A 230,686-nucleotide genomic window follows, 5' to 3' on the forward strand; every position below is an offset into this window, starting at 1 on the left:
CGGTCGCCACAACAGCAACCCCAGCACACAAGCCACCAGCCCTACCGATAACAACGCTCCCGTAACAGGCGTTGCATCGTGCAGATTGACCTGCCCGCGATACGACAACAGCGCAGTCAGCGGCAACAGCACTAGACTTATCCACAACCACTCGCGCACCAGCTGTCGAAACAGTCGCTGCACTTGGCTCGGCTCTCGGCTTTCACGCCGACGATTGTTGTTCATAGGGAAACAGGGCAGGGCGATGTGAATGGTTTCATGGGCCACAGGTCTGAGACGTAGACCCGAAGAATCATAGCGGACGTCGACCAATGGCGGGCCGCTTACTTTCCCAGCAATGGCGGAGCGACTATGGTTGTCGGCCAACTGCCCAAGCATCAAGGAATCATCGCGTATGCGCGTTGCGATATTGGACGACGAACCCGCCGAACTGCGTCGGGTCGAGCAAACCCTGCAGCAAATGGCCGACGCTGGCGAGCAGCCGTGGTCGCTGCACAGCTTCGAGCGTGGTGAAGACCTGCTGCGACAGCTACGCCGGGAAACCTTCGACCTGCTGATCCTCGATTGGCAGTTACCCGATCTCACGGGTCTGGCCCTGCTGCGCTGGACCCGCGAGCACATGGAGGCGCCACCGGCAGCGATCATGCTGACCAGTCGCGATGGCGAAAGCGATATCGTCCAGGCCTTGAACGCAGGCGCCGACGATTACGTGAGTAAACCGTTCCGTCCCAATGAACTGAAAGCACGCGTGGCGGCGGTATTGCGCCGGCACAGTCAACAGCGTCCAGCCGCTGCCGAAGTGCTGAGTTTCAATGACTTGGCGTTTGACGATGCGGAACTGACGGTCACCCGCGAGGGCAAGCCGATCGTCATGACCGAACGGGAATACCGTCTCGCGCGTTGCCTGTTCAGCAACCTCGGACGGCCATTGTCGCGGGACTACCTGTATGAACGGTTCTGGCCCCATGAGGAAATGGCTTCGTCGCGACCGTTGGACACGCATATCTATCGCCTGCGCAACAAGCTCGGACTGACGGCGGATCGTGGCTGGCAACTGCTGACAATTTATGGCTACGGCTATCGGTTGGAAAGTGTGGCGGCCGTCACCTGAACGGCTGAGCCGAAACTGTCAGGGGGCGCGTTATCCCCACCTGACAGTCCTGTTTCAGTTCAACACAACGTTCTTATACTTTGCTGCTCATCGTCAGACAGGAATGACTGTCGTGCTCAGTGGGCATCGGGAAACGTGGCTGATGAATGGAAGCGATATGGCGAGGAATGTTTGCCAGGGAATCCAGCGGCACCAACCATCGTTTTGATGATTGCGCGAGATGTTCGGTCAGCTTGCCCAACAACTCGCCACTATTGCGCCAATGGTGCCAGTACAACGGCACATCGGTTGGCTTGTCGGGTATCAACTCGACCAGCAAGCCACGCTGCAGATGATCGAGAATCTGCAACTCCGGAACCAGACCCCAACCCAATCCGGCCTCTGTCAGTCGTATAAATCCTTCTGATGACGGACAGAAATGGTGCTCGAAACTTCCGAGCACGCCCAAGGCTGCGAGATAACGGTGCTGCAGAAAATCGTCGGGGCCAAACACCAGCGCCGGCGTGCGGGCAATCAACTGGGCATTGATACCGTTCGGAAAATGTCGGGCGATAAACTCCGGACTCGCCACTGCGCGGTAGCGCATGGCACCGAGCAACAGACTGCGCGCCCCCGCCATTGGCCGTTCAGTGGCACACACACAGGCCGCCACCTCACCAGCACGCATACGCCTGAGACTGACCGCTTGATCCTCGACGACCAGATCCAGCAACAAATTCTGCTCGGCGCAAAAATCGCCCACTGATCGCGCCCACCATGTCGCCAGGCTGTCAGCGTTCAGGGCGACACGCAGGCGTTCCGGGGACCCGTCTTCATCCAGAGAAGGCACGTGACTCTGAAGATCGCGCTCAAGTAACCGCACCTGCTGAACATGATAAAGCAGCCGCCGCCCTATCTCGGTTGGCACCGGTGGCGTCACGCGCACTAACACCGGACGGCCGACCCTGGCCTCCAATAGCTTGATTCGCTGTGACACTGCGGGTTGGGACAGACCAAGAACCTGGGCTGCTCGTTCGAAGCCTCCCTGTTCAATGACCGCAGAGAGAGCAGAAAGCAATTTGTAATCAAACATCCGTTTTCCTTATGGGTGATCAACAATATCTTTTTTACTTCGAAGCGGAATCTATTGAGAATCGATACTGCAGGCACAACCGTTAGATCCCTCACAGTTGTACTGCGCGCGATTGCTTGGCGTTATTGCCATTCATCAAACTTGATGTATTTCAGAAGCACCCGAGCTGAACAATTAAACATTCAAACCGGAGGTATTAGTTAACACCAGAGCCTGTAAAAGGTACACATAATGGAATGATTAAAAATCAACTCGATAGCTTGCCTAACGATTAGAAAATATCAGCGAAATTCTTGTTCAGTTCGACGGAGTGAGTTGTGCAGAGAACTACATTTACTAATGCCAATCGATTGGCATTGGCCGATATTCAGAGCAGGTCCAGCGATGTAACGTTTGCACTGAAATTTGCAATCTACTTAGCGCTGATTGTAACCGGTGGTTGTCTGGCACTGAGTGGTCATCCATGGGAAATCGCCATAGGCGTCATTCTTCTTGGATCAATGTTCGCCCATGGCGTGGAACTTCAACATCAAGTCCTGCACTCACAGGGATTCCGGAATAAAAAGCTTAACGAGCTGTTCGGCATACTGCTCGGTCTGCCAATGTTGGTTTCATTTGCTGATTACAAAGCCAGCCATATGCACCACCATCGTTACCTGGGCACTCCGGAAAATCGGGAGTTCTTTGATTACGGTGATCAATATGGTGAGTTATCCCTTCGTTCCATCAGCGCGCTATTAACCAGACTTTTGATGGTTTCGCACTACCCACGTTTTTTCAAAAATGTGTTCATTGCGTTTAGCTCGCAGTACCAAAACGTTTCCAGCAACGTTTCCAAACGGATCAAGCGAGATCATCTTTCGATGGTATTGATGATTGCGTTATTGGGTTTGGTCTCCTTTCAGTTCGGTTATGAAATCATCGTCTATCTGTGGATTATTCCGCTCATGTTTGTCGCGGCTCCGGTACACGCCCTGATTGAGATGCCAGAGCATTTCCGTTGCGCAACGGATTCGACAGACCCCTACGAAAACACCAGAACCATCAAAAGCAACGCATTCATGAACTGGTTCACCAACGGCAATAACTACCACGTTGAGCATCATCTGATGCCCGGATTGCCTATTGACCGTCTGCACGACCTGCACGAAAAAATTCATGAAAACTGCCGTTACCTGGAAGTCTCCTATAAAAGTTTTTACTTGGGACTGCTCCGCTCAATGCGCAAAAGCTGACCCGCGCAGCGCCTGTTGCAAGACTGAACGCTAACTCCGACGGGGCGTGGCACGTGCTCGCGTCTGGCGACTGCTCGCCCCTGGTAAAGCAAAGGAACTGAAATGACTCTACAAGATCGTTCCACGGATCAGACGACCACGCCGCCGTCGACCATAAACTCGCTATCGGAACAGACCGCGCTCAACTCGTTTTATCTTCGTGAACTGGCCGAACCAAGCGCTTACAAAATGGCGCCGATTCACCACGAATATACGCGCACCCATAGACTGGAAGATGAATGGAACGCCTACGAAGAAAGTCGTCTCGATAAAACCCGGTTGCCAAAGAACGCTGCCGAGTTTTTGAAGTGGTACACCCGCCTGCATTCGACTCATCGCGATGAGGTTTCAGCGTTTTTCACTTGGCTGGCTGAAGAGTCGACGCTTGAAGAACTGAGCTTTTACATCGCCATGGAAGAGCAGGTCGACGGTCGCTTCGATGACGTCATCGCCCTGGCACAATTGGGCATGACAGGCGATATGAAGTTGGCGCTTGCGGAAAACTACTGGGACGAAATGGGCCTGGGTACGCTATCCGAAATGCATACCGTGCTGTTCCGTAAATCCGCAGCAACACTGCACGAACTCATCGGCCCCCAGGCCCGCGTTCAACAAGCGCCGGCGGAGGCCCTGAAGAACGGCAATCTGCTGCTGATGTACGCACTACGGCGCCAGTATCACCCTCGTCTACTGGGCGCACTGGCGATTCTTGAACACACTGCGCCCTACCGGTTCTCCCGAACAGTCAAGGCCATGCGTCGTCTGCACATGCCCGAAGACGTCATCTATTACCACGACATGCATATAAAGATTGATGCCAATCACGGCAAGCAACTTCTCTATCGCGTGCTGATGCCATTGGCGAAGTCATGCCCTGAAGCCATTGAAGAAATGTGTATCGGCTGCCTGATCCGATACAACGTAGCCGTCGACTATTACAAAAGCATCGAACTGGCTATGAAAAACAACAAAACGCTGTTGACGTGATACTTAGAGAACTCTTATGAAAAGCAATCTTGCCAATACTGAGCCACAGACTGTCTGGGCACTCAACAACAGCCGATTTGTTGCAGGGCACTCCGCTGAACTGCTGGGTGTGGATTTTTCCGAGATGCCCGAGTGGGCACAATTTCAGGGTTATTGGGAAAACCTCGAACTTGATCGTTACATGAACGATGGTGGCATGTACCGCTATCGCCGTTTCGGTAAATTCAAGTGGTATGCGAACGGCAATCGCCTGGAGCAGCAGCCCCATGTACCGTATTCCCAACCGGAGTATTTCAATCCGCTGAACGGTGGCATCGACCGGCACTTCGCCCCCGTCACTGCGGAGATGGCCGACAATGAAGTGCTGAAGAAGCTTCTACTGAAACTCGCCAACACCTTCAGTGAAATCGAAGATGTCCAAGGCTGGAAGATCAACACCTATTTCAATCGTATCCTCGCCACTCCAGACATGACGGGATTGCCGGTACCCGAAGGCAAACATCGGGATGGGGTGAAATTCAGTTGCCTGTTCATGGCCGACAGAAGTGGTGTAGTCGGAGGCGAAACAACCCTGGTCGATATCATGCACCAGCAGCCTATTTATGTGGGCACGCTGGAGAAGCCTTGTCAGGCACTGTTGTTCAGGGATGACACGGTTTTTCACGATACGACAGCCATTCAGATCTGTAATGGAGCTGACAGCGGTTATCGCGATCTGCTGGTTATCGAGTTCCACTGACCGTTCTCGTCCAGTCTTATAAACGTGTCTGGGTGAGGGGGTTGCATGCACAAGGCTGAACGTATGGAGACGGCAGTGACGATCAGGGTTATGCAGAATTATGAATTGCCCATGACGCTGGCGTTGCTGTCGACTTTTTATCCGGATTTGAATAAAGACCTGCTGTTAGAACGATTGGAAACTGTCGCCAAGTTGAATTGGCAGTGTGTCGGGGTATTCGCAGGAACCGAGTTGGTGGGCCTGACCGGCTATTGGCTGAATACCCGGATTTACTGCGGCAAATATTTATATATCGATCATTTCATCATCAAGCCGGGAAACCGATCTCGTGGAGTGGGGGCACAACTGCTCAGCTACGTAAGAGCCTTGGCCGATCATTACCAGTGTGAACAGGTCTGCCTTGATACATTCGTTAGCAATTCGATGGCGCAGTCTTTCTGGACCCGACACGGTTTCTCAATCGTTGGTTTTCACTACGTCGCCAAATAAATACAAGGAGCGTTATATGCAAAATGAATATTCCCGCGAAGTCATTTACAGTCGAATGATCGGCTTGATCAGCCAGGAAGAACTGGCACTGTTAGCCAGCAAGACAATTGCAGTTCCAGGATGCGGCGGTGTCGGATATACCCACGCGGAGACACTGGTACGCATGGGCGTTGGCGGAATCAAAATTGCTGATTTCGATACCTTCGGACCAGAGAACTTCAACCGCCAATTTGGCGCAACGACTCATACAGTCGGACTGAAGAAGGCCGATGTCCTGCGTGAGCGTCTGTTGTCGATCAATCCGGCCTTGCGCATTGAACAGTACAACGGGGTGAGCGCTGAAACAGTCGATGACTTTTTGACCGGTGTGGACATGTTATGCGACGCCATGGACTACTTCGTGATTGAGCCGCGAATTCAGATGTACCAAAAGGCGCGGGAACTGGGTATCCCGGCGGTCGTTTCCTGCCCTATAGGCTTTGGCGGAACGTTGCATCACTTCCATCCGGATTCGATGTCATTCGAAGAATATTTTGCGTTGACGCCCGATATGACTGAGACGGAGAAACTGATCAATTTCGGTATGGGCCTCGACCCGCTGCATTTGCACCGTGCCTATCTGGAAGATCCGAAGCTTGATTTCGAGGAACGTAAAGTTGCCTCTCTAAGCTCTGCCTGTTTATTAGCTACAACCCTGACCTCGACGTTTACCCTGGCCAAGTTGTTGAATCGGGAAATGTTCTTTAAACCAGTACCTTATGTATATCAAATTGACTTCATGGCGGGAAAGTTCGAAGAGACATTGGTCAGTGACGGGGTAGCAGGACTAAAAAACAATATTTCAAATAAACCTGAAAAACTGTTTGCATAAAAACGTCACCCTGCGCAGCACAGTAAAGGTGTGATAAAGTTTCAAAACACTCATTATCGTGAATTTTCGTGAACATGAAGCCACTTATTTTTATCGACGGGGAAGCCGGTACGACTGGACTTCAGATACATTCGCGTCTGAACGGTCGCACGGATATTGAGCTTTTGCAGTTGCCCTATGCCGATCGCAAGGACCCGGTAAAAAGGGCTGAAGCACTTAACACCTGTGATGTCGCGATTCTCTGCCTGCCGGACGATGCCGCTGTTGAGGCGGTGTCGTTCATCGAGAATCCAAAGGTACGTGTACTTGATCCCAGCTCTGCCCATCGCACCACACCAGGTTGGGTGTATGGTCTGCCGGAACTGACTGCAGGTCAGGCTGACATCATCACGACAGCCAAGCGTGTATCCAATCCTGGCTGCTACCCGACAGGCGCCATCGCGCTGTTGCGTCCGCTGACGGAAGCCGGTGTGGTACCCAAGGACTACCCGGTGAATGTGCATGCCATTTCCGGGTATTCCGGTTCGGGCAAATCACTGATCGACGCCTATGAAATCCCGGATCATCCGCAACACACGGACGCTCCATACCGCGGTTATGGCCTGAACCTTAACCACAAGCACGTCCCGGAGATGATGTCCGAGGCATTGCTGGATCATCGGCCGATCTTCACGCCTGGCTATGGCAAGTACCGCCAAGGCATCGTCTTGTACGTGCCGCTGCATTTGCGCTTGTTGCCCGCTGGCGCCTCGGTGCAACAGATCCACGCCTGCCTCAGCAACCATTACGCCAAATCCGAGTTCATCAAGGTTGTTCCGCTGGATCAGGTCAAGACCGTTACGCAACTGGACCCTGAATACCTGAATGACACCAATCGCCTGGACATCTATGTCTTCTCGGATGAGAAGTCAGGCCAGGTATTGCTTGCCGCGGTGTACGACAACCTCGGCAAGGGCGCATCAGGCGCCGCAGTACAGAACCTCAATTTGATGTTGAACGGTCAGGCCTGATTGCAAGCGAATCTCCCTGTCACCTGGCAAGCTCAATGGTGGCAGGGCAGATTCAAGCATTCACAGCTTACAGATGAGATGACATATTCATGCCTCCTCGCCGTTTAAAAAATCATAGTTCACGGCATGTAACTTTAATAAAGCGCGTACTGACTTCTCGATAATTAATAGCCGTCTGATTACTGCAAAGTAACCTGGATGTTGGCGCTCGCCTGCAAACCCGTTCATAACTTCACTAGTAACTACACAACTTTTTAACAGCCTCTAGCCTTATTAAAGGATTAACAGTCAATGGCTATTCTCGCGCAGTTTGATCTGGTCAAACCAAAACATTTAAAATCTGATCCGCGCATGGACGGTTTTTATTCTTCTACTGCCTACGTAAATGGTCTAGCCGACGCGCATCCTGGTTTTATATGGCGGGAAGTTCAGGACAATCAACAGCTTCTCGATGAACTATGGGGAGAAGGGTATCTTTATACACTTTCGCTGTGGAAGAGCCCGGCGGCCTTGAAAGATTTCTTGTATAAAACACCGCACAACGACTTTCGTTTGAGAGGTGCGGAGTGGTTCCTGCCTATCAGCAAACCACGGGTTGTGATGTGGTGGGTGGATGAAGGTCATATTCCGACATTGTACGAAGCCCACCAGCGCTTGCAGTTGCTTTGGGAAATTGGACCTTCGCGCGAAGCGTTTGATTTGAAATCGAGTGAGTCCGCGATTGTTCTGAGTTGAACATTGCCTCGGCCCGCTCTAATGAATTCAGGGACCAGCGGTTTATTACTAAGAACACCCATAAAAAAGGCCCGCTGATGCGGGCCTTTTTTGTTTCGGCAACACACACCGAATTGCTTGCGCGGATCAGAAGTCCAGGTTGGACACCGCCAGCGCGTTACTCTCGATGAAGTCACGGCGAGGTTCGACCGCATCACCCATCAGGGTGTTGAAGATCTGGTCTGCGCCAATGGCGTCTTCGATGGTGACTTTCAGCATGCGGCGCACGCTTGGGTCCATGGTGGTTTCCCACAGCTGATCCGGGTTCATTTCCCCCAGACCTTTGTATCGCTGAATGGTGTGGCGCTTGGTGCTTTCAGCCATCAGCCAGTCCAAGGCTTCCTTGAACTCGGTGACCGCTTTCTTGCGTTCGCCACGCTGGATATACGCGCCTTCGTCGAGCAAGGTGCTCAGTTGAGCACCGAGGGTGACGACGGTTTTGTAGTCGTTGCTGCCGAAGAAGTCGCGGTTGAAGGTGACGTAGTTCGACAGGCCGTGGGAGATCAGTTCGACCTCTGGCAGCCACACGCCACGTTCACGATCTTCACGCAGGCTGGCCTTGTAGACCAGACCGGATTTTTCCACGGTGCGCAGACGCGCTTCGTATTGGGCCAGCCACTCTTGCATCGCTGCGTGGTCGCCGAGCTTTTCCAGGCTTACGGCCGGCAGGTAGATGAAGTGCTCGGTCAGCTCCTGCGGGTACAGGCGCGACAGACGCTTGAGAGTCTTCATCACCATGCGGAAGTCGTTAACCAGACGTTCCAGCGCTTCACCGGAAATGCCCGGAGCTTCTTCGTTCAGGTGCAGGCTCGCATCTTCCAGGGCCGACTGCGTCATGTACTCTTCCATGGCGTCGTCGTCTTTGATGTATTGCTCTTGCTTGCCTTTCTTGACCTTGTACAGCGGCGGCTGGGCGATGTAGATGTAGCCGCGCTCGATCAGCTCCGGCAACTGACGGAAGAAGAAGGTCAGCAGCAGGGTACGGATGTGCGAACCGTCGACGTCAGCATCGGTCATGATGATGATGTTGTGATAACGCAGCTTGTCGATGTTGTATTCGTCGCGACCGATACCGCAGCCCAGTGCGGTGATCAAGGTGCCCACTTCCTGGGAAGAGATCATCTTGTCGAAACGCGCTTTCTCGACGTTGAGGATCTTACCCTTCAACGGCAGGATCGCCTGAGTCTTGCGGTTACGTCCCTGCTTGGCAGAGCCGCCCGCGGAGTCACCTTCCACCAGGTACAGTTCGGACAGCGCCGGGTCTTTTTCCTGGCAGTCAGCGAGCTTGCCTGGCAGACCGGCGATGTCCAGCGCGCCTTTGCGGCGGGTCATCTCACGGGCCTTGCGCGCGGCTTCACGGGCACGAGCGGCGTCGATCATCTTGCCGACGACCAGTTTCGCTTCGTTCGGGTTTTCCAGGAGGAAGTCGGAGAAGTACTTGCCCATTTCCTGTTCGACCGCGGTCTTCACTTCGGAAGAGACCAGCTTGTCTTTGGTCTGCGAGCTGAACTTCGGATCCGGCACTTTCACCGAGATGATCGCAGTCAGGCCTTCACGGGCATCGTCACCGGTGGTGGCGACTTTGTGCTTCTTCGCCAGACCTTCCTGCTCAATGTAGTTGTTCAGGTTACGCGTCAGTGCCGAACGGAAGCCCACCAGGTGGGTACCGCCGTCGCGCTGCGGAATGTTGTTGGTGAAGCACAACAGGTTCTCGTTGAAGCTGTCGTTCCACTGCAGGGCGATTTCCACGCCGATGCCGTCTTCACGCTGGATGTTGAAGTGGAACACCTGGTTGACCGCGGTCTTGTTGGTGTTCAGGTATTCAACGAACGCACGCAGGCCGCCTTCGTACTTGAACAGCTCTTCCTTGCCGCTGCGCTCATCCTTGAGGACGATGCCGACACCGGAGTTGAGGAAGGACAGTTCACGAATGCGCTTGGCCAGGATGTCCCAGCTGAAGTGAATGTTCTTGAAGGTTTCGCTGGAAGCCTTGAAGTGGATCTGGGTGCCGGTGGTTTCGCTGTCGCCAACGATGGCCATCGGTGCCTGAGGTACGCCGTGGACGTAGGTCTGTTCCCAGATCTTGCCGCTGCGGCGAACAGTCAGAACCAGCTCTTCGGACAGTGCGTTCACTACCGACACACCTACACCGTGCAGACCGCCGGATACCTTGTAGGAGTTGTCGTCGAACTTACCGCCAGCGTGGAGGACGGTCATGATGACCTCGGCCGCGGAAACGCCTTCCTCTTTGTGCACGTCTACCGGGATGCCACGGCCGTTGTCTTTAACGGTGATGGACTCATCCGGGTGGATGATGATGCTGATGTCGTCGCAGTGGCCGGCGAGGGCTTCGTCGATCGAGTTGTCGACCACCTCGAACACCATGTGGTGCAGACCGCTGCCATCGTCGGTGTCACCAATGTACATACCGGGACGTTTGCGTACGGCATCCAGGCCTTTCAGCACTTTAATGCTCGTTGAGTCGTACGTATTTTCTTCGCTCAATGCCTTCACTCCCGATGGTCGTGGGTCTGGGTGATACGGCCCTGTTCCACGTGGAACAGAGCGACTGGCGTTTCCGTCTGCCAGCCTTCCCTCAATAATTCGTGATCTACACAGGTGATGAACACCTGGCAGCGTAAGTCTTCCAGCAAGCGGCACAGCGCGCGACGGTGGCTCTCGTCCAGCTCGGACGGCAAGTCATCCACCAGATAAATACACTGACCGCGGCGGGCCTGGCTGACCAGATGCCCTTGGGCAATCCGCAGTGCACAGACCACCAACTTCTGCTGACCCCGGGACAAAATGTCCGCGGCGTTGTGTGCACCCAATCTAAGACGCAAATCAGCCCGTTGCGGTCCGGCCTGGGTATGACCCATTTGCTGATCCCGTTGCAGGGATCCGGCCAGTACGGCACTCAATTCCCGGTCTTTGTCCCAGCCTCGGTAATAGCTGAGCGTCAAACCTTCGAGCTCAACCAGTTCGCTCAAGGTTTGTTCAAAGACTGGTTTCAAGGCTTTGATGTAAGCGCGGCGGTATTCATCGATTTCAGCGCTGGCCTGGCACAGTTCCCTGTCCCAAACCGCTTGCGAAACGGCGTCAAGTGTACCATGCCGCAGCCAGGAGTTTCTCTGGCGCAAGGCCTTCTGCAAACGCTGCCAGGTGGCCATGAACCGCGGCTCGACGTGGAACACACCCCAATCGAGAAACTGCCGGCGAATCTTCGGCGCGCCTTCAAGCAGACGGAAGCTGTCGGGGTTGATCAACTGCAGCGGCAGGATCTCTGCCAGTTGCGCTGCGCTGCGGGCGTTCTGGCCGTCGATGCGTATCTGGAATTCGCCCTGACGGTCGCGCGAGATACCCAAAGCGCTATGCCCACCCTCGGCCAGTTCGACCTGACCGAACACGGTACAGGCGAGCTGCTCGTACTGGATGACCGGCAAAAGCCGCGTGCTACGAAACGAACGGGCAAGCCCCAGCAGATGAATGGCTTCCAGAACACTGGTTTTGCCGCTGCCGTTGGCGCCGTAAAGAATGTTGATGCGGGGGGAGGGGGAGAAGGTCACCGGGTGCAGATTGCGCACCGCGGTGACCGAAACACGACTTAAGGACATCCAGAGTCAGCTGATTACAGACGCATCGGCATGACAACGTAAGCCGAATCGTCGTTGTCCGACTCTTGCACCAGCGCACTGCTGTTGGAGTCGGACAGGATCAGGCGAACCTGCTCGGTGGTCATCACGCCCAGCACGTCGAGCAAGTAGCTCACGTTGAAGCCGATTTCCAAGGAGCCGCCGTTGTATTCAACGCCCACTTCTTCTTCCGCTTCTTCCTGCTCCGGGTTGTTGGCCTGGATCTTTAACTGACCGCTGGCCAGCTGCAGACGGATACCACGGTACTTCTCGTTGGACAGAATCGCGGTACGGCTGAACGCTTCGCGCAGCGCCTGACGATCGCCCAATACCAGCTTGTCGCCGCCCTTAGGCAACACGCGCTCGTAGTCCGGGAATTTGCCGTCGACCAGTTTCGAGGTGAAGGTGAATTCGCCGGTGGTCGCGCGGATGTGGTGCTGACCCAGCACGATGCTGACATTGCCGTCCGGCTCGGTGAGCAGACGCGCCAGTTCGAGGATACCTTTGCGCGGCACGATCACCTGGTGACGATCCGGCTGGCCGATATCGGCTTTCATCGAGCACATGGCCAAACGGTGACCGTCGGTGGCCACAGCGCGGATGATGCCCTCGGACACTTCCAGCAACATGCCGTTGAGGTAGTAACGCACGTCCTGCTGAGCCATGGCGAAGCTGGTGCGTTCGATCAGGCGACGCAGTTTGCTTTGCTCGAGGCTGCAGGTCAGCGAACCCGGGCCTTCTTCAACGGTCGGGAAATCGTTGGCCGGCAAGGTCGACAGGGTGAAACGGCTACGGCCGGCTTTTACCACCAGCTTCTGCTCGTCGACCTTGATGTCGATCAGCGCGTCGTTGGGCAGGCTTTTGCAGATATCCATCAGCTTGCGCGCAGGCACGGTGATGGAACCTGTTTCTGCCGGCTCCTCGAGTTGCACACGACCGACCAGTTCGACCTCAAGATCGGTACCGGTCAGCGACAGTTGCTGGCCTTCGACTACCAACAGCACGTTGGACAGTACCGGCAAGGTCTGTCGACGCTCGACGACGCCTGCGACCAGTTGCAGGGGTTTCAACAGGGCTTCGCGTTGAATGGTGAAATGCATGGTCTAGTCCCTTGCCTTAATAAGCTGCGCTGGTGTTCATCAAGTGGTCAGTGTACGCAGCAGGTTCTTGTAGTCCTCGCGGATGTCCGCGTCGGATTCCTTAAGTTCGTTGATCTTGCGGCAGGCGTGCAACACGGTGGTGTGGTCACGGCCGCCAAACACATCGCCGATTTCCGGCAGGCTGTGGTTGGTCAGCTCCTTGGACAACGCCATGGCTACCTGACGCGGACGCGCTACCGAGCGCGAACGGCGCTTGGACAGCAGGTCCGAGATCTTGATCTTGTAGTACTCGGCGACGGTGCGCTGAATGTTATCCACAGAGACCAGTTTGTCCTGCAACGCCAACAGGTCTTTCAGGGATTCGCGAATCAGCTCGATAGTGATGTCGCGGCCCATGAAGTGCGAGTGGGCGATCACGCGTTTCAACGCGCCTTCCAGCTCACGGACGTTGGAGCGAATACGCTGGGCAATGAAGAACGCGGCGTCGTGCGGCAAGTCGACTTTGGCCTGGTCGGCCTTCTTCATCAAGATCGCCACGCGCGTTTCCAGTTCCGGCGGCTCGACAGCAACCGTCAGGCCCCAGCCGAAGCGGGATTTGAGGCGCTCTTCAAGGCCTTCGATTTCTTTCGGGTAGCGGTCACTGGTGAGAATGACCTGCTGGCCACCTTCAAGCAGGGCGTTGAAAGTGTGGAAAAACTCTTCCTGCGAACGCTCCTTGCGAGCAAAGAACTGAATGTCGTCGATCAGCAAGGCATCCACCGAACGGTAGAAACGCTTGAACTCGTTGATCGCGTTCAGTTGCAGCGCCTTGACCATGTCGGCGACGAAACGCTCGGAATGCAGGTACACGACCTTGGCATTCGGGTTCTTCTTTAACAGGTGGTTACCCACCGCGTGCATCAAGTGGGTTTTACCCAGGCCGACGCCACCATAAAGGAACAGTGGGTTGTAGCCGTGCTTGGGGTTGTCCGCCACTTGCCAGGCCGCCGCGCGGGCGAGCTGGTTGGATTTACCTTCGACGAAGTTTTCGAAGGTGAAGGTGCGGTTCAGGTAACTGGTGTGCTTGAGCGCGCCTTCGACCTGCACGGTACGCTGTTCGGCGCGGACCGGGGCTTGCTGGGAAGCGGCACCGGACATCGGGTCGAAACTGTCGCGAGACGGTTCATCGCTGACTTCGGGGCTTTTCTGCGTCGAACGCTTGGCTGCCGGCGCTGACGTCTGGGTGGGTGCCGGCGTACTCACAGGCGTGGCATTTGCCTGGGCCTGCTGGGAAACCTGCGCGGCTGCAAGCGGCGCGTTCGGTGCGGCACGCGGAGCGGAACTGCGTTTGCTGCCTATTAATAAGGAGAGCGCTGGCGCCATGCCGTTGCCATGCTCATCCAGCAGCTCAAGGACACGACCCAGGTACTTTTCGTTGACCCAGTCCAGCACAAAACGGTTCGGTGCGTAGACGCGCAACTCGTCGCCTTCGGCTTCGACCTGTAGTGGACGGATCCAGGTGTTGAATTGTTGGGCAGGCAGCTCCTCGCGCAAAAGCTCCACGCACTGCTGCCAAAGTTCCACTGACACGGATATCCCCTAAGTTGAAAGCCGGTGAGGCAAAAACAAGCGGCCATTGTAGCGGCGAGCCGTCCACTTATCCACATGCAGGTTGCCCGGTGACCATGATTTATCAACGCGTTAACCGCTAAAAAAACGACCAACGGTGTGTGAATAAGCTCTGTGGATAACCGCCACTAAGGGCACTGGACAACTGGGGGTTGAACTCGGTGGATAACCTGCCTGTGGATAAAATGCCATTCCACACACAGGTTATCCGACAGTGCAGCACAGGCTGAACACGGTTTTCCACTGTAGTTGTCATTCTCTGTACATCACGTCAAACAAGGGCTAATGCCACTTATCCACAGAAGACGGTGTGCCTAGCTTTTATAAGCTTTACAGAAAAGCTTTAAATAATTCCCTTCTTTATTTTTATGTATGGCGAGCAGGTGATCGGGCAAAGAACACCTCGAGATCTATTTATAAGGAAACGTTGGTTGGAAATTGACCTGAAGGCTTGCTTTCTCTAGAATCCCCGGTCTCTTAAAACGGGGGCCATTCCGGCCCGTTGTGGACGAACCAGGTAACACGACAATGAAACGTACTTTCCAACCAAGCACTATCAAACGCGCTCGTACCCACGGTTTCCGTGCTCGCATGGCTACCAAGAACGGCCGCGCAGTCCTGTCGCGTCGTCGCGCCAAAGGTCGTGCGCGTCTGGCAGTTTGATAATCCGGTACTGGAGGTGAGTCAGGACTTCAGTCGGGAAAAGCGTCTGCTTACCCCCCGGCATTTCAAGGCAGTCTTTGACTCCCCTACCGGCAAGGTTCCGGGGAAAAATCTCCTGCTCCTTGCACGCAACAACGATCTTGATCACCCCCGTCTCGGGCTGGTTATCGGGAAAAAGAGCGTAAAGCTCTCCGTTGAGCGCAATCGCCTCAAACGTTTGATGCGCGAATCATTCCGTCTGCACCAGGATTCACTGGTCGGCTGGGATATCGTTATCGTCGCGCGCAAAGGTCTGGGCGATGTAGAAAACCCCGAATTGATTCAGCATTTCGGCAAACTCTGGAAGCGTCTTGCACGCAGCAAGCCCGTTCCAGAAGTCAAAACCGAAACTGTAGGGGTAGACAGTCCAGATGCGTAAACTGGCCCTCGTTCCGATCCAGTTTTATCGCTATGCCATTAGTCCTTTAATGGCCAACCACTGTCGTTTCTACCCCAGTTGTTCCTGCTACGCGTTAGAAGCCATCGAAAATCATGGCCTTCTGCGCGGTGGCTGGCTGGCCTTTCGTCGTTTAGGTCGCTGTCATCCGTGGAATCCCGGTGGTTATGACCCGGTTCCACCTATCCCTACCTCCCGTTCTTCTTCGATGGCCGAGTAATCATGGATATCAAACGCACGATCCTGATCGTCGCCCTGGCAATCGTGGCCTACGTTATGGTCCTTAAATGGAACCAGGACTATGGTCAGGCTGCCCTGCCGACTCAGAATGTTGCTTCCAGTACGACTACATCCGGTTTGCCGGACACCGCCACTGGCAATAATGCTGCCGCCAGTGACGATATTCCGCGCGCCGCTAGCGATACCAGCGCACCTGCCGAAACGCCGGTAGCCGCCAGCAAGGATCTGATCCAGATCAAAACCGACGTGCTCGATCTCGCGATCGATCCACAAGGTGGCGATGTCGCTCAACTGACCTTGCCTCTGTATCCACGTCGTCAGGATCGTCCTGATGTGCCGTTCCAACTGTTCGATAACGGTGGCGAACGTGTTTATCTGGCCCAAAGCGGTCTGATCGGCACCAATGGCCCGGATGCAAATCCGGCCGGTCGTCCGGTCTACTCTTCGGAGAAGAAGACTTATCAACTGGCTGACGGTCAGGACCAACTGGTCGTCGACCTGAAGTTCAGCAAGGACGGCGTCAACTACATCAAGCGTTTCACCCTGAAACGCGGCCTGTATGACGTAGCCGTTTCCTACATTGTGGATAACCAGAGCTCTCAGCCCTGGAACGGCGCAATGTTTGCTCAGTTGAAACGCGACAACAGCGCTGATCCTTCGTCCACTACTGCTACTGGCACCGCGACTTACCTGGGCGCCGCCCTGTGGACAAGTTCGGAGCCGTACAAGAAAGTGTCCATGAAGGACATGGACAAGGCGCAGCTGAAAGAAACCGTCACCGGTGGCTGGGTAGCCTGGCTGCAACATTACTTCGTGACCGCGTGGATTCCGGCCAAGGGCGAAAACAACATCGTCCAGACCCGTAAAGACAGCAAAGGCAACTACATCATCGGTTACACCGGTCCGACACTGACCGCTGCTCCGGGTGCCAAAGTTGAAACCAGCGCTGTGCTGTACGCCGGTCCTAAAAGCCAGGCTGTGCTGAAAGAGTTGTCCCCAGGTCTGGAACTGACCGTCGACTACGGCATTCTGTGGTTCATTGCCCAGCCAATCTTCTGGCTGCTGCAACACATCCACGCCATCGTCGGTAACTGGGGCTGGTCGATCATCTTCCTGACCATGCTGATCAAGGGTATTTTCTTCCCGCTGTCGGCTGCCAGCTACAAATCGATGGCGCGTATGCGTGCTGTCGCGCCGAAACTGGCTGCTCTGAAAGAGCAACATGGCGATGACCGGCAGAAAATGTCGCAAGCCATGATGGAGCTGTACAAGAAAGAGAAGATCAACCCGCTGGGCGGCTGCTTGCCGATCCTCGTGCAGATGCCGGTTTTCCTTTCGCTGTACTGGGTTCTGCTGGAAAGCGTGGAAATGCGCCAGGCGCCGTTCATGCTGTGGATCACTGACCTGTCGATCAAGGATCCGTTCTTCATTCTGCCGATCATCATGGGTGCAACCATGTTCATCCAGCAGCAGCTGAACCCGACTCCTCCGGATCCGATGCAGGCGAAGGTCATGAAAATGATGCCAATCATCTTCACCTTCTTCTTCCTGTGGTTCCCGGCAGGTCTGGTGCTGTACTGGGTTGTGAACAACTGCCTGTCGATTGCACAACAGTGGTACATCACGCGTAAGATCGAAGCGGCGACGAAAAAAGCCGAGGCGTAACTTGCACTGTGGATAACACCACTCAAAACGCCCCCTAGTGGGGCGTTTTGCTATCTGCCACTTTTGTCTGGATTCCGGTTTATGAGCACACCTCGTGAAACCATCGCCGCCGTCGCCACCGCTCAGGGTCGCGGCGGTGTGGGCATCGTCCGTATTTCCGGGCCGCTGGCCAGTGTTGCAGCCAAAGCCATCAGCGGCCGTGAGCTGAAACCGCGTTACGCCCATTACGGGCCGTTTTTCAGTGACGACCAGCAAGTCCTGGACGAGGGCCTGGCCCTGTATTTCCCGGGACCGAACTCTTTCACCGGCGAAGACGTGCTGGAACTGCAAGGCCACGGCGGCCCGATCGTTCTGGATATGTTGCTCAAGCGTTGCCTGGAGTTGGGTTGCCGTTTGGCCCGTCCGGGTGAATTCAGTGAACGTGCTTTCCTCAATGACAAACTCGACCTGGCCCAGGCCGAGGCGATTGCCGATTTGATCGAGGCCAGTTCGGCACAGGCTGCGCGTAATGCCCTGCGCTCATTGCAGGGTGCATTTTCCCAACGTGTGCATAACTTGACCGAGCAGTTGATCGGTTTGCGTATCTACGTCGAAGCCGCCATCGACTTTCCGGAAGAGGAAATCGACTTCCTCGCCGATGGCCATGTGTTGAACATGCTCGACAAAGTGCGCAACGAGTTATCCACAGTACTGCGTGAAGCCGGGCAGGGCGCTTTGTTGCGCGATGGCATGACCGTGGTGATCGCCGGTCGTCCGAATGCCGGCAAGTCCAGCCTGTTGAATGCTTTGGCCGGTCGCGAAGCTGCCATCGTGACGGAGATTGCCGGCACCACGCGGGATATCCTGCGCGAACATATCCACATCGACGGCATGCCGTTGCATGTTGTCGATACTGCAGGGCTGCGTGATACCGATGATCATGTGGAAAAGATCGGTGTTGAACGGGCATTGAAGGCTATTGGTGAAGCCGATCGGGTGTTGCTGGTGGTCGATGCGACCGCTCCGGAAGCACTGGACCCGTTTGCATTGTGGCCGGAATTCCTCGAGACCCGTCCGGATCCGGCGAAAGTTACCCTGATCCGCAACAAAGCGGATCTGACGGGCGAAGCAATTGCCCTCGAAACCAGTGAAGACGGGCATGTGACGATCAGTCTGAGTGCCAAGTCGGCCGGTGAAGGACTGGACTTGCTGCGTGACCATCTCAAAGCCTGCATGGGTTACGAGCAAACTTCGGAAAGCAGCTTCAGTGCACGTCGCCGCCATTTGGAGGCATTACGTCACGCCAGCGCCGCGTTGGAACACGGCCGCGCGCAACTGACATTGGCCGGCGCCGGCGAATTGCTCGCCGAAGATTTGCGTCAGGCCCAGCATTCTCTAGGTGAAATCACCGGGGCGTTCAGCTCCGATGATCTGCTGGGAAGGATCTTTTCCAGCTTCTGCATCGGCAAATAACAAAAGGGGCTGTGGAATATTTATCCACAGCCCCTTTTTTGCTTTACCAGTTGTAAGACACCGTACCCAGCAAGGTGCGATCTTCGCCCCAATAACAACGACCAGCATCGTTGCATCCCGACACATATTCCTTGTCGAACAGGTTTTTCGCGTTCAGGTCGACGCTCCAGTGCGTATCGATCTGATAGCCGATCGCCGCATCCACCAACGTGACATCGCCGGCATCGAGCTTGCCGTACAGAGAAGGCGAGGTGTAGGCGAAGGCACTGTCGAAATAACGCACACCACCGCCGACGTACAGGCCTTTCAAGTCGCCATCGAGGAATCGGTATTTCGTCCAGACCGAAGCCTGATTACGTGGCACTCCGGTCATTTGCTGGCCTTTGACCAATGACGTCGCGGCATCTTTGGTAATCCGCGCATCGGTGTAGGTGTAGGCCGCTGTCACATTGAGGTTCTGGGTCAGATTGCTGTTCAGTTCCAGTTCCACACCTTTGGAACGGCTTTCGCCGACCTGGCGGTAGGTCGCTGTCGTCGAGTCGAAGTAGGTGTCGTCCTTTTTGCGCAGGTCGTACACCGAAGCGGTAAACGCAGTATCCCAGCCGATCGGTTCGTATTTCAGACCCACTTCGTATTGGCTGCTGGTGATCGGGTCGAGCGGTGCGCCGGCATTGGAAATCTGCTGCACCGGTACGAACGAGGTGGAATAGCTGACATACGGCGTCATGCCGTTGTCGAACTGGTACATCACGCCGCCCTGATAGGTGAACTTCTTGTCCTCGGAACTGATGTCGCTCGACTGGGCGACCTTGTCGCGGAAATCACTGTCGACCCAGTCCTGACGGCCACCGAGCAGAAACAACCAATGGTCGTACTTGCTTTGGATCTGTGCATAAACACCTTTCATCTGTTGCTCGAGCAAGGTGTTTTGCACAGCAATCGGTGTCGTCGGGTCACGTAGGTACACCGGGTTATACACATCGATCGGCCCGACGATGCCAGCGTTCCAGTCCTGATTGAACGAGGTACGGTCGTAGCTGGCGCCGAACAACACGGTGTTCTCCAGACCGCCGACCTGGAACTTGCCTTCCAGCTGGTTATCCAGCGAGTACACCATCGACTTGTTGAAGCGATCGTACGCAGTCATGTTCAGGCGTGTGCCAAACCCGGCGTTGTTGAGGTTGCCCGGCCAGGTTTCGTGACGGGTAATGCGCGACTGCATGTAGCGCGAGTTCTGACGGAACTGCCAATCGTCGTTGAACGAGTGGCTGAACTCGTAACCGGTGCTCCAGGTTTCCCGTTCGAAAGTGTTCCAGTCCGGGTCGCCGAGCAGGGTGCCTTTGGATAACTTGCCGTTGGGATTTGTCAGCAAAGTACCGGCCGCCGGTAGGCCAAGTTCCATGTTGGTGTGATCCTTCTGGTAGTTGGCCAGCAGAGTCAGCGTGTTGAAATCATCGAAATTCAGGGTCAGGGATGGCGCGATGTAGATCCGGTCGTCCGGGACATGATCGGTCTGGGTGTCCGACTTGCGCCCAAGCATCACCACCCGCCCGAGAACGTTGCCGCTGTCATTGAGTGGACCGGAGACATCGACGCCGATCTGCCGGCGATTGTTCGAGCCATAACCCAATTGCACTTCGCCCTGCGGTGCAGCGGTCGGACGTTTGCTAACAAGATTGACCAGACCGCCCGGTGCGTTTTCCCCATACAACAGAGAAGACGGGCCGCGGAAAATCTCGACCCGCTCAAGTCCGTAAGGCTCGGTGCTGGTGTCATAACGATTGCCCTGTACGCGTAGTCCATCGCGCAAAAGACCGTAGCCATAATCGGTAGCGTTGAAACCGCGAATGTAGAACAGGTCTCCAGCCAGACTGTCGCCGGCGGCAAAGGGTGGCGCGAAGATTCCCGGAACGTAGCCGAGTACTTCAGTGAGTGTCTGAGATTTCTGATCTTTCATGCGCTGGGCAGTGACGACGGACACGGAACGCGGTGTTTCCGACAATGGCGTACTGGTTTTCGTACCGATCCGGCTGTTCTGCGCCTTGTATCCGACGTCGGCGGCGTAATCCAGATTCATCGGATTGGCCAACTGACCGTTAATGTTGGTCGGGGCCAATTCCAGTGCGTCGCCGTTGGGCAGTGCCTGCAAAATGTAACTGCCCGGCGCCTGTGGTACGGCTTGCAACCCCGAGCCTTGCAGCAGTTGGGCGAAACCCTGGTCGACGGTGAAATCGCCGTTCAAACCGGCACTGCGCAAACGGCTGGTCTGTTGCGGCGAGAACGACAGGATTACATTCGCAGCGGAGGCGAACTGGCTCAAGGCATTGTCCAGCGGGCCGGCGGCAATGGCATAACGCTGGGCGACCGTTGCAGCGATCGCGTTATGGCTAATCACCAGGCAGGACGCAGCGCTGGTCATCAGTAGGCTGTAAGCAATGCAGTGGTAGGAAAAACGCTGACGAAACGTGGAAAGACGCATGTGTGGATTAGCCCTGAAGGTGGCAAAGAGCCGCGTTTATCGCGATTACCTGTAGGGCCGGGTCAGGGCAAAAAAAGATAACCCTGTTGTCGATTTATTTTCCCCAAGTGACATTTCGATCAAGCGCTGTGGCTGATCGAGACCCAGTAACGGGTGAAATAGCGCACGTCGATTGGCAGCGAAGCCTGAAGATTGGCCAGCACTGCATCGGTGGAGTCGAGCCGGAATGTGCCGGATACCCGCAGATCCCGCGCGCGGTTATCGCAGTGCAAAACACCGCGGCGATAGCGGCCCAATTCTTCAATCACGTCGCCCAAGCGTGCATTGAGCACAATCAACTGGCCATTGGTCCACGCCACTTCCGTGGATTTGAAGGGATGAGTGAGCCCGATGTGTCGACGATCAAAGTCGGCCCCTTCGCCTGCGTTCAGAATAATTGCGGCTGTTGATAGATCAGCAGGCTGAACGCTGATCCGGTCTTCCAGCACACCGACACGGGTAGACTCCGATAACTGATGTACGGAAAACCGGGTGCCCAGCGCTTGAATCCGGCCATCACGGGTGTCGACGAAAAAGGGCCGTTGATCGCCAAGTTTGCCGGTTTGAATCAGGATCTCGCCGGAGCGCAGGCGAATCAGCCGCTGCGTCGGATCAAAAGACACGTCAATGGCAGTGTCGGTGTTGAGCTGAATCTGACTGCCATCAGCCAATGTCAGGTTGCGACGCTGGCCAACGCCAGTTTTATAGTCGGCCCAGACATTCCCCTGCGATGTGTGTTGCTGGACATTCCAGCCAACGAACCCCGTCCCCGCAGCGAGTAGCAACAACTTGAGCACCTGGCGTCGTTGCTGTCCGGTATTCAGGGCGCGACGTTTCAAATCAGGCGGCAACGTACCGAGGTGGCGCTGCAGTTGTTCCATCTGGTTCCATGCCGCCAGGTGCGCTGGATCACTGTCTATCCACAGCTGCCAGGCCTTCTGTTCGGCGAGCGTCGGCGGGTCCGCCTGAAACTGCACATACCAAGTGGCGGCGGCTTCGAAAACCTGGCGATCGGGAGCGATGGCCATCAATGTTGCGCCATGATCAGGGCACATTCCGTCAGGGCACGGATCATGTGTTTCTTCACCGTGGTCAGCGAAACCTTTAGCTGCAGGGCGATCTGTTGATAAGTCCGGCCATCGATCTGCGACAGCATGAAAATCTGTTGGCTTCTGGGGCCGAGCCCCGCCAAGGCTTTATCCACAGCGACCAGAGTTTCGATGATCAGCGCCTTGTCTTCCTCGCTGATGGCGGTGGCTTGCGGTCGAGCTGCCACGGTCTGCAAATACGCAGCTTCGATAGCCTTCCTGCGATAACGATCGATCACCAGCCCGCGTGCAACAGTCGCCAGATAGTCCCGTGGTTCACGAATATGCGCGGCGTTGCGCGCCGCGAGAATCCGCACAAACGTGTCATGCGCTACATCGGCCGCATCGCAGGCGTCATGCAATTTGCCCTTGAGCCAGCCATATAGCCACGAATGGTGTTGCTCGTAGATTTGCTCGATCGCAGCAGTGTGGGCGGGTAGGGACATGGGGAAAAACTGATGAGTTAATGATAATGCCTATTATTAGCCCCTGTTACGTTCTCTCACAATAGCCCTCGCACTTCCCTCCATCGGCTTCTTTGTCGCCAGCGAACCCTCGCTGGCGTTTTTTTTTGCGCTGTGAAAAAGCCGTTGTATCGTTTTTCTGTGGATTAAGCCCTGTGAATAACTGCCACTAAGGGCAGTTGATAACAGGGCCTGAAAACTGGACATAACCGCCCCTGTGGATAAATACCCCTTTCATCCACAGGCTTAAACCGGTTATCCAAGGTCCTCATTGGCACATGGTCACAGGGTTTTGAATCTCTGTACATATTGAATATAAAGGCCTGTAGCGATCTATCCACAGAAACGTGCCTCAGTAAAAATAAACATAAAAACAAAGGTTTTATAAATTTCTCTCTTTTTTATTCTTTTAACCTCGAGTTCTCCACAGCTGGTTAAATTTTGTGCAAAGGGTTCTTTAGGAAGGGCGAAGTCCCTATACTTGTCGACCAGGTCCAGAAACCTGATCTCAAACTATTCCTGAATTACCTACTTAAGCAGGCACGAGGTGCGTGGTGGATTTCCCTTCCCGTTTTGAAGTGATCGTCATCGGCGGCGGTCATGCCGGTACCGAGGCAGCACTGGCCTCAGCACGTATGGGGGCAAAAACCCTGTTGCTGACGCATAACGTGGAAACCCTCGGAGCCATGAGTTGCAACCCGGCCATTGGTGGCATTGGCAAAAGCCATCTGGTCAAGGAAATCGATGCCCTCGGCGGCGCGATGGCCATGGCCACCGATTTGGGCGGCATCCAGTTTCGCGTGTTGAACAGCCGCAAAGGCCCAGCCGTACGGGCGACCCGTGCGCAAGCTGACCGGATTCTGTACAAAGCCGCTGTCCGTGAAATCCTGGAAAACCAGCCGAACCTGTGGATATTTCAACAAGCTGCTGACGATCTGATCGTCGAACAGGAACAAGTCCGCGGTGTTGTCACGCAAATGGGTCTGCGCTTCTTCGCCGATTCCGTGGTGTTGACCACCGGTACCTTCCTCGGCGGACTTATCCACATCGGTTTGCAGAATTTTTCCGGCGGTCGAGCCGGTGATCCACCGTCGATCGCGCTGGCTCACCGTCTGCGTGAAATGCCACTGCGGGTCGGTCGCCTGAAAACCGGTACACCGCCGCGTATCGACGGCAAGTCTGTGGATTTCTCGGTAATGACCGAGCAGCCCGGCGATACGCCGATCCCGGTGATGTCGTTCATGGGCAACAAAGAACAGCATCCACGCCAAGTGAGCTGCTGGATTACGCACACCAACGCCCGCACCCACGAAATCATTGCCGCGAACCTCGATCGTTCGCCGATGTATTCGGCTGCCGGTGAAATCGAAGGCATCGGTCCGCGTTATTGCCCGTCGATCGAAGACAAGATCCACCGCTTTGCCGACAAGGAAAGCCATCAGGTGTTTATCGAACCGGAAGGTTTGACCACCCATGAGCTGTACCCGAACGGGATATCCACAAGCTTGCCGTTCGACGTGCAATTGCAGATCGTGCAATCGATCCGCGGCATGGAAAACGCACACATCGTGCGTCCGGGCTATGCCATCGAGTACGACTACTTCGATCCGCGCGACCTGAAGTACAGCCTGGAAACCAAAGTCATTGGCGGTCTGTTCTTCGCCGGGCAAATCAACGGCACCACCGGTTACGAAGAAGCCGGCGCCCAAGGTTTGCTCGCTGGCGCCAACGCCGCACTGCGCGCCAAGGGCAAAGAAGCCTGGTGCCCGCGTCGCGATGAGGCGTACATCGGCGTTTTGGTCGACGACCTGATCACCCTTGGCACTCAAGAGCCGTACCGCATGTTCACTTCCCGTGCCGAGTACCGCCTGATTCTGCGCGAAGACAACGCCGACCTGCGTCTGACCGAAAAAGGTCGCGAACTCGGTCTGGTCGATGACGCCCGTTGGGCGGCCTTCTGCAAGAAACGCGAAAGCATCGAGCTGGAAGAACAGCGCCTGAAAAGCACTTGGGTTCGCCCGAACACGCAGCAGGGCGATGCGATTGCCGAGAAATTCGGCACGCCGCTGACTCACGAATACAACTTGCTCAACCTCTTGAGTCGTCCGGAAATCGACTACGCTGGTCTGGTCGAAGTGACCGGCAACGGCGCGGAAGATCCACAGGTCGCCGAGCAGGTTGAAATCAAGACCAAATACGCCGGTTACATTGATCGTCAACAGGACGAAATCGCCCGTCTGCGCGCCAGTGAAGACACGAAATTGCCTGTGGATATCGATTACACCAACATTTCCGGTCTCTCCAAGGAGATCCAGAGCAAGCTCGGCGCGACTCGACCAGAGACGCTGGGCCAGGCTTCGCGGATCCCGGGTGTGACCCCGGCAGCGATTTCGCTGTTGATGATTCATTTGAAAAAACGCGGCGCGGGCCGTCAGTTGGAGCAAAGCGCTTGAGTTCTAAGGTCACTTCGCAACACGCCGAAGAGTTATCCACAGGAGCCCGCGAGCTCGGTGTCAATCTCACTGAAACCCAGCACGAATTGCTGCTGGGTTATCTGGCCCTGTTGATCAAATGGAACCAGGCCTACAACCTGACCGCCGTGCGCGATCCGGACGAAATGGTTTCGCGGCACTTGCTCGATAGTCTCAGCGTGATGTCGTTCATTGAAAACGGTCGCTGGCTCGACGTTGGCAGCGGCGGCGGCATGCCGGGAATCCCGTTGGCGATTTTGTATCCAGACTCGCAAGTGACCTGTCTGGACAGCAACGGCAAGAAAACCCGCTTCCTGACTCAGGTCAAACTCGAACTCAAACTGGATAACCTGCAAGTTATCCACAGTCGTGTCGAAGCGTTCCAGCCTGCGCAGCCGTTCAACGGGATCATTTCCCGGGCGTTCAGCAGCATGGAAAACTTCACCAACTGGACTCGCCACCTCGGCGATGCCGATACACGCTGGCTGGCAATGAAGGGCGTTCATCCGGCCGATGAGCTGGTAGCATTGCCGGCAGACTTCAAACTCGATAGCGAACACGCCCTGGCCGTACCCGGTTGCCAAGGCCAACGCCATCTGCTGATACTGCGCCGCACGGCATGATTGGGAACACAAGCAAGAATGGCTAAGGTATTCGCGATAGCGAACCAGAAGGGTGGTGTGGGCAAGACCACCACCTGCATCAACCTCGCAGCATCCCTGGTCGCGACCAAGCGCCGGGTGCTGTTGATCGATCTCGATCCACAGGGCAACGCCACCATGGGTAGCGGTGTGGATAAACACGGCCTGGAAAACTCGGTCTACGACCTGCTGATCGGCGAATGCGATCTGGCCCAGGCCATGCACTATTCCGAGCACGGCGGTTATCAACTGCTGCCGGCCAACCGCGATTTGACGGCGGCCGAAGTGGTGCTGCTGGAAATGCAGATGAAGGAAAGCCGTCTGCGCAGCGCGCTGGCGCCGATCCGCGAAAACTACGATTACATTTTGATCGACTGCCCGCCGTCGCTGTCGATGCTTACGCTGAACGCATTGGTCGCCGCCGATGGGGTCATTATCCCCATGCAGTGCGAGTACTTTGCGCTCGAAGGGCTGAGCGACCTTGTGGATAACATCAAGCGCATCGCCGAACTGCTCAATCCGAACCTGAAAGTCGAAGGCCTGCTGCGGACCATGTATGACCCGCGCCTGAGCCTGATGAATGACGTTTCGGCGCAGCTCAAGGAACACTTCGGCGAGCAGCTCTACGACACGGTGATCCCGCGCAACATCCGTCTGGCCGAAGCGCCGAGCTACGGCATGCCGGCGCTGGCCTACGACAAACAATCGCGTGGCGCCCTGGCTTATCTGGCCCTGGCCGGCGAGATGGTTCGCCGTCAGCGCAAAAATTCACGCATCGCCGCCGCTCAGGCAACTTAAGGAATCCCCATGGCCGTCAAGAAACGAGGTCTCGGACGTGGACTGGATGCACTGCTGAGTGGTCCGACCGTCAGCGCGCTGGAAGAACAAGCCGCGCAGGCTGACACCCGTGAGTTGCAACATCTGCCGCTGGATCTGCTGCAGCGCGGTAAATACCAGCCGCGCCGTGACATGGATCCGCAGGCGCTGGAAGAACTGGCAGCGTCGATCAAGGCGCAAGGCGTAATGCAGCCGATCGTGGTGCGCCCGATTGGCGGTGGCCGCTTCGAGATCATCGCCGGTGAACGTCGCTGGCGCGCGAGTCAGCAAGCCGGCCAGGAAACCATCCCGGCGATGGTCCGCGATGTGCCGGATGAAACCGCAATCGCCATCGCGCTGATCGAGAACATCCAGCGCGAAGACCTCAATCCGATCGAAGAAGCGGTGGCTCTGCAGCGTTTGCAGCAGGAATTCCAGCTCACTCAGCAACAAGTTGCTGAGGCTGTGGGTAAGTCCCGCGTCACTGTGGCTAACCTGTTGCGGCTTATTGCGCTGCCGGAAGTCATCAAGACCATGCTGTCCCACGGCGACCTGGAAATGGGTCACGCCCGTGCATTGCTCGGTCTGCCGGAAAATCAGCAGGTGGAAGGGGCGCGACATGTTGTCGCACGCGGTCTCACTGTGCGCCAAACTGAGGCACTGGTTCGTCAGTGGTTGAGTGGCAAACCGGAGCCTGTGGAGGCGACCAAACCCGACCCGGATATCGCTCGTCTCGAACAGCGTCTGGCCGAGCGCCTAGGCTCTGCGGTGCAGATTCGCCACGGCAAGAAGGGAAAGGGTCAGTTGGTGATCGGTTACAACTCCCTCGATGAGCTTCAAGGTGTGCTCGCACACATCCGCTGAAACATTTCCTCATGTAGCGCGCAGTCGGAAATCACTACCTGACAGTTGAATAGGGGCAGAACCGCCCCTATACTCTGCGCGCATTTTGTCGGCACAAATTATGCCAAGTTATTGAATTCTGGCAGCCGACCATTGGAGAGCAAACGTGATGGAAACCCGCAAGCCAAACCGCCTGCCGTTCCATCGCCTGGCGGTTTTTCCGGTGTTAATGGCTCAATTTGTCATTTTGCTCATTGCCGCTTTGGCGCTCTGGCAATGGCATGGAGTCGTTGCCGGATACTCGGGACTTTGCGGAGGCCTGATAGCCTTGCTGCCCAATGTTTATTTCGCTCACAAGGCATTTCGGTTTTCCGGCGCCCGAGCAGCCCAGTCCATCGTCCGGTCATTTTATGCCGGCGAGGCAGGCAAACTGATTTTGACGGCAGTGCTCTTTGCACTGGTGTTTGCAGGTGTGAAGCCACTGGCGCCGATAGCTGTATTCGGCGCGTTCGTGCTGACTCAGTCCGTCAGCTGGTTCGCTCCCCTGCTGATGAGAACAAGACTTTCGAGACCTTAGGGCGTTTGAGGCAACCATGGCAGAAACAACCGCTTCGGGCTATATCCAGCACCACTTGCAGAACCTGACCTTCGGTCAGCTACCTAACGGCGGCTGGGGCTTTGCCCATACCGCAGCAGAAGCCAAAGAAATGGGCTTCTGGGCTTTCCACGTCGATACTCTCGGCTGGTCGGTCGCGTTGGGTCTGATCTTCGTACTTCTTTTCCGCATGGCGGCAAAGAAAGCGACTTCGGGTCAGCCGGGTGCTTTGCAGAACTTCGTTGAAGTATTGGTCGAATTCGTCGATGGCAGCGTGAAAGACAGCTTCCATGGCCGTAGCCCGGTGATTGCACCGCTGGCACTGACCATCTTCGTCTGGGTGTTCCTGATGAACGCCGTCGACCTGGTACCGGTCGACTGGATTCCTCAGCTGGCCATCCTGATCTCCGGCGACCACCACATCCCGTTCCGCGCCGTGTCGACTACCGACCCGAACGCGACCCTGGGCATGGCGTTCTCGGTTTTCGCACTGATCATTTTCTATAGCATCAAGGTCAAGGGCTTCGGCGGCTTCATCGGCGAACTGACCCTGCACCCGTTCGGCAGCAAGAACATCTTCGTTCAAGCCCTGCTGATCCCGGTGAACTTCCTGCTGGAATTCGTGACCCTGATCGCCAAACCGATCTCTCTGGCTCTGCGTCTGTTCGGCAACATGTATGCCGGCGAGCTGGTGTTCATTCTGATCGCTGTGATGTTCGGCAGCGGTCTGCTCTGGCTGAGCGGCCTGGGCGTTGTTCTGCAGTGGGCGTGGGCTGTGTTCCACATCCTGATCATCACGCTGCAGGCGTTCATCTTCATGATGCTGACCATCGTCTACCTGTCGATGGCGCACGAAGAAAACCATTAAGACCAGTCTCGACTAGTCTGATGTCCTTCCCGGTCAAACGGGAAGGGGCTCTTCACAGGGCACCTGAAACGATTTGTTTTACCGCTTTAATCTAAAAAACCTAAACCATACGACGTAAAAGTCGGGAGGAAAGATGGAAACTGTAGTTGGTCTAACCGCTATCGCTGTTGCACTGTTGATCGGCCTGGGCGCACTGGGTACCGCAATTGGTTTCGGCCTGCTGGGCGGCAAGTTCCTGGAAGGCGCAGCGCGTCAGCCAGAAATGGTTCCAATGCTGCAAGTTAAAATGTTCATCGTTGCCGGTCTGCTCGACGCCGTAACCATGATCGGTGTTGGTATCGCTCTGTTCTTCACCTTTGCGAACCCGTTCGTTGGTCAGATCGCTGGCTAATTACCCGGATTCTTCCGAGTAATTTGATGTGATGGACAACGTAACTGCGAGGTGTTGGCGTGAACATTAATGCGACCCTGATTGGCCAGTCCGTTGCGTTCCTGATTTTTGTACTGTTCTGCATGAAGTATGTATGGCCTCCGGTCATCGCTGCTCTGCACGAACGTCAAAAGAAGATCGCTGATGGTCTGGACGCTGCCAGCCGTGCAGCTCGCGACCTGGAGTTGGCCCAAGAAAAAGCGGGTCAGCAACTGCGCGAAGCGAAAGCTCAGGCAGCTGAAATCATCGAGCAAGCCAAGAAACGCGGTAACCAGATTGTCGAAGAGGCCGTTGAAAAGGCCCGTATCGATGCTGACCGTGTGAAGGTTCAGGCTCAAGCCGAGATCGAACAGGAACTGAACAGTGTCAAAGACAAGCTGCGTGCCCAAGTGGGCTTGCTGGCTGTCGGCGGCGCCGAGAAGATCCTGGGTGCCACAATCGATCAAAACGCGCACGCAGAGCTGGTTAACCAACTGGCTGCTGAAATCTAAGCGAGGGCGATCATGGCAGAACTGACCACGTTGGCCCGACCTTACGCTAAGGCGGCCTTCGAGCACGCTCAGGCCCACCAGCAACTGGCCAATTGGTCAGCCATGCTCGGCCTGGCTGCAGCGGTGTCACAAGATGACACCATGCAGCGCGTGCTCAAGGCCCCGCGACTGACGAGCGCAGAAAAGGCCGCCACGTTTATTGACGTGTGCGGCGACAAGTTTGATGCCAAGGCACAGAACTTCATCAATGTCGTTGCCGAAAACGACCGTCTCCCGCTTCTGCCGGAGATTGCCGCTCTTTTCGACCTGTACAAGGCCGAACAAGAGAAGTCGGTAGACGTTGAAGTGACCAGTGCTTTTGCATTGAACCAAGAACAGCAAGACAAACTCGCCAAGGTTCTCAGTGCACGACTCAACCGGGAAGTGCGCCTGCAAGTTGCGGAGGATGCTGCCCTTATAGGTGGTGTCGTTATCCGCGCCGGCGACCTGGTTATCGATGGCTCGATTCGCGGCAAAATCGCGAAACTTGCCGAAGCATTGAAATCTTGAGTTTGAAGGGGCAGCAGAGCAATGCAGCAACTCAATCCTTCCGAAATAAGTGAAATTATCAAGGGCCGCATCGACAAGCTCGATGTGACCTCCCAAGCCCGTAACGAAGGCACTGTCGTCAGCGTATCTGACGGCATCGTGCGGATTCACGGTCTGGCCGATGTTATGTACGGCGAGATGATCGAGTTTCCGGGCGGCGTCTACGGTATGGCTCTCAACCTGGAGCAAGACTCCGTAGGTGCCGTTGTATTGGGCGCTTACCAGTCTCTGGCTGAAGGCATGAGCGCCAAGTGCACCGGCCGCATCCTCGAAGTTCCGGTTGGTAAGGAACTGCTGGGTCGCGTAGTCGACGCACTGGGTAACCCTGTTGACGGCAAAGGTCCACTGGGCAACACCTTGACCGACGCGGTCGAGAAAGTTGCTCCGGGCGTGATCTGGCGTAAGTCGGTAGACCAGCCTGTACAGACTGGCTACAAGGCTGTCGATGCCATGATCCCTGTCGGCCGTGGCCAGCGTGAGCTGATCATCGGTGACCGTCAGATCGGTAAAACCGCTCTGGCGATCGACGCGATCATCAACCAGAAAGACAGCGGCATTTTCTGCGTCTACGTAGCCATCGGTCAGAAACAATCGACCATCGCCAACGTGGTTCGCAAGCTGGAAGAAAACGGCGCCCTGGCCAACACGATCATCGTGGCTGCCAGTGCTTCGGAATCTCCTGCGCTGCAATTCCTGGCACCGTACTCCGGTTGCACCATGGGTGAATTCTTCCGCGACCGCGGTGAAGACGCGCTGATCGTTTATGACGATCTGTCCAAGCAAGCAGTGGCTTACCGCCAGATTTCCCTGCTGCTGCGCCGTCCACCAGGCCGTGAAGCTTACCCAGGCGACGTGTTCTATCTCCACTCCCGTCTGCTGGAGCGCGCATCCCGCGTTTCGGAAGAGTACGTAGAGAAGTTCACCAACGGCGCAGTGACCGGCAAAACCGGTTCCCTGACCGCACTGCCGATCATCGAAACCCAGGCTGGCGACGTTTCCGCGTTCGTTCCGACCAACGTGATTTCCATCACCGACGGTCAGATCTTCCTGGAATCGGCCATGTTCAACTCGGGCATCCGCCCTGCAGTGAACGCCGGTGTTTCGGTATCCCGTGTGGGTGGTGCCGCTCAGACCAAGATCATCAAGAAGCTCTCCGGTGGTATCCGTACCGCTCTGGCTCAGTACCGTGAACTGGCGGCATTCGCCCAGTTCGCTTCTGACCTGGACGAAGCGACCCGTAAGCAACTTGAGCATGGTCAGCGCGTTACCGAGCTGATGAAGCAGAAGCAATACGCACCAATGTCGATCGCTGACATGGCGCTGTCGCTGTATGCCGCTGAGCGTGGGTTCCTGACTGACATTGAAATCGCCAAGATCGGCAGCTTCGAACAAGCGCTGATTGCTTTCTTCAACCGCGATCACGCCGATTTGATGGCCAAGATCAACGTTAAAGGTGACTTCAATGACGAAATCGACGCTGGCATGAAAGCCGGTATCGAGAAGTTCAAGGCCACCCAAACCTGGTAAGCCGCAGCGGGAGCCGCGAGGCTCCCGCTTGCTAACCTGATAGGTGTTACATGGCAGGCGCAAAAGAGATTCGCAGTAAGATTGCGAGCATCAAAAGCACGCAAAAGATTACCAGCGCCATGGAAAAAGTGGCGGTCAGCAAAATGCGCAAGGCACAAATGCGCATGGCTGCTAGCCGTCCTTATGCGGAGCGTATCCGCCAGGTAATTGGGCATCTGGCCAACGCCAACCCGGAATACCGCCACCCGTTCATGATCGACCGCGAAATCAAGCGTGTGGGTTATGTCGTTGTGAGCAGTGACCGTGGTTTGTGCGGCGGCTTGAACACCAACCTGTTCAAGGCCCTGGTCAAGGACATGGCGGTAAACCGCGAAAACGGCGTCGAGATTGATCTGTGTGTCGTTGGTAGCAAAGGTGCGGCCTTTTTCCGCAACTTCGGCGGTAACGTCGTTGCAGCTATCAGCCACCTGGGTGAAGAGCCGTCGATCAATGATCTGATCGGCAGCGTCAAGGTGATGCTGGATGCCTACCTGGACGGCCGTATTGACCGCCTGTCCGTGGTGTCCAACAAGTTCATCAACACCATGACGCAACAGCCTACCGTGGAGCAGTTGATTCCACTGGTGGCCACCCCGGATCAGGATCTCAAGCACCACTGGGACTATCTCTACGAACCGGATGCCAAAGAGCTGCTTGACGGCTTGATGGTCCGCTACGTTGAGTCGCAGGTCTACCAGGCGGTGGTCGAGAACAACGCGGCTGAACAAGCTGCGCGGATGATCGCGATGAAGAACGCTACCGACAACGCCGGTGATTTGATCAGCGATTTGCAGCTGATCTACAACAAGGCGCGTCAGGCTGCGATCACCCAAGAGATCTCGGAAATCGTCGGCGGCGCTGCCGCGGTTTAACGGTTCAAATATTCAGAGGATCCAGCTATGAGTAGCGGACGTATCGTTCAAATCATCGGCGCCGTTATCGACGTGGAATTTCCACGCGACAGCGTACCGAGCATCTACAACGCGCTGAAAGTAGTGAGCGCGGCTGAAACCACTCTGGAAGTTCAGCAACAGCTGGGCGACGGCGTGGTTCGCACCATTGCGATGGGTTCCACCGAGGGCTTGAAGCGCGGTCTGGAAGTTACCGATTCTGGCGCAGCCATCTCCGTACCGGTCGGTAAAGCGACCCTGGGCCGGATCATGGACGTCCTCGGTAACCCGATCGACGAAGCTGGCCCGATCGACACCGAAGAGCGTTGGGGCATTCACCGTCCAGCGCCTTCGTTCGCTGAACAGGCAGGCGGCAACGACCTGCTGGAAACCGGCATCAAGGTTATCGACCTGGTTTGCCCGTTTGCCAAAGGCGGTAAAGTCGGTCTGTTCGGTGGTGCCGGTGTAGGCAAAACCGTAAACATGATGGAACTGATCCGTAACATCGCCATCGAGCACAGCGGTTATTCCGTGTTCGCCGGTGTGGGTGAGCGTACTCGTGAGGGTAACGACTTCTACCACGAGATGAAGGACTCCAACGTTCTGGACAAAGTGGCACTGGTTTACGGTCAGATGAACGAGCCGCCGGGTAACCGTCTGCGCGTAGCACTGACCGGCCTGACCATGGCCGAGAAGTTCCGTGACGAAGGTAACGACGTTCTGCTGTTCGTCGACAACATCTATCGTTACACCCTGGCCGGTACTGAAGTATCCGCACTGCTGGGCCGTATGCCTTCGGCAGTAGGTTACCAGCCGACCCTGGCTGAAGAGATGGGCGTTCTGCAAGAACGTATCACTTCGACCAAGGAAGGTTCGATCACTTCGATCCAAGCGGTATACGTACCTGCGGATGACTTGACCGACCCGTCGCCAGCGACCACCTTCGCCCACTTGGACGCCACCGTCGTTCTGTCCCGTGACATCGCTTCCCTGGGTATCTACCCAGCGGTAGATCCACTGGATTCGACTTCGCGCCAGCTGGACCCGAACGTAATCGGCCAGGACCACTACGACACCGCTCGCGGCGTTCAGTACGTTCTGCAACGTTACAAAGAGCTGAAGGACATCATCGCGATCCTGGGTATGGACGAGCTGTCGGAAGCCGACAAGCAGTTGGTAAACCGTGCTCGTAAGATCCAGCGCTTCTTGTCGCAGCCGTTCTTCGTGGCTGAAGTCTTCACCGGTGCTTCGGGTAAATACGTTTCCCTGAAAGACACCATTGCTGGCTTCAAAGGCATCCTCAACGGTGACTACGACCACCTGCCAGAACAAGCGTTCTACATGGTTGGCGGCATCGAAGAAGCGATCGAGAAAGCCAAGAAACTGTAATCCCGGCGCCCGGCAACGGGCGCTAATTTAGGTTGAGGCAATCAGATGGCTATGACAGTCCATTGCGATATCGTCAGCGCGGAAGGAGAAATCTTTTCCGGCCTGGTCGAGATGGTGATTGCGCACGGTGCACTGGGTGATCTTGGTATCGCTCTGGGTCACGCGCCGCTGATCACTAATCTGAAGCCAGGTCCGATCCGCCTGATCAAGCAAGGCGGGGAACCCGAGGTGTTCTACATCTCTGGTGGTTTCCTCGAGGTTCAGCCGAACATGGTCAAAGTGCTTGCCGACACTGTGCAACGTGCCGCCGACCTGGATGAAGCTCAGGCTCAAGCCGCTCTCAAGGCTGCTGAGCATGCTCTGCATGAAAAAGGCGCTGATTTCGACTACAGCGCTGCGTCAGCACGTCTGGCCGAGGCTGCAGCTCAGCTGCGCACCGTCCAGCAGATCCGCAAGAAGTTTGGCGGTTAATCCGTCAGCCACTTGTTGTGCGATTGATAAAAAAGGGTAGCCTCGGCTACCCTTTTTTCTTTTCCGAATTCCTAAAAACCGGTCGCAGTTGCTGACCACCCAGGATTGGTAGCCAGTCATGTCTCTTGAAATCGTTATCCTCGCGGCCGGTCAAGGCACCCGTATGCGTTCAGCCCTGCCGAAGGTGCTGCATCCGATTGCCGGCAATTCCATGCTGGGTCATGTTATCCACAGCGCCCGGCAACTTGAGCCACAACGCATTCATGTCGTGATCGGCCATGGCGCCGATGTGGTGCGTGAACGCCTGGCCGCTGATGATCTGAATTTCGTCCTGCAAGACAAACAACTCGGTACCGGTCACGCCACTGCGCAAGCGGTGCCGTTCATTACTGCCGACACTGTGCTCATTCTTTACGGTGACGTACCGCTGATCGAAGTCGAAACCCTACAACGTCTGCTCAAACACGTCGTGCCCGGGCAGATGGGTTTGCTCACTGTCGAACTGGAAGACCCAACCGGTTATGGCCGCATCGTGCGCGATGCTGACGGCAAGGTGGCCGCGATCGTTGAGCATAAAGATGCCAGCGAAGCGCAACGCGCGATCACTGAAGGCAACACCGGTATCCTCGCTGTTCCGGCCAATCGTCTGGCCGACTGGATGAGCCGTCTGTCGAACAACAACGCGCAGGGCGAGTACTACCTGACCGACGTGATCGAGATGGCAGTCAGTGACGGTCTGGTTGTCGCCACCGAGCAACCGCACGACCCGATGGAAGTGCAGGGCGCCAACGATCGCAAGCAGTTGTCCGAGCTGGAGCGTCATTACCAGTTGCGTGCTGGCCGTCGCTTGATGGCGCAAGGCGTGACCCTGCGTGACCCGGCGCGTTTCGACGTGCGAGGCGAAGTCAGCGTGGGCCGCGATGTGCTGATCGATATCAACGTGATCCTCGAAGGCAACGTTGTAATCGAAGACGACGTGGTCATCGGCCCGAATTGCGTGATCAAGGACAGCACCCTGCGCAAAGGCGTGGTGATCAAGGCCAACAGTCATATCGAAGGCGCTGTTATGGGCGAGGGCAGCGATGCCGGCCCGTTCGCGCGTCTGCGTCCAGGCACCGTGCTTGAAGCACGCGCGCATGTGGGTAACTTCGTTGAGCTGAAAAATGCCCACATGGGCGAAGGCGCCAAGGCGGGACATCTGACTTATCTGGGCGATGCCGAGATCGGAGCGCGTACCAACATCGGCGCGGGCACCATTACTTGCAACTACGACGGTGCCAACAAGTGGAAAACCGTGTTGGGTGCTGATGTGTTCATTGGCTCCAATAATTCATTGGTCGCGCCTGTGGATATCTCTGCCGGGGCGACCACGGCGGCCGGGTCGACCATTACGCAGAATGTGGATAACGCGCAGTTGGCCGTTGGCCGAGCGCGGCAGAGGAATATCGACGGCTGGAAGCGGCCGGAGAAGATCAAGAAGGACTGAGTTATCCACAGCGGCTTCAAGATCAAAAGATCGCAGCCTTCGGCAGCTCCTACGGGAATTGTCGGTGGTTGCGATTTTTTATGGGCGATGGGTTGACGATTTGAGGGCGATAGGTTTTGATTACTTCCGTTATCTTTCGAAACGAAACTTAAGTCCCCATGTCGAAACGCAACACGCCGCAACGCCGTCACAACATCCTCGCCTTGCTCAACGAGCAGGGCGAAGTCAGTGTGGATGAACTGGCCAAGCGCTTCGAAACCTCGGAAGTTACGATTCGCAAGGATCTGGCCGCGCTGGAAAGCCACGGCTTGTTACTGCGCCGCTACGGCGGGGCGATCACCATGCCGCAGGAACTGGTCGCGGAGACTGCGCAGAGCGTTTCCAAATACAAACAGGCGATTGCCCGCGCGGCGGTGAAACGTATCCGTGAACACGCGCGAATCATCATCGACAGCGGCAGCACCACCGCTGCAATGATTCCGGAGCTTGGCCAACAGCCCGGTCTGGTGGTGATGACCAATTCCTTGCACGTCGCCAACGCCTTGAGCGAACTCGAACACGAACCGGTGCTGTTGATGACCGGCGGTACCTGGGATCCGCATTCGGAATCCTTCCAGGGCCAGGTTGCCGAGCAGGTACTACGCTCTTACGACTTCGACCAGTTGTTCATTGGTGCCGACGGCATCGATCTGGTGCGCGGCACGACCACCTTCAACGAGCTGCTCGGTTTGAGCCGGGTCATGGCCGAGGTCGCGCGGGAAGTCATCGTCATGGTCGAGGCCGACAAGATCGGTCGCAAGATTCCCAATCTGGAACTGCCGTGGAGCAGCGTCCATACCCTAATTACCGATGATCGCCTGCCTATCGAAGCGCGCGATCAGATACAGGCCCGCGGTATCACCGTGATTTGCGCGGCTGTCAGTCAGGAGAAATAAGCATGTGTGGAATTGTCGGCGCAGTTGCTGAACGTAATATCACCGCCATCCTGCTCGAAGGCCTCAAGCGCCTTGAATACCGTGGCTATGACAGCGCCGGTGTCGCTGTCTTCACCAACGACGAAACCCTCGAGCGCATGCGGCGCCCGGGCAAAGTCAGCGAACTCGAAGCCGCGTTGGCCGAGCATCCACTGGTGGGTCGCCTCGGTATTGCCCACACCCGTTGGGCGACTCACGGCGCACCGTGCGAACGCAACGCGCACCCGCATTTCTCCGGCGACATCGCGGTGGTGCACAACGGCATCATCGAAAACCACGAAGCCTTGCGTGAACAGTTGAAAGCGCTGGGTTATGTGTTCACCTCCGACACTGACACAGAAGTCATCGCCCACCTGCTTAACCACAAGCTCAAGGATCAACCTGATCTGAGCGTTGCGCTCAAAGCCACCGTTAAAGAACTGCACGGCGCTTACGGTCTTGCCGTGATCAATGCGAAACAACCGGATCGTCTGGTTGCTGCGCGCAGTGGCAGTCCGCTGGTGATTGGTCTGGGTCTGGGCGAGAACTTCCTCGCGTCTGACCAGTTGGCGCTGCGTCAGGTCACCGACCGCTTCATGTACCTGGAAGAAGGCGATATCGCCGAAATTCGCCGCGATAACGTGCAGATCTGGGACATCAACGGCGATGCGGTCGAGCGCCAGACTGTGCAGTACAGCGACGGTGCCGAAGCCGCCGACAAAGGTGAATACCGCCACTACATGCTCAAGGAAATCCACGAGCAGCCTGCGGTTGTTCAACGCACCCTCGAAGGTCGCCTGAGCAACGATCAGGTATTGGTTCAAGCCTTTGGCCCGCAAGCCGCCGAGCTGTTCGCCAAAGTCCGCAATGTACAAATCGTCGCCTGCGGCACCAGTTATCACGCCGGCATGGTCGCGCGTTACTGGCTGGAAGAGCTGGCCGGGATCCCGTGCCAGGTCGAAGTCGCCAGCGAATTCCGCTACCGCAAAGTGGTGGTACAACCGGACACCCTGTTCGTGACCATCTCGCAATCCGGTGAAACCGCCGACACCCTCGCCGCTCTGCGCAACGCCAAAGAGCTGGGCTTCTTGGCCAGTCTGGCGATCTGCAACGTCGGCATCAGCTCGCTGGTGCGCGAATCCGATCTCACTCTGCTGACCCAGGCTGGCCGCGAAATCGGCGTCGCCTCGACCAAAGCCTTCACCACGCAACTGGTCGGTCTGTTGCTGCTGACCCTGTCGCTGGGCCAAGTGCGCGGCACCCTGGCGGACGGCGTCGAAGCACGTCTGGTCGAAGAACTGCGTCGCCTGCCAACCCGTCTCGGCGAAGCCTTGGCGATGGACAGCACTGTGGAAAAGATCGCCGAACTGTTCGCCGAGAAAAACCACACCCTGTTCCTCGGTCGCGGTGCGCAATTCCCGGTGGCGATGGAAGGTGCCCTGAAACTCAAGGAAATCTCTTACATCCACGCCGAAGCCTACCCGGCCGGTGAGCTGAAACACGGCCCGCTGGCACTTGTGGATAACGACATGCCAGTGGTTACCGTCGCGCCGAACAACGAACTGTTGGAAAAGCTCAAATCCAACCTGCAGGAAGTCCGCGCCCGTGGCGGCGAATTGATCGTGTTCGCCGACGAGAAAGCCGGGATGACCAACGGCGAAGGCACCCACGTGGTGCAGATGCCGCATATCCACGACATCCTCTCACCGATCCTCTACACGGTTCCGCTGCAGTTGCTGTCGTATTACGTCGCGGTGCTCAAGGGCACCGACGTCGATCAGCCGCGTAACCTGGCGAAGTCGGTGACGGTGGAGTAGTCGACTTGAGCGAGAAGCTGCTGCCTACCAAGTCAGCAGCATTTGCTTGGCAGATACTCGTCACGGTTCAAGTCTTTCAGGCCGCAGCGTTGTTCCGTGGCGTTCGCGAAGCGACGTAGCATTTCGATCGCCCCATCACGTGCCTCTTTCGACAAATCGCAGGCCAGGTCGCGAGCTTCACCCACCAGATCCGACCGAATACTTTCATAGATGGCCGTGCCTTCTGGCGTCACCGTGATCGCTAGGGCGCGGCCGTCAGTTGCGTCGGGCACACGGCGAACCAGCCCTTGTTTGGCAAGCGAATCGACCAGCCGACTAGCGTTGCTCTTATCGAGAAATAGCTCGCTGGCCAACGATTGAACACGAACAGGCCCTGCCTTAATCACATGCTCAAGTGCGTAGCATTGAGTGACGGATAAGCCCTCGCAGCAACTGCGATCTCTGTCACGAAACTGGTACACGCGAACCAAATGACTCAGCGCTTCATAGAGCTGTTCGGCATCCTGGTCGATCTGATCAATCTTTGGCATAGCACTCGGCTCGCAATTCCGGGGAAAACGCTAATACCACCTTAGCATTCGTAGTGACACATTTTTTTGGGCATAAGGGCCGACGAAATTGTTCCAAGATATTAGTTGCGGTGCGCAACGTATTTTGCGATTGTGAATTGGAGATATGGCTTGCGGGATTTTCAGAGGCGGCTGCGGTAACGCTTGGAGGTACAGGGATGTTGGTAGAAACGCTTAGGACGAAAACAGGCTCCCGGTTACGAAACCTATGGAGCAGTGTTTCCATTCCTCTACCTGTAGCGATGCTACTGGGCGCGATTCTGATCCCACTTCTTGCCGGCAGTAGCAGCGGGGACGTATTCCAGTCGCTGAGCAAAGGCTTCGGAAATAACCTCGGTTATTTCGCCATCGTCATCCTGAGCGCGTTTTTCATTGCCGGGTGGATCTCGGCGCAAGGAAGTGCGTCTTTCGGAAAATTCGGTATCTCTCTTTCACCTCTGCTGGGTGCTGGGATGGTTTGTCCCGATACGGCCTACGCCTCTCTTGCTCCCATTGCGGGGCAACACAGGAAGTACATCGCGATCGGATGCTACTCAGGGTTCAAGCTGCTGATGCCCGCTGGCCCGCTGATCATCGGGATTGGGCTGGGAGCCAACACTCATGACCCAAAGTTTCTGTATCTAGGATTGCTGCTTACCGTCGTCACGTGGATTACCGGAACGATCTGGACTTACTGGACGACCCGCTCGGACTTTTCATCCACCAGTGATCCGACTGATCCAACCGCTTCTCAGGATTCGGTTATCAAAGTAATTCTGCCTCTGGCTGTATTTTTTGCACTCCTGATCGCCGGGTACACCATCACCAAGAACCAGCATTCCGTAATCGAGTTCTTCACGACTCCCGCCGGTGCGCTGATCGCCACATCGTTATTGATCGCGATTAGCTGCAAACCTGGCGAGGTTCAAGATCTGCTGTCCAAAGCAATGCGTAGAACCAGCTCGTTATTGTTCACCATAGGTTGTGCGTCTGCGTTGGGCCAAGCCCTCGGTATGGTGCTTCCCAAGGATCTGATTCAGCAGGCATTCAGCGCGTCGGGCAGCACCACGCATATTTTGGTTGGGGTGTTCCTGCTGGCAGCGGTATTCAAAACACTGAATGGTTCTTCGCTTGCGACCTTTGCTGCCATCCCACCTGTTCTCTCGCCAATCTTGGCGTCGAGCGGAGTGGATTTGATGAGCGTCACGTTCGCCGTATGCCTGGGATCCTTCGTCGCCATTCTCCCTAACGACAGCTATTACTGGTTGGTCAAAACCGACGCCTTTCCCGAATACAGCACCGGCAGGTACATGCGCCTAGTGACCGCCGGCTCAGTTCTACAAGCATTGATAGGCTTGGCAGTCCTTCTGCTGATCTCGCTTTAACTTCGAATTCCTACAAAACCATCAGTGACTCCAGTCACCGAATCGTCGTGCCTGAGCTCAAGGAGAAAGAGAATGAAGTACTTGGTCGCCAGTACATTCGAAGGGGGGTATCAACCGCTCAACGCGATATCTGCAACCACAGCTCTACTCGATGCAGATATCGAAGCGCAGTTGATCGATATCTACGTCGAGGGACTTGCCCTGGAGAGATTCAGTGACGCAGATTTGGTCTTCATCTGCGTACCGCTTTTTGACTCTCTGACTGCCGGAACGCAGTTGGCCAAGCAGCTTAAAGAAGCGAAGCCCTCCCAGAAAATTTGCTTCTTCGGTCAATACGCGACCATCAATGCAAAGAGCCTGGCCTCCAAATACGGAGACTATGCGATCGCCGGCGAGTGGGAAAAACCCATTGTCAGCTTGGCTAAACACCTGAGTGGCGAACAGGGACAAGATCTGCGCGGAGTGATCGATCGGACTCGCGGCCTTTCCAGTGAGATTGTTGTGCCTCAGTTGATACGTGACGGGTTCCGCCTGCCGCGCAGGGACCTGGCACCGCCTCTACACAAATATCCCCAACCTCAGCTGGAGAAGTTGCTCGGCGAAAAGAAAGTTGTGGGTGGGGTCGAAGGGTCGCGCGGATGTCACCATAAGTGTTCCTACTGTTCGGTGTATGCGGCCTATGACGGCAAGGTGCTTTTGGTCTCCGATGATCTCGTTGAGCGCGACGTGGCGAACCTCGTCGCACAGGGAATGACTCACCTCACCTTCACGGATGCCGATTTTTTCAATGCCAAGAAGCACGGTTTGAAAATCATCCGGACTCTGCATTCGCAATTCCCCGACCTCACGTACGACTTCACCACTCGCGTGGATCATATTTTGGAGAACAAAGACGCCATCAAGGAAATGGGGCCGCTCGGGCTTGCTTTCATCACCACCGCGTTGGAGTTCCCCAAGCAGGAAGTTCTCGATCAGGTCTTCAAGGAAATGAACGTGCCCATGATCGAGGAGGCGTTGGCGTTTCTGAAGGAGGCCGGCGTCAAGGTTAACCCGACCTTCATCACGTTCAACCCTTGGGTGAGCCTTGAAGACATGGCCGAGCTGCACGATTTCATTGCTCGCAACGAGTTGGAGAACATCGTCGACCCCATCCAGTTTGAGACTCGGCTGCATCTCTATAAAGGCTCACCGCTGCTCAACAACGACACGGTGAAGGAGTTGCAGTTGGAGGAGCACGAGTTTCACTTCGACTGGCAGCATTCGGACTCCCGCCTGGACAAGCTCTTCATGGACTCGGTCACACCGCCAGAAGAAGGTGTGTTCAAACGTTGCTGCCTGAAATGCTAAGGAGATAACAGATGTCGTCACTTACTTTGTTGCAGGCAGCTCTCAGGCTGGCCAACCAAACTGATGGTCTTCAGGTGCCGGGCCATATTGCTTGGCGTGCGCATAACGAGTCATTAAACAGAACGCTGAAGGATCGCAAGGACACGCTTTTCATTTGCTCTGCGTACCGAAATGAAGAGCTCGCCACCCAGTTAGGGCAGGGTCAGGGCAAAGCGTTCAGCCCGAACGTGCACGATGCCGACGCGACCTTGTTCGCGAACATTTATTGGGAAGGCTTCAATGCTGAGCCCGAGTTTGGCCGAATCGCGCAATCGCTCTATGAGCGACTGCAACGTCATGGTCGCTTGGTATTCCCGGCGATTCTGTCTGACGAGGAAGTCGTATCGCTCCGGGCCTTCACTGTTGAGGGGTTGGAGTGCAATAACGCGCTCACGGAGCCCGCTGTTGCTGAGCAACTCTGCGAGGCGGGTTTCCATGGAATCACCTACGAGCTCGCATCCGAAGTGCCTGTCTCCATTCAGGATGGCATTGAGTTCCGCCTGTTCACCGTGAGCGCGTTCAAGGGTAAGGCCGGCGTGTGCCTCGACCAGGGACATGCCGTTATCTACAAAGGCCCTTGGAAACATACCGTCGACGACGACGGCCATACCTACCAGCGCGGCATCCGTACAGCGGTGTGTGAGAAGACCTTCAATCTGCTGATGTCCGCGCCTTACCAAGGCCAATTCATCCCAGTGCGTTGCTATGTCGAACCAGCCTTGGACAAGAGCGGTTTCTTCGACTGCAACACGCCTTCAGTTCGAGATCCCAAGGTCACCAAAGGGCTTGTACCTATCGCAGGCTCTGCCGAGGAATCGTGCTGCGCTGATGGTACTTCGTGCTGCTAATCCGGAGATGTGAGTAATGACTTCTGCAATTGAGAACACAATCATCGCCGACTACACCGAGGCGTTGAGCAACGGCAACGTTGTCCTTGAATCGCAGCTGACTGAGAGCTGCTGCAGCGACGCTTATGGTGCCCAGTACCTGAAGAACATTCCAAAGCGAATCATCGAGGCCAACTTCGGTTGCGGTAACCCGACCAAGTATGTGCGCGCGGGTGATGTCGTCCTGGACTTGGGCTCAGGGGCAGGTCTGAATTGCTACGTCGCTGCCCAAATCGCCGGCAGTAACGGTGCTGTCTTTGGTATCGACATCAACCCAAGCATGTTGCAGATCGCTCGTGAAGAAGCGAAGGCGTTTCAGAAGGCAACGGATAGCGCACCTTTGCGTTTCTACCAGGCCTCCGCGAGCAACTTGAAAATCGATCAGGAGCTGGCCGAGGAGCGCCTGCGTACAGAGCCTTGTGCTGATTGGGCATCGTGGAAAAACTTCGAGCAGTTCATCAGCGATAGCTCCCAGTCCAAGCCTCTTATCGACAGCCAGTCTGTCGATCTGGTGATCTCGAACTGCGTGATCAATCTAGTTGGTGAGACCGAAAAGCAGAATGTTTTCGCCGAAATTTATCGGGTACTGAAACCAGGTGGCCGTTTTGCAATTTCTGACAACGTCTCAGATATCGCCATTCCTGAAGAATTGAAACGAGACACCAAGCTGTGGTCGGCCTGCTACTCAGGCGTGCTTCAGGAGCAGGAGTTCTACAAGCAGCTTCAGGAAGTCGGTCTCACTGGAATAAAGATTGAGGCCCGGAACGACGCCTCAACCAAGCGAATTGGCTCTGTCCGGTTCTACTCCGTCACTGTCACTGGTACCAAGCCTGAAGTTCAGAATGGGAAGTCCGTGACGGTGATCTACCGAGGGCCTGGGCTTGAACTAACCGGCGATAGCGGCAGGGTTTACAAGCGCGGTGTACCCACGGAAGTGGCCTCACAGGATGCCTACCTTTCCACAGACGATGCGCTGTATGTCGTGGAGGGAAGTCAGCCCGTTAAGCCCAAGTCCTGCTGCTCGTAACAGCGTCTGCGGCTACGAGCCAGCTCAGTAGCCGCTATCCCTAAAATCTCTCCTCATAGAGCCTATCCAATGAGTACTTCACGGAAGATCTTGGCTGAGTTTCTCGGTACAGCAGTTCTGCTGTGCACCGTAGTTGGTTCTGGAATCATGGGTCAGCGCCTGGCGAACGGTAACGATGCGCTAGCGCTTCTTGCCAATGCGCTGGCAACTGGCGCGAGCTTGTACGTACTGATCGTGTGCTTCTCCACTTTTTCCGGTGCGCACTTCAATCCGGTGGTCTCTGTAATCGATTATTTGCGCGGAGGATTGAGCAGTAAGCAGCTGGGCCCCTACGTGGCGGCTCAAACAACGGGTGCAATCTTCGGAGTATTCGCTGCGCATTTCATGTTCGAGCTGCCTGTGGTCGAGTTCTCCCATCATGTTCGCACCGGGCCGTCGCAGTGGTTCAGTGAGTACTTGGCAACCTCGGGATTGGTGCTGACAATTCTGCTGTGCGATAAATATCACAAAGCAAAAGTGCCTCAGGTGGTTGCCGCGTATGTTGTCGCAGCCTACTGGTTCACGTCCTCTACGAGCTTTGCGAATCCGGCGGTGACGATTGCTCGCGGGTTTACCGATACGTTCTCGGGGATACGGATATCAGACGTAGCGCCGTTCATCATTGCGCAGTTTTTCGGTGGGCTGACGGCGCTGTTCCTGGCGAAGGTTCTCGGTGGTAAAGAGGTCGTCGTGGATATCCCGCAGGCTGGTCTCCACGAGCAGAAGCTACCAATTCAGTGAACGGTGCTCTCTGCGGTTCGTGGATGCGGTGAGCCCGATTGAGGCAAAGTTCACGGTTCTATCACGAAATTCTGAAGGGCTTGGCCTAGGTGGTTCAGCCCTTCAAACGCGGTTCTTTAGGGGCAGCAAGGAAAGACATGAATTATAAAGTGAGGGTTGCTACACCCGCTGATGCCTCTGACATCCAGGCTATATATGCGCCGATGGTTTTGGACACGGTCATCTCGTTTGAGCTGACGCCACCGACTGTCGATGAGATGGCAGCACGAATAGCCGCAACACTGCCAACGTATCCCTATCTGGTAGCCGAGGTGGAAGGCAACGTCGTTGGATACGCTTATGCGAGCCAGCATCGTGCGAGAGAAGCATATCGTTGGTCGGTGGATGTCACCGTGTATGTCGACCCGTCAGTGCACCGAAAAGGGGTTGGTCGTGCCCTATATCAGCAGCTTCTACCAGTCCTAGAGAAACAGGGTTTTCATGCAGCCTATGCCGGCATCGCCTTACCCAACCCGGGAAGCATAGGTATTCATGAAACGCTCGGTTTCACTCACATTGGCACTTACCCTGAGGTTGGGTTCAAGCAAGGTCAATGGCATAGCGTGGGTTATTGGCGCAAACCTCTTTGTGCTGTGACGCCGCCAATAGAAATCATCCCGTTCAGTGAGATAAAGGGAGAGTAGAGAAACAAGGTGTGAGATGACCTGGCTACTATTCGTCGCCCTTGGTACCAGGCTGTTCGCTGGAAGCTATGCTTGAGGATGATTCATGTTCGAGTCGGTCTACCGACCGACCGGAAGGATGAATGAATTTGGCGGCGTTTACCTCGCTGCTTTAAACACCTACGGCGACTCGCACCTCTGCGACCGATGCTCAGCAATAATTGGTCGCAGCTTTCCGGGCAACAGTTTTTCTTGTGAGAAAAGGCCCCAGCCTAACGGCCTCCGGTTAGGGGGGCGTTAGGCTTGTGTTTTTTGAGAGGAAGAAATTTCTCACCATGGTGTCAAAATGTATTGTTGAAATTCTGGGTTGCTTTAGAGGATAGAGCTGCAAGGTGTCAGAATGTTCACCCAGTGGCTCATTCGGAAAAGCAGTCTAGCGCCAGCTTTTGTTAGGCCGCTGGTGTCACAATATTTTGTTCGGCACCAGCGCAAAAAATCGCAGCTTAGGCTGCGATTTTTGTATCTGACTCGAGAGGCACCATGGATCGCTTCCAGGAAATGCACATCTTCACCACCGTCGCCCAAGAGCAAGGCTTCTCCTCTGCCGCGCGGCGTCTTGGTTTGTCAGCGGCGAGCGTCACGCGGGCGGTGGCGGCGCTGGAGCAGCGCATCGGCACGCAGTTGTTGATCCGCACCACGCGCAGTGTGCATTTGAGCGAAGCCGGGCAGCGTTATCTGGAAGATTGTCGGCGGATTCTCGCTGAGGTGCAGGAGGCCGAGGATTCGGCGGCGGGCAGTCATGCCGAGCCGCGTGGGCAACTGACGGTGACGGCGCCGGTGTTGTTCGGTGATTTGTTTGTGACGCCGCTGATGGCGCGTTATCTCGCGCAGTATCCGGATGTCACGATCAACGCGGTGTTGGTCGATCGGATCGTCAACATGGTCGAGGAGGGCCTTGATGTGGCGGTGCGCATCGGTGATCTGCCGGACAGCAGTCAGCATGCGATTCGCGTGGGTGAGGTGCGTCGGGTCATTTGCGGCTCGCCCGACTACTTCGCCAAGTATGGCCGACCGGCTCATCCCCACGCGTTGGCGGGGGCGCCAGTGGTGGCGACTTCAGCGATTGGTCAGCAACGCAGTTGGCCGTTTCTCGACGCGGGCGAACCGCTTAGCGTGCGCCCTGAGCCGCGTCTGATCGTGACTGCCAATCAGGCAGCGATTACCGCAGCCTGCATGGGGCTGGGTTTGACTCGGGTTCTGTCTTACCAAGTCGCCAGCAAAATCGCGACTGGCGAGCTGGAAATCGTCCTTGCTGAATTTGAACTGCCGCCCTTGCCGATACACGTGGTGTATCAGGGCGGGCGCAAGGCGCCAGCGCGGATTCGCAGTTTTGTCGATTTTACCGCCAAGGCTTTACGTGAGCACCCAGCGCTTAAAGATGCTGCGTTATTGCATGAGATGAAATAATCGATTGCAGTTGCTGGTGATTCTGTTGTTTTCGCGATCAGCGCAAGATGACCTCCATCGGCGCGCTCATCCCCGCAGCGGCGCCCCTGTTCAGCGGAGTCGACCATGCAAGCGATCAAACTCTACAACTTTCCACGTTCCGGCCACGCCCACCGTGTCGAGCTGATGTTGTCCCTGCTGCAATTGCCGACCGAGCTGATCTTCGTCGATCTGGCCAAAGGTGAGCATAAGCAGCCGGCGTATCTGGCGATCAACAGTTTTGGCCAGGTGCCGGCCATTGATGACGACGGTGTGGTGCTCGCCGATTCCAACGCGATTCTGGTGTATCTGGCGCAGAAATACGGCCATGGTCGTTGGCTGCCAACCGATCCGGTCGGCGCCGCGCGGGTACAGCGCTGGTTGTCGGCTGCCGCCGGGCCGATTGCTTTCGGCCCCGCCGCTGCGCGATTGGTCACGGTGTTTGGTGCCCAGCTGAATGCAGAAGAAGCGATTACCCGGGCGCACAACCTGCTCAAGGTGATGGACATCGAGTTGGGCAAAACGCTGTATCTGGCCGGCGACGAACCAAGCATTGCCGACGTTTCGGCCTACAGTTACATCGCCCACGCGCCGGAAGGCAACGTGTCGCTGGACGACTACGGCAACGTCCGCGCCTGGCTGGCCCGGGTTGAAGCATTGCCCGGCTTCGTCGGCATGCCGCGCACTGTTGCGGGTCTGCAAACCACCGCCTGATTTTCGCAATCCACACTGTGCCGACGGTGCAGGGGAGAGGTCGTGATGGAACGTTCACCGTGGCACGCTGGCGAACAGCAATTGCAGGCCCATGTCGGCGTTGCCGAACGCATGGAAGCCTTCGGACGTAAGGTGATTCGCACCTGGATGCCGGATCAGCACCGTGAGTTCTATCAGCAATTGCCTTTCATGCTGTACGGCGCAGTTGATGCAGATGGGCGGCCGTGGGCCAGTGTGCTCGAAGGCGCGCCGGGGTTTGCCCATTCGCCGGATCCCGAGCATCTGCATTTCGCCAGCCAGGTCGCTGCCGATGATCCGGCGCAACTGCGCAATGGCGAACCGATCGGTTTGCTCGGCATCGAGTTGCACACCCGCCGGCGCAATCGCCTGAACGGTCATGTCGGCAATCTGAGCGCTGATGGTTTTGACGTGAGCGTGGATCAGGCCTTCGGCAACTGCCCGCAATACATCCAACTGCGCCAGTTTCAGCGGGTCCCGCTGACGGATCCGCAGACGCGTCCGGCTGAGCATCTGAACGGTCTCGATGATGCGGCCATTGCGCTGATCGCCGGTGCCGATACGTTTTTTGTCGCCAGTTATGTGGATGTCGACGGCCAGCGTGCGGTGGATGTTTCCCACCGGGGTGGCCAGGCCGCTTTCGTACGGGTGGAAGGCAATCGTCTGACCATCCCCGATTTCGCCGGCAATCTGCACTTCAACACCCTCGGCAATTTGTTGCTGAACCCTAAGGCCGGCTTGCTGTTCATCGACTTTTCCACAGGCGATCTGCTGCAACTCAGCGGGCGTACCGAGATTCTTCTCGAAGACCCGCAGATCGAAGCATTTCAAGGTGCGGAACGGCTGTGGACATTTGAGGTGGAAAAACTGGTGCGGCGCCCGGCAGCCCTGGCGTTGCGCTGGCGCTTCGACGGCATGTCGCCGACCAGTCTGTTGACCGGCAATTGGGCCGAGGCGGATGCGCGTTTGCAAGCGCAGGCGCTGGGCAATCAATGGCGGCCGCTGCGGGTGGCGAAGATCGAAGCTGAAAGTCGTCATATCCGCTCGATCTATCTGGAGCCAACTGATGGCGCCGGGTTGCCGGTGTTTCTCGCGGGTCAGCATTTGCCGCTGCGTTTCACGATTGATGGCGAGGTGCATATTCGTACTTACAGCCTTTCGAGTGCGCCGTCGGATGGTTTCTACCGCATTAGCGTCAAACGCGAAGGTCTGATTTCATCGCATCTGCATGAGCAGATTCGCGTTGGCGACTTACTTGAAGCGCGGGCACCGCAAGGGCATTTCACCGTGGCGCCGCTGGAACAGCGACCATTGGTGCTGCTGGCTGCCGGTGTCGGCATCACGCCATTGCTGTCGATGCTGCGCGAGGTGGTTTACCAAGGCTTACGCACGCGGGGGATTCGTCCGACGCTGTTGTTGCAGAGTTCGCGCAGTCTGGCGGATCAGCCGTTTCGCAAGGAGCTGGATCGATTGCTCGAAACCGCAGGCGATTCTGTACGAGTCCTGCGTTTGCTCAGCCAGCCGGAAGCCGATCTGCAAGAGGGCGCGGATTTCGATGTGCGTGGGCGGATCGACGGCGCGGTGCTGAGGAACCTGCTGGATGCCGAGGATTTTGATCAGCTCGACTTTGTGCTCTGCGGCCCCGGTGGTTTTACCCAAGGGCTTTACGACACTTTGCGCGAACTGGATGTGCGCGATGCGCAGATTCATGCGGAAACCTTTGGCCCGTCGACCCTGAAACGTCAGGCCGATCCGGACGCGATCGTGATCGAGCAACCGCCTGCGGCAACCACTTCGGTGCCAGTGGTGTTCGAGCGCTCGGCCAAGGAAGCACGCTGGCAACCCGATGGCGGCAGTTTGCTGGAGCTGGCGGAAAGTCGCGGATTGCGCCCCGAGTTCAGTTGCCGCGGTGGTTCGTGCGGTACCTGCAAGACCCGGCTGGTCAGTGGTGCGGTGAATTATCCACAGGTGCCGGCGGATATTCCGGAAGCGGGGCATGTGCTGATTTGCTGCGCGGTTCCGGCGCAAAGCAATCAGCCACTGGTCTTAGACCTGTAACCCGAGCCCGTGTAGGAGCTGCCGAAGGCTGCGCTTACAGGGGATCGGTGTTCAACCCACGCTCAGGCGTAGGACAGGGATTTCTCTTCCAGCAATTCCTGATACAGCTCCGTCCACTTGCGGCCCATGTCATCGGCTGTGAATAACTGCCGGTAACGTGCTTCGGCTTTCACCCCCATGGCAGCGGCGCGGACCGGGTCTTCCCAGAGCGTGCGCATCGCCTCGCGAAATGCCTGTGGATGACTGGGCGGGACCACCAGCCCGGTTTCGTTGTGAATATTGATGTAGCTGGTGCCGGTGCCAATCTCGCTGGAAATCATCGGTTTGCCGTACATCGCACCTTCCAGCAGAGAAATGCCGAACGCTTCCGAGCGCAGGTGCGACGGGAAAACAATCGCGTAGCTCAGTTGCAGCAGTGCGACTTTGTCTTCGTCACCCAGGCGCCCGAGGAAATGAATGTTACGCAGGCCCAGCGCCTGCGCCTGTGCGTGCAGCTCCAGTTCCAATGGCCCGGCGCCGACAATGACCACGGGATAGTCCACGTCTTTCAGGGCCTCCAGCAAAATGTGCAGGCCTTTGTAGTAACGCATCACGCCGACAAACAAGAAAAACTTATCCCCAAGCTGCTGGCGCCAGCGATTTATCCGTTCGGCATCGGGCTGTGGATAACCGGCCTTGTTCAAACCGTAGGGAATCACTCGGGTCTTGTCCTGGAATTGCTGCAACACGTCGCTGGTGTGCAGGTAGTTCGGCGAAGCGGCAACGATACGGTCGGCGCTGGCGAGGAAGCGGTTCATCAGCGGGCGATAGAGTTTGAGAAGGTGTTTCTGGCGAATGATGTCCGAGTGGTAGGTCACCACACTCGGTTTATTCGTCGCGCTAGCGAAATGCACCAGGTCCATGAACGGCCACGGGAAGTGGTAGTTGATCACATCCGCCTCGGCCGCCAGTTCGCGAAACTGTTTGAACACGCTCCAGGAAAAACCGGTGGAGGCGAACTGGATGTCGAGTTTGGCGCGGTGCACTTCGTGCTGACCGAGTTGCACCATGGGGGGATTCGGGTCGGCGCTGAGTGTCAGCACCTGGCCGTCGATACCGTGCTGAGCGCCGCTCTCGCAGAGCTGGAAGATCACTTGCTCAATGCCGCCGACCGAGTCAGGCAGGTACGTCTTGAAAAAATGAAGAACTCGCATTCAACCTCCCATGGCCTGACGGTAGGCACCGGCCGTGGCCTGTGCACAACGCTCCCAGGAAAAAAGCCGTGACTGCTGCAACCCGGCTTCTTGGCATGCCTGCCAATGCGCTTGATCGTCGATCAGTCGGCTCAGCGCATCGCGCAGGCCTTCTGCATCGTCAGCTTCAATATAGTTGCCCGCCGCACCCGCGACTTCCGGCATCGCCGAAGAACGCGTGAGCAGCACCGGCGTGCCGCTGGCCATGGCCTCCAGTACCGGCAGACCAAAACCTTCATACAGCGACGGAAAAATCAGCGCCCGCGCGCCGGCCAGCAATTGCGCGACCTGTTCATCGGGCAAATAACCGAGCAGGCACACATGCCCGCTGGCCAGCGCCTGACGCAGGGGTTCGCTGAACTGTTCGCGCTCCCAGCCGGCCATGCCGACGATCAACAGTGGAAAGCGCTGGCGCACCGCCTCCGGCAGTAGGGCATGGGCGCGTAGGGCCAAGCCAAGGTTCTTGCGCGGCTCCAGCGTGCCCACGCAAAGAAAATATTCCCGCGCCGCCACCGCATGAGCCTTGAGCACCGCGTCAATGGCGCACGCTTCGCGCGGATGAAAGCGCTTGGCGACCCCCAGTGGTGCCACCACAAAACGCTCGGCAGGCAGGCCGAAATACGCTTGAGCTTCGTCGGCAATGGCTTGCGAGTCGGTGAGAATTACTTGGGCTTGCTGCACACCCACGGCCAATCGACGTTCGATTTCCTTGAGTCGCGCCGCAGGCTGGGTCTCAGGGAAATGCAGGTGCGTCAGGTCATGCAGGGTGATCACGGTCGGGCCGTCGAAGGCCAGTGGCCACAGGCTTGGTTCGTGATAGAGGTCGATGCCTTGCGCGCGGCCCTGATCGAAGCGTTTCTGCTCCAGCCAGCGGCGCGCCTGATAGGCCCAGGGGATCTGCCGCAGCAGCGGTGTCAGGCGCGAGTAACCGGGCATGGCCGCTTCCGGCAGTGCCGAGCTCCAGCCCCAGCCGTGGAACAGCGTCACGTCAATGTCGGGCTCACTGCGCAAGGCGTTGACCAGTTCGGCAACGTAATGGCCGATGCCGGTGCGCGGTGCCTGGAGAATGCGCGCGTTAAGAGCAATGCGCATGCTGACTCTCGGGGGCAGGCATCGCTGCATTCAAGTTGCGTTCAATACGTTCGACCAATTGGGCGCTCGCTTCACGCCAGCTCAACCAGCGCCATTGTTCGAGGCTCAGCGTTGCCGGAAACTCGCCGGAGCGCTCCATGCCGGTCACCAGATCAGTCAGACTCTGTGGATTCGTCAGGTCGAAATACGCCATGTAGTCGCCGCCGATCTCGCGAAACACCGGGATGTCGCTGGCCATTGCCGGTAACTGGCGTTGCATGGCTTCCACCAGTGGCAAGCCGAAACCTTCGACATGGGACGGAAACACCAGCGCCGTGGCGTGAGAGTAGGCGTGCTCGAGACTTTTGTCCGAGAGCGAGTTGTACATGAACAAGCGCCGGTTCAGCTCGGGATGCTGGCGGATTCGTTCGATCAGTGCATCGCACTTCCAGCCGATCTTGCCGACGATGCATAACCGCGCTTTCGATCCTGTTGCCCAGGCGAGTTCAAACGCCTCGAGCAGGTACGCGTGGTTTTTGCGCGGCTCGATGGTGCTGACCATGAGAAACACCGGGTCCTTGGTCTGGAACATGTCCAGCAGGCCACGGTCGACCTTGGCATCGGCCTCACTCAAGTCCAGTTCGGAGCCGAGGTGGAAATAATCAAACCAGCGCTGCCCGACCTGTTGCGTGCCGATCCGGCGCAGCATTTCCTCGCGCACCTGATCGCGGATCGTGGTCGAGATCGCGACATAACCATCAGCGGTGCGCGCGATCCAGTCGAACCAGTCGTTGAACACTTTGACCAGTCCGGCATCGCAAAACTGCGGGTGGGTCAGGGGGATCAGGTCATAAATCACCGAAATGATGCCCACGCCCTCACGCTTGAGTTGCTCGGCGAGGGGGAAAAAGTTGGCGTGCCAGGACGAGTCGAGCAGCACCAATTGATCGCCCCCCCGGTGGACCAGCGGGATGCAGCGCTCGGGAATCTGTTGGCCCTTGAGGACGCGCTCTAGCAGGCGCATGGGCAAGCTGAAACAGGCGAATGCCGTGAGTCGGCAGCCGACGTACAGCACCCGACGGGTGAAATGCGACTGGTTGAACGGCCAGCGTCGCTCCACCGCTCGGTGACGTAGCCAGAAGGCGTTGGCCCACTGTTCCAGTTTCACCCGCAGACCCATCAGGTCGAGCTTCGGGGACTTCAGCGGCGCCAGACTTTTAACTTCATACAAACCGCCATCGATCATCACCACCGGGATGCATTCGAGGGTGTCATCGGCCGTCGGCAATTGCTGAATGACGTTGCGTACAACACGTTGAATGCCCGAGTTGGCGGAGGGATGTTCGAAAACGTAAGTGCACTCCACCAGCAATCGTGTCATCGCAAGATCTCCGTATCAGGCGTTTTTAAAAGGTTTTCACTGGAACGGGTGATTTCGGTCCGGGCTTGTAACCAGGAGCAGCCGACAAAGTCTTCCTGGCGATTGTTGATCACGTGGAAGATCAAACCATAGTCGCGCCACTCGAAGTTGCGATCCAGGTGCGAATCCAGACGTGACAGGCTCAACGCCACGGAGTAGTTACCCTTGCCCAGACGCATGTCGAAAGCGAAGCGAAAGGTCACGCGTTCGCCGGCACTCAGCTCGGTAATGGCTTTGTCGAGGCGATGGGTGTTGATGCCATAAATGGCCTGGCCCAGACGATCCTTGATCATGAAGCCGAGAATCAGCCGCTCGATGTCTTCACGAATTTCGGTCTGCACTTCCAGCACCACAGGCTGACCGACCTCCGCGACTTCAAGGCTGCGTCCTTGCTCATCGAGCAGGCGCACGCTGAGAATCGCTGCTTCACCGGTGCCGGAAATGGTCTGTACCTGGCCATTGGCGAGCATCTCCTGGCGCACCGTCTGGCCTTCGCGCTGGGCCAGCATGGCGTTGTAGTAGTCCATGACTTCTTCGGGTTTGCCACGCATGGCCAGACGTCCGTTCTCCAGGAGAATCGCGGTGTCGCAGATCGATTGAATGGCCGAGCGGTCATGGGACACGATCAGCAGGGTCGTACCGGCTTTGCGGAAGCTGCGGATGCGCTCGAAACTTTTATGCTGGAAATACGCATCACCGACCGACAGCGCTTCGTCGACGATCAGGATGTCCGGACGCCGCGCGGTCGCGACACTGAACGCCAGGCGCATCTGCATGCCGCTGGAATAGGTACGCACCGGATGATCGATGGCATCGCCGATTTCGGCAAAGCTTTCGATTTGCGGCATCAACGCTTCGATCTCTTCGACCTGCATGCCCAGCAACTGACCGGCCATGACAGCGTTCTGCCGACCGGTAAAGTCCGGGTGAAAACCCATGCCCAATTCCAGCAACGCGGCCACGCGGCCTTGCAGATGGATCTGTCCACAGGTCGGTTGGGTGGTGCCGGTGATCATTTTCAGCAGGGTACTTTTGCCCGCGCCGTTGACGCCGACGATGCCAACCGCTTCACCGGGTTTGATCTCGAAATCGACGTCTTGCAAGACCCAGTGCAGGTGATGGCGGTTCGGCGAGAACGGCACCAGCCATTCCAGCAAGCGACTCCAGCGATTCGGATATTGTTTATAGGCTTTGGCCAGGCCAGTAACGCGTATGTGTCCCATCAGAGTTCGTCCACCATTTCACCGACTCGTTGACGGAACAGGCGCAACGCCATGGTGCAGAGCAGCAGACCGATGATCAGCAGCGGTGTCAGTGACGACCACTGCGGCCATTGGTTGTAAAGGAACACGTTCTGGTAGCTGGTCATCAGCGCCGTCATCGGGTTCAGGCTGATGACGTGCTGGATGCCTGACGGCAGGATCGAAAGCGGGTAAACGATGGGCGTCAGCCAGAACCAGAACTGCAGGCAGATGCCGAACATCTGCCCGACATCGCGAAAGAACACATTGAGAATCCCGAGCAGCATCCCCAGCCCCGCGGCAAAGATCACTTGCACGATCAACAGCGGTATTAGCGCCAGCAGGGCCATGCCGGGCAGGCGGCCGCTGATCAGCAGAAAGCCGAAGAACAGCCCGAGAATGATCGCAAAATTGATACCGGCGTTGAGCAGGGTAATCACCGGCAGGCAAATGCGCGGGAAGCTGATTTTCTTCAGCAGGTTGGCGTTTTCCAGAAACATGCTCTGGCTGCGCGTGGTGATTTCCGCGAACAGACCCCACGTCAGCAGGCCGGCGCAGAGATAGACGCTGTAGGCCAAGCCATCGTCCACGCCCGGCAGACGGGCGCGCATGATCTGGGAAAAGATCACCGTGTACACAACAATCATCGACAACGGGTTGAGTACAGTCCACAGCGCGCCGAACAACGAGTTGCGATAACGTGATTGAAACTCCCGCTTGACGCTACCGAGGATGAATCCGCGATAACTGCGCATTGAGCGGTAAAGGGAAAGCAGCATTCAAACCGTCCTGCCGTATTGGTCTTCGAAGCGGACGATGTCGTCCTCTCCCAGGTATTCGCCGCTTTGTACTTCGATGATCACCAGATCGATCACCCCGGGGTTTTCCAGGCGATGGCGGTGGCCGGCAGCGATGAACGTCGATTCGTTTTTCGCCACCAGGTGGGTACCGGTACCATTGTTGGTGACCTTGGCCATGCCTTCGACGACCACCCAGTGTTCGTTACGGTGATGGTGCATTTGCAGAGACAGCTTGCCGCCGGGCTTGACCACAATGCGCTTGATCTTGAAGCGCGGGCCCTCCTCGAGCACGGTGTAGGTGCCCCATGGCCGACTCACCGTGCGGTGCAGGCGGTAGGCTTCGTGGGATTTGTCCTTGAGCTGCTTGGCCACTCGTCGCACGTCCTGCGCACGATCAGCGTGAGCGACCAGTACGGCGTCGGCGGTGTCGATGACGATCAGGTTGTCCACGCCGACGGCAGCCACCAGCCGACCTTCGCTTTGAACGAAGTTATTGTGGCTGTCGATGAAAATCGCTTCGCCGCTGGCACGATTGTTATCGGCATCGGCCGGTACCAGAGCCGCGACGGCGCCCCAGGAACCGATATCGCTCCAGTCGAACCCGGCGGGTACCACGACGACTTTTTCCGAGCGCTCCATCAACGCGTAGTCGATGGAGATGTCGGTGATCTCGGCGAACAGCGCTGGCGACAGTTCCTGTTGCAGGCAGCCGACAGTTTCCAGCGGGGCGCTAGCCGCCATGCAGGCACGGGTCTGTTCCAGCAACTGCGGCGCATGCAGTTGCAACTCGGCCAGCACACTTGCGGTGGTGAAGCAGAACATCCCTGAGTTCCACAGGAAGTTGCCGCTTTCCAGATAATGCGTGGCGGTTTGCAGGTCGGGTTTCTCGACGAAACGCTGCACTTTCGCAGCGCCTCTGGCGTCGAGTGGCGCGCCAGTCTCGATGTAGCCGAAGCCGGTTTCCGGGGCGGTCGGCGTCACACCGAAGGTCACCAGATAACCGTCCTTCGCCAGATTGACCGCGTGTTCGACGGCACTTTTCAGCGCGTCCTGATTGACGATCAAATGGTCGGCCGGCATCACCACCATGATCGCGTCGTCACCGTGCAGCGCTTGCAGCGACAACGCGGCAGCAGCGATGGCCGGGGCAGTGTTGCGGCCGGTCGGCTCCAGCAGGAAATGCCCGCGATGACGCGAGACATGGGCGGCGCAATAGTGATCCTTGCTCTGGAAGTAGTACTCGCGGTTAGTCACCGTGACAATGTCGCCCCAACCGTCCAGCAACGCGGCGGCACGCTGGTAGGTCTTGCCCAGCAGCGACTGGCCGTCGGGCAGGGTCATGAACGGCTTGGGATGGCCCTCGCGGGACACCGGCCACAAACGAGTGCCGGCACCGCCGGACAGAATCACGGGAATCAGCATGGCCTACTCCTTGGCGACGCGTTTCATGTCCGCATCCATCATCATGCGGATCAAGGTATCCAGGTCGGTTTTCGGCTTCCAGCCCAGCACACGCTGAGCCTTGGCTGGATTGCCGAGCAGCACTTCAACTTCGGCCGGGCGGAAAAACGCCGGGTCGATCTTCACGTAGTCGCGGTAGTTGAGGCCGACGTGATCGAAGGCGATGCGGCACATTTCACGCACCGTGGTGGTGACGCCAGTGGCGACAACAAAATCGTCGGGTTTGTCCTGTTGCAGCATCAGCCACATGGCTTCGACGTAGTCACCGGCAAAGCCCCAATCGCGCTTGGCGTCGATGTTGCCCAGGGCCAGTTCGTGCTGTTTGCCCTGTTTGATGCGCGCCGCGGCATCGGTGACTTTGCGCGTCACGAATTCGATGCCGCGCAGCGGTGATTCGTGGTTGAAGAGGATGCCGCTGCTGGCGTGCAGGTTGAAACTTTCGCGGTAGTTGACGGTGATCCAGTGGCCATACAGTTTGGCCACGCCGTACGGGCTGCGGGGGTAGAACGGCGTGTTTTCATCCTGCTGTTCAGCCTGGATCAGACCGAACATTTCGCTGGTCGATGCCTGATAAAACCGGGTATGCGGGCTGAACTGGCGGATCGCTTCGAGCAGGTGGGTAACGCCCAGACCATCGACGATGCCAGTCGTCACCGGTTGATTCCACGACGCGGCGACAAAGCTCTGCGCGGCGAGGTTATAGACCTCGTCCGGCGCCGATTGAATGACTGCACGCTGTACCGAACAGGCATCGGCCATGTCCCCGTCCAGATAGACGATGTCGGCTTCGACCCCCATCTCGCGCAGACGCCAGCGCGAATCGCTGCTGCGCCGTGCCACGAGGCCGTAAACCTTGTAGCCCTTGCCGAGCAACAATTTGGCCAGATATGCGCCGTCCTGGCCGGTGATGCCTGTGATCAATGCACTTTTTGTCATTCTTGTCGTACTCGCGTCTCCCAGTCGGACAGGATCGCCCGCAGGGATTGTTGTGTTGTGATTTCAGGCGTCCATCCTGTGGTCTGGGTCAGCCGGTTATGGCTGCCACAAACGCGACGCTGATCGGCACGCCGCATGCGCGCAGGGTCTTGAACCAGTTGCATGTCGACTTCGGCGAGATCGCCGAGCTGCTCGATCAGGCTGCGAATGCTTTGCTCGCGGCCCGAGCAGATGTTGTAGACCTGTCCTGACGTGCCTTTTTCCAGCAGCGCGAAGTAGGCCGATATCACATCGCCGACATCGAGGAAATCTCGCGTCACATCGATGTCGCCAACCTCCAGTTGCGGCGCTTGAAGGCCCTGTTTGATGCGACTTATCTGGCGGGCGGCACTGGCGATGACAAAGCTTTCTTTCTGGCCGCTGCCGATGTGGTTGAACGGACGCGCTACCAACACCGGCCAGCCTTCACTCAGGCCCCATTGCAGGCTGAGAAACTCCGCCGAGAGTTTGCTCACCGCGTAAGGATTGCGCGGGCAGGGCGACTGTTGCTCGCTGATCGGCAGATCGCTCTCGTCGACTTGACCGTAGACATCGCCGGAGCTGACGTAGAGGAAGGTGCCGGCAAAGCCCCGCGCCTTGAGCGCCTGCAGCAGATTGAGGGTGCCGAAAAGATTGATGTCGAAGGTACGCGCCGGATCACGGAACGCTTCCGGGACGAAGGTCTGCCCGGCCAGATGAATTACCGCGTCGGGCATCTGCGGCCACAGATCACGGAGGCTGTCAGCATTCGTGAGGTCGTAGGGCGAGGCGGCAGGCAGCAGCTCCCACGGCGAATCAGGCAATGCCAGACGCGATTGAATATGTTGTCCCACGAATCCACTGAGACCCGTGACGAACAGACGCTTTTTCAAACAGCGACCCCTTGGTCTTGAACTTGCGCCACTTTCTCACAGGCTTTAAGGAGAGGTCTGTCAGACCGGAGGAAAAACCGGGTGAGAGACGGGCGAAGTCAGTTGTTGTAGTTGTTTGTTATCAATCTGTGCCAATTGCGCAGCAATTTCAACAGGCCAAACCGTGACCGGTCAGTTCTCGTCAGCTTAGTCCGATTTATTCTCGTCGGGCGGTTCCCGGATCCTTGATGGATGTGTTTAGAATGGCCCTCGTCGCCATTCCCCCAGGTCCACCGTGGGCGTGGCGCAACCAGGGTGAAACTGACCACTAAAACAAGAACGAAGACGTGCCTGAAGATGATGGACTAGCTGCGTTATTGCGGCTTGATCCAACGCCGGGTCGTCATAGCATGAGGTTGCCGGGACGGCTGCTTCATCGTGGGATGCCATGAATTTCATTCTTTACTCGGACGTCAACGACCGCTCCATCAGCCAGAGTCTCGGGCGTCCCGAATACAGCTACTACTTCGTGCTCAAGGCTTATCGCCCGGTGCTGGAAAGCCTTGGTCGCGTGCATGTGGTCACGTCGACTGACGACGTCGATCCGCTGTATCTGCAATTGCGCCAGGCCGATCAGGAATGCCTGTTTCTTTCGTTTGCACCGCCACATAAAACCCCGATCGGCCTGCAGTGCCCGATGGTCTGCGTGATTGCCTGGGAATATGACTCGATCCCCACCGAATACGCTGGCGACGATGTGCGCCAGGACTGGCGCCAGACACTGGCCCGCCATGGCCGGGTGATTACGTTGTCCACCCACACCGCGCAGGCCATCCGTCGCAGTCTGGGTGAAGATTTCCCCGTGCTGGTATTGCCCACGCCACTGTGGGAGCGTTTCGCTCAGGTGCGGCGAGATTGTCCAAGTGTCCCGGTAAACCCCGGCACCACGCTGCAGATTAAGGGCTGCATCATCGACAGCCGTGCTCTGGGGCTGTCGGCCGATGGCTTGATCGCACCGATACTCCGCGAGCCGGAACTGCAAACACCGCAAGTGATCGAGCCCGTGCCGGAGCCGATCGCGGAACCTCCTCCGGCACTGACCCTGCGCCGGCGTGCTTTCATAACCAAGCATTACCTGATCGCGGGCTACAGAGCTGTCACGGTGGCCTCCGAACATCGACCGCTGTTTCTGCTCAAGCACAACCTGTTGCAGTGGTATCGCGAAGCCGTCAGTGATTTGCTGCCGGGCTCGGTCCGCGAGGAACACCGCGAGTTGCCTGATCCCATTGTCGAGGCAATAACGCCGGCTCCAGCCGTGAGTGAAATGCCGGTGTTGGCTGAGCACCCGCAAGCTTCGCTCCCCGACACCAGTCAGCACGTACAGATCGACGTCAGCGGCGTGGTTTACGTCAGCGTGTTCAACCCCGAGGACGGGCGCAAGAACTGGCATCACCTGATCACTGCGTTCTGCTGGGCTATGCGTGATGTCGACGACGCGACGCTGGTGCTGAAAATCACCCAAAACGATCTGTCGAGCTATTACGTTCATCTCATTACGTTGCTCTCGCAGCTGTCGCCATTCGCCTGTCGCGTGGTGGTCATGCATGGCTATCTGGAAGAGGAGGAATTTGCCCGGCTGTATGGCGCTGCGAGTTTCTACGTCAATGCGTCGCGCTGCGAAGGGTTGTGCCTGCCGTTGATGGAGTTCATGTCGTGTGCCCGCCCGGTGATTGCACCGAACCACACCGCGATGGGTGACTACATCGACGAACGCGTTGCTTTCATCGTCAAGTCCAGCCGCGAACCGACCATCTGGCCGGAGGATCCGCGCATTCTCTATCGCACGCTGCGCCATCGTCCCGACTGGGGATCGTTGAAAACCGCCTACGAGGACAGCTACGCCATGGCCAAGAACCATCCAGAGGCTTACCTGGCGATGGCCGCTGCCGCTGCTGAGCGGATGCGTGAATACTGCGGTTTTACGCCCGTGCAGCAGCGCGCGGAGGCGTTTTTCGGTCTGAGGGCCAATAGCGAAATGACTTCGTTGGCGGTCGAGACCGGAGCGGCCTCATGCTGATCATCATTCATTCGGAAACCAACAAGAGCAATATCCAGCAGAACCTCGGCCGGCCGGAGTACAGCTATTACTTCGTGCTCAAGGAGTTTCGCCCCGTTCTCGAACGAATCGGTCAGGTGATTGAAGTCAGCAACCCTGACGAGTTAGTGGATCGTTTGTATTTCGACTGCTTGAGCCGGGGCGAGGATTGCGTCTTCCTGTCGTTCTCGCCGCCGCATCGCACGCCCATCCATTACGCATGCCCGACCATCCCGGTGTTCGCCTGGGAATTCAGCACCATCCCGACTGAAAGCTGGCAGGGCGAATCCCGTCACGATTGGCGTGTGGTGTTGCAGGCGTGTGGCCGGGCGATTACGCATTCGACATTCACGGTGAACGCGGTGCGCGACGTGATGGGGGCGGACTATCCGATCTGCGCGATCCCGGCTCCGGTGTGGGATCGCTTTGCCGCTCGCGGCGAGCAATTGGCCAAGCGTCCGGTGGTTGACCTTGTGACGCTGAACCTGCGTGGATTGCTGATCGACAGTCGTCGCACGGACTTGCGGCCGTATGGCCCACCGCGATTGCGCGAAGGCACGCCGATGTCCTTCGCAGGACCGCCAGAGGATTGCCAATTGCAGCTCGAAGGCGTGGTCTACACCTCGGTGTTCAACCCTTACGACGGCCGCAAGAATTGGCAGGATATGGTCAGCGCGTTCTGCACGACGTTTCGCGACATCAGCGATGTGACCCTGGTGCTCAAACTGACCCACCATGACATCGCCGATGCGCTGACCGACATGCTGCATCACTTGTACAAGAACCAGTCGTATCAGTGCCGGATCGTGCTGATCCATGGCTATCTGGCGGATGCCGATTACGAAGCACTGGTGCAGGCCACCAGCTACGTGGTCAACAGTTCTTACGGTGAAGGACAGTGCCTGCCGTTGATGGAGTTCATGTCCTGCGGCAAACCGGCGATTGCGCCGTTGAACACCGCGATGGCCGATTATGTGAGCAGCGATAATGCATTTATCGTCGACTTCACCGAAGAGCTCACCGCCTGGCCGCATGACCCGCGTGCGGCCTATCGCACGATGCGTTACATCACCGACTGGGATTCGCTGTGTCTGGCGTATCGCGCCAGTTATGACGTGGCAAAAACCGATGAGCAGCGTTACGCCGGGATGTCCGCCGAGGCGATTCGCAGCCTGCAGCGATTCTGTAGCCAGGCCAGCACCGAGCAGAGATTGCGCGATTTTTTTGCGCAGCCACTGCAAGCCCGCGGAACGTTGCCTGCGCCAGTTACGGTCGCATGATCCGTCGTCTGCTCGCACGATGGCGTCCGGCGCGTGCCGCGCAACTGCTGTCGGCACCGTTGGCCAAGGTGTCGCCTCGCGACGTCGGTTTACATGACGCCGTGCTCGACGGTTGGTTCTTGAATGACAGCGGCGAGTTGCTCAAGGGCTTTGCGATCAGCGCTGACGATACGTTGCTGGATGTCGGTTGTGGCGAAGGCGTGGCGACACTGTTTGCCGTGCGTCAGGGCGCTTCGGTGATTTTTACCGACAGCGAACACGCCAAGGTGCGTGAGCTCGCACGGCAGGTCGAAGCACAAAGCGACAAAGCCCATCTTGGGCTGGTCAGCAATAGCCTGCCGTTACCACTGGCTGACGGCTGCGCCAGTAAAGTGGTGTGCATGGAGGTGCTGGAGCACATCGATCAGCCCCAACCGTTCATGGCCGAACTGGTGCGCATGGGGCGCCCAGGTGCACAGTATCTGTTCAGCGTGCCGGCACCGGTGGGCGAACACTTGCAAAAAGGCATCGCCCCGGACAGTTACTATCAGTCTCCCAATCATGTGCAGATTTTCACCCCGGAGCGCTTCGCTGCGCTGGTAGAAGAGGCTGGCCTGGTGATCGAACATCGCCAGGCCAGCGGATTCTTCTGGGTGATGGGCATGATTTTTTTCTGGGCCGGCGAACGGGCTGCAGGGCGTGATCCGGGCGGTGCGGTGCGTGACCGGATTCAGGAGCCCTTCATGCCGTTGATGGAGAACTGGGCCAAGACCTGGCAGGACCTGCTCGCTCAGCCGGGCGGGCTGGCGATCAAGCAGACGCTTGACCGCTTCATGCCCAAGAGCCAGGTGATCATCGCCCGCAAGCCATCGGGTGTGGGGGAGGCACCATGAGCAGCAAGCGGATCATGGACATTGAAGTGCTGCGCGCAATTGCCGTATTGGGCGTGTTGTTCCATCACTTGCAGGGCAGTCTGTTTACCGATGTCGTGCCGTCGCTGGAAAAGATTCATGCCTGGGCGCAGCCGTGGTGGGGCGTTGATCTGTTTTTCGCCATCTCCGGTTTTGTTATTGCCCGAAGCCTGATCCCGGCGCTGCAAGGCTGTACAACCCGCCAGGAGTATTGGCAGCAGACGCGCAATTTCTGGCTTCGCCGGGTTTTCCGGTTACTGCCGTCGGCCTGGTTATGGCTGGCGCTGATGTTGCTGGCGTGCGTGTTTCTCAATCGTTCGGGGGCGTTCGGTACGTTGTCGGCCAACCTGCAAGCAACGTTGGCCGGGGTGTTGCAGTACGCCAACTTCCGGTTTGCCGACAGCTTCTTTCGCTACGAGTACGGCAGCAGTTTCGTCTACTGGAGCCTGTCGCTGGAGGAGCAGTTCTACCTGCTGTTCCCGCTGCTGATTCTGCTCTGTCGCAAACATCTGGTCTGGGCGTTGCTGGCGCTGGTCGCGGTGCAGATTTTCACCCTGCGCACGCCGTTGTTGATGGTGGTGCGTACTGATGCGCTGGCCCTCGGTGTATTGCTGGCAATGTGGAGTGCGCAGCCAAGTTATCAACGTTGGCGGCCGAATTTTCTCGCTCGGCCATGGGTCGGAATTTCGGCATTGATGCTGATCGGCGCGCTGTTGAGTTTCATGGCCACCGATCGCTTCACGTTCGCCTGGTACCGTATCGGTTCAATTGCCGTACTGAGCGCAATACTGGTGTGGATCGCATCGTACAACCGCAATTACCTGATGCCCGCTGGCGCGATGCAGCGGCTGCTGGGGTGGATCGGTAGCCGGTCCTATGGCATCTACCTGATTCACATACCCGCTTATCAATTGGTGCGTGAACTGATCTTTCGCTTGCAGAGCGCCGGTCTGCCCAGCCCTGCCGGCCACCCGGTGCTGACGCTGCTGATCGCTTTCGGCCTGATCGTGTTGCTCAGCGAACTCAATTACCGCTGGGTCGAAATGCCCATGCGCAACCGTGGTGCCGCGCTCGTGCGCCGCCTCGGTACGTCCCGATCCACCGTCCCGTCCTCTGGAGCCACCTCATGCTGAGCCTACTGAAGAAACTCACGGCGGCGACGCCGGCACCGGTCCCCGCGCAGGCAGTGGAGACGGTCGCCAGCAAGGTCGATCCGTACATGCTCGGCTTGTACGATGCCAAGCTCAGTGGCTGGTTCAACCAGGAAACCAACGAGCTGTTCAAAGGTTTCGTGGTGTCTGCCGAGGACACGCTGCTTGATGTCGGCTGCGGTGATGGCGGCAACGTGCATTTTTGCGGCATGCGCGGGGCGAAGATCATCATCGCCGACATCGACGGGGCCAAGGTCGAAGCGACTCGTCAGCGCCTGAGCGATACGCCGGCACGGGACATCGAATGTCACGTCACCGATTGCAATCCGTTGCCGATCGCCGACGGCACTGCAACGCGCGTGGTCTCCACCGAAGTCATCGAGCATGTCGACGATCCGGCGCAGTTCCTCGCCGAACTGGTGCGTGTCGGCAAACCGGGCGCCTTGTACCTGCTGAGCGTGCCGCACCCGAGTTCTGAAGACCTGCAAAAAGACATCGCCGCGCCCCAGTACTTCCAGAAGCCCAATCACATTCGCATCATCAGCGAAGAGCAGTTCAAGGCACTGGTCAGCGAGGCCGGGCTGGAGATCGTCAGCCATAGCCAGTACGGCTTTTACTGGTCGATGTGGATGCTGTTGTTCTGGGAAGCCAAGGTCGATTTCAGCAACCCGGATCATCCGCTGCTCAATCACTGGGCCGAGACCTGGCAAGCCGTGCTGGACTCGCCGCGTGGTGCGCAGATCAAACAGGCGCTGGACGCGGTGGTTGCGAAAAGCCAAGTCATCATTGCCCGCAAACCCGCCGCACCCGTGTAGGAGCTGCGGCACGCTGCGATCTTTTGATTTTGATCCTGAAAAACAAGATCAAAAGATCGCAGCCTCGTTTTACTCGACAGCTCCTACAGGGGTTTTGTGTAACCTTGCAGCCTTGTGGTGTCAGGGGGCTGGAAGGTATGCGGTTTATTGTGGGTCTGTTTTTGGGCATCGTTATCGCGGGTTGCGAGCAACACGACGCGCGCCCTCTCGACCAACAACTCTACATCTGGCAACGCCAGTGGACGCCGGCCCACGCGGTAGCGCTGCGTGACAGTCGCCAGGATTTCTCGACGCTGCGCGTGCTGGCGCTGCAAGCCTTTCCAAATGCCGGATGGAGCCGGGCGCGGATCGATGCGCCGTTATTGATAGCCGACGGCCGTCCTTTGATCGCAGTGATTCGTCTCGATGGGCAGTTGAAGGCGCTGGATCAGGATCAGCTCACCACGCAGATTCTGCAGGTGCTTGCCGATTGGCAGGCGCAAGGTCTTGTATTGAGCGGCATCGAGATTGATCACGATGCCGGTAACGCACGTTTGCCGGCCTACGCTGAATTCCTCGAACATTTGCGCTCGGCATTGCCGACGTCTCTGCCTTTGAGCATCACGGCACTTCCGGCCTGGCTCGACAGTGCGCAATTGCCGACACTCCTGCAAACCGTCGACAGCAGCGTGCTGCAAGTCCACGCCGTCAGCGATCCGCGTCGGGGTCTGTTCGATCCTGATCAGGCGTTGAAGTGGGCCAAGGCCTGGGCGCGGATTACCGACAAACCTTTTTTTCTCGCGCTGCCGGCTTACGGTGTGGCGCTGTTGCCGGATGATGGCGGGGCGCCGGTGGTGGAAAGCGAAGTACAACTTGAGCGGGGCGGTGAGCGCCAGGAATTGCTCGCAGATCCGCAGCAATTGCGCCAACTTGGCAAGGCCTTGCGCGAAGACCCACCGGCGCATCTGGCCGGTCTGATCTGGTTCCGCCTGCCGCTGGCCACTGACCGCCGCGCCTGGAGTCTGACCACCCTTGCGGCGGTCGCACGGGGTGATCAACTGAACAGTCAGCTCGGCGTGACGCTGAGCGAGTTCGACGGCCTCTACGACATCAAACTCGACAATCCCGGCAACCTCGACAGTGCCTGGCCTGCGCGGATCATTCTCAAGGCGAAAAACTGTGAAGGCGCCGATGCGCTCGCCGGTTACTCGTTGCAACAAAGCCCGGATCTGCTTACCTTCACCCGCCTGCGCGACGGCCGCTTGCCGGCGGGTGGGCAGCGCGTCATCGGTTGGGCGCGTTGCGCCAATATTGATCAAGGAGGTTCGCATGTTGACCCGTAACTGGCCCCGCCATCTGCTCTGCCTGAGCCTCTGCCTGCCGCTGGGTTCGGCGTTCGCCTGCGGGCCGGATTTCCCCATGCGCCTGCTCGACAATCGTGGGCAGACCCTCGCGGATCTGCCTGAGGGCAACTTCAACTTCGAACTCAGCCGCCTCGGCAAAACCATCGCCGGGCTGAAGAATGTCACTGCGGCGACGCACAATCCCAACGATATGTACGGCGAGGAAAACGCGGCGGCCGAGGCTCGGGAAAAGGCTGAACAGGCCGGACTGAGCGTTGAGCAGCAAGCGTTGATCAAACAACTGCGCGGTCTGAGCGATGCGCGGCAGGTCGAGGCGCAGGGCGCCAGCCTGCCGGCGGAAATCCGCTTGTACGTGGCTGGTGCGGTGGCATTTGCCACAGGCGATCATCAACTCGCCGTCGAGAATTTCAACAAGCTGCTGGCGCTGCCGGCAGATCAGCGTCCGTTGCGCAGCACGTGGGCGGCGTATTCGCTGGGCCGTACCTGGTTTGCCATGAGCCGCGAAGGCGGGGATGCGGTCGAGGCGCTGGAGCAATCGCGTGATACGTTCCGCCAAGCCCGGCAACTGAGCATCGACGGTTTCAGCGATCCGCTGGAGTTGGGTGTTGCCAGCCTCGGTGAAGAGGCGCGAGTGTTACGCTCGGCGGGCGACTGGAACGGCGCCATCGAATTGTATGAAGCACAGAACCTGCACGGCTCGGCCGTGGGTTACACCTCGCTCAAGCAATTGATGAATGAACTGGCGGAGTTGCCCGAGGCCGAACTCGCCGATTTGCTGCAGCACAAAGCCGTACAGCAACTGGTCACGGCATCGCTGGTGAGCCGTCAAGGCTGGTCGTTTGGCGATGAGCCGCCGAACGAGAAAAAACTGGTGAAACTGCTGCAAAACAGTACCCGCGGCAGCCTCGAAAACGCGGATCGTCTGGCGGCGATGAGTTATCAACAGGGTGATTACGCCGGTGCCAAGGCCTTTCTCGAGAACGCCGGCGACGGCGGCCTGGCGTGGTGGCTGCGGGCCAAACTGGCGGTGCGTGACGGTGACAAAAACGCCGCAGCCGCAGCCTATTCGAAAGCCGCGCAAGCCTTCCCGCAGAGCGAAGACTGGGGTTATCGCCGTACGCCGGACTGGGCGTTTGAAGCGGTTCAGCCGAAATGCCGGGTCGAGGGCGAAAGCGCGATTCTCGCGTTGCAACGTGGCGAGTACCTGCAGGCTTTCGTGCAGTTGTATCGCAGCAACAGTGTCTATTGGTTCGATGCCGCGACCGTGGCCGAGCGCGTACTGACCGTCGATGAGCTGAAAAAGTACGTCGACGATAACGTCCCGGCTCCGCCCGCGCTGACTCAACAGCAGCGTGATAACTACGTGCCGCTGCCGGTCGCCGCCAGCCTGCGCAACCTGCTCGGCCGGCGTTTGCTGCGCGAAGGGCATTACGCCGACGCGGTCGCTTATTTCGACAATCCCGACCTGCAAAACAAGGCTCGCCTCTACGGCGAACAACGGCTGAAGGCCGATGCGTCGTGGTGGCCGACCAAGCGCGCCAGTGCGCTGTATAACGCCGCGTGGACAGCGCGTGAATGGGGCATGGATATTCTCGGTTATGAGATGGCGCCGGACTACGCCACGTTCGGTGGCAACTACAGTCTGGAAAGCACGGAGCTGAAAGTCGGCCCGCTGGTGAGCGAGGCCGAGGTGCAACGTCAGGCCGCCAGCGAAGCGAAACCGGATCAGCGCTATCACTACCGTTTCGTCGCCACCGAACTGGCCGGGCGCGCCGCTGACAACCTGCCGCACACCAGTCAGGCATTCGCCGCCGTGCTGTGCAACGCGGCCGGCTGGAACAGCAGCCTGGAAGATCAGAGCGCGCTGTATCAGCGTTACATCAAGGAAGGTCCGTTCGTCCCGTGGGCGGTCGACTTCGGCAATCAGTGCCCGTACCCGGATTTCGAAAACGCTGACAAGCGTTACGTCACTCAGGTCACGGATGCCGTGCGTTCATCGCTGCGGCCGTACAAGTGGCCGGTGCAGATCGGCGTGGTTGTGCTGGTCAGCGCTGCGGCATTGCTGCTGATCACCCGTCGCCAGCGCAAGGTCCGCAAAAGCTAAGCCTGCTGGACGAAGGTCAGGCGTATGGCGAAACCGATCAGCAGGCTGCCGAACAGCCATTGTTGTACGCGTTGGGCGGTTGGACTGTGTTGCAGCCAACGACCCAATGCGGCGCCGGTGAGGGCGTAGGCGCTGTCGAACAGCAGACCGACGCCGACCAGCAACATGCCGAGCACGGCGAACTGGCTCAATACCGGTGCGCCGTCATTGACGATGAACTGCGGCAGCAGCACCGAGCAGAACAGCAGCGCTTTTGGGTTGAGCAGGTTGGTCAGCAAACCGCGTCGAACGGCTTCGCGCCATTGCCCGTGTACGTCACCAGCCTCACCCGCATTCAGGCTCGGCAGCAGAGTGCTGCGCAGGCATTGAATGCCGATCCACAACAGATACGCCGCCCCCGCCAAACGCACGACCTCGAATGTCCACGGTTCAGCCTTGAACAGCGCGGCCAGCCCCAACGCCGCCAGCGCCACGTGGCAACCGCGAGCAACGCCCAAGCCGATAGCGGTGGCCAGTGCCGCGCCGCGTCCCTGTCGCGCACCGGTTTGCAGAAGCAGGATCATGTCCGGGCCGGGTAACAGATAGATCACCGCCAATGCCAGGAAAAACAGCCAGAGACTCGCCATGTTGCCGCCCTTTCGTTGTCGATTCGGTGCGCCAAGTCTAGAGCTGAAGGGTGGGGCAGGTGCTTGCGAAGTCAGCTTCAAAAACCTTCTTGATTGGCATAATCTGCTGGTTTTCCATTGCATGACTATCGGGATCTGCCAAACATGAAACTCGACGCCTTCGATCGCAAGATTCTCGCGGCGCTGCAACGCAACGGACGCCTGAGCAATGTCGAGCTGTCGGATGAAATAGGCCTGTCGGCCTCACCGTGTCTGCGCCGGGTGCGGATGCTCGAGGAGGCCGGGGTGATTCGCGGTTATCAGGCCAATCTTGATCGCGATGAAGTCGGGCTGGGGCTGACGGTGTTTGTCGGGGTCAAGGTCGAGCGCCACAACGATGAGCAGGCCGAGGCGTTCTACCGCGCGGTGACAGCGTTGCCGGAAGTGATTTCCGCGTTTCTGGTGTCGGGGGAATCGGACTTTTTGCTGCAAGTGGTGGTGCCGGATTTACGCGCGTATGACCGCTTTCTCAGTGGTTGCCTGTTGAAGCTGCCGGGGGTGAGCGACATTCGCAGCAACTTTGCCATTCACACGGTGAAGACGCCGGGCGCGTTGCCGCTGGGGCATCTTCCCGCTTAAGAACGGGTGGGCCCCCATTCGCGAGCAGCTCGCTCCCACATTCGAGCGCAGTCCTTCAGAAGGTACACGGTCAATTGTGGGAGCGAGCCTGCTCGCGAAAGCGGTGTTTCAGCCACCTGGATTTCAGAACCCTACATCTGCGTCGCCAGCCCCTCGACATTCATCGCCGCCTGACGCAACGCCTCTGACCGCGTTGGATGCGGATGGCACGTCAACGCAATGTCTTCCGCCGAGGCACTGAACTCCATCGCCACACAAAACTCGCCAATCATTTCACTGACGCTCGGGCCGACCAGGTGCACGCCGAGGACTTCATCGGTGCGTTCATCCGCGAGGACTTTGGCGAAACCCTCGGTCTCATGGTTGATCTTCGCCCGGCTGTTGGCGGTGAAGGGAAACTTGCCGACCTTATAGGCACGGCCCTCGGCCTTGAGTTGTTCTTCAGTCTTGCCGACGCTGGCCAGTTCCGGTCTGGTATAGATCACGTTGGGGATCAGGTCGTAATTGACCTCGCCAGCCTTGCCATGGATCTGCTCGACACACGCCATCGCTTCATCTTCAGCCTTGTGCGCGAGCATTGGCCCGGAGGTCACGTCGCCGATCACCCAGACCCCGGCGGCTTCGGTGCGGTGCTGTTTGTTGGCGAGCATGCCGCGCTTGTCAGTGCTCAGGCCGACGTTCTCCAGTCCGAGGCCTTGGGTATACGGACGACGACCGATAGCGACCAGCACGTAATCGGCTTCAAGCAACTCGGCCGTACCGCCAGCGGCCGGCTCGACGCTGAGTTGCACGCCATTGGCGGAAGAGGTGGCGCTGGTGACTTTCGAACTCAGCTTGAACGCGATGCCCTGTTTGCTCAGTGAGCGTTGCAGGGTTTTGCCGGCCTCGCCATCGACGCCGGGGCAGATGCGATCGAGGTATTCGACCACGGTGACCTGCGCGCCCAAGCGTCGCCAGACTGAACCCAGTTCCAGGCCGATCACCCCGGCACCAATCACCACCAAATGCTTGGGCACCTCACTCAGAGACAGCGCGCCGGTTGAGTCGAGGATGCGTTTGTTATCGATCTCGACGCCGGGCAGGGGAGTGGGCTCGGAGCCGGTGGCGATGATGATGTCCTTGGCGGTCAGCTCGACTTTATTGCCTTGAGCGTCGGTCACGGTGACTTTGCCCGGGCCGTCGATGTGGCCCCAGCCCTTGATCCACTCGACTTTGTTTTTGCGAAAGAGAAACTCGATGCCTTTGGTCAGGCCCGCCACGCTCTCGTCTTTCTGTTTCATCATCTGCGCGAGATTCAACGTCGGTTTGACCTCGATGCCGAGGTTGGCGAATTCCGCACCTATCGCCGCTTCGTACAGCTCCGAGGCATGCAACAGGGCTTTGGACGGCATGCAACCGACGTTCAGGCAAGTGCCGCCCAGCGTCGCACGACCTTCCACGCAAGCGGCCTTGAGGCCCAACTGGCCGGCGCGGATCGCTGCGTTATAACCCCCGGGGCCGCCGCCCAGAATCACTACGTCATAGTTGCTCATGCGCTTGCTCCTGTTGGATGGATGCGGATCGCTAAAAGTAGTTCTGAATAAAAATTACGAACGTAATATGTGCGTTTCGAGGCTTTTCGGTCAAGGCTTCAGGCAAGCGACAGGTTGGGCGTCTTTGAATACGCGTAATTGTGTACGAATATTTCACGCTTTTCGTTATATCGTAACGATATGAACCGTGAGCCAATGATATTGGGGTGATATGCAAGTTGATCTGGAGGTGGATGGCACGCAAGTGACCGGACTGCCGCGTTTTCAGCAGGCGGCCACGCAGGGCAGGCGACTGCGGCGTTGGGCGTTTGCCCTCGGTGGATTGGCCGGGGCGGGCTGGGTGTTGGCGTTTTTCGTCGGGCTGTTTGCACCGCAGTCATTGTGGCTGCCGCTGCTGGTCAATCAGAGCGCGGCGCTGCTGGTGTTGGTCGCCGGGATGCAATCTGCGTGGTGGGTGACGCAATGGCGCGCGCGGGTGATCAATCCTGTTGTGCTGACGCCGATTGCCGAAGATGAACGCTCTGCGCCGCAAGGGTGGTACGAGCGCATGCTGGATCGCCTCAGCCAGCGGGGTTTGCATGCACTTGGCCTGATCGGTGCTGCGACGCTGTGGTTGGCTGGCTGGGCGTTGCTGGTGGCGCTGAGTATCGAACAGGTGTGGAACCTGGCGCTGCCCGCCGCAGCCGTTGGATTGTCCGCCACTGTGGGCGCAGCGCTGTCATTACTGCTGGCGTTCGGCTTGTTGGTGCTTGAGCGACAACTGGCTCAGGAGAATCCTGCGCAATGGCCGGAAGCAGGTTCATTGGCGCAACTGACGCGCGTGGCGATCATCACTCTGGTGCTCGGCGCGCTGTGTTTGTTGTTCGCTGGCGAGAATGCCGTGTGGCCAGTTCGCGTGTCTGTACTGATAGGTATCTTGTCAGGATTGGTCGCGATCGAGTGGCTATTGCGCGCCGTTCTTTCAGTTTTTAGCCCACGTCGCGAACAGCTTGAGCCAAGGTTGCTGGCGCGCAGTTTTGTTACCGACATGCTGCGTTGGCCACCCCAGCCTTTTCTCGCGTTGCAGCACGAATTGCACAACCGTTTTGGCATCGATCTGCGCCAGATCTGGGCGTTCAGTTTCATGCGCCGAGCGTTTCTGCCAGTGCTGGCGCTCGTCGCAGCGGTGGGTTGGCTGCTCACCGGCATTCATGAAATCCCGCTGCAGGGCCGTGGCATCTATGAGCGCTTCGGCAAACCGGTGCAGGTGTTCGGCCCAGGATTGCACACGGGTTTGCCGTGGCCGCTGGGGCGCGTGCTGATCGTCGAGAACGGTGTGGTGCACGAATTGGCCACCAGCGTTGGCGAGAATCCGGCGCCGCTGCAAGCCGATCCTGCCGAAGGCCCTGCGCCGATGACAGCCAACCGCTTGTGGGACGCCAGCCACGTCAATGACAAGTCGCAAGTCATCGCCAGCAGCCGTGGCGCTCAACAGAGCTTTCAGATCGTCAACATGGACGTGCGCTTCGTTTATCGCATAGGCCTGACTGATCAGGCGGCGCTGGCCGCGACCTACAACAGTGCCGATGTGCCGACGCTGATTCGCAGCACGGCCAGCCGGATTCTGGTGCATGACTTTGCCTCGCGCACACTCGACGGTTTGCTCGGTGAAGATCGGGTCGGACTGGGCGAGGAGATCGGTCGCGCGGTGCAAAGTGATCTGCAGCAACTCAACAGCGGCGTGGAGATTCTCGCCACAGTCGTCGAAGCCATTCACCCGCCGGCCGGTGCCGCCAATGCCTACCACAGCGTGCAAGCGGCGCAGATCGGCGCGCAGGCGTTGATCTCCCGCGAGCGTGGCGCTGCGGCCGAAGCGAGCAATCAGGCGCAATTGCAGGCCAGCCTCGCTCGCGATCAGGCCAGCGCCAACGCGCGCGAAACCCGTGCTACGGCGCAGGCGGCGGATCTGAAATTCAGCGCCGAACAAAAAGCCTATGCCAGTGCTGGTCAGGCTTTCGTGCTTGAGCAATATCTCGGTCAGCTCAGCCAAGGCCTGAGTAAAGCCAAATTGCTGGTAATCGACCATCGTCTGGGTGGCAGCAGCAATCCGCCGACCATCGATCTGCGTACTTTCACGCTGCCGGCTGACCCGTCGCCCGCGCGCAACACCGCTCAACCAGGAGTCGCCCATTGAGCCAGTCGCACACTCACGAACCGCATGATCACAGCGGCCACGATCATGGCCACGGTGGACATCACCATCATCACGGACATCATCACCATCACCACGGTGCGCCGGAAGAGGCGGGGCCTTTCCCGTGGCGACGCATGAGCTGGGCGGTGTTGCTGGTTGCGTTCGCCATCGCAGCAGCGAGCCTGGTGCAAGTGCGCTCGGGTGAAGCCACGGTGATTACCCGCTTCGGCAATCCATCGCGGGTGCTGCTTGATCCGGGTTTGAGCTGGCGTTGGCCGGCGCCGTTCGAAGCGGCGATCCCGGTGGATCTGCGTTTGCGCACCACCTCCAGCGGCTTGCAGGATGTTGGTACCCGCGACGGTTTGCGCATCATCGTGCAGGCCTACGTGGCGTGGCAGGTGCAGGGTGATCCGGACAATGTGCAGCGCTTCATGCGCGCGGTACAGAACCAGCCGGATGAGGCGGCGCGGCAGATTCGCACCTTCGTGGGCTCGGCGCTGGAAACCACAGCCAGCAGTTTCGATCTGGCGAACCTGGTGAACACTGATGCCAGTCAGGTGCATATCGCTGAATTCGAAGCGCAGTTGCGTCAGCAGATCGATCAGCAATTGCTCGCCACCTATGGCGTGCGCGTTGTGCAAGTCGGCATCGAGCGTTTGACTTTGCCTTCTGTGACCCTTACCGCAACTGTCGATCGCATGCGCGCCGAGCGTGAAACAATCGCTACCGAACGTACCGCGATCGGCAAGCGTGAGGCTGCGCAAATCCGCTCTGCTGCCGAACGCGATGCGCGAATTGTGCAGGCCGACGCCACCGTGAAAGCTGCAGAAATCGAAGCACAATCTCGCGTTGAAGCCGCGCAGATTTACGGCCGTGCGTACGCCAGTTCGCCGCAGCTGTACAACTTGCTGCGCTCGCTGGACACCCTTGGCACCATCGTTACGCCAGACACCAAACTGATCTTGCGCACTGACGCGGCGCCATTTCGCGTGCTGGTCGATGGCCCACCAACACTCGACAGTAAATCCGGATCGCAGCCATGAGTGAAGAAGTTCCACGTGGAACACATTCGCTGAACAGCCCGTGGATTCAGGCTGGTCGTTTGGCATTTCTCGCCCTGTATGCGGTGACGGTGTTGGCCGCATTGGCTTGGGCGTTTTCCAATGTGCGACAGATCGATCCGCAGAATCGTGCGGTGGTTTTGCACTTTGGTGCACTGGATCGCGTGCAGAACGCGGGGCTGTTGTTGGCTTGGCCGCAGCCATTCGAACAGGTGGTTTTGTTGCCGGCCGCGGATCGGGTGATCGAGCGTCGGGTGGAAAACCTGTTGCGCAGCGATGAGGCACTCAAGGCTGATCGAGTCGCTTCCTTCGCTACACCACTCAGCGATGCTCTGGCCGGCTCTGGTTATTTATTGACCGGTGACGCCGGCGTGGTGCAGCTGGATGTGCGGGTGTTCTACAAAGTCACCGACCCTTACGACTTTGTCTTGCAGGCCGATCATGTGTTGCCGGCGCTGGATCGATTGGTCACTCGCAGTGCCGTGGCACTGACTGCCGCCAGGGATCTGGACACCATTCTGGTCGCGCGTCCGGAATTGATCGGCGCTGACAATCAGGCTGCCGAACGACGTGAGCGATTGCGCGGTGATTTGGTCCAAGGCATCAATAAACGTCTGGCCGAGTTGAAGGCGAGCGGGCAGGGTATCGGGATCGAAGTGGCGCGGGTCGATGTGCAGTCGAGTCTGCCGGATCCGGCGGTCAGTGCATTCAACGCGGTGCTGACGGCCAGTCAGCAAGCCGACAAAGCTGTGGCCAACGCACGTACCGATGCCGAAAAGCTCACCCAGACCTCCAACGAACAAGCCGATCGGGCGCTACAACTCGCTCACGCGCAGGCCGGTGAACGCTTGGCCAAAGCCACGGCTGACACTGCCACGGTGTCGAGTCTGGCCAGCAGCACCGACCCGCAAATGCTTCTGCGCCTGTACCGCGAGCGCATGCCGAAGATTCTCGGTCAGGCCGGATCGGTCACCACGGTCGACCCGAAAGACGATTCCCGTCTGATCATTCAGGGAGCCAGTAAATGACTGCGACGACCGCTGCACCGAGCCTGTTGTCCTCGGCCGAACAACGCCGCGCCGCACGCCAACTGACATTGGCGATGCTGGCGTTGGGTCTTCTGGGGCTGGGTTTGATCTGGCGTTGGCTGTCGCCGGAGCAAACCGGCGTCAGTCAGTTGTTGCTTGGTTTTGCTTCTTTATTAGTCGCCGTCCCGGTGATGCGTTCGGCGTGGTACAGCCTGCGCTATCCAAGCTTGCACGGCATCACCGATCAACTGATTGCCCTGGCCATGCTCGGTGCATGGGCCACCGGCGATCTGCTGACGGCGGCGCTGCTGCCGATCATCATGATCTTCGGCCATGTGCTGGAGGAGCGCAGCGTGATCGGTTCGCAGGAAGCGATTCATGCGCTTGGCCAACTGACGCGCAGTCACGCACGCAAGCTTCTGGCGGATGGTTCGATCATCGAAGTGGACAACGGCGCGCTGAAATCCGGCGACACCGTTGAGGTGCGCGCCGGTGATCGGGTGCCGGCGGACGGTCGGGTTTTGTCCGGCCAGGCCAGTCTGGATACGGCTTCGATTACCGGCGAATCAGTGCCCGTCGAGGCGGCTGTCGGCATGACGGTGTTCGGCGGCGCGATCAATCTCGATGGCCTGCTGCGCATTGAAGTGACCCGCACTGGCGACGAGTCGACCCTCGGCAAAGTCATCGCGCTGATGCAGAACGCCGAGCGCTCGAAGCCACCGATCACCCGTTTGCTCGAACGTTACGCCGGCAGCTATATGGTGCTGGTGTTGTTGCTGGCAGCGGTGACCTGGTTCGTCACCAACGATGCGCAAGCGATGCTTGCGGTGTTGGTGGCAGCGTGTCCGTGCGCGTTGGTGTTGTCCGCTCCGGCGACGGCGATTGCCGGTGTCGCGGTGGCAGCGCGTCACGGGATTTTGATTCGCAGTTCGGCGTTCCTCGAAGAACTGGCTGACCTGACATCGCTGGTCGTCGATAAAACCGGGACACTGACTTACGGCACATTACGCTTGCAGTCGATCAACAGCCCGCAAGCAGAGTCGTCTGTGGTCCTGGCGCTTGCCGCCAGCCTCGGCGCGGCGAGCAGTCACCCGGTCAGCCGTGCGCTCGCCGGGTTGGTCAGTCAGGATCAATGTCTAACGCTGAGTGATATTCACGAGCGTCAGGGCCTTGGTGTAGTCGCCATGACCGGGCAGGGCGAAGCGGCGCTCGGTCGGCCAGAATTGTTCGCGCAACTGGGCATCACCACGACAACGGTCCCCGATCACGATGGCCCCATCGCCGGGCTGGCATTGAACGGGGAATTCCTCGCTTGGCTGTTGCTCGCCGACACGGTTAAACCGGAGGCCCGTTTCGCCCTCGACGAATTGCGTGAATTGGGGCTCGGACGGCAATTGCTGCTGACCGGCGATCGTCAAAGCGTGGCCCAGTCGCTCGCCAAGGAGGTCGGTTTGCATGAGGTCCAAGCCCAGGCCTTGCCCGAGGACAAACTCAATCGCGTGCTCAAGGAAATCGACAATGGTTTCCGGCCGATGGTGGTCGGTGACGGCATCAATGACTCCCTCGCGCTCAAGGCAGGCGTGGTCGGTGTGGCAATGGGCGCGGGTGGCGCCGACATCGCGCTGGCCTCGGCGGATATTGTCTTGATCGGCAGCGACCTGCGCCGACTCGGCACCTGCGTGCGCCTCAGCCGCCAGTGCCGCCGGACGTTGCAGGTCAACGTGATCATCGGTCTGGGTTGGACGCTGGCCATCGTCGTGTTCGCTGCATTCGGCTGGCTGGGTGCCGCCGGGGCGATGATTGCCGCGCTGCTGCACAACCTCAGCACGCTGCTGGTCCTCGGTAATGCCGGGCGTTTGCTGCGCTTTCAGGAGCCGTTGCTCAAGCTCCAGAAAGACCTTTGAAATTATTTTTCGATCCTCTGTAACGCCGTCGGGGGCGCTCTCTCTAGTGCTATGTCGGGACTGAACAACCTTCCAGCCGACACCCCTGACGATTACCGAGGATAAGAAAAATGACCATCAAGACCGCTGCTGCTGGTGCCGCTCTCGCTTTGGCCGCCGCCACAATGTTCGCCGGTGTTGCCTCCAACGCGATGGCCGCCGATGCCAACGTTCACTGCTACGGCGTGAACGGCTGCAAAGGCCAGAACGACTGCAAAACCAAAGACCACGCCTGCAAAGGCATGGGTGCCTGTAAAGGCCAGGGCTTTAAGGCAATGACTCAGGCGGCGTGTGAAAAAGCCGGTGGCAAGGTCGGCGAATAACTGACCGGCAAGTGTTGCCGCAGTGGTTGGCGCCACTGCGGCCACTTTTTATCAGGAGTTCGCCCCATGTCTGTTTCCCCTCCCTTCCTGGGCTACGGCTTGGGTTTACGTAGCACTTACTACCAGCAGATCCTTGAGCAGTCGCCGGATGTCGACTGGTTTGAAGTGGTTTCGGAAAATTTCATGGTGCAGGGCGGTAAGGCCCTGTATTACCTCGACGCTATCGCCGAGCGCTATCCGCTGGTGATGCACGGCGTATCCCTGTCCATCGGCGGGCCGCATGCCCTCGACCCTGACTATCTCAACCAACTCAAGCAATTGGCCGAACGGGTCAAGCCGGTATGGATCTCCGATCATTTGTGCTGGAGCCGTGGCAATGCCCATCAGTTACATGATCTGCTGCCGCTGCCTTACACCGAAGAAAGCTTGGATTACATCGCCGCTCGCGTGATGCAGGTTCAGGACATTCTGCAGCGTCCGTTGGTGCTGGAGAACGTTTCCAGTTATGTCCGTGTTGCCTCGGATGATTTCACCGAGTGGGAGTTTCTCGCAGCGCTGAGCCGCGAAAGCGGCTGCGAATTGCTGCTGGACGTGAACAATGTTTACGTCAGTTCACGTAATCATGGCTTCGATCCGTGGGCCTTCATCAGTAGCCTGCCCATCGACAAAGTCCGCCAACTGCATCTGGCGGGGCACAGTGACTACGGCGATTACGTGATCGACACTCACGACCATCCGGTGAGCGATCCGGTCTGGGCGCTCTATCAACGCTCACTGGAACACTTCGGCCCTGTGGCCACGTTGCTGGAGCGTGACGATCATTTTCCGCCTTTCGATGAATTGCTCGATGAACTGCAAAAGGCCCGTGAGCTGGGGAACAAGGTTCTGGCCGGGAGGCAGCAATGCGCCTGAAGGAGTGGCAACTGGCGTTCGAGACGTTCCTTCTCGATGAAGACCGCAGTGCAAATCTGTCCTTGGGCAAGAGCCTGATCGGTGGCCCGACACTGGATGTCGGCACGGGACTGGCGATCTATCACAACGCTTACAAAGCGCGGTTGCTGGAAGTCTTGCGCAATGACTTTCCGACGATCCTGCACTGGCTGGGCGATGAAGAGTTCGATGACCTCGCCATGGCGTACATCCGTCGGTATCCATCAGCGCATTACAGCCTGCGCTGGTTGGGCAAAGGCTTTGAAGGTTTTGTCCGCGAGCATCTGGTGCCGGAGCAGAGTGCGCCGCTGGCCGAGCTGATCGCGCTCGAATGGGCTTTCACACTGGCCTTTGATGCACCCGCCGATGAGCCGCTGACGATTGACGCTGTGGCGGCCCTGGCCCCGGAGGAGTGGCCCGAATTGCGCGTCAAAGCGGTGCCATCCTTGCAGTGGCTGGGGTGCCGCTTCAACAGCCTTGCACTGTGGCGCTCGGTGAAGGAAAAAGCAGACTTCCCTGAAAGCATGGCGTTGGATATTCCACAGGCCTGTCTGATTTGGCGCAACCAGCTGATCTGCAGTTACCGCAGCCTCGATTCGGCGCAGGCGACGGCCCTCGATGGTTTGCTCAACCAAGGATGGAGTTTCGCCGAACTGTGCGCCGAGTTAGCAGTCACTTATGGTGAGGGCGCGCCACTTCATGCCGTGACCTGGTTGAAACAGTGGATTCAGGAAGGTTTGCTGGTGCGTCTGCAGCGATAGATCAGGCTAATCAAATCGATAGCCTGCTATTTTTCCGGGATGGTCTACCCTCAGATCTGACGTCTGAAACAAGGGGGATTTTCCATGCTCGCGCAACTTCCACCGGCCTTACAGAATCTGCAGCTTCCGCTTCGCCTGCGACTCTGGGATGGCCATGAGTTCAATCTGGGGCCGGCGCCCAGCGTCACCATCGTGGTCAAGGACCCGCAGATGGTCACCCAGTTCACCCATCCAAGCCTGGATGCGCTCGGAGCGGCATTCGTTGAAGGCAAACTTGAGCTGGAGGGCTCGATCAGCGAGGTCATCCGGGTCTGCGACGAATTAAGCAACGCTTTGCTCGGCGAAGATGACGACAGTCAGCCGGTGCGTTCGGTGCACGACAAGGAAACTGACGCCAAAGCCATTTCCTATCACTACGACCTGTCCAATGCGTTCTACCAGCTCTGGCTGGACAGCGACATGGCGTATTCCTGCGCTTATTTCGAAACGGGCAGCGAAACCCTTGAGCAGGCGCAACAAGCCAAATTCCGTCATCTATGCCTCAAGCTGCGTTTGCAGCCGGGGGAATACTTGCTGGATGTCGGCTGCGGTTGGGGTGGTCTGGCACGCTTTGCCGCGCGCGAATTCGGTGCGAAAGTCTTCGGTATTACCCTGAGCAAGGAACAGCTGGAACTGGCACGCGAACGGGTCAAGGCCGAAGGCCTGGAAGACCAGATCGAACTGCAGTTGCTCGACTATCGCGATCTGCCTCAGGACGGGCGTTTCGACAAGGTAGTCAGCGTCGGGATGTTCGAGCACGTTGGCCACGCCAATCTCGCCGAGTACTGCAAAACCCTGTTCGGCGCGGTGAAGGAGGGCGGTCTGGTAATGAACCATGGCATCACCGCCAAACACACCGATGGTCGTCCGGTGGGACGCGGTGCCGGGGAATTCATCGAGAAATACGTATTCCCCAACGGTGAGTTGCCGCACCTGGCGATGATCTCGGCCGAGATCAGCGAAGCGGGGCTGGAGATTGTCGACGTCGAAAGCCTGCGCCTGCATTACGCTCGCACGCTGGATCACTGGAGCGAGCGGCTAGAGGATAACCTTGAAACGGCAGGCAAACTGGTGCCGGATCAGGCGTTGCGCATCTGGCGTCTGTACTTGGCCGGCTGCGCTTATGCGTTTGCGCGCGGCTGGATCAATCTGCACCAGATCCTTGCGGTCAAAGCGCATCCGGATGGCAGTCATGAACTGCCATGGACGCGCGACGATATCTATAACCCTTAACACTGAATATTCCCCTCTGCCTCTGGGAGAGGGTCAGGGTGAGGGTTTTTAGAGAATCGGTGAAATCAGCCGGGCGATCCGCATGCCGACTTGTTGCAGGCGGTGGATTTCCCGGCTTTCTTCTTTGGCAATTTCGTAGGCTTGCTCGAAATCGGCGATAAGCATGTTTTCCACGCTGGCGGCGAAGTCGCTGTCGACGGTCAGCAGCATCACTTCGAAATTCAATCGGAACGAACGGTTGTCCAGGTTGGCGCTGCCGATGGCGCTGATCTCACTGTCAATCAACACCACTTTCTGATGCAGGAAACCGGGCTCATAGCGGAACACTCGCACGCCGGCACGCACAGCTTCAAACGCGTAGAGACTGGAAGCGGCGTAAACGATGCGATGATCGGGACGCGATGGCAGCAGTAGTCGCACATCGACACCGCGTAAGACCGCCAACCTTAATGCGGCAAATACAGCCTCGTCGGGAATGAAGTAAGGGCTGGTGATCCACACGCGTTCGGTGGCCGCATGGATGGCTTCGACAAAGAACAGCGAGCAGGTTTCGTAAGCATCGGCCGGGCCGCTGGCGAGCAGTTGGCAGAGCACGCCGTCGTCCGGATATTCGTCCGGCAGTATCAGCGGAGGCAATGTTCGCGCGGCCCAGAACCAGTCCTCGGCAAAGGATTCCTGCATGCACGCGACCACCGGGCCGCGTACTTTTACATGGGTATCGCGCCACGGCGCCAGCGGTGGTTTTTCGCCCATGTATTCATCGCCGACGTTATGCCCGCCAACAAATCCCACCACGCCGTCGACCACGACGATCTTGCGATGGTTACGAAAGTTGACCTGAAAGCGATTGAGCCAGCCGCTGCGCGTGGCGAAGGCTTTGACCTCAACGCCGCCATCACGTAACGCCTGCACATAACTGTGGGGCAGGGCATGGCTACCAATACGGTCGTAGAGCAGATGAATCGCCACGCCTTCGGCGGCTTTCTTCAGCAGCAGATCACGCAGGCGCTGACCGAGGCGATCATCGTGGATGATGAAAAACTGGATCAGCACCGCTTCCTTCGCCTGATCAATAGCCTGGAAGATCGCCTCAAAGGTGGCTGCACCGTTGATCAACAATTGCACTTCGTTATTCGCCAGACACGGCATGCGCCCCAATTTTGGCATTGCGCGTAACGAGGCGTAGGCATTCGAGGCGCGCGCGGTCAGCGCTTCTTCCACCCACGGGCGCCAGTTCAGTTCGGAGATGGCCTGACGCATCTGTTCGTTGGCCTGACGTCGCGCGTTGATGTAGCCATCAAAGGTACTGCGGCCAAACACCAGGTACGGAATAAGCGTGAGATAGGGAATGAAGATCAGCGACAATGCCCAGGCGATCGAGCCTTGAGCCGTGCGCACGGTGAGCACCGCGTGAACGGCGGCGATCAAGCCGAGAGTGTGTATCAGGGCGATCAGATAACCGAAAATGTGCGGTCCAAAATAATCCATGGGGCAGCCTTGCTCCGGAAGATTCAATGCTTAACAGACCATGTTCTGTCGCGAATGTCGCTATTTAATTGGTGCATGAACCGAAGCAATCGGCCGACGTCTAACGGCCACTACTGATCAGGAGTTTTTCGATGAACGTTCGTCTGCTGGGTTTGGCGCTGGGCCTGGGTTTGGCATTGCCGGTGGTTGCGCAAGCGCAGATGCTGCAGCCGGGGCTGTGGGAAATGACATCGAGCAACGTCAAGGTCGATGACCAGCCGATGGATGTGCAATCGATCCTCGGCCAACTGCAAGGGCAGATGACCCCGCAGCAGCGTGCGGCACTGGAAAAAAACGGCATCAATATCGGCGGCAAGGGTATTCGCGCGTGTCTGACGCCGGAGCAAGTGGCGACCAACGATATTCCGTTGGCTGACCCGCAATCGGGCTGCAAACAACAGATCACCGAGCGCACTGGCAATCAGTGGAAATTCCGTTTCAGCTGCCCGAAAGCGCAAGGCACCGGGGTGGCGACGTTCCTCAGTGATCGTGAGTTCACCACCGTGGCCAACGGCACGTTCAATGCGATCGGGATCAACCAGAAGGGCAGTCTGGAAACTCGCGCTGTTTGGTTGGGTCAGGATTGCGGCGCTGTGAAACCCCGCGCCTAAATGTATCTCCTGCAGGAGCTGCGGCACGCTGCGATCTTTTGATCTTGATTGTAAAAAACAAGATCAAAAGATCGCAGCCTCGTTTCACTCGTCAGCTCCTACTGGGTTTTTTCAATCAGCGCATAAATCGTAGCGCCAACCCGCGACATCCCTCATTCACTCGACCCTCCCGCCAGGCAATCTGCCCCGAGACAATCGTCGTACTCACCCGATGCCGAAAGCTGCGTCCGGCAAACGGCGTCCATCCACACTGCGACAGAATGGGTTGCCGATTCACCTCCAAGGTGTGCGGCTCAACCAATATCAGATCCGCCCAGTAGCCTTCACGTAAATACCCACGATCGGGAATCGCAAACAGATCCGCGACTCTGTGGCTGGTCTTTGCTACCAACGTGGTGATTGGCAGTACATCGTCCGCAACCAATTCCATCAGTGCCGGCAACGCGTGCTGTACCAGCGGTAATCCAGAAGGTGCCTGCGCATAAGCTCGCTGCTTTTCTTCCCAGGTATGCGGTGCATGGTCACTGCCAATCACGTCCAGCAGATTGCTGCTCAGGGCTGCGCGCAACGCATCGCGATCCGCTTGGGTCTTGATCGCCGGATTGCATTTGATCAGGTTGCCGAGGGCAGCATAGTCGCGATCATCAAATAGCAAATGATGCAGACAGACTTCAGCGCTGATGCGTTTTTGCGCCAGCGCTTTGTCCTCGAACAACGTCAGTTCACGCGCCGTTGTCAGGTGCAAGACATGGAGCCGCGTGCCGTGACGTTTGGCTAACTCGACCGCCAGTGAAGAGGAGCGATAACACGCCTCGGCATTGCGGATGAGCGGGTGAGCAGCGGGCGGGATTCGTTCGCCGAACAGCTCACGCAGATTGGCCGCATTCGCGTCGATGCTCGGCGTGTGTTCACAGTGCGCCAACAGAATGGTCGGCACCTCGGCGAACAGTCGCTCAAGGATTTGCGGATCATCCACCAGCATGTTGCCGGTCGAGGCGCCCATGAACACTTTCACGCCGGCCACTTCACACGGATTGAGCGCGGCAACCGTATCTAGATTGTCCCGGCTCACGCCAAAGTGAAAGCCGTAGTTAGCCACCGAGTTGATCGCCGCCCGGCGCTTTTTATCCGCCAGGGTTTCGAGGGTGAGGGTGGCCGGATTTGTGTTGGGCATGTCCATGAAGCTGGTGATGCCACCGGCCACCGCTGCGCGTGACTCGGTGTGGATGCTGCCCTTGGCCGGCGCGCCCGGTTCACGGAAATGCACTTGGTCATCGATCATCCCCGGCAGCAACCATTGGCCGTTCGCGTCGATTTCTAGCGTGGCGTTTTCGCCTTCAATGCTTCGCGCAATCTTGACGATGCGTCCGTTGCTGACCAACAGATCGCCGTCGAACTCGCGCCCTTCATTGACCAGTCTTGCGTTGCGAATCAGCACGCTGCTCATGATTCAGAACTCGTTCTGCAAGGCTTTGTAGCCGCGCACCAGATCGACATTGGTACGTGCCACGTCTTCGGAAAACTCTGAAGCGCTGACACTCACCGGTGGGAACAATGAGAGGTCGGTGTTCGGGCCGATGCGGGTGGTGGAGGGTACGTAAAAGGCATCCGGCAAATCCCGACCATCGACCACCGAGTTGTGCCGCACGACACAACCATTGCCGACAACGCAGTTGAACAGCACGCTGTTGAAACCGATGAACACGCGGTCGCCGACGACGCAGGGGCCATGCACGATCGAGCGGTGGGCGATGGAGCTGAATTCGCCAATAGTCACTGCAGCACCGGATTTGGAGTGGATGACCACGCCGTCCTGGATGTTCGAATTGGCGCCGATGGTGATCGGTTCCATCTCGCCCGAGGCGTCCACTTCGTCGGCGCGGATCACCGCGTAGGGGCCGACGAACACGTTCTCGCCGATCACCACTTTGCCGCAGATGATTGCGGTCTTGTCGACGTAGGCTGACTCGGCAATTTGCGGTAAATCACCTGATGGGTTCTTGCGGATCATGGTTGGCTCAGCGCGTTGTAAAGGGTGTTGAGGTTGTATTCGAACAGACCGGTGAAGGTGCTGGCGGGGCCGCTGGCAGCGAGGGCGTCGGAGTACAAAGTGCCGCCAATGTGCGCGCCACTTTCGTCGGCAATCTGTTTGAGCAGGCGCGCGTCTTTGATGTTTTCCATGAACACTGCTTTGACGTGAGCTTGGCGAATCTGCGTAATCAGTGCAGCGACTTCGGCAGCCGAGGGTTCGCGTTCAGTGGACAAGCCTTGCGGCGCCATGAAGTCGATGCCGTACGCTTGGCCGAGATAACCGAAAGCATCGTGGCTGGTGACGATTTTGCGGTTACCCGGAGGTAGTGCACCGAGTTTGGCTTTGGCCTCGGCGAGCAGGGCGTAGATCTGCTTCAGGTAGGTTTTGCTGTTGCGTTCGTAGTCCGCTTTATTCGCGGGATCCGCAGCGATCAGTGCCTTGGTGATATTGGCGACATACAACTCGGCGTTCGCCAGATTGTGCCAGGCGTGCGGGTCGGGAACGGTTTCGCCGTCCTCATCCAGTGATCGCGGAATCACGCCATGACTGGCACTGACCACTGTGGCTTTGGTCTCGGTGCTGGTCACCAGTCGGTCCAGCCAAGGCTCGAAACCGAGACCGTTCTTGATGATCAGTCTGGCGCTGAGCAATGCCTTGGCATCGTCCGGTGTCGGCTCGTAGGTGTGTGCGTCAGCATCGGGGCCGACCATGTTGGTGATCTGCACATGCTCGCCGCCGACCTGATGGACCATGTCGGCGAGGATGCTGAAGCTGGTGACCACCGGTAATTTTTCCGCCGCCGACAATGACATCGACAGCATCAGGCTGAGCAACACGAGTAGAGCGCGCATCGGGAAACACCTCATTGGGATGTGAGCAAAGGCGGGCGGCGCAACAGACCGTGAACCGGCCCGAACACCACGGACAGCAGATAGCCGAGGCCGGCGACCAGCACGATGGCCGGGCCGCTGGGTAGCGAGTAGTAGAACGACAACAGCAAGCCGAACCACACTGAGAGACATCCAATGACGGCTGCGATGGCAATCAGGATCGGCAGACGACGGCTCCAGAATCGTGAGGCGGCGGCGGGGAGCATCATCAGCCCGACGACCATCAGGGCGCCGATGGCCTGGAAGCCGATCACCAGATTGAGTACGACCAGCGTCAGAAAGACGCCGTGGGCGAGTGGGCCGAGGCGGCTCACGGTTCTCAAGAACAACGGGTCGAGGGTGTCGAGCAACAGTGGTTTGTAGATCAGCGCCATGGCGATCAGGCTGAATCCCGAGACCCACAACATGCCGGTGAGGGTCGGGCCGTCGACGGCCAATGCCGAGCCAAACAGCAAGTGAAGCAGGTCGAGGCGTTTGCCGGCGATGCCGAGAATCAGCACGCCGCTGGCGAGGGAAATGGGATAAATCGCGGCGAGGCTGGCGTCTTCACGCAGACCTGTGCGACGGGTGATCCAGGCGGCGAGGCCGGCCATACTCAGTCCGGCCCCGAGACCGCCGAGCGTCAATGCCGGCAGGCTGAGTCCGGCGAACCAGAAACCCAATGCAGCGCCGGGAAGGATGCCATGGGCCACTGCATCACCGATCAGGCTCATCCGTCGCAGGATCAAGAACACGCCGAGCGGTGCGGTACTGCAAGCGAGTACCAGGCCGCCGAGCAGGGCCCGGCGCATGAACACGAACTCGTTGAACGGCTGCCAGAAGTGGGCGACGGCGAGCATCAGGCCACCTGCGTGCGAGGTGTTTGCTGGATCAGCTCGACGCTCGCGCCGAACACGCACTGGCGGTTTTTGATCAGCAAGGTTTGCGGTATGTGTTGGCGCACGGCGACGAGGTCGTGGCACACGACGACCAGTGTTCGACCTTCGCCATGCCAGGTATGGATGTGCTGCCAGAGCAATTGTTGGCCGAGTTCATCGAGTGCGGCGTGGGGTTCATCGAGCAGCAGCACCGCAGCGTCGGTCAGACTCAGACGAGCGAGCAGGGCGCGTTGCAGTTCACCGCCGGACAGGGCCATGAGTGGACGCTGTTCGAGTCCGCTGAGGTGCCAGTTTGACAGTGCATCTTTCAGGCGCTGGTTTCGTAGTTGGGTCGATAGTCTTCGCCCCCAGAAACCAGCGGCGACCAGTTCTTCGAGGCTGATGGGGAATTGGCGATCCAGATGCTGTTGCTGGGGCAGGAAGGACAATCCGCTTTGACGTGGAACACTCAGGCCGACATTGCCTGCCAATGGTTTTTGCAGCCCGGCGATCACCTTCAGCAGGCTGCTTTTGCCACAGCCGTTGGCGCCGATGATCGCCGTCAGGCTGCCGCTGTCGAGCTCGAGGCTCAGGGGCGCAGTCAGTGGTTGGCCGGGTGCCCCCCAACTCAGGGATTGGCAGCGGATCATGCTTGTTCACGCTGCCAGTGGCTTTCGGCGACGGCATCGTGGGCGTGCAGACTTTCGGCGTGGATCACTCGCAAATGAAATGCACTGACGCCTGGAGTCCGACGCAGGGCCAGATTCAGACGGCGTGCCGCGTCTTCGCAGAACATCAGGTTCTGGCCATTGGCGAGGGCGAAGGCTTGTTCGTCAGCGCGTTTTACGGCGGTTTGTACGGCGGTGCCAAGGGCCGCCTCGGCGTCATTGATGATCACGCTCAACGGCAGCTCATCGATGAATTCGTCGAGATGTAGATGCAGTTGCGCGGTGCTGCGTTGGCTGTGAGGCGTGGCGACGATGCCGTGGGTCGAGCCTAGCCAGGCCAGAACGTCGGCGTGCTGAAGGTCTTTGTTGGCGAAGTCGTCGATAAATTGTTGCTGGATCAACTGCCGCGCCAAAGCCGCTGAGCAAGGGCAAGTCGAAGAGTAGGGCAATTCAATTTTGAGTTCCACGTGGAACATGTTGTCTTTCAGGCTTGCCGAAATACTCGCTGGATAGGATTTCCAGCCAGCCAATGGACTGATCAACGCAGGCCTTTTCATCAGCAGATCGGTGTGAATATTCAAGTAAGCACGGCTGGATAAACCTTCGTGGCTCTTCAGAAAACGCTTGAGCACCTGCTGCAGAAGAGCGGGTGTCAGGCGCTCCTGTTCGAGCGCTTCCAGAGCCAAATACAGTCGCGACATATGAATGCCGCGTGCCTCGCCATCATCAAGACTCACTCCAGCGTCAGCCTTGGCATTCAGGTGTTGGCCTTCCAACAAGATAGGTAATGCGATGCCCTGCATGCCCACCCATTCAAGTGGCAATGCTTGGCGAGTAACTTGCGCGGCGATATCCGGGAGTGAAAGCGAATTCATGTTCGGGACCATCATGGTGATTCAATTAGATGTTACATTATAACAATACTCATCACGATGTCTTTTTCATGAACAGGTTTTCATATGCACAGACGTCAGGTGCTTAATCTGATTTTGGCCGGCGCCGCTTTTGCTTATCCGTTCAGTGTGTCTGCTACACAAATTCGCCAGGCACGACTTTGGCGATCTGAGGACAAAGTGCGGTTGGTGTTCGATTTGAGCGGGCCAGTGCGCTACAAGACCTTCACACTCAATGCGCCTGAACGGCTGATCATTGATGTGAGTGGGGCTAGCTTGAGCGGCGATTTCAGTCGGTTGGCGCTGGATGGCTCGGTTATACGGTCGATTCGATCCGGGCCTTTTGGTCTGGGTGATACGCGGATTGTTCTCGATCTAAGCAATCCCGTGCTGCTGAACAGTTTCCTTTTGGCGCCGCAGGATGGGCAAAGTCATCGCTTGGTATTGGATTTGGTCAGCACAAAACCGATGCCAACAAGCCCAAAGGTTCCACGTGAAACACCGCAGATTGGCGCTCATCCGAAGCGCGACATCATCGTAGTCGTCGATCCTGGACACGGCGGCAAGGATCCCGGCGCTGTCGGCGCCAAGGGCGAACGGGAAAAAGATGTAGTGCTTTCCATTGCGCAGTTACTCGCTAAACGCCTGAAAAAAGAGAAAGGCTTTGACGTAAAACTGGTACGCAATGACGACTTTTTTGTTCCGTTGCGCAAGCGTGTGGAGATTGCCAGGCAGCACAAGGCTGATATTTTTATCTCGGTACATGCTGATGCGGCGCCGCGTCTTACTGCCTCTGGCGCATCTGTTTATTGCCTTTCTGAGGGTGGCGCAACGTCGGCGACTGCTCGCTTCATGGCGCAGCGAGAGAACGGCGCAGACCTGCTCGGTGCGACAAGCCTGCTCAATTTGAAAGATAAGGATCCGATGCTCGCCGGGGTAATTCTCGACATGTCGATGAACGCGACGATTGCCGCGAGTTTGCAGCTCGGCAGCACGGTGCTGGGCAGTCTGGCCGACATTACCACGCTGCACCAGAAACGCGTGGAACAAGCCGGATTCGCAGTGCTGAAATCGCCGGATGTGCCTTCAATTCTGGTGGAAACCGGCTTTATTTCCAATGCGCGGGACAGCCAGCGATTGGTCACCGCTCGGCATCAGCAAGCCGTGGCAGACGGTTTGTTTAAAGGATTGCAGCGTTACTTTGAAAAGAATCCCCCCGTCGACAGTTACCTGGCTTGGCAGCAGGCGCAGCAAGAGGCTCAGGTTTAACAGCCGGTAATCCGGCTGCAAGTGAACTTCGCGCTGCTACCGCCCGAGCTGGAGAACCGATTGATCGTCGTCCAGCCGACACGTCGGGTGTAGCCCACCCAGGCTTCGCCGTCAGAGGCGATGCCGGTGAAGAACGTCAGTTGGCCGAAACGGCTATTGGTTTGCGCCCAATAACGCTGGCCAGCCTTTTCAAACCCACGCAGATAAAGCGTGTTGCCGACGGTGTTGACGCTATAGGCGTTACCGTCGGCATCGACGCAGGCCAACAGATTTGCGCTGCGTGTGCAGGTCGCAAGCGCCGGCACCTGCGCCGATGCATTGCCGATCATCAACAATCCAAGGCTCAACAACGAGCATTTCAGCGCAGTTTTCATTACGAACCCCGGAGTGGTATCGGCTCAGCTTCCTGCGGTTTATTGCTCAGGACAAGAGGAGGGCTGGTTTATTCATGTTGTTATACTATAACATAAAAGATAACCAAGCCTGAGCGGGCCGATTTCAAGCGTTTGCTTTTAGCGAAATCCTTCGCATGAAGCACAGACACGCCAAGCGCAAGCAAAGCGCTAATCGGTTGCCATTTTAAGAGGATTATCCAATGTCAGCCGAATTGCCCGTTACCGTACTTTCAGGATTTCTTGGCGCCGGAAAAAGTACACTTTTGAATTACGTACTACGTAATCGCAAGGGGTTGCGTGTAGCCGTCATCGTCAATGATATGAGCGAGATCAATATCGATGGCAGCGAAGTTCAGCGCGATGTCAGCCTTAACCGCGCTGAAGAGAAAATTGTCGAAATGAGTAACGGCTGTATCTGCTGTACGTTACGCGAAGACCTGCTAGACGAAGTCAGCAAACTCGCCCGTGAGGGCCGCTTCGATTATTTATTGATCGAATCCACTGGAATCTCCGAACCACTGCCCGTGGCCGAAACCTTTACCTTCCGCGATGAACACGGCCAGAGTCTCTCCGACATCGCGCGTCTCGACACCATGGTCACTGTAGTCGACGGCTTGAATTTCCTGCCGGACTACCACGCGGCAGAGAGTCTCGCCTCCCGTGGCGAAATTCTCGGCGAAGAAGACGAACGCTCGATCACCGACCTGTTGATTGAGCAAATCGAATTCGCCGACGTGCTGTTGATCAGCAAGATCGACCTGATCAGCCAAAGCCAGCGCGAGGAACTTATGGCTATCCTCAAGCGCCTCAACGCTCAGGCCGAAATCATCCCGATGGTGATGGGCGAGGTGCCGCTGGAAAAGATCCTCAATACCAATCGTTTTGACTTCGAGAGAGCCGCGCAAGCGCCGGGTTGGCTGCAAGAGTTGCGCGGCGAGCATGTGCCGGAAACAGACGAGTACGGCATCGCTTCAACTGCCTACCGCGCACGCCGCCCGTTTCACCCGCAACGCTTCTTCAGCTTCATTGACCGTCCGTGGTTGAACGGCAAACTGCTGCGCTCCAAAGGCTTCTTCTGGCTCGCAAGCAAACCCACCGACGCCGGTAGCTGGTCGCAGGCCGGTGGATTGATGCGCCACGGTTTTGCCGGGCGCTGGTGGCGCTTCGTGCCGAAGGATCAGTGGCCACAAGATCAGGAAAGCACCGCAGCCATCATGGAAAACTGGACGCCAAGCGTTGGCGACTGTCGCCAGGAGTTGGTGTTCATTGGTCAGAACATCGATTTCCTGCAGCTTTCTGCCGAACTCGATGCCTGCCTGCTCACCGATGAAGAAATGGCCCTTGGCGTGGAGGGATGGCGATTGCTGCCAGATCCGTTCGGTCCTTGGCACGAAGAGGCCGCCTGATGCTCGCGCTTAAACTGCTGCAGAACCGTACGCGCCATCAGCATCAAGGCCCGACACCGAAGGCGTTGACGCGAATTCTCGAAGACGACACCAATCTTGCCGTCTGGCAACGCCAACTGCCGTTGCACATCAGCGATTTCGCCCAGTTACTCCTGTCGCTCAACGAACCGCTGGCGGAGTCGTTGTGCCTGGAGTTGCCGAGCGAGGACGCGGAGCCTGATCTCACCGGGCTGGCTTCAGGATTCCGCGATCTGGAAGGGTATGAGGGCTTCATCGCCGACCTGAAATGGTTAGTCAGCGCCTTCGCCTGCTTGCTCGGTGCGCGGCGAATCGGCTTACGCCTGCGGGTGCTGGATAAAGCCATGTGCCCGCGCTTCCACGTCGATCATGTGCCGGTGCGGCTGATCACCACGTACGCCGGCGTCGGCAGCCAATGGCTCAAGGAAGGCGCGATGGATCGCCAGCAGCTGGGGCAGGCCAACGCCGAACCCCAAGCACAAATACAGCAACTCAAGAGCGGTGAAGTCGCCTTACTGAAAGGCGAGAAATGGCACGGCAATGAAGGCTTCGGTCTGATTCACCGCTCGCCGCAACCGGCCGCAGGCGAGCGTCGTCTGATACTGACCCTCGACTGGCTCGGCTGACGCCTCAAGGCTTGAGCCACGACCCCTGGCTCTGGCCTTCGCAGTACGGCTTCAAATACGCGGCATCGGTGGCCACGCCGTAATAGTGGATGTCCTGGCGATAAGGCATATTGGCGACTTGCGCGTTGCTGCACACGCCAAACGCGCCGCTCGGGCATTGATCGACGTATTGCACCTCGACTTTCTGCCCGGCCAGCGCTGGCTGGCAGAAACCGTCGTTGAACAGTTTTTCCGGAATATTGCGGTTCTGCTCACAGACTTTTACGTCGAGCCGCTCGCCCTGACTGTGCACTACACAGGCCTGAGCCCACGCTTCGCTCGACAGCAGCGACAACAGCAACGACCATCCCATCCAACGCATCTTTTGAATCTCCCAAGAAAGCTCCCGGCCATGTTGCAGAACATTCCTACCCATGTCATTGCTGGCCCTTTGGGCGCCGGCAAGACCAGCCTGATTCGCCAGCTCATGGCGCAGCGGCCAGCCGGCGAGCGCTGGGCGGTGCTGATCAATGAGTTCGGCCAGATCGGCCTCGATGCCGCGCTGCTGACGAGTGATGCCGATGGTATCGCACTGGGCGAAGTGGCCGGAGGCTGCTTGTGCTGTGTCAATGGCGCGCCGTTTCAGATTGGCCTCGGGCGTTTGTTGCGCAAGGCGAAGCCGGACCGGTTGTTCATCGAACCTTCCGGGCTGGGGCATCCGGCGCAGTTGCTCAAGCAATTGAATGAGGCGCCGTGGTTGGGTGTCCTGGCGGTGCAGCCGTGTGTTCTTGTTCTCGACGCTCAATCGCTTCAGGCCGGGAAAGCATTGCCGGTAGCGCAGCAGGAAGCGTTGGCCAGCGCTGGGCTGTTGCTGCTGAACAAGGCGGAAAACCTTGATGAAAATAAACGGCAGAAAATAGCCAGCCAGTTGCCGTCAGTCAGGCTGATATGGACGCAACGGGCGCAACTGCCCCTGAGCGAACTGCCGGGCCTGGCTGCGCAAGCGGTCAATGGTTTGGACAATCTGATCGTGCCCAAGGGGTTAGGGCAAATGCCGGCTGTCTGGAGCGATCCGACGCTGCCGATCTGCTTGAGTCAGGCCCAGGAGGGTGGCTGGAGTGTCGGTTGGCGTTGGCATCCGGGACAAAAGTTCGACAAGGCACGTATCGCCGATTGGCTAAACGGGCTTCATTGGAAAAGAGCGAAACTGGTTATCCACAGCGCAGATGGCTGGGTTGCGGCGAACGCGCTAGAGAATGCGCAGTTGGTTTGGCTGGCCAGTGAATGGCGGAAAGATTCGCGCATCGAGCTGATCTTCAGTGATGCGCAGGATGTTGAGGTGCTGCAGAGAGGGTTGTCGGGGTGCCGGGCGGATTAAGATCAAAAGATCGCAGCCTCCGGCAGCTCCTACTTGGTCTTCAGGGCTTCCATTTGGTGTGTTCCTGGCGCCACTGGCTTAGCTCGATGACTTCGGCGCGCGGCTTGTGCACTTCAACCACCGGCGGTGTGTCGTCAAACGGCGCCGGGTAGGGCGCTAGTTCGATCTGCGCACTGTGCGCGCCAAACTGGGTGATGGTGCCGTTATGGCGGCTTTCGCCGGTCACGGTGAACTCAAAGTTATACACCCGCGCCAGTCGTCGGCGACCGTTGGCGTCCTTGATGAAACCGATCTTCTTCAGAGCGACGTTGCCGTCGAGCAACTCGACCCGCACGTTCAGGCAATGCTGTTTGACCCGCTCCAGCGCGCGTTCGCGCAAGCCGTGGTTGTGCCACAGCCAGGCGCCGGCAGCGGCGAACAGTATCAGCACGAAGATGTTTTCCAGGGTCAGCATCAACATCGAACTCCAAAAGATAGCGTCAGCTTAACTGCGTCGCCGGTCTGTCGTACAGGCTGCGTTTCGTCGCATACTGCGCGGCTTGAATTTCAATCGTTTTACGGAATGACCCGAATGAAACGTACGCCTCATCTGCTCGCCATTCAGTCCCATGTGGTGTTCGGCCACGCCGGCAACAGCGCCGCGGTTTTTCCGATGCAGCGGGTCGGGGTCAATGTCTGGCCGCTCAACACCGTGCAGTTTTCCAACCACACTCAGTACGGTCAGTGGGCCGGCGAAGTGCTGGCGCCGCAACAGATTCCCGAGCTGGTCGAAGGCATCGCTGCGATTGGCGAGCTGGGTAATTGCGATGCGGTGCTGTCCGGGTACCTCGGTAGCGCGGCGCAAGGCCGGGCGATTCTCAGCGGTGTCGAACGCATCAAGTCGGTCAATCCGAAAGCGCTCTATCTATGTGATCCGGTGATGGGCCATCCGGAGAAGGGTTGCAGCGTGCCGACCGAGGTCAGCGATTTCCTGCTGGAAGAGGCGGCGGCCGTGGCGGACATCATGTGTCCGAACCAGTTGGAGCTCGACAGCTTCTCCGGGCGCAAGCCGCAGTCGCTGTTCGATTGCCTGGCGATGGCGCGGGCACTGTTGGCGCGCGGGCCGAAAGCGGTGCTGGTCAAGCATCTGGATTATCCGGGCAAACCAGCCGATGGCTTTGAAATGTTGCTGGTGACAGCCGAAGGCAGCTGGCATCTGCGCCGTCCGCTGTTGGCGTTTCCGCGTCAGCCAGTGGGCGTGGGTGATCTGACGTCGGGCTTGTTTTTGGCGCGGGTGCTGTTGGGCGATAGCCTGGTGGCGGCGTTCGAATTCACTGCGGCGGCGGTGCATGAGGTGCTGCTGGAGACTCAGGCGTGCGCCAGTTATGAGTTGCAACTGGTGCGGGCGCAGGATCGGATTGCGCATCCACGGGTGAAGTTCGAGGCGACGGCGATCAGTCTGTAATCGCGTAATCGTTCAAAAAGATCGCAGCCTGCGGCAGCTCCTACATGGGAATGCAAAACCCTGTAGGAGCTGCCGCAGGTTGCGATCTTTTGTCTTTGATCTCAGGCGTCGCCCTTGATCTCCTGATAGCGCTTTTCCAGCTCCTGACGAATCTGCCGACGCTGCTGCGCCTGCATATAACGACGCTTGTCTTCACTGTTCTGCGGTTGCAGCGGCGGCACGGCGGCCGGTTTACGCTGGTCATCCACGGCGACCATGGTGAAGAAGCAGCTGTTGGTGTGGCGCACCGAGCGTTCGCGGATGTTTTCGGTCACCACTTTGATGCCGACTTCCATCGACGTGTTGCCGGTGTAGTTGACCGACGCGAGGAAGGTCACCAGTTCGCCGACATGGATCGGCTCGCGGAAAATCACCTGATCCACCGACAGCGTCACCACGTAGCGGCCGGCATAGCGGCTCGCGCAGGCGTAGGCCACTTCGTCGAGGTATTTGAGCAGGGTGCCGCCGTGGACATTGCCAGAGAAGTTGGCCATGTCGGGGGTCATCAGTACCGTCATCGACAGCTGGGCGTTTCCGGGTTCCATAACGTTCTCACGGATCAAGGCTGGTTGCTGGAAGCACCTCTGCGGGTGCCTGGTCGCTTTTCTAAAGCACCGTTATCGGGACGCCGGGCGACTCGCCGCCGTCACGCCGGAATCGATCTGTTTCCATATATTGCACCGCCTTCCAGCCGCAAGTCGCGGTGTTAACCTGCAAAAGCCCCTTACAAAGGCAATTCCCACACGAAAAGCGGATTTTTACTTCGCTCGCCCAGACATTTCTGACGTCTGCTGGCGAGCCTCGTCATTCAAGGAGCCCACGCCATGCATGCCATCAGCTTTATTCAGGATCTGGCAGTGATCATGTTGGTCGCAGGCGTGGTGACCGTGTTGTTCCACCGTTTCAAGCAACCGGTGGTGCTCGGCTATATCGTCGCCGGCTTCATCATCGGCCCGCACACGCCGCCGTTCGGCCTGATCCACGATGAAGAAACCATCAAGACCCTCGCCGAACTCGGGGTGATCTTCCTGATGTTCTGCCTGGGGCTGGAGTTCAGCCTGCGCAAGTTGTTCAAGGTCGGTGCCACGGCGTTTATTGCGGCGTTCCTCGAAATCGTCCTGATGATCTGGATCGGCTACGAAATCGGCCGCTGGTTCGACTGGAACACCATGGACTCGCTGTTCCTCGGCGCGATTCTGGCGATCTCCTCGACCACCATCATCGTCAAAGCGCTCAACGATCTGAAGATGAAAAACGAGCGCTTTGCGCAGTTGATCTTCGGCGTGCTGATCGTCGAAGACATCCTCGGCATCGGCATCATCGCGCTACTGTCGAGCATCGCAGTGAGCGGCACCGTCAGCTCCGGAGAAGTGTTCTCCACAGTCGGCAAGCTGTCGCTGTTCATGATCGTCGCTTTGGTCATCGGCATTCTGCTGGTGCCGCGTTTGCTGGCTTACGTGGCCAAATTCGAAAGCAATGAGATGCTGCTGATTACGGTGCTGGGCCTGTGTTTCGGCTTTTGCCTGCTGGTGGTCAAGCTTGAATACAGCATGGTCCTCGGTGCGTTCCTGATCGGCGCGATCATGGCCGAGTCGCGGCAATTGCTGAAGATCGAGCGGCTGATCGAGCCGGTTCGCGATCTGTTCAGCGCGATCTTCTTCGTTGCCATCGGCCTGATGCTCGACCCGATGATCCTTCTCGAATATGCGTGGCCGATTGCGGTGATCACCGTGGCCGTTGTGCTCGGCAAGATGTTGTCCTGCGGCCTCGGGGCCTTTATCGCCGGCAACGACGGACGCACCTCACTGCGGGTGGGGATGGGGCTGTCACAGATTGGCGAATTTTCCTTCATCATCGCCGCGCTGGGTATGACCTTGCAGGTCACCAGCAACTTCCTTTATCCGGTCGCCGTGGCTGTGTCGGTGATCACTACGCTGCTGACACCGTATCTGATCCGTGCAGCCGATCCGCTGTCGATCAAGCTGTCTGCGGCGGTGCCCAAGCCTCTCGGCCGTGTGCTGGGCATGTACGGCGAATGGCTGCGCAGCATCCAGCCGCAAGGCGAGGGCGCGATGCTGGCGTCGATTATCCGCAAGATTTTGCTCCAGGTCGGGGTCAATCTGGCGTTGGTGATTGCGATCTTCTTTAGCGGTGCATTCTTCGCTGAACGCCTCTCGGCCTGGCTACAGGACTGGATCAGCGATCCGAGCTGGCAGAAGGCGTTGATCTGGGGCGGGGCGTTGCTGGTCTCGCTGCCGTTTTTGATTGCGGCGTATCGCAAGCTCAAGGCGTTGTCGATGCTGCTGGCTGAGATGGGCGTGAAGCCGGAGATGGCCGGGCGGCACACGCAGCGAGTGCGTCGGGTGATCTCCGAAGTGATCCCGATTCTCTCGCTGCTGGTGATTTTCCTGCTGTTGGCAGCCTTGTCGGCCAGTATTCTGCCGACCAACAAGTTACTGGTGCTGATCGCCGTAGTCGCCGCTGCGGTAGCGGCGCTGCTCTGGCGCTGGTTCATCCGCGTGCACACGCGGATGCAGGTGGCGCTGCTGGAAACCCTCGACAACCACAAGGAGTCGTCGGGGCATTGACCACCCGGGGCGGCTGGCCGATCAGCTTTCCAGCCAGACGTCCCGCGCCCAGTGCCACACCGATTCCCAGGATTCTTCGGTGATCAGCTCTTCTTCGCCGGACCACAGCACCACGGTGCCGTCTTCTTCGACGCAGTAGTAGTTGTCGCCGTCTTGGCAGATCGGGATCAGATCACGCGGTACACCGATGTCCCAGGCATTGGCTGCGACGTCCGGCAGATAGGTGTGCGATTGCGGGTCGGTGACGGTCACCGGTTCCAGACTGCCGTACACCACGTCGCTGACGGTCAGCAAAAATTCTTTGAAGACGAACGGAATGTTGATGAACAGTTCTTCTTCGACTTCGACCAGTTGGTCTTCGTCAGGCAATTCCAAAGGAACCGGCACGGGTTCGTTGGCTTCACGCAGTTGTTCGATGATTTCTTCCACGTCCGGGATCCTCTTGCTTGAATGGCGCGGTTTATATGGGCCGGTTTATACAGTAGCTCGCTATAGATGCAACCGCGAAATAGAAAACCCCAGCCGAGGCTGGGGTTTTTATTACAGCAAGTGAAGCGTGCGAGGGATCAGCCGTTCTGGCGGATACCGGCAACCAGCCAAGGCTGGTTCTCGCCCTGCGGACGTTCCATGTTCCAGCTTTCGCTGAACACTTCGCCCTGGTCGAAGCGCGAGGACTTCGACACACCGCTGAAGGTCAGGGTGGCGATGGTCTTGTCGGCACGGTCATCGACGCCGTCCAGTTGTACCTGGAGGTTGTCGATGTAGGTCGACTGGAACGCGTCGCCCAGATCCGCACGCTCACGCTTGAGGAACTCAAGCATTTGCGGGGTCACGAACTCGGCGATCTTGTCCATTTCGTTGGCGTCCCAGTGCTGCTGCAGCGACTGGAAGTGGCTGCGTGCAGCTTCAAGGAAGTTCTGCTCGTTAAACCAGGCTGGTGCGTTGATCACCGGACGAGCGGCAACAGGTGCAGCCGAACCACCGAAGATCGAACCCATGGCGGCAGGTTTCTGCTCGAACACTTCACGCTGCATCGGCGCGCCGGCCGGAGCGAATTGCTCCTGCTGCTTGCGGCGACGCGCGGCGATGAAGCGGAAGATCACGAACGCGATCACGGCCATGATCAGGATGTCGAAGATCTGCATGCCCTGGAAGCCACCGCCCATGAACATGGACGCCAGCAGGCCACCGGCGGCGATACCGGCCAGAGGGCCGAGCCATTTCGAAGCACCGCCGGCCTTGGCGGCAGCGCCTGCGGCACCGGCAGCACCTGCGGTCGCAGCGCCGCCGACACCTGGAGAAGAAGGAGCCATCTGGCTGGTCTGGTGCGTCGGCGCAGCGCCGGCGCTTTTGCCACCACCAAAGCGCTTGGCGTTGGCGTCGAGGCTCATCGTCAGGCCGATGCACAACGCCATGGCGATGCTAAGAAAACGTTTCATAAAGGGAATTCCCGTTTGTGGAGACACGCGCGCCATGTTGCACAGCTGAAGTGTTACTGGCTAGCGAGAGAGTGTTTCGGGCTTTTGCCTGACAGGTCGCGTTCAGCTTCGCGAGGCAATCAGCCTATGTACTTTTGTCTGTAGGAAAAGGCGATAGGTTCAGCGGGATTGATGCACTGTGCGCCGTATTACCTGTGGGAGCGAGCCTGCTCGCGAAGGTGCCGTGTCAGACATATGAGTGCTCAATGACACACCGCTTTCGCGAGCAGGCTCGCTCCCACATTTGTTCAGTGCAGGTCGTCAGATCGCTTCCAGCTTGGCGTAACCGAGCATCAGCCACTTGCTGCCTTCGCTGAAGTTGACCTGCACCCGCGCCTGCGCGCCGGCACCTTCGAAGTTGAGGATCACGCCGTCACCAAAGATCGAATGGCGTACTGCCTGACCGAGGCTGAACCCCGTTTCCGGGATTTCGCTGCCACTGAACAGGTTGCTGCCGCTCATCGACTGGTTGCCACCGAACGGACGGCTGACGCTGTTCGACAAACGCACTTCCTGAATCAGGCCTTTCGGCACTTCGCGGACGAAACGCGAAACCTTGTTATAGGTTTCACTGCCGTACAGGCGTCGGGTTTCCGCATAGGTCATCACCAGATTCTGCATCGCCCGGGTGATACCGACGTAGGCCAGACGCCGTTCTTCTTCAAGACGACCGGGTTCTTCCAGGCTCATCTTGTGCGGGAACAGGCCTTCTTCCATACCGACGAGGAACACGTAAGGGAATTCCAGTCCCTTGGCGCTGTGCAGCGTCATCAACTGAATACTGTCTTCGTGCTCGTCGGCCTGAGTGTCACCCGCCTCCAGCGAAGCGTGGCCGAGGAATGCCGCCAGCGGCGTCAGCTCTTCGTCTTCTTCGGTGTTTTCGAAGTTGCGTGCGGCGCTGACCAGTTCCTCAAGGTTTTCTACCCGGGCCTGGCCTTTCTCACCTTTTTCCGCTTCGTGGTAGGCAATCAGGCCGGACTGTTCGATGACGGTTTGCGTCATCAGGTGCAACGGCATTTCCATGCACTTGGCGGCGAGGTTCTCGATCAACTCGATAAACGCACCCAGCGCACCGGCAGCGCGACCGGTCAGGCCTTTGTTGGCGACCAATTGGCGCATGGCTTCCCACATCGACACATCGCTGTGCCGTGCATGGTCGCGGATCGCTTCGACGGTTTTTTCACCGATGCCACGGGCTGGAACGTTGATTACCCGTTCCAGCGCCGCATCGTTGCCGCGACCTTCGAGCAAACGCAGGTACGCCATCGCGTTCTTGATTTCCGCACGCTCGAAGAAGCGCTGACCGCCATAGATGCGATACGGAATGCGTTCACGCAGTAAAGCTTCTTCCAAAACGCGTGATTGGGCGTTGGAGCGATACAGAATCGCAATATCGCTACGGGCCAAGCCGGTTTTCAGCGCGCTTTCGATGGTTTCGACAACGTAGCGTGCTTCGTCGTGTTCGTTGAACGCAGCGTACAGATTGATCGCTTCGCCATCGCCGCCGTCGGTCCACAGTTCTTTGCCCAGACGCCCGGTGTTATTGGCGATCAGGGCGTTGGCAGCCTTGAGGATGCCGGCGGTGGAGCGATAATTCTGCTCCAGACGAATGGTCACCGAATCGGCGAAGTCGGAAGAATACTGATGAATGTTTTCGATCTTCGCGCCACGCCAGCCGTAAATCGACTGGTCGTCGTCGCCCACCACCATCAGGCTGTCGCCGCCCTTGCCGAGCAGGCGCAACCAGGCGTATTGCACGGCGTTGGTGTCCTGGAACTCGTCCACCAGAATATGCCGGAAGCGCTTTTGGTAATGCGCCAGCAGGCCCGGATGATCGCGCCAGAGGTCGAGGGCGCGCAGCAGCAGTTCGGAGAAGTCGATGACGCCGGCACGCTGGCACGCCGCCTCGTAGGCTTCGTAAATGCCGCGCATGGTCGCCAGGTACAAATCGCCGCTGGCCTGAATGTGTTGCGGGCGCAGGCCTTCGTCTTTCTGGCCGTTGATGAACCACTGCGCCTGACGTGCCGGCCAGCGTTGCTCATCGAGACCGAGCTCGCGAATCACCCGCTTGACCAGCCGTTGCTGGTCGTCGCTGTCGAGAATCTGGAAGGTCTGGCTCAGGCCCGCTTCCTGCCAGTGCGCCCGCAGCAAGCGGTGCGCCAGGCCGTGGAAGGTGCCGACCCACATGCCGGCCGGGTTGATGCCCAGCAACTGCTCGATGCGGTGACGCATCTCGGCAGCGGCCTTGTTGGTGAAGGTCACCGACAGGATGGAGTGGGGCGAGGCGTTTTCGACCTGGATCAACCAGGCGATACGGTGCACCAGCACTCGGGTTTTACCGGAGCCAGCACCGGCCAGGACCAACTGACGGCCAACGGGGGCTGCTACGGCCTGGCGTTGGGCATCGTTGAGGGAGTTCAGCAGAAGGGAGAGATCATCGCGCATCGGGGCATTCTAGGGTGCGCCGCAGGCCCGGGCAAACCGAGCTTTGCATTAGCCGATGAAAGTCCTGTCGATGACGACCGGTCGGTCACTGCCTGCAGGCATCGGCCCGCCGCGCTTCAAGGGTTTGGCCGGTGGCAAAGGGCGGAACAGTTTCGGTGAAATTATGATCTGGAGCAGTTTGGCAACGGGATCGGCTTGTGTATGCTCCGTCCACGTTTCGGGCGCACGCCCTCCTTATAAAAACAAGAACGTTGCCCATGACCCTCAGCTCCGAACTGTCGGGCCCCTCCGTGGAACCCCGGGTTATCCGCAAGCACTATGCCGTCGAAATGGCGGTCGAGCGCACGCGTCTGCTGTATCAGGGCTCGTTGTTGCCCACGCTGTTCATGTTGATCAATGGTCTGGTCTGCGCCGGCCTGCTCTGGAGCCCGCAGCGCTACTTCGTGGTCAGCGTCTGGCTGGTATGGTTGCTGTCATTGGTCGCGCTGCGGGTGATTCAGGTGGCGGCATTCGATTCGGCGATCCCTGATCGTCAGGCGCAACCGATCTGGCGGCGGATGTTTCTGCTTGGCTCGACCATGACCGGCCTTACCCTGGCCGGTGCCGGCATCGCCTTGGTGCCCGCCGACAACTTCATCCAACAGGCTTGGGTGTTCGGCCTGATTGGCGCCGCAACCCTGTCGGCCAGCGTTGCCTACGCGGTGAGCCTGCCAGCGTTTCTCTCCTTTACCTTGCCCTGTCTGTTGCCGGCGATCGGTTATCTGTTTTGGGGCGGTGACGAGCAGGCGCGCGGTTGGGGCTGGCTCGGGCTGATCCTGCTCGGCTCGCTGAGCGTGGTGGCATGGCAGGTCAATCGGCTGATCGATCGCGGCTTGCTACGGCGCTTCCAGAATCAGCACTTGATCGAACACCTGCAACAGACGCAGGCGCGCAGCGAACAGCTCAATCAAGAGTTGGCCAAAGAAATCGATCAGCGCCGCTGCGCCGAGGGCAAGTTGCGTGAGGCGCAGGTCGAACTCGAAGACCGCGTGGTCCAGCGCAGCCTTGAACTGGACGCCGCCAATCAGGCTCTGAGCAAAAGCGAGGCGCGGCTGGCGCTGGCGTTGAAGGCCAGTGAGTTGGGGTTGTGGGACTGGAACCTGCAAACCGACGAAGTTCACCATACGCAGATTCAGGAGCTGTTCGGCCTCGCTCCGGAATACGTCACGGCGCTGTTGCGCGACCTCAAGCCACGTCTGCATCCAGACGATGTGCCGACGCTGAAATACGCGTTGATCGAGCACTTGAAGGGTCGTACCGAGGACTATCAGATCGAATACCGCGTACGCCACGGCGATGGCCATTGGGTCTGGATCGAAGACCGTGGCCGCGCGGTAGAACGCAGCGACAGCGGTCGGGTGATCCGCATGGTCGGCACCCGCCGCGACATCAGTGCCAGCAAAAGCCTCGAAGAGCAGCAGCGCCTGGCGGCGACCGTATTCGAAGCGGCCAGTGAAGGCATCGTGATTCTGGACCCGAACTATGCGCTGATCGCGATCAATCAGGCGTTCAGCCGCGTCACCGGCTACGACATCGAAGACATGCTCGGGCGCAATGTCGTCGAATTACCGTGCAGCCGCGATGCCCGCCGTCATTACGTGGCGATCCGCCATGCGCTTGAGCAGCATGGCAGTTGGCAGGGCGAACTGGTGGAGACGCGCAAAAACGGCGAGCTGTATCCGCAGTGGCTGCAACTTAATGCGGTACGTGATGGTCGGGGAAATGTCAGTCATATCGTCGGCTTCTTCGCCGATCTGTCGGCGCGACGCGAATCTGAAGAGCGCCTGCGCTATCTGACCCATTACGACGAACTCACCGGGCTGGCCAACCGCTCACTGTTTCGCGAGCGTTTGCATGAAGCGCATCAGCGCTCGCGTCAGGGCCGGCGCAGTCTGGCGTTGCTGCACATCAATCTGGATCGCTTCAAATTGCTCAACGACAGCCTCGGCCATGAGATTGCCGACCAGTTGCTGCAGAAAATGGCGCGCCGTCTGGTCAACGCCTTGCCGGAAGCGGACACCATCGCGCGGTTGTCCGGCGACGAATTCGCCGTGCTGTTCGATGCCTACGGCAACCTGTCGAGTCTGGCCCGGGTTGCCACGCGCCTGTCGAGCAAGTTGCGACTGCCACTGACGGTCGAGGGGCATGAGCTGGTGGTCAGCGCCTCGATGGGCATCAGCATGCTGCCGGACAACGCCCGGGAGATTTCTGCGCTGGTCAGCCAGTCGAACATGGCTATGCAACACGCCAAGCATTTGGGCGGCAACAACTTCCAGTTCTACACCGACAGCCTGCAAGCCAGCACCCTTGAGCGCTTGCAGCTGGAAAATCAGTTGCGCAAAGCCATCGAAGAAAAGCAGCTCAAAGTGTTCTATCAACCGAAGTTGTGCCTTGAAACCGGGCGGTTGAATGCCGCGGAAGCACTGGTGCGTTGGGATCATCCGAGCATGGGCCGGGTGCCGCCGGGGGATTTCATCGGGTTGGCCGAGGAAACCGGTCTGATCGGGCCGATCGGCGAATTCGTCCTGCGTCAGGCGTGCTGGCAGGCTTGTGAATGGCAGCGTCAGGGGCTGGAGCCGATCCGGGTTTCGGTGAACCTGTCGGTGCATCAATTGCGTCAGGGCAAGCTGGTCAGTCTGGTGCGGCAGGTGCTGGAGGAAACCGGTCTGGCGCCGCACTACCTCGAACTGGAATTGACCGAAAGCCAGTTGCTCGACAGCGTCGAACACATCATCGCGACCTTCCAGCAGCTACGTGATCTGGGCGTGAAACTGGCCATTGACGATTTCGGCACAGGCTATTCGTCGTTGAGTTACCTCAAGCGCATTCCGGTGGATTACGTGAAGATCGATCAGGCGTTCATTCGCGGGTTGGGTGAGGGCAGCGAAGACGCGGCGATCACTCGCGCGATCATCGCCATGGCGCATGGACTATCGCTGAAGGTGGTAGCTGAAGGTGTCGAGCGCCTGGAGCAGCTGGAATTTTTACGCGTTGAGCGCTGCGATGAGGTGCAGGGTTATCTGATCAGTCGGCCTGTGGAGGCTGCCAGTCTGGCCGGGCTTTTGCGCGCGCAGGATAATCCGTTTTAAGGGCTACATGCTCCTCATCGCGCCTGATATGGGGACATGGAGTTACGCATTGAGCAGGCAAAAAGCCAATTCATGTAGTATAACTACAAGCGTGCTACATCCTTGCCCATAAGAAGAGTCCAGCCCCTTGAATCTGCTGCAACACATCGCCCAGTCACGTCACCTGTTACGCAAGTCGGAGCTCAAGGTCGCCGACCACGTGCTGCTTGACCCTGCGGCGGTGATGCACAGTTCCATGGCCGACCTGGCCCACAGCGTCGGCATCAGTGAGCCGACTATCGTGCGCTTCTGTCGCGCCATCGGTTGTTCCGGTTTTCAGGATCTCAAACTCAAACTGGCGCAAAGCCTGGCCGCCGGTGCCAGCTTCGGCCAGTTCGCGATCCATGAAGACGACTCGGTTGCCGATTACAGCCTGAAGATTTTCGACACCACGTTGCACACCTTGATGGAGGTTCGCGAGAAGCTCGATCCGGTCGAGTTGCAGCGCGCAGTGACGTTGATGTCGCAGGCGCAGCGCGTCGAGTTCTATGGCTTCGGTGCCTCGGGTGCAGTGGCAGCGGATGCGCAGCACAAGTTCTTTCGTTTGCTGCTGACGGCGGCGGCGTATTCCGATCCGCACATGCAGGCAATGTCGGCGGTAACGTTGAAGCCGACCGATGTGGCGATCTGCATTTCGCAGTCGGGGCGTTCCAAGGATTTGCTGATCACTGCCAATCTGGTGCGCGAGAGCGGGGCATCGCTGATTACCCTGTGTCCGAGCCAGACGCCGTTGGCCGAATTGTCGACGGTCAATCTGGCGATCGATGTACATGAAGACACGGAGATTTATACGCCGCTGACGTCGCGTATCGCGCACCTGGTGGTGATCGATGTGCTGGCGATGGGCGTAGCGATGGCGCGCGGGCCAAGCCTGGTCAATCACCTCAAGAGCGTGAAGCGCAGTCTGCGCAGCTTGCGCTTATCGCCCAAGGCCGCCAAAGCCCTGGATGATTAAGATCAAAAGATCGCAGCCTTCGGCAGCTCCTACACGGATCAATGTAGGAGCTGCCGAAGGCTGCGATCTTTTGCTTTTTGGGCGGCAACTTTCATCAAACCGTCATCCCTCCCGCCTATCGTGAAACTCCCGTAATCGCCTTGGGAGACTCGAAATGGCTCAGCCCTACGAAGAACGCAACAGCGCCGCGAAAACCCGTCGTCAGCAGGAAGACCAGCGCCGCATGGAATTTCGCCGCGCTATCGAAGATCGCTTCGAACTCCGTCAGCTTCAGGCCGAAATCGGCGACTTTCCCGAGATCAATCACTGGCAGGCAACGCCCGCAGCTTCCCGTCGAAACGCTCAACCAGCGCGCTGATCTGCACGCGTTCGCTGCGGATAAACGCCAGGAAGGCGTGCGCCACCGGTGACAGGCGTTTGGCTTTGGCTTGCACCAGGCACCAGCTGCGCAGCAGCGGCAATTCCTCGACCGGCAGCTCGACGAGTCCGCCGGTCGCCAGCTCCAGGTTCAGGGCGTGGCGCGTCAACAGCGCCAGGCCCAGACCCGCCTGCACGCATTCACGCTGAGCTTCGGCCGAGGCCACTTCCTGCGTCTGGGTGAAGTGCACGCGCTTCTCTTTGAAATACTCTTCGCAGGCCAGTCGCGTGCCCGAACCCGGTTCACGGATCAGCAATGTATAGGGTTCAAGATCCTGCAAACGCAACGGGCCCATGTGCGCCAACGGATGATCCGGACGCGCCACGGCAACGATCGGATTGTTGAGGAACGGCAGGAACTCCAGGCCCATGTCCTGCGGCACCATCGACATAATCACCAGATCATCGCGGTTGTCCGACAGCCGCCGGATCACTTGACCACGGTTGACTACCGTCAATTGCAGATTCACTTCCGGGTGCTGGCGCTTGAACGCGGCGAACAGGTGCGGGACGAAGTATTTGGCGCTCGATTCGACCGCCAGTTTCAGCTGACCTTGCAGCGAGCCCTGCATGTCCGACAGCTGCATATCGAGGTTTTCCAGGCGCCCGAAAATGTCCCTACTGGCACGCTGCAAGGCTTCAGCGGCTTCGGTCATGTAGAGCTTTTTACCGACATAATCGAATAATGGCTGGCCGATCAGCTCCTCGAGCTGACGAATCTGTAGGCTGACGGCCGGTTGCGTGAGGGACATTTCCTCGGCTGCGCGGCTGTAAGAGCGTAAATCACACACTTCGTTGAAGATCTGCAATTGGCGTAATGTCATACGCATCAAGGACTTACGCATTTTTTATAGGCTCTGACGGCGGGCTGATGTTTCAACTATAAGTCTTTGCTTATGCCTGACCCAATTTTTATTCATTTTTGTTAATCCCTCATGAGCGCTAGTGTGGACCTGCGACTAAATTGAAACATTTGGTCACGCGTCGACCTGGGTCTAGCAGGTCGTGGTGCCACCGGCTCAAGGGAACCTCCAAGTGATAACAAAGATCCTGATCGCCAACCGTGGTGAGATTGCCGTACGAATCGTGCGAGCCTGCGCCGAAATGGGCATTCGCTCGGTTGCGATTTTTTCCGACGCCGACCGTCATGCGTTGCATGTGAAGCGTGCGGACGAGGCCCATAGCATCGGTGCCGAGCCACTGGCCGGTTACCTGAACCCGCGCAAGCTGGTGAACCTGGCGGTTGAAACCGGCTGCGATGCGTTGCACCCCGGTTACGGTTTCCTCTCGGAAAACGCCGAGCTGGCAGACATTTGCGCTGAACGCGGCATCAAATTCATTGGCCCGTCGGCGGAAGTCATTCGCCGCATGGGCGACAAGACCGAAGCGCGGCGCAGCATGATCAAGGCCGGTGTGCCGGTTACGCCGGGTACCGAAGGCAATGTTGCCGACATCGAAGAAGCCTTGGCCGAAGGCGACCGCATCGGTTACCCGGTGATGCTCAAAGCCACTTCCGGTGGTGGCGGGCGCGGTATCCGTCGCTGCAATAGCCGCGAAGAACTCGAACAGAATTTCCCTCGGGTGATTTCCGAAGCGACCAAGGCGTTCGGCTCTGCCGAAGTGTTCCTGGAAAAATGCATCGTCAATCCCAAGCACATCGAAGCGCAGATTCTCGGCGACAGCTTTGGCAACGTCGTGCACCTGTTCGAGCGTGATTGCTCGATCCAGCGTCGCAACCAGAAGCTCATCGAAATCGCCCCGAGCCCGCAACTGACTCCGGAACAGCGCGCCTACATCGGCGACCTGTCGGTGCGTGCAGCCAAGGCTGTAGGTTACGAGAACGCCGGTACTGTGGAGTTCCTGCTCGCCGAGGGCGAGGTGTACTTCATGGAGATGAACACCCGGGTGCAGGTGGAACACACCATCACCGAAGAAATCACCGGGATCGACATCGTCCGCGAGCAGATTCGCATCGCCTCCGGCCTGCCGTTGTCGGTGAAGCAGGAAGACATTCAGCACCGTGGTTTCGCGTTGCAGTTCCGCATCAACGCTGAGGACCCGAAGAACAACTTCCTGCCGAGCTTCGGCAAGATCACCCGTTACTACGCCCCCGGCGGTCCGGGCGTGCGCACCGACACAGCGATCTACACCGGCTACACCATTCCGCCGTTCTACGACTCGATGTGCCTGAAACTGGTGGTCTGGGCACTGACCTGGGAAGAGGCGATGGACCGTGGTCTGCGCGCCCTCGACGACATGCGTCTGCAGGGGGTGAAGACCACCGCGGCGTACTATCAGGAAATCCTGCGCAACCCGGAATTCCGTAGCGGCCAGTTCAATACCAGCTTCGTTGAAAGCCACCCGGAACTGACCAACTACTCGATCAAGCGCAAACCCGAAGAGCTGGCCCTGGCCATCGCCGCCGCCATCGCCGCCCACGCAGGCCTGTGAGGAATACAACAATGTCCAAGAAGATCTTTGTCACCGATACCATCCTGCGCGACGCTCACCAATCGCTGCTCGCCACCCGCATGCGCACCGAAGACATGCTGCCGATCTGCGACAAGCTCGACAAAGTCGGCTACTGGTCGCTGGAATGCTGGGGCGGTGCGACGTTCGACGCCTGCGTCCGCTTCCTGAAGGAAGATCCGTGGGAGCGTCTGCGCCAACTGCGTGCGGCGCTGCCTAACACGCGTCTGCAAATGCTTTTGCGCGGCCAGAACCTGCTGGGCTACCGCCATTACAGCGATGACGTGGTCAAAGCGTTCGTCGCCAAGGCTGCGGTAAATGGCATCGACGTGTTCCGCATTTTCGACGCGATGAACGACGTGCGTAACCTGCGCGTGGCCATCGAAGCGGTGAAGGCTGCCGGCAAACATGCGCAAGGCACCATCGCTTATACCACCAGCCCGGTGCACACCATCGATGCGTTCGTGGCCCAAGCCAAGCAGATGGAAGCCATGGGTTGCGACTCGGTGGCGATCAAGGACATGGCTGGCTTGTTGACCCCGTACGCCACCGGTGAACTGGTGCGTGCGTTGAAAGCCGAGCAATCGCTGCCGGTGTTTATCCACTCGCACGACACCGCCGGTCTGGCGACCATGTGCCAACTCAAGGCGATCGAAAACGGCGCCGATCATATCGACACCGCAATCTCCAGCTTCGCCTCGGGCACCAGCCATCCAGGCACTGAGTCGATGGTTGCTGCACTCAAAGGCACCGAGTTCGACACCGGCCTGAACCTCGAGCTGCTGCAAGAGATCGGTCTGTACTTCTACGCCGTGCGTAAGAAGTACCACCAGTTCGAAAGCGAATTCACCGCGGTCGACACCCGCGTGCAAGTCAACCAGGTGCCGGGCGGGATGATCTCCAACCTTGCCAACCAGTTGAAAGAGCAGGGCGCACTCAACCGCATGGCTGAAGTCCTCGCGGAAATCCCGCGCGTACGTGAAGACCTTGGCTTCCCGCCGCTGGTGACGCCGACCTCGCAGATCGTCGGCACCCAGGCGTTCTTCAACGTGCTGGCCGGCGAGCGCTACAAGACTATCACCAACGAAGTGAAGCTTTACCTGCAAGGCGGCTATGGCAAAGCACCGGGCGTAGTGAACGAAAAACTGCGTCGTCAGGCGATCGGCAGTGAAGAAGTCATCGATGTGCGTCCGGCCGATCTGCTCAAGCCGGAAATGACCAAGCTGCGTGCCGACATCGGCGCACTGGCCAAGTCGGAAGAAGACGTGCTGACCTTCGCCATGTTCCCGGACATCGGTCGCAAGTTCCTCGAAGAGCGCGCCGCCGGAACCCTCACGCCGGAAGTGCTGCTGCCGATTCCAGAGGCTGGCGGTGTGACCAAGGCTGGCGGCGAAGGCGTGCCGACCGAGTTCGTTATCGACGTCCACGGCGAAACCTACCGCGTCGACATCACCGGTGTCGGCGTCAAGGCTGAAGGCAAGCGTCACTTCTACCTGTCCATCGACGGCATGCCGGAAGAAGTGGTGTTTGAGCCGCTCAACGAGTTCGTCAGCGGTGGCAGCAGCAAGCGCAAGCAAGCCTCGGCGCCGGGCCACGTCAGCACCACCATGCCGGGCAACATCGTCGATGTGCTGGTCAAGGAGGGTGACACTGTCAAGGCGGGTCAGGCTGTGCTGATCACCGAAGCGATGAAGATGGAAACCGAAGTCCAGGCTGCGGTTGCCGGCAAGGTCACCGCCATTCATGTGGCCAAGGGTGATCGGGTCAATCCGGGTGAAATTCTGATCGAGATCGAAGGCTGAGATAACGGCCGCGATCCAACGCTTTAAACCTCGGGGGGGCATGTGCTCCCCTTTTTTTTGCCTGAATTTTTCACCTGTAGGAGCTGCCGAAGGCTGCGATCTTTTGATGTTGTTTTGGGTTAATAAAAACAAAGATCAAAAGATCGCAGCCTTCGGCAACTCCTACAGAAAATGTTGTGTCAGTTAAAACGCCATGCGCCATTGGCCCATCACGCCGTGAGTGCGGCTGTCAGTGGCCATTTCACCGGTAAGACCAACGCCGACGGAGTGATTGGCTGACAGCCCAAGATCGAGGCCGGCATCCACCGACAGGCTGTTGCGATCCAGCGCGGCACCGGCAACCTCAAACCGCTTGCCACCCTTGACCAGTTGTTGGCGGGTGTCGCTTTCGATCTCGCCAAAGGTGTGTTTCCAACCGGCACTGAATCGCGGCGTCAGCGTCATGCCGTTATCCAGCCGAGTGATTTTTGCCGTGCGCAGGCCGAAGGTGCTGCTGAGGTTGTCGCGGGTTTGCCCAAAGACTTTCAGCGCTGCATCCCCACCTTTTTCGCTGTAGCTGTCGCGCTGATAGCGCTGATAGCCGAGGCTGGCGAACGGTTCGAGCGTCGCGTTGTGCCGGCCAACATTGACCGCCAGTTCGGCAAAGGCTTGCTGGGTGTTGGCGTCATAGTTGCCCTTGAGACGATCGCTGAAGCCGTTGAAGGCCACTCGCCGCTTGCTGTGGCCGTCATGGCTGGCATAGGTCGCCCCGAGACGCAGTGAGAACGGTCCGTCCTGGCGCACGGCGTAGGCGCCGAGGTGCCAGCTGTCGAGGTCGCCATCGTATTGCCGAGCGTCGAGTCTGGTTTGCGATTTACCACCGACCAGGCCGATATGCCATTGCTCATCGAGCCGCCAGTCGGCGCCCATGACCAGGCCTTGGGTCGCGTGTTTCAGGGTGCTGTCGAACTCGCGGTCAACCTTGCCGCCATGGCCGAGCGCCTGAATCCACACCCGCCCGGAATCGGCGCCGGCGGCGGCCTGACGCGGTGAGTTGCCGGAACCGTAGGCAGAACCGTAACGGCTATTCAGTTGCTGCATGGCCGAGAGCATGCTCGCGCTCACCGGAGTGATACTGCTTAGCGTGGCTTTGGCGAGATTGGCGTTGCTGCCGGCGGCGAGTTGTTCGATGGCGACGGGGGCGGTGGTTTTGTCGCTGGTCAGCAGTGCGGCGACTGCCGCGTTTGCAGGCTTTAGTGGCGCAGGAGCGGGCTGTTCGGCGGACTCGTTAACTTGCGCAGTAAGAGGTTCGTCCTGCATTGGCGATGGGACGGACTCTGCAACGAGCGTCGACGCCGATGGCGGAACTGGAACTGGAACTGGAACTGATGCGGAAGCCGTCAATGGCGTTGGCGTTGGCGTCGCGAATGGCGCAGGCGTTTGTGGTTCGACAATGCTGTCGGCAACTGCACGACCGTTGTCTGTCGTGGCAACGCTCGCAAGCGGCTCACCGTTACGGGCATAAGTCAGCCCGACGGATTTTTTGTTGTACTGAGGTGTGGCGGTCATAAAGGCGAGGTTGTTAAGGACCTTGCCGAATTCGCCTTCTACCTTGCCGGCTTCGATGATTTTGTACTGGCGACTTTGCGGATACTCCCCTGGAACGGCAACGACGTTCAGGGTTGCACCTTCCAGCCTGGCAGTGCCATCGACCTTGATCGTTTGACTGCCACTGGGCGTGACCTCATAAGCCAGCTCGGCGGTTGGGGACAAGCGCAAGTCGCCTTTCACGCGCGGACTGCCGAGTGCCCCATTGACGGAGAGCAGGCCGGCGACCTCCAGACTGCCCACAGCGCCTTTACCTGCAAAACTGCCACCTCTTTCGACATAGACATCGCCCTTGATGCCCCCCAGGTTGGTCAAAGCGGTACCGCTGTTGACCAGCACGCCGTCCTTGAAGTCACCCTTGGAACTCAGAGTCCAGTCGCCCCGGCTGAGGAGCAGGCCGTTGAAATTACGCGTGTCTTTCAGCTCGCCGCCTGCCGCTGCATCCAGGAACAGGACGTTATCTCCTGCGCCACCATCCAGCAGGCCGGTAAAGCTTGCGCCGTCCGTGAGTGTGATCAGATCGTTTACAGCGGTACCTTTAAACGTTTCTTCAGGGGTTTTAAAAGCGATGGGTACCGTACTTGGGTCGGTGAGAAATCCCTTGAGTCGTTCAAGTGCCATTTCTTTAGCGCTGGTTTCGGGCAATTCATTGGCATTCACGACTGCGGTTGAATCAGCGACTTCAGAGGATTGCTGAGCGTTGGCAAGCTCTACACAAGCCAGCGCCAGCGAAATGGCCAAAGCCAAGTGTTTTGGTTTGAAAGTGTGTTGACGGGGCATTAGGTTAGGCCTTTTCTGAAAGGAGACCCAACTCTATTGATGCCCCAGAAAATCCGATGTCGGCTGCTTCCCGCACGCTTGCAGGCGACATCGCATCGTTTTGTAGAAAATGACCGTGTGATCTGGAACCCGGAGTTTTGCTCGGCTGCAGCGGCTCTTTTTCCTACAACCAATCAAGACCGCGCCGCCTGTTCAACCTCAAAAACTCATCTGCCACTGCCCGATCAACCCGTGATTGCGGCTGTTGCTGCCGATCTCACCGCTGTATCCCACACCCAGCGTGTGCCGCGCAGAAATCCCCACATCCAGCCCGGCTTCCAGCACCAGGCTGTCGCGATCCAGCGAGCTACCATCGACACTGAACGCCGTGCCGCCAGTCACAAACGCCTGACGCGTCGAGCCGCCGACATCGCCGTAAGTGTGTTTCCAGCCAGCAGCCATGCGCGGGGTCACGCTCATGCCGTTGTCGAGGCTGCTCAAGTGCGCCAGGCGCAGGCCGAAGGTGCTGCTGAAGTTGTCCTGGGTCTGGCTGTCGACTTGCAGTGCGGCGGCGCCGCCTTTTTCCTTATAGCTGTCGCGGTGGTAGCGCTGATAACCGAGGCTGGCGAAGGGCTCGGCGCTGAGGCGGCCGCTGCCCATGGCATAGCCGAGTTCGGCGAAGGCTTGCTGGCTATCGGCGTCGTAGTCGCCTTTCGGGCGGTCGCTGAAACCATTGAAGGCGATGGTGCGTTTGCTTTCGCCCTGATGGCCGCTGTACGCCGCGCCGAGGCGCAAAGCGATCGGGCCGTTCTGGTGCAGCGCGTAGACGCCGGCGTGCCAGCTCTCGACGTTGCCGTCGACGCCGGTCGCGTCCAGATCGGTTTTCGAATAACCACCCAGTACGCCCAGGCGCCACGCTGGATTCAGTGACCAGTCGGCGCCCAGCACGCTGCCCTTGGTGCGTTGTTCCAGACCACTGCTGCCGTGTTCGCCATCGAGCTTGCCGTAGCCGCCGATGCCTTGCAGCCAGAGCCGACCGTGAGCGTTCGGGTCATTCAGGTTGCGTGCTTCGGACGGCACCCCATTGGCTGCCAGCACGGCTGTGTCGCGTTGATCGAGACCGACCAGCAGTCCCGGGCTGCCGCCCATTTGCTGCATCGCCGAGAGCATGCTGCTGCCGACCTGACTGCTGGCGCTGAGGGTGGCGTTGGTCAGGTTGGCGTTGCTGGCGCCGGCCAGTTGCTCGATTGCTGCGCCGGCGCTGCTTTGGCTGGTATTGAGCAAGGCGTTGTACAGCGCACTGTTTTTGCCGATTGAGGCGAGGCTGTTGGCGGCGTTTGTGCCGTTGCCGGTCGTGGCAAACTCATTGAAAGCCACGTCGTTGCGAGTGTAGGTCAGGTCAACTTGGGTAGGCGTGTAGGCAAGGGTCGGCGTCAGGAATGCATAGTCGCTGCTGACCTTGCCGAAGGTGCCGTTGACCTGCGCCGCTTGCAGCACGGTGTAGTGGCTCTGCCAGGGATACGTGCCGCTACCGGGATTGACCGCGAGCGTTGCGCCATTGAGATTGGCGATGCCGCCGACTTGTACCGGTGCGCTGCTGCCATCGGCGTTGACGCCGTAGGCGAGGGTGGCTGCGCTGCCCATGTTCAAATCGCGAACGATGGTTGCGCGACCGAGTCCGGTGTCGGTGCGCAATGTGCCGTTGACAGTGAGGCTGCCCACCGAACCGCCACCGGCATACACACCGCCGGCATCCACGGTCAGGTTACCGGCGATGCTGCCCTGATTGATCAGTGTTGCGCCGTTGCGCACTGCACCGCCGTCGCTGAAGTCGCCGCTGCCTGTGAGTGTCCACGCACCTTGTTCGACCTCCAGCCATTCGAAGTTACGACTGGCGCCGAAGCTGCCACCGGCCGCATCGTCCATCACCACCCGGTCGTAACCGCTGCCGCCATCCACCACGCCGACAAAGCGACTGCCGTTGCGCAGGGTCAGACTGTCGTTACCGCCGCCCAGATCCAGCGCCAGGCCATTGCTGCCACTGATCGTGCCGCCGTTGATGACGTTGTCGGCGAACTCGCCGACGAGCTTCACGCCGAAACCGTTGAGGCCTTGAATGGTGCCGAAGTTTTCCAGAGTGGTCGCCGCCAGCCCCGAGCCGCCGCTGCCATCGTCGACCAGAATGGCGCTGTCGGCGCCGCTGATCAAAGCGTTGCTGGCGTTGAGAATGTAACCGCCACCCAGCGCGATACCTTCGCTGCCATTGGCGAAACCGCCCTTGTCGACACCGCCGGCACCGACGCCTTGAATGGTCCCGTAGTTTTCGATGTGGGCGATCTTGTCGATGTCCACGCCGTCGCCGTCACCGTTCGCTTGCAAGCCTGAGTAAGCGCCAGTGATGGTGCCGTGGTTAATCACCGTGCCATCGCCGTCGGAACCGAAGCCGGAACCATTGCGGCCGGTGATCTGCCCGTAGTTGATCAGCGTCGCGCCAAGATCGGTGGTGATGCCATGGCGGCCACCGGAAATCACCCCGTAGTTGGTCACACTGACGCCGCTCGCGGAATCGATATCGATGCCGTCGAATTTCCCGTCGGCATTGTGCGAATCGCCGGACGAAATCTCGCCATAGTTGCTGATCGTCGCATTCGCGCCGGTCTTCATGCCGTCGCTGGCGTCGCCGCGAATCAGCCCGCCGACGCGGTTGATAATGGTGGTCTTCACGCCGTCACTGCGCAGCGCATCGAGATCCAGTCCCTGGCCGGTGGTGGAGCGAATCACGCCGCTGTTGTCGATCAACAGGCTGCCGCTGACAAAGTTGCTGTCGATACGCAACGCGTCGTTGGCACCGCGAATCTGCCCGCCGCTGCGGTTGTAAATCGTGTAGTTGCGCGCCTGGGTCAGGTCGCCACTGCTGTCAATGGCCCGGCCACCGCTGGAAACGATTTTGCCGGCGTTGTCGATCACCACACCGGCACCGCTGGTCTTGTCTTTCAGGCTCACGGCCTTGCCGCTGTTGGTGATGCTGCCCGGCGCGGAAATCGTCAACGTGTCGCTGCCACCCAGCGTTTGTGCTGCCGTGGTGGCGGTGTCGATCTGCACGGTTTTGCCGTGGGCTGCCGTGGCAGCGATCAACAGAGCAATGGCAAGGGACAGACGCTGGGGCGGGAACGGCATGGTCGGACGGCCTTTTTGTTATAAGCGGGCCGTCCTGTATAGCGAAGGGTTTTTACAGAATGATGTCGGTGGTTGATCTGCATTGTTTTGCATCTTCAGCGCTGAAATATATTAATTTCTGCATTTTGTTGCAGTTTTTTTGCCTGCTTCTCTCATTAGATGCGGTAAGTTTTGATTCAAACGCCGAAGCACTCACATCAATCAATCCCCGCGCCATTAATGTTTATTGAGCCTTATGCGGCGCTCGAAGATTGGAGAGGAAAATGGTAATGACAGTTCTCGAACGCATGGCGCTCATCGAAAGCATTCAAGAGGCGCTGGCCGACGGGACATTGGAAATCAGCGAAGCCGTCCGCCGTTTACGAGTTGAGGTGACAGGGCTGCATCAAATCCAATTCGCTAAGATGTGCAAAATTTCGGTCCGCACGTTGATACACATAGAGCACGCTGAGGGTAATCAGACGTTGAGGTCGTTGGACTCAATATTCCGATTGTTTGGCCTGAAAATGGGCGTTGTGCGGGTACGCCGAGAGCCCCATTAAAACCCGACGCAACCCGCAAGGTGCCGATCCCCCTAGCTCCGTCGCACGTAAGCCTTGCCGTAATGCCGCTCCATTCGTGCCTGAATCAACTCCAGTCCAATGGACATCAGCCAGTAGATGATCGCCGCCGTCGTGAGCATTTCGATGTAGCGGTAGCTTGAGCGCCCGTATGACTGGGCGAGAAACATCACTTCCCAGACGCCCATCACCGAGATCAGTGACGAGTCCTTGAGCATCGAGATGAACTGGTTGGTGGTGGGCGGGATGATCGTGCGCATGGCTTGCGGCAGGGTGATGCGCCAGAAAATCACCGTCTCGCGCATACCCAGTGCCAGCGAAGCTTCGCGCTGGCCGTGGTCGACACCGAGGATGCCGGCGCGGAAGATTTCGCTGAGATAGGCGCCGTAGTTCAGCGACAAGGCAATGATGCCCGCGACGATGGCGCCAGGCACGATGCCCAGTTGCGGCAAGCCGAGGTAGATCAGCAGGATCTGGATGAGCAGTGGCGTGCCGCGAAAGAACGAGGTGTAAAAACTGGCGATGCCGAACGCCACGGCACTTTTCGACAGGCGTGCCAATGCCGTGATGAAGCCCAGCAGGGACGAAGCGACAATCGAGCACACGCAGAGGAACAGCGTCAGCGCTGCACCCTGCAAGAAGCCGTTGGGCGCCAGGTGCAGGCCGACCAGATTGGGCAGTTTGTCGAGGATGATCGAGAACTTCAGGTCGAAGCTCAGGAAGAACCCGGCGAACAGGCAGAACAGCGTTGCCCAGGTCAGGTACAGCCGCGTACGAAAACCGAACATCCGTTGCAGGCGTGATTCAGCCACCGGTTGCGGTGGCTGTGGCGGTGTCGGGAAAGAAGTCATTGGCTGATATCAGCGCCGATCCATTTTTGCGAAAGCTTGCTCAGGGTGCCGTCCTGTTTCAGTTGCGCGAACACCTCGCGCACTTTGGCATCCCATTGCGCGTCACCCTTTTCGATGGCCACTGAGTTCGGCTCCGAATACAGCGGCGCGCCGGCCAGTTTGAAGCGTTTGTCCTGGTTCAGGCGTGGCTGCGCGGTGACGAGGTTGGTGAGGATTGCATCCAGGCGCACGCCGGCGCCCAGGCCCAAGTCCTGGAAGGCGACGTTATCGGTATCGTACGGCGCGATCTGCACATCTTCGAACGGGTACTGCAGCTGCGTATCTTCGGCGCCTTCGATGACCAGGTTCTTGTTCAGATAGCTTTCGTAACTGGACGCGCTGGTGAGGCCGACTTTTTTGCCACTCAGATCCTTGGCGTCGTGGATCCGCTCATCCTTGGCATTGACCACGATCACCGCCGGCGAAGCGTAGTACTCGACCGGGAAATCGAATACCTCGGCGCGGGCCTTGCTCGGCGTCATCGAGCAGATGCAGATATCGTAGCGCCCGCTCCAGCGGCCGGCGGCAATGACGTCCCACGACGGCGTTTCGAGTCGCAGCTTGACGCCTAACTTGTCCGCCACGGCTTTGGCGACATCAACGTCGAAGCCATCAAGCTGATTCTGGTCGTTGAGAAACGAGAACGGTGGATAGCTTTCCATCAGCACACCGACCAGCTCTTTCTTTTGCTCGATACGGTCCAGCGTGGTGCCAGCAAAGGCTTGCGTGGAGGCGGCCAGAATGGTCAGGCCCAGGGCCAGTAGCGGTTGAAATTTCACAGTCGATCCCTGGGTAAAAAAGAGGTTGTTTTTAACGGAATGGTGCGTATTAAATAGTTATAAGAACGACTCTGATAGTGAGTTATTTTCATAAGCATATGAGTGAAAAGCATATGGGCGCAGGCAGCACGATTATTCTCGATGGCGGCATGGGCCGTGAATTGCAGCGCGCCGGTGCGCCATTTCGCCAGCCGGAGTGGTCGGCGCTGGCGTTGAGCGAGGCGCCGCAAGCGGTTGAGGCGGTACATGCCGCTTATATCGCCAGTGGCGCCAATGTGATTACCACCAACAGTTATGCCGTGGTGCCGTTCCATATTGGTGAGGAACGCTTCGCCGCTGAAGGGCAGGCACTGGCGGCGTTGGCCGGTGAACTGGCGCGACGTGCGGTGCAAGCCTCGGGGAAATCCGTGCGGGTGGCCGGCTCATTGCCGCCGCTGTTCGGCTCCTATCGTCCGGATCTGTTCGAGGCCGCCCGAGTGACTGAGTTGCTGGCGCCCTTGGTCAACGGCCTGGCAGCGCATGTTGATGTGTGGCTGGCGGAAACCCAGAGTTCGATCATCGAGGCGCGAGCCATTCACGCCGGGTTGCCGAAGGATGGCAAACCGTTCTGGTTGTCGTTCACCTTGAAGGACGAAGACACTGATGAAGTGCCGCGCCTGCGCTCTGGTGAGCCAGTCGCCGAAGCGGCGGCGGTGGCGGCTGAATTGGGCGTCGAGACGTTGCTGTTCAATTGCAGTCAGCCAGAAGTGATCGGTGCCGCGATTGATGCCGCGCATGAAACCTTCGAGCGTCTGGGGGTGACGATTCACATTGGTGCTTACGCCAACGCGTTTCCGCCGCAGCCAAAAGAGGCTACGGCCAATGACGGACTTGATCCGCTGCGCGAGGATCTGGATCCGCCGGGGTACTTGCACTGGGCGATTGACTGGCAGCAGCGCGGTGCCAGCCATTTGGGCGGTTGCTGCGGGATCGGGCCGGAACACATCGCGGTGCTGGCGCAGAAACTGGGCTGAAAACAGATCAAAAGATCGCAATCTGCGGCAGCTCCTACATGGGATTGACGTTCACCCTGTAGGGGCTGCCGCAGGCTGCGATCTTTTGCTTTTCAGGTAATCACGATCGGCATTCAACCAAGCCTTTCACCTGCCCGTCGGACGTCTGATTATCATCCGACAGCCACTGCTCGAACCCTGCCGCAATCGCCGGCCACTCGCCATCCAGAATCGAGTACCACGCGGTATCGCGGTTCTGCCCCTTGACCACCATGTGCTGGCGGAACACGCCTTCGAAGCTGAAACCCAAACGCTCGGCGGCGTATTTGGAGCGGGCGTTGCCGTTGTTGCATTTCCATTCGAGGCGGCGGTAGCCGAGGTCGAAAGAGTGCTTGGCCAACAGGTACACCGCTTCGGTGCTTCTCGGCGAGCGTTGCATCGGCGCGCCGAAGGTGACGTGACCGATTTCAATGCGACCCTGGGCCGGGACGATCGACATCAGGCTGAGGATGCCTTGCACTTGGCCGCTGGCGCGGTCGATGACGCTGAAGAAATACGGGTCGCTGGCGGCCGCGTGGTTGTTCAGCCAGGCGTCGAAAGTGCTGCGCTCCGGAAAAGGTCCATAAGGCAAGTAATCCCAGAGTTTCGGGTCGGCGCCGGGGCCTTCGAGGGCGGCGAACAGTTCGTCGCCATGGCGCGCCGGGTCGAGTCTTTCCAGGCGAATGAAACGCCCTTCGAGCAGCGTGGCAGTGGGGGCGGGGGCGCCTTTCCAGTCAGCCAGTGAAGTGGTCATGCAGGTGTCTCCTTAAATGGCCTTGCGAAACTGGATGAAGCCCGGGCGTTCGGCAATGCGTTCGTAGAGCTGGATCGCAGTGGCGTTGGTTTCGTGGGTCAGCCAGTGCACTTTGCAGCAGCCGTCAGCCTTGGCCGTGGCGTAAACGTGTTCGATCAACAGACGACCGACACCGCTGCCACGGGTTTCCGGCACCACCAGCAGATCCTGCAGGTAGCAGGAGTTTTCGATGCTCCAGTTCGAGCGATGGTAGATGTAATGCACCATGCCCACGGCTTTACCGTCGGCCCACGCCAATGCTGCGTGGGTTGGTTCACTCGGGTCGAGAAAACGCTGCCAGGTACTTTCCGTCACGGCTTGCGGCAGTTCGCTGTTGTAGAAACGCAGGTAGGCCTGCCACAGCGGCAGCCACGCGGCGCGGTCGGCGGCGCTGACCTGGCGAATGTCGATCTGACTCATGGTGATTTCCTTAGCGCATCAATCGGGCGAGGGTTTGATCATTGATTTCCGGGCTGGCCGCCAGGCCTTCGCGCACGCCGGCAATGTCTTCGGCGCTGCGGTTCTGGCTGAGTTTGCGCTTGCCTTCGAGGCGGTCGATGGGAATGGCAAAACCGACGATGGCCTTGAGCATGCCGTCGATGTAATCGGCGGGCGCGTCGTCGACTGACCACGGTTGCGCGCGGCCGGCTTCATGACGGTCGGTGAGGGTGCTGACGATGTCGAGCAGACGTCCGCCATCGCTGAAGGTTTCGGCGTGACCATAGGCGTGCACGGCGATGTAGTTCCAGGTCGGCACGACTTTGCCGTGCTCGGCTTTGCTCGGGTAAAAGCCCGGGCTGACGTAGGCATCGGCGCCGGCGAAGATCAGCATGGCTTCGGCACCGTCGCGCAAGTCTTTCCACTGCGGGTTGGCGCGGGCCAGGTGCCCGTACAGCGTGCCGTACTCGCCTTGTTCGCAATGTAGCAGCACCGGCACATGGCTGGCCTGCAAGCCACTTTCGCCGTGGGTCACCAGAATGGCGAGGCGGGTGGCGAGGATCAGCTCGTGCAGTTGGGACAGGTCTTCGATGGCAAAGGCGCGCGGTGTGTACATGGACAAATTTTCCTTGGCGAATGCCTGCATCGTAGGCAGGCTATTGGTCTGTTGTAAGAGCCATTGATGACCAATTTCATAGGTCCATTGCCATGCCCGATTCGCCAACGTTGTCCATGCCATTCAACCCTGCCGGTATCGAGCTTGATCGGCGCCAGGGCTTGAGTCGCCAGCTCTATCAGGCGTTGCGCCTGCGTGTGCTGGATGGACGGCTGGCGAGTGGTACACGGTTACCGGCCAGTCGCGATCTGGCGGCGGCGTTGGGGATCTCCCGCAACAGTGTGGTGCGCGCCTACGATCAACTGTATGCCGAAGGCTTTATTGAGGGGCGGGTAGGGGATGGCACCTACGTCGCCCAATTGATGCCCGTGACGACCCCAACGAAAAAACTATCCACAAAAGTATCCACAGGGTTTTCAACAGGCTTACCCACAGCCTTATCCACAAATTGGCTGGATTTACCTGTGATTCCATCCAGTAAAGTTATCCACAGTGATAATTTTTCGCGCATTGAAAAGAACCATTTGGCCCGGCCCCCGAGTGGTCCGCCGCGAGCATTCAGGGTGGGTGTTCCGGCGTTTGATCTATTCCCCTTCGAGGTGTGGGCCAAGCTGAATGCGGCTTTCTGGCGTAAACCGGATCTGGAGCAACTGTGTTACGGCGATCCGTCCGGCGATGCGCGCCTGCGTGCAATGATCGCTGCCTATCTGCGCAGTTCGCGCGGCATGCAGTGTTCACCTGAGCAAATTGTGATCACCAGCGGCGCACAGCAAGGCATTAGTCTTTGTGCACAGTTGCTGGTGGCGCCGGGCGACGGTGTCGCGATCGAAAATCCTGGCTACCGCGCGGCCGGTCATGCGTTCGCTGTGGCGGGCGCTCGTTTGCACGGTATTGCCGTAGACGAAGAGGGCATGGATTGCTCGGCGCTGTCGGCCACCGGGGATTGTCGCGTGGCGTATGTCACGCCCTCTCATCAGTACCCGACCGGCGTGGTGATGAGCCTGGCGCGACGCCTCGAACTGCTCGCCTGGGCCGAGCGCTGCCAAGGCTGGATCGTCGAGGACGATTACGATGGCGAATACCGTTACACCGGCGCGCCGCTGGCACCGTTGGCGGCACTCGATCGACAGGGCCGCGTGCTGTATGTCGGCACTTTCGGCAAGGTCGCGTTTCCGGCGCTGCGCCTTGGGTATTTGGTTTTGCCGCCGGGGCTGGTGGATGCGTTCTCGCAACGCCGGGCGGTGGATGTCCGGCATTCCGAGGTGAGTACGCAGGCGGTGATGGCTGAGTTCATGGCGGCCGGGCATTTCCAGCGGCATATCCGGCGCATGCGCCGTGCCGCGCTGAGCCGGCGCAACACCTTGCTCGACGGTTGGCCAACCGCCATCGCCGGGGTGGGTGATTTGCCCGCCGTCTCTGCCGGGCTGCACCTGACCGTGGCCGTGGACAGCATCGAGCGCGAGCAGCAGTTGATTGCGCAAGCTGCTGGCGTCGACGTCGAGATCAACGGCTTGAGCAGTTACTGGCTGCCGGACTCGACGACGCCGCTGGACCAGCGTGCCGGGCTGGTCCTGGGCTTTGCCGCTGTCCCTGAACCGGCAATCAACGCAGCGTTGATCCGGTTACGGCAGGCGTGGAAGGCGTGAGAAACAGTGCCTTCGCCGATTTGTCGGAAATGCCGCTGCGATGGATGTCGATCAGCGCCTGATTGTTCAGAAAGCGCGGCTCATAGGCACCTCCCATACGCCGCTGCGCCACGGTTTTCATATGGCCGACGGGGAAGGGCCCGACGGGCGCCTCTGCACTGCTGTAATGGAAATGTGCGTAACACAACACCTTGTTGGTGTGGGCGTCGCGTACTTCGTACTCGTCGAGGAAATCCCTGGCCTGACCTTTGAGCCTGCGTCGCGTCACGGTTTGTGCAATCCGGACTTCGCCCTTGTCCTTGAGCCACTGCACTCCTGCGGCAGTCGGTAGCTGTTGCTTGACCATGCCGATACGGGTGCTGGTACCTTTTTCTTCAAGTTTATTGGCAGCGTCGTCAAGCTTGTGGCCGAGTTCTTCGGTCGGCTTCTTGAGGTCGGCTGTCAGGTTGCTCGCAGTCAATGCTTCATCGATTGCCGCGTTGGCTTCCCGCAGGACGGCCGCATGCGTGTGGTATTGCTCCTCGACCTCGACAGGGATCCGCCGTCCTCGTTTGAGCTGTGCTTCGATACGTCGGTGAAAGCGGGCCAAACCGTCGATCAGGGCCTGACCTTCACGAACGCTGCTGCTCAGGGAGGGGCGGGCCTTGGGCGGCTGGGGTTTCGCCGTGCGCTGTTCGACCCAGACACCAGGCGATTCCTCCTTGAACGTGGCGATGACCCCTGTCAACGTGGTTCGGACTTCCACCAGGTCGGTATCCGGGCCTTCGAGGCTCTTTTTCCGTTCGCCGACCACCGTGCCCCTGGATTTGGTTTTGATGATCCGTCGCGTCGATGAAGAGGCTGATCTCGGTCTGGAAGGCCCCGGCCCCGGTTCCAGCAAGTGCTTGTAGCGCAGCAGTTCGACCAGTTTGCTTTCGGTGCGGGCCTGGAACGCGCTCACCCGGCTGCGTACATGCTCCAGGCGTGCGGTATTGATCTGCTCGGGGTAGTCGATCAGCAGATCGCCAAAGCGTTGATTGATGGCAGAAAATTGTTCGGCCACATTGTTCAGGGCATCCGTGCGTTCGCGCAGATTTTCCAGGCTTTCATCCGCGGTCAGATTCAACGTGCTCTGGATACTCAGCGCGGCGTCTTCGATGAGACTGCCCAGCGTTTTATAGGCATTGGCGGTGTCCGCCGTGGCAGCGGCCTTGATGCAGATTTCCTGGCCGAGACTGATCTGCAACAGTTTGAGGTCGTTCAGTTCATATTTCGGTAACGCCTCGCGATAGGTTTGCAGCACCTCGACAGCTTTTTTCCCCAACAACTTCAGTTCGTCAAAACGGCTCTGGGCCATCTCCATTTTTTCAATGATCGCCTGGGTCTGATCGGTCATCTTTTCGAAGGTCTGAACAAACGCCTGTACGGCGAAATCACCTTCATTGGCCAGCATTGTCTGCATTGTCTTGAGGTTGGCCTGGAACTCTGTGGAGTGCAGTTCGAGCCATTCCTGGCCGAGAAAAAGCTGCATCTCCAGGCGCTGGATCATGACGATGCGGTAGTTGGGAATGGGCTCCTTCAGATGCAACGCCTTGATTTGTTCAATGTTCGCGCCGTACGCCTTGTGCTGTGCGTCGAGTGTCGCCAGATACTGCTCGCGCGCCGGTGCCCGGGCTTCCCCGAGCGCATTGCTCAAGGCGTTATGGTCGGCGTCACGCTGAACCTGCTTGGTTTGCATCGTTGCATCGAATGCGCTGATTTCGGCGGTCAGTTGCCCGGCATCCATTTTGTTGACGTCTTGAACAGCCTCAAGGGCGCTGTCGAGTCCGCCGCCGCGCAGGCGCAATCGAAGGTCTACCACCCATTGACCGTTGGCGGTGCGAGTCAGCTGCGGCCCGTTACGCGGCGGTTGCTGACGTGAGTCGATGATCTGCACCTCGGCGTGCTCATTGAACATGACTTCGAACCAGCGCTTGCCGACGGGGGCGAACCATTGTTTCTGGCGGGGATAAAGGTGCCTGTGCGTACCCTCCCTGGCGGCGTCGCCGATGCCTCTGGGTTTGGCGATCTGTAAACTGTCGAGCAGCGCTGCCAGTGCGACCGGGGATCGTTTCAGAGCAGTGAAGGGGTTCACCACCATCTCATGCGCGATGGGCAGTGCAGTGCTGGAAACGTCCGGCAGCTGCAAAGGTTTGCTGACGACGAGGTCGGTGGTGACGGTGGGGGCGGTTCTTCCTGCGGGATCGACTCGCTGATTGGCTTGTCGCCCATTGCTGCGCGATGGGCGAGGACCATGCCCAAGGCCAGAAGAATGTCGGTGAGGGCCGTCCAGGCAATCTTGCCGGATTGCTCATTGGCCACATCGCTGATTTCTTGCAGGTCGTCCATGATCTGCCAGATCCACGCCGCCGTGCCGACGCTGCGCCCGAGGAACGGCAAGGCGGCGTTGAACAGCATCCAGCCGCCGTGTTTAAGCGTGACCCAGCGTGCTTCTGCGTCAGAGACCGATTGGCGGTCGGCCTGGGTGATGACTGCCTGCACGTTGCTGTTATGCAGGGTCGCGAGTACATCGTGGTTAATCGTTGTTGTCGCCAGTGCAACGGGGCCGGACATGTCGAGGGCGGTCAAAGGGTTCACCAGCAATTGCGGGATCGTCCAGACAGAAGGCAATCGGGCGGTGAAGACGAACTGGCTGTAGTCGAAGCGCACGTCGTCCGGCAACCAGGCCAGGACCGACTCGCGCAGATCCCGTGAATGCTGGATTTCGTACAGCAGGTTGGCGTGCGAGGGAAATTGCATCAGTGCTTTTTCGAACAGCGGTCGATAGAGCAGACACGGCCCCTTGTCCGTCTCGCGCGGGCCGATGACGAACATGTTATTGACGGTGTCCGCCTGTGAGCGGCTGCGATGGGCAACGAACCCCAGCGGGCGAATGACGATTTCATCGCGATCGACATAACGCTCATCGCTGGTGTTTGCCAGCGCGGCAACCACATAGCGATAACCCTGCTCAGTGATGCCGGCCTTGCCTTGTATTTTGTGCTGCAACGCCAGCAGCGGCAGTTCGATGGGCAACTGGCTGGTGTAGAGCGCTTGCAGTGCCGACGCCTGCTCTGTGTCGTCAATCAGCAGGTTTTGCAGGTACGCCGGGTAGGTCTGGCCGATATCGACGCTGCTGACCAGTTGTTCCAGGTAGCTTGCAGTCACCCACTCAGGCGCCGCGCCGCCATCCTTGTAACCAACGGTCTTATTGCCTGCTGGCTGCCCTGCGAGGTTTTGCAGGGCCAGCTCGATGAGCGACAGCGTCTGGGTCTGCGTGTTACCCGGCAAGACGAATGTGCCCCAGACCACCAGGCTGGTGATGCTGATTTCGATGTCATCGATCCTCACCTCGCCGGCCTGCGGATGATCCTTGGCGATCTGTTGTTTCAAGGCATCACGGGTGAACGCTTGCAGGCTGATGACTTCGCTCTGAAATGATTTTCCCTTGTTCGTGTGCTGCACCATGGTCAGATCCAGCAGGTGCCGGCTGTAACGGGTTTGATCGGCGGGAGAGGCGTTGTCGAGCCAGGCTGGCAGCATCGGACGCAAGAGATCGATGTGAGGCTTGAGGCGCGGTGTCGGCTCGCGGGGATTGCCGACAGTCCCGGCGTGCGGATAAAGCTCGCTGGAACTCGAGCCCTGGAAATAATTGATCGCACCCAGCGCTTCTGCTTCCAGGGCAACCAGTGTGCAGGCCTGATAGTCGAAGAAATCGCCCTGCGGTTCGACCAGTCGCCATTTCAACCCGGTCCCGGAGGCACCTTTCCAGTAACGACGCGGCAGGGCTTCTCCGAGCTTTGCCAACGATTCAAAACACTCGAATCCTTTAAGCACCGAGTGGGTCATGATCAACGTACGTTTGTCGTGGGTGCCGATCAGTACAGCCGTATCGAGCAGGCTCACGTGGTTCTGCTCGTCGCCCTCGCCGCGGTCAAGATCAATCAGGCAGGCGCGGGTCTTGTATCGGTCGGTGGGCAGTCGTTGGTGTTTATCCGGGAACGTGTAAAGCGCTTCGGCCATGGCGCGCTGGTCGGCGTCCCAGTCCGGGTTCGCGTCGATCTTCCACAAATTGCGCAAGGCTTGTGACAACTGCTGCCAGCGCGGCTGCCCCGGATAGGTGAAATCGTCCCAGTAATTGACCTGCTGTTCCTTGTAGGCGATGAACAGCAACGGTGCCAGTTCATTGAGCAGCTTGCCGATTGCGCTGATTTTTACCGGCAGCTGGATGGCGGACGGCAGGTCCGGTTGCAAGGTCAGATAATGCTCACCGTCGAGATACGCCACCGTGGTGCCGGAGAGGCCCAGACGTACAAGAGTGTCGGTCAGCGATTCGATCAGATGGCGACCGGGGACCACTTGATCATTCTCAATGACCCAGGTCGGTCTTACGACCATGGCCAGTTGCGGGTCGAGATCGAGGTCGGGATACAACGTCCTGAGCGCCGGGCGCAGCGTTTTCGACGCGACTTCTCGCAGCGAAGGGCCGGTCACCAGTTGGGTCACGACATCGACGGCGCTGGGCGAAGGGATTTCGGGCATGGGCAACTCCTGCTCTGATGGCCGCGCCGAAAGGGCGACGGTTCCGGGCAAGGTAGAGGCGGGCTGCGGCGCGCGTGCGGTACATACATATTGCGGGCGAAAAAAGACCCGCCCGGGCGGGTCTGGTTTTTACGGTTGCGACGGGACTATGGTTATTGTTCGAAGCCTTCCAGCACGTTCACTGCGTTGATGCCGATTTCCTCTACAGCGTAACCGCCCTCCATGACGAACAATGTCGGCTTGCCGAGTGCAGCGATGCGTTTGCCCATTGCCAGATAATCCGGGCTGTCGAGTTTGAACTGCGAGATCGGGTCATCTTTGAAAGTGTCGACACCCAGCGACACGACAATCACGTCGGCGCCATACCGCTCGATCTCGTTGCAGGCCTGATCCAGCGCCGCACTCCATACCTCCCAGCCAGAGCCGGCGGGCAGCGGATAGTTGAAGTTGAAGCCTTCACCGGCGCCTTCGCCACGTTCATCGTCGTAGCCGAGGAAGAACGGGAATTCCGCCTCCGGATGGCCGTGGATCGAGGTGAACAGCACGTCGCTGCGCGTATAGAAAATCGATTGCGTGCCGTTGCCGTGGTGATAGTCGACATCGAGGATCGCGACTTTTTTGTGACCTTGATCGAGGAAAGCCTGCGCGGCGATGGCGGCATTGTTGAGGTAGCAATAACCGCCCATCAAATCGCTGGCGGCGTGGTGTCCCGGTGGGCGGCACAGGGCGAAGGCACTGCGCGCGCCACGCTGGATTTGCGCTTGTGCAGTTAGGGCAACCTGCGCCGCGCTGTAGGCCGCTTGCCATGTACCGGCGGTGATCGGTGCGCCGCCGTCGAAGCTGTAATAACCGAGCTGACCATGCAGGCTGGTCGGTTTGATTGCACGCAGGGTGCGCGCCGGCCAGGTGTAGGGCAGCAGATCACCGTCGGTGTTGAATTCAGTCCAGCGATCCCACGCGCCTTTGAAGAAGTCGAGGTAGTCGCGACTGTGGATACGGGCGAGGGGTTCCAGGCCGAAATCTTTCGGTGCCTCGACCGGGCCGAGATTCTGGTTTTTAACGCGCTGCAGCACATGGTCGGCGCGCGACGGCATCTCGAAGCACGGCTTGAGCTGGCCATCGATGAGCTCGCAGCGGCCATGGTGCAGGTGGTGATCGTCCGAGTAGATCGTCAGCATTTGTTGTTCTCCGCAGGGCTGATTCGGTTGCCACCAGTGTTGCGGCGTGAGGCGAATCGGAAAACGGCAGGAAAGGCCAAAAGGGGATGGATATGGCCAAAAACACTGACCGAAATTGCCCCTTTAGGATCAAAAGATCGCAGCCTTCGGCAGCTCCTACGCCGATCCCTTGTAGGAGTTGCCGAAGGCTGCGATCTTTTGATCTTCAGGCCCGGAATTGGCTCGGCGCCACGCCGCTCCAGCGCACAAAGGCATGGCGGAAACTGGCGGTCTCGCTGAACCCGAGCGTTTCGGCAATGCGATAGATCGGCAACTGATCCTCACACAACATCTGCTTGGCCCGCTCGAAACGCAGCTCATCGAGCAGTTCCTGATAGCTGCTGCCCATATCTTTCAAATGCCGGCGCAAGGTGCGTGGCGAACACTTCATCTGCTGCGCCAGACCTTCCAGTCCCGGTGCTGCATTCAGTTGCGCGCTGAGTAACTGTCGAATCCGCCCCAGCCACGCCTGACGCCCGGTGAACTCAAGATTCTGCTTTCGGCAACGTTCGGCCATGGCTTGGTGGGTGATGGCATCCGCCAACGGCAGCGGCTGGTCGAGCCAGTGCTGATCGAAGGCAAAGGCGTTGTCCTTCGCCGCGAAGTGCAACGGTGAGTTGAAGTGTTCGGCATAGCTGTCGCGATAGTCCGGCGCGGCGTGTTCGAAGCGCGTGGCGAGCAAAGGCAGCGGATGCCCGAGCAGGTCATCGCAAATGACTTTCAGCGACACCAGGCAGAACTCGGCGTTGAACACCGCCATCGCCGGGCTCTCGCGATAATCGGCAGCGACGAACCAGACGCGCTCGCCGTCGTCTTCCAGACTCAGTTCGAAAAGTGTTCCCAGCAGCGCCGGATAACGGATCGCCAGGCGCAAAGCGTCACCGAAGGTGGCACAGGTCAGCAGCGCGTAACCGAGGATTCCATAGCAGGACACGTGCATGCGCCGGCCCAGTTCTAGGCCGATATCGCGCTTGAGCGCGACGGCGTTGGCGCAGACCTGCATCTCCTGATTGGTGGTGATGCGCGTGTCGGCACGGCTGAGATCCGCCGCACTGATGCCGCTGCCGGCCAGCAATGCCTCGCTCGACAGGCCTTCGGCCTTGAAGGTGTTGAGGATCAGCGACACGGCGTTGAGGGTGGTGAGGTGGGAGTGGAGCATAGGATCTTCCAGCCTTGAGATGGCTGGATCGCAGCAAGTTGCATGCCGCAGCAGCCCCTCACCCCAGCCCTCACCCAAAGGTAGAGGGGGCCGATTGGGGGATATTGGCGAGATACGCCGACCTGAAAAAACGCTGCCGAATCCATAATCGACTGTTTTTTTCAGATCGGCGTATAGCGCAAGACACTAAGGTCAGTTCCCTCTCCCTCCGGGAGAGGGCTAGGGTGAGGGCCGATCCAGAGCCATGCTCAGAGTAGCTCACCACACAGATCCAGTTCGATCAGCCGACGCACTTCTTGAGTTTCAAGGCCTGCACCGAGCAGGCCGTGCAACTTGCCGAACGCGGCCTCGCGAGTCATGCCACCACCGGACAATACGCCGACACCGCGCAAGCGACTGCCAGCCTCGTAAACATCCAGCTCGACGCCACCCTCATGGCACTGCGTCACTGCAACCACCACCACACCGTTATCCCGTGCGCGGCCAAGGCTTGCCAGAAACTCAGGGTTGTCGCTCGGCCCGGTACCGCTGCCGTAGCACTCCAGCACCAGGCCTTGAATGCCGCTGTCGAGGAGGCCATCGAGCACTTCGGCGCTGATGCCCGGGAACAGCGGCAGCACGGCAACTTTGGCCAGCTGTTTCGGCTGGTTGTAATTCAACGACGCTGGAATCGAAGAGGCTTTGACACCGCCGCCCTGACGCTCAAGTCGTTTGAACGGATGACGGCCGAAGCTGCGCACCTTCGCGCAACGGGTTGGCGCCAGCAGTTCACCGTGGAAGTACAGATGCACACCGGGCGCCAGGCCTTGGCCGAGGGCAACCAGTGCGCCACTGAGATTCTCCCAGGCATCGCTGTCAGTAACGCCAGCCGGCAACATTGAACCGGTGAAGCACACACGGGCATTCAGCCCCAGCAGCTGGAAGCCCATCGCTGCCGCGCTGTAGGCCAGCGTGTCGGTGCCGTGCAGGATCAGCACGCTGTCGCAGCCTTGCACGTCAACGGCATCGACCACCGCTTCACGCAGTTGCTGCCAGTAGGCCGGGGTCATGTTGGCGCTGTCGATCAGCGGCGACATCTCGCGAAAGCGCCACTGCGGTACGACGAGTTCAGGCTGGCTGTGCAGATAGTCGCGCATCCGCGCTTCGAAACCGGACGCCGGGGCCAGGCCATTGGCGCTGGCCTGCATGCCGATGGTGCCACCGGTGTAGAGCACCATGACGTGTTGGGCGGCGGGGTAGGTCGACGAATTCATGGGGATTCTCCGAAAGGATGAGGTCCTTGTGGGAGCGAGCCTGCTGGCGATGGCGGTTCATCATCCAGCGTTGATGTTGGCTGAAAGACAGCTATCGCGAGCAGGCAAACTCCGACAAGTTATTGCACCACAATAACTGACGGGCGCAGGGGATGCGCCCGTCATTCACCTGTCAGCGTTGCGCTGCAGGCACGCCTTGCGGCTCGGCTTCAGTCTTGCCGACAGCGGCAGACGGATTGGTCGGCCAGGCTTTCAGGTCGAGGTCCAGATCAGCAAATTTGCTCGAGTCGAACACCGGCTGTTTGACGCCGGCGCGGCGTTGCGCATCGTAGTCTCGCATCACACGCATGCCGACCTTGAACAGCATGGCCAGGGCCACGAGGTTGACGAAGGCCAGGCAGGTCATGGTGATGTCGGCGAAGGCGAACACGGTCGACAGGTCCTGCATCGAACCCCATACCACCAGCGCCAGCACCAGGCCGCGGAAAATCATCAGCGCGGCGCGGTTGCGAGTGAGGAACTGCAGGCTGTTTTCGCCCAGGTAGTAGTTGTAGAGGATGCAGGTGAAGACGAACAGCGACAGCGCGACGCTGACGAACATGCGACCCCAGTCACCGACCACGGCGGCCAGCGAGTTCTGGGTCAGGACGATGCCGTCACCTTCGAAGCCCGGGGTGTAGAAGCCCGACAGCAGGATCAGCAGCGCAGTACAGGTGCAGATCACGAAAGTGTCGAGGAACACACTGAAGGCCTGAACCACGCCCTGCGCGCCCGGGTGCTTCACGGCGGCCACGGCGGCGACGTTCGGCGCACTGCCCAGGCCCGCTTCGTTGGCGAACACGCCACGCTTCACGCCCATGACGATGGCGCTGCCGAGCAGGCCGCCAAAGGCCGGGTCGAGGCCGAAGGCGCTCTTGAAGATGGTTTCCAGCATGGCTGGTACGTGTTCGATCTGAGTACCGATTACGTACAGGGTCACGCCGATATAGGCGAGGGTCTTGATCGGTACCAGCAGGTCGGACACCGAAGCGATACGCTTGATGCCGCCAATGAAGGTAATGGCCAGCAGCACTGCCAGGACGATACCGGTGTGTTGTGGGTTGAATTCAAAGGCGTTCTGCAGCGAGTGGGTCACGGTGTAGGACTGCAGGCCAATGAAGGCGAAGCCGTAGGTGACAAGCAGCAGGACCGAGAACACTACCGCCATGCCTTTGAGCTTCAAGCCGTGCTGGATGTAGTAGGCCGGGCCACCACGGTACAGACCGTCGCCATCGGCGCGCTTGTAGACCTGGGCCAGGGTGCACTCGAAGAAGCTGCTGGACATGCCGACCAGTGCGGTCACCCACATCCAGAACACCGCACCTGGACCACCGAGTGTCACGGCGATGCCGACACCGGCGATGTTGCCCGCACCAACGCGGCCGGCAAGGCTGAGCATCAGGGCCTGGAACGAGCTGAGTTGCCCGGCGCTGCCCTTGAGGCTGTCGCGGAACACCGCGAACATGTGGAAGAAGTGACGCAATTGAACGAAACGCGAGCGAATCGTGAAGTAGCTACCGAGCCCGACAATGAGCACGATCAGTACTTTCCCTGAGAGGAAGTCGTTAATGACTTCGAGCATGGATTTTTCCTCGCTGTTTTTTGTGTGAGCAAATGCTGGAAGGTCGGAAACATCGCGTTACACCGGTTTGCGCGCGGCACAACAGGTGAGGCGAGGGTTTCGTCCCGGATCCATTTCGCGGGTTTGTTATTAGTTCGGGTTTCACATGGGTTATGGCCTCGTTACCGACGACCGCTCATGCGAAGAGGGGCGGCACTATACCGATCAGTGGCGCGCCCGTCTGCACAGTCGTGGTGCAAGCGACGAAACGAGGCTTTGAAACACCCGGCGTTACCGGCGCCGGGCTTGTGCAGGAACTGCTCTTCTGTCAGAGCGAGCAATCCCCAGACATACGGGTCTCAGGGTCAGAAAGTTAAAAAAAAGGGCTTGGGGACTAAATCCCCAAGCCCTCAAAAGGTGAGAGGTGTCTAGTCCCTCGACCTGGTGAGCGGTGCTACAAGTAACGTGTCGGCTCAGGCTTTCAGCGGAACCAGACGCGGAGCAATCATGTTTTCCGGGCGCAGGATGTCGGCGAGCATGGCTTCGTCGAGCAGGCCTTCTTCGCGCACCAGTTCCAGCACGCCGCGGCCGCTTTCAAGAGCAAGACCGGCGATACGGGTGGCGTTTTTGTAGCCGATGTACGGGTTCAGAGCGGTAACCAGACCGATCGAGTGCTCGACCAGTTCACGGCAGCGCGCTTCGTTGGCGGTGATGCCGACGATGCAGTGCTCGCGCAGCATGTCCATGGCGCGTTGCAGCAGGCGGATCGAGTCGAAGATCTTGAAAGCGATCAGCGGCTCCATCACGTTCAGTTGCAGTTGGCCGCCTTCGGCTGCCATGGTCAGCGCCAGGTCGTTACCAATTACTTGGAACGCCACCTGGTTAACCGCTTCCGGAATAACCGGGTTGACCTTGCCAGGCATGATCGAGCTGCCTGGCTGACGCGCTGGCAGGTTGATTTCGTTGATGCCGGTGCGTGGGCCGCTGGACAGCAGGCGCAGGTCGTTGCAGATCTTCGACAGCTTCACCGCGGTGCGCTTGAGCATGCCGGAGAACAGCACGAAGGCGCCCATGTCGGAAGTCGCTTCGATCAGGTCGGCCGCCGGAACCAGCGGTTGACCGCTGATCAGGGCCAGACGCTGTACCGCCAGCGCTTGATAACGCGGGTCGGCGTTGATGCCGGTACCGATCGCGGTGCCGCCCAGGTTTACTTCAGTCAGCAGTTCCGGGGCCAGCGTCTTCAGACGGGCCAGGTCTTCGCCCATGGTGGTGGCGAAGGCACGGAATTCTTGACCCAAGGTCATCGGCACGGCGTCTTGCAGCTGGGTACGGCCCATTTTCAGGACGTGATCGAATTCTTTGCCCTTGGCGGCGAATGCCTGAATCAGGCTGTCGAGGCTGGCCAGCAGGGTGTCGTGACCGAGCAGCAAGCCCAGGCGGATCGCCGTCGGGTAAGCGTCGTTGGTCGACTGCGCCATGTTCACGTCGTCGTTCGGGTGCAGGTACTGGTACTCGCCTTTCTGGTGACCCATTGCTTCCAGCGCAATGTTGGCGATCACTTCGTTGGCGTTCATGTTGGTGGAGGTACCGGCGCCACCTTGAATCATGTCGACCACGAACTCTTCGTGGTAATCACCGCGGATCAATCGGGCACAGGCTTCGCTGATGGCAGCGTGCTTGGCTTCGCTCAGATGACCCAACTCGCGGTTGGCGTCAGCAGCGGCCTGTTTGACCATTGCCAGGCCGACAACCAGTTTCGGGTAATGCGAAATCGGAACGCCGGAGAGACGGAAGTTATTCACCGCTCGCAGGGTCTGGATGCCGTAATACGCTTGAGCCGGTACTTCTAGGGCGCCAAGCAGGTCGTTTTCTGTGCGGAAAGATGCAGCGGAGGACATGATAGAAATCATCTCGATATGGACCCGGTCTGTGCCGGAACGCTGCGAATGCTAGGCTTGTAGGAAATTTTGGGCCAATGCTGTTCAGCACTGCCCTATGCACATTCGGCATAATGCCCGTGTGACGCCGCGTGCGCGGCAGACGTGTGACCTGTTTTGGTGCGTGTCCGGGAGGACGTGATGAATCTGGAAAGCAAATGGCTCGAGGACTTCAGTGCTCTGGCCGCCACCCGTAGCTTTTCGCAGGCGGCCGAGCGACGCTTCGTGACCCAGCCGGCCTTCAGCCGGCGGATCCGCAGTCTGGAGGCTGCGCTGGGGCTGACCCTGGTCAATCGCTCGCGCACGCCGGTTGAACTGACGGCGGCGGGGCAGTTGTTTCTAGTGACCGCACGCACCGTGGTCGAACAGCTCGGTGAAGTGCTGCGTCATCTGCATCATCTGGAAGGCGGGCAGGGCGAAGTGATGCAGGTCGCGGCGGCGCACTCGCTGGCGCTGGGTTTCTTTCCGCGCTGGATCGCACAACTACGTAATGAAGGTTTGAACATCGCCACTCGCTTGGTCGCCACCAACGTCGGTGACGCGGTGCATGCGTTGCGTGAAGGTGGTTGCGATCTGATGCTGGCGTTCTACGACCCGGACGCGGCGATGCAGATGGACCCGGAGATTTTCCCGTCGCTGCATTTGGGCCAGACCGAGATGTTGCCGGTGTGCGCGGCGGATGCTGATGGCAAGCCGCTGTTCGATCTGGAAGGTGATGCCAGCGTGCCGTTGCTGGCGTACAGCGCCGGAGCGTTTCTCGGGCGCTCGGTGAATGGATTGCTGCGTCAGCGGCAGTTGCGCTTTACCACTATTTACGAAACCGCGATGGCTGACAGTCTGAAGAGCATGGCGTTGGAAGGTCTCGGGATTGCCTGGGTGCCACAGCTGAGCGTGCGCGCGGAATTGGCCCGTGGCGAACTGGTGGTCTGCGGCGGCCCGCAATGGCATGTGCCGCTGGAGATTCGCTTGTACCGCTGCGCTCTAGTGCGCAAAGCCAACGTGCGCCTGCTGTGGCGAAAGCTCGAAGGCGGCGCTGCGCAAGCCTCCTGAAAAGATCGCAGCCTTCGGCAGCTCCTACATTGGAATGCATATCCCTGTAGGAGCTGCCGAAGGCTGCGATCTTTTGATCTTTTTGGCTGACCTTCAGGTCAATAAAACCGGGCATTTGCGGCAGATGACGGATGGTCGCGCAGGGGGCTGTTTATTGCTTTCTTTGCGGTATACTGCGCGGCCTTCGGCCGGCACGTCCGGCCATTTTTCGTACAATCAAGCCACGCAACCTGCGTGGCTTGTTGTTTTATGACGCGCCTGCGGGCGCTCCAGAGAGAAGAGGCGCGACGATGAGTGCACTGGTTGGCGTGATCATGGGCTCCAAGTCCGATTGGTCCACCCTTAGCCACACCGCCGATATGCTGGAAAAGCTCGGCATCCCGTACGAGGTCAAAGTGGTCTCTGCTCACCGCACCCCGGATCTGCTGTTCCAGTACGCCGAAGAGGCTGAAAGCCGCGGCATCGAGGTGATTATCGCCGGTGCCGGTGGCGCAGCCCACTTGCCAGGCATGTGTGCGGCCAAGACCCACCTGCCGGTGCTGGGGGTGCCAGTGCAGTCGGCCATGCTCTCGGGCGTCGACTCGCTGCTGTCGATCGTGCAGATGCCAGCGGGCATTCCGGTCGCCACCCTGGCCATCGGCAAGGCCGGCGCGATCAACGCAGCCCTGCTCTCGGCGAGCATCCTCGGCGCCAAGCATCCGCAGTTCCACGCGGTACTGAAAACCTTCCGTGCCGAGCAGACAGACAGCGTCCTGGACAATCCAGACCCACGTATTGCCTGAGGTTGTTGAGATGAAGATCGGTGTAATCGGTGGCGGCCAGTTGGGTCGCATGTTGGCCTTGGCGGGCACTCCGCTGGGCATGAACTTCGCTTTCCTCGACCCTGCGCCGGACGCTTGTGCGGCCGCTTTGGGCGAACACCTGCGGGCCGATTACGGCGATCAGGATCATCTGCGCCAACTGGCCGATGAAGTCGATCTGGTGACCTTCGAGTTCGAAAGTGTCCCGGCCGAAACCGTGGCATTCCTCTCGCAATTCGTCCCGGTCTACCCGAGCGCCGAAGCCCTGCGCATCGCTCGCGATCGCTGGTTCGAAAAGAGCATGTTCAAGGACCTGGGCATCCCGACTCCGGCCTTCGCTGACATTCAGTCGCAAGCCGATCTGGACGCTGCGGTGGCTTCGATCGGCCTGCCGGCCGTACTGAAAACCCGCACCCTGGGTTACGACGGCAAGGGCCAGAAAGTCCTGCGCAAACCGGAAGACGTGGTCGGCACCTTTGCCGAGCTGGGCAGCGTGTCCTGCCTGCTGGAAGGCTTCGTGCCGTTCACCGGTGAAGTCTCGCTGATCGCCGTACGTGCTCGCGATGGTGAAACCAAGTTCTATCCGCTGGTGCACAACACCCACGACAGCGGCATCCTCAAGTTGTCGGTTGCCAGTACCGATCACCCGTTGCAGGCGCTGGCCGAAGACTACTCGAGCCGTGTGCTCAAGCAACTCGACTACGTCGGCGTCATGGCGTTCGAGTTCTTTGAAGTCGACGGTGGCCTGAAAGCCAACGAAATCGCCCCGCGCGTGCATAACTCCGGGCACTGGACCACCGAAGGCGCCGAATGCAGCCAGTTCGAAAACCACCTGCGCGCCGTTGCCGGCCTGCCGCTGGGGTCGACGGCCAAGGTCGGCGAGAGCGCGATGCTCAACTTCATCGGTGTGGTTCCGCCGGTTGAGAAAGTCATCGCCATCGAAGACTGCCATCTGCATCACTACGGCAAGGCCTTCAAGGCCGGGCGCAAGGTCGGCCACGCCAACCTGCGCTGCGCCGACATGGCCACGCTGCAAGCGCAGATCGTCAAGGTCGAAGCGCTGATCGCCGAGTAACGACAGTTTCATGTGGCAGCGGCGGAACCATTCAGGGGCCGCTGTTCTCTCATGGCAGGATGCCAAAGTCTGACTAGGCTTCGCATATCTATCTTTGAGAGGGAATTGCCATGGGAATTATCGGAACCATCTTTATCGGCTTGATCGTCGGCCTGCTGGCGCGGTTCCTGAAACCGGGCGATGACAGCATGGGCTGGATCATGACCATCTTGCTCGGTATCGGCGGTTCGCTGGCAGCCACTTACGGCGGCCAGGCTCTGGGCATCTATCACGCGGGCGAGGGCGCAGGTTTCATTGGTGCACTGGTCGGCGCAATCGTGTTGCTGGTGATCTACGGCCTGATCAAAAAGAACTGATCCAAAGCGACAAAGCCCTCTCGGCCAAAGTGGCCGGGAGGGCTAGAATGCTCGGCGATTCACTGTTCCTTCCTTTCTATACCGAGCACTTTCATGCGCCGTCTTCTGTTGACTCTCCTCTTCCTGGGCAGCGGTTTGGCCCACGCCGGCGAACTGCCGGAAACCGACTGGCTCGAACTGATGCCCAAGTCGGACCAAAAGGCCCTCGAGGCCATGCCTGAAATCGACCACAACTCCCCGGAAGCCACCGGCACCTTCACCGAGAAGGGCGGGATGAAGCAGGCCAAAGGTCTGCCGGCGGTGATGTATTCGACCAAAACCGTGGCGTCGATGAACGACAAGCACATTCGCATCGGTGGTTATCCGGTGCCGCTGGAGTCCGACGCCAAGGGTCGCAGCACGCTGTTCTTCCTCGTGCCGTATCCGGGCGCTTGCATCCACGTGCCGCCACCGCCACCGAATCAACTGGTGCTGGTGCGTTATCCGAAAGGTTTGAAACTGGACGATATCTACACGCCGTTGTGGGTGACCGGCACGCTGAAGGTTGAAAAGGTCAGCAATGACCTGGCTGACGCAGCGTATGCGTTGGAAGCGGACAAAGTGCGGGTGGTGCAGGAGTCTGATCTCTGAAGCAAAAGATCGCAGCCTGCGGCAGCTCCTCCAGGGATATGCATTCCAATGTAGGAGCTGCCGAAGGCTGCGATCTTTTGATCTTAAAGCGGTTTGCTGGCGACACTGACGCCCATGGTATGGCTCGCACCCGGTGCCAGATCCACAACGTCATCCATCACATTAGCCGTCTCGATGCACAGCATGCGCTGCCAGCCATCGTTATCCATGTCAGCAAGCGCCGCCGCGCGATCGATCCACGGGTTCCAGATCACTGCTGTGCGCGAGCCGGTGGCGGTCAGCACAATGCGCCGCTCCCAGGTCGGGTCGACGATGCTCAGCTGTGGCGGCGCATTGAGATAGATACGGTCGGTCTCACCGGCAAACTGCAGGTCACCTTGCTGGCTGTTGGTTTTCCAGTCATCCAGCGTCTCGATGTAATTCAAGCCATCGACACCGTCGACATGCACATTGCGCACGTCACTCACTGCGAAATACGTGTGCAGCGCCTGACTCAGGCTGACGGTGTCACTGCCACGGTTATGGCTGGTCAGGCTGAAGCTCAATTGGTCGGACAAATGCAGGGTCAGGCTCAGATCAACCTGATGCGGCCAGCCCGGCAGGCCACCTTCGGGGTAAGGCAGCTTGAATTCGACCTTGACGCCGTCAGCCTCTGATTCGATGCCGCCCAGCTCCCAATCCATCGCCCGCACCAGACCGTGCGCGGGTGCCGGTTGCTCACCGGTGTACATGGCCTGCACGCTCTGCGGGTTGCGTTCGAACTTGCCGAACCACGGCCAGCACACCGGCACGCCGGCGCGAATGCTTTTACCTGTCTTGAACTCGGCCTTGTCGTTGAGCCAGATGATCGGCGGCTGGCCATCGATCTGATAACTGAGGATGTGCGCGCCTTGCTGGGTCACCAGCACTTCGGCCTGACCGTGGCGGATGCGCCAGCAGTTCAGTTCATCCAGTTTCACCGCTTCAACGTTGGGCGTGTTCATGGGACAGCTCTCGATCAGACACTTGGAACGGTTATCGACCGCAAAACGGCCGCGAGGTTTAACGCGCGCGCGGTGGAACCGAGCGGGTGCGACCGCTGCCGTCGATAGCGACGAAGACGAATACGGCTTCGGTGACTTTACGCCACTCGCTGGACAGCGGGTCGTCGCTCCACACTTCGACCATCATCTGGATCGAGCTGCGGCCGATCTCCAGGGTCTGGGTATAAAAGGACAATTGCGCACCCACTGCCACTGGCACGAGAAACGCCATGCGATCAATGGCTACGGTCGCTACACGACCACCTGCCACGCGGCTGGCCATTGCGGTGCCGGCCAAATCCATCTGCGCTACCAGCCAACCGCCGAAAATATCGCCAAAGCCGTTGGTTTCGCGTGGAAGTGCGGTGATTTGCAGGGCCAGGTCGCCTTGCGGGATCGGATCTTCTTGTTCGAGCTCTATCATGCCGTGGGGCCTCTGACCCGTGACTCTTCGTGGGTATTGCTGGTGGTAGCCGTCTTCAAGAAAAACGATTCAACACCGAACACACTGCGTTCGTCACGTTTTCCATCAGGCGCCTAAAGGGAAACTCTGCGAAAAAGGCTAAATCCCGAGCAAAGGACGGGCCAACAACGTTTTCGCACAGTAACCTCTTACAAATCCTGCGCAGGTGGCGAGTATATCGGTCGGTAGACTCCGCGACGACCATCCGGTTCTGATTTTGACCGTCAATTACGCGCCTCTATGTGCTTTTTCGAACAATTTGCTATGGTGCCGAACCTGCCCGAGCCACTGCCAGCGTTGTTGTGGCGGCAGATCCGACTATAAGAGAAGCCCTTGCCATGACCACAGCGCCTTCGAGCCTCGCGCAGCCCGAGCAACCCGCACGACCATTGACCCGCAATGACTACAAGACTCTGTCGCTGTCCGCTCTCGGCGGCGCGCTGGAATTCTACGACTTCATCATCTTCGTCTTCTTCGCCACCGTGGTCGGCAAGCTGTTCTTCCCGGCCGATATGCCCGAGTGGCTGCGCCTGATGCAGACCTTCGGCATCTTCGCCGCCGGCTACCTCGCGCGGCCGCTGGGCGGCATCGTCATGGCGCACTTCGGCGACCTGCTGGGGCGCAAGAAGATGTTCACCCTGAGCATTTTCATGATGGCCGTGCCGACCTTGATCATGGGTCTACTGCCAACGTATGCGCAGATCGGCATGTGGGCGCCGATCCTGCTTCTATTGATGCGGGTGATTCAGGGCGCGGCGATTGGCGGTGAAGTGCCGGGCGCGTGGGTCTTCGTTTCCGAACACGTACCGCAAAAACACATGGGTTATGCCTGCGGCACGCTCACCAGCGGCCTGACCGCCGGCATTCTGCTCGGCTCGCTGGTCGCCACGGCGATCAACAGCATTTATACCCCTGCGGAAGTTTCCGATTACGCCTGGCGAATCCCGTTCCTGCTCGGCGGTGTGTTCGGCCTGTTCTCGGTCTACCTGCGCCGCTGGCTGCACGAGACCCCAGTGTTCGCCGAGCTGCAACTGCGCAAAGCCTTGGCTGAAGAAGTGCCGCTGCGCGCGGTGCTGCGTGACCATCGCGGCGCGATTGCAATCTCGATGCTGCTGACCTGGTTGCTCTCCGCTGGCATCGTCGTGGTCATTCTGATGACGCCGACCGTGCTGCAAACGGTCTATCACTTCACGCCGACCGAGTCGCTGCAGTCGAACAGTCTGGCGATCGTGTTCCTGAGCATCGGCTGCATCATTTCCGGCGCACTGGCGGATCGCTTTGGCGCAGGCCGGGTGTTCGTATTTGGTTGCCTGGGTCTGCTGATCAGCTCGTGGACCTTCTATCACAGCCTCGCCGATCACCCGAACTGGCTGTTCCCGCTCTATGCGCTGACCGGTTTTCTGGTCGGCACCATTGGTGCGGTGCCGTACGTGATGGTCAAAGCGTTCCCGCCGGTGGTGCGCTTCAGCGGGTTGTCGTTCTCGTATAACGTGGCTTACGCGATCTTTGGTGGCCTGACGCCGATGGTGGTCAGCCTGCTGCTGAAAGAAAGCGCGATGGGGCCTGCCTACTATGTGGCGGTGCTGTGTGCGATGGGGATTCTGGTCGGGGCGTGGCTGTGGAAGAAAGGGCGCTGATCCCAAGATTCTGCTTCTAGGGCTCTCGCCAGCGTGAGAGCCTTGATTCACATTCTCCTGTCGGGAGTCGAGCGCCATGCTCAAGCATGTGGGCCAAGGCGTTTGCGGCATCCGACTTTTCAATTACTTGATGCTCAACCATCAGATCAAGTAACCAAAGAGCGCCGTGCACCTCCAGTCCATCTCGTTGTGCCTGGCGCCTTAACTTGCCATCTCCGGTCAGCAACGGACGTCCTGTTTCCTGTGCGAGCAGGTAACAAGACACGTCTGCCAGTGAGCTGTTGTTGTGTTCGACTTTCAGCTCAAAGAGTCTGATCACGCCAGATTCATCGAACGATTCGACACTCAGCCCTCGATCAAGCAGTTCCTGGTGGGGAAAGTCTGCAAGTTCATGCATGACAAAGTCGGTGCAGCAAAGTGTGAATGGCAATCGAAACATCTGCTCCAGTAATCCGGCGTTTCTGAAATCAATCCAGATATTCGTATCACTGATGAAGATCAAACTCATGCATTCTCCAGTGAACCCAGGAAATTGGGGTCCAGTGCGCTAACTGGTTTGCGCAGGAGTTCGGCAGCCCGAGACTTGGTGATCAGCCCTTCTGCCAACGCCCAGAATGCTAGCGACTCAAATCTTTGCGGCGGTTTGCAAGGTAGCGGCTCAGGTTCTGATTTGCGCCAGCCGTTGGCGCTGAATTGGATAGTGAGGGATTTATAGCCACTTTCGCTAAGAAGCTTCAGATCTTTCAGGCGTCTCAACGCGGCATGCATTGAGATCCCGTATTGACGCTTTGCAATCAGCAATTCTCGTGGATGAACTCTGGAGCGAGGATGGCTGCCGAAGTCACCGGTGACACTTTTCGCCGGGTAGAGAAACGCGCCGGCGAATCGATGGCAGCAATTTTCCTTGTCCCTCTCCGGCATATCCTCGGGTAATGCCATGACCCAGTGGCCGAGTTCATGCGCGGCAGTGAACCTGATTCGTTCGCCTGGGCGATCGGCATTCAGTGCAATCAACACGTGTTCGCCGTTACCGGTGGCAGCGCAAGCGCCGTCGAAGTCGTCCGGGCCGTTTAGCATGGCGACTTTTATGCTGTGCTCCTCCAGCTGTTCAGTCAGATTGGCTATAGGGTCGCTACCAATTCCCCAGAACTGACGAAGTTGCTCTGCTGCGCGTTCGGCGTCCTCAAGGCAGGAAACGGGGATCATTTGTGCCGGAGTAGCTGGGGTATGTATGTCGGCAGGATCGAAACACTCCTCAAGCGCGATGTAACGCTCAAGGTGTTCCCGAATTTTCTCTTCCACCTGTGCCTGGCGATATTTAGGCATTCGGGCCAGTTTTCGAAACTCCAGAGGCGCCAGCGCAATTGCTTCCACGCGGAAGAAATACTCAGGGCTGACCTGAAGCGCTCTGGCCAGTTGCAGCAGACGAGTTGAGTTAGGGGTACTCAACCCTTTCTCATATTTGCTCAAGGCTTGCTTGGTTATGTCGCCAAGCTCCATCGCCAAAGCCTCAAGGCTGAGGCCTCTTTGCAGACGTGCGCGGCGAATTCGATCGTTTATCATGGGGCCCTCTCGTGGTTGACAAGACTATATTTAGAAGATGATTTGTCAACCTGCAAAGCGTTTCCTTTTTTAAAGGTGATGCCCATGCTGGCCTTTCATCCAATTGTCATATTTCAGCCATAGAGTGTTCACACGGCCTGCTGATACTTGGCCCCGACTTAACACACCCTATCTGCTAGGAGTAAGGCATGAAACTGAAGCGTTTGATGGCGGCAATGACTTTTGTCGCTGCTGGCGTTGCGACTGCCAACGCGGTTGCCGCTGTTGACCCTGCTATCCCGAGCTACACCAAGACCACTGGTGTGTCGGGCAACCTGTCCAGCGTCGGCTCCGATACCCTGGCCAACCTCATGACCCTCTGGGCTGAGAACTACAAAAAAGAATACCCGAACGTAAACATCCAGATTCAGGCCGCCGGCTCCGCCACTGCGCCACCTGCGCTGACTGAAGGCACCTCCAACCTGGGCCCGATGAGCCGCAAGATGAAGGACACCGAACTGGCGGCCTTCGAGCAGAAGTACGGCTACAAGCCAACCGCTATCCCGGTGGCCGTTGATGCCCTGGCTGTCTTCGTACACAAAGACAACCCGATCCAGCACCTGACCATGGAGCAGGTTGATGCGATCTTCTCGTCGACCCGTCTGTGTGGCGCCAAAGCCGACGTGAAAACCTGGGGCGAACTGGGTGTGACCGGCGACCTGGCCAACAAACCAGTACAACTGTTCGGCCGTAACTCGGTATCCGGCACCTACGGCTACTTCAAAGAAGAAGCCCTGTGCAAAGGCGACTACAAACCGAACGTCAACGAGCAACCAGGTTCGGCGTCGGTTGTGCAGTCGATCAGCTCCTCGCTGAACGGCATCGGTTACTCGGGTATCGGTTACAAGACCGCCAGCGTGAAAACCGTGCCATTGGCCAAGAAAGGCAGCACCGACTTCATCGAAGACACCGAAGAAAACGCCCTGAACGGCAAATACCCGCTGTCGCGTTTCCTCTACGTTTACGTCAACAAAGCCCCGAACAAGCCTCTGGCTCCGCTGGAAGCCGAGTTCGTGAAACTGGTGCTGTCGAAGCAGGGCCAGGAAGTTGTGGTGAAAGACGGTTACATCCCGTTGCCAGCCAAGGTCGCTGCTAAAGCACTGGCTGACCTGGGTCTGCAGGAAGGCGGCGCTGTCGCAAAGAAGTAACAAATTGAGTCCAGGGTGAACCCCACCGGACTCAGGTAAAAGGCCGGATCTGCGCGCAGGCCGGCCTTTTCCACACCTCAAATTTTTGATCCTCTGCCAGTCCCGCTGGCGGTGGATTTGCTGCGTCACTGCATTGTCATCTTTCTGTCATACAGGATCGCTAGGGTGAGCGCATGAATGATCTGGCCAATTCCCAAATGACTACTAATCCTCCCAAGCGCATTGATTTCAATACGCCTGAGCTGCAACGCAAGCGCCGCATTCGTGCGCTCAAGGATCGCTTCACCCGCTGGTACGTCCTCGTTGGCGGTCTCGCGGTGCTGGCAGCCATCACCCTGATCTTCTTCTTCCTCGCCTACGTGGTGGCGCCGCTGTTCCAGGGTGCCGACCTGACCGCGAAAGACTCGATCACCCCGGCCTGGATGCAGGACGCCGGCAAGCCGCTGATGATTTCGCTCGAAGAGCAGAATCAGGTGGCCATGCGCGTTTCCGATAAGGGTCAGGCATTGTTCTTTGATATCGACAGTGGCGCTGAACTGAAGCGCGTCGATCTGCCGGTGCCTGCTGGCGCCACCGTGACCTCGATTGGTGAAGATCAGCCGGGCCACCCGCTGGTAGCCGTGGGCTTGTCCAACGGCCAGGCGCTGGTGTTCCGTCACACTTATAAAGTCAGCTACCCCGATGGCAAAAAAACCATCACCCCGGCCATCGAATATCCGTACGGCGAGACGCCGATCGCGCTGAACGAAGCCGGCGGTGCGCTTGAACATGTCAGCCTGAACGCCACCGACACGACGCTGATGCTGGTCGGTTCGACCGGTTCGCAACTCAACGTGCTGTCGCTGACCAGCGAAGAAAACATGATGACCGGCGAAGTCACCAACGAGCAGAAGCGTATCGATCTGCCGCAGATGACTGAACCGGTGAAAAACATCTTCGTCGACCCGCGCCAGCAATGGCTGTATGTGGTCAACGGTCGTGCCCAGGCCGACGTCTTCAGCCTGCGCGACAAGAGCCTCAACGGTCGCTACAAACTGCTGGAAAACGCTGACGCCGAAGTCACCGCGACCACGCAACTGGTCGGTGGCATCTCGCTGATCGTCGGCGACTCCAAGGGTGGTCTGGCCCAGTGGTTTATGGCCCGCGACACCGATGGCGAGCTGCGCCTGAAGCAGATCCGCACCTTCCAGATGGGCACCACGCCGATCGTTGAAATCAGCGCTGAAGAACGTCGCAAAGGCTTCCTCGCGCTGGATGCCAGCGGCAAGCTCGGCGTGTTCCACAGCACCGCGCACCGCACTTTGCTGGTCGATCAAGTGGTGGAAGGTCAAGGCCTGTTCGGTCTGTCGCCGCGTGCCAACCGTGTGATCGTCGAAGCCGGCGGCAAGCTGCAACCGCTGCTACTCGATAACCCGCACCCGGAAGTCTCCTGGAGCGCGTTGTGGAGCAAGGTCTGGTACGAGAACTACGACGAGCCTAAATACGTCTGGCAATCGACCGCGGCCAACACCGATTTTGAACCGAAACTGAGCCTCTCACCGCTGACCTTCGGCACCCTGAAAGCTGCGTTCTACGCGATGCTGCTGGCCGCGCCGCTGGCTGTGGCTGCGGCGATCTACACAGCCTACTTCATGGCCCCGGGCATGCGCCGCAAGGTCAAACCGGTGATCGAGCTGATGGAAGCGATGCCGACGGTGATCCTCGGTTTCTTCGCCGGCCTGTTCCTCGCGCCGTATGTCGAAGGGCATCTGCCGGGCATCTTCAGCCTGCTGATGTTGTTGCCGATCGGCATCCTGGTCGCCGGTTTCACCTTCAGTCGTCTGCCTGAATCGATCCGCCTGAAAGTCCCGGATGGCTGGGAAAGCGCGCTGCTGATTCCAGTGATTCTGTTCGTGGGCTGGCTGTCGCTGTACATGAGCCCGTTCATGGAGAACTGGTTCTTCGGCGGTGACATGCGCATGTGGATCTCCCACGACCTCGGCATCACCTACGACCAGCGCAACGCCCTGGTGGTCGGTCTGGCCATGGGCTTTGCGGTGATCCCGAACATCTACTCGATCGCAGAAGACGCCGTGTTCAGCGTGCCGCGCGGCCTGACCCTCGGCTCGCTGGCTCTCGGTGCCACGCCGTGGCAGACCATGACTCGCGTGGTGATCCTGACTGCCAGTCCGGGGATTTTCTCGGCGCTGATGATCGGCATGGGCCGTGCAGTCGGTGAAACCATGATCGTGCTGATGGCCACCGGTAACACCCCGGTCATGGAAATGAACCTGTTCGAAGGCCTGCGCACCCTGGCTGCCAACGTCGCGGTGGAAATGCCCGAGTCGGAAGTCGGCGGCAGCCACTACCGCGTGCTGTTCCTCTCGGCGCTGGTACTGCTGTTGTTCACCTTCGTCATGAACACCCTGGCAGAACTGATTCGTCAGCGTCTGCGCAAGAAATACTCGTCGCTTTAAGCAAAGGTAGAAGTCTGTGAAACAGAACTCCCTGAAAGGATGGTTCAAGAGCGGCGCCCCGGGCGTCTGGATCAGCGGTGGCGCGGTGTCCATCGCGGTCATCATGACCATTGGCCTGCTGGCGGTAATTGCCGTGCGTGGTCTGGGTCACTTCTGGCCGGCCGACCTGGTCCACGCCCATTACGACGTACCGGGCCAGGCCAATCACCTGGTCATCGGCGAAGTGGTACAGAAGGAAGAAGTGCCCCGTGCCCGTCTGAAGAGTGCCGGTTTGCCGGTGCCCGATGAAGGCCCGGAATTCATGACCCGCGAGCTGATCAAGGTCGGCAACCGTGACCTGAATGGCAACGACTTCACGTGGATCGTCGGCGAGTGGCTGACCAACCAGACCACGCCGCCAGAGTTGATGGCGATCGAACGTCGTGAGTGGGGCAACTTCTACGGCTACCTGGTCAACGTCAAACAGGATGGCAAGGTCATCGCCGAAGGCGAGGCCGCGTGGCCTGAGTTGCAGGCGCGGATCAACCGTGTGAACGGGCTGGCGGCACAACTGAAGTCGCTGGAAAAGACTGACATCGGTGCAATCAACGCAGGTCTGGAGCGCATCCGTCTGCACGGTCGCAAACTGGAACTGGAAGGCAAGCTCGACGCCACCGCACAAGCTGACATGGAATCCGAGCGCGCCGAACTGAATGCGCGTTATCAGGACATCGAAGCACGCCTGGCCGATCTGCATGCGCAGTTCAACCGCGATGCCCTGACCGCTCGCGATGCCAACGGCAAAGAGATCGAAATCGGTCTGGGCAAAGTGGTTCACGCCTACCAGCCGAACGCGATGAGCACCTTTACCAAGGTCGGTTTCTACTTCAGCAAGATCTGGGAATTCCTTTCGGATGATCCGCGTGAAGCCAACACCGAAGGCGGGATCTTCCCGGCGATCTTCGGCACCGTGATGATGACCCTGATCATGGCGATGATCGTTACCCCGTTCGGCGTACTGGCGGCGGTGTACCTGCGTGAATACGCCAAGCAGAACACTCTGACGCGGATTATCCGCATCGCGGTGAACAACCTCGCTGGCGTTCCGGCGATCGTTTATGGCGTGTTCGGTCTGGGCTTCTTCGTTTACGTACTCGGTGGTTCGGTTGACCGCTTGTTCTTCCCCGAAGCATTGCCGGCACCGACCTTTGGTACCCCGGGTCTGCTCTGGGCCTCGCTGACTTTGGCGCTGCTGGCGGTGCCGGTGGTGATCGTCGCGACCGAGGAAGGTCTGGCGCGTATCCCGCGTACTGTGCGTGAAGGCTCGTTGGCCCTCGGCGCGACCAAGGCTGAAACGTTGTGGAAGATTGTGATCCCGATGGCCAGCCCGGCGATGATGACCGGCATGATTCTCGCCGTGGCTCGCGCCGCCGGTGAAGTGGCGCCGCTGATGCTGGTGGGTGTGGTGAAACTGGCGCCGTCGCTGCCGGTGGACGGCAACTACCCGTACCTGCACCTGGATCAGAAGATCATGCACTTGGGCTTCCACATCTATGACGTCGGCTTCCAGAGCCCGAACGTCGAAGCGGCCCGCCCGCTGGTGTACGCCACGGCGCTGCTGCTGGTACTGGTGATCGCGACGTTGAACCTGTCGGCGGTGTATATCCGCAACCACCTGCGTGAAAAATACAAAGCTTTGGACAGTTAACACAAATCCTGTGGGAGCTGGCTTGCCAGCGATGCAGGCGACTCGGTCAGCCAGTAACACCGCGCTGATGCCATCGCTGGCAAGCCAGCTCCCACAAGGATCGGCGCAAGCCACAGATTTTCAGTAACCCATTGGCAAGGCCAGTGGTTCAACGAACCGAATTTGTTAGCACAGGGAGCCTCCCATGCAGCACGAAACACATAGCCACGGCATCAACATGTCTGCCCTGGGTCGCGACAAGCAAAGCCTGAATCTGGCGCAGGAAACCGTGGCCATCGAAGTGCCGGGCCTGAGCCTGTACTACGGCGAGAAGCAGGCATTGTTCGACGTCAGCATGAACATCCCGAAGCAGCGCGTGACCGCGTTCATCGGCCCGTCCGGCTGCGGTAAATCGACGTTGCTGCGCACCTTCAACCGCATGAACGATCTGGTTGACGGCTGCCGCGTCGAAGGCGCGATCAACCTCTACGGCAACAACATCTATCGCAAAGGCGAAGACGTCGCCGAGCTGCGTCGTCGCGTCGGCATGGTGTTCCAGAAGCCCAACCCGTTCCCGAAGACCATCTACGAAAACGTGGTCTACGGCTTGCGCATCCAGGGCATCAACAAGAAGCGCGTCCTCGACGAAGCGGTCGAATGGGCGTTGAAAGGCGCGGCACTGTGGGACGAAGTCAAAGACCGTCTGCACGAATCGGCACTCGGCCTGTCTGGCGGTCAGCAACAACGTCTGGTGATCGCCCGCACTATCGCGGTTGAGCCGGAAGTGCTGCTGCTCGACGAACCGTGCTCGGCCCTCGACCCGATCTCGACCCTGAAGGTTGAAGAGCTGATCTACGAGCTGAAATCCAAGTTCACCATCGTCATCGTGACCCACAACATGCAGCAGGCTGCGCGGGTTTCGGACTACACCGCGTTCATGTACATGGGCAAACTGGTCGAATTCGGCGACACCGACACCCTGTTCACCAATCCGGCGAAGAAGCAGACCGAAGACTACATCACCGGTCGTTATGGCTGACAGTTGCGGGTTATTCACAGAATTGACGCTGCGGCCCACCGCACCTTACCGGACGCTCCAAGGACGCCAACATGATTAGTAAAGAAGGCCTTACCCACCACATCTCCGCGCAGTTCAACGCTGAGCTTGAGGAAGTGCGCAGCCACCTCCTGGCCATGGGCGGGCTGGTCGAGAAGCAGGTCAACGACGCGGTGACCGCGCTGATCGAGGCCGATTCCGGCTTGGCTCAGCAGGTGCGCGAGATTGATGACCAGATCAACCAGATGGAACGCAACATCGACGAAGAATGCCTGCGCATTCTTGCCCGTCGTCAACCGGCGGCGTCCGACCTGCGTTTGATCATCAGTATTTCCAAGTCGGTGATCGACCTTGAGCGCATCGGTGACGAAGCGACCAAGATCGCCCGCCGCGCGATTCAGCTGTGCGAAGAAGGTGAAGCGCCGCGCGGTTACGTCGAGGTTCGCCATATCGGCGACCAGGTGCGCAACATGGTTCGCGATGCACTGGACGCGTTCGCCCGTTTCGACGCCGATCTGGCGTTGTCGGTGGCGCAGTACGACAAGATCATCGACCGCGAATACAAAACCGCCCTGCGTGAGTTGGCGACCTACATGATGGAAGACCCGCGCTCTATCTCGCGGGTCTTGAGCATCATCTGGGTGCTGCGTTCGCTGGAGCGCATCGGCGATCACGCACGTAACATCTCTGAATTGGTCATCTACCTGGTGCGCGGTACCGACGTACGCCACATGGGCCTCAAGCGCATGAAAGAAGAAGTTGAAGGGACAAGCGGCGAAACCGCTAATGTTCCGGGCGATGTTGACGATAAGTAAGATTGCCTGAGAAAAGCGCCCGGCCCTTTGGCCGGGCGTTTTTGTTTGTGCTTTTCACAAGGCAGATCGAATTAAAAAGCAGCACCCGCGAACGAAAAGTCCCGGCGTGACTGAAGAGTTTTGGCAATGTGCCATCAGCCAGCGTTATGCTTGCCGGGATTTTAATAGGGGTGTTGGATGAGCAAGATCAGTGTGTTGGTCGTGGACGATGCTTCGTTCATTCGTGACCTGGTGAAAAAGTGCCTGCGTAATTATTTCCCGGGGATCCGTACCGAGGACGCCGTCAACGGTAAGAAGGCTCAGGCCATGCTGGCCAAGGAAGCGTTCGACCTGGTGCTGTGCGACTGGGAAATGCCGGAAATGTCCGGTCTCGAACTGCTGACCTGGTGCCGCGAACAAGACAACCTCAAGACCATGCCATTCGTCATGGTCACCAGCCGTGGCGACAAGGAAAACGTCGTGCAGGCGATTCAGGCCGGTGTTTCCGGTTACGTCAGCAAGCCGTTCACCAACGAGCAACTGCTGACCAAGGTCAAACAGGCGCTGAACAAGGTCGGCAAGCTCGATACCCTGATGAACAGCGCGCCGACCAAGATGAACTCGGCGTTCGGTAACGATTCTCTGAGCGCCTTGACCGGTGGCAAGCCTGCCGTGGTCGGCGGTGCCCCGGCAGCGGCTGCGGTCAACCCGTTCGCGAAACCGGCAGCTGCCGCGCCAGCGCCCGCCGCCGCGCCGTCCCGTGGTTTGCTCAACAGCCCACCGGTCAAGGCACCCGTCGCCGCGTCGGCGCCGGCCAGCGGTCGTGGTCAGGGCCAGTTGCGCCTGCCAAGCGGTACTCAGCAATGTGTGATCAAGGCTTTGAGCATCAAGGAAGCGTTGCTGGTGGTGAAACGCACCGACACCCTGCCGCAGATCCTCGACAGCGCCGTGCTCGATCTGGAGCAGGGCGACAACGCCGAAATCGCCCGCCTCAACGGCTACCTGCACGCCGTCGTTGCGTTTGAGCCGAAACCGGACAGCGACTGGCTGCAACTGACGTTCCGCTTTGTCGACCAGGATGCGCAGAAGCTCGACTACATCTCCCGCCTGATCGCCCGCGGCACGGCGCAGAAGCACTTCGTTCCGGGCGCGTAATCGGCGTCTGTGAAAAGATCGCTGCCTTCGGCAGCTCCTACATTGGAATGCATTTTCCCTGTAGGAGCTGCCGAAGGCTGCGATCTTTTGCTTTGTGCGCTGGGCAAATTGAAACATCTGTCGACTAGCCTGGTCTGCTTCACCTGCTAGGCTCTTTTCCAGGCCTTACTTCGACAGACTTTTGCCCATGCGCGCGCGCCTGCTGTTTTTCTGTGGTCTCTTCATGGCCTCCACCTCGGCTGTGGCCATGACCATTTACAAATCCACCGATGCCAACGGCGTGGTCTCGTACAGCGACCGGCCGAGCAAAGGCTCGCAGGTGTTCGTCTTTCAGGACCGCATGGTTGAGCGCCTGGAGCGGCAGGTCTATCTCGATATCAAGAAGCAGAAGGGCGTTGACGTGGTGTTCGTACGCAACGATCTGTATGCACCGGTCGAGGTGGCACTGGCGTTTACCGGCATGAGCAATGTACGCGGCGCGCCAGCCAAAGCCATCCGCCGGGTGCTGCCGGCGCGCAGCAACACGCGTCTGGCGCTGCTGACGGCGATTACCAGCGGCAAGCCGCTGGTCTATTCGCCGCAGTTCCAATATTCACTGGGTGACCCTTCTGGTGCTGCGCAGAGCTATCGCTACCCGTTGCCGTGGCGCGGTGGGCCGTTTCGTCTGAGTCAGGGCGCCAACGGTCAGTACAGCCACTATGGGCCGAAGAATCGCTATGCGATGGACATCGCCATGCCGGTGGGTACGCCGATCATTGCCGCGCGGGCCGGGGTGGTGGTGAAGACTGAAAACTCGCAGAGTGGGCGCGGCAATGATGCGTCGGGCAATTTCGTGCGGGTGCTGCACGACGACGGCACCATGGGCGTGTACCTGCACCTCAAGCAAGGTTCGGTGAGCGTACGCGAAGGGCAGCGGGTGACGGTGGGCAGTCCGTTGGCGCTGTCAGGCAATACCGGCAACAGCAGCGGCCCGCATTTGCACTTTGTCGTACAGCGCAATACCGGCGAGGGGCTGGTGTCGATTCCGTATCAGTTCAACCAGCCGCTGGGGGCGTTGCCCAACTTTGCGTTGGGCAAGCAGTAAGCTTCTAAAAGCAAAAGATCGCAGCCTGCGGCAGCTCCTGCATGGGAATGCGATCCCTGTAGGAGCTGCCGCAGGCTGCGATCTTTTAGCAGGCAACGCGGTTTCCCGCATTGCACTCAATCCAGCATCAACACCTTGGCCAGCACAATCTTCGGCCCTTTCATCTTCTTGATGATGATCCGCAGGCCTTCGACCTCCAGCACTTCTTCCTCTTCAGGTACGCGCTTCAAAGTCTCGTAGACCAGCCCGGCAAGGGTTTCCGCTTCGATGTGATCAAGGTCGATGCCCAACAGGCGTTCCACCTTGAACAGCGGCGTGTCACCCCGCACCAAGAGTTTGCCCGGCTGATAGGCGAGGATCCCGCGCTCAGCCTTGCGATGTTCGTCCTGAATGTCGCCGACCAGCACTTCCAGTACGTCTTCCATGGTCAGGTAGCCGATGATGTTGCCGTCAGCCTCCTCGACCACGGCGAAGTGCGAGCCGCCCTTGCGGAACTGCTCCAGCAACTGCGACAGCGGCATGTGCCGTGATACGCGTTCCAGCGGGCGGGTCAGTTCGGCGAGGTTGAACGACTCGGGAATGTGATCCAGTGCTGCCAGTTCCAGCAGCAGATCCTTGATGTGCAGCAGGCCGACGAACTCCTGGCGCTCGCTGTCGTACACCGGATAACGGCTGAACTTGTGGCGACGGAACATCGCCAGGATTTCTTTCAGCGGCGCGTTGAATTCGAGGGTGATCAGGTCTTCGCGGGAGTTGGCCCAGTCGACCACTTCCAGTTCGCCCATTTCCACCGCAGACGCCAGAACACGCATGCCCTGATCGCTCGGATCCTGGCCACGGCTGGAGTGCAGGATCAGTTTCAGTTCTTCACGGCTGTAATGGTGTTCGTGGTGCGGGCCGGGTTCGCCTTGGCCGGCGATACGCAGGATCGCGTTGGCGCTGGCGTTGAGCAGGTAGATCGCCGGGTACATCGCCCAGTAGAACAGGTACAGCGGCACGGCCGTCCACAGCGACAGCAGCTCGGGTTTGCGGATCGCCCAGGATTTCGGGGCCAGTTCACCGACGACGATGTGCAGGTACGAAATGATGAAGAACGCGGTGAAGAACGACACGCCTTTGACGATTTCCGGCGACTGCACGCCGACCGCGCTGAGCAGCGGTTCGAGAATGTGCGCAAAGGCCGGCTCACCGACCCAGCCGAGGCCGAGGGAGGCGAGGGTGATACCCAGCTGACACGCCGAGAGGTACGCATCGAGCTGACTGTGCACGGTGCGCAGGATGTGTCCGCGCCAGCCGTTCTGATCAGCGATGGCCTCGACCCGGGTCGAGCGCAGTTTGACCATGGCGAATTCCGCCGCAACGAAAAAGCCGTTGAGCAAAACCAGGATCAGAGCAAAAAGGATCATGCCGAAATCGGCGAATATTGTTGCGAGGGACAAGCCAGGGGAAGGGTCCATGATGGAGTTTTGCGGGTTCCGTGTGATTCAAGAGGGAGAAAAATCGCGCCTGAAAGGCAGGCACAAGTCAGCCAATGTAGCGGCTGACATGGCGATTGCCTAGTGGCGAGTGCCGGTCGGTCTTACTCGGCGGCGCTGATGGCCCGCACATGGGCCACCTGAGCCGGGGCAAAATGGCAGGTGAACGTGCTGCCGTGACCGGGCACGCTGCTGATCTCCATGCGCGCGCGGTGGCGCAGCAATACGTGCTTGACGATGGCCAGACCCAGCCCGGTGCCGCCGGTGTTGGAGTTGCGACTGGAATCGACGCGGTAGAAGCGTTCGGTCAGGCGCGGCAGGTGTTTGCTGTCGATACCGATCCCGGAATCCTGCACGCTCAGGTGCGCGCCCTGATCGTCACCCCACCAGCGAATGCGGATGTTGCCCTCGGCCGGGGTGTACTTCACCGCGTTGAACACCAGATTGGAGAACGCACTGCGTAACTCCGCCTCGCTGCCCTTGAGCAACAGGCCGGCGTCGGCTTCGAGGCTGATGCGCTGGTTCTTCGCGCCGGACAATTGCTGCGCATCGCTCTTGATCGATTGCAGCAGGCTGTCAATCTGCACTGGCTGGTTGTCCGACGGGTAATCGGTGGCTTCGAGTTTCGCCAGCAGCAACAAATCGTTGAGCAGCGTCTGCATGCGTCCGCCCTGTTGCTGCATCTGCTGCAGGGCGCGGCTCCAGCGCGGATTCACTTCTTCGACGTTGTCGAGCAGGGTTTCCAGATAGCCGCAGATCACTGTCAGTGGTGTGCGCAACTCGTGAGAGACGTTGGCGATGAAGTCTTTGCGCATCTGTTCCAGCTGATGGATGCGCGTGACATCGCGCACCAGCATCAAGTGTTCGTTGTTGCCGTAGCGGGTCAGGTACAGCTGAATGCGCACGCGATCGTTGGTTGGCGAGGGGATTTCCAGCGGCTCGGCGTAGCTTTCCTGCTCGAAGTATTCCTTGAAGCGCGGATGGCGTACCAGGTTGGTCACCGGTTGGCCGCTGTCCTGCGGGGTCTTGAGGCCGAGCAAGGTTTCGGCAGCGCGGTTCCACCATTCCAGGTTGCCGTCGCTGTCGAGCATGATCACCGCGTCTTTCAGCGCGGCGGTGGATTCCTGCACCCGGTCAATCACCGCTTGCAGGCGCCCGCGCACACGTTGGTCGCGGCGTTGCAGGTGGTAGATGCTGTCGAACACTTCGCCCCACAGACCATAGCCATCGGGCGGTGCTTCGTCGGGTTGATGCTGGCGCAGCCATTCGTGCAGACGCAGCAATTGCTTCAGCGTCCAGGCCAGATAGATCCCCAGGCCCGCCGCGAGGCTCCAGCCGTAATAGCCGGTGATCAGGCCGATCACCAGGCAGACGGTGACCAGCAGCAGCATGTGGCGAATCAGGGTGCCATGCCAGTTTTGATTCACGGGAAATACGGTCCTTGTCTGCGAGTCTGGCGGTCGGCTCAGGCCTTGGTGGAAAACCGGTAGCCGGTGCCGCGCACGGTTTGTACCAGATTTTCGTAAGCGTCACCGAGGGCCTTGCGCAGGCGGCGGATGTGCACGTCGACGGTGCGCTCTTCAACATAGACGTTGCCGCCCCAGACCTGATCCAGCAATTGGCCACGGGTGTAGGCGCGTTCCTGGTGGGTCATGAAGAATTGCAGCAGACGGTATTCGGTCGGGCCCATCTCGGCCGGTTTGCCGTCGATGGTTACGCGGTGGCTGATCGGGTCGAGCAGCAGGCCACCGACTTCGATCGGCGCTTCGCCGTCGGTCGGACCGGCGCGGCGCAGCACGGCTTTGAGGCGTGCGACCAGTTCGCGCGGGGAAAACGGTTTGGTGATGTAGTCGTCGGCGCCGACTTCAAGACCCTGGATCTTGTTGTCCTCTTCACCCTTGGCGGTGAGCATGATGATCGGGATGTCCCCGGTCAGTTCATCACGTTTCAGACGACGGGCCAGCTCGATGCCGGAGGTGCCGGGCAGCATCCAGTCGAGCAGGATCAGGTCCGGCTTGCGGTCGACGATGATGGCGTGCGCCTGCTGCGAGTTCTCTGCCTCGAGGCAGTCATAGCCGGCCATTTCCAACGCAACGGCGATCATTTCGCGAATGGGCGCTTCGTCGTCGACGATCAGAATGCTCCTGCCAACCATGCCTTAATCCTCTTGTCATTTAACTGTCTTGCGCCGCATTAGATAACGGAATTATTGCAGTCGTGTGACAGTATTTTAGTCCGGCAGCGATTGTGCAAATCCTCAACTAAGCTCTAAGTCCGAATCCTGACAACCACAAAAGAAGGTTTCCATGACTCAAATGACTGTTTCTTTCAAAGCCCTGCTGATGGCTGCGGCCCTGACATTGCCTGGATTTGCACTGGCTGCGGATCCGGCGATGGAGAAGGACGGCATGTACATCGACCACAAGGGCATGACCCTGTATACCTTCGCCAAGGACTCGGGCGGCAAGTCGATGTGCAACGACAAATGCGCAACGAACTGGCCGCCGTTGATGGCGACCGCGGGTGACAAGTCGATGGGTGACTGGACTGTCATCAAACGCGACGACGGCACGATGCAATGGGCCTACCAAGGCATGCCGCTGTACACCTTCGTGATGGACAAGAAAGCCGGTGACATGACCGGTGACGGCAAAATGGACGGCGCGTGGAAAGTCGCCAAAGCCAAGTAAACGCGGTCCCTTGTAGGAGTGAGCCTGCTCGCGATAGCGGTGTATCAGTCGGCATTTTCGTTAACTGACACACCGCTTTCGCGAGCAGGCTCACTCCTACATTGATTTGCGTTTAGCGCAACGCGTAATCCAGCACGATCCCGACGAATATCGCCAACCCGGCCCAATGATTGTGCAAAAACGCCTTGAAGCAGCGCATGCGGTCACGATCGCGGGTGTACCAGAATTCCCACGCATAACACCCGGCAGCCACCAGCAAGCCGAGATGGAACCAGATCCCCAACTCGAACTTCGACCCCGCCAGCAGCAGGCAGCCCAGCGACAACGCCTGCAGGCTCAGGATGATCACCCGGTCCGCCTCGCCGAACAGAATTGCCGTGGATTTCACGCCAATCTTCAAATCGTCATCGCGATCGGTCATCGCGTAATAGGTGTCGTAACCCACCGTCCACAGCAGATTGGCGATCCACAGCAGCCACGCCGCCGCCGGCAACTCACCGGACTCGGCAGTAAACGCCATCGGCATCCCCCACGAAAACGCCGCGCCCAGTACCACTTGCGGGTAATAGGTGTAGCGCTTCATGAACGGATAAGTGAACGCCAGCGCCAGACCGCCCAGCGACAGCCAGATGGTCGGCGCATTGGTGCACAGCACCAGCAGGAAACTCACGCCCATCAGCAGCGCGAAGAACACCAGCGCCTCTTTCGAACTGATCTTGCCGCTGGCCAGCGGCCGTTGCGCGGTGCGTTTGACGTGGCCGTCGACCTTGCGATCGGCCCAGTCGTTGATCACGCAGCCGCCGGCGCGGGTCAGTACCACGCCGAGAACAAAAATCACCACGTTGGCCAGCGATGGCGAGCCTTTGCCGGCAATCCATAACGCCCACAGCGTTGGCCACAGCAGCAGGTAAATGCCGATCGGCTTGTCCATCCGGGTCAACTGAATGAAATCCCAGGCGCGCGGGTTCAAGCGGTTCAGGGACTTGAGCAGGCTCTGATACATCAGCAGTTCTCCGGATGGGCGCGGGCGGCGTTCCACAGACTCGGCAGGAATATTTCCGCAACCAGTACGCTCAGCGCGCCACGGTCGAAGCGCGAACGCCGGCCCCACAATTCTGGCGCTTTGGCGGCTGGCGGCAGCCATTGTTCAGGGTAGTGGCAAACTTCGAGGGCGCGGCGCTGGAAGGCCTGATCGCAAAACAGCAATTCGCCCAGCGAGCGGCTGCCCAGTTCGTCCATGTGCAAGCCGTCACCCTGTAAGGCGGCGCGCGAAGCGACGCTGCGGGCAAACACCCAGACCTCGCCGTGACCGCGCAAATACACCTCGCGCACCCAGCCTTCGCTGCCCTCGGCCAGATCCAGTGCGGCGCATTCATCGGCACGCAAGGTGTCCCAGCCTTCAAACAGTGGCGTGACGCTGAAGCCGTCATTGGACAGCCGGGTCAGTCGGCGGGTGAGGGAGCCTTCGTCGAACAGCCAGTCGAGGGTCAACGAATCGGGGAGGGGCGTCAGTCGGCTTTGAGTCAGCCAGAGCGGGGCCGGGCAGGCATTTGAATGTTGCACAATGAGTCATTATTGGCCGCAAATGAGGCGGCGAGCTTAACATGGTGGCCGCCGATATTGATTGATCCGGGTCGCCGTTGCGCCGAACAGGCTTGCATCTGCCCGGCTCCATCAGTACAAAACGCCCTGAGCCGGATGGCAGCGCAACACCCATCGACCGTCCGCGCCGGCAATAAGCCTGAACCCTGAGGAAGTACTTGAATGAAAAAGTGGCAATGTGTGGTCTGCGGCCTGATCTACAACGAAGCCGAGGGTTGGCCGGATGACGGCATTGCGCCGGGTACTCTATGGCAGGACGTGCCGGAAGACTGGCTGTGCCCCGACTGCGGCGTCGGCAAGCTGGACTTCGAAATGATCGAAATCAACTAAGCAAAACAAAGGAGTAAGGCATGAGCGCACCTGTCGTCATCGTTGGCACTGGGCTGGCGGGCTATAACCTGGCCCGCGAGTTTCGCAAGCTCGACAGCGAAACCCCGCTGCTGCTGATCACCGCCGATGACGGGCGCTCTTACTCCAAGCCGATGCTCTCCACCGGTTTCGGCAAGAACAAAGACGCCGATGGCCTGAGCATGGCTGAACCGGGGGCCATGGCTGAGCAGTTGAAAGCCGAAGTGCGCACTCATACGCGCATCAGCGGCATCGACGCCGGCCATAAACGCCTGTGGATCGGCGAAGAAGCGGTTTATTACCGTGACCTGATCCTCGCCTGGGGCGCAGAAACCGTGCGCGTACCGGTCGAGGGCGATGGCGCCGATCTGGTGTTCCCGATCAATGATCTCGAAGACTACGCGCGCTTTCGCGCAGCGGCGGCCGGCAAGCGCCGGGTGCTGTTGCTCGGCGCCGGCCTGATTGGCTGCGAATTCGCCAACGACCTGATTCTCGGTGGCTATGAAGTGCAACTGGTGGCGCCGTGCGAACAGGTCATGCCGATGTTGCTGCACCCGGCCGCAGCGGCAGCCGTGCAGGCCGGGCTGGAAAGCCTCGGTGCGAAATTTCATCTCGGCCCGGTACTGACCCGATTGCAGAAAGTCGCCGACGGCCTGGAAGCGCATCTGTCCGACGGCCAGGTCATTCCTTGCGACGTGGTGGTCTCGGCCATTGGCCTGCGTCCGCGCATCGATCTGGCGGCGGCCGCTGGCGTACAGGTCAATCGCGGTGTCGTAGTGGATCGCCATCTGAAAACCTCCCACGCCAATATTTACGCCTTGGGCGACTGCGCTGAGGTCGACGGGCTGAATCTGCTGTACGTGATGCCCCTGATGAGTTGTGCGCGAGCACTGGCACAAACCCTCGCCGGAAACCCGACCGCCGTGAGCTACGGCCCGATGCCGATCACCGTGAAAACCCCGGTGTGTCCGCTGGTCGTATCGCCGCCGCCACGGGGCAGCGAAGGCGTCTGGACTGTCGAAGGGCAGGGCGCCGACATCAAAGCCCTGTGCCACAGCGCCGACGGCCAATTGCTCGGCTACGCGCTAACCGGCGCCGCGGTGATGGAAAAACTTGCCCTGAACAAACAGCTTCCAGCCCTGCTGGCGTAAATACCGGTCGTTCTGTCGGAATCACCCCGCTTTTGCCCCTACAAAGGTCGCGGGGAGACTGGCGCCGCCGGTATCCGCGTGCCATTCTCACTCCCGTCTGCCGCAGAGTAGAGCCTGCGGCGCCTTGGGCGCTGTTCCAACGAGAACAGCACGGACATAACAACAAAAAACCGTCAAAGGGGCTTCACTAATGCGTAAACCAGAACTCGCCGCTGCAATCGCTGAAAAAGCAGATCTGACCAAAGAACAGGCCAACCGCGTACTCAACGCCGTTCTCGAAGAAATCACCGGCGCTCTGCACCGCAAGGACAGCGTCACGCTGGTAGGCTTCGGCACCTTCCTGCAACGCCACCGCGGCGCCCGTACCGGCAAAAACCCGCAGACCGGTGAGCCGGTGAAGATCAAGGCCAGCAACACCGTTGCGTTCAAGCCAGGTAAATCGTTGAAAGACAGCGTCAATCCTTAATTGCGGCGAACTCCTCGAATAACGGGGAGAACCGTGTAGAAAAATGGGCACACCGATTGCGGTCGGGTGCCCATTTTTTATGCCTGCCGATTTATTCTGGCCTGCAGCCTTAATAAAGGCCGAGTAACTGATTGCATTTGTTGGCTATCGATCAGCCTCACAGTTAAATAAATCCTCTATATATAAAAGCCATCATATTGATGGCACTTTCTGAGTTGTTGGTTGTCTCGCGGTGACTTGTTGAAACAACACCGAAGTCTTTCGGAATCATCCTACATCCGAATTTTTCAAAACCCGTCATGCTCCGCGCCACTCTCGCCAGCCCCGGCTTCCGGTGATCGACGGCAGTTGGAACGATCGCTCTAAATCAAGCTTTCCCGGTGTTTTGTAAGGGTATGCGAATATAAACAGAGCATCGGGGATTCCCTGACTGAATATAGGGAAACCTCCTACAACAAACAAAGAACAGTTCGTCTTGTTGTTTAATCAGATGCTTGCTAGTGGCCATCATAGTGATTACGATGCGCCCACTTGAAAGAGCACATCTCAATTGGATGAGTCGCGTCACCGCTCTTCGATACTGTCCCGCGCCGCGGTAACTCCAATAGGCGCCTGACTGTAATCCTTAATAAAGGCCATGGATGTCCTACTCAAGCAAACTTTCCGCCCATTACCTCGAACTCGCAAAAGTCTCTGTTTCCAAAGAGAATTTCGCGGGCGAAGACGTTCGTTTTTCGAGCGAATTCGAGGCCCTGGAAAGTGAGCTGGCCAAAGCCTCGTCGATGCACGAAAGCGGGCAGATCGACTGGCTGAAAATTCGCGAAAACAGCGAAAATCTGCTGCGTACCCAATCCAAGGATTTGCGTGTCGGCGCCTGGCTGACCTGGTCGCTGTACCAGCGCGAATCCTTCCCCGGTCTGCTGGCCGGCCTCGGTCTGCTGCACCATCTGTCGGAAAACAACTGGGCCGACGTTCACCCGCTCAAACCCCGTACCCGTGCCGCCGCCATCGGCTGGCTGGTGCCGCGCCTCGAGCAGGTCATTACCGAAAACATTGCGATCAAAGAGCAGTTGCCGATGTTCCGGCAGCTCTCCGAGCACCTGTCCGGCCTTGAAGCGGCGTGTGCTGAGCATCTGGGCGATGACTCGCCGCTGTTGCTGCCGATCTCCCGTCGCCTGAAAACCATGATCCAGCGCGCGGCCGACAACCAGCCGGCTCCCGGTGTGGTCGGTGCGGCGGTGGCGCAGGTCAAACAGGCCGCGAGCCAGTTGCTTACTCCCGGCGCACCGATCGATAACGAACGAGACGCGCACAAAGCCCTGCGCGCGCAACAGGAAAGCGCCCGGCCATTGTGCGCCTGGTGGCTCAAGCAGAAAGCCACCGACCTGCGCGCCCTGCGCCTCAATCGCACGCTGTTGTGGATGACCATCGACGCAGTGCCCGAGCGCAACGCCGAGCAGATCACCGTGTTGCGCGGTCTGCCGCTGGAAAAACTCAAGCTTTATCAGGACCGTTTCGATCAGGGCAAATACGCCGACCTGCTGGTGGAACTGGAGGCGAGCCTGGCGAAGGCGCCGTTCTGGTTCGATGGCCAGAGGATGGTCTGGGAATGTCTCCAGAACCTCAACGCCGAGTTGGCAATGCGCGAAGTGGAAATCCACTTCGCGCTTTTGGTTCAACGGCTGCCCGGCATTGTCGAGTTGCGCTTCCATGACGGCGCGCCGTTTGCCGATCCGTCCACCCGCGCGTGGATCGCCGCCAACGTCATGCCGCACCTGCAAAGCGCCAGTGCGCCGCGCAAGGTCGAAAGCGAAAACGTCGAAACCCAGCCGGCCTGGGAAAAGGCCCTCGAAGAAGTTCTGCCGCTGCTGCGCAAGGAAGGCCTGAAGCCTGCCGTGCAGACGCTCAAGCAAGGCTTGCAGTCGGCCCACGGCGGTCGCGAACGCTTCTTCTGGCAGTTCGCCCTCGCGCGCCTGTGCTTCATGGCCAAGAAATACGAACTGGCCAAGAACCAGCTGGAAACCCTCGATCAGACATTACAGGACTCAGGCCTGCACGCCTGGGAGCCCGATCTTGCATTGGAAGTGCTGCATTTACTGCATAGCTGCTGCGAGTTGTTGCCGCAGAACCATGCCGTACGTGAACGCAAGGAAGAGATTTATCGCAGGCTGTGCCACCTCGACCTCGAAGTGGTACTCGAATAGGCCCCAGGGCCACAACCGCAAGGAGAAAAGCCATGGCCAAAGAAGGCTCGGTAGCCCCCAAGGAACGCATCAACGTCACCTTCAAACCCGCCACCGGCGGTGCTCAGGAAGAGATTGAACTGCCGCTGAAGCTGCTGGCAATCGGTGACTACACCCACCGCAAGGACGATCGCAAAATCGAAGATCGCAAGCCGATCAGCATCGACAAGATGACCTTCGACGAAGTGTTGGCCAAGCAAGAACTGGGTCTGACGCTGAGCGTGCCGAACCGTCTGCAGGAAGATGGCGAGGCCGACGAGCTGGCTGTGCAACTGCGCGTCAATTCGATGAAGGACTTCAACCCGGCCAGCCTGGTCGAGCAAGTGCCTGAGCTGAAAAAACTGATGGAACTGCGCGATGCGCTGGTGGCCCTCAAAGGCCCGCTGGGTAACGCACCTGCGTTCCGTAAAGCGATCGAAGGCGTGCTCGCCGACGACGAATCCCGCGGTCGCGTACTCGGTGAGCTGGGCCTGAACGCCGCAGCCCCGGACGCCTGAGACTCCAGCCAAGGAAGCCAACACAATGAGCACTAGCGCAGCACAAGAGAAGAGCGCCGGCAACGGCGAGTACAGCATTCTCGACAGCATCATCGCCGAAACCCGTCTGACTCCGGACGACGAAGCCTACGACATCGCCAAGCGCGGTGTGTCGGCGTTCATCGAAGAACTGCTCAAGCCGCAGAACAACGGTGAGCCGGTCAAGAAGGCCATGGTTGACCGCATGATCGCCGAGATCGATGCCAAGCTCAGCCGTCAGATGGACGAAATCCTGCACCACCCGGACTTCCAGGCGCTGGAATCGTCGTGGCGTGGTCTGCAGTTGCTGGTCGATCGCACCAACTTCCGCGAAAACATCAAGATCGAAATCCTCAACGTCTCCAAAGAAGACCTGCTGGACGATTTCGAAGATTCGCCGGAAGTCATGCAGTCGGGCCTGTACAAGCACATCTACACCGCTGAATACGGCCAGTTCGGTGGTCAGCCTGTGGGCGCGATCATCGCCAACTACTACATGTCGCCAAGCTCGCCAGACGTCAAGCTGATGCAGTACGTGGCGAGCGTTTCGTGCATGTCGCACGCGCCGTTCATCGCTGCGGCCGGCCCGAAATTCTTCGGTCTGGAAAGCTTCACCGGCCTGCCGGATCTGAAAGATCTGAAAGACCACTTCGAAGGCCCGCAATTCGCCAAATGGCAGAGCTTCCGTACTTCGGAAGACTCCCGTTATGTTGGCCTGACCGTGCCGCGTTTCCTGCTGCGTAACCCGTACGATCCGGAAGAAAACCCGGTGAAATCGTTCGTGTACAAGGAAACCGTTGCCAACAGCCACGAGCACTACCTGTGGGGCAACACCGCTTACGCGTTCGGCACCAAGCTGACCGACAGCTTCGCCAAATTCCGCTGGTGCCCGAACATCATCGGCCCGCAGAGCGGTGGCGCGGTTGAAGACCTGCCGTTGCACCATTTCGAAAGCATGGGCGAAATCGAAACCAAGATTCCTACCGAGGTTCTGGTTTCCGATCGTCGTGAATACGAACTGGCCGAGGAAGGCTTCATCTCCCTGACCATGCGTAAAGGCTCCGACAACGCGGCGTTCTTCTCCGCCAGCTCGGTGCAGAAGCCGAAGTTCTTCGGCATCAGCGCAGAAGGCAAGGCGGCAGAGCTGAACTACAAGCTCGGCACCCAACTGCCGTACATGATGATCGTCAACCGCCTGGCTCACTACTTGAAAGTGCTGCAGCGCGAGCAACTCGGTTCGTGGAAAGAGCGCACCGACCTCGAGCTGGAACTGAACAAGTGGATCCGTCAGTACGTTGCCGACCAGGAAAACCCGAGCGCCGAAGTGCGTGGCCGTCGTCCGCTGCGCGCTGCGCAAGTGATCGTCAGCGACGTTGAAGGCGAGCCGGGCTGGTACCGCGTGAGCTTGAACGTGCGTCCGCACTTCAAGTACATGGGTGCCGATTTCACCCTGTCGCTGGTTGGCAAGCTGGACAAAGAGTAAGAGCGACTCATGGACGGATACGGCAGCCTGTTCGAACGCCTCAACGGCGACGCGCAACTACGCAAGGGCAACAGCCTTGAGGCTTGTGCCATGGCGTCAGTGGCTGCCCATCTGGCCAAAATGCTCAGCACCCGGGCCGGCAGCGTGCAAACGCTGGCCGACTACGGGTTGCCCGATCTCAATGACATGCGTCTGAGCCTGCACGACTCCCTGAGTCAGGCCCGTCTGGCCATCGAAAACTTCATCGAAGCCTACGAGCCGCGCCTGAGCAATGTGCGTGTCATTTCCCTGCCGCGTGACCACGATCAGCTTCGCCTCGCCTTCAGCATCGAAGGCCTGCTGGAAGTTGAAGGGTTCAAGCGTCAGGTCAGTTTTTCCGCGCGCCTGGATGGCAGCGGACAAGTGAAGGTCACCTAAGGAGATCCCCGATGTCTGGCAAACCCGCAGCACGCGTATCTGACCCCACCGCTTGCCCGCTCCCCGGCCACGGCACCAACCCGATCGCCGCCGGTTCCGGTGACGTGTTCTTCGACGGCCTCGCGGCCGCCCGCCAAGGCGATGCCTCGGCGTGTGGTGGTGCGATGTCCGGCGATCTGGCGACCACGGTTTTGATCAATGGCAAACCGGCCGCCACGGTCGGCTCCGTTGGATCTCACGGCAACAAGGTTACGGCAGGTTCCGGGACGGTGATCATCGGGAATTCGCATTCGCCAGTGCCATTTTCGGGGCTTGCCGCCATAGCGGTTATCGCGGCGCTGGATTACCGACTGGGTTTAAAGTCCGGTGGCAACTCGGTACTGACGCCGCTGGAAATTCCAGACTTCGACGAGCTGAAATCAGGAACATCGAAAAACCGTGAGTTGGTCGATTTCGTCGTCGAGAACCGCATGGACGCTGCTGACAGTGTGAAGTTGGAGGTGCTGGACGGCGAGAAGCTGGTATACGCCGAAGCCAATACCGCGCCGTTCTTCCCGCCAGGCAAGCATCCATGGCAATGGGACGGCTACGACACAGCCGGCGTCCTCGATACCAAAGTCCTGAAAAGCCCGAACCTGAAAGTGCGCCTCACTGCGACCGGGGCGGGAAAACAGCAAGTGACTGAAGTGAAGCTTGATTGCTCGGCTAAAAAGGTGAAATGGGTCGATGTGCGTGTTGACCGCAACGCCAAGACCGTTGAAGTCACGTTACGCCCGAGCTTTTCGGATGGCGGCAGCAGTGGTTCCACACCCGGACTGATACCCACGCCTTTCAGCACGTTGCTTGGCTGGGCCAGGGAAGGTATCGAGTTGTACTGGTCGCGTAATGGCGCGCGCGGCGGCGGTATCGCCGAGGGCATCACGACCAGCAAAGGCCTTTACAAAGTCACGGTCAAAACCGAGATCAACGTCGAGCCCAAAGCCGGGAATTTCCCTCTGATTGATTCGCTGTCGGCGGACTTCGGTCGTTCCACCAGTCTTGCGATTGCAAGAAAGGTTTATCACAACGCCGGTTATGCCTATGAAAGCTACGTTGTTCAACGACGTCGAACTCCAGAGTTCGCTAGAGACATTGCCAGAGAAGAGTTCAAAGAAACGTCGGCTCATGAGTTTGGTCATTTGATTCTCAATGAGTACGGCGGGGGAATCATCCCCGGTTACTCCTGGACTCACAAAGAAACATCGACATTGATGCAAAACCCTAAGGACAACCACCCGACGCCGAACGCCGGCGAGGTGGATGTCATGCATTACTTCAGCAGTTACACGCAGTCCTCCGCTGATCTGCAAAAGAGAATGGCGGCGTCTGAACAGGACGTCAAAAGCCTGCTTTGGCTGGCAAGGGTCGAGTTCGATGACTAGGTTGACCGGTCTCATCTTGCCGTTCGTTTCCCTTTATGGCTGTGCTGCTCAGCAGGTGTACCAGCGCGAGTGGACAATCAGCGAGGCATCGGTTTGTCCATGAAACTGCCAAGAACGATTTTGATGATGAGATGGGTAAGCTTCTTCGCGTGCTTCGTTTCGCTGACCGCATGCGCTGCGCAGCAGGTCTATCGCAATGATGTTTACCTGCTGAACACTTGTGGAGTACCGCTGGAACTGACGCTGGCAAACGACTCCAACTATGACGATCAGCCACGCAGTTTCACGTTAAACCCGAACCAGCGCAGTTCCATCGGCAACTACCAGTCATTCGGTGAAGACGTATCGGGTCAGATCAGCGACCAGTACAGCCTGTCGATCAAAAGCCAGAACGCGACTAAGTCCATCGACGCGCAGACCTTGCGAAAGGCAGTAGCGAGCATCAAAAAAACTGAAGAAAAAGCTGTCCGTTCGTGGACGGTCGATACCGGGGCTTTCTGCCCATGAAGCACTGGTTCGGGTTGGCTCGATGAAACTCAGAGCCTGGCAATGTCTCATCGCTTTTCTCAGCTCGGTCGGTTTGCTGGCGATTCTGGTCGGCTTGACGCTGCTGGTGCGAATGGAAAGCTCGACCGAACCAAAGCTATTCGCGCATCCCAACGCGTTGTGGGTTGGCGCCGAGGATGGCGGGGTATTCGTCGAGATTACCAAGCACGAAGCGCCGGACTATTACGTGGAAATTCGTCACGAAAATGGTGGGATGTGGACTGAAGGCTGGGTTCGATATGGCACCAGGGACAGCCATCCACTCAGCGCTGCGGCAATTGGTGGCTACGGCGGTGAAGAGCTCTATGTCTATACGGGTGTCGCGATCACGCCGCAAAAACAGGGAGTTGCGCAGCGATGAATCAATACGTGCCAGCGACCCCGGGGCAGGAGACGGACGCATGACCGACTCAGGTCGCTTCGCAATGATTTGGCTGCAGCGCTTGCTACTCGTGGTGGGAGCGTTCGCTTGCATGCTCTATTTTGCTGCGCACGCGCTTTCCAACGCTTTTATGTTGCTGATGGACCGCGAAAATTTTATCCCTGCGCAGTCGTCCATCTGGACATTCGAACCTTACGAAATCAATCAAGGTTCTTCGTCTTACTGGCTCTACGGTGAGGACAGGGACAACTATTACTTTTTTGCGTACGTCCCTGAACATTCATATCGCGTGATCGCAAAAGACAATCGGTGCGAAGGCTTCGACAAGCGCGATGTCCGCACATGGTGCATGGATCACGCTGTGGAGGTTCGCCGATGACCGACTCATCAAGCGAGATGCTCATGCTCAGTCGCGCGCAACTCAGCTTCTTCATGGCTGCATTGTGGTGGCCATTGCTGGCGGTGTTGGCGATCAGTTCCTATGACCTGTGGAGTGGCGAGTATTCAACACCCGAGTCGTCCGGGATTTATTGGCAGTACCTGTTGTGGTGGGGAATTCCCGGGCTTCTGGGCTTTTCGCTGTGGATGTCCCGATCGGCGCAGAGCCGCAACGAGCAACAGGCACTGCGGATGGTTTGGTGGGCGCCGGTGAAGTTCATCCCGTTCTACGCCGTGCCATGGATGCTGTATGGCCTGCTCAGTCTGGTCGTCGGTCAGCTTAGTGATGCCTACATGGCGTACGGCTGGATCTCGATTGTGCCGTTCCTGCTGATTGGCGGTTATGTCTGTGCCGGCGTGACAGTCGCGCTCTACAGGATATTTTTTTGATGAGTTCCACTACCAGGCAGGTAACCCGTGTCGTTTAACCACTACTACCAAAGCGAACTCACCGCACTGCGCCAACTCGGTCGCCGTTTCGCCGAGCGTAGTCCGGCGTTGGCGCCGTATCTGGGCCAGGCCGGGCGGGATCCGGACGTGGAGCGGTTGCTCGAGGGCTTTGCTTTTCTCACCGGGCGGCTGCGGCAGAAGCTCGATGACGAGCTGCCGGAGCTCAGCCATTCGCTGATGCAGCTGCTGTGGCCGAACTACATGCGCCCGCTGCCGGCGTTCAGCATTTTGCAGTTCGATCCGCTCAAGCGTTCCGGGCCGGCATTGCGCGTCGAGCGCGATACGCCGATCGAAAGCAAGCCGATCGAAGACGTGCGTTGCCGCTTCCGTACTTGCTACCCGACTGACGTGCTGCCGCTGGATCTGGCCGCGTTGAATTACTCGGTGAAGGGCGACGGCTCGCTGCTCAGCCTGCGTCTGGAAATGAGCGCCGACGGCCACCTTGGTGAGCTGGAACTGAGCAAACTGCGTCTGCACTTTGCCGGCGAGCGCTACATCAGCCAGATGCTCTACCTGAGCCTGCTGCGCAACCTTGAAGGTATCGAGCTGATCCCGCTCGACGGCGCTGGCAAGCCGATCGATGGCGTCAGCGGCAAGCCGATGGCGTTCAAGATTCCCGGTGATCGGGTCAAACCGGTGGGCTTTGCCGAAGAAGAAGCGTTGATTCCGTATCCGCTGAACACCTTCCGCGGCTATCGCTACCTGCAGGAATACTTCGCCTTCCAGGACAAATTCCTGTTCGTCGACGTCAACGGTCTGGACATCATCAACGCACTGCCGGAAGACACGCTCAAGCAGATGCGCGGGCTGGAATTGCGCTTCGATATCCGCAAGAGCGGCATCATGCGCATGCGTCCGACCCTGGATAACGTGAAGCTGTTCTGCACGCCGATTGCCAACCTGTTCGCCCACGACGCACTGCCGATCCGCCTCGACGGTAAGCAGGACGAGTACCTGTTGCTGCCAGCGGAATACGATCTGGAAAACTGCGGTGTGTTTTCGGTGGAAACCGTGACCGGCTGGAAGCCCGGCGGCCTTGGTTATCAGGAATATGTGCCGTTCGAATCCTTCGAGCACGACCCGAGTTTCGACGTGCCCAACAGCCGTCCGCACTACAGCATTCGCCAGCGTTCTTCGCTGTTGCACGATGGCCTCGACACCTACCTGAGCTTCGGTATTCGCCATACCGAAGCCCACGAAACCCTGTCGATCGAGCTGATCTGCACCAACCAGAACCTGCCGCGCAAGCTCAAGCTCGGCGATATTTGCATGGCCTGCGAAGAGACGCCGGAGTTCTTGAGTTTCCGCAACATTACCCCGGCCACGTCGAGCTTCGCGCCACCGCTGAACCGTGACTTCCTGTGGAAGCTGATCAGCAACATGTCGCTTAACTATCTGTCGCTGGCCGACGTCAATGCGTTGAAGGTGATTCTCGAAACCTACGACCTGCCGCGCTACTACGACCAGCACGCGGAGAAGGTCAGCAAACGTCTGCTCGGCGGCCTCAAGCACATCAAGCATCACCACGTCGACCGCTTGCACCGTGGGTTGCCGGTGCGCGGTTTGCGCACCGAACTGACCATCGACCCGGAAGGGTACATCGGCGAAGGCGACCTGTTCGTTTTCGCTTCGGTTCTTAACGAGTTTTTCGCGCTTTACGCCAGTCTCAATTCATTCCATGAGCTGCGCGTAAAAAGCACACAGGGAGAGGTGTACCAATGGACACCACGTATGGGCCTGCAGCCCCTGCTTTAAGCGGGCTGACCAAGGTAATACGCGAGTACTCGCTGTTTCAGGCCGTGCTGCTGGTGATCGACCGGCTGCGCGAGGCACACCCGCACCTGAGCGAAGACGATCTGTACGACCACGTGGAGTTCCAGGCCAACCCGAGCCTGGGCTTTCCGCGCAGCGACGTCGATCGTGTCGAGTTTTTCGAAGAACACGGGCAGATGCGCGCGCGCATGCGTTTCAACCTGATCGGCCTGGTCGGTTCCGGTTCGCCGCTGCCGGCGTTCTATGGCGAACAAGCCCTGGGTGACAGCGAAGACGGCAACCCGACACGCAATTTCCTCGACCTGTTCCACCATCGCCTGCAACGGCTGATGCTGCCGATCTGGCGCAAGTACCGCTATCGCGCGAGCTTCCAGAGCGGCGCGATCGACCCGTTCTCGTCGCAGTTGTTCGCCCTGATCGGTCTGGGCGGCGACGAGATCCGCAAGGCCAAGGAACTCAACTGGAAACGCCTGCTGCCGTACCTCGGTCTGCTCAGCTTGCGGGCGCACTCGGCGGCGTTGATCGAAGCCGTGCTGCGTTACTACTTCAAGCACGAAGATCTGGTCATCGAGCAGTGCATCGAGCGCCGCGTGGAAATTCTCGAAGAGCAGCGCAATCGTTTGGGCCGCGCCAACAGCCTGCTCGGCGAAGACCTCGTGCTCGGCGAACACGTGCGCGACCGCAGCGGCAAATTCCGCATTCACATCACCGAACTCGACTGGCAGCGATTCCATGAATTCCTGCCGATCGGTTTCGGTTACCAGCCGCTCTGCGCGCTGGTGCGGTTCACCTTGCGTGACCCGCTCGATTACGACATCCGCCTGGTCTTGCGCCAGGAAGAAATCCGCGAACTGCGCATCGGTGAGCAGAACGCCTGTCGCCTCGGTTGGACCAGTTGGCTGGGCCGCGAAAAAGCGGACGGCGTGGTGACCCTGGGCAGCAAAATTCATTAAGGACGTGAGCCATGATCAACGTAGACCTGCAACAACTCATCCAGGCGCTGGACGCCGAAACCCGTCGTGATCTGGAACGTTCCGCCGAGCGTTGCGTGGCCCGTGGCGGTAGCAAGATCCTCGTCGAAGATTTGATGCTCGGCCTGCTCGAGCGTCCGAACGGCTTGCTGTCGCGCGCACTGCAGGATGCAGACGTCGACGCCGGTGAACTCAGCGCCGCGCTGCAATCGCGCGTCGAACACAGCGCTTCGCGCAATCCGGTGTTCGCCCCGGAACTGGTGCAGTGGCTGCAAGATGCGCTGCTGGTGGCCAACCTCGAACTGGGCCAGACCCAGGTCGAAGACGCCGCGCTGATCCTTGCGCTGCTGCGCAACCCGATGCGCTACGCCGGCAGCCGTTATCAGCCGCTGCTCGCCAAGCTGAACATCGATCGCCTGAAGGAATTTGCCCTGTCGCAACAGGAGCAACCGGCAGCCAATGGCAAACCGGCCGCGCAGGGCGAATCGCTGTTGCAGCGCTTCACCCACAACCTGACCCAACAGGCCCGCGACGGCAAACTCGACCCGGTGCTGTGCCGTGACGGCGCGATCCGCCAGATGGTCGACATCCTCGCCCGTCGTCGCAAGAACAACCCGATCGTCGTCGGTGAGGCCGGTGTCGGCAAGACCGCCATCGTCGAAGGCCTAGCGTCGCGCATCGCCGCCGGTGAAGTGCCGCAAGTGCTCAAAGGCGTTGAACTGCTGTCGCTGGACATGGGCCTGTTGCAGGCCGGCGCCAGCGTCAAAGGTGAATTCGAACGTCGCCTCAAAGGCGTGATCGACGAAGTCAAAGCCTCGCCAAAACCGATCATTCTGTTCATCGACGAAGCTCACACCCTGATCGGCGCGGGGGGCAACGCTGGCGGTTCCGACGCGGCCAACCTGCTGAAACCGGCACTCGCCCGTGGCGAATTGCGCACCATCGCCGCCACCACTTGGGCCGAGTACAAGAAATACTTCGAGAAAGACCCGGCGCTGGCCCGTCGTTTCCAACCGGTGCAATTGCACGAACCGACTGTCAGTGAAGCGGTGACCATCCTTCGTGGTCTGGCCCAGGTTTACGAGAAGAGCCACGGCATTTACCTGCGCGATGACGCGGTGGTTTCGGCGGCTGAATTGTCCGCACGTTATCTGGCCGGTCGGCAGCTGCCGGACAAAGCTGTCGATGTGCTCGACACCGCTTGCGCCCGCGTACGCATCAGCCTCGCCGCTGCCCCGGAAAGCCTTGAGCGCCTGCGTGGCGAACTGGCTGAAGGTGGCCGTCAGCGTCAGGCCCTGCGCCGCGATGCCGAAGCCGGTCTGCTGATCGACCACGAAGCGCTGGATGCTCTGGAAGCGCGTCTCGACGATGCCGAAGACGAAATGGTCGCGCTGGAAACCCTGTGGACTGAGCAGAAGCAACTGGCCGAGCGCCTGTTGGAATTGCGTCAGCAACTGGCCAAGGCTCGTGAAGCCGCCGCTGTCGAGCCGACCGTCACCGTTGAAGAAGACGCCGAAGGCACCGTGATCGAAACCGTCGCTGCCGAAGTCGAAGAAGGCCAAAGCGTCGAAGCGCTGGAAGCCCAACTCAACGAAACCCACAGCGCCTTGACCGCCGCTCAAGTCAAAGAGCGTCTGGTCAGCTTCGAAGTGTGCCCGCGTCTGGTTGCCGAAGTGATCAGCGCCTGGACCGGCGTGCCATTGGCGCAACTGGCCCGCGAGCACAACGCCAAAGTCGCCAGTTTCGCCACCGACCTGCGCACGCGCATCCGTGGTCAGGAACAAGCCGTGCACGCACTGGACCGCTCGATGCGCGCCACCGCTGCCGGCCTGAACAAACCTGACGCGCCGGTCGGCGTGTTCCTGCTGGTCGGCCCGAGCGGCGTCGGTAAAACCGAAACCGCACTGGCCCTCGCTGATTTGCTGTACGGCGGTGATCGTTTCATCACCACCATCAACATGTCCGAGTTCCAGGAGAAGCACACCGTCTCCCGTCTGATCGGCGCGCCACCGGGCTACGTCGGTTACGGCGAGGGCGGCATGCTCACCGAAGCCGTACGCCAGAAACCGTACTCGGTGGTGTTGCTCGATGAAGTCGAAAAGGCTGACCCGGACGTGCTCAACCTGTTCTACCAAATCTTCGACAAAGGCGTGGCCAACGACGGCGAAGGTCGCGAGATCGACTTCCGCAACACGTTGATCCTGATGACCTCGAACCTCGGCAGCGACCGCATCAGCGACCTTTGCGAAAACGGCGCACGCCCGACCGCTGAAGTCCTCGAAGAAACCATTCGCCCGGTACTCAGCAAACACTTCAAACCGGCGCTGCTGGCGCGGATGAAAGTGGTGCCGTACTACCCGGTCGGCGGCCCGGTGTTGCGCGAGCTGATCGAGATCAAACTCGGTCGTCTCGGCGAGCGCCTCAACCGTCGTCAGCTGGATTTCAGCTGGTGCCAGAACCTCGTCGATCACCTGTCCGAGCGTTGCACGCAAAGCGACAGCGGTGCGCGTCTGATCGACCATCTGCTCGACCAGCATGTGCTGCCGCTGGTGGCGGATCGTTTGCTCGATGCCATGGCCACCGGTGAAAGCCTCAAGCGTGTGCATGCCACGCTCGACGGTGAAGCCAGCGTGACGTGCGAGTTCGCCTGAGGTGGGTGTGATGTTCACTCAGGTGCCGCAGCCACTGGTCTATGCCGAAGCGTTGCTGGCGCAGTTCGCCAGTCTGTCGCGGGCGGCGGACGGTGCTGCGTTGCTGGGTGACTTCGTGCGCGGGTTGGCCGAGCTGAGCGGTTGCGAATTGACGCAGCTGTATCTGCTCGACGCCACCCACACGTGCCTGGGGATGAACGCCGAATGCCTCGACGGTGCCTTGCAACCGCGCGAAGCGGCGAGCCTGCCGGCGGATTACAACGGTGAGCAACTGCTGCAATTCGCCCTGTGCCAGAACCGCGTGGTGTGCCTCGACGACTTGAGCGGCAGCCTGCACGAAACCAGTTTTCTGCCGGCGGCGAACTCGCCGTGGCAGTCGCTGCTGTGCGTACCACTGGTCAATCAGCACAAAGCTGTTGAAGGTTTGCTGCTGTGCGCCAGCCGTCGTCGCACCAACCTGCAAGGCTTCGCCGATTCCCTCGGCCAGCTCGGCTCGTTCGTGCTTGGCCAGTTGCATTTGCTGCAACGCCTGCGCCAGCCACTGGCGGAGTCGGCCACGGTAGCGCGCAGCGTGCCGAGCATCAGTGGCTATGGCTTGATCGGCAAAAGCGCGGCGATGCGCCAGACCCATTCGCTGATCAGCAAAGTCCTGCACAGTCCGTACACCGTGTTGTTGCGCGGCGAAACCGGCACCGGCAAGGAAGTTGTCGCCCGGGCGATTCACGATTGCGGCCCGCGTCGGTCGCAGGCGTTTATCGTGCAGAACTGCGCGGCGGTTCCGGAAAATCTTCTGGAAAGCGAGTTGTTCGGCTATCGCAAAGGCGCCTTCACTGGTGCCGACCGCGACCGCGCTGGTCTGTTCGATGCGGCCAATGGCGGCACGCTGCTGCTCGACGAGATCGGCGACATGCCGCTGTCGTTGCAAGCGAAGATCTTGCGCGTGTTGCAGGAAGGCGAGATTCGTCCGCTGGGTTCCAACGACACCCACAAGATCGACGTACGCATCATCGCTGCGACCCACCGCGATCTGTCGACGCTGGTCAGCGAAGGCAAATTCCGCGAGGACTTGTACTACCGCCTCGCGCAATTCCCGATCGAGTTGCCGGCGCTGCGTCAGCGCGAAGGCGACATCCTCGAACTGGCCCAGCACTTCGCCGAGAAGACCTGCACGTATTTGCAGCGCGATCCGGTGCGCTGGTCGAGCGCGGCGCTGGAACACCTGTCCGGCTACAACTTCCCCGGCAACGTGCGTGAACTCAAGGCCTTGGTCGAGCGTGCGGTGCTGTTGTGCGAGGGCGGCGAGTTGCTCGCCGAGCATTTCTCCCTGCGCATGGAGGCAATGCCGGAAGACAACAGCCACCTGAATTTGCGCGAACGTCTGGAGCAGGTCGAACGCACGTTATTGCTCGACTGCCTGCGCAAGAACGACGGCAACCAGACCCTCGCCGCCCGCGAGCTCGGCCTTCCGAGGCGCACGCTGCTGTATCGGCTCGGCCGTCTGAACATCAATCTGGGAGATTTCGATGGGTAGGCAAAAAGTCATCGAAATCCTCGCAAAAACCAATTTCAGCGCCGCCCGCAAGGGTCGGCGCTTTGTGCTTTGTCTACCCCTGGAGACCCTCTGATGTCTGTTCGTCACTGGCAAGCTGTCCTGCTGACCCTCGTCGTTCTATGCGGCCTGGGCGGCTGTAGCGGCAATTACAAATTCAACGACAACGACTATCGCCCGTTGGGTGATCCGCAAGCGGTCAATCGCGGCAAGTGACCGCAAGGAGCATCAAACATGGAATTGGTTTTCGAAATGCTGAACACCAAGCAGTTCGTGCCCACCGAGTTGTGCCAGAAGACCTTTAAACAGGCCGGCGGCGTGATCGGGCGGGGCGAGGACTGCGACTGGATCATCCCTGACCGCAAGCGTCACCTGTCCAATCACCACGCGATTGTCAGCTACCGCGAAGGCACGTTCTTCCTCACCGACACCAGCAGCAACGGTGTCCAGGACGGCGAGAGCGGCGCGCGTCTGCACAAAGGCGAACCGGTGCGCATCGAGCACGGCAGCACCTACGTGCTGGGTGACTTCGAAATTCGCGCGCGACTGGTGCGCGACCCGGCGACCTTCGACGGTGAAGTCGGCCGTCCACGCGCCGCTGGCAGCATCATTCCCGACGACGCGTTCCTCGATCTCGACCCGCTCAATGCTCTCGAGCAGCAAGAGCGTGTGTACTCGGAAATCGACGAGTTGCTGGCGCCGAACACCAAACCTGAGGATTCCCGTCAACGCGCCGACTACGCGCGCATCGACATGGAAAGCCTGATGGTGCCGGAGCTGATCGCCGCCCCGGTCGAACCTGAGCCCGCTCCGGCACCGAAAGCCGTTGAGCGTCAAAGCGAAGGTTTCTGGGATCATTTCGGTGCGGCGCTGGGTGTCGACGTCAAAGGCCTCAGCCACGACGAACGCGAAGCCCTGGCGCTGAACGCTGCGCGCTTGTTGCGCCAAAGCATCGGCGGTCTGCAGCAAAGCCTGCGCACCCGTTCGGAGCTGAAAAACGAGCTGCGTCTGGCCCAGACCACCGTGCAAGGCACCAACAAGAACCCGCTGAAATTCGCCGTCGATCCGAGCGAAGCCCTGCAGATTCTGTTGCAGCCAAGCAAGCCCGGCCATCTGCCGGCCGAGCAAGCCATCTCTCGTGCGTTCCGCGATCTGCAGGCGCATCAAGTGGCGCTGCTGACCGCCAGCCGCGCCGCCGTGCGCGGCACGCTGGAGCACTTCTCGCCAGAGCAACTGACCCTGCGTTTCGAGCGCGACAACAAGCCGTTGATCGCAACCTCGGGCGGGCGCTGGAGAGCGTTCGGCCGTTATCACCAGGCGCTGCGTCAGGACGATGACTGGAGCGAGCGTCTGCTGGCCCGCGACTTCGCCCAGGCCTACGAAGAACAGATCCGCCTGATCTCCACCCTCCACACCGACCACCAAGGATGATGCGCATGTCTCGCCGCTCGACCGCTTTTTTCAAGACGCTGACTGCGCTCACCGTGCTGGTGCTGCTCGCCGGTTGCTCGTCGCTGTCGCCGTACTCGAAAGTGACCAAGATTAACCTGAAGCTGACCGGCAGCGATCAGCTCAACCCGGACCTCAACGGTCGGCCGTCGCCGATCGTCGTGCGCCTGTTCGAACTCAAGCACCCGGTGACCTTCGAGAACGCTGACTTCTTCAGCCTTTACGAACGCGCCAAGGAATCCCTCAATCCGGATCTGGTGGCCAGCGAAGAACTCGAGCTGCGCCCGGGTGAAACCGTGGAGATGAAGCTCAAGGTGGAAGAGGGCAGCCTTTATGTCGGCGTTCTCGCCGCTTACCGCGACTTGCCGGACACCCAATGGCGCCACACCGTTCAGATCACTCCGCTGGAAGTTACCGAAGTCGATTTGACTCTGGACCAGACCGGCATCCGCAACACCAATCAAGTGCTCGCCAAGGCGGATGACTGATCATGAATACCCATAAAGTCATTTGGCAGGAAGGCATGCTGCTGCGTCCGCAGCACTTCCAGCACAACGATCGTTATTACGATCACCAGATGAAAACCCGCACCCAATTGCTGGGTGGCTACACCTGGGGTTTCCTCAATCTGGAGATCGACTTGCAGTTCCTCAACATGGGCAAACTGGTGATCAGTGAAGCCTCGGGGATTCTGCCGGACGGCAGCCTGTTCGAACTCGGTGGCAACACCGAGCCGCTGGCGCTGGACGTACCGCCGAACACCGGCAACACGCCGATCTACCTGGCGCTGCCGCTGGTCACCGGTAACCACATCGAGTCGCGCCGCCCGGAGCAATCCGACGTGCTCGCGCGTTACACCGCGTACGACGCCGAAGTGGCCGACTCCAACGCCGGCGACGATTCCGCCAGCCAGGTCAGCTGCGGTCGCCCGGACTTCAAACTGTTGCTCGGCGAGCAGCAGAGCGATCAGGCCTACGTCAAGCTGAAGATCTGCGACGTGCTCGACACCACGCCGGACGGCGTGATCAGCCTCGACCCGGATTTCGTGCCGACCTACATTCAGGCCCACGCCTCCAGCTATCTGCTGTCGTGCCTGAAAGAAGTCATCAGCATGCTCAACCACCGTGGCGACACGATTGCCGAGCGGATTCGCTCCAACGGCAAGGTCGGCGGTGCCGAAGTTGGCGACTTCATGATGCTGCAACTGATCAACCGCACCGAACTGCTGCTGCGCCACTACCTCGGCCTGGAGCAAGTGCACCCGGAAGAGTTGTACCGCACGCTGCTGACCATGCTCGGCGATCTGGCGACCTTTTCCGGCGAGAGCAAACGCCCGCGCCTGGACAGCCGCTACTCCCACGCCGATCAGGGCGGGAGCTTCCGCAAACTGATGGAAGCGATTCGTCAGGTGCTGTCGATGGTGCTCGAACAGCACGCCATCGAACTGATCCTGCAAGCGCGTCAGTACGGCATCATCGTCTCGCCGTTGCACGACCACAAACTGCTTGGCTCGGCGTCGTTCGTGCTGGCAGCCAGTGCCAACTGCGACTCCGAAGAACTGCGCCATCGCTTGCCGGCGCACCTCAAGGTCGGCCCGGTGGAGCGTATCCGCCAACTGGTCAACCTGCACTTGCCGGGGATCAAGGTCAAACCGTTGCCGGTGGCCCCACGGCAGATCGCGTTCCACTCGAACAAAACCTATTTCATCCTCGAACTCAGTTCCGAAGACCTGGCACAACTCGAGCGCTCCGGCGGTTTCGCGTTCCATGTGTCCGGCGAATTCGCCGAGCTTGAACTGAAATTCTGGGCCATCAGGAACTGACCGACATGATCAAGGAAACGGATTACAACCAGGACGACAAAACCGTCCTGCTCGATCGTCAGGGCCACGGACCGGCATCGAGTCCGCTGACCGACTTCGCCGCGCCGCCGCGTTTCGAGCAACTGGAAGAACGCATGATCTACGCCGCGCGCTTGCGCCCGGCCGAAGCGTTCAACATCAGCCTCAATTCGCTGGTCGCTGCTTCGTCCGAGCTGCTTTCGGAAGTGGTGCGCCTCAAGCACAGCGAAACCCGCGAAGACTTGTACGCACTCAACGAGCGTCTGACTGCCGGGCTGAAATTGTTTGAAGTACGCGCCCTGCACAACGGCGCCGAAAGCAGCCAGGTGATGGCCGCGCGTTACGTGCTCTGCACCGTGGTCGACGAAGCCGTCGTGACCACACCGTGGGGCAACGAAAGCGAATGGTCGCAGATGAGCCTGCTGAGCAGCTTCCACAACGAAACGTTCGGTGGCGAGAAGTTCTTCCAGTTGCTCGATCGCCTGTCGAAAAACCCGGTCAAGCACTTGCCGATGCTCGAGTTGATGTACCTGTGCCTGTCCCTCGGTTTCGAGGGCAAGTACCGCGTACAGGCACGCGGCATGCTCGAGCTTGAAGGCATCCGTGACGCCTTGTACCGGCAGATCCGTCAGTTGCGTGGCGACGTGCCGCGCGAGTTGTCGCCGCACTGGGAAGGTCTCAACGATCAGCGTCGCAACCTGGTGCGCATCGTGCCGGCGTGGATGGTGGTGTTGTTCACTTTGGTCTGTCTGGTGGTGATGTATTCGGGCTTCGCCTGGGTCTTGGGCGAGCAGCGCGACACCGTTCTGCAACCATATCAGCCGCTTGATCCGGCTGCGGTGCAACCGCAGTCGCAGCCGTAAACAGGGACGTGTGATGAAAAAGTTTTTCAAGAAAGTCGGCGCCTTCCTGCGCCAGACCTGGGTCTGGACCTTGCTGCTGGTGCTGTTCGTGGCGCTGCTGGTGTGGTTCGTCGGCCCGTTGTTGGCGGTTGATGATTACAAGTTCTGGGAAAGCGCGACCGCGCGCCTGCTGACCATCGCTGTGCTGTTCCTGATCTGGGGCCTGACCATGGTCTTCGTCAGCTGGCGCAGCGGTATCCGCAAGAAAGCCGAGGAAGAAAGCGAAGACGGCCAGGACCGCATTCGCCGCGAAGAGCTGATCGACGAAGAACAGAAGGAGTTGAAGGCGCGCTTCAAAGACGCGCTGAAAACCCTGAAGACGTCGAGCCTGTATCGCGGCCGCAGCGAGCGCTGGCGCAGTGACTTGCCGTGGTACCTGCTGATCGGTCCGCAGGCCTCGGGCAAGACCAGCCTGCTGGACTTTTCCGGTCTGGAATTCCCGATCAACAAGATCGACCGCAAGCTGACCCGCGATACCCTCGGCACCCGTCATTGCGACTGGTACTTTGCCGACCACGGTGTGCTGATCGACACCGCCGGGCGTTACACCACGCAACCGGATGTCGAAGTCGACGGCGGTGCCTGGACGACATTGCTGGAGCTGCTGCGCAAGCGTCGTCGCGGGCGTCCGTTGAACGGCGTGCTGGTGACCATTCCGGTGGAAACCCTGCTCGGTGGCAGTGAGCAGGACATCGACACCCTCGCGCGCCAGATTCGCGGCCGTCTGCAAGACGTGCATCAGAAACTGCACGTCGACGTACCGGTCTATCTGGTCCTGAGCAAGGCTGACAAGCTGCTCGGCTTCGACGAGTTCTTCGATCAACTGACTCGCGAAGAAAGCGATCAAGTGCTCGGCACCAGTTTCCGCAAGGATCAGGTCGGCACCGACGTCGCTGTGCTGCGCAACGAGTTCGAAGAGCTGCTGCGTCGCCTCAACAGCCAAGTGATCATGCGCATGCACTCCGAGCGCGATACCCAGCGCCGTGGCCGCATCCTCGACTTCCCGCATCAACTGGGGCAGATCGGCGAGCGCCTGTGCCTGTTCGTCGACATGGCGTTCACTGGCAACCGTTATCAGCGTGCCACGCAACTGCGCGGTTTCTACCTGACCAGCGCGCCGCACCTGACCCAAGAGATGGATGCGACCACTGCCGGCATCGGCGCCAGCCTCGGCATGAGCGCCGGTGTGCTGCCGACCCTGCGCAGCGGTCGTTCGCGGTTTATCCATCACTTGTTCAGCCAGGTGATTTTCCCTGAGTCCGATCTGGCCGGTCTGGACAAGCGCGAACGCAGCCGTATCCATTGGGGCCAACGTGCGTTGTATGTTGGCGCACTGGCGGCACTGGCTCTGTTCGGCATGCTCTGGGCGGGCGGTTTCTCGGCCAACTACGAGCGCCTGGAAAACCTGCGCAATCTGGCGCAGAACTGGACGCAACAACGCACGGCATTGTCGCCGCGTGATGACGCCATGGGCGTACTGAAAACCCTCGACAGCAGCTACGCCGCTACGCAGGTGTTCCCGAAGAAGGGCGACGTTTCGTATCACGAACGTGGCGGTCTGTATCAGGGCGAAGACGTCAATCCAGTGGTCAAAGAGGCTTACGAGCGCGAGCTTGAAAAGCAGCTGCTGCCACGGGTTGCAACCATGCTCGAAGGGCAGATCCGCGCCAACATGAAGGACCGCGACCGCCTGCTCAACAGCCTGCGCGCGTACCTGATGTTGAACATGAAGGACCGTCGCGATGCCGCATGGCTCAAGGACTGGGTCGCCACTGACTGGTCGACGCGCTACACCGGCAACACCGCTGTGCAGAACGGTTTAAGCGCGCATCTGGAACGTCTGCTGAAGCAGCCGTTTATCTACCCGCTGAACGATCAGTTGGTCACTCAGGCGCGTCAGGTCTTGCGCAGCGAATCGCTGGCCACGGTGGTTTACCGCATGCTCCGCGAGCAGGCGCGCAACCTGCCGGACTACCGTTTCAGCCAACACCTCGGTCCACAAGGCTCGCTGTTTATCGGCACCGAATACGTGATCCCGGGCTTCTACACGCAAACCGGTTATCAGCAGTATTTCTCGGTACAGGGTTCGGCGCTGGTTACCGACATCCTGCGTGACAACTGGGTGCTGGGCGAAGGTGCGGGCATCAGCGACATGGACTTGCGTCGTCTGATGGTCGAGCTGGAGCAGCTGTACTTCCGCGACTACGCCAACTATTGGAGCGAAGCGGTTGGCCAGGTTGCCCTGCCGCCGATCAGCGACGCCGGTGAAGGCGCCGAACAACTGGCGGGCCTGACCTCGGCGAATTCGCCGGTACTGGCGTTGCTCACTGAAGTGCGTGAGAACACCCGCTTCCAGGCGGCTGCAGACCCTGTCGAAGAAGCTGGCGACGCTGCTGATGCGCTGGCCGGGCAGAAAGGCAAACTGGGTAAGGTTGGCAAACTTGCCGCCGCCGCAGCAGACAAGGCTTCGGCCCTGAACGTGGCGAAGACCCTGCCGGACACCGCGAAGAAGTCGCTGCAACGCCGCTTCGAACCGCTGCATCGTTTGCTCGATGACAACAACGGCCCGGCGGCGGACCTGACGCCAGCGCTGAACGCGCTCAACGACCTGCAACTGCAACTGGCCGGCCTGGCCCGTTCCAGCACGCCGGAACAAGCCGCGTTCGAAATGGCGAAAACCCGCATGAGCGGCCAGCGTGATGCGCTGACCAACCTGCGCAATGCCTCCGGCCGTCTGCCGCGTCCACTGAGCGTGTGGTTCAACGTGCTGGCCGAAGACTCGTGGCGTCTGGTGCTTAACGATGCTTACCAATACCTGAACGGCCGTTATCAGAACGAGCTGTACAGCGTGTATGGCAAAACCATCAGCAAGCGTTATCCGTTCAGCGCCAGCAGCACCAGCGACGTGGCGATCAGCGATTTCCGCGAGTTCTTCCGCGCTCAAGGCACCGTCGACCGCTTCTTCGACAGCTACATGCGTCCATTCGTCAGCGGCGATCCGGGCAACTACCGCATGCGCAGCGTCGACGGCCACAGCCTGCCGGTGTCGAAAATGTATCTGGACCAGATGGCGGCGGCGCTGACGATTCGTCAGAGCTTCTTCTCGATCAACCCGGCCGAGCCGACCGTGCAGTTCAAACTGGAGCCGTACACCCTCGACCCGGCGGTCAGCCGTTCCGAGTTCAAGTTCGGCGACAAGACCATGGAATACCGCCACGGTCCGATCCTGCCAATGTCGTTCAAATGGCCGACCGATGCTGAAGACGGTCGCACCAGTCTGGTCATGGACAAAATGGCCGGGCGCCCGATCGGCATCGAGAAGAACTCCGGCCCATGGTCGCTGTTCCGTCTGTTCGACCTGATGCAGACCGAGTACCTGAGCGGTCGCGATGTACTGGTGCTGAAAGCCGACGTAGGTGGCCTGCGCGCCAACTACCTGCTGACCAGCCAGCGCACGCCGAATCCGTTCGACATGGGCGTACTGCGCACCTTCCGTATGCCGGTGCAGCTCTGATGCTGGTGGCCAGTGCCTGGCGCAGCGCGGCGCGGACCGACCCGGGCAAGGTGCGGGCGCGCAACGAAGATGCCTTCCTCGACTCGCCACAGCAGGGGCTGTGGGTGGTCGCGGACGGCATGGGCGGTCATCAGGGTGGCGACATCGCCAGCCAGTTGATCGTCGCCAGCCTGGCTGAACTGCCGCAACACGAGGACTTCGACGAACGCCTCAAAGCCATCCGCCAGTGCCTGCACTGGTTGAACCGGCGTTTGGGGCAGGAGTTGACGGTCACCGCCGGACGCCACGACAGCATCATGGGCAGCACCGTCGTCGCGCTGCTGGTGGAAGGCAATCGCGCGGCCTGCATTTGGGCCGGCGACAGCCGTTGCTACATGTGGCGCGGGCAGCGTTTGTATCAGCTGTCCAAGGACCATTCGCTGCAACAGCAATTGATCGACGAGCAACAAATGAGCGTCGAACAAGCGGCAGCACACCCGGCGGCTCAGGCCTTGACCCGAGCCGTCGGCGCGGCCGAAACACTGACCCTGGATGTACTGGAACTCGAGGTCTATCCGGGCGATGCGTTTTTGCTCTGCAGCGATGGTTTGTATCAGGGCTTGAGCAGCGATGCCCTCGGCAACGCCCTCAGCCTCAGCGCGCCGCACGTGGCGCTGGAACGTTTGTTCGACGGCGCCCTGCGTGGCGCCGCGCGCGACAACCTGACAGCCGTGGTGATCCGCCAATGACTGAAATCGAATCCTCAGTCGATGACTTGCTGATGAGCGAAGAACAGGCCAACAACCTGACCTACTTCGCCTTCGCCAAGGAAAACAAAGCAGAGCCTTTGCTGGCGCCAACCAAGGCCAGCATCGGTGCACTGCCGGATGTACTCGCCGGTCGCTACCACCTCGAGCGTCTGCTCGGGGCCGGTGGCATGGGCGCCGTTTACCGGGCGCGGGATCTGCTGCACGAACAGTTCGGCGATCCCGACCCTTACATTGCGCTGAAAATCCTCAGCGAAGAATTTGCCGAATCGCCGGACGCCAGTGCCTTGCTCTACAGCGAGTTTGCCCTGACCCGACGCCTGCGCCACGACAACGTCGTGCGTGCGCACACCTTTGAAGTCGACACCGACTGCCAGCGGGCCTTCATCACCATGGAATACATGCGTGGCCTGACCCTGGACAAATTGCTCTGCGAGCGGCCCCTCGGCCTGCCGTGGCAAGAGCTGCGCGACATCGTCCTGCCGCTGCTCGACACGCTGGCCTACGCCCACGGTCGCGGCGTGCTGCACGGTGACATGAAACCGAGCAACGTCATGCTCAGCGAAGACGGCTTGCGCCTCTTTGACTTCGGCCTCGGTCAGGCAGAGGAGGGCGTGATGCCCGGCCTGCCGCACCTGAGCCGCGAACGCTTCAACGCCTGGACCCCGGGCTACGCCGCCCCCGAACTGCTTGAGGGCCAACCGTTGTCGGCCAGCGCAGACGTGTACGGCGTGGCCTGCGTGGTCTATGAACTGGCGGGCGGTAAACACCCGTTCCGCCGCTTGCCCTCGACCCAGGCCCGCGACGAGCATCTGGAGCGCGAGCTGCAGGCCCCGCAAAACCTACCGAAACACTGTTGGCCAGCGCTGCAAACGGCGCTGAGCTTTGATCCGGCAGCACGCACCATTACTGCCGACCAATTGCGTGACGCCTTGGGCGCCACTTCGTCCTGGCTGCAACGTCTGCGACTTCGGGCCTAACGGATGACATTCGAACAGGGAGCACTTTATGTTCAACCCAGCTAACGAAACCCACTTCAGCCTCAAGGTCGAAGACTACGTCGGCGACCTGCAAGTGCTGTCGTTCACCGGCACCGAAGGCATCAGCCAGCCGTATCGTTTCGACTTGGAATTGGTCAGCGAAAACCCGGATCTGGACCTCGAACAGCTCCTGCATAAGCAGGCGTTCCTGGCGTTCGATCCACAAGGCTCGGGCATCCACGGCCAGATCTACCGCGTCGCTCAGGGCGATGCCGGCAAACGCCTGACCCGCTACAAAGTGTCGATGGTGCCGCAACTGCAATACCTGCATCACCGCACCAACCAGCGCATCTACCAGCAGATGTCGGCGCCGAAAATCATCGCGCTGATCCTCGAAGAACACGGCATCAAGGGCAACGCCTACAGCTTCCAGTTGAGCCAGCCGTGCCCGGATCGCGACTATTGCGTGCAATACGACGAAACCGACCTGCACTTCGTCCAGCGCCTGTGCGAAGAGGAAGGCATTCACTACCACTTCCAGCACAGCGACAAAGGCCACCTGCTGGTGTTCGGCGACGACCAGACCGTGTTCCCCGATCTCGGCCAGCCGACCGCGTACGTGCAGGGCAGCGGCATGGTCGCCGAAGAACCGGTGATCAAAGGCTTCAAACTGCGCCTGGAAACCCGCACCAGCCGCACCACACGCCGCGACTACGACTTCGAAAAACCGCGCCTGCAAATGGAAGCGGCCTACAAACCGGACGGCGAGAGCACCGAGCCGGATCTCGAAGACTACGACTACCCCGGCCGCTTCATCGACCGCGCGCGCGGCAAGTTCCTCAGCCAGCGCGCCCTCGAACGCCACCGCGCCGACTACCGCCAGGCCGAAGGTCGCGGCGACCAGACCAAACTGGTCAGCGGCCACTTCATGGCCATGTCCGACCACCCGCGCAGCGAGTGGAACGACCTGTGGCTGCTCACCGAACTCTTCCACGAAGGCAAACAGCCGCAAGTCCTCGAAGAAGGCGTGACCAGCGACACCACCGACAACAAGGACGACTTCCACCAGGGCTACCGCAACACCTTCCTCGCCACCCCGTGGGACGTGTTCTACCGCCCGGCGCTCGAACACCCGAAACCGCGCGTCCTCGGCAGCCAGACCGCCATGGTCACCGGCCCTAAAGGCGAAGAAATCCACTGCGACCAATACGGCCGCATCAAAGTCCAGTTCCACTGGGACCGCGAAGGCCTGGCCGACGACAAAACCAGCTGCTGGCTGCGCGTCTCCAGCTCCTGGGCCGGCGACCGCTACGGCGCCATCAGCATCCCGCGCATCGGCATGGAAGTCCTCGTCACCTTCCTCGAAGGCGATCCCGACCAGCCCCTCGTCACCGGCTGCCTGTACCACAAGGAAAACCCGGTGCCGTACGCCTTACCGGCGAACAAGACTCGCAGCGTGTTCAAAACGCTTAGCTCGCCGGGTGGCGGTGGGTACAACGAACTGCGCATTGAAGACAAGAAAGGTGCGGAGCAGATCTACATCCACGCCCAGCGTGATTGGGATGAAAACGTTGAGCATGACCAGAAGATTCGGGTCGGTAATGAACGTCATGACACGGTGGTGAAGAACACCTACACCGAGCTGAAGGCTGAAGAGCACCGCACCACGATCTCTGACCGCAAGATTGAAGCGAAGCTGGATGATCACCTCACGATTGGGCAGAACCAGCATGTGAAGCTGGGGACTGCGCAACTGACCAGCGTGGGGAAAGAAATTCACCTCAAGGCTGGGGACAAGATTGTTATTGAGGCGGGGACGGAGCTGACCATTCTTGGGGGGGGGAGCTTTATCAAGCTCGATGGCGGTGGGGTTACGGTGGTTGGGCCGGTGATCAAGATCAATGCGGGTGGCTCGGCTGGTTCCGGCACGGGGATCGGGATTAAGCCGCCGGTGCTGCCGGGGGCGGCGGATAAGGATAAGGCGGGGAGTTTGATGGATCAGGCGTTGTTGAATGCGCCGCCTGAGAAGGTTAAACCGAAGGCTTTTTTTGTGTTTTCCGAGTGATCGACATGAATGGTGTTTTGAAGAAGAGCAATGGCATCGCGATAGCGGTTTTCACCGCGTCGTTGTTGAGCCTGTTTCATGGCAGCGCTTATGCGGATGAATGTCCGTCCGAGGACTTTTCCCAGTTTCTGCCGGCGTTTTCTGCGAATGCTGAAACTCAGCAGCGGTTGACTGCGATGACGGTGAAGTCGCTGGTTTTGAAACCTACCGGGGAGAGCGGAAATTTTGATCCGCAAACGACGGGGGTTAAGAGCTCGACGTTGGCATTTCCACTGATGGCACCCGTAGCCACAGAAAAGACCGAAGGTGTCGAAGTCGAGGCGGTTGACGACAGTCATTTCAACGTTGTTGATAAGCGTGCAGGTAACAGCAACATCAAAATCTTTAACTTTTCTCGCCAAGCGTGTTGGGTTCTAGAGGGAGTTGAGGACTGGTCGATTAGTGAGAAAAATCTTGTTGTGGCAAGTACCCCGACCATGAACACGGCCGAGAATTTTTGTTATCAGCGCGCGCAAGCCTTCGCTGGGCTCGGTGGGCTGGAGCAGTATCGGCTGACCGGCGAGCTGTTTGTGGCTGCGCTGGAAAACTATGTGTGCGCTGCTGCTTCTGGAGACCCACAAGCAAGTTTGAGTGCTGCGGGCCTGAGTCTTTCCGGCATGGCACCACAGTTGGAAACGGAAAAAGTTGAGGCGTTTTTCAAGGCTGCCGCGACAACGCTTGCCGACGGTGCAGCCTCGCTTTCGACTTTTTATTGCTATGGGAACAACCCTGTACCTGAAGGACGTTGCCAACACCCAGAACAAGCCGAAAAGGAGCTTATTCGCGCCGCCTCAATGGGTTCGGTCGATGCGATGAATTACTTGGGTTACTCGTTTGAAAAAGGGCAGCTCGTTACTAAAGACATTTCCAGAGCGCTTGCCTGCTATCGCCTCGCCGCTGACAAGGGTAACGACACCGCTGCCGAAAATTTGAAACGTTTAAACGCGCAAAACGCTGCTTCAATCAAGACCAGCTATTGCTATTAATTTGCAGGATGCACAAATGTCCGAACCACTCGATTTAAGAAATCAGTACACCGGCGGTGATTACGTCTACCTGATGGGGGGCAATGGCACCCAAACCAATGCTGCGGGGAAAAAACTGATCGATTGCTCCCATATGGTGAATCTTCTGCTCACTGGCGCGGGCTACGAGATTGAGTATGAGGAGACGAGAGCTATGAATGCCTCCTCTCGCTTTTACACCGTGGTGCCACCGACAGAGGTCAAGAAAGGGGACATTGCTCTTTGGATTGACATCCTTCCTCTAACGGGAGGCAATCGTCGCCTGTTTCATACCGGCATTGTCATGGAGTACAACGCAGAGACGGGCCAGGGAAAAATTTTTGGTGCTCAGACCACTAACGGACCTTCGGAAGCGTTCTTTGGGCGGAACCCACCTGCATACTACTGGCCTGTTCCAACAAAGTTTTTAAGGGCTAAGGAGGAGTATCGGACAGGTGCCGCGCCAGCCCCGGCCCCAGCGGCTGCCCCTGCCCCGGCAGGACCTGCGCCCTTGATGAACTTTCAATATCCGTTCAGAAAAGGTGACGGTAAGCAGTTCACCGACGCGGAGGAGGTTTACAAAGCTCTCGAGGCCGAAACTGCTGGCAACTACCTGCTGGGCAGCAACAAGTTCTGGCACGGTGGTATACACATCAGCAATGCCAGCGCTCCCCAGTGCATCTTGAACGAACCGATCCGCTGCATGGCTGACGGCGAGGTGGTGGCCTATCGACTTAACGAAGACTATCTAGAGTCTACGTTCGGCGAAAACGAGAAAAAACTGAAGTATTCCAACTCATTTTGTTTGGTGCGACATGAGTATAAATCCGCGCCAAACCCAGAGGAAGGACCGAGTAAAGGCAAGCAAAACAAGCTGAATTTCTACAGCTTGTACATGCACCTTCTGCCCTTCAAGCGTTATCCACTGACTGAGGAAGAAACTCCGAAGCCTAAAGTGACCATGAAAGTAAGTGACTTCAACGCTTACGACGATTTCCCTGAATCCAGTAGCGTTCAGAACGTTGGCAAGCTCGTTGCGGGGACCAAACTTGAGATATTGGATCAAAAGGACTTAGGCAACGTCACCTATGCGAAAGGGAAAATCCTGTCAGGTAGCGTTAAAAAGAGTGGCCACAAAGTTCGCGAGGCTGGCAAAGAGGTCTGGTTCGCATACTTGAAAGATGGAGAACCCTACAAAAACTCCAAACCCGCACGTATATGGCTGGCAGACCCGATCCCGGAGCGTTTAAAGCCCAAATATTGGCAAGGTAAGGTGAAGGGAACCGCGTTGAAGAGATTGGATCTTTATCAGGATCCTGTCTCAGCCCAAAATGGGCAGACTGCCGGTGCTAAGATGGGCTCGCTGCAACTTACGCCTCAAAGTACGGTGGAGTTTGAAAGCAAAGAGGTACTGAACCTCAATGTTTCAGGGACAATTCGTCGAATGGCGAAATGTACCAGCAGCGGTAGTTTGGCTGGGACGGGAAGCCTTCCTACCAGCTTCTGGGCGATTGTGGAAAACGACTACGTTGCTTGGGATGTAATCCCGAGTAGCTTCAATTCTGTAGAACCTGCCAGTACCGGAATCAAGGCGGGAGATCCGATCGGTTATCTGGGATTGACTGAAAATCTGACCGGCGAAGATGGCGGTGTAGCAAGTAAGTATCAAGTACACGTCGAGATATTTACTGCCGAAGCCGATGTAAAAGACTTCCTCAAGAATACGGTTGGGCTGAAGATCGGCAAGCAATACCTTTATTTGCCGGTCGGAGGTGAGCTGAAGAAAAAAGCACCTGCGACTGACAGTACGCTGCTGAAAACGGAACATGCGGTTGATTTGAACAAGACGCCGGTCATCAAAGTGGGCGCCGACGATTACTACGATGTGACCGTTACCGACAATGCTCAGGCCGTCAATGGTCTGGTCAAGAAAGCCGGTGCACAAATCATCACTCAGCATGATTGGGAAAAGCTGGGGTTTCAGATCGTCGAAGAAACCAATGCGACAGCGGACGGGTTTCTTGATCCGAAAGATATGCCTACGTTCTTTCAGGATCTGTTTGCGAAGATCGATAAAGACCAGAGCGGGGAAGTCGATCCAACCGAGTTGGCCGAGGCTTTGAAAAAACCTGATACGCGCTCGCAGTGGTCCAGGCTGGTGGCCCATCATCCGACTGAGTGGAAAGAAAAAGCAGATGCTCAAAAGTGGAGCAGACTTGATCAGCTATTGGAAAATTCTCCGAAAACGCTGAAACACGAAAAAGAAAGGATCACGAAATACGTGTTTTGGGAAGACCTAATTGGGAAGGCTGTCGTAGATACAGATCTGGTTTGGCATTTCCATCCTATAGAAATGTTGAGTAATTTCATGAGCCGGTCGCAGCTCATAGATGTTGAGCGATTTGTAGCGATGTACGCTGAACAGCATGCGTCATTTCAACCAAATGTTCCTGCTTTCACTCCAAACTCAAGAGTTAATTTGCAAAAAATTGCTGAGCATATAAATAAATATATAGATGAAACGAAAGAAGTATACACCATATATGAATGGTCTTATATGTTTGCGACTGCTCGGCATGAGGCTTATCAATTTATGATACCTGAATATTTTAGTGTGGCTCCAGAATATGGTGAGGTTTCTTATTTTAATAAGTATGATCCTGTTCTTGCGAGTTCCGAAGAAGGCCGGCAAACAGCAATCGCGAATGGCAATACAGTACAAGGCGATGGTTTTAAGTATCGCGGTCGAGGCCTTGTTCATTTGACATGGAAGAAAAACTATCAAAAGGCTAAGGATCATTTCGGTATTGACTTTGTGAATAGGCCTGACGAGGCTGCGGGATTCGAAAATTCGATACCGATCATGATATGGGGTATGAAGGAAGGGATTTTTACCGGCAAAAAGCTCAGTGATTATGTTAATAATTCAACTAAAGATTATGAGGGTGCTCGCAAGGTTATCAATGGGTCTGACCGAAAAGAACTTATTGCAAGTTATGCTGTTAAATTTGAATCAATTTTAAGAGCGACTTCTTCTGCTCCGGAGACGAAATAGTATGAAGTTAAGGTTTCAAGCTGTTCTAATGTTCTCAGTTTTCATGGTCTCTGGCATTTCTGTGGCTGGCCAAGATGACGTTTATTTAGCGAATGCGAAGACTAAAAGTTTAAGCGTGACTTGGGCCGGCGGGAGCCGGACGATCGAGAACGTTGTTGGTAGTGAGGGTGAAACAACCAGAGAACTAGTCGACTTTAATGGGGGGAAAGCCCTACATTATGAAAATTTGGCGTCCCGCTCAACATTTGAAGCTTATTTTACACTGATGAGAAATGCCAAGGACGTCTTCATAGATTGCATTTATGCAAATGTACGTAATGAGCAGAACGGAATTCTTATTAACAAGGCGGTATGTGGACTAAATCGACCTCTTGCAGAGGAGTATGATGAGGCGATTTACGAATTTTCAGATGAGTGGAAAAGTTCAACCGATAATATAGCTATCGAACCTTTGTTGAGAGTGCCTCCGTTGTCACTGGAGGTCAGTGAGTCAACACTGGGTGAGGCAAAGTTATCGAGAATATATAACTCAAAAGATAATTTGAGTGTTTCAGCGCCGGAAGCTGTAATTGAAAAGGGGACTGGAAAGCATTCATTTGGCTCAAGCCAAGTTTTTTCTGTTTATAAAGTTGGTGATTTGGCTCGCCCAATCTATTTCGATGTTTCTTCCGGCGCATTGGGAGGGGTGTTTACTAGGTACGATCAAGTTGCTATAGATAAGTTATTCTAATCTAAGGTGCGGGTTTATGCTTTAAGCTAGACGGTTTTGATCTTGGTGCGATGCTTAAAGATAGGAATGTGAAATGGGGACAGACCACGTTTTAAAAAAGATCCGAAAAACGTGGTCTGTCCCATTTTTTCCACCTGTATGTACAGATCAGATAATTAAGATAAATGGACAAGAGAATCGTCGGAAGGTTGATAAAATATCACAGTTGACCAGCAACGGATCGACTGTGAAAATACTTTCTAATGTGGTCGTTTCGATGGCTTGTATTAAGGGGAGCAAGGGAAGTTTAATTTCCATCGGCGGTTACGGCGGCTGTGGTGCGTGCCCTGAGTGGCATGGTTATTATTCGTTAGATGGAAAGTTGGTGAATTACGTTTATAGTAATTCGTTTCGCTCTTTTGGGTCGCTGGGGACGCGTGACGATTTAATTGATAAGTATGGTGTTAGTAAAAAGATTTGGTGGATGAAAGTTCTTTTGCCAAAAAAATAACATACTCCGGCCTTTGACGATTCGGGGTGGCATAATCAAAGGAGACGGATTTATTTTTTGCGCTCGACTGCTTTGAGTTTAGTTGAAAGCTTAAATAGATCTGGCCCGTTTGTCGGTTCTGACTCTATCTTCTGTCGCAGGCCCGTTCAGAATTGAACGGATCACTGAGTTTTTTACGGACGCCAAGGAATGCAGATTTTCAAATTCAGCCTCATTTTTTTTCTTTCAATACTGTCGCCTGTGGTCATGGCTGAGGGCACGATGATTGCCACCATCCTTCAGGCCGACTTTTCCAAGGACCCGGAAGTCCGGTTGCTTGTCAGAGTCGTTGATGTGGGTGGCGGTTCGGATACCCCTTCCATGGCGGTTCGTAATCAATGCCTGGAGAGGAAGGCGTCCGCAGAACGTCCTGGGCCGGATCCGTGCTTTTCGATAGAGATCACTGAGAGCGATAAGCAACGGGCCATTGTTCGGCAAACGCTATTGAATGATCCTCAGCGCACAACCGACCCTATCTATTTGGAAATTGTTTATCGCTCGGAGGTCAGCGAAAGCGATCCGACGAATCACCATCAGCGATCCGCCACACTGAAGATCGAAGAAAACGGCCTCTACAATTGGAACAATGAGAGCGAACAGGCATTGGCGGACGTAGAGTGGTTTCCCTCGGGAAATGGTGTTCTTGATCTGATGGTTCCTGACGCGGATGCATTGTTGAATTCTGTATTTCGGGATCGTATGAGCCGGCTGGACGAAAGCGGTCAGAAAGCACTGAGGGAAACTCAAAGAGCCTGGATGAAATTTCGAGATGCGGAGTGCCAGGCCGACCCGAAATTGCATAAATCAGTTTTCGGTGAGTGGTCCGATGCCTGCCTGATTCGCGCGACGATAGAGCGTGCTCGCCAATTGGCTTTGGCACCGGACAAGAGCAGACGTTGAAACGGACAAGCCAGTGCATTCGCGCGAAAGCGTCGACTTGGATGAGCATGAACAAACTTTTCTTTCTCTTTTTTGCGCTATTTCCTTTAGGCGCTCAAAGCGCAGTCACCACCGAATCACTTTGCTTCGAACTATCCCAATCGAGCCCGGTAAAGTTCGAACTCCGTACCTACTACGACGAAGCCAGCAAATGGTCTGGTGGTTTCGTGAAGTACGCCAAATCAAGTGAGCCCATTTCCATTGTGTTGACGGATTCTCAGAATGAAGTCCTCGATCCGGACGCGCCTTGGCAGCACACCAGAACTTGGTCCGAAATCGTCAACGGCAAGGTCACGGGGACTTATGAGTTGATGACTCAAGGTTCGCAGATCGTCTCGATGTCTTACACGAAGCGGTCCAACGGTAAGGCTTATAGCTTCGGAATCAGCACCAGCATCGACTCCTCTCTCGAGTCCGGATGCAAGTGGGAGTAGGGCAGTACATGCAATTCAAAACTCTAGCGGTATCACTGCTCGGCCTGATGTGGACGATCCCTGCGTTAGCCCAAACCACCACGTTCAGTCCAACCAAAGGCGTCGACGCGACGCTGGTTCTCGAAGGCTCCAAGCTGAACGTCGCGGTTAAAAGCGAAACGCACAGCGAGTCTCGGACAATCGATTTTGAAGCCGAGAACGAACTCCACGTGCAGTTCGACGATTTCAATTTCGACGGCACCCAGGATTTCGCGATCTGGCAGCTGGATGACGGCATGGGTACTTACGATTACTACCGGGTGTTCGTTTACCAAACCAGAACCGGAATGTTCGAAGAGTTGCAGCCGGACTGCGGCGATGGCTTCGTTAACCTGCGCGTCGACCAAAAGCGCAAAGCGTTGCTCAGCACTTACTGGGAAATGAACATACCCAAGCAATGCATCACCCGATTCACCAAACGCAAAGCCTGAATGACTCAAGGAAGAACACTGTGAACCGTTTTGTTTTTACCCTGCTGGCCGTGCTGCTGCCGGTTTCAGCGGCCTATGCGCAGGATGACTGCAGCCAGGTCACCTCAAGTCTGGAAATGGTGCCCTGCTCGGAGGCGGCGAAGAAGGCTGCCGATGCGCAGTTGAATGTCAGTTACAAGCAGTTGATGACGCGGCTTGAATCTGACTATCGAGCAGATCCGGCATTGGGCGCGGAGTACGCAGCGAAGGTCAAAGAGTCGCAACGTGCGTGGTTGAAATTGCGCGATGCGAATTGTCCGTTGGAGGCATTCGAAATCGAGACGGGGATGCCGGCGCATGTATTTGCGGTTAACTCGTGCATCGCCAGAATGAGTCGTGAACGCTCGGCGTATCTGGACAAGATTGTGCCGGAACAGTCGGTGCAGCCATCCGAAAACGGTAGCGCCAGTACTGCTTGCCCATCCGAGGATTTCTTACCGTTCCTGGCAGTGTTTTCTGCCGATGTCGAAGCCCAGCGCCGGCTCACTGCGTTTACCGTCAAGTCGTTGGTGTTAAAGCCAAAAGCCGAGCCGGGACGTTTCGAGCCTGTGACCACGGGCGAGAAGGGGGCAGGGTTGGCCTATCCGTTGATGGCGCCTATCGAGTCTCGTAAAACCCCGGGTGTTGTGATTTGGGAATACGACGACAGCCACTCCACTGTTGTGGATCGACGCGCCGGCTGGAGCAACGTCAAAGCCTTCAATTTTTCCCGTCAGGCGTGCTGGATGCTTGAAGGCGTTGAAGACTGGTCTATTCGCGAGAAAGACCTGGTCGCGGCGAGTACGCCGACGATGAGCAAGGAAGAGAGTTACTGTTTCCAGCGTGCCGAGGCGTTCGAAGCATTGGGTGCACCGGAGGACCAGCCTCGCACCGTTGAGTTGTTTGAGGCCACGCTAGAAAACTTGTTATGTGCAGCGCACTCCGGGGACCCACTCGCCAGTTATAAAGCCGCTGTTTTGAGCCTCTCGGGCATGGCGCCGCAGGTGCCGACGGATACTTTGGAGTCACTATTCAAAGCAGCGGCCACTGCGTTGCCGAACGGTGCGATGGGACTTTCCGAGTTTTACTGCGATGGCAACGAACTAACATCAGACGGCCCCTGCAAAAATCCTGCGCTTGCAGAGCAAGCACTGATGGGCGCCGTGAAAATGGGCAATGCCAACGCGATCAGCAAGTTGGCATCTACCTTCGCGAGCGGCGAATGGGGTACCAAAGATCCATCCCGAGCCATGGCCTGTTATCAACTGGCTCTCGCGAAGGGTAGTGAAGGCGCGAGTTTCGGTTTGGAACACTTGAAGAAAAACTCCACCACGCCAATCAAACCCAGCTACTGCTACTGACAACCCCCGAAACCCCACGCATTTCCTTTAAACTCCCCACCCCCAAGGAATGCGCTCAGGACACGGAATGCCAGCCCCCTCGAACTCCCTTCGCCCAGCGTTAGTGCTCTGGCTATACGCCGCCGCAGTCGTGCACATACTCGCCGGCCTCACCCTGACCTGGGCCGGTCACTCCGGATTACTCGACGGCTACCTGCACAATCTCGAACTCGCATTCTGGGGCGCTGATGCGGTTCCCACCGCCGGCCACGAACAACAAGTCTGGTGGCTCGCGCTGTTCGGCGCGACGCTGCAAAGTTATTCGCTGTATATGCTCGCGCTGGTGCACTTGGGCAATCGCTTGAAAACCCCGGCAGTCTGGGGCTGGTTGATTGCCGGCATCCTGTTATGGGCGCCGCAGGACATGTGGCTCTCAGCGCAACAACAGGTCTGGTCGCACCTGTGGCTCGACGGTTTTGCATTGCTGGTGTTGTTGCCGCCACTGTTCTGGCTGTATCGGCATGACCGCCGAAAGGCTTCTTCAGTAAAGGCACCGAGCCAATCCAACCCGTTTGCCGATGGCGCCTACAAGCGAGTGCTAATCACCGGCGGCACCGGGTTCATCGGCGAAGCCTTGGTCAATCAATTACTCGACGCGGGCCACTCGGTCAGCGTACTGACGCGCGATCCGTTGAGCGCGGCCAATCTGTTCAACGGCCGCGTCCGCTGTGTGCATTCGCTCAGCGAACTCAGTCATGACGAAGCCTTCGACGTAGTGATCAATCTCGCCGGCGCGCCCGTCGCCGGCCCACGCTGGACTCCCAAGCGTCAGGCGCAACTGCTCGCCAGTCGAGTCGGCTCCACCGAAGCGTTGATGACCTGGCTGAAGAACACCAAGCACAAACCAACGCTGTGGATTCAAGCCTCGGCCATCGGCTACTACGGCGTGCGCGATGCCAGCGAAAGTCTCGACGAACACGCCAGCAAGGGCGACGGTTTCATGGCTGAACTCTGTGCGCGTTGGGAAGCTGCCGCGCAACCGGCCACTGAGTTTGGCGTGCGTCAGGTGGTGCTGCGTCTTGGCGTGGTCTTTGGCTTGGGCGGTGCGTTGACGCCGTTACTGCTGCCGTTCCGCTTGGGTTTCGGTGGGCGCATGGGCGACGGTCGGCAGATCATGAGCTGGGTGCATCGCGACGATGTGCTTCAGGTGATCGCGCGGGCGTTCAACGACGACACTCTGCGTGGCACCTACAACATGGTCGCGCCCGAAACGGTCAGTCAGGCGGCGTTCGCCGGGCAGGCCGGCAAGGTCCTCAAGCGCCCGGTGTGGTTGCACATTCCCGCCGCGCCAGTGCGTGCAATGGCGGGGGAGATGGCGCAGTTGTTCTTCGACGGTCAGCGCGTGGTGCCGCAGCGTTTGACCGAGGCCGGCTACACGTTCCGCTATCCAACCCTCGACGCCGCTCTGCGCGATCTGACCTGAGGATCGCTCATGAGCAAGCCGTTGATGTACCTGCTAGCCGGCAACGGCAGCGCCGCCGATTGGTGGGATGACGCGCTGCCGCACTTCCAGCGCTACGACGTGGTACCGCTGGAGTTGCCAGGCTTCGGCACGAATCCACAACCGCCCTGCGAGGATCTGGCGGACTACGCGCAGACCTTGTTGGCGATGACGCAGAAGGGCAGCGCGATCATGGCAGTCGGGGTTAATGCCTTGCTTGTATTGCATGCGTTGCAGCGTCGGCCCGGGCACTTTTCCCGCAGCGTTTTGTTGGCGCCGGTCGGTGCGTTTTTGTGGCAGCGTCGCTTGCCGGCGCTGATGTCACCGCTGCCGATCCGCAAGACCATCCACTGGCTGCTGTCGAACAAACCCACGCTGTTCGCCCGCAAGTTTTCCAACCAGACTTGGACGCCCGCGCAGTACCAGCGCATGGGCGCCGGCTATGCGCGCTGCCGTGCGTTTGTGCCGCACTGGGATTTGATTCGTGCCGACACTGCGCTGCCGCTGCTGGAGTGGATCACCGATCCGGTCGAGCTGGTTTGGGGCGATCAGGACGCGGTGCTCGGCATCGAGCAAGCGGCGGCGTGGTCGGCGATTCTCGCCCGCGCTGATCTGACCATCAGCCTCAAATCTGGTTGGGGTCATTACCCGTGGATCGACTCGCCCGCCGAATTCGCCGAGTGGCTGGAGTCGGGCGAGCGCGGGTTTGTCGCCCACACCAAGGGCGGGCGTTTGCGCCTGGCTGAACTGGCGCGGCAACCGGTGCCGGCGGCACTGACGCTCAACGATTGCAGCGATCCGCGTCTGCCGACGTTCCTCGCCGCCCAACCCCACGTGACCTGGGCGGTGCGCTCCTCCAGTTATGGCGAGGATCAGGCCGATTCGGCGAATGCCGGTTTGAGCACAACCTATCTGCGCGAGCCGTCCGCCAATGTGCCGAAACGCATCGCCGAACTGACGGCCGAAGGCGTCGAGGAAGTGGTGGTGCAGCGCTTCATCTCCCCGGTAGTGTCCGGAATCGCTTTTGTGCGACATCTGTCGGTAGAACTGGAGTGGGTTGAAGGTCATCTCGAATCGCTGGCCGACGGTCACGTCAGCCCCTCGCGGGCAACGCTTTCGCGGCTCGGTGATGCCTGGCGCAGCCGCACATTCACGCCATCCCACGGCTTGACCGAAGACTTGCTGTGGCGCTTTCTGCAAGACGTGCTGCGCGTGTTCCACTACGTGCCCGGCGACGTCGAATGGGCCTGGGACGGCTCACAACTGTGGCTGCTGCAATACCGGCCGATCAGCGATTACGGCTGGCGCCGCCACCTGACCGCCGCCAATATCGCCGAGATCCTGCCGCCGCAACCGAGCGTGTTGGTGGAATACGCCCAACGCCGAGCCGCCGCGAGTATTCCGGCGATCATGGCGCGTTGGGATGCGCGGGTGCTGCAGGACAACGAGCCGTTCACCGCGGTGTTCGGCGGCGCGTCCTACATCAACAATGATCTGTTTCTCGCCCGGCTGGCCGACTGGGGCATCAGCGCGAGTAACTACGCTGGTGAAGTCGGTGGCGCGACTCCGCATCTGCCGTGGCAACCGCTGAAGATGCTGCGTTCGTTGCCGCTGTTTTTGCGTATGCAACGCAAGGCTCGCGGGCATTTGCTGAATCTTGAAAACGGCTTGCAGCGCTTCGATCGGGAACTGGCCGAACTCGTCGCCCAAGCTGCCGATGGCCAACAACTAGCGGACTGGTTCACCCGGTTTTACGTGTTCGTCGTGCAAGGCAATCTGTGCATCGCCACAGCGCTGGCGAGCAGCGGCGGTGATTGGCTGGGCCGCCCGCCGACGGCTTACGACAATCTAGAAAACAGTCCACATCGATTGCCGTGGGAGACCGATCCGGCCACGCCTCGGCCGGCGGCGACTGAGCTGCCGTTACAGGTATTTCCACAATGGTCAGGGCTGATCCGCCTCGTCCACTTGAGCGGCCTGCCGGGCTTGCGTGGCTACTACCTGCAAGTGCGCGAGTGGTACCGCGACAACCTCATGCGCATCTTCTTCCGCCTGCACCACGCCATGCCGCTGGCGGATCGCGAGCACTGGTTCGCACCGCATCCGGATGTGCGCACTCGCGATGGCAGCTTCTGGCAGGACGGTCGCGAAGGTGCGGAGCAGGCCACCGGGTTCATGATTTATCCGGGGCAGGCGCAGGGCATTCTGGGCGAGGATATTTTGCTCGAAGACACCCTCGATCCGGGGCGACATGCGCACTATCAAACAGCGCGGGCGGTGATTGCGCGGATGGGTGGGCGCTTGTCGCATGGCTCGACGTTGCTGCGTGAGTTGCGAAAGCCGTCGGCGGTGATGCCACAGGTTGATCCGGCGTGGGTGGGGTGTGAGGTGTTGTATCGGGATGGTGAGTTGCAATTGATTAATTCGAAGGATGCGAAGTGAAACGATTGCTGGTGTTATGTGTGAGCTGGTTGCCGATAGCTGTTATGGCGGCAGAAGTTTGCAATCAGGAAGCTGACTCGAAATATTTCTTATCGCAATGGTCGCAGAGCAGTGAACATCCGGAAGACATACTTTCCAGTCTCGATGGAAAAGAGTTTTCTATCGATCCGGGCCACGTGGTTTTTCGCGGCGATCTAAATGGCGATGGCATCGAAGACTTCATCTTCAATTCCCGCGTCGGCATTGGCTCATCAATGGATAGCACATTCGCCTTCCTGATCCAGTGCCGTGGTTATTTGAGGTATTCGGGCGGCGGTTACTTCGCCGGGGTCAAAGTTCTGGACGGCCCAGCCAAGGGGGGAGGTGAGTTCAAGGACATCGAGATCTACTCCTACATCAGGGACAAGCGCGGGCGGATTCGCTACAAGGGTGAAAAGGCCATGACCCGGCCACATCTGTGGCAATTCGACCCGCAGACACAGCGTTACGAAGGGCAGGCTGAGTAAGCCGACGGTCCCCACGGCATTTACGGAGTTACTACGTGAAAGGATTTTCGATTGTTCTCGGCAGCTTGATATTGGCTGCCGCGTCCATGGCATTCGCTGCCGATCCAACCTTCAAGGATTACACCGTCACGCCAGTTTTCACCGGCCCCAACCATAAGCTGGTGCCGCAAGAAAACAGCAGCCCAATGATGGATCAGGCACGGGTGCAAGCCCTGAAAGGCAAGGTCAACTTCGCCGGCCATTACATCCTGCACAGGCTCGGCTGTGGCGGCAGCGCCATTTGCGGCGAAGTGCTGGACGCTCAGACTGGGGAAGTCGTTGGCGGTCTGCCGAATGCTTACGACGGCAGCAACTTCGGCATGGTTTACCAGCCCGACAGCCGCTTGATCATCGTCTCCGGCATCACGCTCGACGGCGAAGAAGATGCGCAGGGGAATGCTTTGGAAAGTGGTAATCGGGATCGTTACTACGAGTTTGTGAACAATGAATTTCGACTGCTGAGCATGACCGACGTGGAATCGTCGCCGATGGATGAGGAGTGAGTAGATGAACCGTCTTCTCGCGGGCAGTCTTAAGCGGTTGATGTTTGTCATGGGCCTGTTAGTTTCAGCCAATGCCTTGTCTGAAAATATTCAGATCGTGGGGGTTGGCGGGCACTTAGTGACGCTGAAGGACAAGACATGGGGCAGGCCCGCTGCGGAGTCGGCGGTTGCCTCGTTTACCGCCAATGGAAAAACGTTTCCCCTCTATGTACCCGCGGTGGGTACTGAAACGCATGAGGCTTGGTTAAGTCCCGACAAGAAAACATTGCTCCTCCTTCAGACTCTGTATGGCGTTGTCATTGGCCAGGAGGGTGAAGAAATCCCGACAGAGGAAACTGGTTGCGGGGTCATTTCAATGGAGACCGGTTGCGTGCTCAGTCAGCCGGCAGCCAGGTTTTGCTACGGCAAGTGGGAGGGCAATCGGTGGACTTCCGGGGAAGAGGATGCGCCTGACCTCGTCATGCAGACGCCGTCTCCAAAGGACTTATTGAAGCAGGTCTCAAATATTGAGATGCCGCAATCTCGCGTGGAAGAACTCGCATTCAATCTTCGCACTATAAGTCCAGAGTCCTATATGGCTTGTCACCCACCGGCGCGCAATGTTGAAGCTTTTAACGACTTGGCCTTCTATTTGGCCGAGGGCGGTAGAGATGAGCTGGCGCTGAAGTTTTATCGCGGCGTTGAGGCTGTTGGTGAACGTACGGTACTGATGTTGAACATAGCCGACTCGCTCTGGCGCCTTGATCGCAAAGATGAAGCGCAGCGCTATTACAGCCAGTACCGCGACGCGATGAGCGCCGATGGCAAGACGCAGAAAATACCTCAACGTGTCGTTGAGCGATCCGCCATTCAGGGAATGAAAAATTGAACAGGTTTGTGCGTTTTATCGCGTTGTCCTTTGGATGCCTGTTTGCCTCTTTTGCGATGGCCGAGGACGACTGCAAAGAAATCACCGTGAGTGCTCAGGTCGATCGGTGTGTGGAGGCAGCTCGCAAAGAGGCCGACACGCAACTCAATGCCAGCTACAAGAAACTGCTGGGACGGTTTGAGACTCAACAACGGCGTGACCCTGAGCAGGGTAAGGCGCTGGTCGCCATGGCCAGAGAATCTCAGCGCGCCTGGATCAAGCTACGCGACACCACATGCCCGCTTGAAGCCACGGAAATCGAGCCTGGGGTGGCAGCGCATGTCACGACGATCAACAACTGCATGGCAAGACTGAGTCTGGAACGTGCTGCTTACCTGGACACAATCGTCGCTGATGAGCCGGGTAATGTGGTCGATCTGAACAAGGTGTACCTGTCTGGCTCCCAGCGCTTTAGCGATGTCGTGGCACGTTATGTCAGCACCTTTGGCAGCCCATGCCTGACGGTCCAGATACTGGCGCCGAACGGCGGTTGGAGGGTGCTATCCTCCAAGCGGTTTTGCAGTTTCGAGGGCAAGGCATTTTGGACTGACTATGCCGATGCCGGATTTGAGGATCATGCGTTTGCCGAGGATGGGTTGCACGTGACGCTCAGTTTGACTGAGCTTCGCGGGCTCGGAGAGAAGCGCCTTGCCTGTGTGATTCCGATTCAGAACGCGCAAATCAAAGAGCTGAAATGCGGTGCGCTTGAGCCTGGTGCATAACAGGCCCGAATCGTTTGCTGATACCCCTGAAACCGCTAATGGAATGTTCGGTTTGAAATTTTCGTCTGCATTGTTCTCCGCGTTGCTCGTTTTCGTTCCTCTGGCGGCGCATAGCGAGGTCACGACCGAGGTTTTTTGCTTCCGCTCCTACGAAGGCAAACCCATAAATTTTGAATTCCGAACCTATTACGACTCTGTCGCCAAATGGAGCGGTGCTGGCGTCAAGTACAGCAAGTCAAAAAAGGCTATTGGGCTGGTTCATCGCAGTACTGAACAAGAAGAACTCGTGTATGGCCGGCCCTACCAGTACACGACAACTTGGGTTGAAGTAGTTGATGGCGCACTGACAGGTGAGTATCAGATGGTCACTCAGGGTGGCCGGGTTGATGCGATGTCGTATACGAATTACAAATCCGCAAAGAAGTATTCGTTTGAAAACGATTACAACGTGGATTCGAAACCTGAAACAGGTTGCCAATGGTGAGGCAGAGAATATTCAGGAAGGGGACTTAACGTCCCTTTATGGGTAGTAAATCTCGTCTCGCCGATGCGTGATGAGTCAGCGACAGGGATAGAACCTGCGGTTTGCTTCGATCAGATAATCAATGTCGGGGTGTTTCCGGCGGCTATTCAAGAGCTTTCAAATATCGCTACTCTCTCGACCTTCAAAATTGCCATTGATTATCCATGCCCAAGAATCAAAGGGGCGGGTGGCGCCGCCAGACAGGGCGATCCAGTCAAATTTCGAGACCCGAGAGGTTTCCATGAAAAAGTCCAAACATGAACCTAAGCCTATGATGGCTGCCCGGTTCCAAGCTGAAGCTCGTGAAGTTTTGGCCAAGCGTTCCGATAAGCGCAGCCGCTTTCTGGATGTTGCTCTGTCCAATGGCAGTGATTTCGAGCCTGTCGGTCGCCTAGCTGGCTGAAGGTTCCGGATTCTCAAAAAAGCTGCCGTGATTGGCAGCTTTTTTTCGTCTGGGTTTTTACAGGCAGTTGCAGAAAGGGGACTTAACGTCCCCTTTTTTCATCCACAAACTTCGCTACGGCTTGGCCGCCACGCTTCGCACTTCAATCTGGTCGAGTGTCCCTTCCACCATCAATCTCACCCCGTCCGCCATTCTGCTCAGGGCCAGCGCCACCGAGCGGCGGGAGCCGTGGAGGTCGTCGGCGAGGTCACAGGCGATGACGCTGATGGACAGTAGGTCTTCGGAGGCGTTGGCCATGAGGGCTTCGGCGTCGGTGCCGGGGGAGAGTTTGAAGAGGCCGTTTTCACGTTTGGGATGTGGTTCGACGGATGGTTTGAAATGGTGGTCGAGGGCGCGTTCGGCGGCTTCGTGGAATTTCTTTGATTCCAGGGTTTCGTAGGGCGAAACGTCTGGATTCTCTGGGGGGTTGGGTGTTGGTTTGATCATGGTGCAGCTTCCTGAAGTTATGAGGCCGACACCAATTCGCTTTGCACTTCGAATAGGTGGCAGCTGTGCGTTGGTGTGCAAGACCGGTTCAGGAACCCGGCAGACCCGAAGGTCTCCGACGCACAGCCGCCATAACGATCGGGAGCATAGGAAAACGCTCGGCGAAACGCCACTAACGATTGTGCACCTGAACCGGACTTGCACGTCCGAGTCACCGATTTTGCGGCGACACACAGAGCCTATCGATAGCCAGCCAACTCGCCTAGTTCACGCACAGCCCCGCACTTTGCAGGAAATTTCCCATAGATTCGCGGGCCGGAAGATCAAAAGATCGCAGGCTTCGCCGGCTCCTACAGGGATGTGTTTCAACAGGTGTAGGAAAGGTGAGTGGTGAGACGCAGAGCGTCTCGGGATGCATTCCCACGCGGAGCGGGGGAACGATCAGTGGGCGAGCGCTGAATCGTGACTTGGCGGTCATCGTGCGGGGAATAGTCAGCATCCTCTTCCAACAGCGGCAGATACTGGCGTTATCGTCCGAATCCCTTACACTGCCCCGGCCGTTCATTTTCCTTTTGAGGCTGTGCGCATGAAATTTCGTTTTCTTCTGTGGATGATGGGTTTGTTGATGGGTAAGGCCAGCCGGACAAATCCTGCGTTCCAGCAGCAGTTGGGTGACAAGGATTTGGTGTTTCAGTTGCAGACGCTGGATGGGAAAGTGGCGCGGCATTTCGTGGTCAAGGATCAGCGCATCACCAGCAAGTCTGGCGTGGTGGCAGAGCCGGCGTTTGCGATTGCGTTTAAAGATGCCGGTTATGGCTTCGCGACGATGCAGGCGAAGAACAAGCAGTTGGCGTTTATGCAGGGGATTCAGGACAAGTCGATCCAGCTCAAGGGCAACCCGGCGCTGGTGATGTGGTTTCAGGGGTTGATGAAGTATTTGAAGCCAAGAAAGGCTAAGGCTTAAGAAGGTGCTGGCTTGAACAGATCCATGCGCGCGCACTGAATAACGGTGCGCTTGTCTTGTAAGGCCATCATTGCGGCTCGTAAAGACAGCCGGACTGTCATTTCTATCAGGTGTTTTGTGCGTCATGGCGATGCTCTACTCAAGTTCCAGTTCCAGCGTTAAGGGACTCACCAACTTGATGGAACAAGCTCATGACGCAGACACACAGTATTTCGACCCCTAGGTCACTCGATCCGACATTTGCTCGCAATGGCGTGTTGACGTTACCGATACCCGGCATCGCGGGCGACGAAGCGGCGGCGGTCTTGGCGCTCCCCGATTCAAAATTTCTCGTGGCGATACCCTTAACGGGAGCGAATGCCCCGGTTGCCATTGCAAGGCTGAATGACGACGGTTCGCTGGACCAGACCTTCGGTCCGGCGCGCAGAGGTTTCGTTGAAATAGCGCTGGAAGGGGCTCGGATCAGCTATGTCTCCGGTCTCGATGCGCTCGAGGATGATGGTTGGCTGATACGCCTTCAGTATTTCTCGACTACCTCCGATGACGTTGGCCTCGCACTGGTCCGCCTGAAAAAGACCGGTGAACTGAACGAAACGTTCGGCACCAACGGCGTGCGGTTCATCTCCCATTATGGCAACCCCGACCCCGCTAGCGTGCCGCGCAAGACCAGTCGCCCGACCGGCAGATCTTCTCAGATTGCGCACGCTTCATTACGGTCAACGGCCCTGAAGGTGGGCGGCAAAATCGTCCTGCTTCATCTCGTGTTTTTTGCTGATGCGCCATTGCCAGTGGGCGTTGTGATACGTCTGCAAGCGGATGGCTCCCTCGATCGATCATTCAACGGTTCGGGCTATGTGGTTGTGAATGTCGCCACATCGAATAACGTCTCCGGTATCGCCGTTCAAGCCGATGGCAAGGTGCTGGTCTGCGGTGCATACCAGGACGAATCGGGAGGCCGTGGAGTTTTTCTGGCGCGTCTGGACACAAATGGCGCACTGGACAGTCAGTTCAACGGCGGCGTGGCCGTGTTGATTCCCGACGACGAAGGCGAGAGTTTTCTGCAATCGATTTCGGTACGTGAAGGCGATGGCAGGATTATCGTCGCGGGCCAAGCCTTGCGTAGTGGCCTTGAAGGTGGGTTGATCGCTGCGTTCACGACCAGCGGCGCGGCAAACCTTGTGTTCAATGGCGGCAAGCCGCTGTTTTCGCCGTTACTGAAAGGGTTGGCGTGGACGCATACCTCGCAGGTGGGTGGTTCGATCGTTGTTGTCGGTCACGGTGAATCAGCCATGGTGACGGCGCGTTTTCTTGCTAATGGAAAACCGGATACGGCTTTCAACGGTACGGGGCATGCGTTGTTTGAAGACAGCGCAGGGGCAGCCTTTGCGCGAGGTGTGGCCGTCATGGGGGACAGCCGGATCGTGGTGTGCATCGAACTATCCGTCCATTCTGATCTTCCCAAAGTCCCAGGGCGCTTCGTGCGCTATCTGGCGGGCACGTCACTTTTGAATAACGATCCGACTTTTGGCGACGCCGGCATCCTCAGATTTCCATTCCCGGGATTCTCGGGATATGACGTCAGGGCGCTGCTGGCGCTGCCGCAAAACAAATTGCTGGTCGCCGTTCGCCTTTCAACGCCCGGTGCGCCTACGCGGATCGTTCGCCTGCTTGAAAACGGTGCTCTCGACTCGGCTTTCGGTGGAGAAGACTCCGGCTATGTCGAGATCAGGCTGAAAGAAATTTTTTACATGAGCCGGATCCTCGGGTTTACACCGCTGAGCGATGGCGGTTGGCTGGTTGGTGCTCAGTACTCGGAAGAGGGCGCGACTAACTCGACGGGCCTGGTGCTGGTCAGGCAGCGCGAGGACGGGCAACTGCAAACGTCTTTCGGGGAACAAGGTGTGCTTTATCTTCCCTACGATAAGATGGGAGGAGGCGCATATTCCGAGGTGGTGCACGAGTCTGCCAGCGATGCCGCAAGGGCTGGCGCAGCAGGGATGGCTGCTCAGCAACTGGACGAAAAAATCGTCGTAGTCAGTACCATTGCAGATGCTGCCGGAAGGGCAAAAGGTATCGTTCTGAGGTTCGAGCCGGATGGCTCACCCGATAAGACCTTCAACGGCACTGGCATTGCGTTCATAGAGCTTGCAGATATTTCGCCTTCGGACATCGTTGCGCAAGCGGTCGCGACCCAGGCTGACGGCGCCGTGGTGATCTGCGGTAATTATTTCGCGGTGAGTAAGCCTGGCGCCTACGTGACTCGTTTCGATGCCACGGGCAAGGTTGACACGGGATTTGGAAGCAAAGGAGCGGTGTATGTGCCCCACGATGAATGGATCAGTCTGGACGTTGCGGCAGTAGTCGATGACAAAATCGTTGTGGCCGGCGGTGCGGCGGTGGAGGGCGTTTCTCATGGCTTGATTGCGGTGCTCAATCTCAGCGGCTCCTACAATCGGGTGTTCAATGGTGGTCAACCGCTAATATCTTCGCCTGTCTCTCAAGGCGTCAGATGGTTGCATTGCGTGCCGCGTGCGGACGGTTCAGTCATCGTTTGTGGTAGCAGTGGCACTGGCGCGCTTGATGAGAGTCTCAGCGCGGTCACCGCACGCTTTCTGGCCGATGGTTCTCCTGATCCTTCTTTCTTTGGTACGGGATTTACCGTTTTCAATGAAAGCGCGGGTTTCGAATATCCACACGGCATGGCCGTAATGGATGATGGCCGCATCGTGGTGGGCGGAGTGTATTTCACCGACTTCGGGTACGAAAAAGGCTGGGTGATCCGTTACCTTAACAAGTCGGATTAAGCCGGGGCGTTGGGTACATCGCGGGCAAGCGTCGCTCCAACTGGAGGTCGCTTGCCCGTTTTGCTTTCAGCCCTGACTGAACTGCGAAGCCAGTTCGCGCAGCAGGACTTCGGCCTCAAGCACTTTGCTGACGACGTCGTTGGCTTTGTCGCGAGTCAACCCCACGCGCTCCAGCAACGCATCCGGAATGTCTTCATCCGGCCCGGAGCCAATCCCGCGGCTGCGCAGCAGGCGCACGGCCAGGCAGACGAGGTTCGGGTATTCGGCGTAGGCGCCGTCGTAGCTTGGGTCGTGCTGGAAGCGCAGGGCGGTGGCCAGTTCGTCGGGCATGTCCCAGTAGCGCATCAGCCACGAGCCGATCTGTTCGCGGCTGATACCGAGCAGGTGTTGCTCGATGTAGCTGTGGCACAGGTGCGGGTTGACCTCCAGGTGGCGGCAGATCAGCGAGAAGTGCGGCGGGAACACGTGGGCCAGCAACAGGTAACCGAAGTTGTGCAGCAGACCGGCCAGATACGTCAGGCCAGCTTCCGGACGCTGGGCGCGCGGCATGGCGCGGGTCAGGCCTTCGATGACGGCGGCGGTGTAGATCGACTGCTGCCAGTACGGCGTGGTGTGTTGCGGGTGGTCTTTGGGCAGGCTCAGGGTCTTGCCGAGGGCCAGGCCCAGCGCGAGGTTGATTACCAGATCGAAACCGAGCACGCGAACGATCGCGTCTTCCACCGAACGAATCTTGCCTGGCGAGGCGTAGTACGGCGACGCTGCCCAGCTCACCACTTGCGCGGCCAGCGCCGGGTCGGTTTCAACCACGCCGGTGATGTCATCGATGGTGGCGTTGGGGTCAACACGCAACTTGATGATTTTTTGCGCGGTTTCGGCCAGCGGCGGAATCTCGATGGTCGCTTCCAGACGCTGCTGAATGCGCCGCGCGGTGAACGCTTGCACGGCCTGGGTGATTTCCTCGCGGTCATCGTCCGGGCGATCAAGGTTCGGGCGGATGCTGCTCAGGGCTTCGCCGAAATTGGCGGCGCTGGCCTTGGTCAGCATGGTTTTGAAGTCTTCGCTGGCGATTTCCAGCAGCAGGCCCGGCTCGCCGGAGTTGATCAGCAACTTCGGTTCACGCAGCAGGCTTTCTTCGTAGAGGCACGGCGAGCTGGTCAGCGCTGGCAGGCCCGGCAGCAGGCTCAGGCTGTGTTTGCCGAGCATCTTTTCCAGGCGCTCGGTGGACACGGCGGTCAGGCGCCGGCCCGTGAGTTCGGCGAGGCGATTGAGATCCAGCAGCTGGCTCTGTGGAAACAGCACCATCAACGCGCCGACGGCGTCGTCGAGCAACACGGCTTGTACCTTGCGCGAGGCATTGAGGCCGTGGTGATCGAGCACTTCTTCGTAGGCAACGCCCAGCTTGTTGAGCAGCAGCCGAATAACAGACGGAGCGTGCGGAGATTCGGGGGCGAGAGCAGCTTCGGTCATGGTCTGTATCCGTTTTTGAAACAATGGCAGGAGTATAACCAGCTCTGTCGGAACGATCCTTCAGAAACTGCGACGGTGCTCACACTTGGCCGTATTGCTGCCCATGGCGCAGCCAGCGGTCGAGCAATGGGCTGACGTGGGTCGGCCAGCGTTCCAGCAGCGCTTGCGCGGCGTCGCGGACGGCAGGCAGCAGGTCGGCGTCGCGCATCAGGTCGGCGACCTTGAATTGCAGCAGGCCGGTCTGGCGAGTGCCGAGCATTTCCCCGGGGCCGCGCAGTTCGAGGTCTTTTTCGGCGATGACGAAGCCGTCGTTGGTCTCGCGCATGATGCCCAGGCGCTGGCGACCGATCTGCGAGAGCGGCGGATGGTAGAGCAGCACGCAATGGCTGGCGGCGCTGCCCCGGCCAACGCGGCCGCGCAATTGGTGCAGTTGTGCGAGGCCAAGACGCTCGGGGTTTTCGATGATCATCAGACTGGCGTTGGGCACGTCGACGCCGACTTCGATCACCGTGGTCGCGACCAGCAGTTGCAGGTTGCCAGCCTTGAATTCGGCCATGACGGCGGCCTTCTCGACGGGTTTCATGCGCCCGTGAATCAGCCCGACTTTCAGTTCCCCGAGGGCAAGTGTGAGGTCTTCAAACGTGGTTTCGGCGGCCTGACAGGTCAGCTCTTCGGATTCTTCAATCAGCGTGCAGACCCAATAGGCCTGACGGCCCTCGGCGCAGGCACCACGCACGCGTTCGATGACTTCGACGCGGCGGGTGTCGGTGACCAGCACGGTGTTAACCGGCGTTCGTCCGGGTGGCAGTTCGTCGAGGATCGAGGTGTCGAGGTCGGCGTAGGCGCTCATCGCCAATGTCCGTGGAATCGGCGTGGCGGTCATGATCAGCTGGTGCGGGCACATGCGTCCGCCGACGCCTTTCTGCCGCAGCGCCAGACGCTGCTGCACACCGAAACGATGCTGTTCGTCGATGATCACCAGCGCGAGGTTCTTGAACTGCACTTCGTCCTGGAACAGCGCGTGGGTGCCGACCACCATCGGCGCGCCGCTGGCGATCTGTTCCAGCGCGGCGACGCGGTTCTTGCCCTTGAGCTTGCCGGCCAGCCACGCGACTTCGATGCCCAGCGGTTCGAGCCAGCGCTTGAAGGTGATGAAATGCTGTTCGGCGAGAATCTCGGTCGGCGCCATCAGTGCGACTTGGTAACCGGCCTCCAGCGCCTGTAATGCAGCGAGAGCTGCGACCACAGTTTTACCTGCGCCGACGTCCCCCTGAATCAGGCGCAGCATCGGTTCGTGCTGGCTGAGGTCGTAGGCGATTTCGTTGCCGACACGCTGTTGTGCGCCGGTCGGGTTGAAGCCGAGGTTGGCCAGATACTTCGGCGGCAGCTTCGTCGCTTTCGGCATCGCTGGCGCGCGCAGCGAACGCATGCTTTCGCGCAGACGCTGTTGCGACAGTTGATGGGTCAGCAGTTCTTCGAAGGCGAGGCGATGCTGGGCCCAGTGATGACCCAGGGCGAGTTCGTCGACGTCGGCATCGGCGGGCGGGTTGTGCAGGTAGCGGATCGCATCGGCCAGCGGCGCGAGTTGATAGTCGCGGGCCAGTTCGGTGGGCAGCCAGTCGGGCAGGGTGTCTGGCTTAAGCATTGTCAGCGTCTGCAGACACAACTGGCGCAGACGCGCTTGGGTCAGGCCTTCGGTGAGCGGGTAGACCGGGGTCAGGGTTTCATCCACGGGCGGCGGTTCGTCACCAGTAATGGCGCGGTATTCCGGGTGGTAGATTTCCAGTCCTGACGCACCGGGCCGGGCTTCGCCGTAGCAGCGAACGCGGGTGCCGCGCTTGAGGCCTTCTTTCTGCGCGTTGCTGAAATGGTAGAAGCGCAGACTGAGGCCGCCGGTGCCGTCCTGCAAACGCACAACGAGGCTGCGCCGGCGGCCCATGACCACGTCGGCGCCGCTGACGGTGCCTTCGACCACGGCGTCTTGCCCCGGCCGCAGCGCGCCGATTGGCACCACGCGTGTGCGATCCTGATAACGCAGCGGCAGGTGAAACAGCACGTCTTGCAGATTCTCCAGGCCGACCTTGGCCAATTTCTCGGCCATGGCTTCGCCGACACCCTTGAGTGCCGTCACCGACACTTGCGACAGCTCCGTCATGACGCTCGCTTAACCGGCTGTAACCGGTGCCGCTGGCTTGGCCACCGAACACAGGCGAATGGAGTCGGCGAGGATCTCGATGGCTTTCGGCCGTGGGAAGCTCGCGCGCCAGGCAATGGCCACGGTGCGGAACGGCACCGGCGGCGACAGCGGACGCACTTCGATCACGCCGGGGGCGTAGTGATGGCTGTCGACGGCCGACAACGGCAGGATCGAGATGCCCAGACCGGACGCAACCATGTGCCGAATGGTTTCCAGCGAGCTGGATTCGACCGTAGTGTGCTTGGCGCCGTCGTTGCCCTTGGTCAGGGTCGGGCAGGCTTCCAGCACTTGATCGCGGAAGCAGTGGCCTTCACCGAGCAGCAGCAGGCTCTTGTCGTTGAGCAGGCCGGCGTCGATGGTTTCTTTCTGTGTCCACGGGTGTTGGGCCGGCATCAAGACGTAGAACGGCTCGTCGTAGAGCGGCAGGGTCAGCACGTCGGCTTCGTTGAACGGCAGGGCGATGATGATCGCGTCGAGCTCGCCGTTGCGCAGTTTGTCGCGCAGCACGTGGGTGAAGTTTTCTTCGATGTACAACGGCATCTGCGGGGCGACCCGGTGCAGTTGCGGAATCAGGTGCGGGAACAGGTATGGGCCGACGGTGTAGATCGCGCCGACTTTCAGCGGCGCGGTCAGCTGGTTCTTGCCGGCCTGGGCCAATTCGCGGATGCCTTGCGCCTGCTCGAGGACTTTCTGCGCCTGGGCGACGATGCCTTCGCCGACCGGGGTCAGGCGCACGGCGCTTTTGCTGCGCTCGAAAATCAGCACACCGAGTTCGTCTTCAAGTTTCTTCACGCCCACCGACAGGGTCGGCTGGCTGACGTGGCAACGTTCGGCGGCGTGGCCGAAATGCTGCTCTTGGGCGAGGGTAACGATGTAGCGTAATTCTGTGAGGGTCATAGCAAGCGTCCATGAAGATGCGGGCCAAGCATACCGGCTGCAATCGATAGACGCACGTTATCAGACTGAGCGCTCAATGCGACTACGGCATAAAGCAAAAGATCGCAGCCTTCGGCAGCTCCTACATTGGAATGCATTTCCCTGTAGGAGCTGCCGAAGGCTGCGATCTTTTGATCTTGCTACTTAACGGCGGCGTTCGAGGGAGTAAACAAACGGCGCAACAATTTCGATCGAGCCGTTGTTGAGCATGTCGGCCGGTGGCTTGGGCAGCGGCTGCGCACGACGGATCATTTCCAGGGTAGCCCGGTCCAGATCGGCGTTGCCCGAGCGGCCCACCAGTTCGAACGACAGCACATTACCTTCGGCATCGACCACGAAGCGCAGACGGTTCAAGCCTTCCTTGCCCCGCGCCTGTGCACTTTGCGGGTACTTCTTGTACTTGGCCAAATGCGCAAGCAGAGTGCCTTGCCAACTGGCCTTGGCTGCCAACTGTGCCGGCGACGGGCCGGGCGCCGGTGCAGCGGATTTCTCCGTCGGTGCCGGGGTCGGCGGTGTATCGGCCGGCTTCTCCTCGGAAGGTTTTTCCTTCGGTGGATCAGGCAGCTTCTTCTCGACCGGCTTCGGCGGTTTAGGCTTGGGCTTCGGCTTGGGTTTCTGCACCGCGATTTCCGCTTTCGGTGCTTCGGCCAGCTTCGGAATCGGCAACTCTTCAACCGGAGCCGGTGGCTGCGGCGGTGTGACGACTTTCGGCGGAGCAGGCGGTGGCGGGGCCGGAACCGGGGCCAACTCGACCATCATTGCCTGCGGTGGCAACTCGATGGGCGGGCGGGCGGTCCAGTTCAGCGCCAGCGCGATGGCCAGCGCATGAACGCCCAGCACCACGGCCAGGCTACCGCTGTAACGCGTCAGCTTATGGCGCGTCGTGATCATTTCTTGGCTGCCGTCTCAAGTCCGACCAGACCGACCTTCAGGTAACCGGCAGAGCGCAGTTTGTCCATCACGCTCATCAGGTCGCCGTAATCCACGCCTTTATCGGCCTGGAAGAAGATGGTGGTGTCTTTCTTGCCCTGGGTCTTGGCGTCGAGAACGGCGCCAAGGGTTTCGGCTTTGACTTCATCGTCGCCGATGTACAGGCGCTGGTCAGCCTTGACGCTGAGGAACACCGGTTTCTCTGGCCGCGGTGCCGGTTTGGCGGTCGAGGCAGGCAGGTCGACTTTGATGTCCACGGTGGCCAATGGAGCGGCCACCATGAAGATGATCAACAGCACCAGCATCACGTCGATGAACGGCGTGACGTTGATTTCGTGGTTCTCGGCCAGATCGTCGTCTGCGCCTTCTTTCAAATGCAGGCCCATGGCCGATTACCCCACTTTGACCATGTGCGGCTGCGAGCTGCGCTCAGGCTGGTGATCAAGGTCACGGCTGACCAGCAGCAGCACTTCTGCCGAGGCGTCGGAAACCTGCGCCTTGTAACCGGCGATGGAGCGGGCGAAGACGTTGTAGATCACTACGGCCGGGATCGCGGCAACCAGACCCAGTGCGGTGGCCAGCAGCGCTTCAGCGATACCTGGCGCCACGACGGCAAGGTTGGTGGTCTGGGTTTTGGCGATGCCGATGAAGGAGTTCATGATGCCCCAAACGGTACCGAACAGGCCGACAAACGGTGCGGTGGAACCGATGGTGGCGAGGACGCCGGTGCCGCTGCTCATGTTGCGACCGCAGGCGGCAACCAGGCGCTCGAGACGGAAACTGACGCGCTCCTTGATGCCTTCTTTCTCGCGGCTGTTGACCGACAGGCGCATCTCTTCGAGCGCATCGTGCACCAGCAGGTTGGCGAGGGTGCCTTCCTTGCCGGCGGTGGCGCTGGCTTCTTTGAGGGTGGTGGCTTTCTTCAGGGCGGCAATTTCGCCACGCAGACGACGCTTGGCGCCCATCAGCTCGAAGCCTTTGGCGATCCAGATGGTCCAGGTGATGATGGAAGCGATGGCCAGACCGATCATCACGATTTTCACGATGATGTCGGCGTTCTGGTACATGCCCCACGGCGACAGGTCGTGGGCCATGCCCAGGCTGTTGTCGGCTTCGAGAACTTCAGGAACGTCGGCAGCGTCAACCGTTTGCACCGGATCGGTAGCGGCCGGGGCAGCCGGAGCGGCGGCTGGTGCGCTTTGCTCGGTGGCGGCTGGCGTTGCAGGTGCTTGGGCGTCGGCGAAAGCGGCGGTCGGTGCCAGCATCAGGCTGAGCAGCAGCGCTGCCACCGCGCTCCAGGCGCGAGGTCGATTGGTTGGCGAAGCGGAGGTTTGATTACGTGTCATGCTGGCCGGACCTGAGATAGAAAAACGGTGATGCTCTACCAGGCCTCGTAAGGCCGAGAACAAAAGTGGCGTGCATTATTGCAAGTAATTCTTGTTAACAAAAGTAATAGAGTATCTTTTTTTCTTGCATTGCTAGCCGTTCGTCCTTTGCCAGCGCTAGTCTGTGCCTTTGCGATAGGAGTTTTTTGATGTCCGCGCCTTCTGTTTTGATTGCCGGTTGTGGTGATGTCGGCAGTCGTCTGGCCAAGCAATTGCTGGCGGCTGGCTGGGAAGTTCATGGCCTGCGCCGGGATGTTTCGAAGCTGCCTGCTGGGGTGATCGGCGTTGCCGGCGACCTGTTCAACGAAGACTGCCCGGCCACCTGGCCGGTGGGGGCAGTGGACTATCTGGTGTATTGCGCCGCGGCTACTGATCACGATGAGGCCGGTTATCGTGCGGCTTATGTGCAGGGTTTGCAGAATGTGCTGAGCTGGCTGGATGACTATGGTCAGGTGCCTGAGCAACTGATCTTCGTGTCCAGTAGCAGTGTTTATGGCCAGCAGGAGGGTGAGTGGGTTGACGAAGCATCCGAGACGATCGCTGCCGGTTATTCCGGGCGGCTGATGCTCGAAGCGGAGCAGGTTGCGCTGAACAGTGGCATTCCTGCGAGCATCCTGCGCCTGACCGGGATCTATGGCCCGGGTCGGGAATGGCTGCTGACTCAGGTGCGTCGCGGTTATCGCGTAGCCGTCGAGCCGCCGCTGTATGGCAATCGCATTCACGTCGATGACGCGGCGGGACTGTTGGCGTTTCTGCTGGAAAAGTCACGGCAGGGCGTGCAATTGGAGAAGATCTACATCGGTGTCGACGATGCACCGGCACCTTTAGCTGAGGTCGTGGGCTGGCTGCGCGAGTATCTGGGCGTTACCGAATGGGCCGACGACGCCAGCGTTCGCCGTACCGGCAGCAAACGCTGCAGCAATGCGCGGGTGAAGGCGCTGGGCTGGACGCCTAAGTACCCAAGCTATCGCGAAGGTTACGCTGCGATCCTCGAAGGTAAATGCTGACTTCCTGACACCCCAAAAACAAATGTAGGAGTGAGCCTGCTCGCGATAGCGGTCTAACATTCAACACTTATGCTGACTGTTACACCGCTATCGCGAGCAGGCTCACTCCTACAGGGGATCTCAGCGGATTGTGGTCCGGGTTACTGCTTCTCCAGCAACCACTTGCGCTCGCCCGGCGTGTATTGCGGCATTTCGTCTGCCAGTGCCGTGTTCACAGCCTGGAATATTTCCAGTTCCTTGCCCTTGCGCGCAAAGATGTAGGCATTGCCCTGACCGTTGAGCTGCAACCACATGTTGTCGTTGGTGCTGCTCATCGACGCGCAGTCACCCGCCAGACACAGGGCATAACGATCAGCCCCCGGCAGCCCGGAGACCTGGCCATCAGCCTGGAACTGCACAGTGCCGCCTTCGCCCTGACCGCTGGCGATTGTCCAGTTGCCGCCCATGTAGGCGGAATACAGTGCACGTTCGAAACTGGCACCGATCGGTGCACCTTCCGGCACCGGAATCTGTGCACGGTCGAAAACCTGCTCCGGTTCGTTATCGCTGGCGGCTTGCTGCAGCTGCCCGCCGTCGCGTTTCAACTCACTGGCGGAGCTGCCATAGAAGTCGACTTTCCAGGCGCCGGATTTTTCACCCAGCAGCCGTCCTTCGACGTTCTCAAAACCGTTGGTGTAGCGGGCCTGACCGGCCTTGGTGTTGACGTCCCACTCAAGGTTCGGGCCGTAAGCCTGAAGCGCTTCGCGCAGGGGGCCGCCCTTGGCTGCAGCATCAATCGCCACCTGGTTGATCCAGGTGCCGCTGATATCACGGTCGGCAGGGTTGCTGGCGCAGCCGCCGAGGAAAATGGCGAGCAGCGGGAGAGCTAGCGCTTTGCGCATGGTGGAATCCTTTCAAAACCTTTTCTTGCAGCAGTCGGCGCGGCGGTTGAAGGCCGCGCCGTGCGCATCACTCGATGACCAGAATGGCATCCATTTCAACCTGCGAACCCTTTGGCAGGGCGGCAACGCCAATGGCGGCGCGGGCCGGGTATGGCTGGTCGAAGTACTTGCCCATGATCTCGTTGACCTTGGCGAAGTGGCTCAGGTCGGTGAGGAAGATGTTCAGTTTGACGATGTCCTTGAACGAACCGCCGGCCGCTTCGGCCACGGCTTTGAGGTTCTCGAACACCTGGACGGTCTGGGCTTCGAAGCCTTCAACCAGTTCCATGGTTTTTGGGTCCAGCGGAATCTGACCCGACATGTAAACGGTGTTGCCGGCCTTGATCGCCTGGGAGTAAGTGCCGATGGCGGCCGGGGCCTTGTCGCTGGTGATAACGGTCTTGGTCATGTATGACTCCTTGTAATGGTTGAGTTATGCACGCATGCGGGTGATTCGGATCACCCCGGTCAAGGCGCGCAGCTTCTTGATCACGCGGGCCAGGTGCACTCGGTCGTGGACGCTGACCACCAACTGGACAACGCTGATGCGACCATCGCGTTCGTCCATGCTGATTTTCTCGATATTGCCGTCGGCCGCGTTGACGCTGCTGGCCAGCAGGGCGATCAGGCCGCGCTGGTGTTCCAGCTCGACGCGCAGTTCGACGTTGAATTCGCCGGTGACATCCTTGGCCCACGAGAGCTGGATGCATTTTTCCGGGTTGTGCCGGATTTCGCTGATGTTGCGGCAGTTGTCCAGGTGCACGACCATGCCTTTGCCCGCCGACAGGTGCCCGACAATCGGGTCGCCCGGGATCGGCGTGCAGCATTTGGCGTAGCTCAGCACCAAGCCTTCGGTGCCGCGAATCGCCAGCGGGCCTTCCGGGCTTGGCAACTGTTCGCCTTCGCCGAGCAGGCGGCGGGCGACCACATAGGCCATGCGGTTGCCCAGGCCGATGTCTTCGAGCAGGTCTTCGATCAGTTCGAGGCGGTACTCGGTGAGCATGGCTTTGACGCGTTCGGCCGGGATCTTCTCCAGCGAACTGTCGAAACCGTTAAGCACCTTGTTCAGCAGGCGTTCGCCGAGGCTGATGGACTCGGAGCGACGTTGCAGTTTCAACGCATGGCGGATGTGCGTGCGGGCCTTGCCGGTGACGACGAAATTGAGCCACGCCGGATTCGGCCGGGCGCCGGGGGCGCTGACGATCTCGACCGTGGAGCCGCTTTGCAGCGGTTCGGACAGCGGTGCGAGACGACGGTTGATCCGGCAGGCAATGCAGCTGTTGCCGACGTCGGTGTGGACCGCGTAGGCAAAGTCGACCGCCGTGGAGCCTTTGGGCAGCTCCATGATCCGGCCTTTGGGCGTGAACACGTAGACCTCGTCCGGGAACAGGTCGATCTTCACGCTTTCGATGAATTCCAGCGAGTTGCCGGCACGTTGCTGCATTTCCAGCACGCCTTTGACCCACTGGCGGGCGCGGGCGTGAGTGCCTTTCGGCTGCTCGTCGCCGCTGGATTTGTACAGCCAATGCGCGGCGATGCCGTTGTTGGCCATCTCTTCCATTTCACGGGTACGGATCTGGATCTCGATCGGTACACCGTGCATGCCGAACAGCGTGGTGTGCAGCGACTGATAGCCGTTGGCCTTGGGGATCGCGATGTAATCCTTGAAGCGCCCCGGCAACGGCTTGTACAAATTATGTACAGCGCCGAGTACGCGGTAGCAGGTATCGACCTTGTCGACGATGATCCGGAACGCGTAGACGTCCATGATCTCGTTGAAGGCCCGACGCTTGCCGCGCATTTTCTTGTAGATGCCGTAGAGGTGTTTCTGGCGACCGCTGACTTCGCCCTGGATACCGTCGATGGCGAGGCAATGGCCAAGGGATTCTTCGATCTTGTTGACGATTTCCTTGCGGTTGCCCCGGGCGCGTTTGACCGCCTGGTAGATCCGCGCGGAACGCATCGGGTGCATGGCCTTGAAACCAAGGTCTTCGAATTCGATGCGGATCGCGTGCATGCCCAGCCGGTTGGCGATGGGCGCGTAGATTTCGAGGGTTTCCTTGGCGATCCGGCGGCGTTTTTCGCCGGACAGCACTTCCAACGTGCGCATGTTATGCAGGCGGTCGGCGAGCTTGACCAGGATCACGCGAATGTCGCGTGCCATGGCCATGGCCATTTTCTGGAAGTTTTCGGCTTGGGCTTCGGCCTTGGTCTCGAAATTCATCTGAGTCAGTTTGCTGACCCCGTCGACCAGTTCGGCCACGGTTTCACCGAACTGCGCTTGCAGCGCTTCTTTGGCAATACCGGTGTCTTCGATCACGTCATGCAGCATCGCGGCCATCAGGCTCTGATGGTCCATGTGCATGTCGGCAAGAATATTCGCCACGGCAAGAGGATGCGTGACGTACGCCTCGCCGCTGCGACGGCGTTGGCCGTCATGGGCTTGTTCGGCGTAGAAATACGCTCGGCGGACCAGGTTGACCTGGTCGTTGCCGAGGTAGGTCGATAAGCGATCGGCGAGGGCGTCTATGCTCGGCATGATAATTCCTGCCGTAGGCTGTGACCCCGCGCCGTGCTACGTCGACCAGGCATAGGCTTAGACGGCCTCGTTGGACTCGTCCTCGAACGCTGCAAACAGCGGTTCGTCTTCGACGATCTCAGCGTTGGCGATGAACTCGTAGCTCATCAGGCCTTCAGCGATTTCACGCAGGGCAACAACGGTAGGCTTGTCGTTTTCCCACTGAACCAGTGGCTCTTTGCCGCCGGTGGCCAGTTGACGGGCACGTTTGGTAGAGAGCATGACCAGCTCAAAACGGTTTTCCACGTGGTTCAGGCAGTCTTCAACGGTTACGCGGGCCATGGTATTCCTCGGAGCGAATGCAATATGCGCGCTGCCCGGTTGGGCGAGCGGACTCAACAGTTTAAAAAATCACCAGCGATTAGGGAAGCGCTGATTTTTTGACCAAGCCCTTCAACGCGCTGCAAGCACCAATGTAAAGCGCTTGCAGGCGTTTTGGGAAGTGCTGATTAACCGAGCAATTCGGCAAGCAATTTGCCGAAACGCACCTGCTGGCGTTTCTGTTGGAGTTGATTGGCGCGGAAAATCGCCTTCAGATCGTCCAGTGCGTGAGCAAAATCGTCGTTGATGATCAGGTAGTCGTACTCGACATAGTGACTCATCTCGTTGACCGCTTCGCGCATCCGGCCGTCAATGATCTCGTCGCTGTCCTGACCACGATTGGTCAGGCGCTGGTGCAGGGCTTGAAGCGACGGCGGCAAGATAAAGATCGAGCGTGCTTGCGGCATCAGCTTGCGCACTTGCTCGGCGCCTTGCCAGTCGATTTCCAGAATCAGGTCGTGACCTTCGTCCAGCGTCTGCTGCAGGCGGCTTTGCGAGGTGCCGTAGAAGTTGCCGAAGACTTCGGCGCGTTCGAGGAAGTCGCCATGCTCGCCCATCTTCACAAACTCTTCGCGGGTCACGAAGTGGTAGTTCACACCGTCCACTTCACCCGGACGCATGGCGCGGGTGGTGTGCGAAACCGAAACGCGAATTTCCGGTATGGCGTCGGTCAAAGCCTTGACCAGGCTGCTTTTGCCCGCGCCCGATGGCGCGGAAATGATGTACAGGGTGCCGGTGCTGTGGGTCATGTCGGGGTTGCCTTACTCAATATTCTGCACTTGTTCACGCATCTGCTCGATCAACACCTTGAGGTTGACGGCGGCCTGGGTGCTGCGCGGGTCGAAGGCCTTGGAGCCCAATGTGTTGGCTTCGCGGTTGAGTTCCTGCATCAGGAAATCAAGGCGGCGTCCGGCCGCACCGCCGGACTTCAGTACCCGGCGCACTTCGATGATATGGGTGCTCAGGCGATCCAGTTCTTCGGCCACATCGCTCTTTTGCGCGAGCATGACCATTTCCTGTTCGAGGCGCTGCGGATCAAGCTCGGCCTTCATGTCGGTGAAGCGGTCGAGGACTTTCTGGCGTTGGGTGGCGAGCATCTGCGGTACCAGTTCGCGCAGGGTCACCACGTCTTCTTCAATGGACGTCAGGCGCTCGTTGATCAAGCGTGCCAGCTCGGCGCCTTCGCGCTCGCGGCCGGCCTTCAACTCTTTCAGGCCTTGATTGAACAGGGCCAGCGCGTCGGCGTTCAATGCCTGCGGGTCAGTCGCGTCGCCCACCAGTACGCCAGGCCAGGCGAGCACTTCCAGCGGATTGAGTGCGGCAGGATTGTTGATCAGGCCGGCAATGGTTTCGGCCGCAGCGACCAGCTGCGCGGCGCGCTCGCGATCGATTTGCAGGGTTTTGCCGGTACTTTCTTCGGTGAAACGCAGGGTGCATTCGAGTTTGCCCCGCGACAGGCCCTGGCGCAGCGCTTCACGCACCGCGCCTTCGAGGTCGCGAAACGTCTCCGGCAAACGCAGGTGGGGTTCCAGATAGCGGCTGTTGACCGAGCGCAGTTCCCAGCTCAGGGTGCCCTGGGCGCCGGCTTTTTCGACGCGGGCGAAGGCGGTCATGCTGTGCACCATGGCGGTGACCTCGCAATGCAGATCGGCGCAGCAGATGTTCCGCAGGCTCGATATCAATGAATTTAAGCCGACTGGCAGCAAAGGCGCAGGATTGTAGCGCAGTGCGGCGAATGCGCCCAAACACACGGTGTGACAAAGGGCTGCAGCCCGTCGGTAATGGGTGTTTCAGGGCCTTCGATCGTCGCCCGGATTTTTTAACGAGTGCCCAGGCGCGGTGCAGCGCTCTATAATGCTCGGCAGTTTTCCGTCCCCAGTACAGGTATTCCCTATGAAACGTCCAAGTGGTCGCGCTGCCGATCAGCTCCGCTCGATCCGCATTACCCGCAACTACACCAAACACGCCGAGGGATCTGTACTGGTCGAATTCGGTGATACCAAAGTCATCTGCACCGTCAGCGTCGAAAACGGCGTGCCGCGCTTCCTCAAAGGTCAGGGCCAGGGTTGGTTGACTGCCGAGTACGGCATGCTGCCGCGCGCCACTGGCGAGCGTAACCAGCGTGAAGCGAGCCGTGGCAAGCAGGGCGGCCGCACTCTGGAAATCCAGCGTCTGATCGGTCGTTCCCTGCGCGCTGCGCTGGACATGTCCAAGCTGGGCGACGTGACCCTGTACGTCGACTGCGACGTGATCCAGGCTGACGGTGGCACGCGCACCGCTTCCATCACTGGCGCCATGGTTGCCCTGGTTGATGCGCTGAAAGTGATCAAGAAGCGCGGCGGCCTGAAGGGCGGCGATCCGCTCAAGCAAATGATCGGTGCGGTATCGGTCGGCATGTATCAGGGCGAGGCCGTGCTGGATCTGGACTATCTTGAAGATTCCGCCGCCGAGACTGACCTCAACGTGGTGATGACCAGCACCGGTGGTTTCATCGAAGTGCAGGGCACTGCCGAAGGCGCGCCGTTCCAGCCTGAAGATCTCAATGCCATGCTGGAACTGGCCAAGCAAGGCATGAACGAAATCTTCGAACTGCAAAAGGCTGCACTGGCCGACTGAGCAGATTGATAACTGCAAGGAGGACGCGATGAGTGACGAGCAAGAGCTGCTGCCCAAGCCGAGCCAGGAGGTTCGCCAGTGGGCGATGTTTTGTCACTTGTCCGCCTTGTTGGGGATCTGGATACCGTTCGGCAATTTGATCGGGCCGTTGATCCTGTGGCAAATGAAGCGCGAGACAGACCCGTTCATTGATGCTCAAGGCAAGGAGGCGCTGAATTTTCAGATCACCGTCGCCATTGCTTCATTGATCTGCTTCTTGCTGATGGTGCTGATCATCGGGTTCTTCCTGTTGGGGATACTGGCGATTGGCGCACTGGTTTTGACGATCATCGCCGGTGTGAAAGCCAATGAAGGTTTTCCTTACCGATATCCGTTTACCTGGCGGCTGATCAAATAAGAAGCTCGCAAAGTTCTAATACCAATGCCCTGACCCGTCAGGGCATTTTTATTTATGCAGCATAATTAATCGCTATTGTATGTAGGAATATTCTGGTTGCGATGACGGGTCCTATTGTTTGCGCATATACACTTTTAGTCACAACTGCATCGGCTTAGTTAGGATTCATGTCCTTGGAATCAAGTCCGACGATTGTTAAAGTTGCTCGGCTAATATTTCTTCTGAAATATTAAGATATGTTCAAGCCAACGAAGGCTCTTGAATTTCCGAGTAATCAGTGTTGAGACAATCAGCCTGTTCAGGGGCGGACGAAGGTAAAAAATTCGCCTCTGAATAAATAGCCAAGAATAATCCCAATGATTCAGCTCGATTTTTACGGAACGCTTGTGGCCGCTTCCTTAGTACTTCTACTGGGGCGCGGGCTCGTTATGCGTGTTGGCTTCATGCGCAGTTACAATATTCCTGAACCTGTCGCAGGTGGCTTGGTAGTTGCCTTGGTTTTGTTATTGCTGCGAACGTTCGATATTGAAATTCGTTTTGATACTTCTCTGCAAACACCTTTAATGCTGGCCTTTTTTGCCACTATCGGTCTGAGCGCCGATTTCGCCAGCCTGAAGAAGGGCGGGCGCATCGTGGGGATCTTCCTGCTGGCCGTTACCGGGTTGTTGGTGGTGCAGAACGCGATGGGAATCGGGCTGGCAAAAATGCTCGGGCTCGACCCATTGATGGGGTTGCTGACCGGCTCGATCACCCTGGCGGGCGGTCACGGTACCGGTGCTGCGTGGGGCACGGTTTTCAGTGAGAAGTATGGTCTGGCCTCTGCCTCCGAACTGGCGATGGCCTCTGCGACGTTTGGTCTGGTACTAGGTGGTTTGATTGGCGGGCCGGTCGCGCGTTTGCTCATCAAGCGTGTGGAAGTGCCCGGTTGCAATCAACAGGAAGCACCACGATTGCCAAAGGGTTTTGAGCAGCCGAACAAAGAGCGCTCGATCACGCCATTTTCGTTTGTCGAAACCCTGGCTCTGATTGCCGTGAGCTTGCTGGCGGGCAATCTGTTGAATGGCCTGTTGCACGGGACTGCGTTCGAGTTACCGACGTTTGTTTGTGTGCTGTTTGTCGGCGTGGTGCTGCGCAACGGTCTTTCAGCACTGGGCTTGTATCAGGTGTTTGAGCGTGAAGTCTCGGTACTGGGCAATGTCAGCCTGTCGTTGTTTCTGGCGATCGCCCTGATGTCGCTCAAGTTGTGGGATCTGGCCGCGCTTGCGCTGCCGATCTTCATCATTCTGGCGATGCAGGCCATGGTCATGGCGCTGTTCGCGATTTTCGTGACATTCCGGGTGATGGGCCGCAACTATGATGCTGCCGTGCTGGCGGCGGGGCATTGCGGTTTTGGCCTGGGCGCCACGCCGACTGCCATTGCCAACATGCAGGCCGTGACGCAGCGCTACGGCCCCTCGCAGATCGCGTTTCTGGTGGTGCCGATGGTCGGAGCGTTCTTCATCGACATTATCAATGTCATCGTGATCAAGCTGTATTTGGCCTTACCGTTCTTCGCGGCAGTCTGAATTCGATCCTGTCTGGAAGTGACGCATAAAAAATGCCCGTATCTTGCGATATGGGCATTTTTTGTACTGCGAAACGACGCTTAGATGGTCAGCGTCCAGTCGTAGTCGACGATCAGCGGCGCATGCTGCGAGAACCGCGGTTGACGTGGCAGGCGTGCGCTGCGTACGAAGCGTCGCAGGCCTGGAGTCAGGATCTGGTAATCGAAGCGCCAGCCCAGATTGAGCATCTCGGCCTGTTCGTTGTCCGGCCACCAGCTGTACTGGTCGCCTTCACGGCTGACTTCGCGCAGGGCATCGACATAGCCCATGTTGCCGACAATCTCGTCCATCCAGGCGCGTTCTGGCGCCAGGAAGCCCGGGGATTGCTGGCTGTCGCGCCAGTTCTTGATGTCGAGCTTCTGCTGCGCCACGTACAGCGAGCCACAATAAATGTACTCGCGACGTTTGCGTCGCTGTTTGTCCAGGTACTTGCCGAAGTCGTCCATGAGCTTGAACTTCTGGTTCAAGTCCTCATCGCCGTTCATCCCCGAAGGGAGCAGCAAGGTGGCAATACTGACTTTGTCGAAATCTGCTTGCAGGTAGCGCCCGTAGCGGTCGGCCGTCTCGAAACCGAGACCGCTGATGACAGCCTTCGGTTGCAACCGCGAGTACAAAGCCACGCCACCTTGGGCAGGGACTTCAGCATCGCAGGCATAAAGGAAGTAGCCATCCAGTTGGAAGGCTGGGTCATCCAGTTCAAAGGCGGAGGCACGGGTGTCCTGCAGGCAGATGACGTCGGCATTCTGTGCTTGCAGCCAACTGAGCAAACCACGCTCGACTGCAGCCTGAATACCATTGACGTTCACACTGATGATCCGCATAAATGGCCCCAAAAATCGCGTGCGTGTATGATACACGGCGTCAAGCTAATTAGCTAAATCCGTGGTATTTGGGGTTTTTTTCATGCAAGCGTATCAGCGCGATTTCATTCGTTTTGCCATCGATCGCGGCGTTTTGCGCTTCGGTGAGTTTACCCTGAAGTCCGGGCGCACCAGTCCTTACTTCTTCAACGCCGGCCTGTTCAACTCGGGTTCGGCCCTCGCGCAGCTGGGTCGTTTTTACGCCGCAGCCATTGCCGAGAGCGGCATTCCTTTCGACGTCCTGTTCGGCCCGGCCTATAAAGGCATCCCGTTGGCGGCGACCACTGCCGTCGCGCTGGCCGAGCATCACGGCCGTGACCTGCCATGGTGCTTCAACCGCAAGGAAGCCAAGGCTCACGGCGAAGGCGGCAGTCTGGTCGGCGCGCCGTTGACCGGTGACGTGCTGATCATCGATGACGTGATTACCGCCGGTACGGCAATCCGCGAAGTGATGCAGATCATCGCTTCCCAGGAGGGTGCCAAGGCCGCTGGCGTGCTGATCGCCTTGAACCGTCAGGAGCGTGGCAACGGTGAGTTGTCGGCGATTCAGGAAGTCGAGCGCGACTTCGGCATCCCGGTGATCAGCATTGTTTCGCTGAATCAGGTGCTGGAATTCCTCGCTGACGACCCGCAACTCAAACAGCACCTGCCAGCCGTAGAAGCCTACCGCGCCCAATTCGGTGTCTGACGACGAGAAGCCCTGTGAAGACAGGGCTTTTTTGTCACTGTCAAAAGCATTAATCACGCAGGCGCAGTGCGCGCAGTAACGCATCAACCTGGCCAAAAGCATCTTGCTGCCACTGTTCCGGTGTTCGGTCTTCCAGGATCTGGCTATCTTCTACGAATCGTCTTACTGACACGGGTCCGTAACCACCAACGACATCAAATTTGTCGATATTTCACTAAAATATAGTATTTCAGCGTTTGTTGAAAAAGCCTGAAACAGTGAAGCCGCCGCTGTTTCAGCGGAGGCTGCTCCATTTAAGAGCGATTTTTGCCGCAATCAGCCCGTTGAACAGTGCCAAAACCAGGAGCGCCCACACGACCATCACGTAAAGGGCACTGCTCACGTCGAAGTTCCAAAGATCCAGTGTGCTAGTACTCAAGATGCGAATGGCCGAGGGTAGGTGGACGTAAAACAGCCCAACAAACGCGCACGTCAACGGCAGCGCCCGCGAATAAAACGCCTTCCCTACTTTCTCTCGACTTCGCCTTCGGCTCTGTGGGCCAGACTGGTATTCATCCAGCGCCAACGCTTCACTGAGCGCCGGCCACGCCAGATTGAACATGAACGTGGTCAGGGTCAGCAGCAAGCCACTGACCGCGACGATGTCACTGAACGGCATTGAGCCCCAACGTCGCGCAGAGCAAGGCGTGAGAATCCTCGCTGATCTCGAACTGCCCGGCGCTGCCCTTGCGCTTGGTAATGGGTTTGAAGGTCGGCTCGTTCTGGGTGATCAGCATGTTCAGCTCATCGCGTATCACGTCCGAACTGATCACCACCAGAAACACGGTTTGCGCGTGCTCTGCGGTCTCGATCACGGCACGCATGCTGTGCTGGAGGATGTCATCGAGCTGATTGCGAAAGCGCGATACCGTGTTCTTCAGCAAGGTTTTGCTTTGGCTTTGGGTCAGCTGAAAGATCGTCGAGATCTGCGATTCCGTCGGCAGCGTTTGTCCGAAGTAGCTTTGAATCAGGTAGAGCAGGCGATCCTGTTTGGCCTCGTCGGCCCGGCTGGGCATGCCGCCCTCGACCAGCATTTTCAGGTATTCGGTCAGGCTGGCCTTGGCGATACGCTGCAGGGCGTGGGCGATTTCCGCGTCGCCAATGCGCAAGGTCTTTTTGACCGGTTCCTTTTGTTCCAGCTCGAAAGCGTCGGCGTCGATCGTGAACGAGATCTGCATGGCTCAGGCGCTCCGGAGTTATTTTTTGTCCGAGGGCGTGATGACCTCGGCGCTTTTGATGTTGGCAGGCTGTTCTGGATAAGGGTCTTTGATCGCATCACCTTGCCCGGTGAGGATTTTCCAGCCATTCAACGCGTGCGCCGTTTTGCGAAACTGTGGGCACGGTGGCATCGAGGTTTTGGCTTGATTGGAATACTGATGGCCGCAATCAACGCACTCGTAAGTGCCTGGGGAAACATCGCTGCCGTAAGGGACGTAGTCTTTTTGCATGAGTCAATCTCCGGTGGGTGAAGGGAAGATCCTAGGGAGATTTGTTCGGAGGGAGTGTCGGACGTTTCGCTGAGTTGTATCGGATGTTTCTTGCGCGCATAAAAAAGATCGCAGACTTCGTCAGCTCCTACAGAGACTTCGTACAAAACGACGTTTCTGTAGGAGCTGACGAATGCTGCGATCTTTTGCTGTTCAGCGATTACCGATCAAGGACGCTTGCGATTGCTGATCAGCGTACCCACACCGGTGTCGGTGAAGATTTCCAGCAGGATCGCATTCGGTACCCGGCCGTCGATGATCAGCGAGCTGCCAACGCCGCCCTGAACCGCTTCCAGCGCGCAACGGATCTTCGGCAGCATGCCGCCGTAGATGGTGCCATCGGCAATCAGATCGTCGACCTGCTGAGTGCTCAGGCCGGTCAATACGGTGCCCGACTTGTCCATCAGGCCGGCGATGTTGGTGAGCAGCATCAGCTTCTCGGCTTTCAGGGCCTCGGCGACTTTACCGGCGACCAGGTCAGCGTTGATGTTGTACGACTCGCCATTCTCACCGACGCCGATCGGCGCAATCACCGGGATGAAGTTGCCTTTGACCAGCAGGTTCAGCAGTTCGGTGTTGATCCCGACCACTTCACCTACCTGACCGATGTCGATGATTTCCGGCTGGGTCATCTCCGGTGTCTGGCGGGTCACGGTGAGCTTCTTCGCGCGAATCAGCCCGGCGTCTTTACCGGTCAGGCCGATGGCGCTGCCGCCGTGACGGTTGATCAGGTTGACGATGCTTTTGTTGACCTGCCCGCCCAAGACCATTTCGACCACGTCCATGGTCGCGGCGTCGGTGACGCGCATGCCGTCGACGAAGTGGCTTTCGATCGACAGGCGCTTGAGCAGATCACCGATCTGCGGGCCGCCACCGTGCACGACCACCGGGTTGATGCCCACGGCTTTCATCAAGACGATGTCGCGGGCGAAGCCGGTTTTCAGCTCCTCGCTTTCCATCGCGTTGCCGCCGTATTTGATCACCAGAGTCTTGCCGACATAGCGTCGGATGTAAGGCAACGCTTCGGACAGGACCTGGGCGGTATGGGCGGCGGCTTCGCGTTCGAGGGTCATTCAGGGCTCCGGGTGGATCAGAACGGTAGTTGGAGATCAGGTGCAACGCGCTTCAATTGGGCGTGGAACACGTCCTTGATGCGCTGTAATTCAGCCTCGTCATCGGCCTCGAAGCGCAGCACCAGCACCGGTGTGGTGTTGGACGCGCGCACCAGGCCCCAGCCTTTGGCGTAGTCGACTCGCACGCCGTCAATGGTGGTCAGGTCAGCGCCTGGGCCCCACTGTGCGTCGTGCAGTGCATCAATGATGCTGAATTTGCTCTCTTCGGTCACATGGATATTGATTTCCGGCGTAGAAATATCGTTCGGGAAGGTCGCAAACAGCTCCTCCGCGGTGGATTTTTCCTTGCTGAGGATCTCCAGCAGCCGTGCGGCGCTGTAGATGCCGTCGTCGAAACCGAACCAGCGCTCCTTGAAGAAGATGTGCCCGCTCATTTCACCGGCCAATAGCGCACCGGACTGTTTCATTTTCTTTTTGATCAACGAATGACCAGTCTTCCACATTAGCGGACGACCACCGTACTCCTTGATCAGCGGCACCAGGCGACGGGTGCATTTGACGTCGAAAATGATCTCGGCGTCCGGGTTGCGTGCGACTACGTCGCGGGCGAACAGCATCAGCAGGCGATCCGGGTAGACGATGCTCCCGGTGTTGGTCACCACGCCGACACGGTCACCGTCGCCGTCGAAGGCCAGGCCGATGTCGGCGTTGCTTTCCTTGACCTTGGCGATCAGGTCGACGAGGTTTTCCGGCTTGCCCGGATCCGGGTGATGGTTCGGGAAGTTGCCGTCGACTTCGCAGAACAGCGGGATGACTTCGCAGTTCAGCGCCTCGATCAGTTGCGGGGCGATCACGCCTGCCGCGCCGTTGCCGCAGTCGACCACGACCTTCATGCGCCGCGCCAGTTTGATGTCCTGGACGATTTCGGTGTTGTAGCGATCGAGGATTTCGACCTGAGTAACGCTGCCGGTGCCGCTGCTCAGATTGTTGGTTTTGATGCGCTCATGCAGCACCTGAATCTGTTCGTTGGCGAGGGTGTCGCCGGCGATGACGATCTTGAAACCGTTGTAGTTCGACGGGTTGTGGCTGCCGGTGAGCATCACGCCCGACTTGCCGGCCAGCACATTGGCGGCGTAATACAGCGCCGGCGTCGGCACCAGGCCAACGTCGCTGACGTGGCAGCCGCTTTCGGCGATACCGCGGATCAGCTCGGCAACCAGTTCGGGGCCGGACAGGCGGCCATCGCGACCGACGGAAACGTTCGGCTCACCCTGGGCCAGGCTCTGCGAGCCGATGGCGCGACCGATCCAGTAAGCGGTTTCGGCATTGAGGAATTCCGGCACGGTGCCGCGAATGTCATAGGCGCGGAAAATGCTGTCGGGCAGCTTCGGGGCAATCTTGGCTGGGGTGCTCATCTACGGAAATGCTCCATCTCGAAAGTGGCGGGACAGACCGACGAATCGTTCGACGGCAGGCTCAAACTGAAGGGTATGACGGCGTTTTCCACAGAGAGTTCGTGGTATGAAAGGGCCATGACGCCTCGGCTAGCGTGGCTTTCGGCCGGCAAAACCTTGATTTTCGGTGTTAAACCTTTCAGTTGATCTGCCTGAAACTTCCCCCTGTAGGAGCTGCCGCAGGCTGCGATCTATTGATCTTGATCTTAAAAATCAAAAGATCGCAGCCTGCGGCAGCTCCTACAGAAGATGACTCCGGTTATTTAGTGCCGGTGTGGCCAAACCCGCCGGTGCCGCGTTCGGTTTCGACGAACTCTTCAACCATTTCAAAGTGCGCCTGTACCACCGGTACCAGCACCAATTGCGCCAGGCGTTCGCCGACGGTCATGGTGAAATCGGTCTGGCCACGGTTCCAGCACGACACCATCAACGGGCCCTGGTAATCGGAGTCGATCAGGCCGACGAGGTTGCCCAGCACAATGCCGTGCTTATGGCCCATGCCCGAGCGCGGCAGGATCAGCGCGGCGAGGTTCGGGTCGCCGATGTAAACCGACAGACCGGTCGGGATCAGCACGGTTTCACCCGGCTTGATCACGATGTCCTGATCCAGCATGGCGCGCAGGTCGAGGCCAGCGGAGCCTGGTGTGGCGTATTGCGGCAGCGGGAATTCGCTGCCGATGCGTGGGTCGAGGATCTTGGCTTGCAAAGCGTGCATGTAAATTAAACCTGGTTCAGACGTTCGGCGATAAAAGTGACCAGCTGGCGAGCGATCTTGCTTTTGCTGGTCTGGGCGAAAACCGTGGCGTGCAGCGCACGGTCAATCACGCTGCAGGCGTTTTCTTCACTGTTGAAACCGATGCTCGGGTTGGCAACGTCGTTGGCGACGATCAAATCGAGATTCTTGTCCTTCAGCTTGCGTGCAGCGTAGTCGAGCAGGTGTTCGGTCTCGGCGGCAAAGCCGACACTGAACGGACGGTCGGGACGGGTCGCAATGGTGGCCAGGATGTCCGGGTTACGCACCATTTGCAGGACGAAGCCGTCACCGCTCGTAGGATCTTTCTTGAGTTTTTGCGGGGCGACGACTTCCGGGCGGTAGTCCGCAACGGCTGCCGAGGCGATGAACACGTCGCACGGGATCGCCGATTCGCAGGCCGCGAGCATGTCGCGAGCGCTGACCACATCGATGCGCGTGACGCGATCCGGGGTCGGCAGGTGCACCGGGCCGCTGATCAAGGTGACGCGGGCGCCGGCTTCAACTGCTGCTTCGGCGAGGGCAAAGCCCATTTTGCCGGAGCTGTGGTTGGTGATGTAGCGCACCGGGTCGATGTTTTCCTGGGTCGGGCCGGCGGTAATCACCACGTGCTTGCCGGTCAGAGCCTGACGCTGGAAGCAGTCCGCCGCGCATTGCGCCAGATCGGTGGCTTCCATCATGCGGCCCATGCCGACATCGCCGCAGGCCTGACTGCCCGAGGCTGGGCCGAAGGTCTTCAGGCCACGG

At 58.6% G+C, this 230,686-nt stretch carries 208 protein-coding genes and 2 pseudogenes (2 of these 210 cut by a window edge); 131 read left to right on the forward strand and 79 right to left on the reverse strand.

Going from position 1 to position 230,686, the window contains the following annotated elements; translation table 11 throughout:
• On the reverse strand, positions 1–225 hold the 5' portion of the coding sequence (locus tag ACM6JQ_RS19015) for an ATP-binding protein (protein WP_414894498.1). It extends 1,308 nt beyond the left edge of the window; 225 of the gene's 1,533 nt are visible here — the first part of the coding sequence; it begins with the start codon at positions 223–225; its stop codon lies off the left edge, out of view.
• Positions 226–394: 169 nt separating this feature from the next.
• Between ACM6JQ_RS19015 and ACM6JQ_RS19020 the strand changes: the two genes are divergently transcribed.
• A complete protein-coding gene (locus ACM6JQ_RS19020; protein WP_007911873.1) occupies positions 395–1,111 on the forward strand; it encodes a response regulator transcription factor in 717 nt (238 codons plus the stop codon).
• A 73-nt stretch (positions 1,112–1,184) separates the two neighbouring features.
• Here ACM6JQ_RS19020 and ACM6JQ_RS19025 read toward each other — a convergent pair whose 3' ends face one another.
• Positions 1,185–2,183: a LysR family transcriptional regulator ArgP gene (locus ACM6JQ_RS19025; RefSeq protein ID WP_007911875.1), complete on the reverse strand. Its 999-nt coding sequence runs from the start codon at positions 2,181–2,183 to the stop codon at positions 1,185–1,187.
• 317 nt (positions 2,184–2,500) lie between these two features.
• Here ACM6JQ_RS19025 and ACM6JQ_RS19030 point away from each other — a divergent pair, with 317 nt between their 5' ends.
• The 7 genes from ACM6JQ_RS19030 to ACM6JQ_RS19060 all read left to right on the forward strand — a co-directional run bounded on the left by ACM6JQ_RS19030 (position 2,501) and on the right by ACM6JQ_RS19060 (position 8,288).
• Positions 2,501–3,418, forward strand: coding sequence for a fatty acid desaturase family protein (locus ACM6JQ_RS19030; protein WP_095113130.1), 918 nt, complete (start codon positions 2,501–2,503; stop codon positions 3,416–3,418).
• Between the two features lie 102 nt (positions 3,419–3,520).
• Entirely contained in the window at positions 3,521–4,444 is a 924-nt protein-coding gene (locus ACM6JQ_RS19035; RefSeq protein WP_007911878.1) for an iron-containing redox enzyme family protein, read from the forward strand.
• 16 nt (positions 4,445–4,460) lie between these two features.
• On the forward strand, positions 4,461–5,183 hold the full coding sequence (locus ACM6JQ_RS19040) for a 2OG-Fe dioxygenase family protein (RefSeq protein ID WP_007911880.1): 723 nt from the start codon (positions 4,461–4,463) through the stop codon (positions 5,181–5,183).
• A gap of 45 nt (positions 5,184–5,228) precedes the next feature.
• Positions 5,229–5,672, forward strand: coding sequence for a GNAT family N-acetyltransferase (locus ACM6JQ_RS19045; protein WP_007949985.1), 444 nt, complete (start codon positions 5,229–5,231; stop codon positions 5,670–5,672).
• A gap of 16 nt (positions 5,673–5,688) precedes the next feature.
• On the forward strand, positions 5,689–6,543 hold the full coding sequence (locus tag ACM6JQ_RS19050) for a ThiF family adenylyltransferase (RefSeq protein WP_414894499.1): 855 nt from the start codon (positions 5,689–5,691) through the stop codon (positions 6,541–6,543).
• A 74-nt stretch (positions 6,544–6,617) separates the two neighbouring features.
• Entirely contained in the window at positions 6,618–7,553 is a 936-nt protein-coding gene (gene argC, locus ACM6JQ_RS19055; RefSeq protein WP_123376033.1) for an N-acetyl-gamma-glutamyl-phosphate reductase, read from the forward strand.
• 291 nt (positions 7,554–7,844) lie between these two features.
• On the forward strand, positions 7,845–8,288 hold the full coding sequence (locus tag ACM6JQ_RS19060; protein ID WP_095113132.1) for a DUF3291 domain-containing protein: 444 nt from the start codon (positions 7,845–7,847) through the stop codon (positions 8,286–8,288).
• 126 nt (positions 8,289–8,414) lie between these two features.
• Here the strand turns inward: ACM6JQ_RS19060 and gyrB are convergent, their stop codons facing one another.
• Genes gyrB through dnaA form a run of 4 tightly spaced genes read right to left on the reverse strand, consistent with a single transcriptional unit; the run spans position 8,415 to position 14,628 of the window.
• Complete coding sequence (gene gyrB, locus ACM6JQ_RS19065) at positions 8,415–10,832, reverse strand: DNA topoisomerase (ATP-hydrolyzing) subunit B (protein WP_007911885.1); 2,418 nt, start codon at positions 10,830–10,832, stop codon at positions 8,415–8,417.
• A 5-nt stretch (positions 10,833–10,837) separates the two neighbouring features.
• Positions 10,838–11,941, reverse strand: coding sequence for a DNA replication/repair protein RecF (gene recF, locus ACM6JQ_RS19070; RefSeq protein ID WP_007911886.1), 1,104 nt, complete (start codon positions 11,939–11,941; stop codon positions 10,838–10,840).
• A gap of 14 nt (positions 11,942–11,955) precedes the next feature.
• Positions 11,956–13,059 (reverse strand): DNA polymerase III subunit beta, encoded by a 1,104-nt coding sequence (dnaN, locus tag ACM6JQ_RS19075; protein WP_007911887.1) that lies wholly within the window; start codon positions 13,057–13,059, stop codon positions 11,956–11,958.
• A gap of 39 nt (positions 13,060–13,098) precedes the next feature.
• Positions 13,099–14,628: a chromosomal replication initiator protein DnaA gene (gene dnaA, locus ACM6JQ_RS19080; RefSeq protein ID WP_007911888.1), complete on the reverse strand. Its 1,530-nt coding sequence runs from the start codon at positions 14,626–14,628 to the stop codon at positions 13,099–13,101.
• A gap of 567 nt (positions 14,629–15,195) precedes the next feature.
• Here dnaA and rpmH point away from each other — a divergent pair.
• From rpmH to mnmE, 5 genes are all read left to right on the forward strand, one after another.
• Positions 15,196–15,330: a 50S ribosomal protein L34 gene (gene rpmH, locus ACM6JQ_RS19085; RefSeq protein WP_003213577.1), complete on the forward strand. Its 135-nt coding sequence runs from the start codon at positions 15,196–15,198 to the stop codon at positions 15,328–15,330.
• 16 nt (positions 15,331–15,346) lie between these two features.
• Complete coding sequence (gene rnpA / locus ACM6JQ_RS19090) at positions 15,347–15,748, forward strand: ribonuclease P protein component (protein WP_042704971.1); 402 nt, start codon at positions 15,347–15,349, stop codon at positions 15,746–15,748.
• Complete coding sequence (gene yidD / locus ACM6JQ_RS19095; RefSeq protein WP_077430980.1) at positions 15,741–15,986, forward strand: membrane protein insertion efficiency factor YidD; 246 nt, start codon at positions 15,741–15,743, stop codon at positions 15,984–15,986. The genes rnpA and yidD overlap by 8 nt, the downstream gene beginning before the upstream one ends.
• Before the next feature lie 2 nt (positions 15,987–15,988).
• Positions 15,989–17,671, forward strand: coding sequence for a membrane protein insertase YidC (yidC, locus tag ACM6JQ_RS19100; protein ID WP_414894500.1), 1,683 nt, complete (start codon positions 15,989–15,991; stop codon positions 17,669–17,671).
• Between the two features lie 81 nt (positions 17,672–17,752).
• Positions 17,753–19,123 (forward strand): tRNA uridine-5-carboxymethylaminomethyl(34) synthesis GTPase MnmE, encoded by a 1,371-nt coding sequence (mnmE, locus tag ACM6JQ_RS19105; RefSeq protein WP_007911892.1) that lies wholly within the window; start codon positions 17,753–17,755, stop codon positions 19,121–19,123.
• Positions 19,124–19,166: 43 nt separating this feature from the next.
• Here the strand turns inward: mnmE and ACM6JQ_RS19110 are convergent, their stop codons facing one another.
• The 3 genes from ACM6JQ_RS19110 to ACM6JQ_RS19120 all read right to left on the reverse strand — a co-directional run bounded on the left by ACM6JQ_RS19110 (position 19,167) and on the right by ACM6JQ_RS19120 (position 23,175).
• Positions 19,167–21,602 (reverse strand): TonB-dependent siderophore receptor, encoded by a 2,436-nt coding sequence (locus tag ACM6JQ_RS19110; RefSeq protein WP_414894501.1) that lies wholly within the window; start codon positions 21,600–21,602, stop codon positions 19,167–19,169.
• Between the two features lie 119 nt (positions 21,603–21,721).
• Positions 21,722–22,669: a FecR domain-containing protein gene (locus ACM6JQ_RS19115; RefSeq protein WP_414894502.1), complete on the reverse strand. Its 948-nt coding sequence runs from the start codon at positions 22,667–22,669 to the stop codon at positions 21,722–21,724.
• Positions 22,669–23,175 (reverse strand): sigma-70 family RNA polymerase sigma factor, encoded by a 507-nt coding sequence (locus tag ACM6JQ_RS19120; RefSeq protein ID WP_095113137.1) that lies wholly within the window; start codon positions 23,173–23,175, stop codon positions 22,669–22,671. Before ACM6JQ_RS19120 ends, ACM6JQ_RS19115 begins: the two co-directional genes overlap by 1 nt.
• Before the next feature lie 572 nt (positions 23,176–23,747).
• Between ACM6JQ_RS19120 and mnmG the strand changes: the two genes are divergently transcribed.
• From mnmG to glmS, 16 genes are all read left to right on the forward strand, one after another.
• Positions 23,748–25,646 (forward strand): tRNA uridine-5-carboxymethylaminomethyl(34) synthesis enzyme MnmG, encoded by a 1,899-nt coding sequence (mnmG, locus tag ACM6JQ_RS19125; RefSeq protein ID WP_007911904.1) that lies wholly within the window; start codon positions 23,748–23,750, stop codon positions 25,644–25,646.
• Positions 25,643–26,287: a 16S rRNA (guanine(527)-N(7))-methyltransferase RsmG gene (rsmG, locus tag ACM6JQ_RS19130; RefSeq protein WP_007911906.1), complete on the forward strand. Its 645-nt coding sequence runs from the start codon at positions 25,643–25,645 to the stop codon at positions 26,285–26,287. Before mnmG ends, rsmG begins: the two co-directional genes overlap by 4 nt.
• Positions 26,288–26,305: 18 nt before the next feature.
• Positions 26,306–27,103, forward strand: coding sequence for a ParA family protein (locus ACM6JQ_RS19135; RefSeq protein WP_007911909.1), 798 nt, complete (start codon positions 26,306–26,308; stop codon positions 27,101–27,103).
• Between the two features lie 9 nt (positions 27,104–27,112).
• Positions 27,113–27,985, forward strand: coding sequence for a ParB/RepB/Spo0J family partition protein (locus ACM6JQ_RS19140; protein ID WP_007911911.1), 873 nt, complete (start codon positions 27,113–27,115; stop codon positions 27,983–27,985).
• 148 nt (positions 27,986–28,133) lie between these two features.
• Complete coding sequence (locus tag ACM6JQ_RS19145) at positions 28,134–28,541, forward strand: F0F1 ATP synthase subunit I (RefSeq protein ID WP_003229783.1); 408 nt, start codon at positions 28,134–28,136, stop codon at positions 28,539–28,541.
• 16 nt (positions 28,542–28,557) lie between these two features.
• Positions 28,558–29,427, forward strand: a complete 870-nt coding sequence (gene atpB, locus ACM6JQ_RS19150) for a F0F1 ATP synthase subunit A (protein WP_007911917.1) — start codon at positions 28,558–28,560, stop codon at positions 29,425–29,427.
• Between the two features lie 133 nt (positions 29,428–29,560).
• Positions 29,561–29,818, forward strand: coding sequence for a F0F1 ATP synthase subunit C (gene atpE, locus ACM6JQ_RS19155; protein WP_003097235.1), 258 nt, complete (start codon positions 29,561–29,563; stop codon positions 29,816–29,818).
• Positions 29,819–29,877: 59 nt separating this feature from the next.
• The gene (locus tag ACM6JQ_RS19160) at positions 29,878–30,348 is read left to right on the forward strand and encodes a F0F1 ATP synthase subunit B (RefSeq protein WP_016772403.1); all 471 of its coding nucleotides are present in this window, start codon (positions 29,878–29,880) and stop codon (positions 30,346–30,348) included.
• A gap of 12 nt (positions 30,349–30,360) precedes the next feature.
• Entirely contained in the window at positions 30,361–30,897 is a 537-nt protein-coding gene (locus tag ACM6JQ_RS19165) for a F0F1 ATP synthase subunit delta (protein ID WP_007911956.1), read from the forward strand.
• 21 nt (positions 30,898–30,918) lie between these two features.
• Positions 30,919–32,463: a F0F1 ATP synthase subunit alpha gene (gene atpA, locus ACM6JQ_RS19170; protein ID WP_007911958.1), complete on the forward strand. Its 1,545-nt coding sequence runs from the start codon at positions 30,919–30,921 to the stop codon at positions 32,461–32,463.
• A gap of 50 nt (positions 32,464–32,513) precedes the next feature.
• Complete coding sequence (gene atpG / locus ACM6JQ_RS19175) at positions 32,514–33,374, forward strand: F0F1 ATP synthase subunit gamma (protein ID WP_007911960.1); 861 nt, start codon at positions 32,514–32,516, stop codon at positions 33,372–33,374.
• A gap of 27 nt (positions 33,375–33,401) precedes the next feature.
• Positions 33,402–34,781: a F0F1 ATP synthase subunit beta gene (atpD, locus tag ACM6JQ_RS19180; RefSeq protein ID WP_007911961.1), complete on the forward strand. Its 1,380-nt coding sequence runs from the start codon at positions 33,402–33,404 to the stop codon at positions 34,779–34,781.
• 45 nt (positions 34,782–34,826) lie between these two features.
• Entirely contained in the window at positions 34,827–35,252 is a 426-nt protein-coding gene (locus ACM6JQ_RS19185; protein ID WP_007911962.1) for a F0F1 ATP synthase subunit epsilon, read from the forward strand.
• 118 nt (positions 35,253–35,370) lie between these two features.
• A complete protein-coding gene (glmU, locus tag ACM6JQ_RS19190; protein ID WP_095113138.1) occupies positions 35,371–36,738 on the forward strand; it encodes a bifunctional UDP-N-acetylglucosamine diphosphorylase/glucosamine-1-phosphate N-acetyltransferase GlmU in 1,368 nt (455 codons plus the stop codon).
• 158 nt (positions 36,739–36,896) lie between these two features.
• The gene (locus ACM6JQ_RS19195; protein ID WP_007911964.1) at positions 36,897–37,673 is read left to right on the forward strand and encodes a DeoR/GlpR family DNA-binding transcription regulator; all 777 of its coding nucleotides are present in this window, start codon (positions 36,897–36,899) and stop codon (positions 37,671–37,673) included.
• Between the two features lie 2 nt (positions 37,674–37,675).
• Positions 37,676–39,508 (forward strand): glutamine--fructose-6-phosphate transaminase (isomerizing), encoded by a 1,833-nt coding sequence (gene glmS, locus ACM6JQ_RS19200; protein WP_414894503.1) that lies wholly within the window; start codon positions 37,676–37,678, stop codon positions 39,506–39,508.
• A gap of 32 nt (positions 39,509–39,540) precedes the next feature.
• On the opposite strand, the gene ACM6JQ_RS19205 is transcribed toward glmS, so the two are convergent.
• Positions 39,541–40,038 carry a MarR family winged helix-turn-helix transcriptional regulator gene (locus ACM6JQ_RS19205; protein WP_095113139.1) on the reverse strand — a complete coding sequence of 166 codons (498 nt, stop codon included), beginning with the start codon at positions 40,036–40,038 and terminating at the stop codon, positions 39,541–39,543.
• Between the two features lie 197 nt (positions 40,039–40,235).
• On the opposite strand from ACM6JQ_RS19205, the gene arsQ reads away from it, so the two are divergent.
• From arsQ to ACM6JQ_RS19250, 9 genes are all read left to right on the forward strand, one after another.
• Positions 40,236–41,441: an arsinothricin export permease ArsQ gene (gene arsQ, locus ACM6JQ_RS19210; RefSeq protein ID WP_095113140.1), complete on the forward strand. Its 1,206-nt coding sequence runs from the start codon at positions 40,236–40,238 to the stop codon at positions 41,439–41,441.
• A gap of 72 nt (positions 41,442–41,513) precedes the next feature.
• Complete coding sequence (gene arsL, locus ACM6JQ_RS19215) at positions 41,514–42,788, forward strand: arsinothricin biosynthesis radical SAM protein ArsL (RefSeq protein ID WP_095113141.1); 1,275 nt, start codon at positions 41,514–41,516, stop codon at positions 42,786–42,788.
• A gap of 11 nt (positions 42,789–42,799) precedes the next feature.
• Positions 42,800–43,675 carry a methyltransferase type 11 gene (locus tag ACM6JQ_RS19220; protein ID WP_095113142.1) on the forward strand — a complete coding sequence of 292 codons (876 nt, stop codon included), beginning with the start codon at positions 42,800–42,802 and terminating at the stop codon, positions 43,673–43,675.
• A gap of 16 nt (positions 43,676–43,691) precedes the next feature.
• Positions 43,692–44,741, forward strand: a complete 1,050-nt coding sequence (arsM, locus tag ACM6JQ_RS19225; protein WP_095113143.1) for an arsinothricin biosynthesis methyltransferase ArsM — start codon at positions 43,692–43,694, stop codon at positions 44,739–44,741.
• 69 nt (positions 44,742–44,810) lie between these two features.
• A complete protein-coding gene (locus ACM6JQ_RS19230; RefSeq protein WP_414894504.1) occupies positions 44,811–45,521 on the forward strand; it encodes an aquaporin in 711 nt (236 codons plus the stop codon).
• Positions 45,522–45,658: 137 nt separating this feature from the next.
• Positions 45,659–46,204 (forward strand): arsinothricin resistance N-acetyltransferase ArsN1 family B, encoded by a 546-nt coding sequence (locus ACM6JQ_RS19235; protein WP_095113145.1) that lies wholly within the window; start codon positions 45,659–45,661, stop codon positions 46,202–46,204.
• A gap of 519 nt (positions 46,205–46,723) precedes the next feature.
• Entirely contained in the window at positions 46,724–47,650 is a 927-nt protein-coding gene (locus ACM6JQ_RS19240; RefSeq protein ID WP_123376040.1) for a LysR family transcriptional regulator, read from the forward strand.
• Positions 47,651–47,755: 105 nt separating this feature from the next.
• Positions 47,756–48,382: a glutathione S-transferase family protein gene (locus tag ACM6JQ_RS19245; protein ID WP_095113147.1), complete on the forward strand. Its 627-nt coding sequence runs from the start codon at positions 47,756–47,758 to the stop codon at positions 48,380–48,382.
• Positions 48,383–48,427: 45 nt separating this feature from the next.
• Complete coding sequence (locus tag ACM6JQ_RS19250; RefSeq protein WP_414894505.1) at positions 48,428–50,458, forward strand: pyridoxamine 5'-phosphate oxidase family protein; 2,031 nt, start codon at positions 48,428–48,430, stop codon at positions 50,456–50,458.
• A gap of 62 nt (positions 50,459–50,520) precedes the next feature.
• On the opposite strand, the gene ACM6JQ_RS19255 is transcribed toward ACM6JQ_RS19250, so the two are convergent.
• Genes ACM6JQ_RS19255 through ACM6JQ_RS19290 form a run of 8 tightly spaced genes read right to left on the reverse strand, consistent with a single transcriptional unit; the run spans position 50,521 to position 59,530 of the window.
• On the reverse strand, positions 50,521–51,651 hold the full coding sequence (locus tag ACM6JQ_RS19255; RefSeq protein WP_095113149.1) for a glycosyltransferase family 4 protein: 1,131 nt from the start codon (positions 51,649–51,651) through the stop codon (positions 50,521–50,523).
• Positions 51,652–52,782 carry a glycosyltransferase family 4 protein gene (locus ACM6JQ_RS19260; RefSeq protein WP_414894506.1) on the reverse strand — a complete coding sequence of 377 codons (1,131 nt, stop codon included), beginning with the start codon at positions 52,780–52,782 and terminating at the stop codon, positions 51,652–51,654.
• Positions 52,766–54,142, reverse strand: a complete 1,377-nt coding sequence (locus ACM6JQ_RS19265; RefSeq protein WP_414894507.1) for a glycosyltransferase family 4 protein — start codon at positions 54,140–54,142, stop codon at positions 52,766–52,768. Before ACM6JQ_RS19265 ends, ACM6JQ_RS19260 begins: the two co-directional genes overlap by 17 nt.
• Positions 54,139–55,404 (reverse strand): ABC transporter ATP-binding protein, encoded by a 1,266-nt coding sequence (locus ACM6JQ_RS19270; RefSeq protein WP_007911975.1) that lies wholly within the window; start codon positions 55,402–55,404, stop codon positions 54,139–54,141. The genes ACM6JQ_RS19265 and ACM6JQ_RS19270 overlap by 4 nt, the downstream gene beginning before the upstream one ends.
• The gene (locus tag ACM6JQ_RS19275; RefSeq protein WP_007911978.1) at positions 55,404–56,201 is read right to left on the reverse strand and encodes an ABC transporter permease; all 798 of its coding nucleotides are present in this window, start codon (positions 56,199–56,201) and stop codon (positions 55,404–55,406) included. Before ACM6JQ_RS19275 ends, ACM6JQ_RS19270 begins: the two co-directional genes overlap by 1 nt.
• A complete protein-coding gene (locus ACM6JQ_RS19280) occupies positions 56,202–57,644 on the reverse strand; it encodes a mannose-1-phosphate guanylyltransferase/mannose-6-phosphate isomerase (protein WP_007911980.1) in 1,443 nt (480 codons plus the stop codon).
• Between the two features lie 3 nt (positions 57,645–57,647).
• A complete protein-coding gene (gmd, locus tag ACM6JQ_RS19285) occupies positions 57,648–58,619 on the reverse strand; it encodes a GDP-mannose 4,6-dehydratase (RefSeq protein WP_095113151.1) in 972 nt (323 codons plus the stop codon).
• Positions 58,616–59,530 carry a GDP-mannose 4,6-dehydratase gene (locus ACM6JQ_RS19290; protein WP_414894508.1) on the reverse strand — a complete coding sequence of 305 codons (915 nt, stop codon included), beginning with the start codon at positions 59,528–59,530 and terminating at the stop codon, positions 58,616–58,618. Before ACM6JQ_RS19290 ends, gmd begins: the two co-directional genes overlap by 4 nt.
• Positions 59,531–59,957: 427 nt before the next feature.
• Between ACM6JQ_RS19290 and ACM6JQ_RS19295 the strand changes: the two genes are divergently transcribed.
• From ACM6JQ_RS19295 to ACM6JQ_RS19325, 7 genes are all read left to right on the forward strand, one after another.
• Positions 59,958–61,586, forward strand: a complete 1,629-nt coding sequence (locus ACM6JQ_RS19295; protein WP_123376045.1) for a glycosyltransferase — start codon at positions 59,958–59,960, stop codon at positions 61,584–61,586.
• Positions 61,580–62,884, forward strand: coding sequence for a glycosyltransferase (locus ACM6JQ_RS19300; protein ID WP_007912004.1), 1,305 nt, complete (start codon positions 61,580–61,582; stop codon positions 62,882–62,884). The genes ACM6JQ_RS19295 and ACM6JQ_RS19300 overlap by 7 nt, the downstream gene beginning before the upstream one ends.
• Complete coding sequence (locus ACM6JQ_RS19305) at positions 62,881–63,756, forward strand: class I SAM-dependent methyltransferase (RefSeq protein ID WP_414894509.1); 876 nt, start codon at positions 62,881–62,883, stop codon at positions 63,754–63,756. The genes ACM6JQ_RS19300 and ACM6JQ_RS19305 overlap by 4 nt, the downstream gene beginning before the upstream one ends.
• A complete protein-coding gene (locus ACM6JQ_RS19310; RefSeq protein WP_414894510.1) occupies positions 63,753–64,907 on the forward strand; it encodes an acyltransferase family protein in 1,155 nt (384 codons plus the stop codon). Before ACM6JQ_RS19305 ends, ACM6JQ_RS19310 begins: the two co-directional genes overlap by 4 nt.
• Positions 64,901–65,740 carry a class I SAM-dependent methyltransferase gene (locus ACM6JQ_RS19315; RefSeq protein WP_414894511.1) on the forward strand — a complete coding sequence of 280 codons (840 nt, stop codon included), beginning with the start codon at positions 64,901–64,903 and terminating at the stop codon, positions 65,738–65,740. Before ACM6JQ_RS19310 ends, ACM6JQ_RS19315 begins: the two co-directional genes overlap by 7 nt.
• A 137-nt stretch (positions 65,741–65,877) precedes the next feature.
• Positions 65,878–67,062, forward strand: coding sequence for a DUF3142 domain-containing protein (locus ACM6JQ_RS19320; RefSeq protein WP_414894512.1), 1,185 nt, complete (start codon positions 65,878–65,880; stop codon positions 67,060–67,062).
• On the forward strand, positions 67,049–69,187 hold the full coding sequence (locus ACM6JQ_RS19325; protein WP_095113156.1) for a hypothetical protein: 2,139 nt from the start codon (positions 67,049–67,051) through the stop codon (positions 69,185–69,187). The genes ACM6JQ_RS19320 and ACM6JQ_RS19325 overlap by 14 nt, the downstream gene beginning before the upstream one ends.
• On the opposite strand, the gene ACM6JQ_RS19330 is transcribed toward ACM6JQ_RS19325, so the two are convergent.
• A complete protein-coding gene (locus tag ACM6JQ_RS19330) occupies positions 69,184–69,813 on the reverse strand; it encodes a LysE family translocator (RefSeq protein ID WP_414894513.1) in 630 nt (209 codons plus the stop codon). The genes ACM6JQ_RS19325 and ACM6JQ_RS19330 overlap by 4 nt on opposite strands.
• Before the next feature lie 144 nt (positions 69,814–69,957).
• Here ACM6JQ_RS19330 and ACM6JQ_RS19335 point away from each other — a divergent pair, with 144 nt between their 5' ends.
• Positions 69,958–70,431: an Lrp/AsnC family transcriptional regulator gene (locus tag ACM6JQ_RS19335; RefSeq protein ID WP_414894514.1), complete on the forward strand. Its 474-nt coding sequence runs from the start codon at positions 69,958–69,960 to the stop codon at positions 70,429–70,431.
• A gap of 131 nt (positions 70,432–70,562) precedes the next feature.
• Here ACM6JQ_RS19335 and lpdA read toward each other — a convergent pair whose 3' ends face one another.
• Positions 70,563–71,963 (reverse strand): dihydrolipoyl dehydrogenase, encoded by a 1,401-nt coding sequence (lpdA, locus tag ACM6JQ_RS19340; protein ID WP_414894515.1) that lies wholly within the window; start codon positions 71,961–71,963, stop codon positions 70,563–70,565.
• Between the two features lie 211 nt (positions 71,964–72,174).
• Between lpdA and hflK (ACM6JQ_RS19345) the strand changes: the two genes are divergently transcribed.
• The 8 genes from hflK (ACM6JQ_RS19345) (at position 72,175) to cfaB (ending at position 81,454) form a co-directional block, all read left to right on the forward strand.
• Complete coding sequence (hflK, locus tag ACM6JQ_RS19345) at positions 72,175–74,136, forward strand: protease modulator HflK (RefSeq protein WP_414894516.1); 1,962 nt, start codon at positions 72,175–72,177, stop codon at positions 74,134–74,136.
• A complete protein-coding gene (gene hflC, locus ACM6JQ_RS19350) occupies positions 74,133–75,179 on the forward strand; it encodes a protease modulator HflC (protein WP_123376052.1) in 1,047 nt (348 codons plus the stop codon). Before hflK (ACM6JQ_RS19345) ends, hflC begins: the two co-directional genes overlap by 4 nt.
• The gene (gene hflK / locus ACM6JQ_RS19355) at positions 75,176–76,225 is read left to right on the forward strand and encodes a protease modulator HflK (protein WP_414894517.1); all 1,050 of its coding nucleotides are present in this window, start codon (positions 75,176–75,178) and stop codon (positions 76,223–76,225) included. Before hflC ends, hflK (ACM6JQ_RS19355) begins: the two co-directional genes overlap by 4 nt.
• Positions 76,222–78,129, forward strand: a complete 1,908-nt coding sequence (locus tag ACM6JQ_RS19360) for a heavy metal translocating P-type ATPase (RefSeq protein WP_414894518.1) — start codon at positions 76,222–76,224, stop codon at positions 78,127–78,129. The genes hflK (ACM6JQ_RS19355) and ACM6JQ_RS19360 overlap by 4 nt, the downstream gene beginning before the upstream one ends.
• A gap of 110 nt (positions 78,130–78,239) precedes the next feature.
• The gene (locus ACM6JQ_RS19365; protein ID WP_007912027.1) at positions 78,240–78,491 is read left to right on the forward strand and encodes a membrane protein; all 252 of its coding nucleotides are present in this window, start codon (positions 78,240–78,242) and stop codon (positions 78,489–78,491) included.
• Between the two features lie 66 nt (positions 78,492–78,557).
• The gene (locus tag ACM6JQ_RS19370) at positions 78,558–79,403 is read left to right on the forward strand and encodes a DUF692 domain-containing protein (RefSeq protein WP_414894519.1); all 846 of its coding nucleotides are present in this window, start codon (positions 78,558–78,560) and stop codon (positions 79,401–79,403) included.
• Positions 79,394–80,182 carry a putative DNA-binding domain-containing protein gene (locus ACM6JQ_RS19375; protein WP_414894520.1) on the forward strand — a complete coding sequence of 263 codons (789 nt, stop codon included), beginning with the start codon at positions 79,394–79,396 and terminating at the stop codon, positions 80,180–80,182. Before ACM6JQ_RS19370 ends, ACM6JQ_RS19375 begins: the two co-directional genes overlap by 10 nt.
• 84 nt (positions 80,183–80,266) lie before the next feature.
• Complete coding sequence (cfaB, locus tag ACM6JQ_RS19380; protein ID WP_007912031.1) at positions 80,267–81,454, forward strand: C17 cyclopropane fatty acid synthase CfaB; 1,188 nt, start codon at positions 80,267–80,269, stop codon at positions 81,452–81,454.
• A 48-nt stretch (positions 81,455–81,502) separates the two neighbouring features.
• Here the strand turns inward: cfaB and cls are convergent, their stop codons facing one another.
• A complete protein-coding gene (cls, locus tag ACM6JQ_RS19385) occupies positions 81,503–82,942 on the reverse strand; it encodes a cardiolipin synthase (protein ID WP_007912032.1) in 1,440 nt (479 codons plus the stop codon).
• 131 nt (positions 82,943–83,073) lie between these two features.
• Here cls and ACM6JQ_RS19390 point away from each other — a divergent pair, with 131 nt between their 5' ends.
• Complete coding sequence (locus ACM6JQ_RS19390; protein ID WP_007912033.1) at positions 83,074–83,592, forward strand: DUF3617 domain-containing protein; 519 nt, start codon at positions 83,074–83,076, stop codon at positions 83,590–83,592.
• A gap of 115 nt (positions 83,593–83,707) precedes the next feature.
• Here the strand turns inward: ACM6JQ_RS19390 and ACM6JQ_RS19395 are convergent, their stop codons facing one another.
• The 6 genes from ACM6JQ_RS19395 to folE2 are packed head-to-tail and all read right to left on the reverse strand — an operon-like array spanning position 83,708 to position 88,914.
• Entirely contained in the window at positions 83,708–85,039 is a 1,332-nt protein-coding gene (locus tag ACM6JQ_RS19395) for a dihydroorotase (protein WP_414894521.1), read from the reverse strand.
• Positions 85,040–85,042: 3 nt separating this feature from the next.
• On the reverse strand, positions 85,043–85,603 hold the full coding sequence (locus ACM6JQ_RS19400) for a carbonate dehydratase (RefSeq protein ID WP_122842141.1): 561 nt from the start codon (positions 85,601–85,603) through the stop codon (positions 85,043–85,045).
• Positions 85,600–86,475 carry a metal ABC transporter substrate-binding protein gene (locus tag ACM6JQ_RS19405; protein ID WP_414894522.1) on the reverse strand — a complete coding sequence of 292 codons (876 nt, stop codon included), beginning with the start codon at positions 86,473–86,475 and terminating at the stop codon, positions 85,600–85,602. The genes ACM6JQ_RS19400 and ACM6JQ_RS19405 overlap by 4 nt, the downstream gene beginning before the upstream one ends.
• 11 nt (positions 86,476–86,486) lie before the next feature.
• Positions 86,487–87,353 (reverse strand): metal ABC transporter permease, encoded by an 867-nt coding sequence (locus tag ACM6JQ_RS19410; protein WP_007949691.1) that lies wholly within the window; start codon positions 87,351–87,353, stop codon positions 86,487–86,489.
• Entirely contained in the window at positions 87,353–88,021 is a 669-nt protein-coding gene (locus ACM6JQ_RS19415; RefSeq protein ID WP_414894523.1) for a metal ABC transporter ATP-binding protein, read from the reverse strand. Before ACM6JQ_RS19415 ends, ACM6JQ_RS19410 begins: the two co-directional genes overlap by 1 nt.
• Positions 88,018–88,914 carry a GTP cyclohydrolase FolE2 gene (folE2, locus tag ACM6JQ_RS19420; protein ID WP_414894524.1) on the reverse strand — a complete coding sequence of 299 codons (897 nt, stop codon included), beginning with the start codon at positions 88,912–88,914 and terminating at the stop codon, positions 88,018–88,020. The genes ACM6JQ_RS19415 and folE2 overlap by 4 nt, the downstream gene beginning before the upstream one ends.
• An 84-nt stretch (positions 88,915–88,998) precedes the next feature.
• Between folE2 and ACM6JQ_RS19425 the strand changes: the two genes are divergently transcribed.
• Positions 88,999–90,201, forward strand: a complete 1,203-nt coding sequence (locus tag ACM6JQ_RS19425; protein ID WP_414894525.1) for an N-acetylmuramoyl-L-alanine amidase — start codon at positions 88,999–89,001, stop codon at positions 90,199–90,201.
• Here the strand turns inward: ACM6JQ_RS19425 and ACM6JQ_RS19430 are convergent.
• Positions 90,198–90,575, reverse strand: coding sequence for a glutamine synthetase (locus ACM6JQ_RS19430; protein WP_095113171.1), 378 nt, complete (start codon positions 90,573–90,575; stop codon positions 90,198–90,200). The genes ACM6JQ_RS19425 and ACM6JQ_RS19430 overlap by 4 nt on opposite strands.
• A gap of 221 nt (positions 90,576–90,796) precedes the next feature.
• Between ACM6JQ_RS19430 and zigA the strand changes: the two genes are divergently transcribed.
• Both zigA and ACM6JQ_RS19440 read left to right on the forward strand, forming a co-directional pair.
• Complete coding sequence (gene zigA, locus ACM6JQ_RS19435) at positions 90,797–92,002, forward strand: zinc metallochaperone GTPase ZigA (protein WP_095113172.1); 1,206 nt, start codon at positions 90,797–90,799, stop codon at positions 92,000–92,002.
• Positions 92,002–92,646, forward strand: coding sequence for a DUF1826 domain-containing protein (locus ACM6JQ_RS19440; protein WP_007912053.1), 645 nt, complete (start codon positions 92,002–92,004; stop codon positions 92,644–92,646). The genes zigA and ACM6JQ_RS19440 overlap by 1 nt, the downstream gene beginning before the upstream one ends.
• A 4-nt stretch (positions 92,647–92,650) precedes the next feature.
• On the opposite strand, the gene ACM6JQ_RS19445 is transcribed toward ACM6JQ_RS19440, so the two are convergent.
• Positions 92,651–93,007, reverse strand: a complete 357-nt coding sequence (locus ACM6JQ_RS19445; protein ID WP_414894526.1) for an NADH:ubiquinone oxidoreductase — start codon at positions 93,005–93,007, stop codon at positions 92,651–92,653.
• A gap of 30 nt (positions 93,008–93,037) precedes the next feature.
• Between ACM6JQ_RS19445 and ACM6JQ_RS19450 the strand changes: the two genes are divergently transcribed.
• Positions 93,038–94,003, forward strand: a complete 966-nt coding sequence (locus tag ACM6JQ_RS19450) for a CobW family GTP-binding protein (protein WP_414894527.1) — start codon at positions 93,038–93,040, stop codon at positions 94,001–94,003.
• Positions 94,004–94,043: 40 nt separating this feature from the next.
• On the opposite strand, the gene ACM6JQ_RS19455 is transcribed toward ACM6JQ_RS19450, so the two are convergent.
• Complete coding sequence (locus tag ACM6JQ_RS19455; protein WP_007912059.1) at positions 94,044–94,457, reverse strand: DUF3301 domain-containing protein; 414 nt, start codon at positions 94,455–94,457, stop codon at positions 94,044–94,046.
• 117 nt (positions 94,458–94,574) lie between these two features.
• Here ACM6JQ_RS19455 and pdxY point away from each other — a divergent pair, with 117 nt between their 5' ends.
• A complete protein-coding gene (gene pdxY / locus ACM6JQ_RS19460) occupies positions 94,575–95,447 on the forward strand; it encodes a pyridoxal kinase PdxY (RefSeq protein WP_007912061.1) in 873 nt (290 codons plus the stop codon).
• A 101-nt stretch (positions 95,448–95,548) separates the two neighbouring features.
• Here the strand turns inward: pdxY and ACM6JQ_RS19465 are convergent, their stop codons facing one another.
• Positions 95,549–96,031 (reverse strand): acyl-CoA thioesterase, encoded by a 483-nt coding sequence (locus ACM6JQ_RS19465; protein WP_003229693.1) that lies wholly within the window; start codon positions 96,029–96,031, stop codon positions 95,549–95,551.
• Positions 96,032–96,310: 279 nt separating this feature from the next.
• Here ACM6JQ_RS19465 and ACM6JQ_RS19470 point away from each other — a divergent pair, with 279 nt between their 5' ends.
• Positions 96,311–98,074, forward strand: coding sequence for a cation:proton antiporter (locus tag ACM6JQ_RS19470; protein WP_414894528.1), 1,764 nt, complete (start codon positions 96,311–96,313; stop codon positions 98,072–98,074).
• Between the two features lie 21 nt (positions 98,075–98,095).
• Here the strand turns inward: ACM6JQ_RS19470 and ACM6JQ_RS19475 are convergent, their stop codons facing one another.
• The 3 genes from ACM6JQ_RS19475 to uvrD all read right to left on the reverse strand — a co-directional run bounded on the left by ACM6JQ_RS19475 (position 98,096) and on the right by uvrD (position 101,997).
• Complete coding sequence (locus ACM6JQ_RS19475) at positions 98,096–98,503, reverse strand: SMI1/KNR4 family protein (RefSeq protein WP_095113175.1); 408 nt, start codon at positions 98,501–98,503, stop codon at positions 98,096–98,098.
• 137 nt (positions 98,504–98,640) lie between these two features.
• On the reverse strand, positions 98,641–99,513 hold the full coding sequence (locus ACM6JQ_RS19480; RefSeq protein WP_414894529.1) for a Tim44 domain-containing protein: 873 nt from the start codon (positions 99,511–99,513) through the stop codon (positions 98,641–98,643).
• Between the two features lie 300 nt (positions 99,514–99,813).
• Positions 99,814–101,997 carry a DNA helicase II gene (uvrD, locus tag ACM6JQ_RS19485; RefSeq protein WP_007912069.1) on the reverse strand — a complete coding sequence of 728 codons (2,184 nt, stop codon included), beginning with the start codon at positions 101,995–101,997 and terminating at the stop codon, positions 99,814–99,816.
• Positions 101,998–102,254: 257 nt separating this feature from the next.
• On the opposite strand from uvrD, the gene ACM6JQ_RS19490 reads away from it, so the two are divergent.
• From ACM6JQ_RS19490 to ACM6JQ_RS19500, 3 genes are all read left to right on the forward strand, one after another.
• A complete protein-coding gene (locus tag ACM6JQ_RS19490; protein ID WP_095113176.1) occupies positions 102,255–105,125 on the forward strand; it encodes a putative bifunctional diguanylate cyclase/phosphodiesterase in 2,871 nt (956 codons plus the stop codon).
• A gap of 127 nt (positions 105,126–105,252) precedes the next feature.
• Positions 105,253–106,119: a transcriptional regulator HexR gene (gene hexR / locus ACM6JQ_RS19495; protein WP_007912071.1), complete on the forward strand. Its 867-nt coding sequence runs from the start codon at positions 105,253–105,255 to the stop codon at positions 106,117–106,119.
• Between the two features lie 154 nt (positions 106,120–106,273).
• Complete coding sequence (locus ACM6JQ_RS19500) at positions 106,274–106,477, forward strand: PA3496 family putative envelope integrity protein (RefSeq protein WP_007912072.1); 204 nt, start codon at positions 106,274–106,276, stop codon at positions 106,475–106,477.
• On the opposite strand, the gene ACM6JQ_RS19505 is transcribed toward ACM6JQ_RS19500, so the two are convergent.
• The gene (locus tag ACM6JQ_RS19505; protein WP_007912073.1) at positions 106,419–107,381 is read right to left on the reverse strand and encodes a LysR family transcriptional regulator; all 963 of its coding nucleotides are present in this window, start codon (positions 107,379–107,381) and stop codon (positions 106,419–106,421) included. The genes ACM6JQ_RS19500 and ACM6JQ_RS19505 overlap by 59 nt on opposite strands.
• A gap of 190 nt (positions 107,382–107,571) precedes the next feature.
• Between ACM6JQ_RS19505 and ACM6JQ_RS19510 the strand changes: the two genes are divergently transcribed.
• A complete protein-coding gene (locus ACM6JQ_RS19510) occupies positions 107,572–108,987 on the forward strand; it encodes an acetyl-CoA carboxylase biotin carboxylase subunit (protein WP_025112637.1) in 1,416 nt (471 codons plus the stop codon).
• A gap of 11 nt (positions 108,988–108,998) precedes the next feature.
• Complete coding sequence (gene oadA, locus ACM6JQ_RS19515) at positions 108,999–110,807, forward strand: sodium-extruding oxaloacetate decarboxylase subunit alpha (RefSeq protein ID WP_007912076.1); 1,809 nt, start codon at positions 108,999–109,001, stop codon at positions 110,805–110,807.
• Between the two features lie 183 nt (positions 110,808–110,990).
• Here the strand turns inward: oadA and ACM6JQ_RS19520 are convergent, their stop codons facing one another.
• On the reverse strand, positions 110,991–113,174 hold the full coding sequence (locus ACM6JQ_RS19520) for an autotransporter domain-containing protein (protein ID WP_414894530.1): 2,184 nt from the start codon (positions 113,172–113,174) through the stop codon (positions 110,991–110,993).
• Between the two features lie 198 nt (positions 113,175–113,372).
• Positions 113,373–116,330 carry an autotransporter domain-containing protein gene (locus tag ACM6JQ_RS19525; RefSeq protein WP_414894531.1) on the reverse strand — a complete coding sequence of 986 codons (2,958 nt, stop codon included), beginning with the start codon at positions 116,328–116,330 and terminating at the stop codon, positions 113,373–113,375.
• A gap of 263 nt (positions 116,331–116,593) precedes the next feature.
• Between ACM6JQ_RS19525 and ACM6JQ_RS19530 the strand changes: the two genes are divergently transcribed.
• Entirely contained in the window at positions 116,594–116,872 is a 279-nt protein-coding gene (locus tag ACM6JQ_RS19530) for a helix-turn-helix domain-containing protein (protein ID WP_007912084.1), read from the forward strand.
• A gap of 32 nt (positions 116,873–116,904) precedes the next feature.
• On the opposite strand, the gene ACM6JQ_RS19535 is transcribed toward ACM6JQ_RS19530, so the two are convergent.
• Complete coding sequence (locus ACM6JQ_RS19535; RefSeq protein WP_007912085.1) at positions 116,905–117,741, reverse strand: amino acid ABC transporter permease; 837 nt, start codon at positions 117,739–117,741, stop codon at positions 116,905–116,907.
• Complete coding sequence (locus tag ACM6JQ_RS19540; RefSeq protein WP_414894532.1) at positions 117,738–118,559, reverse strand: ABC transporter substrate-binding protein; 822 nt, start codon at positions 118,557–118,559, stop codon at positions 117,738–117,740. The genes ACM6JQ_RS19535 and ACM6JQ_RS19540 overlap by 4 nt, the downstream gene beginning before the upstream one ends.
• A 113-nt stretch (positions 118,560–118,672) precedes the next feature.
• Here ACM6JQ_RS19540 and ACM6JQ_RS19545 point away from each other — a divergent pair, with 113 nt between their 5' ends.
• The gene (locus ACM6JQ_RS19545) at positions 118,673–119,572 is read left to right on the forward strand and encodes a homocysteine S-methyltransferase family protein (RefSeq protein WP_414894533.1); all 900 of its coding nucleotides are present in this window, start codon (positions 118,673–118,675) and stop codon (positions 119,570–119,572) included.
• A 100-nt stretch (positions 119,573–119,672) separates the two neighbouring features.
• On the opposite strand, the gene ACM6JQ_RS19550 is transcribed toward ACM6JQ_RS19545, so the two are convergent.
• From ACM6JQ_RS19550 to ACM6JQ_RS19560, 3 genes are read right to left on the reverse strand one after another with little or no spacing between them, the layout of a single operon-like run.
• Entirely contained in the window at positions 119,673–120,344 is a 672-nt protein-coding gene (locus tag ACM6JQ_RS19550) for a GNAT family N-acetyltransferase (protein ID WP_414894534.1), read from the reverse strand.
• A gap of 12 nt (positions 120,345–120,356) precedes the next feature.
• Positions 120,357–120,803, reverse strand: coding sequence for a GNAT family N-acetyltransferase (locus ACM6JQ_RS19555; RefSeq protein WP_007912089.1), 447 nt, complete (start codon positions 120,801–120,803; stop codon positions 120,357–120,359).
• A gap of 10 nt (positions 120,804–120,813) precedes the next feature.
• Positions 120,814–121,437: an FMN-binding negative transcriptional regulator gene (locus tag ACM6JQ_RS19560; protein ID WP_414894535.1), complete on the reverse strand. Its 624-nt coding sequence runs from the start codon at positions 121,435–121,437 to the stop codon at positions 120,814–120,816.
• A gap of 92 nt (positions 121,438–121,529) precedes the next feature.
• Here ACM6JQ_RS19560 and ACM6JQ_RS19565 point away from each other — a divergent pair, with 92 nt between their 5' ends.
• Complete coding sequence (locus ACM6JQ_RS19565; protein WP_414894536.1) at positions 121,530–123,083, forward strand: PLP-dependent aminotransferase family protein; 1,554 nt, start codon at positions 121,530–121,532, stop codon at positions 123,081–123,083.
• Here the strand turns inward: ACM6JQ_RS19565 and ACM6JQ_RS19570 are convergent.
• The 7 genes from ACM6JQ_RS19570 to aspA form a co-directional block, all read right to left on the reverse strand.
• The gene (locus tag ACM6JQ_RS19570; protein ID WP_414894537.1) at positions 123,040–125,196 is read right to left on the reverse strand and encodes a hypothetical protein; all 2,157 of its coding nucleotides are present in this window, start codon (positions 125,194–125,196) and stop codon (positions 123,040–123,042) included. The genes ACM6JQ_RS19565 and ACM6JQ_RS19570 overlap by 44 nt on opposite strands.
• Positions 125,193–127,643 carry a dermonecrotic toxin domain-containing protein gene (locus ACM6JQ_RS19575; RefSeq protein ID WP_414894538.1) on the reverse strand — a complete coding sequence of 817 codons (2,451 nt, stop codon included), beginning with the start codon at positions 127,641–127,643 and terminating at the stop codon, positions 125,193–125,195. Before ACM6JQ_RS19575 ends, ACM6JQ_RS19570 begins: the two co-directional genes overlap by 4 nt.
• A 152-nt stretch (positions 127,644–127,795) precedes the next feature.
• On the reverse strand, positions 127,796–128,821 hold the full coding sequence (locus tag ACM6JQ_RS19580) for a histone deacetylase family protein (protein ID WP_095113186.1): 1,026 nt from the start codon (positions 128,819–128,821) through the stop codon (positions 127,796–127,798).
• 205 nt (positions 128,822–129,026) lie between these two features.
• Positions 129,027–130,019, reverse strand: a complete 993-nt coding sequence (locus ACM6JQ_RS19585) for an AraC family transcriptional regulator (RefSeq protein ID WP_095113187.1) — start codon at positions 130,017–130,019, stop codon at positions 129,027–129,029.
• 248 nt (positions 130,020–130,267) lie between these two features.
• Positions 130,268–131,272, reverse strand: a complete 1,005-nt coding sequence (locus ACM6JQ_RS19590; protein WP_414894539.1) for an asparaginase — start codon at positions 131,270–131,272, stop codon at positions 130,268–130,270.
• 172 nt (positions 131,273–131,444) lie between these two features.
• Complete coding sequence (locus ACM6JQ_RS19595) at positions 131,445–132,893, reverse strand: alanine/glycine:cation symporter family protein (RefSeq protein WP_007912101.1); 1,449 nt, start codon at positions 132,891–132,893, stop codon at positions 131,445–131,447.
• A 452-nt stretch (positions 132,894–133,345) separates the two neighbouring features.
• The gene (aspA, locus tag ACM6JQ_RS19600; RefSeq protein WP_007912102.1) at positions 133,346–134,770 is read right to left on the reverse strand and encodes an aspartate ammonia-lyase; all 1,425 of its coding nucleotides are present in this window, start codon (positions 134,768–134,770) and stop codon (positions 133,346–133,348) included.
• Between the two features lie 180 nt (positions 134,771–134,950).
• On the opposite strand from aspA, the gene ACM6JQ_RS19605 reads away from it, so the two are divergent.
• The 5 genes from ACM6JQ_RS19605 (at position 134,951) to ACM6JQ_RS19625 (ending at position 138,720) form a co-directional block, all read left to right on the forward strand.
• A complete protein-coding gene (locus ACM6JQ_RS19605) occupies positions 134,951–135,859 on the forward strand; it encodes a LysR substrate-binding domain-containing protein (RefSeq protein WP_007912103.1) in 909 nt (302 codons plus the stop codon).
• 290 nt (positions 135,860–136,149) lie between these two features.
• Positions 136,150–136,641 (forward strand): 5-(carboxyamino)imidazole ribonucleotide mutase, encoded by a 492-nt coding sequence (gene purE / locus ACM6JQ_RS19610; protein ID WP_007920220.1) that lies wholly within the window; start codon positions 136,150–136,152, stop codon positions 136,639–136,641.
• A 10-nt stretch (positions 136,642–136,651) separates the two neighbouring features.
• Positions 136,652–137,734, forward strand: a complete 1,083-nt coding sequence (locus tag ACM6JQ_RS19615) for a 5-(carboxyamino)imidazole ribonucleotide synthase (RefSeq protein ID WP_007920221.1) — start codon at positions 136,652–136,654, stop codon at positions 137,732–137,734.
• Between the two features lie 110 nt (positions 137,735–137,844).
• Positions 137,845–138,090 carry a GlsB/YeaQ/YmgE family stress response membrane protein gene (locus ACM6JQ_RS19620; protein ID WP_007920223.1) on the forward strand — a complete coding sequence of 82 codons (246 nt, stop codon included), beginning with the start codon at positions 137,845–137,847 and terminating at the stop codon, positions 138,088–138,090.
• A gap of 93 nt (positions 138,091–138,183) precedes the next feature.
• The gene (locus ACM6JQ_RS19625) at positions 138,184–138,720 is read left to right on the forward strand and encodes a DUF3299 domain-containing protein (RefSeq protein WP_007920225.1); all 537 of its coding nucleotides are present in this window, start codon (positions 138,184–138,186) and stop codon (positions 138,718–138,720) included.
• Between the two features lie 83 nt (positions 138,721–138,803).
• Here the strand turns inward: ACM6JQ_RS19625 and ACM6JQ_RS19630 are convergent, their stop codons facing one another.
• Positions 138,804–139,703, reverse strand: coding sequence for a D-hexose-6-phosphate mutarotase (locus ACM6JQ_RS19630; protein WP_095113190.1), 900 nt, complete (start codon positions 139,701–139,703; stop codon positions 138,804–138,806).
• A gap of 58 nt (positions 139,704–139,761) precedes the next feature.
• Positions 139,762–140,166, reverse strand: coding sequence for an acyl-CoA thioesterase (locus tag ACM6JQ_RS19635; RefSeq protein ID WP_003229628.1), 405 nt, complete (start codon positions 140,164–140,166; stop codon positions 139,762–139,764).
• 377 nt (positions 140,167–140,543) lie between these two features.
• On the opposite strand from ACM6JQ_RS19635, the gene ACM6JQ_RS19640 reads away from it, so the two are divergent.
• Positions 140,544–141,842 (forward strand): MFS transporter, encoded by a 1,299-nt coding sequence (locus tag ACM6JQ_RS19640; protein ID WP_007920239.1) that lies wholly within the window; start codon positions 140,544–140,546, stop codon positions 141,840–141,842.
• 16 nt (positions 141,843–141,858) lie between these two features.
• On the opposite strand, the gene ACM6JQ_RS19645 is transcribed toward ACM6JQ_RS19640, so the two are convergent.
• Both ACM6JQ_RS19645 and ACM6JQ_RS19650 read right to left on the reverse strand, forming a co-directional pair.
• Positions 141,859–142,350 carry a type II toxin-antitoxin system VapC family toxin gene (locus ACM6JQ_RS19645; RefSeq protein WP_007920241.1) on the reverse strand — a complete coding sequence of 164 codons (492 nt, stop codon included), beginning with the start codon at positions 142,348–142,350 and terminating at the stop codon, positions 141,859–141,861.
• Complete coding sequence (locus tag ACM6JQ_RS19650) at positions 142,347–143,405, reverse strand: helix-turn-helix domain-containing protein (RefSeq protein ID WP_414894540.1); 1,059 nt, start codon at positions 143,403–143,405, stop codon at positions 142,347–142,349. The genes ACM6JQ_RS19645 and ACM6JQ_RS19650 overlap by 4 nt, the downstream gene beginning before the upstream one ends.
• Positions 143,406–143,593: 188 nt before the next feature.
• On the opposite strand from ACM6JQ_RS19650, the gene ACM6JQ_RS19655 reads away from it, so the two are divergent.
• From ACM6JQ_RS19655 to ACM6JQ_RS19685, 7 genes are all read left to right on the forward strand, one after another.
• Positions 143,594–144,592, forward strand: coding sequence for a phosphate ABC transporter substrate-binding protein PstS (locus ACM6JQ_RS19655; RefSeq protein WP_007920246.1), 999 nt, complete (start codon positions 143,594–143,596; stop codon positions 144,590–144,592).
• 422 nt (positions 144,593–145,014) lie between these two features.
• The gene (locus ACM6JQ_RS19660) at positions 145,015–147,048 is read left to right on the forward strand and encodes an ABC transporter permease subunit (RefSeq protein ID WP_414894604.1); all 2,034 of its coding nucleotides are present in this window, start codon (positions 145,015–145,017) and stop codon (positions 147,046–147,048) included.
• Positions 147,049–147,064: 16 nt separating this feature from the next.
• The gene (gene pstA, locus ACM6JQ_RS19665) at positions 147,065–148,735 is read left to right on the forward strand and encodes a phosphate ABC transporter permease PstA (protein ID WP_007920248.1); all 1,671 of its coding nucleotides are present in this window, start codon (positions 147,065–147,067) and stop codon (positions 148,733–148,735) included.
• A 184-nt stretch (positions 148,736–148,919) separates the two neighbouring features.
• Positions 148,920–149,753 carry a phosphate ABC transporter ATP-binding protein PstB gene (pstB, locus tag ACM6JQ_RS19670; protein WP_007920249.1) on the forward strand — a complete coding sequence of 278 codons (834 nt, stop codon included), beginning with the start codon at positions 148,920–148,922 and terminating at the stop codon, positions 149,751–149,753.
• 71 nt (positions 149,754–149,824) lie between these two features.
• Complete coding sequence (gene phoU, locus ACM6JQ_RS19675) at positions 149,825–150,586, forward strand: phosphate signaling complex protein PhoU (RefSeq protein ID WP_007920250.1); 762 nt, start codon at positions 149,825–149,827, stop codon at positions 150,584–150,586.
• A gap of 177 nt (positions 150,587–150,763) precedes the next feature.
• The gene (locus ACM6JQ_RS19680) at positions 150,764–151,720 is read left to right on the forward strand and encodes a response regulator (protein ID WP_007920252.1); all 957 of its coding nucleotides are present in this window, start codon (positions 150,764–150,766) and stop codon (positions 151,718–151,720) included.
• 187 nt (positions 151,721–151,907) lie between these two features.
• A complete protein-coding gene (locus tag ACM6JQ_RS19685; protein WP_095113192.1) occupies positions 151,908–152,804 on the forward strand; it encodes a peptidoglycan DD-metalloendopeptidase family protein in 897 nt (298 codons plus the stop codon).
• A gap of 116 nt (positions 152,805–152,920) precedes the next feature.
• Here the strand turns inward: ACM6JQ_RS19685 and ACM6JQ_RS19690 are convergent, their stop codons facing one another.
• The 3 genes from ACM6JQ_RS19690 to phoB form a co-directional block, all read right to left on the reverse strand.
• On the reverse strand, positions 152,921–154,261 hold the full coding sequence (locus tag ACM6JQ_RS19690; RefSeq protein WP_007920256.1) for a hemolysin family protein: 1,341 nt from the start codon (positions 154,259–154,261) through the stop codon (positions 152,921–152,923).
• Positions 154,262–154,383: 122 nt separating this feature from the next.
• Positions 154,384–155,670, reverse strand: coding sequence for a phosphate regulon sensor histidine kinase PhoR (phoR, locus tag ACM6JQ_RS19695; protein WP_414894605.1), 1,287 nt, complete (start codon positions 155,668–155,670; stop codon positions 154,384–154,386).
• 74 nt (positions 155,671–155,744) lie between these two features.
• Positions 155,745–156,434 carry a phosphate regulon transcriptional regulator PhoB gene (phoB, locus tag ACM6JQ_RS19700; protein ID WP_007896474.1) on the reverse strand — a complete coding sequence of 230 codons (690 nt, stop codon included), beginning with the start codon at positions 156,432–156,434 and terminating at the stop codon, positions 155,745–155,747.
• Positions 156,435–156,585: 151 nt separating this feature from the next.
• On the opposite strand from phoB, the gene ACM6JQ_RS19705 reads away from it, so the two are divergent.
• Positions 156,586–156,969, forward strand: a complete 384-nt coding sequence (locus tag ACM6JQ_RS19705) for a hypothetical protein (RefSeq protein ID WP_123376078.1) — start codon at positions 156,586–156,588, stop codon at positions 156,967–156,969.
• A 112-nt stretch (positions 156,970–157,081) separates the two neighbouring features.
• On the opposite strand, the gene ubiA is transcribed toward ACM6JQ_RS19705, so the two are convergent.
• Both ubiA and ACM6JQ_RS19715 read right to left on the reverse strand, forming a co-directional pair.
• Entirely contained in the window at positions 157,082–157,972 is an 891-nt protein-coding gene (gene ubiA, locus ACM6JQ_RS19710; protein WP_414894541.1) for a 4-hydroxybenzoate octaprenyltransferase, read from the reverse strand.
• Positions 157,972–158,532, reverse strand: coding sequence for a chorismate--pyruvate lyase family protein (locus ACM6JQ_RS19715; protein WP_414894542.1), 561 nt, complete (start codon positions 158,530–158,532; stop codon positions 157,972–157,974). Before ACM6JQ_RS19715 ends, ubiA begins: the two co-directional genes overlap by 1 nt.
• A 201-nt stretch (positions 158,533–158,733) precedes the next feature.
• On the opposite strand from ACM6JQ_RS19715, the gene ACM6JQ_RS19720 reads away from it, so the two are divergent.
• The 41 genes and pseudogenes from ACM6JQ_RS19720 (at position 158,734) to ACM6JQ_RS19920 (ending at position 202,975) form a co-directional block, all read left to right on the forward strand.
• A complete protein-coding gene (locus ACM6JQ_RS19720) occupies positions 158,734–158,901 on the forward strand; it encodes a rubredoxin (protein WP_007920267.1) in 168 nt (55 codons plus the stop codon).
• A 20-nt stretch (positions 158,902–158,921) separates the two neighbouring features.
• Entirely contained in the window at positions 158,922–160,070 is a 1,149-nt protein-coding gene (locus ACM6JQ_RS19725; RefSeq protein WP_095113195.1) for an NAD(P)/FAD-dependent oxidoreductase, read from the forward strand.
• A gap of 190 nt (positions 160,071–160,260) precedes the next feature.
• Entirely contained in the window at positions 160,261–160,536 is a 276-nt protein-coding gene (locus ACM6JQ_RS19730) for an HU family DNA-binding protein (RefSeq protein WP_003213368.1), read from the forward strand.
• A gap of 641 nt (positions 160,537–161,177) precedes the next feature.
• A complete protein-coding gene (gene tssA, locus ACM6JQ_RS19735; protein ID WP_007920270.1) occupies positions 161,178–162,740 on the forward strand; it encodes a type VI secretion system protein TssA in 1,563 nt (520 codons plus the stop codon).
• Between the two features lie 32 nt (positions 162,741–162,772).
• On the forward strand, positions 162,773–163,276 hold the full coding sequence (tssB, locus tag ACM6JQ_RS19740; RefSeq protein WP_003229587.1) for a type VI secretion system contractile sheath small subunit: 504 nt from the start codon (positions 162,773–162,775) through the stop codon (positions 163,274–163,276).
• 25 nt (positions 163,277–163,301) lie between these two features.
• Complete coding sequence (tssC, locus tag ACM6JQ_RS19745) at positions 163,302–164,777, forward strand: type VI secretion system contractile sheath large subunit (RefSeq protein WP_007920272.1); 1,476 nt, start codon at positions 163,302–163,304, stop codon at positions 164,775–164,777.
• 9 nt (positions 164,778–164,786) lie between these two features.
• The gene (gene tssE, locus ACM6JQ_RS19750) at positions 164,787–165,194 is read left to right on the forward strand and encodes a type VI secretion system baseplate subunit TssE (RefSeq protein WP_007920274.1); all 408 of its coding nucleotides are present in this window, start codon (positions 164,787–164,789) and stop codon (positions 165,192–165,194) included.
• An 11-nt stretch (positions 165,195–165,205) separates the two neighbouring features.
• A pseudogene (locus ACM6JQ_RS19755) lies at positions 165,206–165,499 on the forward strand (PAAR domain-containing protein); the annotation flags it as partial.
• 1,239 nt (positions 165,500–166,738) lie between these two features.
• On the forward strand, positions 166,739–167,122 hold the full coding sequence (locus tag ACM6JQ_RS19760) for a hypothetical protein (protein WP_259741245.1): 384 nt from the start codon (positions 166,739–166,741) through the stop codon (positions 167,120–167,122).
• A gap of 22 nt (positions 167,123–167,144) precedes the next feature.
• On the forward strand, positions 167,145–167,522 hold the full coding sequence (locus ACM6JQ_RS19765) for a hypothetical protein (RefSeq protein WP_007920280.1): 378 nt from the start codon (positions 167,145–167,147) through the stop codon (positions 167,520–167,522).
• Between the two features lie 40 nt (positions 167,523–167,562).
• Positions 167,563–167,922: a hypothetical protein gene (locus ACM6JQ_RS19770; RefSeq protein WP_095113197.1), complete on the forward strand. Its 360-nt coding sequence runs from the start codon at positions 167,563–167,565 to the stop codon at positions 167,920–167,922.
• The gene (locus ACM6JQ_RS19775) at positions 167,919–168,371 is read left to right on the forward strand and encodes a hypothetical protein (protein ID WP_007920284.1); all 453 of its coding nucleotides are present in this window, start codon (positions 167,919–167,921) and stop codon (positions 168,369–168,371) included. Before ACM6JQ_RS19770 ends, ACM6JQ_RS19775 begins: the two co-directional genes overlap by 4 nt.
• A gap of 27 nt (positions 168,372–168,398) precedes the next feature.
• The gene (gene tssF, locus ACM6JQ_RS19780; RefSeq protein WP_007920286.1) at positions 168,399–170,186 is read left to right on the forward strand and encodes a type VI secretion system baseplate subunit TssF; all 1,788 of its coding nucleotides are present in this window, start codon (positions 168,399–168,401) and stop codon (positions 170,184–170,186) included.
• Entirely contained in the window at positions 170,150–171,157 is a 1,008-nt protein-coding gene (tssG, locus tag ACM6JQ_RS19785; RefSeq protein WP_007920288.1) for a type VI secretion system baseplate subunit TssG, read from the forward strand. Before tssF ends, tssG begins: the two co-directional genes overlap by 37 nt.
• Before the next feature lie 11 nt (positions 171,158–171,168).
• Positions 171,169–173,826, forward strand: a complete 2,658-nt coding sequence (gene tssH / locus ACM6JQ_RS19790) for a type VI secretion system ATPase TssH (RefSeq protein ID WP_414894543.1) — start codon at positions 171,169–171,171, stop codon at positions 173,824–173,826.
• Between the two features lie 10 nt (positions 173,827–173,836).
• Entirely contained in the window at positions 173,837–175,357 is a 1,521-nt protein-coding gene (locus ACM6JQ_RS19795; RefSeq protein ID WP_007920292.1) for a sigma-54 interaction domain-containing protein, read from the forward strand.
• Positions 175,358–175,450: 93 nt separating this feature from the next.
• Positions 175,451–175,591, forward strand: a complete 141-nt coding sequence (locus tag ACM6JQ_RS19800; protein WP_007920296.1) for a hypothetical protein — start codon at positions 175,451–175,453, stop codon at positions 175,589–175,591.
• 18 nt (positions 175,592–175,609) lie between these two features.
• The gene (tagH, locus tag ACM6JQ_RS19805) at positions 175,610–176,806 is read left to right on the forward strand and encodes a type VI secretion system-associated FHA domain protein TagH (RefSeq protein WP_034152083.1); all 1,197 of its coding nucleotides are present in this window, start codon (positions 175,610–175,612) and stop codon (positions 176,804–176,806) included.
• Between the two features lie 5 nt (positions 176,807–176,811).
• Positions 176,812–177,312: a type VI secretion system lipoprotein TssJ gene (gene tssJ, locus ACM6JQ_RS19810; RefSeq protein ID WP_007920299.1), complete on the forward strand. Its 501-nt coding sequence runs from the start codon at positions 176,812–176,814 to the stop codon at positions 177,310–177,312.
• Positions 177,313–177,314: 2 nt separating this feature from the next.
• Positions 177,315–178,646: a type VI secretion system baseplate subunit TssK gene (gene tssK / locus ACM6JQ_RS19815; protein WP_007920300.1), complete on the forward strand. Its 1,332-nt coding sequence runs from the start codon at positions 177,315–177,317 to the stop codon at positions 178,644–178,646.
• 5 nt (positions 178,647–178,651) lie between these two features.
• Entirely contained in the window at positions 178,652–179,527 is an 876-nt protein-coding gene (gene icmH, locus ACM6JQ_RS19820; RefSeq protein ID WP_007920301.1) for a type IVB secretion system protein IcmH/DotU, read from the forward strand.
• A 13-nt stretch (positions 179,528–179,540) separates the two neighbouring features.
• A complete protein-coding gene (gene tssM, locus ACM6JQ_RS19825) occupies positions 179,541–183,080 on the forward strand; it encodes a type VI secretion system membrane subunit TssM (protein ID WP_414894544.1) in 3,540 nt (1,179 codons plus the stop codon).
• On the forward strand, positions 183,080–183,808 hold the full coding sequence (locus tag ACM6JQ_RS19830; RefSeq protein WP_007920303.1) for a PP2C family protein-serine/threonine phosphatase: 729 nt from the start codon (positions 183,080–183,082) through the stop codon (positions 183,806–183,808). Before tssM ends, ACM6JQ_RS19830 begins: the two co-directional genes overlap by 1 nt.
• On the forward strand, positions 183,805–184,806 hold the full coding sequence (locus ACM6JQ_RS19835; protein ID WP_414894545.1) for a serine/threonine-protein kinase: 1,002 nt from the start codon (positions 183,805–183,807) through the stop codon (positions 184,804–184,806). Before ACM6JQ_RS19830 ends, ACM6JQ_RS19835 begins: the two co-directional genes overlap by 4 nt.
• Positions 184,807–184,834: 28 nt before the next feature.
• On the forward strand, positions 184,835–186,871 hold the full coding sequence (locus ACM6JQ_RS19840) for a type VI secretion system tip protein VgrG (protein WP_414894546.1): 2,037 nt from the start codon (positions 184,835–184,837) through the stop codon (positions 186,869–186,871).
• A 5-nt stretch (positions 186,872–186,876) separates the two neighbouring features.
• The gene (locus tag ACM6JQ_RS19845; protein ID WP_414894547.1) at positions 186,877–187,896 is read left to right on the forward strand and encodes a tetratricopeptide repeat protein; all 1,020 of its coding nucleotides are present in this window, start codon (positions 186,877–186,879) and stop codon (positions 187,894–187,896) included.
• Positions 187,897–187,912: 16 nt separating this feature from the next.
• Positions 187,913–190,969: a hypothetical protein gene (locus tag ACM6JQ_RS19850; protein WP_414894548.1), complete on the forward strand. Its 3,057-nt coding sequence runs from the start codon at positions 187,913–187,915 to the stop codon at positions 190,967–190,969.
• Between the two features lies 1 nt (position 190,970).
• Entirely contained in the window at positions 190,971–191,699 is a 729-nt protein-coding gene (locus ACM6JQ_RS19855; protein WP_414894549.1) for a hypothetical protein, read from the forward strand.
• A 73-nt stretch (positions 191,700–191,772) separates the two neighbouring features.
• Entirely contained in the window at positions 191,773–192,189 is a 417-nt protein-coding gene (locus ACM6JQ_RS19860; RefSeq protein ID WP_414894550.1) for a hypothetical protein, read from the forward strand.
• A 189-nt stretch (positions 192,190–192,378) separates the two neighbouring features.
• Complete coding sequence (locus ACM6JQ_RS19865; RefSeq protein ID WP_414894551.1) at positions 192,379–193,128, forward strand: lysozyme inhibitor LprI family protein; 750 nt, start codon at positions 192,379–192,381, stop codon at positions 193,126–193,128.
• A 47-nt stretch (positions 193,129–193,175) separates the two neighbouring features.
• Positions 193,176–193,601, forward strand: coding sequence for a hypothetical protein (locus ACM6JQ_RS19870; RefSeq protein ID WP_414894552.1), 426 nt, complete (start codon positions 193,176–193,178; stop codon positions 193,599–193,601).
• Positions 193,602–193,609: 8 nt separating this feature from the next.
• Complete coding sequence (locus ACM6JQ_RS19875; protein WP_414894553.1) at positions 193,610–194,071, forward strand: XAC2610-related protein; 462 nt, start codon at positions 193,610–193,612, stop codon at positions 194,069–194,071.
• Between the two features lie 20 nt (positions 194,072–194,091).
• The gene (locus ACM6JQ_RS19880) at positions 194,092–195,450 is read left to right on the forward strand and encodes a lysozyme inhibitor LprI family protein (protein WP_414894554.1); all 1,359 of its coding nucleotides are present in this window, start codon (positions 194,092–194,094) and stop codon (positions 195,448–195,450) included.
• Positions 195,451–195,517: 67 nt separating this feature from the next.
• Positions 195,518–196,912 (forward strand): TIGR01777 family oxidoreductase, encoded by a 1,395-nt coding sequence (locus ACM6JQ_RS19885; RefSeq protein WP_414894555.1) that lies wholly within the window; start codon positions 195,518–195,520, stop codon positions 196,910–196,912.
• Positions 196,913–196,921: 9 nt separating this feature from the next.
• Positions 196,922–199,372, forward strand: a complete 2,451-nt coding sequence (locus ACM6JQ_RS19890) for an alpha/beta hydrolase (RefSeq protein ID WP_414894556.1) — start codon at positions 196,922–196,924, stop codon at positions 199,370–199,372.
• A complete protein-coding gene (locus ACM6JQ_RS19895) occupies positions 199,369–199,878 on the forward strand; it encodes a hypothetical protein (protein ID WP_414894557.1) in 510 nt (169 codons plus the stop codon). Before ACM6JQ_RS19890 ends, ACM6JQ_RS19895 begins: the two co-directional genes overlap by 4 nt.
• A gap of 86 nt (positions 199,879–199,964) precedes the next feature.
• Entirely contained in the window at positions 199,965–200,420 is a 456-nt protein-coding gene (locus tag ACM6JQ_RS19900) for a hypothetical protein (protein ID WP_122596935.1), read from the forward strand.
• A 4-nt stretch (positions 200,421–200,424) separates the two neighbouring features.
• Positions 200,425–201,288 carry a tetratricopeptide repeat protein gene (locus ACM6JQ_RS19905; protein WP_414894558.1) on the forward strand — a complete coding sequence of 288 codons (864 nt, stop codon included), beginning with the start codon at positions 200,425–200,427 and terminating at the stop codon, positions 201,286–201,288.
• A 56-nt stretch (positions 201,289–201,344) separates the two neighbouring features.
• Positions 201,345–202,049, forward strand: coding sequence for a lysozyme inhibitor LprI family protein (locus ACM6JQ_RS19910; protein ID WP_414894606.1), 705 nt, complete (start codon positions 201,345–201,347; stop codon positions 202,047–202,049).
• Positions 202,050–202,092: 43 nt separating this feature from the next.
• On the forward strand, positions 202,093–202,533 hold the full coding sequence (locus tag ACM6JQ_RS19915; protein ID WP_163004676.1) for a hypothetical protein: 441 nt from the start codon (positions 202,093–202,095) through the stop codon (positions 202,531–202,533).
• Between the two features lie 280 nt (positions 202,534–202,813).
• The gene (locus ACM6JQ_RS19920) at positions 202,814–202,975 is read left to right on the forward strand and encodes a hypothetical protein (protein ID WP_007920325.1); all 162 of its coding nucleotides are present in this window, start codon (positions 202,814–202,816) and stop codon (positions 202,973–202,975) included.
• Positions 202,976–203,089: 114 nt separating this feature from the next.
• On the opposite strand, the gene ACM6JQ_RS19925 is transcribed toward ACM6JQ_RS19920, so the two are convergent.
• Entirely contained in the window at positions 203,090–203,461 is a 372-nt protein-coding gene (locus ACM6JQ_RS19925; RefSeq protein ID WP_007920326.1) for a DUF6124 family protein, read from the reverse strand.
• 586 nt (positions 203,462–204,047) lie between these two features.
• Between ACM6JQ_RS19925 and ACM6JQ_RS19930 the strand changes: the two genes are divergently transcribed.
• A complete protein-coding gene (locus ACM6JQ_RS19930; protein ID WP_414894559.1) occupies positions 204,048–204,425 on the forward strand; it encodes a helicase in 378 nt (125 codons plus the stop codon).
• A gap of 191 nt (positions 204,426–204,616) precedes the next feature.
• Positions 204,617–207,229, forward strand: coding sequence for a hypothetical protein (locus ACM6JQ_RS19935; protein WP_414894560.1), 2,613 nt, complete (start codon positions 204,617–204,619; stop codon positions 207,227–207,229).
• 66 nt (positions 207,230–207,295) lie between these two features.
• Here the strand turns inward: ACM6JQ_RS19935 and ACM6JQ_RS19940 are convergent, their stop codons facing one another.
• The 6 genes from ACM6JQ_RS19940 to exbB all read right to left on the reverse strand — a co-directional run bounded on the left by ACM6JQ_RS19940 (position 207,296) and on the right by exbB (position 214,105).
• Positions 207,296–208,696 carry an aminoacyl-tRNA deacylase and HDOD domain-containing protein gene (locus ACM6JQ_RS19940; protein WP_007920329.1) on the reverse strand — a complete coding sequence of 467 codons (1,401 nt, stop codon included), beginning with the start codon at positions 208,694–208,696 and terminating at the stop codon, positions 207,296–207,298.
• Between the two features lie 79 nt (positions 208,697–208,775).
• A complete protein-coding gene (gene recG, locus ACM6JQ_RS19945) occupies positions 208,776–210,851 on the reverse strand; it encodes an ATP-dependent DNA helicase RecG (RefSeq protein WP_038359289.1) in 2,076 nt (691 codons plus the stop codon).
• 9 nt (positions 210,852–210,860) lie between these two features.
• A complete protein-coding gene (locus ACM6JQ_RS19950; protein WP_007920331.1) occupies positions 210,861–211,790 on the reverse strand; it encodes a hydrogen peroxide-inducible genes activator in 930 nt (309 codons plus the stop codon).
• Between the two features lie 183 nt (positions 211,791–211,973).
• On the reverse strand, positions 211,974–212,720 hold the full coding sequence (locus tag ACM6JQ_RS19955; RefSeq protein ID WP_007920332.1) for an energy transducer TonB: 747 nt from the start codon (positions 212,718–212,720) through the stop codon (positions 211,974–211,976).
• Positions 212,717–213,145 (reverse strand): TonB system transport protein ExbD, encoded by a 429-nt coding sequence (gene exbD, locus ACM6JQ_RS19960; protein ID WP_007920333.1) that lies wholly within the window; start codon positions 213,143–213,145, stop codon positions 212,717–212,719. Before exbD ends, ACM6JQ_RS19955 begins: the two co-directional genes overlap by 4 nt.
• A 6-nt stretch (positions 213,146–213,151) precedes the next feature.
• The gene (gene exbB / locus ACM6JQ_RS19965; RefSeq protein ID WP_007920335.1) at positions 213,152–214,105 is read right to left on the reverse strand and encodes a tonB-system energizer ExbB; all 954 of its coding nucleotides are present in this window, start codon (positions 214,103–214,105) and stop codon (positions 213,152–213,154) included.
• Between the two features lie 188 nt (positions 214,106–214,293).
• Here exbB and ACM6JQ_RS19970 point away from each other — a divergent pair, with 188 nt between their 5' ends.
• Positions 214,294–215,151: an SDR family oxidoreductase gene (locus ACM6JQ_RS19970; RefSeq protein ID WP_414894561.1), complete on the forward strand. Its 858-nt coding sequence runs from the start codon at positions 214,294–214,296 to the stop codon at positions 215,149–215,151.
• A 140-nt stretch (positions 215,152–215,291) separates the two neighbouring features.
• On the opposite strand, the gene ACM6JQ_RS19975 is transcribed toward ACM6JQ_RS19970, so the two are convergent.
• The 6 genes from ACM6JQ_RS19975 to ACM6JQ_RS20000 form a co-directional block, all read right to left on the reverse strand.
• A complete protein-coding gene (locus ACM6JQ_RS19975) occupies positions 215,292–216,032 on the reverse strand; it encodes a hypothetical protein (protein ID WP_007920337.1) in 741 nt (246 codons plus the stop codon).
• A 67-nt stretch (positions 216,033–216,099) separates the two neighbouring features.
• Entirely contained in the window at positions 216,100–216,480 is a 381-nt protein-coding gene (locus ACM6JQ_RS19980; protein ID WP_003229509.1) for a RidA family protein, read from the reverse strand.
• A gap of 24 nt (positions 216,481–216,504) precedes the next feature.
• Positions 216,505–218,610, reverse strand: a complete 2,106-nt coding sequence (spoT, locus tag ACM6JQ_RS19985) for a bifunctional GTP diphosphokinase/guanosine-3',5'-bis pyrophosphate 3'-pyrophosphohydrolase (protein WP_007920338.1) — start codon at positions 218,608–218,610, stop codon at positions 216,505–216,507.
• 57 nt (positions 218,611–218,667) lie between these two features.
• Positions 218,668–218,931 carry a DNA-directed RNA polymerase subunit omega gene (gene rpoZ / locus ACM6JQ_RS19990; protein WP_007894670.1) on the reverse strand — a complete coding sequence of 88 codons (264 nt, stop codon included), beginning with the start codon at positions 218,929–218,931 and terminating at the stop codon, positions 218,668–218,670.
• A gap of 167 nt (positions 218,932–219,098) precedes the next feature.
• A complete protein-coding gene (gmk, locus tag ACM6JQ_RS19995) occupies positions 219,099–219,719 on the reverse strand; it encodes a guanylate kinase (protein ID WP_007920339.1) in 621 nt (206 codons plus the stop codon).
• A 12-nt stretch (positions 219,720–219,731) separates the two neighbouring features.
• Positions 219,732–220,595, reverse strand: a complete 864-nt coding sequence (locus ACM6JQ_RS20000) for a YicC/YloC family endoribonuclease (protein WP_007920340.1) — start codon at positions 220,593–220,595, stop codon at positions 219,732–219,734.
• A gap of 268 nt (positions 220,596–220,863) precedes the next feature.
• Between ACM6JQ_RS20000 and rph the strand changes: the two genes are divergently transcribed.
• The 3 genes from rph (at position 220,864) to gltS (ending at position 223,548) form a co-directional block, all read left to right on the forward strand.
• Positions 220,864–221,586 carry a ribonuclease PH gene (gene rph, locus ACM6JQ_RS20005; RefSeq protein WP_016985814.1) on the forward strand — a complete coding sequence of 241 codons (723 nt, stop codon included), beginning with the start codon at positions 220,864–220,866 and terminating at the stop codon, positions 221,584–221,586.
• Positions 221,587–221,614: 28 nt separating this feature from the next.
• Positions 221,615–221,983: a DUF4870 domain-containing protein gene (locus ACM6JQ_RS20010; protein WP_007920344.1), complete on the forward strand. Its 369-nt coding sequence runs from the start codon at positions 221,615–221,617 to the stop codon at positions 221,981–221,983.
• Positions 221,984–222,339: 356 nt separating this feature from the next.
• On the forward strand, positions 222,340–223,548 hold the full coding sequence (gene gltS, locus ACM6JQ_RS20015; RefSeq protein WP_007920346.1) for a sodium/glutamate symporter: 1,209 nt from the start codon (positions 222,340–222,342) through the stop codon (positions 223,546–223,548).
• Positions 223,549–223,628: 80 nt separating this feature from the next.
• Here the strand turns inward: gltS and ACM6JQ_RS20020 are convergent, their stop codons facing one another.
• Positions 223,629–224,408 carry an exodeoxyribonuclease III gene (locus ACM6JQ_RS20020; protein WP_007920349.1) on the reverse strand — a complete coding sequence of 260 codons (780 nt, stop codon included), beginning with the start codon at positions 224,406–224,408 and terminating at the stop codon, positions 223,629–223,631.
• A gap of 82 nt (positions 224,409–224,490) precedes the next feature.
• Here ACM6JQ_RS20020 and pyrE point away from each other — a divergent pair, with 82 nt between their 5' ends.
• Positions 224,491–225,135, forward strand: a complete 645-nt coding sequence (gene pyrE, locus ACM6JQ_RS20025) for an orotate phosphoribosyltransferase (protein WP_007920351.1) — start codon at positions 224,491–224,493, stop codon at positions 225,133–225,135.
• A 274-nt stretch (positions 225,136–225,409) separates the two neighbouring features.
• Here the strand turns inward: pyrE and ACM6JQ_RS20030 are convergent, their stop codons facing one another.
• The 7 genes and pseudogenes from ACM6JQ_RS20030 to coaBC all read right to left on the reverse strand — a co-directional run.
• Positions 225,410–225,793 (reverse strand): hypothetical protein, encoded by a 384-nt coding sequence (locus tag ACM6JQ_RS20030; protein ID WP_414894562.1) that lies wholly within the window; start codon positions 225,791–225,793, stop codon positions 225,410–225,412.
• Positions 225,780–226,352, reverse strand: coding sequence for a hypothetical protein (locus ACM6JQ_RS20035; RefSeq protein ID WP_007920355.1), 573 nt, complete (start codon positions 226,350–226,352; stop codon positions 225,780–225,782). Before ACM6JQ_RS20035 ends, ACM6JQ_RS20030 begins: the two co-directional genes overlap by 14 nt.
• A gap of 18 nt (positions 226,353–226,370) precedes the next feature.
• Entirely contained in the window at positions 226,371–226,622 is a 252-nt protein-coding gene (locus ACM6JQ_RS20040) for a hypothetical protein (protein ID WP_007920357.1), read from the reverse strand.
• Positions 226,623–226,828: 206 nt separating this feature from the next.
• Entirely contained in the window at positions 226,829–227,734 is a 906-nt protein-coding gene (gene argB, locus ACM6JQ_RS20045) for an acetylglutamate kinase (RefSeq protein WP_003229488.1), read from the reverse strand.
• A gap of 17 nt (positions 227,735–227,751) precedes the next feature.
• Positions 227,752–229,128 (reverse strand): annotated as a pseudogene (locus ACM6JQ_RS20050) (phosphomannomutase/phosphoglucomutase); the annotation flags it as partial.
• A gap of 319 nt (positions 229,129–229,447) precedes the next feature.
• On the reverse strand, positions 229,448–229,903 hold the full coding sequence (gene dut / locus ACM6JQ_RS20055) for a dUTP diphosphatase (RefSeq protein WP_007920363.1): 456 nt from the start codon (positions 229,901–229,903) through the stop codon (positions 229,448–229,450).
• Between the two features lie 5 nt (positions 229,904–229,908).
• Positions 229,909–230,686, reverse strand: the 3' portion of a protein-coding gene (coaBC, locus tag ACM6JQ_RS20060; protein ID WP_414894607.1) for a bifunctional phosphopantothenoylcysteine decarboxylase/phosphopantothenate--cysteine ligase CoaBC. Its footprint extends 431 nt past the window's final position; the window shows 778 of its 1,209 coding nt (coding positions 432–1,209); its start codon lies beyond the right edge, outside the window; it ends in the stop codon at positions 229,909–229,911.

The organism is Pseudomonas sp. IT-232MI5 (genome assembly GCF_949767845.1).
Classification (GTDB): domain Bacteria; phylum Pseudomonadota; class Gammaproteobacteria; order Pseudomonadales; family Pseudomonadaceae; genus Aquipseudomonas.

Coding starts and splice junctions, on each gene's coding strand:
- atpA (WP_007911958.1), top strand. CDS start 30,919: ATGCAGCAACTCAATCCTTCCGAAATAAGTGAAATTATCAAGGGCCGC.
- exbB (WP_007920335.1), bottom strand. CDS start 214,105: ATGACACGTAATCAAACCTCCGCTTCGCCAACCAATCGACCTCGCGCC.
- ACM6JQ_RS19220 (WP_095113142.1), top strand. CDS start 42,800: ATGTCGTCACTTACTTTGTTGCAGGCAGCTCTCAGGCTGGCCAACCAA.
- ACM6JQ_RS19280 (WP_007911980.1), bottom strand. CDS start 57,644: ATGCTGATTCCCGTGATTCTGTCCGGCGGTGCCGGCACTCGTTTGTGG.
- gmd (WP_095113151.1), bottom strand. CDS start 58,619: ATGACAAAAAGTGCATTGATCACAGGCATCACCGGCCAGGACGGCGCA.
- argC (WP_123376033.1), top strand. CDS start 6,618: ATGAAGCCACTTATTTTTATCGACGGGGAAGCCGGTACGACTGGACTT.
- ACM6JQ_RS19325 (WP_095113156.1), top strand. CDS start 67,049: ATGTTGACCCGTAACTGGCCCCGCCATCTGCTCTGCCTGAGCCTCTGC.
- ACM6JQ_RS19650 (WP_414894540.1), bottom strand. CDS start 143,405: ATGATAAACGATCGAATTCGCCGCGCACGTCTGCAAAGAGGCCTCAGC.
- ACM6JQ_RS19770 (WP_095113197.1), top strand. CDS start 167,563: ATGACCGACTCAGGTCGCTTCGCAATGATTTGGCTGCAGCGCTTGCTA.
- atpG (WP_007911960.1), top strand. CDS start 32,514: ATGGCAGGCGCAAAAGAGATTCGCAGTAAGATTGCGAGCATCAAAAGC.
- ACM6JQ_RS19800 (WP_007920296.1), top strand. CDS start 175,451: ATGTCTGTTCGTCACTGGCAAGCTGTCCTGCTGACCCTCGTCGTTCTA.
- ACM6JQ_RS19980 (WP_003229509.1), bottom strand. CDS start 216,480: ATGACCAAGACCGTTATCACCAGCGACAAGGCCCCGGCCGCCATCGGC.
- tssG (WP_007920288.1), top strand. CDS start 170,150: ATGGACACCACGTATGGGCCTGCAGCCCCTGCTTTAAGCGGGCTGACC.
- ACM6JQ_RS19320 (WP_414894512.1), top strand. CDS start 65,878: ATGCGGTTTATTGTGGGTCTGTTTTTGGGCATCGTTATCGCGGGTTGC.
- ACM6JQ_RS19690 (WP_007920256.1), bottom strand. CDS start 154,261: ATGGACCCTTCCCCTGGCTTGTCCCTCGCAACAATATTCGCCGATTTC.
- ACM6JQ_RS19640 (WP_007920239.1), top strand. CDS start 140,544: ATGACCACAGCGCCTTCGAGCCTCGCGCAGCCCGAGCAACCCGCACGA.
- ACM6JQ_RS19565 (WP_414894536.1), top strand. CDS start 121,530: ATGCCCGATTCGCCAACGTTGTCCATGCCATTCAACCCTGCCGGTATC.
- ACM6JQ_RS19310 (WP_414894510.1), top strand. CDS start 63,753: ATGAGCAGCAAGCGGATCATGGACATTGAAGTGCTGCGCGCAATTGCC.
- rpoZ (WP_007894670.1), bottom strand. CDS start 218,931: ATGGCCCGCGTAACCGTTGAAGACTGCCTGAACCACGTGGAAAACCGT.
- ACM6JQ_RS19890 (WP_414894556.1), top strand. CDS start 196,922: ATGAGCAAGCCGTTGATGTACCTGCTAGCCGGCAACGGCAGCGCCGCC.
- tssE (WP_007920274.1), top strand. CDS start 164,787: ATGGACGGATACGGCAGCCTGTTCGAACGCCTCAACGGCGACGCGCAA.
- ACM6JQ_RS19045 (WP_007949985.1), top strand. CDS start 5,229: ATGCACAAGGCTGAACGTATGGAGACGGCAGTGACGATCAGGGTTATG.
- ACM6JQ_RS20020 (WP_007920349.1), bottom strand. CDS start 224,408: ATGCGGATCATCAGTGTGAACGTCAATGGTATTCAGGCTGCAGTCGAG.
- ACM6JQ_RS19545 (WP_414894533.1), top strand. CDS start 118,673: ATGGGCGCAGGCAGCACGATTATTCTCGATGGCGGCATGGGCCGTGAA.
- folE2 (WP_414894524.1), bottom strand. CDS start 88,914: ATGAATTCGCTTTCACTCCCGGATATCGCCGCGCAAGTTACTCGCCAA.
- ACM6JQ_RS19595 (WP_007912101.1), bottom strand. CDS start 132,893: ATGCTCGAAGTCATTAACGACTTCCTCTCAGGGAAAGTACTGATCGTG.
- oadA (WP_007912076.1), top strand. CDS start 108,999: ATGTCCAAGAAGATCTTTGTCACCGATACCATCCTGCGCGACGCTCAC.
- ACM6JQ_RS19685 (WP_095113192.1), top strand. CDS start 151,908: ATGCGCGCGCGCCTGCTGTTTTTCTGTGGTCTCTTCATGGCCTCCACC.
- ACM6JQ_RS19500 (WP_007912072.1), top strand. CDS start 106,274: ATGGCTCAGCCCTACGAAGAACGCAACAGCGCCGCGAAAACCCGTCGT.
- exbD (WP_007920333.1), bottom strand. CDS start 213,145: ATGGGCCTGCATTTGAAAGAAGGCGCAGACGACGATCTGGCCGAGAAC.
- ACM6JQ_RS19925 (WP_007920326.1), bottom strand. CDS start 203,461: ATGATCAAACCAACACCCAACCCCCCAGAGAATCCAGACGTTTCGCCC.
- purE (WP_007920220.1), top strand. CDS start 136,150: ATGAGTGCACTGGTTGGCGTGATCATGGGCTCCAAGTCCGATTGGTCC.
- ACM6JQ_RS19680 (WP_007920252.1), top strand. CDS start 150,764: ATGAGCAAGATCAGTGTGTTGGTCGTGGACGATGCTTCGTTCATTCGT.
- ACM6JQ_RS19560 (WP_414894535.1), bottom strand. CDS start 121,437: ATGTACACACCGCGCGCCTTTGCCATCGAAGACCTGTCCCAACTGCAC.
- ACM6JQ_RS19025 (WP_007911875.1), bottom strand. CDS start 2,183: ATGTTTGATTACAAATTGCTTTCTGCTCTCTCTGCGGTCATTGAACAG.
- pstB (WP_007920249.1), top strand. CDS start 148,920: ATGCAGCACGAAACACATAGCCACGGCATCAACATGTCTGCCCTGGGT.
- ACM6JQ_RS19660 (WP_414894604.1), top strand. CDS start 145,015: ATGCAGGACGCCGGCAAGCCGCTGATGATTTCGCTCGAAGAGCAGAAT.
- ACM6JQ_RS19905 (WP_414894558.1), top strand. CDS start 200,425: ATGAACCGTCTTCTCGCGGGCAGTCTTAAGCGGTTGATGTTTGTCATG.
- recG (WP_038359289.1), bottom strand. CDS start 210,851: ATGACGGAGCTGTCGCAAGTGTCGGTGACGGCACTCAAGGGTGTCGGC.
- spoT (WP_007920338.1), bottom strand. CDS start 218,610: ATGCCGAGCATAGACGCCCTCGCCGATCGCTTATCGACCTACCTCGGC.
- ACM6JQ_RS19935 (WP_414894560.1), top strand. CDS start 204,617: ATGACGCAGACACACAGTATTTCGACCCCTAGGTCACTCGATCCGACA.
- ACM6JQ_RS19870 (WP_414894552.1), top strand. CDS start 193,176: ATGAACAAACTTTTCTTTCTCTTTTTTGCGCTATTTCCTTTAGGCGCT.
- atpE (WP_003097235.1), top strand. CDS start 29,561: ATGGAAACTGTAGTTGGTCTAACCGCTATCGCTGTTGCACTGTTGATC.
- ACM6JQ_RS19315 (WP_414894511.1), top strand. CDS start 64,901: ATGCTGAGCCTACTGAAGAAACTCACGGCGGCGACGCCGGCACCGGTC.
- ACM6JQ_RS19885 (WP_414894555.1), top strand. CDS start 195,518: ATGCCAGCCCCCTCGAACTCCCTTCGCCCAGCGTTAGTGCTCTGGCTA.
- ACM6JQ_RS19365 (WP_007912027.1), top strand. CDS start 78,240: ATGACCATCAAGACCGCTGCTGCTGGTGCCGCTCTCGCTTTGGCCGCC.
- dut (WP_007920363.1), bottom strand. CDS start 229,903: ATGCACGCTTTGCAAGCCAAGATCCTCGACCCACGCATCGGCAGCGAA.
- ACM6JQ_RS19135 (WP_007911909.1), top strand. CDS start 26,306: ATGGCTAAGGTATTCGCGATAGCGAACCAGAAGGGTGGTGTGGGCAAG.
- ACM6JQ_RS19795 (WP_007920292.1), top strand. CDS start 173,837: ATGTTCACTCAGGTGCCGCAGCCACTGGTCTATGCCGAAGCGTTGCTG.
- ACM6JQ_RS19830 (WP_007920303.1), top strand. CDS start 183,080: ATGCTGGTGGCCAGTGCCTGGCGCAGCGCGGCGCGGACCGACCCGGGC.
- ACM6JQ_RS19720 (WP_007920267.1), top strand. CDS start 158,734: ATGAAAAAGTGGCAATGTGTGGTCTGCGGCCTGATCTACAACGAAGCC.
- ACM6JQ_RS19630 (WP_095113190.1), bottom strand. CDS start 139,703: ATGAACACGCCCAACGTTGAAGCGGTGAAACTGGATGAACTGAACTGC.
- phoU (WP_007920250.1), top strand. CDS start 149,825: ATGATTAGTAAAGAAGGCCTTACCCACCACATCTCCGCGCAGTTCAAC.
- atpD (WP_007911961.1), top strand. CDS start 33,402: ATGAGTAGCGGACGTATCGTTCAAATCATCGGCGCCGTTATCGACGTG.
- uvrD (WP_007912069.1), bottom strand. CDS start 101,997: ATGCGCGATGATCTCTCCCTTCTGCTGAACTCCCTCAACGATGCCCAA.
- tagH (WP_034152083.1), top strand. CDS start 175,610: ATGGAATTGGTTTTCGAAATGCTGAACACCAAGCAGTTCGTGCCCACC.
- tssA (WP_007920270.1), top strand. CDS start 161,178: ATGTCCTACTCAAGCAAACTTTCCGCCCATTACCTCGAACTCGCAAAA.
- ACM6JQ_RS19505 (WP_007912073.1), bottom strand. CDS start 107,381: ATGCGTAAGTCCTTGATGCGTATGACATTACGCCAATTGCAGATCTTC.
- ACM6JQ_RS19970 (WP_414894561.1), top strand. CDS start 214,294: ATGTCCGCGCCTTCTGTTTTGATTGCCGGTTGTGGTGATGTCGGCAGT.
- ACM6JQ_RS20040 (WP_007920357.1), bottom strand. CDS start 226,622: ATGCAAAAAGACTACGTCCCTTACGGCAGCGATGTTTCCCCAGGCACT.
- ACM6JQ_RS19455 (WP_007912059.1), bottom strand. CDS start 94,457: ATGCTGACCCTGGAAAACATCTTCGTGCTGATACTGTTCGCCGCTGCC.
- ACM6JQ_RS19525 (WP_414894531.1), bottom strand. CDS start 116,330: ATGCCGTTCCCGCCCCAGCGTCTGTCCCTTGCCATTGCTCTGTTGATC.
- ACM6JQ_RS19400 (WP_122842141.1), bottom strand. CDS start 85,603: ATGATCCGCAAGAACCCATCAGGTGATTTACCGCAAATTGCCGAGTCA.
- ACM6JQ_RS19480 (WP_414894529.1), bottom strand. CDS start 99,513: ATGAAACGTTTTCTTAGCATCGCCATGGCGTTGTGCATCGGCCTGACG.
- mnmE (WP_007911892.1), top strand. CDS start 17,753: ATGAGCACACCTCGTGAAACCATCGCCGCCGTCGCCACCGCTCAGGGT.
- dnaN (WP_007911887.1), bottom strand. CDS start 13,059: ATGCATTTCACCATTCAACGCGAAGCCCTGTTGAAACCCCTGCAACTG.
- yidC (WP_414894500.1), top strand. CDS start 15,989: ATGGATATCAAACGCACGATCCTGATCGTCGCCCTGGCAATCGTGGCC.
- recF (WP_007911886.1), bottom strand. CDS start 11,941: ATGTCCTTAAGTCGTGTTTCGGTCACCGCGGTGCGCAATCTGCACCCG.
- ACM6JQ_RS19855 (WP_414894549.1), top strand. CDS start 190,971: ATGAAGTTAAGGTTTCAAGCTGTTCTAATGTTCTCAGTTTTCATGGTC.
- ACM6JQ_RS19930 (WP_414894559.1), top strand. CDS start 204,048: ATGAAATTTCGTTTTCTTCTGTGGATGATGGGTTTGTTGATGGGTAAG.
- ACM6JQ_RS19635 (WP_003229628.1), bottom strand. CDS start 140,166: ATGATAGAGCTCGAACAAGAAGATCCGATCCCGCAAGGCGACCTGGCC.
- ACM6JQ_RS19775 (WP_007920284.1), top strand. CDS start 167,919: ATGACCGACTCATCAAGCGAGATGCTCATGCTCAGTCGCGCGCAACTC.
- ACM6JQ_RS19195 (WP_007911964.1), top strand. CDS start 36,897: ATGTCGAAACGCAACACGCCGCAACGCCGTCACAACATCCTCGCCTTG.
- glmU (WP_095113138.1), top strand. CDS start 35,371: ATGTCTCTTGAAATCGTTATCCTCGCGGCCGGTCAAGGCACCCGTATG.
- ACM6JQ_RS19110 (WP_414894501.1), bottom strand. CDS start 21,602: ATGCGTCTTTCCACGTTTCGTCAGCGTTTTTCCTACCACTGCATTGCT.
- ACM6JQ_RS19655 (WP_007920246.1), top strand. CDS start 143,594: ATGAAACTGAAGCGTTTGATGGCGGCAATGACTTTTGTCGCTGCTGGC.
- ACM6JQ_RS19975 (WP_007920337.1), bottom strand. CDS start 216,032: ATGCGCAAAGCGCTAGCTCTCCCGCTGCTCGCCATTTTCCTCGGCGGC.
- ACM6JQ_RS19605 (WP_007912103.1), top strand. CDS start 134,951: ATGAATCTGGAAAGCAAATGGCTCGAGGACTTCAGTGCTCTGGCCGCC.
- zigA (WP_095113172.1), top strand. CDS start 90,797: ATGTCAGCCGAATTGCCCGTTACCGTACTTTCAGGATTTCTTGGCGCC.
- ACM6JQ_RS19725 (WP_095113195.1), top strand. CDS start 158,922: ATGAGCGCACCTGTCGTCATCGTTGGCACTGGGCTGGCGGGCTATAAC.
- yidD (WP_077430980.1), top strand. CDS start 15,741: ATGCGTAAACTGGCCCTCGTTCCGATCCAGTTTTATCGCTATGCCATT.
- ACM6JQ_RS19260 (WP_414894506.1), bottom strand. CDS start 52,782: ATGCGCATTGCTCTTAACGCGCGCATTCTCCAGGCACCGCGCACCGGC.
- ACM6JQ_RS19395 (WP_414894521.1), bottom strand. CDS start 85,039: ATGAGCAGCGTGCTGATTCGCAACGCAAGACTGGTCAATGAAGGGCGC.
- glmS (WP_414894503.1), top strand. CDS start 37,676: ATGTGTGGAATTGTCGGCGCAGTTGCTGAACGTAATATCACCGCCATC.
- ACM6JQ_RS19915 (WP_163004676.1), top strand. CDS start 202,093: ATGTTCGGTTTGAAATTTTCGTCTGCATTGTTCTCCGCGTTGCTCGTT.
- ACM6JQ_RS19490 (WP_095113176.1), top strand. CDS start 102,255: ATGACCCTCAGCTCCGAACTGTCGGGCCCCTCCGTGGAACCCCGGGTT.
- ubiA (WP_414894541.1), bottom strand. CDS start 157,972: ATGTATCAGAGCCTGCTCAAGTCCCTGAACCGCTTGAACCCGCGCGCC.
- ACM6JQ_RS19520 (WP_414894530.1), bottom strand. CDS start 113,174: ATGCCCCGTCAACACACTTTCAAACCAAAACACTTGGCTTTGGCCATT.
- ACM6JQ_RS19370 (WP_414894519.1), top strand. CDS start 78,558: ATGTCTGTTTCCCCTCCCTTCCTGGGCTACGGCTTGGGTTTACGTAGC.
- ACM6JQ_RS19535 (WP_007912085.1), bottom strand. CDS start 117,741: ATGACTTCTTTCCCGACACCGCCACAGCCACCGCAACCGGTGGCTGAA.
- ACM6JQ_RS19205 (WP_095113139.1), bottom strand. CDS start 40,038: ATGCCAAAGATTGATCAGATCGACCAGGATGCCGAACAGCTCTATGAA.
- ACM6JQ_RS19120 (WP_095113137.1), bottom strand. CDS start 23,175: ATGTCCCTACCCGCCCACACTGCTGCGATCGAGCAAATCTACGAGCAA.
- ACM6JQ_RS19145 (WP_003229783.1), top strand. CDS start 28,134: ATGGAAACCCGCAAGCCAAACCGCCTGCCGTTCCATCGCCTGGCGGTT.
- ACM6JQ_RS19265 (WP_414894507.1), bottom strand. CDS start 54,142: ATGACACGATTGCTGGTGGAGTGCACTTACGTTTTCGAACATCCCTCC.
- ACM6JQ_RS19410 (WP_007949691.1), bottom strand. CDS start 87,353: ATGCTCGCCGTCGCCCACTTCTGGCAGCCGTTCAACGAGTTCGTGTTC.
- ACM6JQ_RS19425 (WP_414894525.1), top strand. CDS start 88,999: ATGCACAGACGTCAGGTGCTTAATCTGATTTTGGCCGGCGCCGCTTTT.
- ACM6JQ_RS19390 (WP_007912033.1), top strand. CDS start 83,074: ATGAACGTTCGTCTGCTGGGTTTGGCGCTGGGCCTGGGTTTGGCATTG.
- ACM6JQ_RS19580 (WP_095113186.1), bottom strand. CDS start 128,821: ATGCTGACGATCTACTCGGACGATCACCACCTGCACCATGGCCGCTGC.
- ACM6JQ_RS19440 (WP_007912053.1), top strand. CDS start 92,002: ATGCTCGCGCTTAAACTGCTGCAGAACCGTACGCGCCATCAGCATCAA.
- ACM6JQ_RS20010 (WP_007920344.1), top strand. CDS start 221,615: ATGAGTGACGAGCAAGAGCTGCTGCCCAAGCCGAGCCAGGAGGTTCGC.
- ACM6JQ_RS19620 (WP_007920223.1), top strand. CDS start 137,845: ATGGGAATTATCGGAACCATCTTTATCGGCTTGATCGTCGGCCTGCTG.
- ACM6JQ_RS19405 (WP_414894522.1), bottom strand. CDS start 86,475: ATGCGCGCTCTACTCGTGTTGCTCAGCCTGATGCTGTCGATGTCATTG.
- ACM6JQ_RS19300 (WP_007912004.1), top strand. CDS start 61,580: ATGCTGATCATCATTCATTCGGAAACCAACAAGAGCAATATCCAGCAG.
- ACM6JQ_RS19035 (WP_007911878.1), top strand. CDS start 3,521: ATGACTCTACAAGATCGTTCCACGGATCAGACGACCACGCCGCCGTCG.
- ACM6JQ_RS19465 (WP_003229693.1), bottom strand. CDS start 96,031: ATGGAACCCGGAAACGCCCAGCTGTCGATGACGGTACTGATGACCCCC.
- ACM6JQ_RS19530 (WP_007912084.1), top strand. CDS start 116,594: ATGGTAATGACAGTTCTCGAACGCATGGCGCTCATCGAAAGCATTCAA.
- phoR (WP_414894605.1), bottom strand. CDS start 155,670: ATGCTGCTGCTGGTCACCGTCTGCCTGGTGATCGGCCTGATCACCGGC.
- ACM6JQ_RS19450 (WP_414894527.1), top strand. CDS start 93,038: ATGTTGCAGAACATTCCTACCCATGTCATTGCTGGCCCTTTGGGCGCC.
- ACM6JQ_RS19270 (WP_007911975.1), bottom strand. CDS start 55,404: ATGGGACACATACGCGTTACTGGCCTGGCCAAAGCCTATAAACAATAT.
- ACM6JQ_RS19295 (WP_123376045.1), top strand. CDS start 59,958: ATGAATTTCATTCTTTACTCGGACGTCAACGACCGCTCCATCAGCCAG.
- ACM6JQ_RS19900 (WP_122596935.1), top strand. CDS start 199,965: ATGGCATTCGCTGCCGATCCAACCTTCAAGGATTACACCGTCACGCCA.
- gltS (WP_007920346.1), top strand. CDS start 222,340: ATGATTCAGCTCGATTTTTACGGAACGCTTGTGGCCGCTTCCTTAGTA.
- ACM6JQ_RS19040 (WP_007911880.1), top strand. CDS start 4,461: ATGAAAAGCAATCTTGCCAATACTGAGCCACAGACTGTCTGGGCACTC.
- ACM6JQ_RS19910 (WP_414894606.1), top strand. CDS start 201,345: ATGGCCGAGGACGACTGCAAAGAAATCACCGTGAGTGCTCAGGTCGAT.
- argB (WP_003229488.1), bottom strand. CDS start 227,734: ATGACCCTCGAACGCGAAGCCGCCGCCCATACCGCCCAGGTCCTGTCC.
- tssK (WP_007920300.1), top strand. CDS start 177,315: ATGAATACCCATAAAGTCATTTGGCAGGAAGGCATGCTGCTGCGTCCG.
- lpdA (WP_414894515.1), bottom strand. CDS start 71,963: ATGAGCAACTATGACGTAGTGATTCTGGGCGGCGGCCCCGGGGGTTAT.
- cfaB (WP_007912031.1), top strand. CDS start 80,267: ATGCTCGCGCAACTTCCACCGGCCTTACAGAATCTGCAGCTTCCGCTT.
- ACM6JQ_RS19330 (WP_414894513.1), bottom strand. CDS start 69,813: ATGGCGAGTCTCTGGCTGTTTTTCCTGGCATTGGCGGTGATCTATCTG.
- tssH (WP_414894543.1), top strand. CDS start 171,169: ATGATCAACGTAGACCTGCAACAACTCATCCAGGCGCTGGACGCCGAA.
- tssC (WP_007920272.1), top strand. CDS start 163,302: ATGAGCACTAGCGCAGCACAAGAGAAGAGCGCCGGCAACGGCGAGTAC.
- ACM6JQ_RS19255 (WP_095113149.1), bottom strand. CDS start 51,651: ATGCGAGTTCTTCATTTTTTCAAGACGTACCTGCCTGACTCGGTCGGC.
- ACM6JQ_RS19835 (WP_414894545.1), top strand. CDS start 183,805: ATGACTGAAATCGAATCCTCAGTCGATGACTTGCTGATGAGCGAAGAA.
- ACM6JQ_RS19625 (WP_007920225.1), top strand. CDS start 138,184: ATGCGCCGTCTTCTGTTGACTCTCCTCTTCCTGGGCAGCGGTTTGGCC.
- ACM6JQ_RS19575 (WP_414894538.1), bottom strand. CDS start 127,643: ATGCCCGAAATCCCTTCGCCCAGCGCCGTCGATGTCGTGACCCAACTG.
- ACM6JQ_RS19275 (WP_007911978.1), bottom strand. CDS start 56,201: ATGCTGCTTTCCCTTTACCGCTCAATGCGCAGTTATCGCGGATTCATC.
- tssB (WP_003229587.1), top strand. CDS start 162,773: ATGGCCAAAGAAGGCTCGGTAGCCCCCAAGGAACGCATCAACGTCACC.
- ACM6JQ_RS19555 (WP_007912089.1), bottom strand. CDS start 120,803: ATGAGTCAGATCGACATTCGCCAGGTCAGCGCCGCCGACCGCGCCGCG.
- arsM (WP_095113143.1), top strand. CDS start 43,692: ATGACTTCTGCAATTGAGAACACAATCATCGCCGACTACACCGAGGCG.
- ACM6JQ_RS19185 (WP_007911962.1), top strand. CDS start 34,827: ATGGCTATGACAGTCCATTGCGATATCGTCAGCGCGGAAGGAGAAATC.
- ACM6JQ_RS20035 (WP_007920355.1), bottom strand. CDS start 226,352: ATGCAGATCTCGTTCACGATCGACGCCGACGCTTTCGAGCTGGAACAA.
- ACM6JQ_RS20030 (WP_414894562.1), bottom strand. CDS start 225,793: ATGCCGTTCAGTGACATCGTCGCGGTCAGTGGCTTGCTGCTGACCCTG.
- rph (WP_016985814.1), top strand. CDS start 220,864: ATGAAACGTCCAAGTGGTCGCGCTGCCGATCAGCTCCGCTCGATCCGC.
- arsQ (WP_095113140.1), top strand. CDS start 40,236: ATGTTGGTAGAAACGCTTAGGACGAAAACAGGCTCCCGGTTACGAAAC.
- ACM6JQ_RS19165 (WP_007911956.1), top strand. CDS start 30,361: ATGGCAGAACTGACCACGTTGGCCCGACCTTACGCTAAGGCGGCCTTC.
- ACM6JQ_RS19590 (WP_414894539.1), bottom strand. CDS start 131,272: ATGAATTCGTCGACCTACCCCGCCGCCCAACACGTCATGGTGCTCTAC.
- ACM6JQ_RS19850 (WP_414894548.1), top strand. CDS start 187,913: ATGTCCGAACCACTCGATTTAAGAAATCAGTACACCGGCGGTGATTAC.
- ACM6JQ_RS19335 (WP_414894514.1), top strand. CDS start 69,958: ATGAAACTCGACGCCTTCGATCGCAAGATTCTCGCGGCGCTGCAACGC.
- rpmH (WP_003213577.1), top strand. CDS start 15,196: ATGAAACGTACTTTCCAACCAAGCACTATCAAACGCGCTCGTACCCAC.
- ACM6JQ_RS19940 (WP_007920329.1), bottom strand. CDS start 208,696: ATGACCGAAGCTGCTCTCGCCCCCGAATCTCCGCACGCTCCGTCTGTT.
- phoB (WP_007896474.1), bottom strand. CDS start 156,434: ATGGTTGGCAGGAGCATTCTGATCGTCGACGACGAAGCGCCCATTCGC.
- pyrE (WP_007920351.1), top strand. CDS start 224,491: ATGCAAGCGTATCAGCGCGATTTCATTCGTTTTGCCATCGATCGCGGC.
- ACM6JQ_RS19470 (WP_414894528.1), top strand. CDS start 96,311: ATGCATGCCATCAGCTTTATTCAGGATCTGGCAGTGATCATGTTGGTC.
- ACM6JQ_RS20000 (WP_007920340.1), bottom strand. CDS start 220,595: ATGGTGCACAGCATGACCGCCTTCGCCCGCGTCGAAAAAGCCGGCGCC.
- hflK (WP_414894517.1), top strand. CDS start 75,176: ATGAGTGAAGAAGTTCCACGTGGAACACATTCGCTGAACAGCCCGTGG.
- ACM6JQ_RS19955 (WP_007920332.1), bottom strand. CDS start 212,720: ATGATCACGACGCGCCATAAGCTGACGCGTTACAGCGGTAGCCTGGCC.
- ACM6JQ_RS19235 (WP_095113145.1), top strand. CDS start 45,659: ATGAATTATAAAGTGAGGGTTGCTACACCCGCTGATGCCTCTGACATC.
- ACM6JQ_RS19860 (WP_414894550.1), top strand. CDS start 191,773: ATGGGGACAGACCACGTTTTAAAAAAGATCCGAAAAACGTGGTCTGTC.
- ACM6JQ_RS19375 (WP_414894520.1), top strand. CDS start 79,394: ATGCGCCTGAAGGAGTGGCAACTGGCGTTCGAGACGTTCCTTCTCGAT.
- ACM6JQ_RS19865 (WP_414894551.1), top strand. CDS start 192,379: ATGCAGATTTTCAAATTCAGCCTCATTTTTTTTCTTTCAATACTGTCG.
- gmk (WP_007920339.1), bottom strand. CDS start 219,719: ATGACCCACAGCACCGGCACCCTGTACATCATTTCCGCGCCATCGGGC.
- ACM6JQ_RS19305 (WP_414894509.1), top strand. CDS start 62,881: ATGATCCGTCGTCTGCTCGCACGATGGCGTCCGGCGCGTGCCGCGCAA.
- hflK (WP_414894516.1), top strand. CDS start 72,175: ATGCAAGTTGATCTGGAGGTGGATGGCACGCAAGTGACCGGACTGCCG.
- ACM6JQ_RS19445 (WP_414894526.1), bottom strand. CDS start 93,007: ATGCGTTGGATGGGATGGTCGTTGCTGTTGTCGCTGCTGTCGAGCGAA.
- arsL (WP_095113141.1), top strand. CDS start 41,514: ATGAAGTACTTGGTCGCCAGTACATTCGAAGGGGGGTATCAACCGCTC.
- ACM6JQ_RS19240 (WP_123376040.1), top strand. CDS start 46,724: ATGGATCGCTTCCAGGAAATGCACATCTTCACCACCGTCGCCCAAGAG.
- ACM6JQ_RS19250 (WP_414894505.1), top strand. CDS start 48,428: ATGGAACGTTCACCGTGGCACGCTGGCGAACAGCAATTGCAGGCCCAT.
- ACM6JQ_RS19020 (WP_007911873.1), top strand. CDS start 395: ATGCGCGTTGCGATATTGGACGACGAACCCGCCGAACTGCGTCGGGTC.
- ACM6JQ_RS19245 (WP_095113147.1), top strand. CDS start 47,756: ATGCAAGCGATCAAACTCTACAACTTTCCACGTTCCGGCCACGCCCAC.
- ACM6JQ_RS19730 (WP_003213368.1), top strand. CDS start 160,261: ATGCGTAAACCAGAACTCGCCGCTGCAATCGCTGAAAAAGCAGATCTG.
- ACM6JQ_RS19760 (WP_259741245.1), top strand. CDS start 166,739: ATGATGAGATGGGTAAGCTTCTTCGCGTGCTTCGTTTCGCTGACCGCA.
- ACM6JQ_RS19645 (WP_007920241.1), bottom strand. CDS start 142,350: ATGAGTTTGATCTTCATCAGTGATACGAATATCTGGATTGATTTCAGA.
- ACM6JQ_RS19140 (WP_007911911.1), top strand. CDS start 27,113: ATGGCCGTCAAGAAACGAGGTCTCGGACGTGGACTGGATGCACTGCTG.
- atpB (WP_007911917.1), top strand. CDS start 28,558: ATGGCAGAAACAACCGCTTCGGGCTATATCCAGCACCACTTGCAGAAC.
- ACM6JQ_RS19430 (WP_095113171.1), bottom strand. CDS start 90,575: ATGAAAACTGCGCTGAAATGCTCGTTGTTGAGCCTTGGATTGTTGATG.
- ACM6JQ_RS19230 (WP_414894504.1), top strand. CDS start 44,811: ATGAGTACTTCACGGAAGATCTTGGCTGAGTTTCTCGGTACAGCAGTT.
- ACM6JQ_RS19705 (WP_123376078.1), top strand. CDS start 156,586: ATGACTCAAATGACTGTTTCTTTCAAAGCCCTGCTGATGGCTGCGGCC.
- aspA (WP_007912102.1), bottom strand. CDS start 134,770: ATGTCCTCCGCTGCATCTTTCCGCACAGAAAACGACCTGCTTGGCGCC.
- ACM6JQ_RS19615 (WP_007920221.1), top strand. CDS start 136,652: ATGAAGATCGGTGTAATCGGTGGCGGCCAGTTGGGTCGCATGTTGGCC.
- ACM6JQ_RS19060 (WP_095113132.1), top strand. CDS start 7,845: ATGGCTATTCTCGCGCAGTTTGATCTGGTCAAACCAAAACATTTAAAA.
- tssM (WP_414894544.1), top strand. CDS start 179,541: ATGAAAAAGTTTTTCAAGAAAGTCGGCGCCTTCCTGCGCCAGACCTGG.
- ACM6JQ_RS19840 (WP_414894546.1), top strand. CDS start 184,835: ATGTTCAACCCAGCTAACGAAACCCACTTCAGCCTCAAGGTCGAAGAC.
- ACM6JQ_RS19765 (WP_007920280.1), top strand. CDS start 167,145: ATGAAACTCAGAGCCTGGCAATGTCTCATCGCTTTTCTCAGCTCGGTC.
- ACM6JQ_RS19550 (WP_414894534.1), bottom strand. CDS start 120,344: ATGACCACTTCACTGGCTGACTGGAAAGGCGCCCCCGCCCCCACTGCC.
- tssJ (WP_007920299.1), top strand. CDS start 176,812: ATGTCTCGCCGCTCGACCGCTTTTTTCAAGACGCTGACTGCGCTCACC.
- ACM6JQ_RS19875 (WP_414894553.1), top strand. CDS start 193,610: ATGCAATTCAAAACTCTAGCGGTATCACTGCTCGGCCTGATGTGGACG.
- ACM6JQ_RS19050 (WP_414894499.1), top strand. CDS start 5,689: ATGCAAAATGAATATTCCCGCGAAGTCATTTACAGTCGAATGATCGGC.
- ACM6JQ_RS19585 (WP_095113187.1), bottom strand. CDS start 130,019: ATGCTCCACTCCCACCTCACCACCCTCAACGCCGTGTCGCTGATCCTC.
- ACM6JQ_RS19360 (WP_414894518.1), top strand. CDS start 76,222: ATGACTGCGACGACCGCTGCACCGAGCCTGTTGTCCTCGGCCGAACAA.
- pdxY (WP_007912061.1), top strand. CDS start 94,575: ATGAAACGTACGCCTCATCTGCTCGCCATTCAGTCCCATGTGGTGTTC.
- ACM6JQ_RS19920 (WP_007920325.1), top strand. CDS start 202,814: ATGAAAAAGTCCAAACATGAACCTAAGCCTATGATGGCTGCCCGGTTC.
- ACM6JQ_RS19415 (WP_414894523.1), bottom strand. CDS start 88,021: ATGATCCGCTGCCAATCCCTGAGTTGGGGGGCACCCGGCCAACCACTG.
- cls (WP_007912032.1), bottom strand. CDS start 82,942: ATGGATTATTTTGGACCGCACATTTTCGGTTATCTGATCGCCCTGATA.
- ACM6JQ_RS19115 (WP_414894502.1), bottom strand. CDS start 22,669: ATGGCCATCGCTCCCGATCGCCAGGTTTTCGAAGCCGCCGCCACTTGG.
- ACM6JQ_RS19950 (WP_007920331.1), bottom strand. CDS start 211,790: ATGACCCTCACAGAATTACGCTACATCGTTACCCTCGCCCAAGAGCAG.
- ACM6JQ_RS19845 (WP_414894547.1), top strand. CDS start 186,877: ATGAATGGTGTTTTGAAGAAGAGCAATGGCATCGCGATAGCGGTTTTC.
- icmH (WP_007920301.1), top strand. CDS start 178,652: ATGATCAAGGAAACGGATTACAACCAGGACGACAAAACCGTCCTGCTC.